At 68.5% G+C, this 230,686-nt stretch carries 206 protein-coding genes and 6 tRNA genes (1 of these 212 cut by a window edge); 138 read left to right on the forward strand and 74 right to left on the reverse strand.

Annotated features, from left to right (window positions below):
• Positions 1 to 56: 56 nt before the first annotated feature.
• The 4 genes from MAY35_RS02050 to MAY35_RS02065 all read right to left on the reverse strand — a co-directional run bounded on the left by MAY35_RS02050 (position 57) and on the right by MAY35_RS02065 (position 6,457).
• Positions 57 to 2,057, reverse strand: a complete 2,001-nt coding sequence (locus tag MAY35_RS02050; RefSeq protein ID WP_238418981.1) for a maltotransferase domain-containing protein — start codon at positions 2,055 to 2,057, stop codon at positions 57 to 59.
• 163 nt (positions 2,058 to 2,220) lie between these two features.
• Positions 2,221 to 4,302, reverse strand: a complete 2,082-nt coding sequence (locus MAY35_RS02055) for an ATP-dependent DNA helicase (RefSeq protein ID WP_238418982.1) — start codon at positions 4,300 to 4,302, stop codon at positions 2,221 to 2,223.
• A 149-nt stretch (positions 4,303 to 4,451) separates the two neighbouring features.
• Positions 4,452 to 5,063: an isochorismatase family protein gene (locus MAY35_RS02060; RefSeq protein WP_238418983.1), complete on the reverse strand. Its 612-nt coding sequence runs from the start codon at positions 5,061 to 5,063 to the stop codon at positions 4,452 to 4,454.
• 89 nt (positions 5,064 to 5,152) lie between these two features.
• Entirely contained in the window at positions 5,153 to 6,457 is a 1,305-nt protein-coding gene (locus MAY35_RS02065; protein WP_238418984.1) for a nicotinate phosphoribosyltransferase, read from the reverse strand.
• Between the two features lie 19 nt (positions 6,458 to 6,476).
• Between MAY35_RS02065 and clpS the strand changes: the two genes are divergently transcribed.
• The 3 genes from clpS (at position 6,477) to MAY35_RS02080 (ending at position 8,607) form a co-directional block, all read left to right on the forward strand.
• Entirely contained in the window at positions 6,477 to 6,800 is a 324-nt protein-coding gene (gene clpS / locus MAY35_RS02070; protein ID WP_238418985.1) for an ATP-dependent Clp protease adapter ClpS, read from the forward strand.
• A gap of 57 nt (positions 6,801 to 6,857) precedes the next feature.
• Complete coding sequence (locus tag MAY35_RS02075; RefSeq protein ID WP_238418986.1) at positions 6,858 to 7,433, forward strand: DUF2017 domain-containing protein; 576 nt, start codon at positions 6,858 to 6,860, stop codon at positions 7,431 to 7,433.
• A gap of 64 nt (positions 7,434 to 7,497) precedes the next feature.
• A complete protein-coding gene (locus tag MAY35_RS02080; protein ID WP_238418987.1) occupies positions 7,498 to 8,607 on the forward strand; it encodes a P1 family peptidase in 1,110 nt (369 codons plus the stop codon).
• A gap of 73 nt (positions 8,608 to 8,680) precedes the next feature.
• Here the strand turns inward: MAY35_RS02080 and MAY35_RS02085 are convergent, their stop codons facing one another.
• Both MAY35_RS02085 and MAY35_RS02090 read right to left on the reverse strand, forming a co-directional pair.
• Positions 8,681 to 9,085, reverse strand: coding sequence for a DUF4189 domain-containing protein (locus MAY35_RS02085; RefSeq protein ID WP_238418988.1), 405 nt, complete (start codon positions 9,083 to 9,085; stop codon positions 8,681 to 8,683).
• A gap of 41 nt (positions 9,086 to 9,126) precedes the next feature.
• Complete coding sequence (locus MAY35_RS02090) at positions 9,127 to 9,960, reverse strand: LppX_LprAFG lipoprotein (RefSeq protein WP_238418989.1); 834 nt, start codon at positions 9,958 to 9,960, stop codon at positions 9,127 to 9,129.
• Positions 9,961 to 10,234: 274 nt separating this feature from the next.
• On the opposite strand from MAY35_RS02090, the gene MAY35_RS02095 reads away from it, so the two are divergent.
• The 8 genes from MAY35_RS02095 to MAY35_RS02130 all read left to right on the forward strand — a co-directional run bounded on the left by MAY35_RS02095 (position 10,235) and on the right by MAY35_RS02130 (position 15,647).
• Entirely contained in the window at positions 10,235 to 10,642 is a 408-nt protein-coding gene (locus tag MAY35_RS02095; RefSeq protein WP_238418990.1) for a Mov34/MPN/PAD-1 family protein, read from the forward strand.
• Positions 10,643 to 10,644: 2 nt separating this feature from the next.
• Positions 10,645 to 10,935, forward strand: coding sequence for a MoaD/ThiS family protein (locus MAY35_RS02100; RefSeq protein ID WP_238418991.1), 291 nt, complete (start codon positions 10,645 to 10,647; stop codon positions 10,933 to 10,935).
• 2 nt (positions 10,936 to 10,937) lie between these two features.
• Entirely contained in the window at positions 10,938 to 11,909 is a 972-nt protein-coding gene (locus MAY35_RS02105) for a PLP-dependent cysteine synthase family protein (RefSeq protein ID WP_238418992.1), read from the forward strand.
• Between the two features lie 26 nt (positions 11,910 to 11,935).
• Complete coding sequence (locus MAY35_RS02110; RefSeq protein WP_238418993.1) at positions 11,936 to 12,568, forward strand: rhomboid family intramembrane serine protease; 633 nt, start codon at positions 11,936 to 11,938, stop codon at positions 12,566 to 12,568.
• A 17-nt stretch (positions 12,569 to 12,585) separates the two neighbouring features.
• On the forward strand, positions 12,586 to 13,398 hold the full coding sequence (gene murI / locus MAY35_RS02115; RefSeq protein ID WP_238419333.1) for a glutamate racemase: 813 nt from the start codon (positions 12,586 to 12,588) through the stop codon (positions 13,396 to 13,398).
• A 79-nt stretch (positions 13,399 to 13,477) separates the two neighbouring features.
• A complete protein-coding gene (locus MAY35_RS02120) occupies positions 13,478 to 14,242 on the forward strand; it encodes a cyclic nucleotide-degrading phosphodiesterase (protein WP_238418994.1) in 765 nt (254 codons plus the stop codon).
• Between the two features lie 35 nt (positions 14,243 to 14,277).
• Positions 14,278 to 15,033 carry a ribonuclease PH gene (gene rph, locus MAY35_RS02125; RefSeq protein ID WP_238418995.1) on the forward strand — a complete coding sequence of 252 codons (756 nt, stop codon included), beginning with the start codon at positions 14,278 to 14,280 and terminating at the stop codon, positions 15,031 to 15,033.
• The gene (locus MAY35_RS02130; protein ID WP_238418996.1) at positions 15,033 to 15,647 is read left to right on the forward strand and encodes a non-canonical purine NTP pyrophosphatase; all 615 of its coding nucleotides are present in this window, start codon (positions 15,033 to 15,035) and stop codon (positions 15,645 to 15,647) included. Before rph ends, MAY35_RS02130 begins: the two co-directional genes overlap by 1 nt.
• 32 nt (positions 15,648 to 15,679) lie before the next feature.
• Here the strand turns inward: MAY35_RS02130 and MAY35_RS02135 are convergent, their stop codons facing one another.
• The 5 genes from MAY35_RS02135 to MAY35_RS02155 all read right to left on the reverse strand — a co-directional run bounded on the left by MAY35_RS02135 (position 15,680) and on the right by MAY35_RS02155 (position 19,058).
• Complete coding sequence (locus MAY35_RS02135) at positions 15,680 to 16,318, reverse strand: GNAT family N-acetyltransferase (protein ID WP_238418997.1); 639 nt, start codon at positions 16,316 to 16,318, stop codon at positions 15,680 to 15,682.
• A complete protein-coding gene (locus MAY35_RS02140) occupies positions 16,315 to 16,920 on the reverse strand; it encodes a TetR/AcrR family transcriptional regulator (protein WP_238418998.1) in 606 nt (201 codons plus the stop codon). The genes MAY35_RS02135 and MAY35_RS02140 overlap by 4 nt, the downstream gene beginning before the upstream one ends.
• Before the next feature lie 164 nt (positions 16,921 to 17,084).
• Positions 17,085 to 18,191 carry a glycosyltransferase gene (locus tag MAY35_RS02145; protein WP_238418999.1) on the reverse strand — a complete coding sequence of 369 codons (1,107 nt, stop codon included), beginning with the start codon at positions 18,189 to 18,191 and terminating at the stop codon, positions 17,085 to 17,087.
• Between the two features lie 49 nt (positions 18,192 to 18,240).
• Entirely contained in the window at positions 18,241 to 18,591 is a 351-nt protein-coding gene (locus tag MAY35_RS02150) for a DUF3817 domain-containing protein (protein ID WP_238419000.1), read from the reverse strand.
• Positions 18,588 to 19,058 (reverse strand): transcriptional regulator, encoded by a 471-nt coding sequence (locus MAY35_RS02155; RefSeq protein ID WP_238419001.1) that lies wholly within the window; start codon positions 19,056 to 19,058, stop codon positions 18,588 to 18,590. The genes MAY35_RS02150 and MAY35_RS02155 overlap by 4 nt, the downstream gene beginning before the upstream one ends.
• A 100-nt stretch (positions 19,059 to 19,158) precedes the next feature.
• Between MAY35_RS02155 and MAY35_RS02160 the strand changes: the two genes are divergently transcribed.
• From MAY35_RS02160 to MAY35_RS02170, 3 genes are all read left to right on the forward strand, one after another.
• Positions 19,159 to 19,243: transfer RNA gene (locus MAY35_RS02160), tRNA-Leu, on the forward strand.
• Between the two features lie 51 nt (positions 19,244 to 19,294).
• Positions 19,295 to 20,644 (forward strand): hypothetical protein, encoded by a 1,350-nt coding sequence (locus MAY35_RS02165; protein ID WP_238419002.1) that lies wholly within the window; start codon positions 19,295 to 19,297, stop codon positions 20,642 to 20,644.
• Positions 20,645 to 20,647: 3 nt separating this feature from the next.
• A complete protein-coding gene (locus MAY35_RS02170; RefSeq protein ID WP_238419003.1) occupies positions 20,648 to 22,039 on the forward strand; it encodes a PQQ-binding-like beta-propeller repeat protein in 1,392 nt (463 codons plus the stop codon).
• A gap of 2 nt (positions 22,040 to 22,041) precedes the next feature.
• On the opposite strand, the gene MAY35_RS02175 is transcribed toward MAY35_RS02170, so the two are convergent.
• The 3 genes from MAY35_RS02175 to MAY35_RS02185 form a co-directional block, all read right to left on the reverse strand.
• Positions 22,042 to 22,320: a hypothetical protein gene (locus MAY35_RS02175; RefSeq protein WP_238419004.1), complete on the reverse strand. Its 279-nt coding sequence runs from the start codon at positions 22,318 to 22,320 to the stop codon at positions 22,042 to 22,044.
• 108 nt (positions 22,321 to 22,428) lie between these two features.
• A complete protein-coding gene (locus tag MAY35_RS02180; RefSeq protein ID WP_238419005.1) occupies positions 22,429 to 22,797 on the reverse strand; it encodes an Lsr2 family protein in 369 nt (122 codons plus the stop codon).
• A gap of 111 nt (positions 22,798 to 22,908) precedes the next feature.
• On the reverse strand, positions 22,909 to 24,519 hold the full coding sequence (locus MAY35_RS02185; RefSeq protein ID WP_238419006.1) for a hypothetical protein: 1,611 nt from the start codon (positions 24,517 to 24,519) through the stop codon (positions 22,909 to 22,911).
• Between the two features lie 201 nt (positions 24,520 to 24,720).
• Here MAY35_RS02185 and MAY35_RS02190 point away from each other — a divergent pair, with 201 nt between their 5' ends.
• The gene (locus tag MAY35_RS02190) at positions 24,721 to 25,452 is read left to right on the forward strand and encodes an HNH endonuclease family protein (protein WP_238419007.1); all 732 of its coding nucleotides are present in this window, start codon (positions 24,721 to 24,723) and stop codon (positions 25,450 to 25,452) included.
• Between the two features lie 46 nt (positions 25,453 to 25,498).
• The gene (locus tag MAY35_RS02195) at positions 25,499 to 27,049 is read left to right on the forward strand and encodes a class I SAM-dependent methyltransferase (protein WP_238419008.1); all 1,551 of its coding nucleotides are present in this window, start codon (positions 25,499 to 25,501) and stop codon (positions 27,047 to 27,049) included.
• Between the two features lies 1 nt (position 27,050).
• Here the strand turns inward: MAY35_RS02195 and MAY35_RS02200 are convergent, their stop codons facing one another.
• From MAY35_RS02200 to MAY35_RS02210, 3 genes are all read right to left on the reverse strand, one after another.
• Positions 27,051 to 28,208, reverse strand: coding sequence for a PLP-dependent aspartate aminotransferase family protein (locus MAY35_RS02200; protein WP_238419335.1), 1,158 nt, complete (start codon positions 28,206 to 28,208; stop codon positions 27,051 to 27,053).
• 8 nt (positions 28,209 to 28,216) lie between these two features.
• Positions 28,217 to 29,479 carry an OpgC domain-containing protein gene (gene opgC / locus MAY35_RS02205; RefSeq protein WP_238419009.1) on the reverse strand — a complete coding sequence of 421 codons (1,263 nt, stop codon included), beginning with the start codon at positions 29,477 to 29,479 and terminating at the stop codon, positions 28,217 to 28,219.
• A 73-nt stretch (positions 29,480 to 29,552) separates the two neighbouring features.
• Positions 29,553 to 31,340: a long-chain fatty acid--CoA ligase gene (locus tag MAY35_RS02210; RefSeq protein WP_238419010.1), complete on the reverse strand. Its 1,788-nt coding sequence runs from the start codon at positions 31,338 to 31,340 to the stop codon at positions 29,553 to 29,555.
• A 236-nt stretch (positions 31,341 to 31,576) separates the two neighbouring features.
• Between MAY35_RS02210 and MAY35_RS02215 the strand changes: the two genes are divergently transcribed.
• The 3 genes from MAY35_RS02215 (at position 31,577) to MAY35_RS02225 (ending at position 38,089) form a co-directional block, all read left to right on the forward strand.
• Positions 31,577 to 33,325 carry a DEAD/DEAH box helicase gene (locus MAY35_RS02215; RefSeq protein WP_238419011.1) on the forward strand — a complete coding sequence of 583 codons (1,749 nt, stop codon included), beginning with the start codon at positions 31,577 to 31,579 and terminating at the stop codon, positions 33,323 to 33,325.
• A gap of 138 nt (positions 33,326 to 33,463) precedes the next feature.
• Complete coding sequence (locus MAY35_RS02220; RefSeq protein ID WP_238419012.1) at positions 33,464 to 33,796, forward strand: rhodanese-like domain-containing protein; 333 nt, start codon at positions 33,464 to 33,466, stop codon at positions 33,794 to 33,796.
• A 93-nt stretch (positions 33,797 to 33,889) separates the two neighbouring features.
• On the forward strand, positions 33,890 to 38,089 hold the full coding sequence (locus MAY35_RS02225) for an AAA domain-containing protein (protein ID WP_238419013.1): 4,200 nt from the start codon (positions 33,890 to 33,892) through the stop codon (positions 38,087 to 38,089).
• A 33-nt stretch (positions 38,090 to 38,122) separates the two neighbouring features.
• Here MAY35_RS02225 and MAY35_RS02230 read toward each other — a convergent pair whose 3' ends face one another.
• Positions 38,123 to 38,932: an NAD-dependent deacylase gene (locus MAY35_RS02230; RefSeq protein ID WP_281063075.1), complete on the reverse strand. Its 810-nt coding sequence runs from the start codon at positions 38,930 to 38,932 to the stop codon at positions 38,123 to 38,125.
• Positions 38,929 to 39,354, reverse strand: a complete 426-nt coding sequence (locus MAY35_RS02235; protein ID WP_238419014.1) for an HIT family protein — start codon at positions 39,352 to 39,354, stop codon at positions 38,929 to 38,931. Before MAY35_RS02235 ends, MAY35_RS02230 begins: the two co-directional genes overlap by 4 nt.
• A 565-nt stretch (positions 39,355 to 39,919) precedes the next feature.
• On the opposite strand from MAY35_RS02235, the gene MAY35_RS02240 reads away from it, so the two are divergent.
• Both MAY35_RS02240 and MAY35_RS02245 read left to right on the forward strand, forming a co-directional pair.
• Entirely contained in the window at positions 39,920 to 49,180 is a 9,261-nt protein-coding gene (locus tag MAY35_RS02240) for a type I polyketide synthase (RefSeq protein ID WP_238419015.1), read from the forward strand.
• A gap of 53 nt (positions 49,181 to 49,233) precedes the next feature.
• Positions 49,234 to 49,626 (forward strand): holo-ACP synthase, encoded by a 393-nt coding sequence (locus MAY35_RS02245; RefSeq protein WP_238419338.1) that lies wholly within the window; start codon positions 49,234 to 49,236, stop codon positions 49,624 to 49,626.
• Between the two features lie 11 nt (positions 49,627 to 49,637).
• Here MAY35_RS02245 and MAY35_RS02250 read toward each other — a convergent pair whose 3' ends face one another.
• Positions 49,638 to 50,267 carry a TetR family transcriptional regulator gene (locus tag MAY35_RS02250; RefSeq protein ID WP_238419016.1) on the reverse strand — a complete coding sequence of 210 codons (630 nt, stop codon included), beginning with the start codon at positions 50,265 to 50,267 and terminating at the stop codon, positions 49,638 to 49,640.
• A gap of 8 nt (positions 50,268 to 50,275) precedes the next feature.
• The gene (bcp, locus tag MAY35_RS02255) at positions 50,276 to 50,773 is read right to left on the reverse strand and encodes a thioredoxin-dependent thiol peroxidase (protein ID WP_238419017.1); all 498 of its coding nucleotides are present in this window, start codon (positions 50,771 to 50,773) and stop codon (positions 50,276 to 50,278) included.
• Positions 50,774 to 50,934: 161 nt separating this feature from the next.
• Here bcp and MAY35_RS02260 point away from each other — a divergent pair, with 161 nt between their 5' ends.
• The 3 genes from MAY35_RS02260 (at position 50,935) to MAY35_RS02270 (ending at position 52,834) form a co-directional block, all read left to right on the forward strand.
• Entirely contained in the window at positions 50,935 to 51,156 is a 222-nt protein-coding gene (locus tag MAY35_RS02260) for a DUF3618 domain-containing protein (RefSeq protein ID WP_238419018.1), read from the forward strand.
• Between the two features lie 125 nt (positions 51,157 to 51,281).
• Positions 51,282 to 51,354: transfer RNA gene (locus tag MAY35_RS02265), tRNA-Lys, on the forward strand.
• Between the two features lie 289 nt (positions 51,355 to 51,643).
• A complete protein-coding gene (locus MAY35_RS02270; RefSeq protein WP_238419340.1) occupies positions 51,644 to 52,834 on the forward strand; it encodes an Ig-like domain-containing protein in 1,191 nt (396 codons plus the stop codon).
• 41 nt (positions 52,835 to 52,875) lie between these two features.
• On the opposite strand, the gene MAY35_RS02275 is transcribed toward MAY35_RS02270, so the two are convergent.
• From MAY35_RS02275 to MAY35_RS02310, 8 genes are all read right to left on the reverse strand, one after another.
• The gene (locus MAY35_RS02275; protein WP_238419019.1) at positions 52,876 to 54,921 is read right to left on the reverse strand and encodes a neutral/alkaline ceramidase; all 2,046 of its coding nucleotides are present in this window, start codon (positions 54,919 to 54,921) and stop codon (positions 52,876 to 52,878) included.
• 276 nt (positions 54,922 to 55,197) lie between these two features.
• Entirely contained in the window at positions 55,198 to 56,502 is a 1,305-nt protein-coding gene (locus tag MAY35_RS02280; protein ID WP_238419020.1) for an RNA polymerase sigma factor, read from the reverse strand.
• A gap of 3 nt (positions 56,503 to 56,505) precedes the next feature.
• Positions 56,506 to 56,850 carry a YciI family protein gene (locus tag MAY35_RS02285; RefSeq protein WP_238419021.1) on the reverse strand — a complete coding sequence of 115 codons (345 nt, stop codon included), beginning with the start codon at positions 56,848 to 56,850 and terminating at the stop codon, positions 56,506 to 56,508.
• A 134-nt stretch (positions 56,851 to 56,984) separates the two neighbouring features.
• Positions 56,985 to 57,057 (reverse strand) — tRNA-His (locus MAY35_RS02290).
• Between the two features lie 100 nt (positions 57,058 to 57,157).
• Positions 57,158 to 57,757 carry an oligoribonuclease gene (orn, locus tag MAY35_RS02295; RefSeq protein WP_238419022.1) on the reverse strand — a complete coding sequence of 200 codons (600 nt, stop codon included), beginning with the start codon at positions 57,755 to 57,757 and terminating at the stop codon, positions 57,158 to 57,160.
• A gap of 31 nt (positions 57,758 to 57,788) precedes the next feature.
• On the reverse strand, positions 57,789 to 58,595 hold the full coding sequence (cmrA, locus tag MAY35_RS02300) for a mycolate reductase (RefSeq protein WP_238419023.1): 807 nt from the start codon (positions 58,593 to 58,595) through the stop codon (positions 57,789 to 57,791).
• A gap of 41 nt (positions 58,596 to 58,636) precedes the next feature.
• Complete coding sequence (locus tag MAY35_RS02305; RefSeq protein WP_238419024.1) at positions 58,637 to 60,700, reverse strand: NADPH-dependent 2,4-dienoyl-CoA reductase; 2,064 nt, start codon at positions 60,698 to 60,700, stop codon at positions 58,637 to 58,639.
• Positions 60,701 to 60,792: 92 nt separating this feature from the next.
• Entirely contained in the window at positions 60,793 to 61,341 is a 549-nt protein-coding gene (locus tag MAY35_RS02310; RefSeq protein WP_238419025.1) for a PadR family transcriptional regulator, read from the reverse strand.
• A gap of 148 nt (positions 61,342 to 61,489) precedes the next feature.
• Between MAY35_RS02310 and MAY35_RS02315 the strand changes: the two genes are divergently transcribed.
• Positions 61,490 to 62,821, forward strand: a complete 1,332-nt coding sequence (locus tag MAY35_RS02315; protein ID WP_238419026.1) for a uracil-xanthine permease family protein — start codon at positions 61,490 to 61,492, stop codon at positions 62,819 to 62,821.
• Here the strand turns inward: MAY35_RS02315 and MAY35_RS02320 are convergent.
• The 3 genes from MAY35_RS02320 to MAY35_RS02330 form a co-directional block, all read right to left on the reverse strand.
• Positions 62,807 to 64,477 carry a hypothetical protein gene (locus tag MAY35_RS02320; protein WP_238419027.1) on the reverse strand — a complete coding sequence of 557 codons (1,671 nt, stop codon included), beginning with the start codon at positions 64,475 to 64,477 and terminating at the stop codon, positions 62,807 to 62,809. The genes MAY35_RS02315 and MAY35_RS02320 overlap by 15 nt on opposite strands.
• Complete coding sequence (locus MAY35_RS02325) at positions 64,477 to 64,848, reverse strand: hypothetical protein (protein WP_238419028.1); 372 nt, start codon at positions 64,846 to 64,848, stop codon at positions 64,477 to 64,479. The genes MAY35_RS02320 and MAY35_RS02325 overlap by 1 nt, the downstream gene beginning before the upstream one ends.
• Positions 64,849 to 65,024: 176 nt before the next feature.
• A tRNA-Arg gene (locus MAY35_RS02330) sits at positions 65,025 to 65,098 on the reverse strand.
• A 323-nt stretch (positions 65,099 to 65,421) separates the two neighbouring features.
• On the opposite strand from MAY35_RS02330, the gene MAY35_RS02335 reads away from it, so the two are divergent.
• Complete coding sequence (locus MAY35_RS02335; protein WP_238419029.1) at positions 65,422 to 67,446, forward strand: cytochrome c oxidase assembly protein; 2,025 nt, start codon at positions 65,422 to 65,424, stop codon at positions 67,444 to 67,446.
• 11 nt (positions 67,447 to 67,457) lie between these two features.
• Here MAY35_RS02335 and MAY35_RS02340 read toward each other — a convergent pair whose 3' ends face one another.
• Positions 67,458 to 68,042 (reverse strand): chorismate mutase, encoded by a 585-nt coding sequence (locus tag MAY35_RS02340; RefSeq protein WP_238419030.1) that lies wholly within the window; start codon positions 68,040 to 68,042, stop codon positions 67,458 to 67,460.
• Between the two features lie 158 nt (positions 68,043 to 68,200).
• Between MAY35_RS02340 and MAY35_RS02345 the strand changes: the two genes are divergently transcribed.
• The gene (locus MAY35_RS02345) at positions 68,201 to 68,629 is read left to right on the forward strand and encodes a single-stranded DNA-binding protein (protein WP_238419031.1); all 429 of its coding nucleotides are present in this window, start codon (positions 68,201 to 68,203) and stop codon (positions 68,627 to 68,629) included.
• 37 nt (positions 68,630 to 68,666) lie between these two features.
• On the opposite strand, the gene MAY35_RS02350 is transcribed toward MAY35_RS02345, so the two are convergent.
• From MAY35_RS02350 to MAY35_RS02370, 5 genes are read right to left on the reverse strand one after another with little or no spacing between them, the layout of a single operon-like run.
• Positions 68,667 to 69,080, reverse strand: a complete 414-nt coding sequence (locus MAY35_RS02350; RefSeq protein WP_238419032.1) for an ATP-binding protein — start codon at positions 69,078 to 69,080, stop codon at positions 68,667 to 68,669.
• Between the two features lie 43 nt (positions 69,081 to 69,123).
• Positions 69,124 to 69,462, reverse strand: coding sequence for an STAS domain-containing protein (locus MAY35_RS02355; RefSeq protein WP_238419341.1), 339 nt, complete (start codon positions 69,460 to 69,462; stop codon positions 69,124 to 69,126).
• On the reverse strand, positions 69,462 to 71,438 hold the full coding sequence (locus MAY35_RS02360; protein ID WP_238419033.1) for a glycosyltransferase family 2 protein: 1,977 nt from the start codon (positions 71,436 to 71,438) through the stop codon (positions 69,462 to 69,464). Before MAY35_RS02360 ends, MAY35_RS02355 begins: the two co-directional genes overlap by 1 nt.
• A complete protein-coding gene (locus MAY35_RS02365) occupies positions 71,435 to 72,670 on the reverse strand; it encodes a PP2C family protein-serine/threonine phosphatase (protein WP_238419034.1) in 1,236 nt (411 codons plus the stop codon). Before MAY35_RS02365 ends, MAY35_RS02360 begins: the two co-directional genes overlap by 4 nt.
• 11 nt (positions 72,671 to 72,681) lie before the next feature.
• A complete protein-coding gene (locus MAY35_RS02370; protein WP_238419035.1) occupies positions 72,682 to 73,674 on the reverse strand; it encodes a glycoside hydrolase family 26 protein in 993 nt (330 codons plus the stop codon).
• A 271-nt stretch (positions 73,675 to 73,945) separates the two neighbouring features.
• On the opposite strand from MAY35_RS02370, the gene ettA reads away from it, so the two are divergent.
• The 5 genes from ettA to MAY35_RS02395 all read left to right on the forward strand — a co-directional run bounded on the left by ettA (position 73,946) and on the right by MAY35_RS02395 (position 83,970).
• Positions 73,946 to 75,619 carry an energy-dependent translational throttle protein EttA gene (gene ettA / locus MAY35_RS02375; RefSeq protein WP_238419036.1) on the forward strand — a complete coding sequence of 558 codons (1,674 nt, stop codon included), beginning with the start codon at positions 73,946 to 73,948 and terminating at the stop codon, positions 75,617 to 75,619.
• A 40-nt stretch (positions 75,620 to 75,659) separates the two neighbouring features.
• The gene (locus tag MAY35_RS02380; RefSeq protein ID WP_238419037.1) at positions 75,660 to 80,393 is read left to right on the forward strand and encodes an NAD-glutamate dehydrogenase; all 4,734 of its coding nucleotides are present in this window, start codon (positions 75,660 to 75,662) and stop codon (positions 80,391 to 80,393) included.
• A gap of 66 nt (positions 80,394 to 80,459) precedes the next feature.
• A complete protein-coding gene (locus MAY35_RS02385) occupies positions 80,460 to 82,718 on the forward strand; it encodes a molybdopterin-dependent oxidoreductase (RefSeq protein ID WP_238419038.1) in 2,259 nt (752 codons plus the stop codon).
• 74 nt (positions 82,719 to 82,792) lie between these two features.
• The gene (locus MAY35_RS02390; protein ID WP_238419039.1) at positions 82,793 to 83,284 is read left to right on the forward strand and encodes a thioesterase family protein; all 492 of its coding nucleotides are present in this window, start codon (positions 82,793 to 82,795) and stop codon (positions 83,282 to 83,284) included.
• Entirely contained in the window at positions 83,284 to 83,970 is a 687-nt protein-coding gene (locus MAY35_RS02395; RefSeq protein WP_238419040.1) for a hypothetical protein, read from the forward strand. The genes MAY35_RS02390 and MAY35_RS02395 overlap by 1 nt, the downstream gene beginning before the upstream one ends.
• A gap of 26 nt (positions 83,971 to 83,996) precedes the next feature.
• Here the strand turns inward: MAY35_RS02395 and MAY35_RS02400 are convergent, their stop codons facing one another.
• Both MAY35_RS02400 and MAY35_RS02405 read right to left on the reverse strand, forming a co-directional pair.
• Positions 83,997 to 85,958: a glycoside hydrolase family 13 protein gene (locus tag MAY35_RS02400; protein WP_238419041.1), complete on the reverse strand. Its 1,962-nt coding sequence runs from the start codon at positions 85,956 to 85,958 to the stop codon at positions 83,997 to 83,999.
• Between the two features lie 76 nt (positions 85,959 to 86,034).
• Positions 86,035 to 86,481, reverse strand: a complete 447-nt coding sequence (locus tag MAY35_RS02405; RefSeq protein ID WP_238419042.1) for a globin — start codon at positions 86,479 to 86,481, stop codon at positions 86,035 to 86,037.
• Positions 86,482 to 86,676: 195 nt separating this feature from the next.
• Between MAY35_RS02405 and MAY35_RS02410 the strand changes: the two genes are divergently transcribed.
• Both MAY35_RS02410 and MAY35_RS02415 read left to right on the forward strand, forming a co-directional pair.
• Positions 86,677 to 86,931, forward strand: coding sequence for a hypothetical protein (locus tag MAY35_RS02410; RefSeq protein WP_238419043.1), 255 nt, complete (start codon positions 86,677 to 86,679; stop codon positions 86,929 to 86,931).
• The gene (locus tag MAY35_RS02415; protein WP_238419044.1) at positions 86,918 to 87,412 is read left to right on the forward strand and encodes a DUF5130 domain-containing protein; all 495 of its coding nucleotides are present in this window, start codon (positions 86,918 to 86,920) and stop codon (positions 87,410 to 87,412) included. The genes MAY35_RS02410 and MAY35_RS02415 overlap by 14 nt, the downstream gene beginning before the upstream one ends.
• 98 nt (positions 87,413 to 87,510) lie before the next feature.
• Here MAY35_RS02415 and MAY35_RS02420 read toward each other — a convergent pair whose 3' ends face one another.
• On the reverse strand, positions 87,511 to 88,938 hold the full coding sequence (locus MAY35_RS02420; protein ID WP_238419045.1) for a cation:dicarboxylate symporter family transporter: 1,428 nt from the start codon (positions 88,936 to 88,938) through the stop codon (positions 87,511 to 87,513).
• Positions 88,939 to 89,140: 202 nt separating this feature from the next.
• Between MAY35_RS02420 and MAY35_RS02425 the strand changes: the two genes are divergently transcribed.
• Both MAY35_RS02425 and MAY35_RS02430 read left to right on the forward strand, forming a co-directional pair.
• On the forward strand, positions 89,141 to 90,703 hold the full coding sequence (locus MAY35_RS02425; protein ID WP_238419046.1) for an ATP-binding protein: 1,563 nt from the start codon (positions 89,141 to 89,143) through the stop codon (positions 90,701 to 90,703).
• Positions 90,700 to 91,380 (forward strand): response regulator, encoded by a 681-nt coding sequence (locus MAY35_RS02430; RefSeq protein ID WP_238419047.1) that lies wholly within the window; start codon positions 90,700 to 90,702, stop codon positions 91,378 to 91,380. Before MAY35_RS02425 ends, MAY35_RS02430 begins: the two co-directional genes overlap by 4 nt.
• Positions 91,381 to 91,431: 51 nt before the next feature.
• On the opposite strand, the gene pepN is transcribed toward MAY35_RS02430, so the two are convergent.
• Positions 91,432 to 94,017 carry an aminopeptidase N gene (gene pepN / locus MAY35_RS02435; RefSeq protein ID WP_238419048.1) on the reverse strand — a complete coding sequence of 862 codons (2,586 nt, stop codon included), beginning with the start codon at positions 94,015 to 94,017 and terminating at the stop codon, positions 91,432 to 91,434.
• Positions 94,018 to 94,027: 10 nt separating this feature from the next.
• Entirely contained in the window at positions 94,028 to 95,287 is a 1,260-nt protein-coding gene (locus MAY35_RS02440) for a TetR/AcrR family transcriptional regulator (RefSeq protein WP_238419049.1), read from the reverse strand.
• 196 nt (positions 95,288 to 95,483) lie between these two features.
• Between MAY35_RS02440 and MAY35_RS02445 the strand changes: the two genes are divergently transcribed.
• The gene (locus MAY35_RS02445) at positions 95,484 to 96,104 is read left to right on the forward strand and encodes a DsbA family protein (protein WP_238419050.1); all 621 of its coding nucleotides are present in this window, start codon (positions 95,484 to 95,486) and stop codon (positions 96,102 to 96,104) included.
• 38 nt (positions 96,105 to 96,142) lie between these two features.
• On the opposite strand, the gene MAY35_RS02450 is transcribed toward MAY35_RS02445, so the two are convergent.
• A complete protein-coding gene (locus MAY35_RS02450; protein ID WP_238419342.1) occupies positions 96,143 to 97,168 on the reverse strand; it encodes a M48 family metallopeptidase in 1,026 nt (341 codons plus the stop codon).
• Positions 97,169 to 97,262: 94 nt separating this feature from the next.
• On the opposite strand from MAY35_RS02450, the gene MAY35_RS02455 reads away from it, so the two are divergent.
• The 4 genes from MAY35_RS02455 to MAY35_RS02470 all read left to right on the forward strand — a co-directional run bounded on the left by MAY35_RS02455 (position 97,263) and on the right by MAY35_RS02470 (position 100,109).
• Entirely contained in the window at positions 97,263 to 97,742 is a 480-nt protein-coding gene (locus tag MAY35_RS02455) for a ribose-5-phosphate isomerase (RefSeq protein ID WP_238419051.1), read from the forward strand.
• Positions 97,743 to 97,745: 3 nt separating this feature from the next.
• Positions 97,746 to 98,549 (forward strand): DNA-formamidopyrimidine glycosylase family protein, encoded by an 804-nt coding sequence (locus MAY35_RS02460; protein ID WP_238419052.1) that lies wholly within the window; start codon positions 97,746 to 97,748, stop codon positions 98,547 to 98,549.
• Positions 98,550 to 98,651: 102 nt separating this feature from the next.
• Positions 98,652 to 99,089: a homocitrate synthase gene (locus MAY35_RS02465; protein WP_238419053.1), complete on the forward strand. Its 438-nt coding sequence runs from the start codon at positions 98,652 to 98,654 to the stop codon at positions 99,087 to 99,089.
• Positions 99,090 to 99,236: 147 nt separating this feature from the next.
• A complete protein-coding gene (locus MAY35_RS02470; RefSeq protein WP_238419054.1) occupies positions 99,237 to 100,109 on the forward strand; it encodes a PE-PPE domain-containing protein in 873 nt (290 codons plus the stop codon).
• A gap of 128 nt (positions 100,110 to 100,237) precedes the next feature.
• On the opposite strand, the gene MAY35_RS02475 is transcribed toward MAY35_RS02470, so the two are convergent.
• Together MAY35_RS02475 and MAY35_RS23320 are read right to left on the reverse strand one after the other, a co-directional pair.
• Positions 100,238 to 100,939 (reverse strand): L,D-transpeptidase family protein, encoded by a 702-nt coding sequence (locus tag MAY35_RS02475; RefSeq protein ID WP_238419055.1) that lies wholly within the window; start codon positions 100,937 to 100,939, stop codon positions 100,238 to 100,240.
• Positions 100,940 to 101,257: 318 nt separating this feature from the next.
• Positions 101,258 to 101,443: a hypothetical protein gene (locus tag MAY35_RS23320; protein ID WP_308192428.1), complete on the reverse strand. Its 186-nt coding sequence runs from the start codon at positions 101,441 to 101,443 to the stop codon at positions 101,258 to 101,260.
• 248 nt (positions 101,444 to 101,691) lie between these two features.
• On the opposite strand from MAY35_RS23320, the gene MAY35_RS02480 reads away from it, so the two are divergent.
• Positions 101,692 to 101,946 (forward strand): hypothetical protein, encoded by a 255-nt coding sequence (locus tag MAY35_RS02480; RefSeq protein WP_238419056.1) that lies wholly within the window; start codon positions 101,692 to 101,694, stop codon positions 101,944 to 101,946.
• Positions 101,947 to 102,038: 92 nt separating this feature from the next.
• Here the strand turns inward: MAY35_RS02480 and MAY35_RS02485 are convergent.
• Positions 102,039 to 102,109: transfer RNA gene (locus MAY35_RS02485), tRNA-Gly, on the reverse strand.
• A gap of 194 nt (positions 102,110 to 102,303) precedes the next feature.
• Here MAY35_RS02485 and MAY35_RS02490 point away from each other — a divergent pair.
• From MAY35_RS02490 to proB, 16 genes are all read left to right on the forward strand, one after another.
• Positions 102,304 to 102,377: transfer RNA gene (locus MAY35_RS02490), tRNA-Pro, on the forward strand.
• Positions 102,378 to 102,466: 89 nt separating this feature from the next.
• Positions 102,467 to 103,834: a trigger factor gene (gene tig, locus MAY35_RS02495; RefSeq protein WP_238419057.1), complete on the forward strand. Its 1,368-nt coding sequence runs from the start codon at positions 102,467 to 102,469 to the stop codon at positions 103,832 to 103,834.
• A gap of 273 nt (positions 103,835 to 104,107) precedes the next feature.
• Positions 104,108 to 104,707 (forward strand): ATP-dependent Clp protease proteolytic subunit, encoded by a 600-nt coding sequence (locus MAY35_RS02500; RefSeq protein WP_308192429.1) that lies wholly within the window; start codon positions 104,108 to 104,110, stop codon positions 104,705 to 104,707.
• 63 nt (positions 104,708 to 104,770) lie between these two features.
• Positions 104,771 to 105,469: an ATP-dependent Clp protease proteolytic subunit gene (locus MAY35_RS02505; protein WP_281063076.1), complete on the forward strand. Its 699-nt coding sequence runs from the start codon at positions 104,771 to 104,773 to the stop codon at positions 105,467 to 105,469.
• Between the two features lie 324 nt (positions 105,470 to 105,793).
• Positions 105,794 to 107,074 (forward strand): ATP-dependent Clp protease ATP-binding subunit ClpX, encoded by a 1,281-nt coding sequence (gene clpX / locus MAY35_RS02510; protein ID WP_238419058.1) that lies wholly within the window; start codon positions 105,794 to 105,796, stop codon positions 107,072 to 107,074.
• A 135-nt stretch (positions 107,075 to 107,209) separates the two neighbouring features.
• On the forward strand, positions 107,210 to 107,833 hold the full coding sequence (locus MAY35_RS02515) for a molybdenum cofactor guanylyltransferase (RefSeq protein ID WP_238419346.1): 624 nt from the start codon (positions 107,210 to 107,212) through the stop codon (positions 107,831 to 107,833).
• A gap of 69 nt (positions 107,834 to 107,902) precedes the next feature.
• A complete protein-coding gene (locus tag MAY35_RS02520; protein WP_238419059.1) occupies positions 107,903 to 110,599 on the forward strand; it encodes a valine--tRNA ligase in 2,697 nt (898 codons plus the stop codon).
• On the forward strand, positions 110,596 to 112,116 hold the full coding sequence (locus MAY35_RS02525; protein WP_308192430.1) for a folylpolyglutamate synthase/dihydrofolate synthase family protein: 1,521 nt from the start codon (positions 110,596 to 110,598) through the stop codon (positions 112,114 to 112,116). Before MAY35_RS02520 ends, MAY35_RS02525 begins: the two co-directional genes overlap by 4 nt.
• Entirely contained in the window at positions 112,113 to 112,502 is a 390-nt protein-coding gene (locus MAY35_RS02530) for a DUF4233 domain-containing protein (protein ID WP_238419060.1), read from the forward strand. The genes MAY35_RS02525 and MAY35_RS02530 overlap by 4 nt, the downstream gene beginning before the upstream one ends.
• 193 nt (positions 112,503 to 112,695) lie before the next feature.
• Positions 112,696 to 113,160 (forward strand): hypothetical protein, encoded by a 465-nt coding sequence (locus MAY35_RS02535; RefSeq protein WP_238419061.1) that lies wholly within the window; start codon positions 112,696 to 112,698, stop codon positions 113,158 to 113,160.
• Positions 113,161 to 113,198: 38 nt separating this feature from the next.
• On the forward strand, positions 113,199 to 113,615 hold the full coding sequence (gene ndk / locus MAY35_RS02540; protein WP_238419062.1) for a nucleoside-diphosphate kinase: 417 nt from the start codon (positions 113,199 to 113,201) through the stop codon (positions 113,613 to 113,615).
• A gap of 425 nt (positions 113,616 to 114,040) precedes the next feature.
• Complete coding sequence (locus MAY35_RS02545; protein WP_238419063.1) at positions 114,041 to 117,751, forward strand: translation initiation factor IF-2 N-terminal domain-containing protein; 3,711 nt, start codon at positions 114,041 to 114,043, stop codon at positions 117,749 to 117,751.
• Between the two features lie 275 nt (positions 117,752 to 118,026).
• The gene (gene rplU / locus MAY35_RS02550) at positions 118,027 to 118,338 is read left to right on the forward strand and encodes a 50S ribosomal protein L21 (RefSeq protein ID WP_238419064.1); all 312 of its coding nucleotides are present in this window, start codon (positions 118,027 to 118,029) and stop codon (positions 118,336 to 118,338) included.
• A gap of 40 nt (positions 118,339 to 118,378) precedes the next feature.
• Complete coding sequence (gene rpmA / locus MAY35_RS02555) at positions 118,379 to 118,642, forward strand: 50S ribosomal protein L27 (RefSeq protein ID WP_238419065.1); 264 nt, start codon at positions 118,379 to 118,381, stop codon at positions 118,640 to 118,642.
• Positions 118,643 to 118,736: 94 nt separating this feature from the next.
• Positions 118,737 to 120,206, forward strand: a complete 1,470-nt coding sequence (gene obgE, locus MAY35_RS02560; RefSeq protein WP_238419066.1) for a GTPase ObgE — start codon at positions 118,737 to 118,739, stop codon at positions 120,204 to 120,206.
• A complete protein-coding gene (gene proB, locus MAY35_RS02565; protein WP_238419067.1) occupies positions 120,203 to 121,357 on the forward strand; it encodes a glutamate 5-kinase in 1,155 nt (384 codons plus the stop codon). Before obgE ends, proB begins: the two co-directional genes overlap by 4 nt.
• 12 nt (positions 121,358 to 121,369) lie before the next feature.
• Here the strand turns inward: proB and MAY35_RS02570 are convergent, their stop codons facing one another.
• From MAY35_RS02570 to ectA, 4 genes are all read right to left on the reverse strand, one after another.
• Positions 121,370 to 122,248 carry a Sir2 family NAD-dependent protein deacetylase gene (locus MAY35_RS02570; RefSeq protein ID WP_374237911.1) on the reverse strand — a complete coding sequence of 293 codons (879 nt, stop codon included), beginning with the start codon at positions 122,246 to 122,248 and terminating at the stop codon, positions 121,370 to 121,372.
• A 58-nt stretch (positions 122,249 to 122,306) separates the two neighbouring features.
• Positions 122,307 to 122,738, reverse strand: coding sequence for an ectoine synthase (locus tag MAY35_RS02575; RefSeq protein ID WP_101818662.1), 432 nt, complete (start codon positions 122,736 to 122,738; stop codon positions 122,307 to 122,309).
• Complete coding sequence (gene ectB / locus MAY35_RS02580; protein ID WP_238419068.1) at positions 122,735 to 124,006, reverse strand: diaminobutyrate--2-oxoglutarate transaminase; 1,272 nt, start codon at positions 124,004 to 124,006, stop codon at positions 122,735 to 122,737. Before ectB ends, MAY35_RS02575 begins: the two co-directional genes overlap by 4 nt.
• 170 nt (positions 124,007 to 124,176) lie before the next feature.
• Positions 124,177 to 124,704 carry a diaminobutyrate acetyltransferase gene (gene ectA, locus MAY35_RS02585; protein WP_238419069.1) on the reverse strand — a complete coding sequence of 176 codons (528 nt, stop codon included), beginning with the start codon at positions 124,702 to 124,704 and terminating at the stop codon, positions 124,177 to 124,179.
• A 164-nt stretch (positions 124,705 to 124,868) separates the two neighbouring features.
• On the opposite strand from ectA, the gene rsmD reads away from it, so the two are divergent.
• The 27 genes from rsmD to MAY35_RS02720 all read left to right on the forward strand — a co-directional run bounded on the left by rsmD (position 124,869) and on the right by MAY35_RS02720 (position 149,949).
• Positions 124,869 to 125,420 carry a 16S rRNA (guanine(966)-N(2))-methyltransferase RsmD gene (gene rsmD / locus MAY35_RS02590; RefSeq protein WP_238419070.1) on the forward strand — a complete coding sequence of 184 codons (552 nt, stop codon included), beginning with the start codon at positions 124,869 to 124,871 and terminating at the stop codon, positions 125,418 to 125,420.
• A 30-nt stretch (positions 125,421 to 125,450) separates the two neighbouring features.
• Positions 125,451 to 125,939 (forward strand): pantetheine-phosphate adenylyltransferase, encoded by a 489-nt coding sequence (gene coaD / locus MAY35_RS02595; RefSeq protein ID WP_238419071.1) that lies wholly within the window; start codon positions 125,451 to 125,453, stop codon positions 125,937 to 125,939.
• 116 nt (positions 125,940 to 126,055) lie between these two features.
• The gene (locus MAY35_RS02600; RefSeq protein ID WP_238419350.1) at positions 126,056 to 126,907 is read left to right on the forward strand and encodes a DivIVA domain-containing protein; all 852 of its coding nucleotides are present in this window, start codon (positions 126,056 to 126,058) and stop codon (positions 126,905 to 126,907) included.
• A gap of 77 nt (positions 126,908 to 126,984) precedes the next feature.
• Complete coding sequence (locus tag MAY35_RS02605) at positions 126,985 to 127,635, forward strand: DUF177 domain-containing protein (RefSeq protein WP_238419072.1); 651 nt, start codon at positions 126,985 to 126,987, stop codon at positions 127,633 to 127,635.
• The gene (gene rnc, locus MAY35_RS02610; protein WP_238419353.1) at positions 127,628 to 128,353 is read left to right on the forward strand and encodes a ribonuclease III; all 726 of its coding nucleotides are present in this window, start codon (positions 127,628 to 127,630) and stop codon (positions 128,351 to 128,353) included. The genes MAY35_RS02605 and rnc overlap by 8 nt, the downstream gene beginning before the upstream one ends.
• Positions 128,354 to 128,389: 36 nt before the next feature.
• Positions 128,390 to 129,289 carry a bifunctional DNA-formamidopyrimidine glycosylase/DNA-(apurinic or apyrimidinic site) lyase gene (gene mutM / locus MAY35_RS02615; RefSeq protein ID WP_238419073.1) on the forward strand — a complete coding sequence of 300 codons (900 nt, stop codon included), beginning with the start codon at positions 128,390 to 128,392 and terminating at the stop codon, positions 129,287 to 129,289.
• Between the two features lie 187 nt (positions 129,290 to 129,476).
• A complete protein-coding gene (locus MAY35_RS02620; protein ID WP_238419074.1) occupies positions 129,477 to 129,929 on the forward strand; it encodes an OsmC family protein in 453 nt (150 codons plus the stop codon).
• Between the two features lie 4 nt (positions 129,930 to 129,933).
• Positions 129,934 to 130,269 (forward strand): acylphosphatase, encoded by a 336-nt coding sequence (locus tag MAY35_RS02625; RefSeq protein ID WP_238419075.1) that lies wholly within the window; start codon positions 129,934 to 129,936, stop codon positions 130,267 to 130,269.
• Positions 130,270 to 130,313: 44 nt separating this feature from the next.
• Positions 130,314 to 133,922, forward strand: a complete 3,609-nt coding sequence (smc, locus tag MAY35_RS02630) for a chromosome segregation protein SMC (RefSeq protein WP_238419076.1) — start codon at positions 130,314 to 130,316, stop codon at positions 133,920 to 133,922.
• Complete coding sequence (ftsY, locus tag MAY35_RS02635) at positions 133,919 to 135,514, forward strand: signal recognition particle-docking protein FtsY (protein ID WP_238419077.1); 1,596 nt, start codon at positions 133,919 to 133,921, stop codon at positions 135,512 to 135,514. The genes smc and ftsY overlap by 4 nt, the downstream gene beginning before the upstream one ends.
• Before the next feature lie 294 nt (positions 135,515 to 135,808).
• The gene (locus MAY35_RS02640; protein WP_245403566.1) at positions 135,809 to 137,095 is read left to right on the forward strand and encodes an ammonium transporter; all 1,287 of its coding nucleotides are present in this window, start codon (positions 135,809 to 135,811) and stop codon (positions 137,093 to 137,095) included.
• A 50-nt stretch (positions 137,096 to 137,145) separates the two neighbouring features.
• On the forward strand, positions 137,146 to 137,484 hold the full coding sequence (locus MAY35_RS02645; protein ID WP_004572306.1) for a P-II family nitrogen regulator: 339 nt from the start codon (positions 137,146 to 137,148) through the stop codon (positions 137,482 to 137,484).
• An 85-nt stretch (positions 137,485 to 137,569) separates the two neighbouring features.
• On the forward strand, positions 137,570 to 140,134 hold the full coding sequence (locus MAY35_RS02650; protein WP_238419355.1) for a [protein-PII] uridylyltransferase: 2,565 nt from the start codon (positions 137,570 to 137,572) through the stop codon (positions 140,132 to 140,134).
• Positions 140,135 to 140,171: 37 nt separating this feature from the next.
• A complete protein-coding gene (ffh, locus tag MAY35_RS02655; RefSeq protein WP_238419079.1) occupies positions 140,172 to 141,746 on the forward strand; it encodes a signal recognition particle protein in 1,575 nt (524 codons plus the stop codon).
• A gap of 2 nt (positions 141,747 to 141,748) precedes the next feature.
• On the forward strand, positions 141,749 to 142,831 hold the full coding sequence (locus MAY35_RS02660; protein WP_238419080.1) for an amidohydrolase family protein: 1,083 nt from the start codon (positions 141,749 to 141,751) through the stop codon (positions 142,829 to 142,831).
• Positions 142,832 to 143,316: 485 nt separating this feature from the next.
• Positions 143,317 to 143,754: a 30S ribosomal protein S16 gene (gene rpsP / locus MAY35_RS02665; RefSeq protein WP_004572302.1), complete on the forward strand. Its 438-nt coding sequence runs from the start codon at positions 143,317 to 143,319 to the stop codon at positions 143,752 to 143,754.
• Positions 143,751 to 143,993 carry an RNA-binding protein gene (locus tag MAY35_RS02670; protein WP_238419081.1) on the forward strand — a complete coding sequence of 81 codons (243 nt, stop codon included), beginning with the start codon at positions 143,751 to 143,753 and terminating at the stop codon, positions 143,991 to 143,993. Before rpsP ends, MAY35_RS02670 begins: the two co-directional genes overlap by 4 nt.
• A gap of 26 nt (positions 143,994 to 144,019) precedes the next feature.
• Positions 144,020 to 144,553: a ribosome maturation factor RimM gene (gene rimM / locus MAY35_RS02675; protein WP_238419082.1), complete on the forward strand. Its 534-nt coding sequence runs from the start codon at positions 144,020 to 144,022 to the stop codon at positions 144,551 to 144,553.
• The gene (trmD, locus tag MAY35_RS02680) at positions 144,553 to 145,272 is read left to right on the forward strand and encodes a tRNA (guanosine(37)-N1)-methyltransferase TrmD (protein WP_238419083.1); all 720 of its coding nucleotides are present in this window, start codon (positions 144,553 to 144,555) and stop codon (positions 145,270 to 145,272) included. Before rimM ends, trmD begins: the two co-directional genes overlap by 1 nt.
• A gap of 40 nt (positions 145,273 to 145,312) precedes the next feature.
• Positions 145,313 to 145,657, forward strand: a complete 345-nt coding sequence (locus tag MAY35_RS02685; protein ID WP_238419084.1) for a YbaB/EbfC family nucleoid-associated protein — start codon at positions 145,313 to 145,315, stop codon at positions 145,655 to 145,657.
• Positions 145,654 to 145,989: a hypothetical protein gene (locus MAY35_RS02690; RefSeq protein WP_238419085.1), complete on the forward strand. Its 336-nt coding sequence runs from the start codon at positions 145,654 to 145,656 to the stop codon at positions 145,987 to 145,989. Before MAY35_RS02685 ends, MAY35_RS02690 begins: the two co-directional genes overlap by 4 nt.
• Entirely contained in the window at positions 145,989 to 146,984 is a 996-nt protein-coding gene (locus tag MAY35_RS02695; RefSeq protein ID WP_238419086.1) for a hypothetical protein, read from the forward strand. Before MAY35_RS02690 ends, MAY35_RS02695 begins: the two co-directional genes overlap by 1 nt.
• A 182-nt stretch (positions 146,985 to 147,166) precedes the next feature.
• Positions 147,167 to 147,508 (forward strand): 50S ribosomal protein L19, encoded by a 342-nt coding sequence (gene rplS, locus MAY35_RS02700; protein ID WP_238419087.1) that lies wholly within the window; start codon positions 147,167 to 147,169, stop codon positions 147,506 to 147,508.
• Positions 147,509 to 147,526: 18 nt separating this feature from the next.
• Complete coding sequence (gene lepB / locus MAY35_RS02705; protein WP_238419088.1) at positions 147,527 to 148,432, forward strand: signal peptidase I; 906 nt, start codon at positions 147,527 to 147,529, stop codon at positions 148,430 to 148,432.
• Positions 148,432 to 149,130, forward strand: a complete 699-nt coding sequence (locus MAY35_RS02710) for a ribonuclease HII (RefSeq protein WP_238419089.1) — start codon at positions 148,432 to 148,434, stop codon at positions 149,128 to 149,130. Before lepB ends, MAY35_RS02710 begins: the two co-directional genes overlap by 1 nt.
• The gene (locus MAY35_RS02715; protein WP_004572292.1) at positions 149,127 to 149,438 is read left to right on the forward strand and encodes a DUF2469 domain-containing protein; all 312 of its coding nucleotides are present in this window, start codon (positions 149,127 to 149,129) and stop codon (positions 149,436 to 149,438) included. Before MAY35_RS02710 ends, MAY35_RS02715 begins: the two co-directional genes overlap by 4 nt.
• Before the next feature lie 100 nt (positions 149,439 to 149,538).
• Positions 149,539 to 149,949, forward strand: coding sequence for a YraN family protein (locus MAY35_RS02720; protein WP_238419090.1), 411 nt, complete (start codon positions 149,539 to 149,541; stop codon positions 149,947 to 149,949).
• Positions 149,950 to 149,965: 16 nt separating this feature from the next.
• Here the strand turns inward: MAY35_RS02720 and MAY35_RS02725 are convergent, their stop codons facing one another.
• On the reverse strand, positions 149,966 to 151,288 hold the full coding sequence (locus tag MAY35_RS02725; protein WP_238419091.1) for a DUF4185 domain-containing protein: 1,323 nt from the start codon (positions 151,286 to 151,288) through the stop codon (positions 149,966 to 149,968).
• Positions 151,289 to 151,389: 101 nt separating this feature from the next.
• A complete protein-coding gene (bluB, locus tag MAY35_RS02730; RefSeq protein ID WP_238419092.1) occupies positions 151,390 to 152,028 on the reverse strand; it encodes a 5,6-dimethylbenzimidazole synthase in 639 nt (212 codons plus the stop codon).
• Between the two features lie 51 nt (positions 152,029 to 152,079).
• Here bluB and MAY35_RS02735 point away from each other — a divergent pair, with 51 nt between their 5' ends.
• Together MAY35_RS02735 and dprA are read left to right on the forward strand one after the other, a co-directional pair.
• Positions 152,080 to 153,681 (forward strand): YifB family Mg chelatase-like AAA ATPase, encoded by a 1,602-nt coding sequence (locus MAY35_RS02735; protein ID WP_281063077.1) that lies wholly within the window; start codon positions 152,080 to 152,082, stop codon positions 153,679 to 153,681.
• Entirely contained in the window at positions 153,678 to 154,811 is a 1,134-nt protein-coding gene (dprA, locus tag MAY35_RS02740) for a DNA-processing protein DprA (RefSeq protein WP_238419094.1), read from the forward strand. The genes MAY35_RS02735 and dprA overlap by 4 nt, the downstream gene beginning before the upstream one ends.
• A gap of 11 nt (positions 154,812 to 154,822) precedes the next feature.
• On the opposite strand, the gene MAY35_RS02745 is transcribed toward dprA, so the two are convergent.
• Positions 154,823 to 155,407, reverse strand: a complete 585-nt coding sequence (locus MAY35_RS02745) for a TetR/AcrR family transcriptional regulator (RefSeq protein WP_238419095.1) — start codon at positions 155,405 to 155,407, stop codon at positions 154,823 to 154,825.
• A 170-nt stretch (positions 155,408 to 155,577) separates the two neighbouring features.
• Here MAY35_RS02745 and MAY35_RS02750 point away from each other — a divergent pair, with 170 nt between their 5' ends.
• Complete coding sequence (locus tag MAY35_RS02750) at positions 155,578 to 156,444, forward strand: siderophore-interacting protein (RefSeq protein WP_238419096.1); 867 nt, start codon at positions 155,578 to 155,580, stop codon at positions 156,442 to 156,444.
• 88 nt (positions 156,445 to 156,532) lie between these two features.
• Positions 156,533 to 157,417: a tyrosine recombinase XerC gene (locus MAY35_RS02755; protein ID WP_238419097.1), complete on the forward strand. Its 885-nt coding sequence runs from the start codon at positions 156,533 to 156,535 to the stop codon at positions 157,415 to 157,417.
• Here the strand turns inward: MAY35_RS02755 and MAY35_RS02760 are convergent, their stop codons facing one another.
• Positions 157,418 to 157,897 carry a M23 family metallopeptidase gene (locus tag MAY35_RS02760; RefSeq protein WP_238419357.1) on the reverse strand — a complete coding sequence of 160 codons (480 nt, stop codon included), beginning with the start codon at positions 157,895 to 157,897 and terminating at the stop codon, positions 157,418 to 157,420. It abuts the gene before it with no gap.
• A gap of 384 nt (positions 157,898 to 158,281) precedes the next feature.
• On the opposite strand from MAY35_RS02760, the gene rpsB reads away from it, so the two are divergent.
• Positions 158,282 to 159,133: a 30S ribosomal protein S2 gene (gene rpsB / locus MAY35_RS02765; RefSeq protein ID WP_238419098.1), complete on the forward strand. Its 852-nt coding sequence runs from the start codon at positions 158,282 to 158,284 to the stop codon at positions 159,131 to 159,133.
• A gap of 74 nt (positions 159,134 to 159,207) precedes the next feature.
• Positions 159,208 to 160,032: a translation elongation factor Ts gene (gene tsf, locus MAY35_RS02770; RefSeq protein WP_238419099.1), complete on the forward strand. Its 825-nt coding sequence runs from the start codon at positions 159,208 to 159,210 to the stop codon at positions 160,030 to 160,032.
• 73 nt (positions 160,033 to 160,105) lie between these two features.
• Here the strand turns inward: tsf and MAY35_RS02775 are convergent, their stop codons facing one another.
• Together MAY35_RS02775 and MAY35_RS02780 are read right to left on the reverse strand one after the other, a co-directional pair.
• Positions 160,106 to 161,758: an MFS transporter gene (locus MAY35_RS02775; protein WP_281063081.1), complete on the reverse strand. Its 1,653-nt coding sequence runs from the start codon at positions 161,756 to 161,758 to the stop codon at positions 160,106 to 160,108.
• 32 nt (positions 161,759 to 161,790) lie between these two features.
• Positions 161,791 to 163,212, reverse strand: a complete 1,422-nt coding sequence (locus MAY35_RS02780) for a condensation domain-containing protein (protein ID WP_238419100.1) — start codon at positions 163,210 to 163,212, stop codon at positions 161,791 to 161,793.
• 396 nt (positions 163,213 to 163,608) lie between these two features.
• Here MAY35_RS02780 and MAY35_RS02785 point away from each other — a divergent pair, with 396 nt between their 5' ends.
• From MAY35_RS02785 to MAY35_RS02800, 4 genes are all read left to right on the forward strand, one after another.
• Positions 163,609 to 164,577 carry an alpha/beta hydrolase family protein gene (locus tag MAY35_RS02785; protein WP_238419359.1) on the forward strand — a complete coding sequence of 323 codons (969 nt, stop codon included), beginning with the start codon at positions 163,609 to 163,611 and terminating at the stop codon, positions 164,575 to 164,577.
• Between the two features lie 124 nt (positions 164,578 to 164,701).
• Positions 164,702 to 165,487, forward strand: a complete 786-nt coding sequence (pyrH, locus tag MAY35_RS02790; RefSeq protein WP_238419101.1) for a UMP kinase — start codon at positions 164,702 to 164,704, stop codon at positions 165,485 to 165,487.
• A gap of 91 nt (positions 165,488 to 165,578) precedes the next feature.
• The gene (gene frr / locus MAY35_RS02795; protein ID WP_238419102.1) at positions 165,579 to 166,136 is read left to right on the forward strand and encodes a ribosome recycling factor; all 558 of its coding nucleotides are present in this window, start codon (positions 165,579 to 165,581) and stop codon (positions 166,134 to 166,136) included.
• Positions 166,133 to 167,029 carry a phosphatidate cytidylyltransferase gene (locus tag MAY35_RS02800; protein ID WP_374237912.1) on the forward strand — a complete coding sequence of 299 codons (897 nt, stop codon included), beginning with the start codon at positions 166,133 to 166,135 and terminating at the stop codon, positions 167,027 to 167,029. The genes frr and MAY35_RS02800 overlap by 4 nt, the downstream gene beginning before the upstream one ends.
• A 48-nt stretch (positions 167,030 to 167,077) precedes the next feature.
• Here MAY35_RS02800 and MAY35_RS02805 read toward each other — a convergent pair whose 3' ends face one another.
• Positions 167,078 to 167,497 (reverse strand): lipopolysaccharide assembly LapA domain-containing protein, encoded by a 420-nt coding sequence (locus MAY35_RS02805; RefSeq protein ID WP_238419103.1) that lies wholly within the window; start codon positions 167,495 to 167,497, stop codon positions 167,078 to 167,080.
• Between the two features lie 30 nt (positions 167,498 to 167,527).
• Between MAY35_RS02805 and rlmN the strand changes: the two genes are divergently transcribed.
• Positions 167,528 to 168,634, forward strand: coding sequence for a 23S rRNA (adenine(2503)-C(2))-methyltransferase RlmN (gene rlmN, locus MAY35_RS02810; protein ID WP_238419104.1), 1,107 nt, complete (start codon positions 167,528 to 167,530; stop codon positions 168,632 to 168,634).
• Positions 168,635 to 168,720: 86 nt separating this feature from the next.
• On the opposite strand, the gene MAY35_RS02815 is transcribed toward rlmN, so the two are convergent.
• Positions 168,721 to 169,017 (reverse strand): DUF2631 domain-containing protein, encoded by a 297-nt coding sequence (locus MAY35_RS02815; RefSeq protein ID WP_238419105.1) that lies wholly within the window; start codon positions 169,015 to 169,017, stop codon positions 168,721 to 168,723.
• Positions 169,018 to 169,139: 122 nt separating this feature from the next.
• Between MAY35_RS02815 and dxr the strand changes: the two genes are divergently transcribed.
• The 5 genes from dxr to MAY35_RS02840 all read left to right on the forward strand — a co-directional run bounded on the left by dxr (position 169,140) and on the right by MAY35_RS02840 (position 175,652).
• Positions 169,140 to 170,324: a 1-deoxy-D-xylulose-5-phosphate reductoisomerase gene (gene dxr / locus MAY35_RS02820; RefSeq protein ID WP_238419106.1), complete on the forward strand. Its 1,185-nt coding sequence runs from the start codon at positions 169,140 to 169,142 to the stop codon at positions 170,322 to 170,324.
• A gap of 18 nt (positions 170,325 to 170,342) precedes the next feature.
• Positions 170,343 to 171,569: an RIP metalloprotease gene (locus tag MAY35_RS02825; protein WP_238419107.1), complete on the forward strand. Its 1,227-nt coding sequence runs from the start codon at positions 170,343 to 170,345 to the stop codon at positions 171,567 to 171,569.
• 100 nt (positions 171,570 to 171,669) lie between these two features.
• Positions 171,670 to 172,857, forward strand: coding sequence for a flavodoxin-dependent (E)-4-hydroxy-3-methylbut-2-enyl-diphosphate synthase (ispG, locus tag MAY35_RS02830; RefSeq protein WP_238419108.1), 1,188 nt, complete (start codon positions 171,670 to 171,672; stop codon positions 172,855 to 172,857).
• 32 nt (positions 172,858 to 172,889) lie between these two features.
• A complete protein-coding gene (locus MAY35_RS02835; protein WP_238419109.1) occupies positions 172,890 to 173,726 on the forward strand; it encodes a GNAT family N-acetyltransferase in 837 nt (278 codons plus the stop codon).
• A gap of 84 nt (positions 173,727 to 173,810) precedes the next feature.
• The gene (locus tag MAY35_RS02840; RefSeq protein WP_238419110.1) at positions 173,811 to 175,652 is read left to right on the forward strand and encodes a penicillin-binding transpeptidase domain-containing protein; all 1,842 of its coding nucleotides are present in this window, start codon (positions 173,811 to 173,813) and stop codon (positions 175,650 to 175,652) included.
• 10 nt (positions 175,653 to 175,662) lie between these two features.
• On the opposite strand, the gene MAY35_RS02845 is transcribed toward MAY35_RS02840, so the two are convergent.
• From MAY35_RS02845 to MAY35_RS02855, 3 genes are read right to left on the reverse strand one after another with little or no spacing between them, the layout of a single operon-like run.
• Positions 175,663 to 176,442 carry a heme ABC transporter ATP-binding protein gene (locus MAY35_RS02845; RefSeq protein WP_238419111.1) on the reverse strand — a complete coding sequence of 260 codons (780 nt, stop codon included), beginning with the start codon at positions 176,440 to 176,442 and terminating at the stop codon, positions 175,663 to 175,665.
• Positions 176,443 to 176,447: 5 nt separating this feature from the next.
• Complete coding sequence (locus MAY35_RS02850) at positions 176,448 to 177,566, reverse strand: iron ABC transporter permease (RefSeq protein ID WP_238419112.1); 1,119 nt, start codon at positions 177,564 to 177,566, stop codon at positions 176,448 to 176,450.
• A complete protein-coding gene (locus MAY35_RS02855; protein WP_238419113.1) occupies positions 177,563 to 178,549 on the reverse strand; it encodes a hemin ABC transporter substrate-binding protein in 987 nt (328 codons plus the stop codon). The genes MAY35_RS02850 and MAY35_RS02855 overlap by 4 nt, the downstream gene beginning before the upstream one ends.
• A 201-nt stretch (positions 178,550 to 178,750) precedes the next feature.
• Here MAY35_RS02855 and map point away from each other — a divergent pair, with 201 nt between their 5' ends.
• Positions 178,751 to 179,614, forward strand: a complete 864-nt coding sequence (gene map, locus MAY35_RS02860; RefSeq protein WP_238419114.1) for a type I methionyl aminopeptidase — start codon at positions 178,751 to 178,753, stop codon at positions 179,612 to 179,614.
• A gap of 40 nt (positions 179,615 to 179,654) precedes the next feature.
• On the opposite strand, the gene MAY35_RS02865 is transcribed toward map, so the two are convergent.
• Positions 179,655 to 181,946: a protein kinase gene (locus MAY35_RS02865; RefSeq protein ID WP_374237913.1), complete on the reverse strand. Its 2,292-nt coding sequence runs from the start codon at positions 181,944 to 181,946 to the stop codon at positions 179,655 to 179,657.
• A 177-nt stretch (positions 181,947 to 182,123) separates the two neighbouring features.
• On the opposite strand from MAY35_RS02865, the gene MAY35_RS02870 reads away from it, so the two are divergent.
• Positions 182,124 to 183,701, forward strand: a complete 1,578-nt coding sequence (locus tag MAY35_RS02870; RefSeq protein WP_238419116.1) for a cobyric acid synthase — start codon at positions 182,124 to 182,126, stop codon at positions 183,699 to 183,701.
• 37 nt (positions 183,702 to 183,738) lie between these two features.
• Entirely contained in the window at positions 183,739 to 184,575 is an 837-nt protein-coding gene (locus tag MAY35_RS02875) for an alpha/beta fold hydrolase (protein WP_238419117.1), read from the forward strand.
• Here MAY35_RS02875 and MAY35_RS02880 read toward each other — a convergent pair.
• The gene (locus tag MAY35_RS02880; protein ID WP_238419118.1) at positions 184,572 to 185,972 is read right to left on the reverse strand and encodes a mycothione reductase; all 1,401 of its coding nucleotides are present in this window, start codon (positions 185,970 to 185,972) and stop codon (positions 184,572 to 184,574) included. The genes MAY35_RS02875 and MAY35_RS02880 overlap by 4 nt on opposite strands.
• A complete protein-coding gene (locus tag MAY35_RS02885; RefSeq protein WP_245403578.1) occupies positions 185,969 to 187,045 on the reverse strand; it encodes an alpha/beta hydrolase in 1,077 nt (358 codons plus the stop codon). Before MAY35_RS02885 ends, MAY35_RS02880 begins: the two co-directional genes overlap by 4 nt.
• Positions 187,046 to 187,245: 200 nt before the next feature.
• Between MAY35_RS02885 and mqo the strand changes: the two genes are divergently transcribed.
• Genes mqo through MAY35_RS02915 form a run of 6 tightly spaced genes read left to right on the forward strand, consistent with a single transcriptional unit; the run spans position 187,246 to position 195,103 of the window.
• Positions 187,246 to 188,772, forward strand: a complete 1,527-nt coding sequence (gene mqo / locus MAY35_RS02890) for a malate dehydrogenase (quinone) (protein ID WP_238419120.1) — start codon at positions 187,246 to 187,248, stop codon at positions 188,770 to 188,772.
• Between the two features lie 46 nt (positions 188,773 to 188,818).
• Positions 188,819 to 189,313 (forward strand): GNAT family N-acetyltransferase, encoded by a 495-nt coding sequence (locus MAY35_RS02895; protein WP_238419121.1) that lies wholly within the window; start codon positions 188,819 to 188,821, stop codon positions 189,311 to 189,313.
• Positions 189,310 to 191,337 carry a VWA domain-containing protein gene (locus MAY35_RS02900; RefSeq protein WP_238419122.1) on the forward strand — a complete coding sequence of 676 codons (2,028 nt, stop codon included), beginning with the start codon at positions 189,310 to 189,312 and terminating at the stop codon, positions 191,335 to 191,337. The genes MAY35_RS02895 and MAY35_RS02900 overlap by 4 nt, the downstream gene beginning before the upstream one ends.
• A 57-nt stretch (positions 191,338 to 191,394) precedes the next feature.
• Positions 191,395 to 192,012 carry a cob(I)yrinic acid a,c-diamide adenosyltransferase gene (cobO, locus tag MAY35_RS02905; RefSeq protein ID WP_238419123.1) on the forward strand — a complete coding sequence of 206 codons (618 nt, stop codon included), beginning with the start codon at positions 191,395 to 191,397 and terminating at the stop codon, positions 192,010 to 192,012.
• On the forward strand, positions 192,006 to 193,466 hold the full coding sequence (locus MAY35_RS02910; protein WP_238419124.1) for a cobyrinate a,c-diamide synthase: 1,461 nt from the start codon (positions 192,006 to 192,008) through the stop codon (positions 193,464 to 193,466). Before cobO ends, MAY35_RS02910 begins: the two co-directional genes overlap by 7 nt.
• The gene (locus MAY35_RS02915; RefSeq protein ID WP_238419125.1) at positions 193,463 to 195,103 is read left to right on the forward strand and encodes a GAF domain-containing protein; all 1,641 of its coding nucleotides are present in this window, start codon (positions 193,463 to 193,465) and stop codon (positions 195,101 to 195,103) included. The genes MAY35_RS02910 and MAY35_RS02915 overlap by 4 nt, the downstream gene beginning before the upstream one ends.
• Here the strand turns inward: MAY35_RS02915 and MAY35_RS02920 are convergent.
• Positions 195,100 to 195,804 carry a response regulator transcription factor gene (locus tag MAY35_RS02920; RefSeq protein ID WP_238419126.1) on the reverse strand — a complete coding sequence of 235 codons (705 nt, stop codon included), beginning with the start codon at positions 195,802 to 195,804 and terminating at the stop codon, positions 195,100 to 195,102. The two genes, MAY35_RS02915 and MAY35_RS02920, sit on opposite strands and share 4 nt — an antisense overlap.
• 160 nt (positions 195,805 to 195,964) lie before the next feature.
• Between MAY35_RS02920 and MAY35_RS02925 the strand changes: the two genes are divergently transcribed.
• The 4 genes from MAY35_RS02925 to MAY35_RS02940 all read left to right on the forward strand — a co-directional run bounded on the left by MAY35_RS02925 (position 195,965) and on the right by MAY35_RS02940 (position 200,537).
• Entirely contained in the window at positions 195,965 to 196,981 is a 1,017-nt protein-coding gene (locus tag MAY35_RS02925) for an acyl-ACP desaturase (RefSeq protein WP_238419127.1), read from the forward strand.
• A 61-nt stretch (positions 196,982 to 197,042) separates the two neighbouring features.
• On the forward strand, positions 197,043 to 198,332 hold the full coding sequence (gene cobA, locus MAY35_RS02930) for a uroporphyrinogen-III C-methyltransferase (RefSeq protein ID WP_238419128.1): 1,290 nt from the start codon (positions 197,043 to 197,045) through the stop codon (positions 198,330 to 198,332).
• An 84-nt stretch (positions 198,333 to 198,416) separates the two neighbouring features.
• Complete coding sequence (locus tag MAY35_RS02935) at positions 198,417 to 199,967, forward strand: DHA2 family efflux MFS transporter permease subunit (protein ID WP_238419129.1); 1,551 nt, start codon at positions 198,417 to 198,419, stop codon at positions 199,965 to 199,967.
• Between the two features lie 30 nt (positions 199,968 to 199,997).
• Complete coding sequence (locus tag MAY35_RS02940; protein WP_238419130.1) at positions 199,998 to 200,537, forward strand: pyridoxamine 5'-phosphate oxidase family protein; 540 nt, start codon at positions 199,998 to 200,000, stop codon at positions 200,535 to 200,537.
• A gap of 1 nt (position 200,538) precedes the next feature.
• On the opposite strand, the gene yaaA is transcribed toward MAY35_RS02940, so the two are convergent.
• The gene (gene yaaA, locus MAY35_RS02945; RefSeq protein WP_245403539.1) at positions 200,539 to 201,321 is read right to left on the reverse strand and encodes a peroxide stress protein YaaA; all 783 of its coding nucleotides are present in this window, start codon (positions 201,319 to 201,321) and stop codon (positions 200,539 to 200,541) included.
• Here yaaA and MAY35_RS02950 point away from each other — a divergent pair.
• On the forward strand, positions 201,320 to 203,050 hold the full coding sequence (locus MAY35_RS02950; protein ID WP_238419361.1) for a proline--tRNA ligase: 1,731 nt from the start codon (positions 201,320 to 201,322) through the stop codon (positions 203,048 to 203,050). The genes yaaA and MAY35_RS02950 overlap by 2 nt on opposite strands.
• A 4-nt stretch (positions 203,051 to 203,054) precedes the next feature.
• On the opposite strand, the gene MAY35_RS02955 is transcribed toward MAY35_RS02950, so the two are convergent.
• Together MAY35_RS02955 and MAY35_RS02960 are read right to left on the reverse strand one after the other, a co-directional pair.
• Entirely contained in the window at positions 203,055 to 203,525 is a 471-nt protein-coding gene (locus tag MAY35_RS02955) for a ferritin-like domain-containing protein (RefSeq protein ID WP_238419132.1), read from the reverse strand.
• Positions 203,522 to 204,082: a hypothetical protein gene (locus tag MAY35_RS02960; RefSeq protein ID WP_238419363.1), complete on the reverse strand. Its 561-nt coding sequence runs from the start codon at positions 204,080 to 204,082 to the stop codon at positions 203,522 to 203,524. Before MAY35_RS02960 ends, MAY35_RS02955 begins: the two co-directional genes overlap by 4 nt.
• A 116-nt stretch (positions 204,083 to 204,198) precedes the next feature.
• Here MAY35_RS02960 and rimP point away from each other — a divergent pair, with 116 nt between their 5' ends.
• From rimP to truB, 10 genes are all read left to right on the forward strand, one after another.
• Entirely contained in the window at positions 204,199 to 204,795 is a 597-nt protein-coding gene (gene rimP, locus MAY35_RS02965) for a ribosome maturation factor RimP (protein WP_238419133.1), read from the forward strand.
• 16 nt (positions 204,796 to 204,811) lie between these two features.
• The gene (gene nusA, locus MAY35_RS02970) at positions 204,812 to 205,822 is read left to right on the forward strand and encodes a transcription termination factor NusA (RefSeq protein WP_238419134.1); all 1,011 of its coding nucleotides are present in this window, start codon (positions 204,812 to 204,814) and stop codon (positions 205,820 to 205,822) included.
• A 104-nt stretch (positions 205,823 to 205,926) separates the two neighbouring features.
• Positions 205,927 to 206,211: a YlxR family protein gene (locus MAY35_RS02975; RefSeq protein WP_238419364.1), complete on the forward strand. Its 285-nt coding sequence runs from the start codon at positions 205,927 to 205,929 to the stop codon at positions 206,209 to 206,211.
• Positions 206,212 to 206,310: 99 nt separating this feature from the next.
• Positions 206,311 to 209,184 carry a translation initiation factor IF-2 gene (gene infB, locus MAY35_RS02980; protein ID WP_238419135.1) on the forward strand — a complete coding sequence of 958 codons (2,874 nt, stop codon included), beginning with the start codon at positions 206,311 to 206,313 and terminating at the stop codon, positions 209,182 to 209,184.
• Between the two features lie 98 nt (positions 209,185 to 209,282).
• The gene (rbfA, locus tag MAY35_RS02985; RefSeq protein ID WP_238419136.1) at positions 209,283 to 209,756 is read left to right on the forward strand and encodes a 30S ribosome-binding factor RbfA; all 474 of its coding nucleotides are present in this window, start codon (positions 209,283 to 209,285) and stop codon (positions 209,754 to 209,756) included.
• Positions 209,753 to 210,709 (forward strand): bifunctional oligoribonuclease/PAP phosphatase NrnA, encoded by a 957-nt coding sequence (locus MAY35_RS02990; RefSeq protein WP_238419137.1) that lies wholly within the window; start codon positions 209,753 to 209,755, stop codon positions 210,707 to 210,709. The genes rbfA and MAY35_RS02990 overlap by 4 nt, the downstream gene beginning before the upstream one ends.
• A 50-nt stretch (positions 210,710 to 210,759) precedes the next feature.
• Positions 210,760 to 212,100, forward strand: coding sequence for an MATE family efflux transporter (locus tag MAY35_RS02995; RefSeq protein ID WP_281063083.1), 1,341 nt, complete (start codon positions 210,760 to 210,762; stop codon positions 212,098 to 212,100).
• Positions 212,101 to 212,128: 28 nt separating this feature from the next.
• A complete protein-coding gene (locus MAY35_RS03000; RefSeq protein ID WP_238419138.1) occupies positions 212,129 to 213,130 on the forward strand; it encodes a metallophosphoesterase in 1,002 nt (333 codons plus the stop codon).
• Entirely contained in the window at positions 213,127 to 213,783 is a 657-nt protein-coding gene (locus tag MAY35_RS03005) for a 4'-phosphopantetheinyl transferase (protein WP_238419139.1), read from the forward strand. Before MAY35_RS03000 ends, MAY35_RS03005 begins: the two co-directional genes overlap by 4 nt.
• Before the next feature lies 1 nt (position 213,784).
• Positions 213,785 to 214,684 (forward strand): tRNA pseudouridine(55) synthase TruB, encoded by a 900-nt coding sequence (truB, locus tag MAY35_RS03010; RefSeq protein WP_238419140.1) that lies wholly within the window; start codon positions 213,785 to 213,787, stop codon positions 214,682 to 214,684.
• 10 nt (positions 214,685 to 214,694) lie between these two features.
• On the opposite strand, the gene MAY35_RS03015 is transcribed toward truB, so the two are convergent.
• A complete protein-coding gene (locus MAY35_RS03015) occupies positions 214,695 to 215,363 on the reverse strand; it encodes a metal-dependent transcriptional regulator (protein ID WP_374237914.1) in 669 nt (222 codons plus the stop codon).
• A gap of 100 nt (positions 215,364 to 215,463) precedes the next feature.
• On the opposite strand from MAY35_RS03015, the gene MAY35_RS03020 reads away from it, so the two are divergent.
• The 3 genes from MAY35_RS03020 (at position 215,464) to MAY35_RS03030 (ending at position 219,595) form a co-directional block, all read left to right on the forward strand.
• A complete protein-coding gene (locus MAY35_RS03020; RefSeq protein ID WP_238419142.1) occupies positions 215,464 to 216,432 on the forward strand; it encodes a bifunctional riboflavin kinase/FAD synthetase in 969 nt (322 codons plus the stop codon).
• A gap of 137 nt (positions 216,433 to 216,569) precedes the next feature.
• Positions 216,570 to 216,839: a 30S ribosomal protein S15 gene (rpsO, locus tag MAY35_RS03025; RefSeq protein WP_188329069.1), complete on the forward strand. Its 270-nt coding sequence runs from the start codon at positions 216,570 to 216,572 to the stop codon at positions 216,837 to 216,839.
• Between the two features lie 458 nt (positions 216,840 to 217,297).
• Positions 217,298 to 219,595 (forward strand): polyribonucleotide nucleotidyltransferase, encoded by a 2,298-nt coding sequence (locus MAY35_RS03030; protein WP_238419143.1) that lies wholly within the window; start codon positions 217,298 to 217,300, stop codon positions 219,593 to 219,595.
• 91 nt (positions 219,596 to 219,686) lie between these two features.
• Here the strand turns inward: MAY35_RS03030 and MAY35_RS03035 are convergent, their stop codons facing one another.
• Positions 219,687 to 220,424 carry a S1 family peptidase gene (locus tag MAY35_RS03035; RefSeq protein ID WP_238419144.1) on the reverse strand — a complete coding sequence of 246 codons (738 nt, stop codon included), beginning with the start codon at positions 220,422 to 220,424 and terminating at the stop codon, positions 219,687 to 219,689.
• Positions 220,425 to 220,545: 121 nt separating this feature from the next.
• Between MAY35_RS03035 and MAY35_RS03040 the strand changes: the two genes are divergently transcribed.
• Both MAY35_RS03040 and MAY35_RS03045 read left to right on the forward strand, forming a co-directional pair.
• Complete coding sequence (locus tag MAY35_RS03040; protein ID WP_238419145.1) at positions 220,546 to 222,030, forward strand: putative nucleotidyltransferase substrate binding domain-containing protein; 1,485 nt, start codon at positions 220,546 to 220,548, stop codon at positions 222,028 to 222,030.
• Positions 222,031 to 222,036: 6 nt separating this feature from the next.
• Complete coding sequence (locus MAY35_RS03045) at positions 222,037 to 222,807, forward strand: NRDE family protein (RefSeq protein WP_238419146.1); 771 nt, start codon at positions 222,037 to 222,039, stop codon at positions 222,805 to 222,807.
• Here the strand turns inward: MAY35_RS03045 and ald are convergent, their stop codons facing one another.
• Entirely contained in the window at positions 222,808 to 223,923 is a 1,116-nt protein-coding gene (gene ald / locus MAY35_RS03050; RefSeq protein WP_238419147.1) for an alanine dehydrogenase, read from the reverse strand.
• Between the two features lie 146 nt (positions 223,924 to 224,069).
• On the opposite strand from ald, the gene MAY35_RS03055 reads away from it, so the two are divergent.
• The 5 genes from MAY35_RS03055 to MAY35_RS03075 are packed head-to-tail and all read left to right on the forward strand — an operon-like array spanning position 224,070 to position 226,967.
• Positions 224,070 to 224,552, forward strand: coding sequence for an Lrp/AsnC family transcriptional regulator (locus MAY35_RS03055; protein ID WP_238419148.1), 483 nt, complete (start codon positions 224,070 to 224,072; stop codon positions 224,550 to 224,552).
• A 55-nt stretch (positions 224,553 to 224,607) separates the two neighbouring features.
• Positions 224,608 to 225,357 (forward strand): 4-hydroxy-tetrahydrodipicolinate reductase, encoded by a 750-nt coding sequence (gene dapB / locus MAY35_RS03060; protein ID WP_238419149.1) that lies wholly within the window; start codon positions 224,608 to 224,610, stop codon positions 225,355 to 225,357.
• 4 nt (positions 225,358 to 225,361) lie between these two features.
• Complete coding sequence (locus MAY35_RS03065; protein WP_238419150.1) at positions 225,362 to 225,901, forward strand: hypothetical protein; 540 nt, start codon at positions 225,362 to 225,364, stop codon at positions 225,899 to 225,901.
• Positions 225,902 to 225,933: 32 nt separating this feature from the next.
• Positions 225,934 to 226,494: a maleylpyruvate isomerase N-terminal domain-containing protein gene (locus tag MAY35_RS03070; protein WP_238419151.1), complete on the forward strand. Its 561-nt coding sequence runs from the start codon at positions 225,934 to 225,936 to the stop codon at positions 226,492 to 226,494.
• Entirely contained in the window at positions 226,494 to 226,967 is a 474-nt protein-coding gene (locus MAY35_RS03075) for an NAD(P)H-dependent oxidoreductase (protein WP_245403540.1), read from the forward strand. Before MAY35_RS03070 ends, MAY35_RS03075 begins: the two co-directional genes overlap by 1 nt.
• An 86-nt stretch (positions 226,968 to 227,053) precedes the next feature.
• On the opposite strand, the gene MAY35_RS03080 is transcribed toward MAY35_RS03075, so the two are convergent.
• A complete protein-coding gene (locus tag MAY35_RS03080; protein WP_238419152.1) occupies positions 227,054 to 227,956 on the reverse strand; it encodes an NAD(P)H-binding protein in 903 nt (300 codons plus the stop codon).
• A 143-nt stretch (positions 227,957 to 228,099) separates the two neighbouring features.
• On the opposite strand from MAY35_RS03080, the gene MAY35_RS03085 reads away from it, so the two are divergent.
• Positions 228,100 to 229,101, forward strand: coding sequence for an AraC family transcriptional regulator (locus tag MAY35_RS03085; RefSeq protein ID WP_238419153.1), 1,002 nt, complete (start codon positions 228,100 to 228,102; stop codon positions 229,099 to 229,101).
• Here the strand turns inward: MAY35_RS03085 and MAY35_RS03090 are convergent.
• Entirely contained in the window at positions 229,087 to 229,446 is a 360-nt protein-coding gene (locus MAY35_RS03090; RefSeq protein ID WP_238419154.1) for an HNH endonuclease, read from the reverse strand. The two genes, MAY35_RS03085 and MAY35_RS03090, sit on opposite strands and share 15 nt — an antisense overlap.
• Before the next feature lie 108 nt (positions 229,447 to 229,554).
• Here MAY35_RS03090 and MAY35_RS03095 point away from each other — a divergent pair, with 108 nt between their 5' ends.
• Together MAY35_RS03095 and MAY35_RS03100 are read left to right on the forward strand one after the other, a co-directional pair.
• Positions 229,555 to 230,388, forward strand: coding sequence for a thymidylate synthase (locus MAY35_RS03095; RefSeq protein ID WP_238419155.1), 834 nt, complete (start codon positions 229,555 to 229,557; stop codon positions 230,386 to 230,388).
• A 17-nt stretch (positions 230,389 to 230,405) separates the two neighbouring features.
• Positions 230,406 to 230,686, forward strand: partial view of a dihydrofolate reductase gene (locus tag MAY35_RS03100; RefSeq protein ID WP_238419377.1) — the 5' portion only. The gene runs 223 nt beyond the window's last position; the window shows 281 of its 504 coding nt (coding positions 1-281); the start codon lies at positions 230,406 to 230,408; the stop codon falls past the right edge of the window.

Consider the following 230,686-nt stretch of genomic DNA (forward strand, 5'->3'; position numbering starts at 1 on the left):
GTTCCGCCGGGGGCGGGGTGGTGTTCGAGGGATCGGAACGGTCGGTCACGGGTACCTCACTGGATCCGGTAGGCGAGCTGCTGTGCGGCGTCGGGGTGCAACGGCGGCAGGGCGAGGATGTGGGCGACCGCACGCCAGGGTTCGAGGCGCACGTAGTTGTCCTGCCCCCACCAGTACTCCTCGCCGGAGACCTCGTCGCGGACCGGGAAGTGGTCGTACCACTCGAAGCCGAGCTTCGGCAGGTCGAGCCACACGGTGGAGTCCTCGGCGCCGAACGGATTCAGGTTGATCACGACGACGACCCGATCCCCGGACACCGGGTCGATCTTGGAGTAGACGATCAGCGACGGGTTGTCGACGTGGTGAAAGTGGATGTTGCGCAGTTGCTGCAGCGCCGGATGCCGTCGCCGGATCTCGTTGAGTGAGGTGATCCACGGTTCGAGGGACTCACCGCGACTCGCGGCGGCCTTGTAGTCGCGGGGCCGCAGTTCGTACTTCTCAGAGTTCAGGTACTCCTCGCTGCCCTCGGCCACCGCACGGTGCTCATAGAGCTCGTATCCGCTGTACACACCCCAGGTCGGGGCGAGTGTCGCGGCCAGCGCCGCACGGAGTGCGAACATCCCCGGGCCGCCGTGCTGCAGGCTCTCGTGCAGGATGTCGGGGGTGTTCACGAACAGGTTGGGCCGGGCCTCATCGGCGTGGTCGGCGAGTTCGCGGCCGAACTGTTCGAGCTCCCACTTGAGCGTCTTCCACGTGAAGTACGTGTACGACTGGCTGAAGCCGAGTCGGGCGAGACCGTAGAGCCGGGCCGGCCGGGTGAACGACTCCGACAGGAACAGCACGTTCGGGTGGCGCTTCTTGACCTCGGTGATCAGCCACTCCCAGAAGTTCGGTGGCTTGGTGTGGGGGTTGTCGACGCGGAAGATGTCGACCCCGAGGTTCACCCAGTGCAGCACGACCTCGAGGACGGCGCGGTAGATGCCGTTGCGGTCGTCGTCGAAGTTGAGCGGGTAGATGTCCTGGTACTTCTTGGGCGGGTTCTCGGCATACGCGATGGTTCCGTCCGGCTGGACGAAGAACCAGTCCGGATGCTCCAGGGCCCACGGATGATCCGGTGCGCACTGCAGGGCGAGGTCGAGGGCGACCTCGAGGCCGAGTTCGCGGGCCCGGCCGACGAAGTACTCGAAGTCGTCCTCGGTGCCCAGGCGGGGGTGGATGGCGTCGTGTCCACCGTCCTTGGAGCCGATGGCCCAGGGCGATCCGACGTCGTCCGGTCCGGCGACGAGGGTGTTGTTGGGTCCCTTGCGGTTGACCTCGCCGATGGGATGGATCGGCGGGAGGTAGACGACGTCGAATCCCATGTCCGCGACGCGCGGTAGATCTTGTGCCGCCGTGAGGAACGTCCCGTGGACGGGGTTGCCGTCGTTGTCCCAGCCGCCGGTGGATCGCGGGAACAGTTCGTACCAGGAGCCGAAGAGGGCGCGCTTGCGGTCGACCCACACCCGGTACGTGCGGCTCTTGGTGACGAGTTCACGGACCGGGTTGTCGGTCAGGACCTCGACGACCTCGTCCGAGATCGCCAGGCCGACGCGGTTCTCGACACGGCGTCGGCGGGCGCGCAACTGTTCGGCGGCGTCGAGCAACAGTTCGCGTCGGTCGTCGGACACGAGCCCCGCCGCGGTGGTCAGCACCCGGGCGCCGATCTCGAGGTCGTTGGCGAGGTCCGCGGCACCCTGCCCGGCGTCGAGCTTCTTGATCACCGCGGAACGCCACGTCGTGTACGGGTCACTCCAGGCCTCGATGCGGTACGACCAGAAGCCCACCGAGTCGGGGACGAACGCGGCGTTGAATGTGTCCGGTTCGGGGGCGGGGGTCATCCGGATGTCGAGCGCGCGTCGTTGGGGTGCCTCGACATGCAATGTGACGCCGATGGCGTCGTGGCCCTCGCGCCATGCGGTGGTGCTCACCGGGAGCATCTCTCCCACAACGGCTTTGGCGGGCTGAAGCCCGGCCGAGACGAGGGGTGCGATGTCGTCGATACCCATGCGCCCGATCACGTGGAGCCTCCTGTCGTCAGCTCCCGCGCCTGGCCTGGGTGTGCTGTCGGTCTCGCCGTCGTTGGTATCACCGGTTCCCAACCTAGTGCCCCGCGGCGGGGATTGTCTCGTTCACCGGTCGCCCGTCGTGTTCGCCGGCCGGGTGTCGCGGCGTCTGGCGAGGTCAGCCCACCGAGGGCGCCGCGGCGGTCAACCGGGTGAGCGCCGAACGGACCACCGACGGGTCGGAGGTGCGCCACATCGGTGGTAGTGACGCCATCAGATATCCGCCGTATCCCGCCGTCGCGAGCCGGGAGTCGAGCACCGCGACGACCCCGCGGTCGTCGACCGACCGCAGCAGGCGGCCCGCGCCCTGGGCCAGGAGCAGCGCGGCGTGATTGGCCGCCACCGACAGGAAACCGTTGCCACCGCGCGCGTCGATCGCTCGCTGGCGGGCGGTCAGCAGGGGGTCGTCGGGGCGTGGAAAGGGGATCCGGTCGATCAGCACGAGGCTCAGCGACGGACCCGGGACGTCGACGCCCTGCCACAGCGACAACGTGCCGAACAGACAGGTGGCGGGATCGTCGGCGAACCGACGCACGAGCGTCGAGGTGGTGTCGTCGCCCTGGCACAGCACCGGGTGGTCGATGCGTTCCCGGATGGCCTCGGCGGCTTCTCGGGCCGCGCGCATCGACGAGAAGAGACCCAGGGTGCGCCCGCCCGCAGCGCCGACGAGTTCGGCGATCTCGTCCATCGCCCGTGACGAGATCCCCGAGCGGTCCGGACGGGGGAGATGCCGCGCGACGTACAGGATGGCCGAGCGCGGATAATCGAACGGCGATCCGGCGTCGAGGCCCGTCCAGCGCGCCGAACCCGAATCCGACGGCACCGCCTTGCCGTTCGCCGTGACATCGGAGACGTTCTGTTCATCGGCGACCGGACGGTCGGTTCCGCGGCCGGACGCGGGTAGGCCCCAGGTCGCGGCGAGTGCGTCGAAGGAGCCGCCGATGGTGAGTGTCGCCGACGTCAGGATGACGGTGGCGTCGGCGAACAGCGACGCCCGCAGCAGCCCGCCGACCGACAGCGGTGCGATGTGCAGGACCGGTCGCGGCTCGGCTCCGCGCCGCGAGGTGTCGAGTGCCGCCCACACCACGTCGCGACGTTTGGCCTCGTCGGGCTCGTCGAAGGCGCCCAAGATACGGACGACGGAGTCGTGCATGTCCTCCAGGGAGGTCAACGCCGCGGAGCGGGCGGCCGCGGCACCGTCGTCGGCCGCTCCGGCCATGCGCACCGGTCCGATGGCGCTGCGGGCCTGCCACAGCCGGTCGCGCAGCATGACCAACACCGTGGTCGCATCGGCGGGGAGTCCGGTCCACTGCCGCATCGGCGCGTTCTCGAGCAGTTCGCCCAGTTGCTCGCCCGCTCCGAGCAGGGCGTCGGCGGTCTCCTCGTCGACGAGCTTGCCGCAGCGTCGGGCGACGAGCGCCACGGATGCGGCCGAGAGTTCGTCGGTGGCCACCGAAGTCATCCGGTCGACCAGTTCGTGGGCCTCGTCGATGATGACGACATCGTGTTCGGGGAGCACGTTGGCCGGACTCGTCGCGTTGATGGCGAGCAGCGCATGGTTGGTCACGACCACGTCGACCTTGCCGGAACGGCGACGGGACTGCTCGGCGAAACAGTCCTCCCCGTAGGAACAGTTCGCCGCGCCGAGGCACTCACGGGCCGAGACGCTCACCTGCCGCCAGGAGCGGTCGGACACGCCGGGCACGAGGTCGTCACGGTCGCCGGTCTCGGTGTCGCTGCTCCACTCACGCAGGCGCGTGACCTCCCGGCCGGTGCGCGACAGCTCGAACGGATCGAACAGCTCGGTATCCGGCTCATCGGCCGTCCCGGAATGGATCTTGTTGAGGCACAGGTAGTTTCCTCGGCCCTTCAAGATCGCGAAGGTGGGCTCGCGGCCGATGGGTTTCTTCAACGCCTTCGCGAGGCGGGGGAGATCGCGCTCGATGAGCTGGCGTTGCAGCGCGATCGTCGCGGTGGACACGACGACCGTCCGGCCGCTCTCGACCGCGTGGCGAATCGCCGGCACGAGGTAGGCGAGCGATTTGCCGGTGCCGGTGCCGGCCTGGACCGCGAGGTGTTCGCCGGTGTCGATGGCGTGCGCCACCGCGGAGGCCATCGCGACCTGGCCGTCGCGACGGGCTCCGCCGAGCGCGGTGACCGCGGCGTCGAGCAGATCGGTCACCGGGGGTGTCTTGGACATGTGATGTGGGTTCCGGGGTTGTTCTCGGTGGGCGTCGCGTCTGATGGATCCGCGACGGTCGTGCGTTGTGGTGTATCAGACGGATCGCGGTGCCCGCCGGTTCCCTCGGGTGCGGCGGTGCCGTGCCCGTCGTGGGTTCTCCGATCGGGTCAGCCGGTGCGGGTCGAACCGTCGTAGAGCAGATCGCCGACCAGTTCCACCCCGGCCTCGCGCAGACTCGTCAGCGCCTTTGCGGTGGTCTCCTGCCCGACCGCGGCGGTGAAGTTGAGCAGCACCCGGGTGGTGAAGCCGGCGGTGACCGCGTCGAGCGCCGTGGCGCGCACGCAGTGATCAGTGGCGATACCCACGATGTCGACCGTCGCGATCTTGCGGTCGCGCAGCCACTCGGCAAGTGTCGAGCCGTCCTCGGCGGCGCCCTCGAAGCCGGAATACGCGGCGCTGTACTCACCCTTCGAGAAGATCTCGTGCGCTGCATCGGCATCGAATTCGCGATGGAACGCGACACCGTCGGTCCCGACCCGACAGTGCGGCGGCCAGGTGTCGACGTAGTCGGGGTCGTCGGAGAAGTGGTCCCCGGGATCGATGTGGTAATCCCGCGTCGCCACGACGGTCCGGTACTCGTCGAGGATGGTCGTCACCGCCCGGGCGACCGCCGCGCCGCCGTTGACCCCGAGGGCACCGCCCTCGCAGAAGTCGTTCTGGACGTCGACGACGATCAACGCGTCGGCGGGCCTGGTGCCGTCGTTGCGTTCGGTACTCATCGGATCTCCTGGCTCATCTGTCGGGTGTGTCGGCTCAGCGGGTTCGTCGGCTCAGGGGGCCGCTGTTCTTCGGGCGGATCGGCGGGTCGTCAACCCAGCTCGTAGCGGGTGGGAACGGCGGGGTCTCCGTGCGAGAGGCCGAGACCCTCCCACGGGAGGCTCACCAGACCTGCCGCGAGGTGGGCGCGCGCGTCGGCGAGGGTCGACAGCGAGTCGACCGGATCGCCGCCCCGGACGAGCGGGATCTGCAGATCCCGCAACCCGAACCCGTCGGCGGCCGGGCGGTCGGCGTCGGCGCGATAGATGATCTCCTCGACGATCGTGCCGCTCGAGCGCGCGGCGCGGACCGCGGACTTGGCGCCGCCGCGCGACTCCTTGTGACTGGCCCGCTTGGCGACCGGTACGCCGTCGACCTCGACGAGCTTGTAGACCATACCGGCAGTCGGTGCACCGCTTCCGGTCACCAGCGACGTGCCGACGCCGTAGGTGTCCACGGGCTCGGCGCGCAGCGAGGCGATCGCGTACTCGTCGAGGTCACCGGAGACCACGATCTTGGTGTCGACGGCGCCGAGATCGTCGAGCTGGGCCCGGACCTGACGTGCCAGCACGCCCAGGTCGCCGGAGTCGATCCGGACGGCGCCGAGCTCCGGTCCGGCGACCTCGATCGCGTTGCGGACGCCCTGGGTGATGTCGTAGGTGTCGACGAGCAGTGTCGTGCCGACACCCAGGGCCTCGATCTGAGCAGCGAACGCAGCCTTCTCGTCGGGGCCGTCGGGCCCGGTGAAGCCGAGGGTGAAGGCGTGGGCCGCGGTGCCCGCGCTCGGTACCCCGAAACGACGCGCCGCCTCCAGATTCGAGGTCGCGGCGACACCGGCGATGTACGCGGAGCGCGCACTGGCGACGGCTGCCCGCTCATGTGTGCGACGCGATCCCATCTCGATGATCGGGCGCGCTCCGGCGGCGCTGACCATCCGGGCGGCCGCCGACGCGATCGCGCTGTCGTGGTTGAGGATCGAGAGGATGAGGGTCTCCAGCAGAACGCCCTCGGCGAAGGTCGCGCGGACCGTCAGGATCGGCGATCCCGGGAAATACAACTCGCCCTCGCGGTACCCGTCGATGTCTCCGGAGAACCGGTAGTTCCGCAGCCAGGCGACGGTGTCGGCGTCGAGGAACCTCTCGACGACCGCGATCTCCTCGTCGCCGAACCGGAACTGCGTCAGCTCGTCGAGAATCCGCCCGGTGCCGGCCACCACGCCGTAACGCCGCCCGTCGGGCAGGCGGCGTGCGAACACCTCGAATGTGCACCGCCGGTGTGCAACCGGGTGGCGGAGCGCTGCCGCGACCATCGTCAGTTCGTACTGATCGGTCAGCAGCGCGGTGTTGTCGATGCTCACAATCGCTTACCCTGTCCCTATGGCGCCTGACGAAACTCGTGCGCACGAGGCTACCCCCGGCGGTACGGCGGTCGCCGAACCAGAGGTCGCCGACGGCGCGGCGGGACTCGACAAGCCCTGGATGACGATCGTGTGGGACGACCCGGTCAACCTCATGCGGTATGTGACATTCGTCTTCCAGAAGATCTTCGGATACTCCGAGTCCCGGGCCAACGAACTGATGATGCAGGTCCACACCGAGGGCAAGGCCGTGGTGTCCTCCGGCGATCGCGACAAGGTCGAGGGCGACGTCCGGAAACTCCACGCCGCCGGCCTGTGGGCGACGATGCAGCGGGATTCGTGACCGCCCGATCCGGAACCGCATCGCCACCGTCCGCGACGGCCCGGGCACACTGAAGCCGTGCGCACCTGGAAACGCAAGGGCCGCGGCGATTCGATCCGCATCGCCTCCCAACTCGACGCCCACGAGGCCGAGCTCCTCGCGTCGATGGTCACGTCGATGTGTGAGTTGCTCACGGAGCGGGCCGATTCCGCGCCACGCGACGATCTCGCGACGCTGACCGGTATCCGCGTCGGGCACTCGGAGGCGCCGGACGACGTGACCCTCGGCCGGCTGCTACCCGATTTCCACCGGCCGGACCAGGACGACGAGCTCTCCGCCGAGGTGGTCAACGGAAAGTTGAACTCGGCTCTGCGCAGTGTGAACGAGCCGAAGATCATCGACGCGAAGCTCGAGTCCGCGCGGGTGCTGCTCGACACCCTGCCCGCCGGCGGTGGCGACTTCGCACTGACGCCCGACGAGGCGACCGCGTGGCTGGCCGCGCTCAACGACGTCCGCCTGGCGCTGGGGGCGATGCTCGGCATCTCCGAGGACACCCCCGACCAGTTGCCGCCGGACCATCCGCACGCGGCGCACCTCGACGTCTATCACTGGCTGACCGTGATGCAGGATCTGCTCGTCGAAGCCCTGATGTGACTCGCTTCGACGGGACGCGCCGTGCGTGCGAAGGAACTGTGTCCGTGACGACGAGAGGGATTCTGTGACGACCACCGGACGACCGGCCCGACAGGGTGACCGGATCACCGACATCGCGGGGATCACCGTGGGGCACGCTCATCGCGTCGACCCCGATGCGCGGGTCGCCGGTTCGTCTGACGGTTCCGGAACACCGGACGGACACGGCTGGGCCACGGGTACGACCGTGGTGCGGGTGGCCGCACCGGGGGCGATCGCCGCGGTCGACGTCCGCGGGGGAGGTCCGGGCACCCGGGAGACCGATCTGCTCGACCCGTCGAACACCGTGCAGACCGCGCACGCGATCGTGCTCAGCGGCGGAAGCGCCTACGGTCTCGCGACGGCCGACGGGGTGATGCGCACGCTCGAGGCCGAGGGCGTGGGTCTGCCGCTGGACGACCGGGGCCACGTCGTACCGATCGTGCCGGCCGCGGTGATCTTCGATCTGCCGGTGGGGGCCTGGGACCTGCGGCCCGATGCCGGCTTCGGGGCCGAGGCCGCGCGAGCCGCCGGAACCGACTTCGCCGTCGGATGCGTCGGCGCGGGCGCCGGTGCCCGCGCGGGTGCGCTCAAGGGCGGCGTCGGGACGGCGGCGACGACCATCGAGGCGGGTCCGGCGGCGGGCATCACGGTGGGCGCGGTGATGGTCGCGAACCCGGTGGGCGCGGTCATCGACCCCGAGACCGGTGCGCCGTGGGATCTCGGGGACAGCGCGCTCGCGGGACTCGGTCTCCGCCGGCCCGACGCCGACGACATCGCCCGGCTCGCCGACCTCGCCGCCAAACACACAGTGCTCAACACGACCATCGGCGTCGTCGCGACCGACGCGGTGCTCGACGCCGCCATGACCAAGAGGCTGGCGATGGCCGGACACGACGGGCTCGGTCGCGCGATCCGGCCGGCCCACTCGCCGTTGGACGGCGACACCATCTTCGGTGTGGCGACCGGAGCGGTCCGGCCCGTGTCGCCCGTCCCGTCGCCCGCCGGAATGCACGCCGACGTCGCGGTGGTCGCCGAGGTGTGCCGGGTCGCGGCCGATGTGGTGCAGCGGGCGATCGTCGACGCGGTCCTGGCGGCCGAGCCGGTCGCCTCGATCCCCACCTACGCCCAGGCGGCGCCATCGGCCTTCGGCTGACCGGGCCGACCGGGCCGACCGGGCCGACCGGGCCGACCGGGCCGACCGGGCCGACCGGGGCGGTCAGCCGGGGTCAGCGGTGTCCGCTGGTGCAACCCCAGTAGTAGATCGACCCGCCACCGGCGTGGTACAGCGCACCGGCCTGGGCCGTGTAGAGCCGCGACCCCGTCCCGTATCCCCAGTAGCTCGGTGACGATGCGATCGCGCCGCACCCGTTGACGAACTGCGCCACCACCCGACAGTCCGCAGCCGGGCAGACGCGGGTCGCCGCTGCTGCTGCAGCGGCAGCGGAGCCGTAGTCGAGGGCCCGGCCCACCGAACCGGTCGACGGGGACAGGGCGAGCGCGCCGTAGTAGTCGTGGTACGCGTGGGCGGGCGCTGCCGTGACCGCCGTGCCGGTGAGTGCGGCCGCGACGGCGACGACCGCCATGGCGAGGCCTGTGATGCGCCGGGACAGGCCCTGGCGGAGATCGGTCATGGGTGCTCCTCGGTGGGTGGTGGACGGAGTGCGCATCGCGACTACCCGCCCGCCGGGTCGCGGGTCGGTTGACCGGGAGTCGTTGTACCCGAGGGTGTTTCGGTCGGGGTCTGAATCACGTCGGGTTTGGTGACCGCGACGGTCTTGTTCCAGTCGGACAGGTCGACGGTGATCGTCGTGGCACTGTCGGCAGGGTCGGGACCGAACACCAGCCGCGCGAGCTGATTGGTGCCGGTCGTCAGCCAGACGGTGATCGGCACCGGAGTGTCCCGGGGGCCGACGATCTGCCGGGCGCCGGTCAGTGCGGCGAGGGCTCCCGCGGGCACGGTGCCGTTGATCTGCCGGGTCTCGACCCCGGCGATCGTCTCCGATCCGATCTCGGTGGGATTCCGGAACTCGCGCAGGACGTTCGCGAGCCCGTTCTCCGGATCGAGAAACACCGAGACGTCGTAGATGGACTTGCCGTCGCCGTAGCTCAGGTACCCGTCGCCGGCTATGTCGGCATAGAGCACTCCGTCGACGTAGACGAACGGGGCCGCGACCTCCTGCGGATCCTTGGTGCCCAGGACGACGGTCGCCTCGCCCTTCGCGGCGTCGTCCGGTGTGGTCACCAGATCTGCGGTGACCTTCTTGGCATTCAGATCGGGCACGGTACCCGCGACGTCGAGATCGAGGTGGGCGCCGTCGAGGGAGGCGGTGTTGTCCGCGGCGGCGGCGATCTGGGCGGCGGGGTCGGCGATGATCGTGGTCGAGGCGGACACGCTCCCGGTCGGCGTGGGAGATCCGGTCTCCGACGGCGAACATCCCGTCAGGGCGATCGCGGCCACGATCCCCGCGGACAGAGCGGTCGTCGCCACCCGTTGCACTCGCTGCATGAGAAGTGTCTCCTCCGTTGGGTTTTCGACGCACCCCCGGCGCCGTTGCGATTGGACACTAGCGGCGTCAAGCGATTGATCGCGGAACTGTACGGCTGCCGAATGACGTTCCGGCGGATGACGCGAGCCCCGTGGTCGGTGGCTGCAGGGACCGCACGCGACGCCGATCACACCGGGTCGCGGAATAGGGGCGCCGGCGGCGATGTTGCCGAACCGAGGAGGCCGCGAGAAGACTCGGGGCGCCACGAACGTCCGCGCAGGAGACGGGAGACCGATGCTCAGGATCGATCAGGAGTTGATCGACGCCATGGTTGCGCATGCGCGTGCCGATCATCCCGACGAGGCGTGCGGGGTGATCGCCGGCCCCGAGGGCTCCGACGACCCGCAACGATTCGTCCCGATGGTCAACGCCGAACGATCGCCGACGTTCTACCGATTCGACTCTGCCGAACAGCTGTCCGTGTGGCGCGAGATGGACCGCCGGGACGAGGAGCCCGTGGTCATCTACCACTCGCACACGGCGACCGAGGCCTATCCCAGTCGCACCGACATCTCGTATGCGGGGGAGCCGGGTGCGCACTATGTGCTGGTGTCCACGCGCGACCCCGAGACCGCCGAGATCCGCAGCTATCGCATCGTCGACGGTGCGGTCACCGAAGAAGACATCGAGATCAGGAGCTGAGCATGTCCGTCACCGTATCCATCCCGACGATCCTGCGGACCCACACCGGCGGCGCCAAGCGCGTCGAGGGGTCGGGCGCGACGCTCGCCGCCCTCATCGACGACCTGGAGGCGGGCAATCCCGGTCTGAAGGAACGCCTCGTCGCCCCGGACGCGACCGGCACCGCGAAACTGCACCGCTTCGTCAACATCTACGTCAACGACGAGGACGTGCGGTTCTCCGGCGGCCTCGACACCTCGATCGACGACGGCGACGAGGTGACCATCCTCCCCGCGGTCGCCGGCGGCTGCTGAGCGTGACCCGCTACGACTCACTGATCGACTCGGTCGGCAACACCCCGCTGATCGGTTTGCAACGGCTGTCCCCGCGTTGGGACGACACCGACGACGGTCCGCACGTCCGACTCTGGGCGAAGCTGGAGGACCGCAACCCCACGGGGTCGATCAAGGACCGGCCGGCACTGCGGATGATCGAGCAGGCCGAGCGCGACGGGTTGCTCCGCCCGGGTTCGACGATCCTCGAACCCACGAGCGGCAACACCGGGATCTCGCTCGCCATGGCCGCCAAACTCAAGGGCTACCAGCTGATCTGCGTGATGCCCGAGAACACCTCGGAGGAGCGGCGGTCGTTGCTGCGCATGTTCGGCGCACAGGTCATCTCCTCGCCCGCGGCGGGCGGGTCCAACACCGCGGTCGCGGTGGCCAAGAAGCTCGCCGGGGAGAATCCCGACTGGGTGATGCTCTACCAGTACGGGAACGCGGCAAACGTTGCCGCGCACTACGAGGGCACGGGCCCGGAGCTCTACGCCGACCTCCCCGAGATCACCCACTTCGTCGCCGGTCTGGGGACCACCGGAACATTGATGGGTGTGGGACGTTTTCTGCGCGAACGCAATCCCGAGGTCGAGATCGTTGCGGCCGAACCGCGCTACGGCGACGAGGTCTACGGGCTGCGCAACATCGACGAGGGCTTCATCCCCGAGCTCTACGACGACACGGTCCTCACCCGGCGATTCTCGGTCACCGGTGTCGACGCGGTGGCGCGAGTCCGCGAACTGATCGATCTCGAGGGCATCTTCGCGGGCATCTCCACGGGTGCGATCCTCCAGGCGGCACGAGGCATCGGCAGGCGCGCGTTGAAGGCGGGGACCCGGGCGGACATCGGGTTCGTGGTCCCCGACGCGGGATGGAAGTATCTGTCGACCGGCGCGTACGAAGGTAGTCTCGACGACGCGGAGCAGGCACTCGAAGGCCAGCTCTGGGCATGACCCCGCTACCGAGGAATCCCTAGGCCATGAGCTCGTACACCCCGCCGGTCGGGCAGCAGCCCGCGCGGCGAGCGCGCCCGCTGTGGTTGCGTTCGGCGATCATCACCGTCTGCATCGTCGCGACGCTGCTCGTGATCGAACTGATCGACGCGGCCCTGCGCTACGACCTCGACTCCGCGGGAATCGAGCCCCGTCAGGTCGACGGACTCGACGGAATCCTGTGGGCGCCCCTGCTCCACGCCGACTGGCAGCACCTGTTCGCGAATCTGATGCCCGGTGCGGTGCTGTGCTTCCTCGTGCTGATGACGCAGCGGTTCCTCGTCGTCACCGGCATCATCTGGGTGGTGTCCGGTCTGGGGGTGTGGCTGTTCGCCGCCCCGTACTCGATCACCGTCGGTGCCTCCGGGATCATCTTCGGCTGGCTCACGTTCCTCATCGTGCGGGGTCTGTTCAACCGCGACCTCTGGCAGATCCTCGGCGGCGCGGTCCTCTTCCTGGTCTACGGCTCGATCCTGTGGGGGGTGCTGCCGTCGGACCCGATGATCTCCTGGCAGGCGCATCTGTTCGGCGCGGTCGCCGGCGTGCTCGCGGCCTGGTTGCTGGGCGCTCGCGACCGGCGCAGGCGGCAGGGTGCCGAAACCACGGGGGTGTCGTCATAGCCGGGTGGGACGCGGGTCTGGCCGCCGGCGTCTCCGACGCGGGGGCACCCATCGGCATCTTCGATTCCGGGGTCGGCGGACTCACCGTCGCGCGCGCCATCATCGACCTGCTGCCCGACGAGGACATCGTCTACATCGGTGACACCGCGAACGGGCCCTACGGGCCGCTGACGATTCCCGAGATCCGCAGACACGCACTGGCGATCGGCGACGACCTGGCCGAGCGGGGCGTGAAGGCCATCGTGATCGCCTGCAACACGGCCTCGGCGGCGTGCCTGCGCGATGCCCGTGAGCGGTATGCACCCATCCCGGTCATCGAGGTCGTGCTCCCGGCCGTGCGGCGCGCGGTGGTCGCCACGAAGACGGGGCGGATCGGGGTGTTGGGCACCGAGGCCACGATCGCCTCACGCGCGTACCAGGATTCGTTCGCGGCGGCCCGCGATGCGGTGATCACCGCGGTGGCGTGCCCGAGGTTCGTCGACTTCGTCGAGCGGGGGATCACCAGTGGCCGCCAGATCCTCGGGCTGACCCAGGGCTATCTCGAACCCCTGCAACAGGCAGGCGTGGACACGGTGGTCCTCGGATGTACGCACTACCCGTTGCTCTCCGGGGTGATCCAGCTCGCGATGGGCGACGAGGTCACGCTCGTCTCCAGTGCCGAGGAGACCGCGAAGGACCTGTTCCGTGTCCTCACCGAGAACGACATGCTGCATCCCCACGCCGGGCGCGCCGCCACGCGCCTCTTCCAGGCGACGGGCGACCCGGACATGTTCGCGAAGCTGTCCAGCAGGTTCCTCGGTCCGGTGATCGGAGCGGTCCAGCACGTGTGATCGGCGCGCGGTCCATCGCCGCGCACTTGTGACCCGGTATGACGGCGGCGACCTACGAAATCGTGGCACAGTGGGGCCTATGCGTCTCACGGTCCTCGGGTGTTCGGGCAGTGTGGGCGGACCGGGGGCGGCTTGCTCCGGCTACCTGCTCTCCGTCCCCGGCGAACAACCCGTCCTGGTGGATTGCGGCCCGGGGGTCTTCGGTGAGCTGCAACGGGTCACCGATCCCAACGGGGTCGCCGTCGTGCTCAGTCATCTGCACGCCGACCACTGTCTCGACCTGCCCGCCATGCTCGTCTGGCGTCGGTACGCCCCGGAGCCGGCGACACAACGAGCGCCCCTGTACGGCCCGCCCGGGACAGCGTTGCGCATCGGGTACGGATCGTCGGAGTTCCCAGGGCAACCCGACGACATCAGCGACACGTTCGACGTCCACGAGTTGAGCAACGACGTCGAGGTCACCCTCGGCGGCATGCGGATCAGGGCGATGAGCGTGAAGCATCCGCCGTCGACGTTCGGCCTGCGCATCACGGGGCCCGACGGGCAGGTCGTCGTCTACAGCGGGGATACCGCGCCATGCGACGAACTCATCGATCTCGCGGCCGACGCCGACCTCTTCCTGTGCGAGGCGTCGTGGACACACGCCCCCTCGGAACGACCGCCGGATCTGCACATGTCGGGTATCGAAGCGGGGGAGGCCGCGACCAAGGCCAATGTCCGCGCGCTGGCGATCACGCATGTGGCGCCGTGGTCGGATTCGGCCGAGATCCTGGCCGAGGCGCGCAGCACCTTCTCAGGGCCGGTGGACCTCGTGCATCAGGGCCAGATCTTCGACCTCACCTAGGCGGGGCCCGGCACCGGATCGTTACAGTGAGACCCGTGACCACACGAGCTGACGGCAGAGCCGACGACGAACTGCGTCCCATCACGTTCACGCGGGGCTTCACCAGCCATCCCGCGGGGTCGGTCCTGGTCGAATTCGGCAAGACTCGAGTGATGTGTACCGCGAGCGTCACCGACGGCGTGCCGCCGTGGCGTCGTGGGTCCGGACTCGGTTGGCTCACGGCCGAATACGCGATGCTGCCGGCCGCCACCCATGATCGGTCCTCCCGCGAATCGGTGAAGGGCCGCGTCGGTGGACGTACCCACGAGATCAGCCGTCTGATCGGTCGCTCATTGCGAGCGTGCATCGACCTCGGCGCGCTGGGGGAGAACACCATCGCGCTCGACTGCGACGTCCTGCAGGCCGACGGCGGTACGCGGACCGCGGCCATCTCCGGAGCCTACGTCGCACTTGCCGATGCGGTCACCTACCTGCGAGCTGCGGGCAAATTGTCTGACCCGCAACCGCTTTCGTGTGCCATCGCCGCCGTCAGCGTCGGTGTGGTCGACGGCCGGGTGCGGTTGGACCTGCCTTATGAGGAGGACTCACGCGCGGAGGTCGACATGAACGTCGTCGCCACCGACGCGGGAACACTCGTCGAGGTGCAGGGGACCGGGGAGGGTGCCACCTTCGCCCGGTCGACACTCGATGCGTTGCTCGACGTCGCAGCCATCGGCACGGAGAAGTTGTTCGCGGCGCAGCGAGAGGTCCTGGCCGAGCCGTACCCGGGCGAACTCCCCGGTCGCGTCTGATGCCGTCGGTCCTGCTTGCGAGCCGCAACCGCAAGAAGCTCGCCGAACTGCAGCGCGTCGTCGATGCCGCGGGCATCACCGGCCTCGACGTTCTCGGCCTGGACGCGGTGCCCGAGTACCCCGAGGAACCCGAGACCGGGGCGACCTTCGAGGCCAACGCCCTGATCAAGGCGCACGCCGGTGCTCGGGCGACCGGATTACCCTGTCTCGCCGACGATTCCGGGATCTCGGTGGACGCACTGAACGGGATGCCGGGAGTGCTGTCGGCACGCTGGTCGGGCAGTCACGGAGACGACCCGGCGAACAACGCGCTCCTGCTCGCCCAACTCTCGGACATCCCGGACGAGCGGCGCGGCGCGGCGTTCGTGTCGGCGTGCGCGCTCGTGCTGCCCGGCGGCGACGAGACCGTGGTGCGAGGGGAGTGGCGCGGCCGCGTCCTGCGTGTCGAACGCGGGCCGCACGGTTTCGGATACGACCCCCTGTTCGCTCCCGACGACGAGGTGGCTGCGGGGCGGTCCGCCGCCGAGCTGTCGCCGCAGGAGAAGGACGCGCTCAGTCACCGCGGTAAGGCTCTGGCACAACTGGTTCCGGCGCTGCGGGCCCTGGCCGGCTGATGGCTCTCGCGGCGTGACCGCGGCCTGCGAGGTCAGCTCACGCTGCCCGTGTACACGTACACCCCGAGCTTCTCCGGGGCCCCGTCGAGCACTACTCCCATGTCGCCGGCCCCGGCGCGTGACATGCCCTGTCGTTCGTAGAACCCGAACGTGCACAGCGAGTCCGTATAGAGGAAGTAGTCGGTGCGACCACGGTCCCGCAGGTGGTCGAGATAGGCCTGGTACAGCGACTTCCCGACGCCGTGTCCCCGGGTCGTGGAGGCGACCGCGAAGAGGGTCAGCTCATCGGTGAGGGGCTTCCCCGTTGCGGCGGCGATCTCGGCGGCCACGTCGTCGAATCCGAAGAAGCCCTGCAGCGATTTCCATTGTGGCAGTCCGAGTATCGTGGCCCGGGCGGTGTGCGCCCACAGGCGCAGACGGTTGGTCGTCCGGTCGTCGAGGCGCGGCTCGCCGTCGACCCGCCCCATGATGATGCCCACCACGGAACCGTCCTTCTCCGCGACGCGGGTCCAGGTGCTCGCCAGTAGGCGTTCGCGTAGGTAGATCTCGAGCGCACTGTCGAGCACACGTGAGCCGTGGACGTATCGATGGATGTAGAACGCCTCGTCGATGATCCGTTTGACGTCGTCGGCGTCGGTGGATCGGTACGGGCGGTAGATGATGTCGGTCATGATCCCTTCTCTGCGGGTGTGTCGGATGACGAGCCGCACAGGCTCGTCGGGTCGTAGGTGAGTGCGAGGAGGTCGGCTTCGAGCGCCGCACGATCGGCGTCGTCGAGGACGGCCCCCCACAGTGGTGCGGTGTTGGAGCCGTCGGCTGCGGCGATGATCAACCGTGTGATCGCCGGGTCGAGGCCGTCGTCGTGCAGCGCGGCGCGCCACCGATCCGCGTCCTCCTGGGCGACGTGTTCGGCACCGGATTCGTACATCAACCGGGCGGCGAGTGCGATCTGGTCGCGCAGGCTCTCGGAGTCTTTCGCGTCGGCGAAACTCGCCCGGATGTAGGCCCTGGTGAGCCGACCGGGGCCCTGTTCCTCCTCGTCCGCGGCGCGCTCGACGTCGGCACGGAACCGCGCCATCAGGTCTGCCGAGAGGTCGACGAGCAGGTCGTCCTTGCTGGGGAAGTGGTAGAGCAGTCCGCCTTTGGACACCCCGGCCGCGGCCGCGATGTCGGCGACGGACACCGCTGTGCCACGTCGAGCGATCAGCCGGGCGCCGGCGTCGAGGATCAACCGCCGGGTGTCGGCCGGGCTGCGTCCGGTCGTCCGTGCCATGGTGGCCTCCTTCCGATCGATCCTGACCTCGCTTATAACTGTACCGTCCAGACGGTACAGTTTCAACCGGTCGACCGTGCACCCGATCCCGTCGACCGTGCACCCGATCCCGCCGACTGTGCGTCTGATCCCGTCGGCTGTGCGCACGGGTGGGGTGGGAAGGTTCAGGTGCCGGCGTGGACGCCCAGCATCCGCGCGACCGAATCGGGCCAGCGGTACTGGGTGGCCCGGTCCCGGGCCGCACGTTCGCGGTCGAGTCGAGGCAGGCTGAGTACCTGGCGGATCGCGGTGGCGAAACCCGACCCGGAGTCCTCGGCAGCCGCGCCGCACGTGTCGTCGACCAGGCTGGCGACGGCCGATGATCGGGAGCCGATGACCGGTGTACCGGCGGCCAGTGATTCCAGCGCCGACAGGCAGAACGTCTCGTGCGGTCCGGGGGAGAGCGAGAGGTCGGCGCTGGCAAGGAGTGCGGCGACCTGCTTCCGATCGGAGAGATGGCCCAGAAATGTCACCGGGAGTCCGCGCGCCAGGTGTTGCAGCGGGCCTCGCATCGGCCCGTCGCCCGCGATCACCAGGTGCGCGGATGTCCCGGATCGGTGAAGTCTGTTGAGCGCGGCGATGCTGCGGTCGGCGCGTTTCTCCACCGACAAGCGTCCGCAGTGGGCGATGAGTGCGCCGGTGCCGTCGGACCATTGCTCGCCCAGATTCGGATCGAGGTGCCGCGGGTCGAACATGTCGAGGTCGACGCCCAGTGGGGCGCGTACGACGTTGGGCGCCGCGACGCGATCGAACTCCGCGGCGGCGAAGTCGGTGGTGCAGACGACGGTGTCGTAGTCGCGGGCGGTGGCCGCGTTGGCTCGGTCGGCGAGCGCCCGCGCCGTCGGGCCGGGCATGATCTGACCGAGTAAGCGGTCGAGACGCTCGTGGGACACCATCGTCGAGTGGATGTCCCGGGCGCGCGCCCACCGGCCGAAGCCGCGGAGAGTGAGGCGGTCGGAGACCTCGAGGGCGTCCGGGCGAATGTGGGCCAGCACGTCGGCGACCCGACGTGCCGACGCCAGGCGGTAGCCACCCGAGGCCGGGATGCGTGGTGCCGCGACGGTGATCCGGGTGACGCCAGAGGGGAGCACCTCCTCGCCGGGGTCGGCGCCGGGGATGATCAGGACGACGTCGTGTCCTGCCTCCACGTAGCCGGCGCCCCATCGGTCCACCGCGGTGCGTAGACCGCCGGAGCGTCCGCCGTAGAAGTTCGCGAGCTGGACGATCCGCACGGGGTCCAGTGAGCCGGACCCGGGTGAACGGACGTCCAGCGTGGGGAGATCAGAGGTTGAACTGCGCCTTCACTTCCTGGGTGCGCTTGTGCTCGAACCAGAACGACAGGAAGGGAATCGTGCCGGCGATCGCGGTGACGATGGTCTTTCCCGCACTCCAACGGACCTTGATGGCCAGGTCGATGGCCATGATCAGGTAGACGAAGTACACCCAGCCGTGCACGAAGGGCACGAAGTCGAGTGCGTGATTGTCGAAGCCATAGGTGAGCACGAGCTCGACGACGAGCAGCAGCAGCCAGACACCGGTGATCCAGGCGAGGATCCGATACCGCAGCAACGCTCCGCGAATCTTCTCCACCGGTGCGGCGAGAGCGGGGGCGGTGGGTTCGGTCTCGGTCACTGCGGGCCTTTCGATGTGGGGACGGACTGCGTCTGCGAGCTGTGTGCTCGTGAGTTCTGGGGGGCTTGGGGATCCTGGGAGTCGGCGGACCGCAGCTCGGCGAGGTAGCGGTTGTACTCGACAAGGGCGGCGTCGTTCGCCGGGTCCGAGCCCGTGAGCGAGGAGGCGCTGGGAGTGGTGGGTCGCTCCGGGAGGATCCCCTCGGGGATCTCGGCCGCGGACTTGTCTGTCGCGATCTTCCGCGCTTCGTCGGGATCGCTCTCGAGGATCACGAAGCGGCGGTAGGCATAGATGACAGCGGCGGCGAACGCGGGCCACTGCAGCGCGTAGCCGAGATTCTGACCCGAACCGGAGGCGGATTCGTAGCGCGACCACTGCCACCACGCCAGCGCCAGACAGGCCACCGCGGCGATCACGGTCAACACCACGAGCGCAGGCCGGTGGGTGTGGCGGCGGGTCGAGGACATACCTACGACGGTACCTGGCCTGCGATGATCAGAAGCGGGCCGGTAGGGTGGTCGCCGTTACATTCGTGCGGCTCCCGGTGCGTCGGGTGGTCGCGCCCACGCGCGAGTGGCGGAATTGGCAGACGCGCTGGATTTAGGTTCCAGTGTCTAAGGACGTGGGGGTTCAAGTCCCCCCTCGCGCACCAAAGCTGCCCGGCATTCGGCTCGATCCAGGAACCGCAAGTGAGGCGGAGTGGATGGTGAACGACGACAGCACGTCGCGCGCGACCCGGATCTGGACCGGGGCCCTCCTGGCCGTGTCGGTCATCGCGCTGGCGCTGGTTGTCGTCGGCCTCGTGCTGCCGTCACCCGAACCCGAGCTCACGACGACACCGCCGCCTGCGTCGTCGGGGGCCGAACAGGCCGATCCCACTGCCACCGAGACGCCGACCGTGGTCGACGAGCCCGTTGACCGGAACGCGCCGATCCCCGGGTGCGACACCGTGGAGGCGCCCGACGAGTCGGGCTACACCGCGTTCACCGGAATGGGGTCGCCGCCCACGTACGACAATCCGGAGTTCCCGTGGTTCAACGGACCGAAGGCGACCGCGATGTCCACCGCGCTGGCGAGAGCGCTCCCGGCCCGGGCCGAGATCGCGTTCGCGAGCCCGATGCAATCGCTCATCTTCCAACCGATCAGCTCCTTCGGTGCCCCGGATCCGGAGCCCCGCGGGTTCACGTACGCCTCCGGCGAGGTGATCAACGGTGACAGCAGGGGTTCGGTGTCGGTCAATGTTCAGCGCTCATCGGCACCGATTCCGCCATGTGTGGCGGGGCAACTCGACGAGCGTCGCTCGCTGCCCGGCGGCGTGGTGGTCGACGTCCACGACACCTGGCAGGAAACCGACGGGGTCCGCACCCTCAAGCGGTCGGCATACGGTTATGTGGCCGACGGGTCTCGGATCGCCGTGTGGGCAAGCGACACAGTCGGAGCGAATCAGCGAGAGAACAGCGGCTCTATTCCGTTGACGATCGACGACCTGGTGCGCATCGTCGTCGACCCGGGACTCCGCGTCAGCACTCCGGTCGCCCCGGGGACGCCGGCTCCGATGGAAGACTGCGCCGACCCGTTCGAGTCGTACAAAGGCCCGTCGGTGACGCGTGCGAAGGCTCGCGCCCTCGACTCCGTTCTCGCCGCCGTCGATCTGGGCGGCGCCCGGTTGCCGCCGATGGTGCCGGTCGGCTCGAACGCCGAGGGCATGCTGTGTACCGGTGTCGCGAACCTCGGAGATGGCGTGGCGCTCGAGATCACGATCGTCGGCGGTCAGCCGAGACCGTCTCGGGAACGCCCGGTTCCCGGTCGGGGTGGTCAGAAGACGTTGCGCACACTTCCCGACGGAACCGTTGTGCAGACCGACGTCGTGTGGCAATCGAGTTCGTCGACGACCGACCCGCGCGAACAGGTGCGAAAGACGACCCATTCCGCGGTGGTGACCCGCCCGACGGGCACCCGCGTCTCGGTCAGTTCCACGGCGACCTCACCGACCGATCCGCTGTCGGTAGAGGAGCTCGAAAACATCGCGTTGACACCAGGATTGGAGCTCTGAACGATGCCGGCCAGGAGCAGGTGGACACTGGTCGCCGCCGCGGTGGCCGCGGTCGTGACGGTCTCCGCGGCGACCGTGGTGTGGGTGGACCGTGTTCCGACGACGGTCAAGAAGATCACCGGAACCACCGCGGCGACACCGGGTCTGGCGTGGTCGCTCGATCCTGCCGACCGGTTGGGCCGTCCCTTCGCGGCCTTCGCCGACCCGCGCGAGGGCACTGCGTTCGCGATCGGCGAGCCCGGCATGATTCGCGCCGGCGACACGCTCGTCACCGTCGTCGGCACCCCGAATGAGGGAACGACACTCGGCGATCCGGTGATGATCGGGATCGACGCGAGGAACGGGGAGGTGCGCTGGCAGGCTCCCGCACACGACCTCGTCAGCTGTAGTGACATTCCGCTACACGGCAAAATCTATTGTCACGCCCTGCGGAAGGGCTACGAACTCGTCACCTACGACGTCGCCTCGGGTGAGTCGGTACGACGCACGGTGTCCGAGAGCATCTTCGCGATCACGACCACGTCTGACGCCCTGCTCGTCGCCGAGGGCAGCGTCGAAGAGAACGACGTGCGAGTCCACTCGGGCACCTTCGACGACGTCTCGGCACACTGGACCCGCCAATTCGACGTCGGTGCCTCCTATGAGGAGGTGTACAACAGCGAGGCGCTCACCGTGATCGACGGGGTCGGCCTGCTGCGCACCGGTGGCGACCTCGCTCTCTTCGATGCCGGATCGGGCGCCGAATTGTGGAGCAACGGATCACAATGCGTCGGAACGTCGTCACTGCTGCCGGGTGGTTTTCTAGTCCATGCCGACACTGGCTGCGAGGTGGCCGGCCATGCGTCCGAGCAACTGCTCAGGGGGCCGGACGGGAAGGTGGTCGCGTCGACCTCGAATCCCACCGTGCAACGACCGGGGTTGGAGACCACGACCGACGCCGACCCCGTCGTGCTCGGTGACTCGGCTTACGACCGTGCCACCGGCGAGCGCCTGTGGACCAACAGTGACCTCATATCGGGCGGGACCAACGCGACGGGAACGGTGACCGCGGTCGTCGACGGCGTCGTATACCTGCTCGACACCAATAGCAAGATCCGCAGCGAGAGTGGCATCGACCTCCACACAGGCAAACGCCTGTGGCACAACGTGTGGGACGAGTATGCGAACGCCACGGTGACTCCGGATGCGTACCGTGATGGTCTATTGGCCGGCAGTGATGGCATCGCCCTCACCGCGATCGACGTGACCACCGGCGAGGTCGAGTGGACGGCGCCGTTTCTCGCGATCGATTCCGACCCGGAAGCGTTCGCCACCGGCAGGGCACTCGAACCCTACGGCGACGGGTGGATCTTCTCCTCGGACCGCCGGATGATCGGACTCACCCCCCTGAGCTGACGTCAGGCCGAAATGACTTCGACCGCATCGTCATCCGCGAACACGATGTCGTCATCGTCGGTGGCGATCGCCCACCTACGCAGCCGGGCGACATGCTCGCTGTCGATTCGGGCTTCGACAGTGGTGACATCGGGTGCGAGATCGGCGAAGTCGTCGACGATCTCGCCTTCGCGAACCGACCCGTCGTCGAGGGTCACCCGAACCCGCGTCGAGATTCGTGGGACCTCACCACCATCGCCGGAATGGTCGGCGATGTTCTCGGTGTCGTCGGTCTTGCCCATGATGGCCCCCTCGTAGCCCTGGTTACATCGAACGCCTGTTACAGTAGCAAATGTTCAGGTTGCGATACTGAATAGGTGGACAGGGCGGAGCGGGAATGACTCGTGTCGTCAGTGTGCGGAGTTGTACGCCTCGACGACGTCGTTCGGGATACGCCCGCGTGCCGAGACCTCATAACCATTCTCGGCAGCCCATTCCCGAATGGACGCATTGGCCGACGAAGTGTTTCCGCCCGAATTCCCCTGCTTCGTTCGCGCAGCGGTGGACGGCGAACGGCGCCGGCCGCCTACTCGAGTGGACGCCTTGAGGAGTTTGGCGACAGTCACCTTGCCCTGTTCGATCTTGTCGAGATTCGCGGCGGAGACGTCGAGTTCATAGTCCACCCCGAGCCACGACCACGAAACCGTCTGTGCGTCTTCGGGATCGAGCTCACGGCCATCGAGGTCGTCGACAAAGGTCACTGTCTGGATTTTCGACACGCCTCCACGGTAGTCGATCACCAGGCGGTATTCGTGCACCTCGCACTGCGACGGTGTCGAATCTCTCGCCGAAAGGCTGAATACGCCAGGCGTTACGCTCCGGCCATTTGATCAATTCATTCGCGGAATACGGTTTCCCGCCGAGCGGCCCGCCGAGCGGCCGGCCGAGGGCGCGGCCGCCGGTGCGCGCCGATGAACCTCGGCCCCGAGGCCGGTGCGGGTGGTGTCGTCGACGCGCAGGCACATCGAGCGGATCACATGGTGCGCGGTCACCAGGCCGTAGGTCATCGGTAGCCCCAGGACAGTGACGAGAAGGCGGGTCGGACGCAGCGGGCTGTCACCGAGGATCGACGGCTCGACGACGTTGCCGACCTCCCGGATGAGGTGCAGCGCGAGCTTGTACGCATAGTGGGCCGCGGTGATCGGTTTGCTGACGGCCAGCTCATCGAGGGAGACGGTTTCCCATGGGTCCGCGCCGTGGCCGAGGTTGTGTCCGATCCCCAAGAGGATGTCGAGCGGTGCGCCGCCGAAGATCGGGATCAGCGAACCGAACAACGAGGCACCCTGTTCGCCGACGGAGCGTTCTTCCGCCGGGTCGAGCGGGATCAGGTTGTGGTGCACGCGAATTCCACGCATGACGCCCAGGATCCGCGTCGTCTCGGCGCGAATCCCGGCCGCATCGGCCGGGTTGTTCTCCTGTGCCTGCGCGGACACGTAGCGGACCAGCCGGCCCAGCGTGAGGGAGCCGATCGGCGTGCAGGTCTCGACATCGGCCAGCGCGAGGTGGTCGGCGATCTCGGCCACCATCGGCGGGATGGGGATGTCGAAGCGGACGGTGTCGCTCGGACGTCCCGCCTGTGCACGCTGCTCGTCGGTGACACGTGCGACGCACTGATCCAGAACGGTCTTCGCGGTGGCACGTAAGAGCGCTTTCACCGCGAACTCCGAGGAGAACACGAAGGCGGAGAGCAGCCAGTTGTAGGTCACGAACTGTGCCAGACCGTCGGCGTCGGTGCCGGCGAACGGACTGCCGAGGTCGGGCGCCGACCCGACGAGGAGTCGTGCGGGAATCACGACGGTGGTGAACATGTACAGCCACACCGTTTCCACGGCCTGGGTGACGGTGATGTTCCCGAGCGGAATCGCTTCGGTGTGCCGGCCGTCGCGGATCTTGAGGAGGTTCGAGACGAGCAGCTGCGAGATCGGGTCGCGGTAGTCGAGGGCGGGATCGTCGTCGTCGGCACCGAGGGTGAGTGGGTGCTCGGTGACGGCGAGGGTCGAGATGTGCAACTTGCGCATGTCGCGGTGCGCCGCAACCCGGCTGGCGCGTGCCGACGCCCGCAGCGACGGCGGCAGGATGTCGTACACGGACTCGAAGATCGAGTCGTACACCACGGACAGGGTTGTGAAATCGCCGCTCGCGCAGCGCGTATCGGCACCTTCGAGAGATTTCGGCGTGGGCAGAAGCGGGCGGGTCAGGGCCTCGATGCGTTCGAGTCGCTCCGGGTAGGTCTCGGTCTCCGGGTCGACGGTCGGGGTCGGCTCATGGACCGGCGTCGCGCGCAGCGGAACTGCGGAGAACGGTGCCGCGCTGCCGACGATCACGGCGGTGCTCGTCCCGGCCGCAAGAGTGGGCAACGACAGCGTCAACGTGAACACGGCGACGATTCGCAGAACCCATGGCTGTACCCGCCGTGCTGCATTGCCCCGACCTGAACTCATGCACCCACTACCCGAATAGTCGTCTGATACCCCGGCGACAGTGTCGCGCCCGTCGCCATCACGGCACCGTGCGCGACCAGAGAAGTCCGCGAAGGGGAAGTTGGTCGAACGAATCTTATGGTGCCCGGCGGTGGTCCGCGCATCGGGTGGATTCGATGGTCCGTCGGGGTGTCGTGCGACGATGCCCGCGTGAGACGTCGAATGACCGCGATACCGATACCGACCGGGCTGCTGATGGCCGTCGTGGTGGTGGTGTCCGCATGTGGTCCGGCGTCCGACCTGGTCGAACGCCCCGCGCAGCCGAGAGACGGCCTACCGCCGGTGTCCGACTCTCCGCCCAGTGCGCAATCGCCGACCGCGGGGTCGTCGGCCGGGCGGGCTCTCGCCGACCTCGAGACCCTCGAGGTGAAGGGCCGGGCGCCGAAGACGGGCTACGAGCGGTCCCGGTTCGGCCGGGCGTGGGACGACGCCGTCGACGTCGTCTACGGCCGCAACGGCTGCCGGACCCGCGAGGACATCCTGCGACGCGATCTCGTCGACATCTCGTTCCATGCCGACGGTTGCCGTGTGCTGACCGGCACCCTGCACGACCCGTACACCGGGATGACGGTGCCGTTCACACGTGGTGAGGACACCTCGGCGCTCGTGCAGATCGATCACGTCGTCGCCTTGTCAGATGCCTGGCAGAAAGGTGCGGCGACCTGGGATACCCGACGCCGCACCGACTTCGCCAACGATCCCCGTAATCTGCAGGCCGTCACCGGCAGGGTGAACCAGAGCAAGGGCGACGGTGACGCGGCCACCTGGCTCCCCCCGAACAAGTCCTACCGATGCACCTATGTGGGACGGCAGATCGAGGTGAAGAAGACTTACGGTCTCTGGGTGACCCCCGCCGAACGCGACGCCATGCGCCGGGTGCTGGGATCGTGCTGAGCCCGTCCGACCACATGCGCCGGCCCCGTCGGTAACCTTGGCGACCGTGACCGCGGACCAGGGACGACCCCAGCCATTCGACGACGCCGACGGCCATCCGCTGGCCGACGGTTCCGTCGTCGACGGCCTCGGGAGGGATCTGCGTGCGGCCGGTTACACCACCGACGGGGTGACGGAACTCCTGGGCGAGGACGTCCACGGGGCGCTCACCCGCGGGGTCTGGTGGCCGGCCCTTGCCGCCACCGCCGACGTGTCCGGTGAGTCGGCGGCGCTCGCGACCCTCGTGCGGTTGTTCCTCCTGGGCTCGGACGAGCCGGCGGATTCGGTCGCCGCGGCATTTCCCGATACCGGCGTCGACGCGCTGATCGCGCACGGCGTGCTCGTCCGCGCCGACGACTCCCGGTTGCGCGCGAACCTCGACATCCGGCCGCATGGCGACGACACCCGCGACTATCTCGTCGTCGCCGATCAGGATGCCGCGATGCGTTCGGGGCCGGTCGCCCGGGATCATGTCCTGGGCATCGGCGGCGCGTCGATGTCGTTGGCGCGGGCGGTGATTCGTGAACCGGTCCGGCGGGCACTCGACATCGGCACCGGATGTGGCATCCAGGCCCTGCATCTCGACGGGCACTGTGAGCAGGTCGTGGCCACCGACACCAATCCGCGGGCGCTGGCCCTGGCGGGGGCGACGGCGAGACTGAACGGTATGTCGTGGGATCTGCGTTCCGGCAGCATGTTCGAGCCCGTCGCGGGTGAGCGGTTCGATCTGATCGTGTCCAACCCGCCGTTCGTCGTGGGGACCGGCAGCCAGGACTACATCTATCGCGACTCCGGCGTCGTCGGGGACTGTCTCTGCGAACAACTGGTCCGTGGGCTGCCCGACCACCTGAATCCCGGTGGCACCGCCCAGATCCTGGCCAACTGGGTCATTCGGGAGGGTGACGAATGGCAGGATCGGGTGCGCTCGTGGCTGGACGGCACCGGACTCGACGCGTGGGTTGTCCAACGTGAGGCCGCCGACCCGATCAGCTACGTCTCCCTCTGGTTGTCCGACGCGGGCGAGGACGAGTACTCGGCGGCACGCCGCGGATCGCAATGGCTCGAGTGGTTCGAGGAACAGGGGATCGTCGCGATCGGGATGGGATCGATCACCGCCCGCGCACCTGAGGTGGGGGAGGAGCGAGAGCCCGACGTCGTGATCGAGGAGATCACCGGGGCCGGTGAGGAGGTGACCGGTCACGAGGCGCAGGCGTTCCTGGCGCGCCGCCGGTACCTGCGGGTCACCTCTGACGAGGATCTTCTCGGCAAGCGACTGTCGGTCGCGCCGGTGATGCTGGAGGAGCATTCGCTGCCGGGCGACGACGGCTGGCAGCAGGTGTCGGCGGCAGTCCGGCGGCCGGGCGGACCGGCCGCGGTCCTCGGCGTCGACGAGGTGTCGCGAGCATTGCTGGCGGGCTGTCGCGGACAGGTGCCGCTCGGCGCGCTCCTCGAACTGCTCGCCGACTTCCACGGGGTCGACGCCGACGCACTCGCCCAGGCGGCCCTGCCCGTGGTCCGTGAAGCAATCGGCCGGGGAATCCTCTACGAGGCGCGCTGACTCACTCCGGAAATGTCGCGTCCAGTGCCGTCGAGATGTCGGCGATGAGGTCGTCCGCGTCCTCGAGACCGACCGAGAAGCGCAGGTGACCCCACTCGCGGAACGGCGCCGGATAGGCGGCGACCCGGGCACCGTCGGTGCCGACATGCACGATGAGCGATTCGTCGTGGCCGAGCGACACCGCCGAGGTGATGGTCGACAGCGCGGACACGAACCGGTTCTGTGTCGACGGATCGCCGCGTACCGCGAAAGCCATCATCGCGCCGAAGCCCCGACCGCCGAATTGCCGTGCGGCGAGGTCGTGTTCGGGATGTGACGCCAGCCCCGGGTAGCGGACATATGCGACGCGGGGGTCGTCGTCGAGGAAGGCTGCGACCCGCTCCGCGGTGCGTTGGTGCTGGGCGAAGCGCAGGGGCAGGGTGATCGCCCCGCGCGCGATCAGCCAGGCGTTGAACGGCGAGATGACACCGCCGACATCGACCATTGCCTGCGTCTTGATCCGCGCGATGAGCTCGGTCCGACCGAGCACGGCACCGCCCATCGCGTCGCCATGACCGTTGATGTATTTGGTGAGTGAATGGACCACGAGGTCCGCGCCGTCGGCAAGGGGGCGGTAGAGCGTGGGCGGGGTGAAGGTCGAGTCGACGAGCAGCAGGGCCCCGGCATCGTGGGCGGTGGCGGCGAGTGCCGCGATGTCGGCGACCTTGGTCGTCGGATTGGCGATGGTCTCGGCCACCAGCATCCGGGTGTTCGGTCGGACCGCAGCCCGCACCGCGTCCGGGTCACCGACGTCGACGAACGTCGCGTCGATCCCGTACTTCGACGGAAGTAGCTCCGACCACAGCTTCCAGGTCGCCTCGTAGGTGGTGTCGGAGACCACGACGTGATCGCCGACCGACAGGAAGGTGAAGAAGACCGAGTGGAGTGCGGCGACGCCGGACGCGAGCACGACCGCGTCGTCGGCTTCCTCGAGCGCGGCCAGCTTGTCCTGCAACGCGACCTGGTTGGCGCCCGTGTTGCGGGTGTAGAAGAGCTGATCGGTGCCCGACCAGCTGATCTCCTCCGGGTTGGGTGGGAGGTGATAGGAGTTCGCCATCGTGATGGGCGTCCGGACCGAGGGGCCCGACGAGTCGTTGCCCGCGTGGACGCTGCGTGTCATCTCGCCGGTCACGGGTGGGCTCCCATCGGTTCGTCGGCGCGTTCGGCGGGCGGTCCCGGCCTCGTCGGCCCCTCGGCGCCCGACGCGAGGATTTCGGGGACCTCTGGAGTGGGGACACCGGGCTCAGGGCGGGGCGCCACATCGTCGGCGGGACGTGTCGGGACCGTGACACCCGACCGGGCCGGACGGAGCAGTCCGACCATGCGCACCGGAACCCGGTGGAGCTTGTCGATGGCCGCGAAGTACCGGAACTCGGCCCACGCCCAGCAGACGGCGAAGACCAGCAACGCGACAGCGTCCATCGTGATGGAGTTCCACGGACGGTGCGCGATGTGGATCGGTACGACGACGAGGGCGACGGCCTGGATGACATACGAGTCGAGACTGCGGGTGCCGGTCATCACGAGCGGACGCAACCAGTCGTGATGCCACCACTTCAGGACCAGGCGGAAGACGCCGTAGACGGCCGGGACAGCCAGATATGCCCCGATCGCGCGGGCCGGGCGGAAATCGAGTTTGTCCGCGAAATCCGGTTCGAGATGGGCCCAGGGGCCGGCGTGAATCCCGAAGTGGAAGAACATCGCCACCACGATCGCGAGGGCGACGATGACGAGCAGCCACCGGTCGACGAACTCGGGCACACTCCAGCGTGACCAGTTCCAGCCGATGACGAGGGCCGGGATGAACATGATCTGCCAGCCCGCGACGTTCTGGATGTGCGGCGCGGCCTGATAGGCGCTCACGTAGAACCAGTCGGGGGACCAGACGAGGGAGAGCGCGTAGAGCGCCAGGGACCCGCCGAGCACCCACGCCCACCACCCGCGGCGCAGCAGAGGGAACAGCGCGAACGCCGACATCATCAGGACCATGTAGAGCAACAGGATGTTGCCGCCGCTGGGCAGGTACTGCATGGTCAGGGAGAGCCAGATGCCGTCCCGCCAACCGTCGACGGGCAGCAGCAGCGTCAGCCACCGGTGGCCTTCGAGTGCGGCGGCCACCGCCACGAGCGCGATGACCAGTTGGCACAGGTAGAGGACCGCGATGCGCTTGGCGAGTCGCTTGTAGGCGAAGGTCAGACCGTGGCGCGTGACCCACCGCTGATAGACCAGCCCGAGCACGATCCCGGACAGCATGACGAATGCCGACATGCCGTCGACGTATGGGAACGCGTGGGTGGGCGTGGCCAGGGATGACTCATGCGCGAAGTGCGCCGTGATCATGCTCCAGATCGCCACCCCGCGGGTGGCGTCGATGGCCAGGTCTCGATTCATTGACTTGCACCCTAGACAGCACCGCGGCCCGAGGTCACCTCGGGCCGCGGCGAGTCGCGTGAAGAGTTCTGTCTCAGGTGTAGAGGTCGGCGATCGCCTGCTTGTGCGCGTCGTGGATCACGTTGCGCTTGAGCTTCATCGTCGGCGTCAGCTCACCGGTGTCGATGGTGAAGTCGGTGTCGAGGATCGAGAACTTCTTGATCGCCTCGGCGTTGGACACCTTGGTGTTCGCCTCCTTGACCGCCGCGTCGATCTCCTCCTTGAGGTCGGCGTTGTCGACCAGATCGGAGATCGGGGTGTCGGCAGGCAGGCCGTGACGTTCCAGCCAACCGGGAACGGCCTCGGGATCGATCGTGATGAGCGCCGCGATGAAGGGCTTGTTGTCGCCGACCACCAAGCACTGGCTCACCATCGGGTGCGCGCGGATGGTGTCCTCGAGCTGCGCCGGCGAGACGTTCTTGCCACCGGCGGTGACGATCAGTTCCTTCTTGCGGCCGGTGATGAACAGGTAGCCGTCGTCGAGCGTGCCGATGTCACCGGTGTGGAACCACCCGTCGCGGATGGCGTCGTCGGTGGCGGCCTGGTTCTTCCAGTACCCGCCGAACACGACCGGTCCCTTGAGCAGGACCTCGCCGTCCTCGGCGATGGCGACGGTGACGCCCGGGATCGGACGGCCGACGGAACCGACCTTCTGGTTGTCCTCGTTGTTGGCCGTCACCGCGGCGGTGGTCTCCGACAATCCGTAGCCCTCGTACACGGGGATGCCGACGCCGCGGAAGAAGTGCCCGAGGCGGGCGCCGAGCGGCGCTCCACCGGAGATGGCGCCCTCGCACTGGCCGCCCAGCGCGTCGCGCAGCTTGCCGTAGACGAGCTTGTCGAACAGGGCATGCCGGAGCTTGAGGCCCAGGCCGACCTTGCCGGCCTCGGTCGCCTTGCTGAACTCGATCGCGGTGTCGGTCGCCTTGTCGAAGATCGATCCCTTGCCGCCGTCGTAAGCCTTCTGCTTGGCAGAGTTGTAGACCTTCTCGAAGACGCGGGGCACCGACAGCACGTAGTTCGGCTTGAACACGCCCAGATCGGCCACGAGGTTGGTGAGGTCGTTGGTGTGTCCGAGGATCACGCCGTTCTCCACGCAACCGACCGTGACCACGCGGGCGAAGATGTGGGCCAGCGGGAGGAACAGCAGCGTCGACTTGCCCTCGCGCATGCCGGCGCCGACGGCGTCGCGGGTGGCCGCGGTCTCGGCGAGGAAGTTCGCGTGCGTCAGGACGACGCCCTTGGGGCGCCCGGTGGTGCCGGAGGTGTAGATCAGGGTGGCCGCGTCGGACGACAGCGCATTCGCCTGGCGCTGGTCGAGGTCGGCGTCGGCGACCTTCGCGCCTCGCTTGGTGACCGTGGGGAGCGCGTGGTCGTCGATGACCAGGGTCTCCTTGAGGGTCGGCGTCTCGTCGATCACGCGGAGGTGACGGGTGTAGTGCTCGTGGTTCTCGACGAACAGCAGCTTGGCGCCGGAGTCCTCGAGGATCCACTGGACCTGATCGGGTGCGGACGTCTCGTAGATCGCGACGGTGCACGCGCCGGCGCGCCAGATCGCGTAGTCCAGGACGGTCCACTCGTAACGGGTCGAGGAGAGGATCGCGACGCGGTCCCCGGCCTGCACGCCGGAGGCGATCAGACCCTTGGCGACCGCGTCGACCTCGTCGGTGAAGTGCTTGGCGGTGACGTTGACCCACTGGTTGTGCGAGCGCTTGCGGAAGAGCGGCATCGTGGGGCGCTCCGCGCGGTAGCGCAGGATCGTGTCGACGGTCGTCGCCTTGTCGTCGATCGTCAGATCGGACGGGGTGGCGTACTGCTGCTGCATGGCACTCCTGAGACGGGAGAACAAATGGACATTCCGGACATCGGCATGCGTGTGACCGGGACCGATGGCCGGATGAGTGGCACTGACAGTACCAGTATTCGTGGGATGCATCACAGGGCTCCGGCATCGTGGTGTATGCCCTGTTCAGGGCGGGGATGAGACGCGTTCAGGGCGCGATGCCGACATTCCGGCGCGGGGCCTTTACAGTTGAGGGTGATGAATGAGACCCGCAGCGCATGAGCACTTCCGATCAAGGCGAACACGGCGCGCCGGCAGAACCCCCCGTCGGGACGTTCGACGACCTCGAGATCGACTCGCGGGTCCGCGCCGCGATCACCGACGTAGGGTACGAGACGCCGTCACCGATCCAGGCCGCCACCATCCCGCCCCTGATGGAGGGGCGCGACGTGGTCGGGCTGGCCCAGACCGGAACCGGCAAGACAGCCGCCTTCGCGATCCCCATCCTCTCCCGAATCGACACCTCGGCCCGCACCCCGCAGGCGCTGATCCTCGCGCCAACCCGCGAGCTGGCGCTGCAGGTCTCCGAGGCCTTCGGGCGTTACTCGGCGCACATGCCCGAGGTCAAGGTGCTCCCGATCTACGGCGGGCAGTCCTACGGTGTCCAGCTGGCCGGGCTCCGCCGCGGCGCCCAGGTCATCGTCGGCACCCCGGGCCGCGTCATCGACCACCTCGATCGCAAGACCCTCGACATCTCCGGACTGGAGTTCCTCGTCCTCGACGAGGCCGACGAGATGCTCACGATGGGCTTCGCCGAGGACGTCGAACGCATCCTCGCCGAGACACCCGACACCAAACAGGTCGCACTCTTCTCGGCGACCATGCCCAGCACCATCCGACGCCTCGCGCAGCGCTATCTGAAGTCGCCGCAGGAGATCGCCGTCAAGTCCAAGACGGCAACGGCGCAGAACATCACGCAGCGGTACCTGCAGGTCTCCCACCAGCGCAAGCTCGATGCGCTGACGAGGTTCCTCGAGGTCGAGACGTTCGACGGCATGATCGTGTTCGTCCGTACCAAGCAGGCGACCGAAGAGCTCGCCGAGAAGCTCCGGTCCCGCGGGTTCTCGGCGGTCGCCATCAACGGCGACCTCGCCCAGGCGCAGCGCGAGCGGACGATCAACCAGCTCAAGAACGGTCAGATCGACATCCTCGTCGCGACCGACGTCGCCGCGCGCGGGCTCGACGTCGACCGCATCTCCCATGTCGTCAACTACGACATCCCGCACGACACCGAGTCGTACGTGCACCGCATCGGCCGGACCGGGCGTGCCGGACGGTCGGGCAACGCGCTGCTGTTCGTCTCGCCGCGGGAACGTCATCTGCTGCGCGCGATCGAGCGGGCCACCCGTCAGACCCTCACCGAGATCGGGCTGCCCAGCGTCGACGACGTCAACGCCCAGCGAGTCGCCAAGTTCGCCGACTCGATCACCCAGAACCTGTCGTCGGACAATCTCGATCTGTTCCGGGGCCTCATCGAGAACTATGCGCGGGACAACGACGTCGCCATGGCCGACATCGCCGCCGCACTGGCACTCGAGACCCGCGACGGCGGATTCCTGATGACCCCGGATCCGCCCCAGTCGGAGCGGCGTCCCGAACGCGAGCGTGCCCCGCGACGTCCGGGCGCGACCTTCGCGACCTACCGGATCGCCGTCGGCCGCAAGCACAAGGTGTCCCCGGGTGCGATCGTCGGTGCGATCGCGAACGAGGGCGGCCTCTCGCGTGGCGACTTCGGCAACATCAGCATCCGCGACGACTTCAGCCTCGTGGAACTGCCCGACGATCTCGACAACGAGACGCTGTCGAATCTGCGGCACACCAAGATCGGCAAGAACCCGATCGACATCCGTAAGGACATGGGATCGCCGCGGACACGTGGCGGCGCCAAGCGCAACGCCGGCGGACAGGGTGGCAACTGGGGAAAGCGTCCGTCTCCGCGGGTCGCCGGACGCGGCCGCCGCTCCTGACCTGGGGTCAGTGAGACGGACCTTGTCAATCCGAGATCATTCCGTAACCTGGTCGACGGGGGTCATCCAACAGATGGTCACCGGACCCGCGAAGATCGCGGCCGGTTGTCGAGTGAGTACAGGATCGGTGAGTCACCAGTGTCAGTGGTGAATGCAATTTCAGCAGCAGAAGCAATGGATCACAGCCGTGACGGCCACGCCGTCGTGGTCGATGCGCGCCCACAGGTGGTCCGCCACCAGGGCAGCCTGCCCGGCGCGCTCGTGGTCGATCCCAACGAGGTTCCCAGGCGGTTCGCCCCGACGCCATCGGGCACGTTCCCGGTGATCCGGGACCGCGACACCGAGATCGCGGTCGTGTCGGTGCGTTCGGAGGCGCCGCGGATCGCCGAGCAGATCGCCGGGCTCGGATACACCAACGTGCGTTACGTCGACGGCGGCTACCCGGCACTGCGGTCGAGCACCAACAGCTGAGACCGGGACGCACGCCGCCACTGCGCGGCAGCATTCCTCTGACCAGCGTCTTGATAGCGTGGAAGTCGCCGGCGACGAGAGGAACACATCGGAATGCAGGATGACGCTCGCGATGTGGTGCGCGATCAGGTCACCCGGCTGATGACGTTCCTGCGGGACCTCGTCCGGTCCCGCTCCGGCGACATCCGCGACATCGACGATCACCCGGGTTCGGTCTGGGTCGGTCCGGGGACTCCCGTGCCGATTCGGGCCGGAGCAGAGCCCGGGCAGGTCCTTGCTGAGTCCGGGCCCCCGCAGAGCACCGACGCGGACGACACGGGCGGCGCACACGAGGAACTCGCTCGACTGGTCGACGAACTCGCGGACAACCCCGAGACCCTTGAGCTCGTCATCGCCCAGGCGTTCGTCGAGGTCCGGGACCCGACCGAGCCCGAGTCCGGGCCCCTGGTGCGCGAGCACCTGCTCACCCAGGCCGTCGTCGCCGAACGCGACGAGGACGGCGTCATCCGTCTGTCGATCGCCTCCGGATCGGCGCCGGCCATGCACGACACGCACCTGCTGGCCACGGTAGACGGGCTGGATCTGGCAGGCGCGATGAAGATCCGCGCGAAACTGTCCGGCCAGTCGTCGGTGCTTGCCGCGAAGGTCGCGGACCTGACCGCCGAGTGGCTCGAGGCGATCGAGATCGACGCCGAGCGGGTGACGCTCGCACTCGACATGCGGCCGGCGCTGGTGCTGCGGCAACGTGGGATCGAGAGTTCCCTCGCCTTCTACGACGCGATCCTCGACGATCTGCGCGACGAGAAGTCGCCGGTCCCAGTGGCATTGGCGCAACTGGTCGCACCGGTGGAAGCTGCCGACCGGCTCGACGCGCTGGACGCCCCCGGTGTACTCGCGCCGTCCGAACTCATCGCCGATGCCCTGTTCCCGCTGCCGTCGAACGTCGAGCAGCGCGACGTACTCGTCCGGCTCGGGTCCGACACCGGCGTCGTCGTCGAAGGTCCGCCGGGAACCGGCAAGACCCACACCATCGCCAACGTGACCTCGGCTCTGCTCGCCAAGGGGCAGCGCGTGCTGGTCGTCAGCGAGAAGGCGCACGCCCTCCACGTGTTGCGGGACATGCTCCCGCCCGCGCTGCGGGAACTGTCCGTGTCCATCGCCGACATCTCGCAGGATCGATCCGACGGCATCGTGGAGGCCGTCACGGCACTGGCCGAGCGCCGGGCGGCCTTCTCGCCGGGGGTCGCCGACGCCGAGATCGCCGATCTGACCGCGCGCCGCGACCACGCTCTGCGCGAACGCGACCACACGCTCCGCGAACTGTGGGACCTCCGCGCGGACGAGACCGAGGTCCGCGAGTGGCTCGCAGGGGACTACCGCGGGACACCGGCGGAGATCGTCCGTCAGGTGCAGGCAGACGCCGAGGCGTACGAGTGGATGCCCGGCCCGGTGCAGGGTGCGGTGCCGCCGCTCGACTCGGCCGAGTTCGTCCGCCTGGCGGATCTGCTCGCTGTCACGGGCGGCTCCGCTTCCCGCCTGTCGCAACGATTCCCGGACCCCTCCGAGTACTTGCCGGATCCGGTCGCGATGGATGCGATCTGCACGCGGATCGCCGCCCGCCCGCGCGAGCCGATGGCCGGCGCCGGGTCGCTGCTGGCGGTCCTCGACGGTGTCGAGAGCGATCGCCTTCTGCGGATCAAGGACATCTGCGACCAGCTGGCGGTGGCGGCGACCGAGGTGGCGTCGTACCCCGCTCCGATGATCGACATGGCCGACCGGCTGCTCGCCGGCCGGGCCACCCACCTGTGGTCGAGGGTGACGACCCTGTCACCGGTGATCGCCGAGGCTGCCCGCCGTGACCGAGACCTCGGGGCACACACCGTCATCGTCGACGGTGACGGACCCGGCGATGCGGCGTTGTTCGACGCGGCGGCCGACCACCTCCGCGATGGCGGACAGTGGCGGGGGCGTCTGCGGCGGTCGCCGCAGCAACGCGCGGTCGAGGAATCGTCGGTGCGGGCCACCGTCGACGGTCGGCCTCCCCGGGACGAGGCCGCATTGCGCCGGGTGGCCGACCACCTCACGGTCGTCGATGCGGTGCACCAGGTCCATCGCATCCTCGCCGACCTGCATGTGCCCGTCGACGCATCGGGTTCGCGTTCGGCGCAACTCGATCACCTCGTCCGGCTGGACACCCAGCTGAGCTGGATCTCGCGACTGATCTCCGGGCGCGAGCACCTGGTCCGTGAACTCGAGGCCATCAGCCCGGGCGGACCCCGCCCGCGCAGCGTCGACGACGTCGCGGCCGTCGCGCGGCAGGCCCGTTCGATCGCGGTCGCCAACGACGCCGCGCTGGCCGAGCAGGAGCTCGCCGACTGCGCCTACGCGCTGACGGCCGAACTGGAACAGGGGCCGTCGCCGGAGGGTGATGCGCTCATCGCGGCGCTTGCCGGGGCCGATGCCGAGGCCATCCGAGACGCCCGCCGGGCTTTCGCCGACGCACGCGCCGAGGCGGAAGCGCAGAATGCCCTGGAACTCCTCGGTCTCCGATTGCGCAGTCGCGCTCCCGAACTCGCGAAATCGATGTGGTCCACTCCCGATGATCCGGTCTGGGCCGAACGCGCCCGTGACATGGGGGCGGCGTGGGCGTGGCGCTTTGCCCACACCTGGGCGATGGAGCGAAGCGATCCGCTCGCCGAGGTACGACTGCAGAACGAGCTCGATGCCCTCGACGTCGATATCGCTGCTCTCACCACGCGACTCGCTTCCGCACGCGCACACCGCGAACTGATGGCGCGTACCACCGCCACCGAGATGCAGGCCGTCCAGTCCTATCGCGACCACATGATCAACCTGGGCAAGGGGTCGGGCAAGCACGCCAACCGATTCCGGCGTGCGGCCCGCGAGGCGATGGCCGAGGCGCAGAACGCCATCCCCGCATGGATCATGTCCATCAGCCAGGTGGCCGAGACGTTGCCGCCACGCCGCAACTCGTTCGACGTCGTGATCGTCGACGAGGCGTCGCAGGCCGACATCACCAGTGCGTTCCTTCTGTGGCTCGCTCCGCGGGTGATCGTCGTCGGTGACGACAAGCAGTGCGCCCCGGTCGGTTTGAGCGGTACAACACTCGACGCGGCCTTCGCTGAACTCGATGCGGCCCTGCCGGACCTGCCGCCCTATCTCCGTGACGGGCTCACCCCGCGATCCAGCCTGTTCTCGTTGCTGCGCAGTCGTTTCGGTAATGTCGTCGGCCTGCGCGAGCACTTTCGCTCGATGCCGGAGATCATCGAGTTCTCGTCACGGCAGTTCTACGGCAACTCGCCGCTGATCCCGGTGCGCCAGTACGGCGCCGATCGACTCGAGCCGCTGCGTGGGGTCGCGGTCGAGGGCGCGTCGACCGGTACGGGGGCGGGGATCATCAATGAAGCCGAGATCGCGGCGGTCGTCGACTCCCTCCGACACTGTCTGGCCGATCCGGCATACGACGCCATGGACTTCGGGGTCATCGCCCTGCAGGGCACCAAGCAGGTCGAGGCGCTCGACCGGGCCCTTCGGAAGGCCTTCGACGCCGACACCTGGCTGCGGAGGCGGATCCGGGTCGGGTCGCCACCGGACTTCCAGGGTGACGAGCGTCGTGTGATGTTCCTGTCGATGGTCGTGTCCGATCCCAACTCGATCTCGGCGTTGACGCGGGCGGAGTCGCAGCGGAGGTTCAATGTGGCGGCGACCCGCGCGATGGATCAGTTGTGGTTGTTCCATTCGGTCGGGCTCGACGACCTCCGGCCCCACGACCTCAGATACTCGCTGCTGTCGTATGTGACGGCCGCCGAGGGGCCGTCGATCGCGCCCATGCCCGCCGACGTCCCCGACGACCGCCGCGTCGCCCCCTTCGACAACCTCCTCGAACAGCGTGTGTTCAATCGCCTTGCGGCGCTTGGCTATCACGTGACACCCAAGGTCGAGGTCAACAACCGGGTCGTCGACCTCGTGGTCCTCGGCGCGGACGCCCGCATGGCCGTCGAATGCGATGCCGACGAGTTTCGGGGAACCGGACGTCAGGCGCGGTCGGACCTGGAACGCGAGCGCGAATTGCGTCGGTGCGGGTGGGAGTTCGTCCGGGTGCGCGAGTCCGAGTTCGTGTTGGACCCCGATCGCGTGATCGATCACGTCGCGTCCATGCTCGACGAGCGTGGATGCAAGCCGGGGTCGCTGGCCGCCACGTCGATCGGGCGAGCGACCGAGTCGGACGACGCTTCCAGATGGGAACCGATCGACCTCACCGCGGGGGAGTGAGGCAGCTCCGCTGATGTCCCCGGGACGTTCGCTTCAGTCGAGCGCGCGTAGCAGGGCCGGCAGCCCCTGCGCGGCGGACAAGCGCAGGCTGTGGGTCGCCACCTCGGAGAGCGCGGAGGGCGCGGGGTTGAACTCGATGACCGGAATCCCTGCGCGCACAGCACGTTCGGGTAGAGCCGCGGCCGGGTACACGATCCCGCTGGTGCCGACGACGATGATCGCCTCGGACGCGCGGAATGCCTGATCGGCCCGCTGCCAGTCGGACTCGGGCAGCGCTTCGCCGAACCACACGACGCCCGGACGCACCGACCCGCCGCAGCGTCGACAGGTCGGTGGCGGCACACGAGGGTCGAACGTGCTGTCGTCGCGGGGTCTGTCGTCGGGAAGGGCGTCGACGCCTTCGTACGGTGTACCGCAGACCGAACACCTTGGCGCGAACAGACTTCCGTGTAGGTGGCTGATGACATCGCTGCCCGCCCGCTCGTGGAGGTCGTCGACGTTCTGGGTCACCACCATCACGGTGCGGTTGGCGCCCAGGTCGGCAAGCGCGTGGTGACCGGCATTGGGCTGGGCGGTGCGCACGTGTCCGGCGCGCCACCGGTACCAGCCCCAGACCAGTGCCGGGTCCCGATCCCAGGCCTCGGGCGTCGCCAATTCGGCGGGATCGAACCGATCCCACAGCGCGGCCTGCGAACGCCCGCCCGCTTGCGCGTCTCGGAAGGTCGCGATCCCGCTCTCGGCCGACATGCCGGCGCCACTGAAGACGGTGATCCAGTCGGCGCCCCGGATGAGATCGACGACGGCGTCGGGGATGTCCGGCCGCGGTGTCTCGCCGTCTGTCATCCGGCGGATTCGAGCGAAGCGCGCACCCGTGCCGCGGTCTCGTCGGGGTCGGGATCCCGGCGCACGAGGAACCCCTTGGCGAAGCTCAACTTGTCGCCCGCGTGCCGCGGAACCACGTGCAGGTGGGTGTGGAACACCGTCTGGAAGGCCGCGCTCCCGTCGTTCAGTGCCAGGTTCACCCCGTCCGCGGCCATCGGACCGGATTTCAGCGCAGCCGCGAGCCGCTGTCCCGCACGAAACAGAGCCGATCCGATCGTCGGGTCGAGGTCGTCGAGCCCGGTGGAGTGGACTCGGGGGACGAGCAGGGTGTGGCCGCGTGTGACGGGCCGGATGTCGAGGAAGCCGACGATGTCGTCGTCCGAGTAGACGATGCGTGCGGGCGCCGTGCCCTCGACGATGGCGCAGAAGATGCAACTGCTCATGGGCCGACTCTAGGACAACCGGCGGGTCGCCTTCTCGCTCAATCCGCCGCGCCGTCGTGGCTCACATCACATAACGGTTTGGTAACGGTTCACCGAGCGAATGTTCGGGGCGTCGTGCCGTCTGACCAGCTACGCCTGGCCTGCGTGTTTCGAGACCCTTCTCATGCCCGTTGACGAGGTCCTCTAAGTTACCCGCGCGGTTACTGGCGGGTATACCGACAGGTCACCGCGAAACATGAGGGTTCCCTCACTTTCGTGTGTCATCATGGGTGTCACGTTCACGCCGGCAGCGATTCACGAAGAAGTCGACACCTGCCAATGCCCCTGCGCGGCAATCGTGTTCGTCCGTTGTACCAGCTAGCTACACCAGGCAGAGTCGCCGAGGCGGCCGATCGCGCCTGCGACATCGCGGATGTCGCGGGCGTACGCGTGAGAACTCCGGTCACACAGAGTTTTCCGCAGGGGCCGACCCCGCCTGCCACACACAGGCACACCGAAGACGCTCAACCCCATAGACACTCCGCCACCTCACACTCTCCAGACCGACCACTACACAGGAGTACCAGTGACAGTCGACCAGTTCCGTTCCGGCTCACAGGGCGCCGCCAACGCAGAGCGCCCGACCACCACGCTCATCGAGCGGCTCACCCAGGGCGAGCCCTACGCGGTCAGCTTCGGCGGTCAGGGCGGCGCGTGGCTGCCGACGCTGGCCGAGCTGGTCGTCGACGCCGACCTGGAACACCGGATCGCCAAGATCGTGGATTCCGCCGAACGGCTCGTCGCGCCCGTCGCCGATGACCTCGTCGTCGCCCGGGCGGCCGGTTTCCATCCGCTCACCTGGGTGCACGCGCACGATGCCGGCGACGAGGTCCCCTCCGAGACCGCGCTCGCCGACTTCACCCTCTCGGGGCCCGGCGTGCTGTTGACCCAACTGGCCGCCATCGAGGCACTCCGCAAGCAGGGGCTCGACACCGCCGCACTCCCGCCGAACGCCGTGGTCGGTCATTCGCAGGGATCGCTGGCCACCGATGCGGTCGGCGCCGAAGGCAAGGTCGCCGAGTCGGGGCAGGGACTGCTGCTCGCGGTCGCGCATCTGATCGGTGCGGCGGGCTCGCTCGTCGCGCGCCGTCGCGGCCTGGGTATCACCACCGACGGCACCCCGATGCTCGCGCTCAACAACGTCAGCCCGGCGCGAGTCGACGAGATCCTGGCGCAGTACCGTGCCGGACTCCCGGAGAGCGACCTGACGACCGCGCCGGTCGTGTCCATCGTCAACAGCCGTAACGCCCTGGTCCTGTCCGGCGCGCCGCGCCATCTGGCCGCCTTCACCGCACTCTGCGAGCGGATCGCCGCCACCGAGGCCGACGAACGCAAGCGCAAGCTGACCGGTGGCGCCCCGTTCGCCCCGAAGTTCGACCAGCTGCAGGTCTCGGTGGCCTTCCACCACCCGGGCATGGCCGAGGCCGTCCAGCTCGTCGCCGACTGGGCGGACCGGTGCGGCATCGACCGCGACCTGGCCACCCGTCACGCCCACGACATCCTCGTCGCCCGCGTCGACTGGGTGTCCGCGGTCGACTCGGTCGTCGCCGGGGGCGCCAAATGGGTCCTCGACTTCGGTCCCGGCGACATCGCCACCCGTCTCACCGCATCGCTCGTCCGTGGCCAGGGTGTCGGGCTGGTCCCCGCCGCCCTCCGCGTCGGGCAGCGCAACCTGTTCAGCCCCGGTGGCGTCCCCGAGGTCGCCGCGCCGTGGTCGCAGTTCGCGCCCACGCTCGCCGAACTGCCCGATGGCCGGACCGTGGTCGAGACCGCGTTCACCCGCCTCACCGGACGTTCCCCGATGCTGCTGGCCGGTATGACCCCGACCACCGTCGACCCGGCGATCGTCGCCGCCGCGGCGAACGCGGGCCACTGGGCCGAGCTCGCCGGCGGCGGCCAGGTCACCGAGGACATCTTCGCGCGCAACATCGCGACCCTGACCGATCTGCTCGAGCCGGGCCGGGAAGCGCAGTTCAACGCCCTCTTCCTCGATCCCTACCTGTGGAAGCTCCAGCTCGGCGGCAAGCGCATCGTGCAGAAGGCCCGCGCGCAGGGCGCACCCCTCGACGGCGTGATCGTCTCGGCCGGCATCCCCGAACTCGAGGACGCGGTCGCGCTCGTCGACGAGTTCGTGGAAGCCGGACTGCGGTTCGTCGCCTTCAAGCCCGGCACCGTGGAGCAGATCCGGTCGGTCGTGCGCATCGCCGCCGAGGTCCCGCACCACCCGATCATCGTCCAGATCGAGGGCGGGCGCGCGGGCGGTCACCATTCCTGGGAAGACCTCGACGACCTGCTCCTGGCCACCTACGGCGAGCTCAGGGCCCGTCCCAACGTGGTGATCTGCGTCGGCGGCGGAATCGGGACGCCCGAGCGCGCCAGCGAGTACCTCACGGGCTCCTGGTCGGCAGGCTACGGCTACCCGGGAATGCCTCTCGACGGCATCCTCATCGGCACCGCTGCGATGGCGGCGAAGGAAGCCACCACCACGCCCGAGGTCAAGCAGCTTCTCGTCGACACCGCCGGTATCGACGAGTGGATCGGTGCCGGACATGCCACCGCGGGCATGGCGTCGGGCCGCTCCCAGCTCGGAGCCGACATCCACGAGGTGGACAACACCGCCTCCCGCTGTGGCCGACTGCTCGACGAGGTGGCCGGGGACGCCGAGGCCGTGGCCGCACGACGCGGCGAGATCATCGCCGCGATGGCCGACACCGCCAAGCCGTACTTCGGCGACGTCGCCACCATGACCTACCGCGGATGGCTGGACCGCTACGCCACCCTCGCGGTCGGCGACGCGCGCGGCGAGCAGGTCCCGTGGGCCGACATCACCTGGCAGCAGCGTTTCGTGGAGATGCTCCAGCGCACCGAGGCGCGCATGCACCCGAAGGACTCGGGGCCCATCCCGACGATGTTCGGTGACGTCGTCTCCGCCGACGACCCGCACGCCGCCATCGACGCACTCGGCAGCGTGTACCCCGAGATCGACACCGACGTCCTGCACCCCGCCGACGTCGCCTTCTTCCTCGAGCTGTGCCGCACCCCCGGCAAGCCGGTCAACTTCGTGCCGGTCATCGACAAGGATGTCCGACGCTGGTGGCGCAGTGACTCGCTGTGGCAGGCCCACGACCCCCGCTACGGCGCCGACGCCGTGTGCGTCATCCCCGGGCCGGTCGCCGTGGCCGGCATCACGCGTGTCGACGAGCCGGTCGGCGAACTGCTGGATCGTTTCGAGGCCCGGGTCGCGGCCGATCTGCACACCGCGGGGGAGCAGCCGGTGGCCGTCGCCTCGCGCCACCGTGCCGGACTCGTCGACGACGCCGGCGTGCTGACCTCCGTGCTGGAATCCGACGACGTCAGCTGGGCGGGCCGCATCGTGGCGAGCCCCGTCGCCTTGCTCGGTGACCGGCAGTCCTGGACCGTGGTCGCCCCCGAGCGTGCCGAGCACGCCACCAGTGGCGCGGTGCTCGAGCAGGCCGGTCCCGCGACCGACGGTGCCACCCGCTTCGATCTAGTGGTGCCGATCTCCGGCGCCTCCGTCCGCATCCCGCTGCTCGCCGGCGACAGCCTCCGTGACGGCGGTGCCCCGCTGGTCGGGCTCGACGACGCGTCGAACGCGATGCGCGAGATCCTCACCGTCGCCGCAGGCGGCAGCCTCGCCGAGGTCGCCGACGGGGTCTCGGTCACCACCGTGACCTGGGAACCCGATTCGGTCGCCGACCACGCCTCGGTCACCGGCTTCTCGCTCCCGGCACACCTGCGTCCGACGACGCCGACCGATCCGTTCGGTTTCGCCGTGCCCGACACATTGGTCGGCGCATGCTGGCCGAGTGTCTTCAGCGTCATCGGTGCAGCCCGCACCGACGACGGCCAGCCGGTGGTGGAAGGGCTGCTCGACCTGGTCCACCTCGACCACGCGATCGCCCTGACTGGCGAGATCCCCACGACCGCAACCGAACTCACCGTCACCGCGCGGACCGGAGCGGTGCGCGACGCCGAGGTCGGCCGTGTCGTCGAGGTGTCGGTCGAGATCACGGGACCGTCCGGGCAGATCGCTACGCTCGACGAGCGGTTCGCCATCCGTGGACGCCTCGGAGCCGCCGAGCTCACCGATCCCGCCCGCGCCGGCGGCGCCCCGGTCGCCGAGCAGTCGGCCACGCGCAAACTGCTCCGCACCGCGACGATCACCGCCCCGAACCGGATGCACGGCTTCGCCGTGGTCTCGGGTGATCGCAACCCCATCCACACCGACTCCGCCGCGGCGAAACTCGCGGGTCTCGGCGATCCGATCGTGCACGGGATGTGGCTCTCGGCCGCGGCCCAGCAGGTCGTGACCGCCACCGACTCGAAGAAGCCCACCCCGTCCGCACGTCCGCTGATCGGTTGGACCGCGCGCTACCTCGGCATGGTCCGGCTGGGCGACACCATCACCGTCCGCGTCGACCGGGTCGGCCTCGACAACGGCCGCGAGGTCGTCGAGGTGAGCGCCAAGGTCGGCGACAACCTCGTCATGAGTGCCACCGGCCTGCTCGCCGCGCCGCGGACCGTCTACGCGTTCCCCGGCCAGGGCATCCAGAGCAAGGGCATGGGTCTCGACGCCCGCTCCCGTTCGAAGGCGGCCCGCAAGATCTGGGACCGCGCTGACAAGCACACCCGTGCGGCACTGGGCTTCTCGATCCTGGCCGTCGTCCGCGACAACCCGACCACCCTCGTGGCCAACGGGACCACCTACAACCACCCCGACGGCGTGCTGTACCTCACGCAGTTCACCCAGGTCGCGATGGCGACCCTCGGTGTCGCGCAGATCGCCGAGCTCAAGGAGTCCGGCGGCTTCGTCGAGGGTGCGATCACCTGCGGCCATTCGGTCGGCGAGTACAACGCCCTCGCGGCGTGTGCGGGAGTCCTGCCGCTCGAGGCGGTGTTGGAGGTCGTGTTCCAGCGCGGCGAGGCGATGCATCACCTGGTTCCGCGTGATGCGCAGGGGCGCAGCGACTATCGGATGGCCGCCATCCGGCCGAGTCAGTTCGGTCTGGCCGACGCCGACGTCACCGACTTCGTCGCGGGCGTGGGTGCCTCGGCGGGCGAGTTCCTCGAGGTCGTGAACCTCAACCTGCTCGGATCGCAGTACGCCATCGCCGGCACCGTACGGGGACTCGAAGAACTCGAGGCCGAGATCGACCGCCGCCGCGCCGAATTCGGCGGCAAGCGGGCCTTCATCCTGATCCCGGGTATCGACGTCCCGTTCCACTCGAGTGTCCTGCGCGCCGGCGTCCCGGAGTTCCGCGGCAAGCTCGCCGAACTGCTCCCCGCCGACATCGACATCGACATCCTCGTCGGTCGCTACATCCCCAACCTCGTGCCGCGGCTGTTCAACCTCGGACGCGACTTCGTGGAGGAGATCGCGGCACTCGTGCCGTCCGAGCCGCTCGACGCCGTGCTCGCCGACTGGGAGGCATGGGAGGCCACGCCGAACGAGCTGGCCCGTGTCCTGCTCATCGAGCTGCTGGCCTGGCAGTTCGCCAGCCCGGTTCGCTGGATCGAGACCCAGGAGCTGCTCTTCAGCGGTCCCGAGCGCAACGGACTCGGCGTCCAGCGCTTCGTCGAGATCGGTCTCAAGGGCGCACCGACGCTCTCGGGCCTGGCGACCAACACGCTGAAGCTCGACGACTACGCCGCGGCCACCACCGAGGTGCTCAACGTCGAACGCGACAGCGATGTCATCCTCGCGAAGGACGCCGGTCATGAGCCGGACGAGGACGAGATCGAGGCCCCCGCAGCCGCGCAGACGAGCGAGTCCGCGGCGGCAACCCCGGCACCTGCTGCCCCGGCAGCGCCCGCGGCGCCGACAGCACCCGCGGGCGGTCCGCGCCCCGACGACATCGCGTTCAGTCCGTCGGACGCGGTGAAGTCCGTGATCGCGCTGTGGACCAAGATGCGTGTCGACCAGATCGGGTCGGCGGACACCATCGAGGCCCTGTGCGACGGTGTGTCCTCGCGACGCAATCAGCTGCTCCTCGACATCGGCGGTGAGCTCGGACTCGGAGCCATCGACGGTGCCGCCGAGGCCGACATGAACGCCCTGTCCTCGACGGTGGAAGCGCTCGCACGCGGATACCGCCCACTCGGTGCGGTACTGACCGATGCGGTGAGCGACCAGATCCGCAAGGTCCTCGGACCGGTGGGCAAGCGACAGAACTACATCACCGACCGGGTCGCGAACGTGTGGCAGCTCGGGCCGGGATGGGGACTGCACACCACGGTCGCCCTCGCGCTGGGCACCCGCGAAGGTGCGTCCGTCCGCGGCGAGGCGCTGGGCAACCTGCTCGACGGTCCGCTGACCAACGCCGAGGCCCTCGACGCCCTCGTGGACCGGGCCGTGTCCGCGGTCGGGTCGGTCAAGGGCATCCCGGTGAGCAAGCCGGCCGCCGAATCCGGCGGTGGCGCAACGGTCGATGCCGCCGCGCTGGGTGAGTTCACCGAGCAGATCACCGGTCGCTCCGGCGCGTTGGCCTCCGCGGCCTACACCGTCCTGGAGAAGCTCGGACTCTCCGAGGTCGCCGACCTCGCCGAGGCCGCGGCCGACCCGAATGCCGAACTCGCCGAACTGGTCAGTGCCGAACTGGGCTCGGACTGGGCCCGCACCGTGGCGCCGGCCTTCGACGCCGCCAAGGTGGTGCTCATCGACGACCGGTGGGCCACCTGCCGAGAGGACCTCGTCCGTCTCTGGCTGCGGGACGAGCACGACGTCGAGGCCGGATTCGACGCCATCGTGCGCGGGTTCACCGGTGCGGGCAACGCTGTCGCCGAGCACGCGGCGTGGTGGCAGGGCAAGGCGCTGGCCGCCGGGAACGCCGTGCACGCACGGGCTTTCGCCGCCATCGCGCACGCTGCGGAAGATCCCGGCACCGGCATCTACAGCGGCGAGATCGCCGTGGTCACCGGCGCCAGCAAGGGGTCCATCGCCGCGGGCGTGACGGCCGGGCTGCTCGCGGGCGGCGCAACCGTCATCGCCACGACGTCGCGCCTGGATTCCGAGCGACTGGCCTTCTACAAGAAGCTCTACCGCGAGAACGCGCGAACGGGAGCGGCCCTCTGGGTCGCACCGGCGAACATGGCGTCCTACGCCGATGTCGACGACCTCGTCGCCTGGATCGCTGCTGAGCAAACCGAGAACCTCGGTGGCACAACGGCTGTCGTCAAGCCGGCGATGAAGCCGACCATGCTGTTCCCGTTCGCCGCTCCGCGGGTCGCCGGTGACCTCACCGACGCCGGCGGTCGCGCCGAACTCGAGATGAAGGTGCTCCTCTGGTCGGTGGAACGGCTCATCGCCGGTCTCGCCGACGCCCACTCCGATCACGACATCGCCGCCCGCGTGCACGTCGTGCTGCCCGGTTCGCCCAACCGCGGCATGTTCGGCGGCGACGGCGCCTACGGCGAGAGCAAGGCATCGCTCGACGCCCTCGTACAGCGCTGGTCGGCTGAAGAGTCGTGGGGTTCCAAGACGACCCTGGCGCACGCGCTCATCGGCTGGGTACGGGGCACCGGACTCATGGGCCACAACGACGGCATGGTCGACGCGGTCGAGGCCGCCGGTGTGCGCACCTGGAGCACCGACGAGATGGCTGCCAACCTGCTGACGCTGTGCACGCCGGAGCAGCGTGCGTCGGCGGCACAGGCTCCGATCCTGGCCGACTTCACCGGCGGGCTCGACAGCTCGACCGATCTGAAGGCACTCGCGGCGACGGCCGCAGCCTCGGCCGAGTCGGTCGAGGACGCAGACGCCGAGACCGCCACGACCGTCGCGGCACTGCCCGCACCGGCGCGCGCGCCTCGCGGTCTGCGTCCGTCGTGGCCGTCGATCGACGCACGTCCGGAGGACATGGTCGTGATCGTCGGCGCCGGCGAGCTCGGCCCGTACGGCTCGGCGCGGACCCGCTTCGAGATGGAGGTCGACGAGAAGCTCTCGGCGGCAGGCGTCCTCGAGCTCGCGTGGAACACCGGTCTGGTGCACTGGGATTCGGTCCCCAAGCCGGGCTGGTACGACACCGCCTCCGGGGATCCGGTGCCCGAGAGCGAGATCGCCGAGCGTTACCACGACGAGGTCGTCGCGCGGTGCGGTATCCGTCGCTACGCCGACGACGGGGCGATGATCGACAACACCTCGCCGCTGCTCACCTCGGTCTACATCGACGAGGACCTGACCTTCACGGTGAACTCGGAGACCGAGGCACGGGCATTCGCCGCTGCCAATCCCGAGAAGACCCGCGTCACACAGAACGCCGACGGTGACTGGCAGGTCACGCGCCTGGCCGGCACCGAGATCCGGGTCCCGCGCCAGTTCGCGCTGAGTCGGACCGTCGGCGGCCAGATCCCGACCGGGTTCGACCCGACCCGCTGGGGAGTCACCCCGGACATGGCGGAGTCGATCGACCGTGTCGCGCTGTGGAATCTGGTGGCGACCGTGGATGCGTTCCTGTCGTCGGGCTTCACCCCGAGTGAACTGATGCGCTGGGTGCACCCCGGTCTGGTGGCCAACACCCAGGGCACCGGCATGGGCGGCATGACGTCGATGCGCGACCTGTACGTCAACACCCTGCTCGGTGAGGCCAACGCCAACGACATCCTGCAGGAGGCCCTGCCGAACATCGTTGCCGCACACGTGGTCCAGTCCTACGTCGGCAGTTACGGCGCGATGATCCACCCGGTGGCGGCGTGTGCAACGGCAGCGGTCTCGGTCGAGGAGGGCGTGGACAAGATCCGCCTCGGCAAGGCGCTGTTCACGGTGTCCGGCGGCTTCGACGACCTCGGCATCGAGGGCATCGTCGGATTCGGTGCGATGTCGGCGACCGCCGACTCGGCGAAGATGACGGCGCGCGGCATCGACGATCGCCGGTTCTCCCGGGCCAACGACCGTCGGCGTGGCGGGTTCGTCGAATCGGCCGGTGGCGGCACGATCCTGCTCGCCCGTGGTGACATCGCAGCGGAGATGGGCCTGCCCGTCCTCGGTGTGGTGGCGTGGGCCCAGAGCTTCGGCGACGGTGTGCACACCTCGATCCCGGCTCCGGGACTCGGTGCGCTCGGCGCGGCCCGCGGGGCGCTGTCCTCGCCGCTGGCGAACTCGCTCAAGGCCCTCGGGGTGAGCGCCGACGACGTCGCGGTCGTGTCCAAGCACGACACGTCCACCAAGGCGAACGATCCCAACGAGTCCGAGCTGCACGAGCGGCTCGCGACGGCGATCGGCCGGGGCAAGGGTGCGCCGCTGTTCGTGGTGTCGCAGAAGTCCCTGACGGGTCACGCCAAGGGTGGCGCGGCCGCCTTCCAGCTCATCGGGTTGTGCCAGATGCTCCGCGACGGGGTCATCCCGCCCAACCGCAGCCTGGACTGCGTCGACGACAAGATGGCCGAGTACCCGCATCTGGTGTGGCCGCGCGAGACCCTGCAGCTGGGGGAGCGGTTCCCGCTCAAGGCGGGTCTGCTGACCAGCCTCGGCTTCGGTCACGTGTCCGGACTGATCGCGGTCGTCCATCCCGAGGCGTTCATCGCGTCGCTGGCGCCCGAACAGCGTGATGCCTACCGGCAGCGCGCCGATGAGCGGGCGCGCCAGGGCAAGCAGCGCTTCCTGCAGTCGATCTGTGGTGGCGAGGCGGCCTACCAGCGTCCCCCGAACCGCCGCTTCGACGAAGCGGTCGACGAGCACGACGCCGAGGCCGGCATGCTGCTCGATCCGCAGGTCCGGCTCGACGGCGCCGACGTGTACGGCGCGAGCGAACCGGTCGCGGGGAGCCGGTGACGGCGCATGACGCGAGCGGGCAATCCGTTGGCGGCACGGCGGATTCCGACGGCATGAGTGTCCTCGGCGTGGGGATCGACATCGTGTCGATCCCGGAGTTCGGCGAGCAGCTCCGACAGCCGGGTACGACGTTCGCCGACCGGTTCACGGTCGGCGAGCGTCGGGACTCGGCTGCCGGAACCGGCGACGACGCACGGCATCTCGCGGCCCGCTGGGCGGCGAAGGAGGCCGTCGTGAAAGCGTGGTCGGTCAGCCGGTTCTCGAGATCGCCGCTGCTGCCGCTCATCCGGCACAGCGACATCGAGGTGGTCACCGACAACTGGGGCCGTCCGGCCATCCGGTTGTCCGGCGAGATCGGTGAGCATCTGCGTGAGGCCACCGTGCACGTGTCGCTGACGCACGACGGCGACACCGCGGCGGCCGTTGCGATCCTCGAGGGCAGGTAGCCCGGCCCGGCTCAGATGGTGCTGGTGGTCTCCTCGAGGAGCAGGTAGCCCGCGAGCATCCGCTTGAGTTCGGAGACGGTCTCGTCGTGATCGTGACCGTCCTGTACGGAGAAGCTCAGCAACGAGTAGGCCGTGTGCACCAGCACCTGGGACATCATCTCGCGTCGCTCCCGCTGTGACGGCGTGAGCGGCGCGATGATGCGTGCCACCTGTTCGGCGAGCACCCGTTCGTTCAGCGATGCGGTCGCGCGGGTCGCGGGTGTGGACTGCACGGCCAACCACACGGCGCGCCGCGACGGGTCGGTCCGCCAGAGCGCGGCGAGGTGGTCGAGGAACTTCTCGAGCAGACTCGGCCACTTCAGTGACGGCACCTCTGAGGAGAACGCGGTCAGTTCCTCACGGACGTCGACGGTGTCCTGGCGGTCGAGTTCACAGACGATGACGTACTTGTTCGCGAAGTACTGGTAGAGGGTGCCGATCGGCACCTCGGCACGGGTCGCGATCTCCTCACACGTCAGCGACTCGAAGCCGACGTCGATCAGCAGTTCCCGGGCCGCCTCGAGCATCGCCTGGAACTTGCGCTTGCTGCGTTCCTGCGTGGGCCGCTTGCGCGGCACCAGTGGTTGGGCGGCCTCGGACATCGGATCTCTCAGACAGACAGGTCGCGCCGCAGCTTGGCGACGTGCCCGGTGGCCCGGACGTTGTACTGCGCCAGAGCGATGGTGCCGTCGGGGTCGACGAGGAACGTCGAGCGGATGACACCGGTGACCGTCTTGCCGTACATCTTCTTCTCGCCGAAGGCGCCCCACTCGGTGAGCACCTTCTTCTCCGGATCGCTGAGCAACGGGAACGTGAGTCCCTCGGCCGCGACGAACTTCGCCAGTTTCGCGGGCTTGTCCGGAGAGATCCCCAGCACGGCGATGCCCGCCTCGTTCAACTCGCCGAGGTTGTCGCGGAAGTCGCACGCCTGCTTGGTGCATCCGGGGGTCGAGGCGGCCGGATAGAAGTAGACGACGACCTTGCGACCCGCGTAATCCGACAGCGAGACCGGGTTGCCGTCGGCATCGGGCAGGGTGAACGCCGGGGCGCGGTCACCGGCGGCCAGGCGGGTGGCCGGTGCCGGGTCCGAGGAAGTGAGCTCTGCCATGCACGCCAGGCTAGTGCATGGCCACGTGCGGGGACGTCGGGATGTCGTAGCATCGAAGCGCTGCCCTGGCCGCGGTGGACGCCGTGGCCGGTCGCCGGTCGGACCTGTGTCGGACCGTCGACGGGCGAGAAGTCAATCGAGAAGCGCCGGAAGGATGCAACGTGGCCGGAGACACCGAACGTATCGAGCAGGAGATCGCCAAGGCCCGGGAGGATCTGGCCGGCACGCTCGACGCGTTGGCCGAACGTGCCAACCCGCAGCGCCTCGCCGACGACGCCAAGTCGAAGGCGCTCGCCACGCTGCAGACGCCTGCGGTCAAGTACACGCTCGCCGGGGTCGGGGCGCTCGTGCTGATCCTCGTCATCCGCAAGGTCGCCTCCTAGCCATCCGCGATCACCGGGTGCGAGAGGCCTTCCCAGGAAGACCCACTCGGCTGCAGAACCCGCTCCGAACAGGCGATTTCACTTCTGCCGCGCGGGTCCTGTAAGGTTCCTTCTCGCACCGCCAAGCGCCATTAGCTCAATTGGCAGAGCAGCTGACTCTTAATCAGCGGGTTCGGGGTTCGAGTCCCTGATGGCGCACAGAGTCCACAAGACGCCTCGCATCACTGCGGGGCGTCTTCTGGCATCTCGGATCGTTTCGCCCACCGACGGCGGTGGATGAACAGCAGGTGAACGTTCATCCGTTCCGGCGCGCGACGCGCCACTCGAACGGATGACCGGACATTGATTCGGCCCGATCTCTCGTACACTGGTCCGGGACATCGGGTTCGACATCTCGGTTTCGGAGAATTCGGTGCATCGGGGACCGGCCGCTCGGGGTCGGGACGGGACAGGCGGGAGTGAGATGGGGATCGGTCGTACTCGACGGATGCCGCTGATCATCAGCGGTGTGTTGTTGGCAGTGGTCGCGCTGGTGACGTCGTGCACGCAGGAGCCCTCATACTCCGACAACGTCAGCAGCTCCAGCCTTTTCGACGATCTGCTCAAGCCCGGTCTCGAGATCACCGAGTTGGCCGAGCGTCCGCTGAGCGACAACGCCGTCGGTGTGCAACCGGGCGCACCCATCAAGGTGAAGACCAGTGAGGGCACCATCAGCCGCGTGCTCATCAAGAAGTCCGACGGCACGCCGCTGAAGGGCAACTTCGCCGACAACGACACGGTGTGGGTCAGCAGCGAGGCTCTCGGCTACAACCGCACGTACACCCTGGAGACCGATGCGGTCGGCATCGGCGGCGCGGTCACCAAGAAGGTCACCTTCACGACCAGCAGCCCCAACAATCTGACGCAGGCCTACCTGACGCCGAGTCCCGGCGAGACGGTCGGCATCGGGCAGCCGGTGGCCGTCAAGTTCGACGAACCGATCGCGGATCGTCGTGCCGCACAGCAGGCCATCAAGATCACCACCGATCCGCCGGTGGAGGGGGCGTTCTACTGGATCAGCCCCAGCGAGGTGCGCTGGCGTCCCGCCGAGTACTGGAAGCCCGGCACCAAGGTGCGCGTCGCGGTGAACACCTATGGCATCGACCTCGGTGACGGCCTGTTCGGTCAGGAGAACGTGCGCACCAACTTCACGGTGGGCCGCTCTATGGTCATCACCGCCGACGACAACACCAAGCAGGTCGTCTTCGAACGCGACGGCAAGGTCATCCGGACCATGCCCACGTCGATGGGCAAGCCCGGCGACGAGACCGACAACGGCGTGTACCTGGTCTCGGACAAGCACGATCACATCATCATGGACTCGTCGACGTACGGTGTGCCGATCACCTCGTCGAACGGGTATCGCACGCCGGTCGATTACGCGACGCGAATGTCCTACAGCGGCATCTTCTTCCACTCCGCTCCGTGGTCGGTGTGGGCGCAGGGCAACACGAACACCAGTCACGGCTGCCTCAACCTGAGCCCGGAGAATGCGCTGTGGGTCATGGAGAACACCCTGCGCGGCGACCCGGTGGTCGTGAAGAACACCACGGGCGGAACCCTTTCCGGAACCGACGGCCTCGGCGACTGGAACATCCCGTGGTCGGTGTGGCGTAAGGGCAACGCCGACAACGCCTGACCGATCCGGGCCAGACGCGCTGACTGCGCGGTCCGTCGGCGTCAGCCGACCCGGAATGTCCGGGACGTGCCGATGACGGGCCGCAACTGTCCGTCGGCGGTGCGACTGTCCCCGAAGTAGCGCACACGATGCACCCCGGCGGTGCCCGCCGGTGGTCGCCAGATGACGGTGATCCGTGAGGCGTCCGGGCTGCCCGCCGGTCGCGCCCATCGGAACTCGGTGGACCAGTCGTTGTCGTCGGCCACCGTGGTCCATCCGCCTGCGGTGCGTCGTTGGATCTCCAGGTAGGTCCGTCCGTGCCGAAAGTCGTTGTTGGGGTGAGCACCGACGAACTCTACGGTCACGGTCGAACCGGGGCGACAGCTCTCCCGTGGCTGCCGCAGGACGTCGCCGTATCGCCGTCCGGCCATCGGACGGTCGGGCGGGACCGGTGGCAGCAGATCGGGTTGCAGTCGTGACTTGTCCACTGGTGCAGGGCCACGTCCGAGCCGACGCCCCGACGCCATCGCCGCCGCGAGCCCGGCGAACTCCTGCATGTAGGCCGCCAGCGTGAACCGGCCGAACATCGTCTCTCCGCCCTCGTACTGCTGGAGGTCGTATTCCTCCGGCGTCGTGACGTATTGGGTGAACGCATTGGAGTAACCCTGGACGAGGACGTTGTCGATGTCGGTGCGGAGCTCGTCTGCGACGACCCGGCGAAGGCGCAGGCCCGCCACCACGGTCACCTCGGCAGGTACCCCGACGAGGACGAGTTCGCCGATCCGCAGAATCTGCAGCGGGACCACCGACGGGATCCATCCCGACGGTGGAAGTAGTCCGAGTGGGAACGCGATCAGTTTGGGCGCCTGCATGTCTCGCATCCACGGCGCGACGGGCGGTGGGCGATCGCCGCCGAGAGCGGTGACGAGCGGGTTGGTCATGCCCTCGACCAGGAAGGGCAGCGGCTGCTCGTAGTTGTCCTCCGTACTGGTGGCCGCCGCGCCGGCGCCCATCATCGCCGGTGTCGTCGTCGCCGCTCTGCCGTCGGGGGTGAAGGTCCCGGCGATCCGGACCGACGACATGTCGACGTATCGGGTGATCGAGTCGACCCCACCCCGCGACATCGCGCGGGAGGTGTCGAATGCCCGTTGTCCTGCGACGTACTGACGTTCGCCGATGAGTTCGCAGTTGCGGCGGTTGTCCGAGGTCGGCCCGCTCGGACTGAACCGCGTCAGCGCCAGGTTGGGCGTCATGTCCCCGGAGTTCGTCTGCGGGAATGCGGCGACGAAGCCGGGCCGGCTGCGTTCCCACAGGTAGCTGGCGTATCCCTTGTTGTCGCCTGCGATGAGGACGTTGTGGTCGGTGAGAGAGGTGCCGTGCGTCGGGAACCAGGTGATGGCACCCACATCCCGGTCACCGGACGCGTCGTGGTGTCGGAGCCGCAGCACGGTGACCTGCGGGTCGATCGCATTGGGGAATGACCGCCGATCCGACGCCGGGTTGGCGTCGAAGGCGACTCTCGACCGGTTCCGGCTCGCGTCGTGCAATTCCTCCCGGCCGATGCTGATGCTGCCGGGTGCGAGGTTATGGTGTGCGCGCTCGATGGCGGCGAACATGCCGTCGAGCTCGGCCTCGTACGAGTTCTTCTTGAACCCGAACGCGGCCAGCGAGTACGCGTAATCCCATGCGGTGCCGCCGCAGGACGCGTGCGAATGCTGCGCGTTCAGGTTCACGTTCGCTTCGGTGTACAGCGACCCGAACCGGTTTCGGAGCCTGGCCATCAGGCCGATGTGGTGCGACTGGAACAGACACGCGATGTCCGCGGTCAGGAACACGACGCGCTTGCCGGTGGCCCGGTCGACGACGATGTAGGCACGCGCCCAGCAGCGCTGCAGCAGCCCGGCCGCGACCTGCTCGGGGTTGGAGTAGCCCATCATGCCCTGCCCCGCGACCGCCCCGGTCATATCGGCGATGCCGCATCCGACCAGGTAATCGGTGGAGTCCGCAGGGGTCGCCACGGCCTGCCCGGTGGTGATGGTGGGTGCGAGAGCCGCTCCGGTTGCGGCGACTGCGGCGCCGGCGATGAGTTGCCGGCGGGTCACCTCCATGCGGGGAGCCCTACGGGTACCGGACGATGGCAACACCGGTCGTCGGCCGCGTCCCGAGGATGCGGCCGTGGGGTCGACGACAGGGGATCAGTCCTCGTCGTGGTGGTGATCTTTGCCGGGGCCCGGGATTCCGACGATGAAGCCGGCTCCGATGATGATGCACGAGATCAGGGCGACTGCGGGCATGACCCAGTAGGAAGGCATGTGGTGAACGTTACTGCGGGACAGGCTCTCGCGCCGGGCTTCCGGGGCTTTCGGAGTCGAAGGTCCCGACCGTCATGGGGCCGTGGACCCGTTGACCGCGAGGCCGGCCAATGCATCGGCGAGGTAGTCGCGCTCGGCGTCGTTCCCGGGAAGATCGATGGCTCGCCGGTATGCCGCGGCAGCCGCGGCGTCGTCGCCGAGTTCGGCGAGTGTGAGTGCGCGTGCGATGTGGAACGGGCGGAATCGGTCGAGGGCCTTGTCCGAGGCCAACCGGTCGAGCATCGCGAGCCCGCGGGCGGGGCCGAATGCCCGCCCCGCCGCGACGGCGCGTCCGACGCGCACCACCGGCCCGGGGTCGTGTGCTTCGAGCAGTCGGTAGAGGACCGTGATCTGTGCCCAGTCCGTGTCATCGGCGGTCGGTGACTCCGCGTGCACCGCCGCGATCGCGGCCTGAATCGCGTAGGGCCCGGCATCACGTTGCGCCGCAGCCACTTCGGCGAGGCCGACACCTTCGGCGGCCAGTTGTGCGTCCCAGAGCGACCGGTCCTGTTCGGCGAGCGGGATCGGACGCCCCTGCCCGTCGGTTCGCGCCGGGCGCCGTGACTGGGTGAGTAACAGCAACGCGAGCAGGCCGGTGGTCTCGGCGCGGGGGAGTAGTGATCGCAGAGTCCGCGCGAGGGCGATGGCGTCGGCGGTGATGTCGTCGCGGGTGTGCGAGTCACCTGTCGACCGCGCGAACCCTTCCGAGTACAGCAGGTACACCACGCGCAGTACCCCGCCGAGCCGATCGGTGAGGTCGTCGGGACGTGGGGGTGCAAAGGGGACGCCGAGAACGCCGATTCGCTTCTTGGCGCGCACGATTCGCTGTTGAGCTGTCGGTATCGGGATGAGCAGCGCGTGGGCCACCTCGGACGTGGTGAACCCGGCGACGAACCGAAGGGTCAGCGCGATCCGGTCCTCGAGTCGCAGTACCGGGTGCGTGCACGCGAAGAACATGCCGAGCCGGTCGTCGGGCATCACGGGTGAGACGGCGTCAGCCGGGTCGGCGAAGTCGGGGTGAGAGGGTGCGCGTTCCGAATCCGATTGCAGCTGTGCCAGTTTCCCCGCGAGTACACTTTCCCGCCGCACGACGTCGAGCGCCTTGCGTTTGGCCGTCGTCGTCAGCCAGGCCTCCGGGGAAGTCGGGATTCCTGATTGCGGCCAGCTGACGAGAGCCTGCGCGAGGGCGTCCTGGAGGGCGTCCTCGGCGAGGTCGAGGTCGCCGAACTTCCTGGTCAGCGTCGCCAGCACCCGGGCGCGGACGTCGCGGTCGATGCCGGACACCGCCCGACGGGCCGCGGATTCGGCGGCCGCCGGACGGTGCGGGTTCTCGGTCATCGGTCAGTACGGGGCGAGGGCCCGGATCTCGACGTGACCACCGGGGGCCGAGCCGGGACTGCGACGTGCCCATTCGAGCGCCTCGTCGATGTTCTCCACGTCGATCACATAGACACCGCCGACGAACTCGCGGACCTCCGCGAACGGGCCCGACGACGCCACGACGCGTTCCCCGCTGTCATCGGTGTGCACGACGGCGCGCTCGTCCTCCAGGGCGAAGGAGCTGACCACGACACCGGCCTTGGTGATCTCCTCGTCGAAGGCGAAGAACTCCTCGGGGCTGGCGCCGCCGTCCTCGCCGCATCCCGGATCGTTGACGTGTCCCATCAGCAGCAATGCGTACTTCATCGTGTCTCCACTCGTTCTGGACTTTTTCTGGGCCGAACCGGGGCGGTCCGACATCATGGTGACGTACGGGGAGAGCGCAGATCGACAGCTATACGAAAAGCCCCGCCTGCGAGTCGCAGACGGGGCTTCGTCGGGGTGGATGACGGGACTCGAACCCGCGACAGCCAGGATCACAACCTGGTGCTCTACCAACTGAACTACATCCACCATCGGCGTCGGAAACCTGGCGTGTGCGCCGGGCCTCAGAGCCATCAATACTCTAGCGGGTCGGTGCCGCAGAACTCCAATCGGTTACCGACCAGCGTGTTCAGGCAGGTCCGAGATCCGTGACGATCTGGGCCAATGCGTCGGTGTCGGGCCCGGGAGCAGGGACGAAGGCTGCTGCACGGTAGTAGCGCAACTCCCGGATGGACTCCCGGATGTCGGCGAGTGCGCGGTGCGCCAGGCCCTTCTCGGGCTGGCCGAAGTAGACACGCGGGTACCAGCGGCGGCACAGCTCCTTGATCGAGCTGACGTCGACCATGCGGTAGTGCAGGTACGCGTCGAGCTCGGGCATGTCCCGTGTGATGAATCCACGGTCGGTCGCGATGGAGTTGCCCGCGAGAGGCACCGCGCCCGCGGTGGTCACATGCTTGCGGATGTAGTCGAGGACCAACTTCTCGGCTTCGGCGAGGGTGACGGTGGAGGCGCGCACCTCCTCGGTGAGTCCGGACGCCGCATGCATCTTGGTCACCACGTCCGGCATCGCCGCCAGCGCCTCGTCGTCGGCATGGATGACGACGTCGACGCCCTCACCCAGGATGTTGAGGTCGCCGTCGGTCACGAGGGCCGCGATCTCGATGAGTTTGTCCGACTCGAGTCGGAGTCCGGTCATCTCGCAATCGATCCACACCAGTTTGTCCTGCACGCGACAACCTTAGCCAACCCGGGGCGTTCGTCTACTCCGTGCTGAACTTCTTGTAGAAACCGCCGACGATGGGTGCGACGACGCCGCGCGGGGTGTAACCGCCCGCCACCGACATCGCCTTGGACAGGGTTCCGGGCACGACTCGCATCTTGTTGTGCGCCATCGCATCCAGACTCATCTGCGCGACCTTCTGCGACGAGTGCCACAGGAAGTCGGGGACCACCTTGTCCACGATGGACGCCTCGTCCGGGCTCGGGGTGTGTGTGCGGACCGGCCCCGGCGCCAGCAGGGTGACGTGCACGCCCCGGCTCGACACCTCGCCGCGCAGCGATTCGCTGAAGGAGTTCACGAACGCCTTGGACGCGGCGTAGGTGGCGTTGTTGGGGATGGGCATGTTCCCGGCCGCCGACCCGACCATCAGGATTCCGCCCGAACCCCGCTCGACCATCTGCGGCAGGACCGCCAGGGTGAGGTCGTGAACGGCGTTGACGTTCAACCGGACCTGCGCGCGTTCGTAGTCGGCGTCGAGGTCGGCGACCGCACCGAAGGTCGCTATGCCGGCGTTGTTGCAGAGGATGGAGATCTCGCGGCCGGCGAACTCCGCGGCGAGGACCTCGACCTTCGACGGGTCGGACAGGTCGACGGCACGCACCTCTACGGAGACGCTGTGCCTGCCTCGCAGTTCCCCGGCCAATTCTTCGAGGAGCTCACCGCGGCGGGCCACCAGGATGACCGAATGACCCCGGGCGGCCAGTGCTCGCGCGAGCTCGCGTCCGATCCCGGACGACGCGCCGGTGACGACTGCGCGGGCGTTGGCTGAGGGCGGCGGTACCGGCATGTCGCCATGGTAACCGCCGCCGTCTCAACCCCTGACGACGCTCAGTTGATCCCGGCCGCGACTTCGGTGCCCTGACGGATGGCGCGCTTGGCGTCGAGTTCGCCCGCGTAATCCGCGCCGCCGATCACATGCGTCGTCACGCCGGCGAGGGTCAACGGATCGATGAGATCGCGCACCGATTCCTGTCCCGCGCAGATCACCACGTTGTCGACCTCGAGGACGCGGGTCTCGGTCACGTTGCCCTCGTCGTCGCGGAAGCTCAGATGCAGACCCTGGTCGTCGACCTTGTCGTAGGTGGCCCCGGTGATCTGCTCGACGCCCTTCATCTTCATGGTGGCGCGGTGGACCCAACCGGTCGTCTTGCCGAGGGATTTGCCCTGCTTGCCGGCCTTGCGCTGGACCATGTAGACCTGGCGAACGGGTGGGAGGGGCCGGGGCTTGGTGACGAAGCCGGGCTTCTCCGGGTCCTCGGTCACTCCCCATTCCTGTTCCCACTCTTTGAGGTTCAGGGTCGGGGACTCATCGGTCGTGAGGAACTCGCTGACGTCGAAGCCGATTCCGCCTGCACCGATGACGGCGACGCGCTTGCCGATCTCGCGGTGACCGAGCACGGCGTCGGCGTACGACATGACCATCGGGTGGTCGACGCCCGGGAAGACCGGGATGCGCGGGACGACACCGGTGGCGACGATGACGTCGTCGTACTTCTCGGCGATGATCGTGTCGGCGTCGGCGCGGGTGTTGAGCCGCACCTCGATGCCGAGCACCTCGATCTGCCGGGTGAAGTACCGGATCGTCTCCTTGAACTCCTCTTTGCCCGGGATGCGAGACGCGATGGAGAACTGGCCTCCGATGGAGTCACCACCCTCGAACAGGGTGACCTTGTGCCCGCGCTGCGCCCCGGCGACCGCGGCCGAGAGGCCCGCCGGTCCGGCGCCGATCACGGCCACGCGCTTGGCCTTTCGCGTCGGCCCGAGCACCAGGGTGGTCTCACGGCCGGCCCGCGGGTTCACCAGGCAGGACACGTGCTTGCCGACGAACGCGTGGTCCAGGCACGCCTGGTTGCAGCCGATGCAGGTGTTGATCTCGTCGGCACGTCCCTCGCGCGCCTTGTTCGCCAGGTGCGGATCGGCGAGGAACGGGCGTGCCATCTGGATGGCGTCGACGCGACCGTTCGCCAGGATCTCCTCGCCGAGCTCGGCGGTGTTGATGCGGTTGGCGGCGATCAGCGGGATCGAGACCTCGTCACGGAGACGTTCGGTGAACTTCACGAACGCGCCGCGGGGGACCGAGGTGACGATGGTGGGGACCTGCGCCTCGTGCCAGCCGATGTCGGTGTTGATCGCGTCGACGCCGTACTGCTCGGCCTTGCGGGCCATGAGCGCGACCTCGTCCCAGGTCTGCCCCTTGCGGATCAGGTCGGCGATGGACTGACGCAGGATGACCGGGTAGTCGCGGGGTACCTGGCGGCGGATCTCCTTGATGACCTCGACCAGGAAACGCTGACGGTTCTCGGTGCTGCCGCCCCACTTGTCGGTGCGGTCGTTGGTGTGCGGGCACAGGAACTGGTTGATGAGATAGCCCTCGCCGCCCATGATCTCGATGGCGTCGTAACCGGCCTTGCGCGCCAGTTTGGCGGATCGTCCGAAGGACTTGATGACGTGCCGGATGATCGGCTCGGTCATCCGGAGGTGTTTGAACGGGTGGATCGGCGACGGATCGGTACCCGGCGCGACCTTGAACGGCGTGTACCCGTAGCGGCCCGCGTGGATCAGCTGCATCGCGATCTTGCCGCCCTCGTCGTGGACGGCCTTCGTCACGCGCTTGTGACGGGTCATGTCGAAGGCGTTGGTCATCTTGCCGCCGGCGAACGCGAGCAGGCCGGTCCGGCTCGTACCGAATCCGCCGGTGATGATCAGGCCCGCACCACCTTTCGCGCGTTCGGCGAAGTAGGCGGCCAGCTTGTCGGTGTCCCAGAAGCGATCCTCGAGACCCGTGTGCATGGAGCCCATGATCAGACGGTTTTCGATGGTCATGCCGCCGATCTGCAAGGGCATGAACAGATGCGGATAGTTCGGGTTGGGCTGTGCCGTGTGGGCTGACATGGCGCGACCTTTCGTCTCGGTGGATCGGTTCGTGGGGTTCGGTTCGGCGGAAATCGGTACTAGATGCTGATCACGTTGTGCGAGAGGTGGATTCAGAGTTCGGAGAGTTCGCGTTCGAGTGCGGGGATGACCTCGTCGACCCACTCGATGAACCCCTGCTCCTGGCGGATGCCGCCTCTGAGGACGAGATATTGGTGGAGTTTGCGACCGGTCAGTGTGTCGGGCTCGGGGTAGTAGTCGGCCTGGAATCCGGTGTACAGCTTGAGTTGTGCGAGATGCTCGTCGCGGTGTGCCTTCAGTTCGCCGATGATGGCGGCGAGGTCGCCGAACTCCGCGGCCCGCAATTTGACCCCGATGTCGCTGCGCAGGGGTTGCAGCGGGGTCGGGCTCATCGCCCATTCGGCCAGGGCATCGCGGCCGGTATCGGAGATCGTGTAGACCTTCTTGTCCGGGCGGCCGTCCTGGCTGATCGACTCGACGCTCACCAGCTCGTCGTCGAGGAGCTTCTTCAGGGTTCGGTAGATCTGCTGGTGGGTCGCCGACCAGAAGTAGCCGATGGTCCGGTCGAACTGCTGACCGATCTCGTAACCCGTCCCGGGCCGCTCGGCGAGCGACACCAGAATCGCATGCTCCAGCGCCATGCGAGCAAGCTAACACTGCAACAGTGCACTATGCAACAAGGTGTATATGAGCCTAGTTGCATAACGGTTGCTTCCTGCGCACGTGCCGCAGCGACGAGCGCGCACCGAAGTGAGGCGACGTGAGGCCCCGTGCCGCAGACTGTTCCGCATGAACGAACCGGGGACGAGGTCCCAGAGCCTGCTGTCATGGACGCTGACCGAGAACACCGTGGTGGCACCGGAGGAGCGGTTGACCTGGCCGCGCACGGTGACCATCGGACTCCAGCACGTGGTCGCCATGTTCGGCGCGACCTTCCTCGTGCCGGTGCTGACCGGCTTCCCACCGTCGACGACGCTGTTCTTCTCCGGCATCGGCACCCTGCTGTTCTTGCTGATCACGCGTAACCGGCTACCGAGCTATCTCGGATCGAGCTTCGCGATCATCGCGCCCGTGACCGCTGCCGTCGCCTCCGACGGCGCATCGTCGGCGCTGGGTGGTCTCGTTGCGGTGGGTGCACTCCTCGTGATCATCGGACTCATCAGTCATTTCGCCGGGGTGCGATGGATCGAGACGCTCATGCCGCCGGTCGTGACCGGCGCCATCGTCGCCCTGATCGGCCTGAACCTGGCCCCGGTCGCCAAAGACAACTTCGTCAAGGACCCGGTTCTGGCCACTGTCGTCCTGGTCCTGCTCGTCGCCTCCGCAGTACTGTTCCGCGGGCTCCTGGGACGCCTCGCGATCTTCCTCAGCGTCGTCGTCGGGTACGTCCTCGCTCTGGTCCTCGACTGGCTCGACGAGAACAACGACTTCATCGACACCTCGAAGATCGGCGACGCGGCGTGGATCGGGCTGCCCGATTTCCAGACACCGACCTTCGATCTGGGGGTGCTGCCCCTGTTCCTCCCGGTGGTGCTGGTGCTCGTCGTCGAAAACATCGGTCACGTGAAGTCCGTGGCGATCATGACGGGCCGGGACTACGACGACAGCATGGGCCGTGCGCTGGCCGCCGACGGTCTGGCAACCATGCTGGCCGGCAGCGGCGGCGGTTCTGCGACGACAACCTACGCCGAGAACATCGGCGTGATGTCGGCGACCAAGGTGTACTCGACGGCGGCGTACTGGGTCGCGGGTGGCGCGGCGATCCTCCTGGGTCTGTCACCGAAGGTCGGAGCAGTCATCGCGGCGATCCCGGACGGTGTGCTCGGCGGTGTGACCACCGCGCTCTACGGTCTGGTCGGCATCATCGGCGTGCAGATCTGGGTCAACAACAGAGTCGACTTCTCCAAACCGATCAACCAGTTCACCGCGGCCATTCCGCTCATCATCGGCATCGCCGACTACAGTTGGCGCGTCGGTGATCTCGTCTTCGCAGGTATCTCGCTGGGTTCCGTGGCGGCCTTGGTCATCTATCACTCCATGCACGCGATCGGTCGGTGGCGCGGGACACTCGACATCGGCGGCGAGCCGGATCGTCCGGAACCGCCCTCATCGCAGCCGTAGCGGTATGTCGGGGAGTGGCCCCGGAAGGTCGATGTCGCCGTCGGCGCGGTCGTTGAGGAGATAGAGCCACCACACGGGTGGGGGCGCCCCCAGTGGTGGGGGCAGCGTGGGCACATCCGGTGCACGTGGCACGTACACGTCGGGCTCCGCGCCGATGATGACCTTCACCATGTTCTGGAACGCCGTCGAGTCCGGGTCGTGCCAGTAGGCGCCATGGGTGACGAGACCCCTGTCGACTGTGCGTCCATCTACGTCGACTGTGCCGGTGTCCAGCCTGATCACGCCGGGCGCGGTGTCGGGATCGTGGCCATGGGGGTTCCCGGGGAGGGACTGCACATAGTGGATGGGGTCACCGGGGAAGGTGAGCGAGTACCGGTCGACACCACCGGGATGCGGTGTGTCGTGGATCCCGGTGCCGGCCGACGACGCGTAGATCACCCGGTCGGGCGCCAGGCCGAGTTGTTCGGCCGTTCCGACAACCGAGCCGCCGTACGAATGACCGACGAACGTCGTTGTCGCGCCGGGGGAGTGTCGATCGATCTCGGCCCCGAGTTCGGATCCGAAGAGTGCGAGGCGCGGTGCCATCGCCGCGGCAAAACCGGGACTCGCGGCGGCGACGAGGTCGGCGGGCAGGTCACCGTCGACGTAGAGGAACACCGGACCGCCCGTCTGCCGCGCCAACTCCATTGCGGCGGTTCGGTTTCGACCGACCACTGAGTCGAGGTCGGTACCGGTCCCGGGCACATAGGTCGCCGTGTTGCGGGTGCCGGGCCGCAGGGTCCCGATCATCTCGACGATCCGTCCCTTCGGGGTGTTCACGAACGTGATGAACCGGCGTTCGACCATGCCGCTGCGGAGTTCGACGCCGGTTGCCGGTTCGAGGAGTCCCCGGAGAGTCTGTGCCCGGCGGCCGCCGCCTCGTCCGGAACGGACCTCGTCACCGAGAGCGTTGCGGATGTTGATCTCGTTGGCCTGGCCGCGGACGTCGAACGGAACGCCGGGCAGATTCCCCATGACATGTGGATTCGCCTGGACCAGGAGTCGTACCTCGGCGGGTGCCATGCGCTCGACGACGTCGCGGATCTGGGCGGGGGTGAGTGTCTCGAGCATGCGGACGGCCTCATCGGAATCCAGTTGTCCGCCATGCGGCAGCGATACCTCGGGCTGACCCGCGATCATCGACTCCAGGTCGGCGGCGCACGCCTCGAGGCGTCCGCCATATCGCTCGTCGAGTGTGTCGACCGCGGCCAGTGCATGGGAGATGGCCCCCTCGATGTCAGCTGCCTGTCGCATCCGATCGGCATCGGTGTGGGTGACCGTGCCGTCGTCGTGGACGGCGAACCCCGACCATCTGGCCGCATCGACGATGCGCAACACGAGGTCACGGGCATGCGAGAGGTCGGCGCCTGCGTCGCACGCCTCGTCGGCGATCATCTGCAGGACGTTGCGCACCTCCCCGGCATGATCCTGCTCTTGCGAGAGACGTTGTCGCGCGGCCGTATACGTCACGCCCCGCCACGACTCGGCGAGCTCGAACGCACGTACCGAGCCGTTCACACCGGTGTCGATCGCGGCGGCGGAGTCCGTTGCGGCGATACCGGCATCGGCGAAGGACTGCGGATGCCATTGCCGCAGTTCGGGAAGCGTCGGCCGCATCAGCGTTCCTCGAGTGCTCGAAAGCTCGCGCCCGAGCGGGCGTCGGCGGCTGCGGATGCGGAGTCGAACGTCCGCAACATCTCGCCCATCGAGGTCAGGCGCTCACCGATCGAGTCAACCGCAAGGCGTGCGGGACCGACCGTCGCGGACAGTGCTTGCGCGACCCGACTCGACGGACCGACCACCGCGCCGATGGCCTCGACATCCGTGGCATGCACGGCGATCCCGGAGGCCTGCCAGGTGCGTGCGATCGACTGGACCTCATCACGGTCGATGCCGAACAACGAAGTCTCCGAACCGGTTCGATTCCATCGGCCGGGTGGGCCGACGGACAGCGGCGGGAATCCGGACAGCGAGCGGGGGAGCGTCATGATCCTCCAGAGAGTCGCGACCCACCGATGTGTGGGGCAGGACTATGACGCACGGCGTGCACTCGTCGGTTCCCGATCCGTTGTGCACTCACCCCGAGTCGCCGCGCACGGTTCGCGACGGGCGGTCGACCGGCCGCGCCGGGAATGCCGGCGGGCATCTGTGGCGGACACGTGGGTGCCCCCGGCAGGACTCGAACCTGCGACCTAGGGATTAGAAGGCCCTTGCTCTATCCACCTGAGCTACGGAGGCTGACCGGCGCGTGTGGCATGCCACGTGGCGTCGGGCACATGGAGTCTACGACATGCTCGGCGGCATCCCGCAGAACCGCATGGCTCCGGTCCGCCCGGGTCGGGATGAGGTCGCATGCGACCTCACTCCGGTGATGCGACCTCGATCGAGGTCGCATGGACGGAACGAGGTCGCGTGCGACCTCGATTCGGCGCGCGGTTCGGCCCGCGGCCGCGGCGAGGGACGTCGACACACGGGCGGGACGGCGCCCCGGGGAGAGACACAGACCACCCCACACCAGGACGAATTGGGATCGTGTCAGCTGCCGGTCCTACAGTTGAGGGATGACCCGCACGTCGACGCCCGCCCCCGCGGAGCAGCATCGCGACGCGATGAACGAACCGCGCGGCGTCGTCACCGCGATCCTCTGGGCATCCGGTTGGCTCGCCGCGATCGTCGCCGTCGCCGTCACCGCGATCTCGGCGGCGTCGGCGCTGAAGCTGACCGGGGTGCCCGACCCGGGCGCACTCACCACCTATGGTCTCCCCGCCCTGACCGCCATCGGTGAGTTCGCTGCCGCGCTCGCGCTCGGCTCGGCGGTGTTCGCGGCCTTCTTCGTGCCGCCCCAGGCGAGCGGCGTCCTCGACGTCGGTGGCTACCGCGCCATCCGGATCGCGGCGGCGAGTGCGCTGACGTGGTCGGTCTGTGCCCTGTTCCTGATGCCGCTGTCGGCGTCGGAGGTGAGCGGGTCGACACTGTCGCAGGCCATCCAACCCGCCAACCTGCTGACCGCCTACGGGCAGGTCGCCGAGGTGCGCACCTGGTTCTGGACGGCGATGTTCGCGCTGGTCGCGGCCATCATCGCGAGGTCGACCCTGCACTGGGGTCCCACGATCGCGGTCATCGCCTTCTCGATCTTCAGCCTGATGCCCTCGGCGCTCGCCGGGCACTCGTCGTCGGGTGGCAATCACGACATCGCCACCAACAGCCTCATCCTGCACATCATCGGTGCGGCCCTCTGGCTCGGCGGCCTCAGCGCCGTCCTGGTGTACGCGCTCGCCTCCGGACACTGGCGAACCCTCGCGGTTCGACGATTCTCCCGGGTGGCGTTCTGGTGCATCCTGGTCGTCGGTGTCAGCGGCGTGGTCAACGCGATGGTCCGCGTGCCCCTGAGTGACCTGTTCACCGACACCTACGGCCGACTCGTCGTGGCGAAGGTGGTCGCCCTCGTCGTCCTCGGCGGGCTCGGGGCGTGGCATCGCCGGGTGACGATCGCGCAGCTGGATTCCGACGCCAAGCCGTCGCTGTTCGTCAGGTTCGGTCTGGTCGAGTTGGCGGTGTTCGCGGCGACCTTCGGGCTCGCCGTCGGTCTGAGCCGTACTCCGCCGCCCCTTGTCGACACCGCAGAGATCTCGGCGACCGAGAACGCGATCGGGTACGACCTCGACGGACCGCCGACGTTCGTCCGCCTTCTCACCGAGTGGCGCTTCGATCTGATCTTCGGTCTCGCCGCCATCGTCCTCGCCGTCGTGTATCTGCGCGGCGTCATCCGACTGAAGCGCCGGGGCGACGCCTGGCCGGTCGGCCGTACCGTGGCGTGGGTTCTCGGTTGTCTGCTGCTGCTCCTGGCGACCTCGTCGGGATTCGGCCGCTATGCGCCGGCGATGTTCAGCATCCACATGATCGCGCACATGCTCATGTCGATGATGGTGCCGGTACTGCTGGTGCTCGGCGGCCCGGTGACGCTGGCGTTGCGTGCGCTGCCGCCCGCGGGCCGGGGCAATCCACCGGGCCCGCGCGAGTGGATTCAGCTGGGTGTGCATTCGGCGCCGTCGCGCATCCTGACCCACCCGCTGATCGCCGCGGTCATGTTCGTCGGCAGCTTCTACGTTCTCTACCTGGGCGGTCTGTACGAGGCCGTGGTCCAGTACCACGCGGCGCACCTGCTGATGAACCTTCACTTCCTCATCAGCGGTTACCTCTTCTACTGGCTGGTGATCGGCATCGACCCGGCTCCGCGTCAGGTGTCACCGGTGGCGAAGCTCGGCATCGTGATGGCCTCGATACCGTTCCACGCGTTCTTCGGCATCGCGCTCATGATGACCACCGCAGTCATCGCCGAGACGTATTACCGCGGGCTCAATCTCCCGTGGAATTACGACCTGTTCGACGACCAGCGCGTCGGTGGTGGAATCGCCTGGGCCGCAGGCGAGATCCCGCTGGTGGTGGTCTTGCTCGCGCTGTTCGTACAGTGGCAGCGCAGCGATACCCGGCAGGCGCGACGCTATGACCGCAACGCCGTCCGCGACCACGACGCCGACCTCGGCAGGTACAACGAGATGCTGAAGGAACTCAACAAGCGCGGTTGACCGGCCCGTCCTCAGCTGGAGCCCGCGCCGACCTGGCAGACCGACGACTCGGCCTGGAGCAGACCGGCGACGTGCAAGGCATCGAACCCGACATCGGCCAGCGTCTGGCTGGTCGAGGCGACCAGTTCCGGCGGGCACCGAAGGCTCGTCACGATGCCGCGTGCAGCGGCCAGTTGGTCGACGATCGCCACGTTGTACTCGTTGATCGCCGTCCGTACCGGACCGAGATCCTCGGTCGCCGGTGGGGCCGTCTGTCCCGGCAGCTGCCACTGCGCGAACAGGCCGCGCTGGACCGTCTTGCTCGCCTCGATCTGGTCACGGAACACACTGCGGACGTAGGCGGGGTCGAGGTCACGCTCGACGGCCAGCTGCGACACCGTGTCGAGGACGACCTGCTCGCGGGCCGGATCATCGATGGCCGCGCCGGACGCCCACTTCGTCGCGGCCACCGTGTCGGCCAGCGCGAGTCTGCCCGCCAGCGCATCGGTCAGGCCCGTCAACGGTGGTGCCGAGACCGGCGCCGCCTCCGAGACGGGCGCGGCCATCACCATCGTGGCCGCGGCAATCAGACCGGTCAGCATCACTCGCATCCGCATTCGGCGAGTCTATGGCCGCAGCCGCACGATGCGTCGGCGATCTGTGGGTAAACCCCGGCGTTCTCCACAGCCAGACGTCGATCGCGATCACAGGCACGACGGCGGGTGATGCTGATGCGGCCACACCTTCCCGTGGCCGACATCTGTAGGAGACGACCATGTTTGAGACGTACACGACCGTCATCGGCACCGTGGTGTCCGACCCGCGCCGGCGCCAGACGACGACCGGCGAGGACGTGATCTCGTTCCGGGTGGCATGTACCTCGCGCCGCATCGACAAGGCCACCGGCGAGTGGTCGGACGGCCCGACGCTCTACCTCACCGTGAGCTGCTGGCGACGCCTGCTGACCGGCGTGGGCGCGGCCATCGCCAAGGGCCGACCCGTGATCGCGCACGGTCAGATCAAGACCAACGAGTATCCGTCGGCCGACGGGTCACGCCGGTCCGACCTCGAGATGACCGCGGTGGCGGTCGGACTCGACCTCAGCCGATGTGTCGTCGACTATCGCGGCACCCCGGCGAACGGCCGTGCGGCCGACGCGCCGGCTGTCGCCGGGTCCACCGAGGGGCGGCGATCAGCCGCGTGAAGGAGCGGTCAGCGTTCGGCCGGCGAGCCGGGGACCGTCAGGCCGACCGGTTGCGGACCAGTCGCCAGTGATTTCGACCGTCGGCGCGGCGGTAGGCGAGTTCGTCGAGAACGTTGATCGCGATGGCCAGACCGCGACCCCGTTCGGCCAGCCCGTCGGGCAGTCGCACGGCGTCGAGATCGATGCGTGCGGGGTTCCCGTCGTCGGAGTACCGAGCCTCGATCCGGTCCGGGGACACCTCGAGTTCGAGGCGCAGCGTGAGGGCTCCGCCGTTGTCGGCATGCTCGACGACGTTGGCGCCGATCTCGGCCATGGCGAGCTCGAACTGCATCGCGTCCATGTCATCGATCGGACACTCGGCGAGGAGGTCGGCGAGCAGGGCGTGGATGTGCTCCATCGTCTCGGGGGAGGTGATCTCCTCGAGGGCGCGGGTCGCGGTGTTCTCTGTCATCGCCGACTCCTCGGTCGTGTCGGTGGGGTCACCGGCGGGGCCGTCAGGCCCCGTCGAACGCGGTGTCGGGGGAAGTGTGCACCCGCAGAACGCGATTGAGGTTGGTGAGCTCGAGTACGGTCACCACCTGCTGGGTAGGAGCGGCGATCCGCAGGTCTCCGCCCGCCTGGCGGGCCACCTTCAGGCCGGACACGAGGGCTCCCAGCCCTGACGAATCGATGAAGTCGGTGCCGGACAGGTCGACGACGATCCGCGCCGACCCGGCACCGACCAGTTCGTGTAACTGGTCCCGTAACCGCGGTGCAGCAACCATGTTGAGCCGCCCCTCGGGCCTGACCACCACCGCACCGCCGTCGACGCTGCGGGTCGCGAATTTCGCCATCATTGCCTCTCCTCGTCGGGACCGCGGTACCGCACCGCGGTGATGACAACGCTCAGGATCACCAGGTCGAACAGTACCCAGAACAGGTTGACGCCCACCCCGAGAACAGAGATGGCGCCCCGCCACAATTGCACGATGCCGATCACCGACGCGATCACGAGCAGCGCCATGGCGATCAGCTGAGGCCGAACGATGTGCCAGGGCAACGCATCCTGGGACTGTTTGGTCTTCGGTGTGACCGCGAAACCCAGCGGCCGGTTCATGTACACGTTGCGAAAGGCGGTGGTACAGGCCTTGATCCACACGGGAAAGAGCGCGAGGCTGTACTGCTGCCCGCGCCAGGTCGGCGTCCCGCGTGCCACCACCAGGAACAGCAGCTGATTGACGACCAGGAACGGGATGAGGCGGATGAAGAAGTCCCAGCTGTAGGCCTGCACCGGAAGTATTCCGAGGACCAGATAGACGATCGGCGCGGCGATGAAGGCAATCGCTGCGAAGCCGGCCAGGTAGCTCCACATCGTCGCCCAGTACATGAGCCGTTGGGTGACGGTGAGGCCCTTCTGGACAAGCGGGTTCTCCCGCAACATCACCTGAATGGTGCCCTGTGCCCATCGCAACCGTTGCGTCACCATGGTTTTCAGGTCTTCCGGTGCGAGTCCGTAGGCCAGGTTCTCGTGGTGGTACGCGGAGTTCCAGCCCAGCGCGTGCAACCGCATGCAGGTGGCCATGTCCTCGGTCACGGAGATGGTCGCGAGCGGCAGCATGGGTTGGGCCTCATCGGTTCTGCCGACGTCGACCGCGGCCACCATGGCCCGGATCGATTCGATCGCACCCAACGGCGACCACTCTCGATCGGCGAGCACGGCGAGCGCGTCGTAGTCGAGCGACCCCGCCCCGGGCTCCTGTTCGCTCAACTCGGTGAGAGCCTCGATCGCCTCCAGATCGGCGCGCATCGCCGACACGTCTGCCTCGACGAGCCCGCGAGCCGCGGAGTCGACTCGTTGCTGGAATCGGTAGGTGATGTCGGCGAGGGGTTCTCGCTTCTTCAGCTCTGTCCGCGCATCCCGGACCGCCTCGTCGACCGCGTCGAGCGCCGCCGACGCGACGGGATTGCCGCGTCCCACCTGTTTGCGCGTCGTCTTCAGGACCGAACGTGCGGTGCGCAGGGCGCGATCGATCCCGTCGTGTACCGCGCCGACGTACTGGGTGATGCCCAACTGCATGAGTGCCTCGCGACGAAGCACCGCATTGGAGCCGCAGAAGAACGCGGCGTTCCAGCCGTCCTTGCCCTGCTGGATCGGCCCGTAGAAGAGCGGCGCCTGACTGCCGAGCGGGTCCGACGGCGGGACGTTGACGAAGTACTGCGGGGTCTGGACGAGGGCCATCTTCTCGTCGTGGAAGTACCCGAGGGTGCGATCGAGGATCTGCGGTTCGGGGATCTGGTCGGCGTCGAGGATCAGGATGAACTCACCATCGGTGTGCATCAAGGCGTTGTTGAGGTTGCCCGCCTTGGCATGTCGGGGTTTGTCGAGCCAGTTCGACGACCGGGTCAAGTAGTCGATGCCGGCCTTCGCGGCGGCCTCGGCCAGCTCGGGACGATCACCGTCGTCGAGGATCCACGTCGTGTGCGGGTACGTGATGGCCTTCGCGGCAAGGGCGGTCGTCATCACGAGTTCCATCGGTTCGTTGTAGGTGGTGATGAACACATCGACCGTGGCGCCCTCGGGAGGTGCGGGAGGTTCGGGCCGGTGCTGCAGTCGCCACATGGTGAGACCGAACAGCAGCGAATCGATGAGACTGTAGGTCTCGGCGACGACGAGCGGCACCGCGATCCACCAGGCGTGCCAGTTCACCGACACCAGCCATCGCCAGACGATGTAGTTGATGCCCAGGGCAGCGGCGACGACGATGAGCGCCCGCAGCCAGGGGGACGGCGCGGTGCGGGTGAGGGAGGCGGTGTCGGCGCTCTCGCTCATCCGGACCCGTCTCGCCGGATCGCCACGACCGTCACATCGTCGATGGGTGTCAGTGCCGAGACCAGATCGCTCACCATCGAACACACGTCGGCCGGAGTCGCGGTCTCCTCGAACGCCGCGCGAAGCGCCGCGTCGTCGCCGTCGGGCAGGAGATCGAGAAGCCCGTCGGAGCTGATCACCAGCATGTCGCCGGGCGCGAGGTCGATCGTCGCCGACTCCCACGTCTCGTGGGGCAGGATGCCGATGGGCAGACCGCCGCTGGTGACCGGTTCCACCGCTCCGCTGTTCCGCCGCACCACCGACAGTCCGTGACCGGCATCCACATAGTCGATGCGCCCGTCATCGGTGCGCAGCCGCGCGTGGAAAGCGGTCGCGAACGTCTCGGTGCCGGCGAAGTCATCGGCGAGCTGATCGGCGACCGCCGTGACCACCTCACCCAGGTCGTCGGTACCGCTCGAGTCGCGCCGGCCCGAGTCCATCGCGCGAGACGCGGCACGCACAGCGGAGCGGACGGTTGCGGTCAGGATGGCCGCGCCGAGACCCTTGCCCATCACATCGGCGACGGTGAACACGAGGCCGTGCCGCCATCGGTAATGGTCGTAGAAGTCCCCGCCGACGGCGTAAGCGGGAAGGCACATCGCCGCGATGGAGTAACCGGGAACGACGCCGAGGGGAGGCGGCAACAGTCGGCGCTGCACGAGCGCTGCGCGTTCGAGGTCGTCGGAGTTCTCGATCTCGCGCTGTGCCCAGGCGGCGAGCTCACGGAACGCGGCCTGCTGGTCGGTGGTGAGCTCGCGCGGTTGCGTGTCGTAGAGGCAGAACGTCCCCACGGGGTGACCGCCCGGACCGTACAGCGGATACCCGGCGTAGAACCGGATGCCGTCGTCGGCAGCGATCTGGGGAATGGCGGCGAAGGCGGGGACCTTCGACACGTCGCGGATGATGAGGGCCGGGTCCTCGGGATGGTCGTAGGCGCGCGCGACGGTCACCTGGCAGACCGTCTGCTCGCGCGGGAGATCCTCGAGCTCGATGCCATCGACCGCCTTGAACCACTGGCGGTCGCGGTCGAGCAACGACACCGTCGACATCGGCACGCCGAACACGGCTTTCGCCATCCGGGTGATCTGGGCGAAGCGATCTTCGGGAGGGGAGTCGAGCAGATGCAGCTGCTCCACCGCGTGCAGTCGCGCCTCCTCGATCTCCGGGTCGATGTGGGCGTCCGTCACGGTCATGCCTGCTCCCGTCATCGCAGTCCTGCTTCCTCGAGGGCGCGGGCCATCGCTGCCCCGGCTGCCGCCGTGCTCCGCAGACCCCAGTCCGCTTCTTTGTCGTGGTCGAACCAGACGAAGCCGGTGACGTTCTCGGCGCCGTCGAGGTAGGCGACCAGGTCCGCGATCCACTCGGCCTTGGACCCGCCTTCCTCGGCGGATCCGACCTCTGTGACGAGTATCGGTGTGCGCGACGACAAGTTACGGAGCTGTCCGAACGAGGGCCCGAAGAGGTCCTCGGGCGACGTCCATCGGTGGCCCGGGACCGATCCCCAGTTGTAACCGTCGATGCCGAGGACGTCGACGTAACCGTCACCGGGATACCAGCGGGACAGGGGAGCGTCGTCGGCGAGCGGGACGTTGGGCGCCCACACCCACTTCACGTTCGCCGCGTTCTTCGACGCGAACAGATCGTGCACGTGGCGCCACGCCGCGACATAGAGCTCCGGCGACGTGCCACCCGCCGGGCTCCACGGGTACCAGTCGCCATTGGGTTCGTGGGCGAAGCGGAGGTACACCACCGAACCCCAGGCGGCGAGCTCGTCGGCCCAGCGATACAGGTAGTCGTCGTGCGTCCCCGCGACGATCGACGACATCGAGAACGCACCACGGTCGTAGTCGTCGCCGCCGAGATGACGCCACGGCTCCCAGGTGACGATCGGCTCGGCCCCTTCCGCGACGACCGCATCGAGCGCGGCGATGGGCGGGATCGCGGTGAAGTCCGCGAAGAACATGTTGACGGTGGGCCGGACCCCGGTCACCTCGGTCACGGTCGCCAATTCGGCGGGGGCCAGCGGACCGCTGGGGGTGCTGACGCCGAACCGCAGACAGGGTCCGGCCGGCTCGTGCAGCGGGGTGATGGTCGACGGGCACTCGCGCGGTGTCGGGGAACAGGCGGCGACGCCCAGCGAGGAGCCGAGCACTCCCAGGACCACCATCACGATGGTCCATCCGGGTGCCACACCCATCGACCACTCCCGTCGCCTCGCCACCGTGCACCGGCACGGCCGCCTCGCCCAGCCCCCTTCTTGTCCCCACGACATTGTCCCGGCAAACCTCCTGACCCGCGCGCCAACCCGAGAACGGGCCGTCCACACCGGTCCTGCGTCCAAGCGCACCGGACCGTCGACCGGCATCCGGCGGCGACTAGGCTGGATTCCATGTGTGTGTGCACAGGCGCGCACCCCCCGCGTCCGCGGCTGACAATCACCGGCAACGAGCAGTCCGAAGGAGTTCTACGTGGCTGAGTTCATCTACACCATGAAAAAGGTGCGCAAGGCGCACGGCGACAAGGTCATCCTCGACGACGTCACCATGTCCTTCTACCCGGGCGCCAAGATCGGTGTCGTGGGTCCCAACGGCGCGGGTAAGTCGTCGATCCTGAAGATCATGGCCGGCCTCGACCAGCCGTCGAACGGTGAGGCCTTCCTCGACCCCGATGCGACTGTCGGCATCCTGCTGCAGGAGCCGCCCCTCAACGAGGAGAAGACGGTCAAGGAGAACGTCGAGGAGGGGATGGGCGAGATCAAGGTGAAGCTCGACCGCTTCAACGAGATCGCCGAACTGCTCGCCACCGACTACTCCGACGAGTTGATGGAGGAGATGGGCAAGCTCCAGGAAGACCTGGACAACAACGACGCCTGGGACCTCGACTCACAGCTCGAGCAGGCGATGGACGCGCTGCGCTGCCCGCCCGCGGATTCCCCGGTGACCCACCTCTCCGGTGGTGAGCGCCGTCGCGTCGCACTGTGCAAGCTCCTCCTGCAGAAGCCCGACCTCCTGCTGCTCGACGAGCCGACCAACCACCTCGACGCCGAGAGCGTGCTGTGGCTCGAGCAGTTCCTGGCGACCTACCCGGGCGCCGTGCTGGCCGTGACCCACGACCGGTACTTCCTCGACCACGTCGCGCAGTGGATCTGTGAGGTCGACCGCGGCAAGCTGCACCCCTACGAGGGCAACTACTCCACCTACCTGGAGAAGAAGGCCGAGCGTCTCGAGGTCCAGGGCAAGAAGGACCAGAAGCTGCAGCGTCGCCTGAAAGAGGAGCTCGCCTGGGTGCGGTCGGGTTCCAAGGCCCGCCAGACCAAGAACAAGGCGCGACTGTCCCGATACGAGGAGATGGTCGCCGAGGCCGAGAAGACGCGCAAGCTCGACTTCGAGGAGATCCAGATCCCGACCCCGCCGCGCCTGGGCGACGTGGTGGTGGAGGTCAGCCACCTCGACAAGGGATTCGACGGCCGTGTCCTGATCAAGGACCTCTCCTTCACTCTGCCGCGTAACGGCATCGTCGGTGTGATCGGTCCCAACGGCGTCGGCAAGACCACGCTGTTCAAGACGATCGTCGGGCTCGAGGAGCCCGATTCGGGCAACGTCAAGGTCGGCGAGACGGTCAAACTGAGCTACGTCGACCAGAGCCGCGCCAACATCGACCCCAAGAAGAACGTGTGGGAGGTCGTGTCGGACGGTCTCGACTACATCGAGGTCGGCCAGAACGAGATGCCCTCGCGTGCATACGTGAGCGCGTTCGGCTTCAAGGGGCCGGACCAGCAGAAGAAGGCCGAGGTCCTCTCCGGTGGTGAGCGCAACCGCCTGAACCTGGCGCTGACCCTGAAAGAGGGCGGCAACCTGATCCTGCTCGACGAGCCGACCAACGACCTGGACGTCGAGACCCTGGGCTCTCTGGAGAACGCGCTCGAGAACTTCCCCGGCTGCGCCGTGGTGATCAGCCACGACCGCTGGTTCCTCGACCGGACCTGTACCCACATCCTCGCGTGGGAGGGCAACGTCGAAGAAGGGCAGTGGTTCTGGTTCGAGGGCAACTTCGAGGCCTACGAGGCCAACAAGGTCGACCGCCTCGGCGCCGACGCCGCCCGCCCCCACCGGGTCACCCACCGCAAACTCACTCGCGATTAATCCCGCCCCCGTCCGGCACGGGTGACTAGCATCGGCAGATGTGACGTCACTCGTGCCGGACGCGGTGAACCACTACTTCAAGTCGCGGACCGACGGGTCGGCTGCCGAGGCGGTCGCCGACCGGGTCGTTCGACACCTCGACGTCGTCCGGACCCGCACACCGGGACGCGCCCTCGTCGAGGCCACCGAAGACGACCGCGGCGGGGTCGAGATCGTCGTCGTGAACGACGACATGCCGATGCTGGTCGAAGCGGTCCTGGCCACGGTCGAGGGCCACGACCTGACCATCGACCGGATGGACCATCCGGTGGTGCCGGTCCGGCGAGACGCCGACGGCACTCTCGAGGCGATCGACGACACCGCCGACGCGGACTGGGAGTCGTGGATTCTCGTCCGCGGACTCGCCGCCCATCCCGGCTCCGGCATCGAGCCTCTCCGTACCGAACTGTTCGACGTCATCTCGCGCGTCGCCGATGTCGACGCCGACGCGCCACGGATGCGCGCGCAGCTGAGCGAATGCGCGACCGGCCTGTCGACGACGCCGCCGCCCGACGCGTCCGGAGTCTCCGACACCGAGCGGCACGAGTACGCCGAGCTGCTGGAGTGGTTCGCGGGCAACCATTTCCACCCACTCGGATACGCGAGGATGTCGGCGGACGGCACGGAGGACACCAGTGCACGTCGTGGTGTCTGGCGCACCGACTCCATCACGCGCGACTTCCCGTCGGTGACCGACCGCCCGCTGCTGCCACGGGCCAGCCGGGTCTTCGTCGCCACGGGCATCCAGCGCTCCAACTTCCCGGTTCTGCTGCAGGTTCCGGCGTTCGACGATGACGGCGGTCACGACGGCGAGCACCGGTTCCTCGGCACGCTCACCTCCGCGGGCGTCCATCAGGCGGTCCTCGACGTCCCCGTACTGCGAACCAAGGTCCACGACGTGCTCACACGGGCGGGTGTCGACGAGGACTCGTTCGCCGGCCAGTCGATGATCGAGCTGCTGCAGAACTACCCGCTCGTCGAGATGTTCGCCTCCACCGACGACGAACTGGAACGCCGTGTCACCGAGATGCTCGATGCGGTTTCGACCCGTTCACTACGTCTGTTCCTCCGCACCAACTACGACGGTCGGACCGCGGTGGCGCTGATCTATCTGCCGCGCGACCGGTACAACACCGCAACCCGGCTCGCGCTGGAGAAGGCGCTCGTCGACGAATTGGACGGCCACGCACTGGAATACACGGCGCGCGTGAGTGAGATGCCCCTTGCGCTCCTGCAAGTGCTGGTGTGCATCGACCCGTCGACCGCGGCCGAACTCGGCTCGGTCGACACCGGGTCCCCGGCGCATGCCCGTATGCAGGCGGCCCTGGCCGCAGCCATCCGCGGCTGGGACGAACGCGTCCGCGAACTCGCCGCGGAGGAAGAGTCGGCCGGGGTCGACGGCGGGGCCGACATCCTGCTGCGTCAGTTGTCGTCCCTGTCCGACGACTACAAGGAACTGCGGGATCCGCGCGACGCCCTCGACGATCTGGCCAGGGTGGTCGGGCTCTCGCCCGGCGACATCGCGGTCACCCTCGACGCCCCGGACGGCGTCGAATCCGAAGCGGCGCAGAAGAGCTGGAAGTTCACGCTCTATCTGTGCGGCGCGTCGGCGACCCTGACCGACGTGCTCCCGGTGCTGCACAGCCTCGGTCTCGACGTCCTCGAGGAGCACCCGTACGAGATCCACCGTGCGGACTCGACGGTGTGCTGGGCCTATGAGTTCAGCGTGGATCTCACCGCCGGGATGACGGTCGACCACGATCACATCGACGATCTCGAGGAGCGTTTCACCGAGGCGTTCCGTCAGATCTGGCAGGGCGGGGCCGACGTCGACGCCTACAACGAACTGATCATCCGATGCGGCCTGGACTGGCGGTCGGCGGCGATGCTGCGGGCCTACGGGCAGTATCTGCGTCAGTGCGGGTTCTCCTACAGCCCCGCCCACGTCGCGAGCGTGCTGGGTGCCCACCTCGCCATCACGCGCGGACTCGTGGACCTCTTCGTGGCCTCCTTCGACCCGGACGGAGCCGACGAGGAACGTCGAGAAGAACTGCGCGACACACTGACCGAGGAGATCGGGCTCGTCCTGAGCCTCGACGCCGATCGGATCGTCTCCGCCTTCGCATCCGTCATCAACGCGACATCGCGGACCAACTACTTCGTCCCCGGTGACGGTGACGCACACCGACCGGTGATCTCGTTCAAACTCCGACCCCGCGACATCCCGCAGACGCCGAAACCCCGTCCGCTGCATGAGATCTTCGTCTACTCCCCGCGCGTCGAGGGAGTGCATCTGCGTTTCGGTTCGGTGGCGCGCGGCGGGTTGCGCTGGTCGGATCGTCGCGAGGACTTCCGGACCGAGGTCCTCGGCCTGGCCAAGGCCCAGGCGGTGAAGAACGCGGTGATCGTACCCCTCGGTGCCAAGGGCGGTTTCGTGGTGAAGCGTCCCCCGCAGCCGACCGGTGAGAGCACGCGCGACCGGGACGCTCAACGGGAGGAGGGGATCGCCTGCTACCGGCAGTTCATCGCCGGGCTGCTCGATGTGACCGACAACATCGATCTGACCACCGGCGAGGTGATCCCCGCCCCCGGCGTCGTACGGCTCGACGCCGACGACACGTACCTGGTCGTCGCGGCCGACAAGGGGACCGCCTCGTTCTCCGACATCGCCAACGAGGTGTCGACGTCCTACGGGTACTGGCTGGGCGATGCGTTCGCGTCGGGCGGGTCGGCCGGTTATGACCACAAGGCGATGGGCATCACCGCCCGCGGGGCGTGGGAGTCGGTGAAGCGACACTTCCGTGAGATGGGCACCGACACCCAGTCGCAGGACTTCACCGTCGTCGGGATCGGCGACATGAGCGGCGACGTGTTCGGGAACGGGATGCTGCTCAGCGAACACATCCGCCTCGTCGCCGCCTTCGACCACCGGCACATCTTCGTCGACCCCGACCCACAAGCCGAGCCGTCTTTCGGCGAGCGTCGACGGCTGTTCGATCTGCCCCGGTCGTCGTGGGAGGACTACGACGCCGAGTTGATCTCGGCCGGCGGCGGAGTGTGGGCCCGCGACCGCAAGTCGATCCCGATCAGCCCGGAGATGGCCGGCGCACTGGGCATCTCCGACGGTGTGGACGAACTGTCGCCGCCCGATCTCATCCGGGCCATTCTGCTCGCTCCGGTCGACCTGCTCTGGAACGGCGGCATCGGCACCTACGTCAAGGCGTCCACCGAATCCCATGCGAGCGTGGGCGACAAGTCCAACGACGCGATCCGCGTCGATGGCAACGAGGTGCGGGCCAAGGTGATCGGGGAGGGCGGCAACCTCGGTGTCACCGAGCGCGGACGCATCGAGTTCGACCTGTCCGGCGGCCGCATCAACACCGACGCCCTGGACAACTCGGCGGGCGTGGACTGCTCCGATCACGAGGTCAACATCAAGATCCTGCTCGACGCGGCGGTGTCGTCGGGCGGACTCGACGCCGCCGATCGTGACCCGTTGCTCGAATCGATGACCGACGATGTCGCGGATCTCGTTCTGGCCGACAACATCTCGCAGAACTCCGAACTCGGATTCTGCCGGTCCTTCGAGCTGACGCGCGTCGAGGTCCATGCCCGGATGCTCGAACACCTCAGGGACAAGCGAGGAGTCGACCTCCGGCTGGAGGCGCTGCCGGAACCGCGCGAGTTGCGCAGACGCGTCGGCGGGGAGCTCAACCGCGGACTCACCTCTCCCGAATTCGCCACGCTCATGGCGCATGTGAAGCTCGAGTCCAAGTCCGATCTGCTCGCCACGGACCTGCCGGACAACGACGTCTTCGCGCCGCGGATCGCGCGGTACTTCCCGGAGGCGCTGCGTGATCGTTACGGCGACGAGATCCGCGGGCACCGCCTGCGAAGGCAGATCGTGGCGACGACCCTCGTCAACGACGTCGTCGACCACGCGGGCATGACACATCTCTTCCGGCTGAGCGAGGGCAGCAGCTGCTCCACCGAGGAGGGCGTGCGCGCCTACGTGGTGTCCAACAAGGTCTTCGGCATGAACGAGGTCTTCGAGCGCATCCGGCACGCGCCGGCCCCGGCCCAGGCGATCGACGAGATGATGCTCTACGCGCGACGGCTGCTGTTCCGCGCATCCCGCTGGCTGCTCGCATACCGGCCCCAGCCGCTGGCCATGGCCGCCGAGATCACCCGCTACAGCGGTCGCATCGCCGAGCTGAGCGAGGTCGCCGACCGCTGGTACGGCCAGAGTTCGGCGCTCGACATCTCCGAACGAGCCGCGTCGTACGCCGACCAGGGTGTGCCCGAGGACCTCGCCCACACCGTTGCGGTCAGCCTCCACCGGTTCTGCCTGCTCGACATCATCGATGCCGCCGAGATCGCCGACCGCGACACCGAGGAGGTGGGTGAGCTCTACTTCGCGGTGATGGAGCACTTCGGGCTCGAAGGCCTGCTCTCCGCGGTGTCGGATCTCGACTACGGCGATCGATGGCACGCACTCGCACGCCTGGCGCTGCGCGACGACATGCACGGAGCCCTGCGGTCGCTGACGCTCAAGATCCTCGAGGTCAGCGAGCCGGACGAGAGCTCCGCGGAGAAGATCGCGGAATGGGAGTCGTCCCAGTCCAATCGGCTCAGCCGAGTGCGCAGTGTGCTCCGGGAACTCGAGGAGTCCGGTACCGCCGACCTCGCGACGCTGTCGGTCGCGGCGCGGCAGTTGCGAAGTCTCATCCGCTGATGCGGAGGACAGCCGACGTTGGGCGAAGTCGCGTCGTCGGCTCGCACCGCCGAATAGCCTGACACCATGACCCGCACGGCACCACGAATCTGTCCGCTCTGCGAGGCGACCTGCGGTCTCTCGCTCGTCGTCGATCACGATCCCGACACCGGACGAGAACGTGTCACGGGCGCCCGCGGGGACTCCGAGGACGTCTTCAGTCACGGATACATCTGCCCCAAGGGGGCGAGCCTGGCTCAGCTGGACAACGACCCGGACCGGCTCGACCGGCCACTCGTCCGGCGCGACGGACGCCTGGTCGAGACCGACTGGGACACGGCCCTGACCGAGGCCGTCGACGGACTGACGGAAGTGATCGCAGCCCATGGCGGCCCGGCGGTGGGCTTCTACCTCGGGAATCCCTCGGCGCACACGGTCGCGGGCACGATGTACGCACCGCTGCTCATCCGTGCCCTCGGAACCCGCAACGTGTTCAGCGCCAGCACCCTCGATCAGATGCCCAAGCAAGCGGCCACGGGCTATCTCGTCGGTCACGCGGGCACCTTCGCGGTCCCGGATCTCGATCGCACGGATCATCTCGTCGTCATCGGCGCGAATCCGGTGGTGTCCAACGGGAGCGTGACGACCGCGGCCGACTTCCCGGGCAAGCTCGCCGCGCTGCGCCGGCGCGGCGGCCGCCTCACCGTGATAGACCCGGCCCGCACCCGGACGGCGAGACTCGCCGACACCCACCTCGCACCGCGACCGGGCACCGACGCCGCGCTGCTGTGCGGGGTCGTGCAGTGTCTCTTCGAGGAGGGACTCGTCGCCGACGACCTCGGGGGCATCGCCGCGCACGTCATCGGCGTCGACGAGGTGCGACGCGAGCTGGGCGACCTCACCTCCGAACGCGTCGCCCCGTACTGCGGAATCCCTGCCGAGGACATCCGGGCGCTCGCACGATCGATCGCCGGGTCGCCGACCACGGCGGTCTACGGCCGGATGGGTACCACCACAGTGGAATTCGGCACACTCGGCAGCTGGCTGATCGACGTCGTGAACATCCTGACCGGCAACTACGACCGGCCCGGTGGAGTCATGTTCCCGCTGGCGCCGACGGCACCGTCGCCGCGTCCGCCGCGCGCCGGCCGCGGATTCCGCACCGGACGGTGGCGCAGCCGGGTGTCCGGCCACGCCGAGGTGGGCGGCGAGCTACCCGCGGTCGCGATGGCCGAGGAATTCGAGACCCCGGGGGACGGACGACTCCGTGCCCTCGTGACGGTCTCGGGCAACCCCGTCCTGTCCGCGCCCAACGGCGGACGTCTGGGACGTGCACTCGACGAGGCGGATTTCGTGGTCTGCGTCGACCCGTACCTGAACGAGACCACGCGGCACGCACACGTCATCCTGCCGCCGCCGCGCCCGTCGCAGAGTCCCCACTTCGACGCGATCCTGAACAATCTGGCGGTCCGCGCCACGGCCCGCTACTCACCACCCGTGCTGCCGCTCGCGCCCGGGCGCCCCGACGAGATCGAGATCGTGGCCCGGCTGATCCTCGGCCTCTCCGGAGCCGGGGTCGGCGCCGATCCCGGCCTCGTCGACGAACAGGTGATCGGCGCGACCCTGTCGAAGGAGGTGACCGACCCGCACTCACCGGTCGCGGGCCGCGCCGTGGAGTCGCTGATCGCCATGCTGCCCGAGGCGCCCGGTCACCAGCGGCGGCTGGACATGCAGTTGCGACTCGGCGCGTACGGCGATGCGTTCGGAACCCGCGACGGCCTCACCTTCGCCGATCTGCTCGCCGCGCCGCACGGCATCGACCTGGGACCGATGCGACCCCGCCTGCCCGGCGTGGTGCGGACCGCGTCGGGCAAGGTCGAACTCGCGCCCGATCCGCTCATCGGCGACCTCGAGCGCCTACGGTCCGCACTCGACGCCGGTGGGGAGGACGTGGGCGCCGAGGGTCGTCTACTCCTCGTCGGCCGGCGCCATCTGCGGTCCAACAACAGCTGGATGCACAATCTCCCGGCGTTGACCGGCGGAACCAACCGCTGCACGCTGCTCATGCACCCCGACGACGCGGATCGACTCGGGATCTCCGATGTCGCCAAGATCCGCGGCTCGGGCGGATCGCTGACGGTGCCCGTCGAGATCACCTCCGACATCCGGCCCGGCGTCGCATCACTGCCGCACGGCTGGGGTCATGACGCCGACGGCATCCAGCTGAGCGTCGCCACCGCCGACCCCGGGGTCAACGTGAACGACCTGAACGACGGGACAGTGCTGGATCCGCTGTCCGGAACGGTCGTGCTCAACGGTCTGCCCGTGGAGATCGCGCCTGCCTGACCCCGAGTGACGGTGCGTAGGGTTGGACCGGGCCGGCCATCCGGGACCGGCCGGCCAGTCCTACCAGACAGGGGATGACTCACGTGCTGAACGAGGATGCCGGTACGACCACCGCCGACGGTTATCTGGTGAAGGTGCCCGTGCGCTGGTCGGACATGGACGTCTACGCGCACATCAACCATGCGCGGATGGTCACCCTGCTGGAAGAGGCCCGCATCCCGTGGCTGTTCTACGACGGACGACCCACCGCGCCCCTGCGTGATGGTTGCCTCGTCAGTGACCTGCATGTGAAATATCAAGCGCAACTCCGGCATTCCGAAGGGCCGATCGAGGTCACGATGTACGTCCAGCGCTTGCGTGCCGTCGACTTCACGGTGGGGTACGAGGTGCGGGCGGCGGGAGCCGACCCGGCGTCGCGGCCCGCTGTCGTGGCGAGCACCCAGCTCGTCGCCTTCGATGTCGCGGCGCAACGCATCGCGCGGCTGACGCCGGAACAGAAGGACTACCTCGCGGGATTCCGGCGGGCCGACGCGCAGTCCGTTCCGTCGCAACGCGGACGACCCTGATGGAACGCCATGTCGCGGTAGCGGCGTCCGACCTGTCCAATGCGACGGCCTTCCTCGCCCACGCGGTGCGACTCGACGACGCGGCCGTCGTACGGGTGGTCGCGCGTGCCGACGGCCTGATCGCTCTCTGGACCCACACCGGATTCGAGGTGCTGGCCACGCGGGCGGTGTCCGGTTCGGTGGCTCCCCGCGACGTGGTGTGCGACGCGTCGGCCCTGCATGCGGCCCTCGGCTCGGGCATCCCCGGCGAACCGGTGGATCCCGGGTTCTCGCTCGACAGTGCTTGGCGCGGTGCACTTCCCGCGACGGTCGGGTTCCGGCACATCGACGACGTCCCCGCGCGCAGCGTCATCGCCCTCGCCCGTGACGGCGCGCGTGTGGCCCGTGACGAGGGGAGCGCCCACGGGCCCGCGACCGGATTGCTCGACCAGGATGTCCTGGAGGTGTCCACCGACGACGGTGCGTTCACGGCGGCGGTCACGATGCGGTCGGTGTTCGCGCTCACCGGAATGGGATTCATCCGGGACGCGAACGGCCGCGCGGTGACCGAGACCTCGGACGCCGATGCCGTTGCCCCGGACGAACCGGTACGAATCCGCATGTCCGCGGCGTGGATTCGAGTCGACGCGCGGTACGGGTCGGTGTATCAGCGACGGCACCGCGATCTCGCGGTCACCGTCCTCTGACCGATCGCGGACGCCCCGTCGGCGCTTCAGACCAGCCAGGCCGCGGAATCCGGGGCCAGCATGCCGTCGACGAGAGGTGAACTGACGAGCAGCAATTCGCCCGGGGGAAGCGGTACGGGCACCTCGCCGGCGTTGAGCGCGCAGATCAGCCTGCCGCCGGATCGACGGAACGCCAGACAACCCTCGGGGGCCCCGTACCACTCGATGTGGTCGCCCGCGAATTCCGGTCGTTCCATGCGCAATTCGATCGCAGCGCGGTAGAGCGACAACATGGACCCGACGTCCTCGAGCTGAGCCTCCACGGTCAAGGTGGCCCACGACGCCGGCATCGGCAGCCAGGTGTCGGCAGACGTGCTGAAACCGAACGGCGGGTCGGTGCCCTCCCAGGGCAGCGGGACCCGGCAGCCGTCGCGTCCGCGTTCGGTCCGACCGGACCGCTCCCAGACCGGGTCCTGCAGTGCCTCGTCGGGGAGATCGTCGACGTTGGGCAGGCCGAGCTCGGCACCGTTGTAGAGGAAAACCGTTCCGGGCAGCGCCATCTCGACCACGAGCATGGCGCGCGCCCGGCGGGTGCCGCGATCGAGGTCGAGAACTCCCGTCTCCGGATCGGCAACGGCATATCGCGTCACCTCGCGGGCGACGTCGTGATTGGACAGCGTCCACGTCGGGGTTCCCGACACCGACAGGACCGCGTCGAGTGAGTTCTCGATCGCCTCCCGGATCGCTCCGGATTCGAACGGTGCCTTCGCGAGTCGGAAGTTGAAACCGAGGTGCAGTTCGTCGGGTCGCAGGTATTCGGCGAATCGTTCGTTGTCACTGACCCAGATCTCACCGACGTTCGCGGCACCGGGGTACTCGTCGAGCACCTTGCGGATCTTGCGGTGGATGTCGTGCACCGCATAGTTGTTGAAGCGCGGGTCGTCGTCGGAGTTCTGCAGCAGCTTGGTCGACGAGAGATCCATGTCCGGCAACTCGGCGGGTTTGGCCATGCCGTGGGCGACATCGATGCGGAAGCCGTCGACACCCCGGTCGAGCCAGAATCGGAGGGTCTTCTCCAGATCAGCCCAGACGTCGGGGTTCTCCCAGTTCAGGTCCGGTTGTTCCCTGGCGAAGATGTGCAGATACCACTGGCCGGGCGAACCGTCGGCCTCGGTCACGCGGGTCCAGGCCGGGCCGCCGAAGATGCTGTGCCAGTTGTTGGGCGGCTCGTCGCCGTTCTCCCCGACACCGTCGCGGAAGATGTAGCGCGCTCGCTCGGGGCTGCCGGGCGGGGCCGCGAGGGCGGCCTGGAACCACTCGTGTCGATCACTCGTGTGGTTGGGGACGAGATCCATCGTCACGCGGATGTCTCGTTCGTGTGCCTCCGCGATCAACTCGTCGAAGACGTCGAGATCGCCGAAGAGCGGGTCGATGTCGCGAGGGTCGGAGACGTCGTAGCCGTGATCGGCCATCGGGGAGGCCATGATCGGGCTCAACCACAGCGCGTCGATGCCCAGGAGTTCGAGGTAGCCGAGCTTGTCGATGACCCCGGCGAGGTCACCGACACCGTCGCCGTCGAGATCGGAGAACGAGCGCGGGTAGATCTGGTAGAACACCGCGGACTTCCACCAGGTCTCGTCGGTGGGGTCGAGTTGCGGTACGACGGGCCGGGTTGTCGCGTCACCGATCGCCATGTCGGCCGACCCGGCATCTGCAGGTTCGGTGTCCGCGGGCTCGGAATCTACGAGTTCGGGGTCTGTGATTTCGGGGTCTGCACGCTCGCCGTCGGGGAGTTCGGTCTGCGGGAGGTCGGTGTCCGGGTCGGCCGGATCGTCCGAGTCCGCGATGGTGTCCGCGTCCGTTGCGTCGTCGCCGCTCTCCGCGTCGTCGGCAGCGGTCACCGCCGCCGGATCCGTCACCTCGGCGCCGGTGTGCGCGCCGTCTGGCTGACCCCCGTCAGATGGCGCGGCGGGGACATCATCGGGTGTCTCATCGCTCACCGTGGTCATTGTGCCCTACCTGAGTTTTCGTAGAGAAATCCAGGTCAGTCGGCGAGTCGTCCGGCGTGTCGGACGAGAAAGGGTCTCAGATCGGCGAATTCATCATCGACTGCGCGGCCATCTCCATGTAGTCGGTGAGCGCCTTGCGATGTGGCGGGTCGAGGGTCTCCTCGTCGATGGAGGCGATCGCGGTGTGCATGCACCGCAGCCAGGCGTCTCGTTCGATGGGGCCGACTCGGAACGGGTTGTGCCGCATGCGGAGCCGGGGATGGCCCCGCTCGTCGGAGTAGGTTCGTGGTCCGCCCCAGTACTGTTCGAGGAACATGCGCATCCGGCGTTCGGCCGGCCCCAGGTCTTCCTCGGGATAGAGCGGCCGGAGCACCTCGTCCTCGGCCACCTCGCGATAGAACACCGCGGTGAGCCGCCGGAAGGTCTCGGCACCACCGACCTCGTCGTAGAAGGTGCGCGCCGGGGTCTCCGGTGCCGATGATGCCGCGGGTGCGTTGCCGGGTTCGCCAGTCACCTTCTCCATTGTCCTCATCGTCGGGCCGCCTCTCAACGTGGGCGTCTACGACGCCGCGCCGGAGGCGTCTACGACGCCACGCCGGAGGCGTCTACGACGCGCTGTAGGGGTCGATGTCCCGGGAGGCCTCCGGTGCGTTAGATTGATCAACGATGACCTGCGCCGACAACAGCGCGGGTCCGGCGCGACCATCGAAAGGGTGACATGGACGTCGACAGCCTGATCGTCCCCATCGGAGTGCCAGTCACGATCGTGACGGTGCTCTTCGTGCTGCTCTGTGTTGTCGCGATGGTGTTCTCCTCGGGGGTCAAGTACCCGAAGGTCGACGAGTACACCCTCGACCAGCAGTGGGAGCATGCACCGCTTCTCTTCAGTGCCACGGACATCGAGCCGATGGCATTGCCGCAACATGCGGAACCCGGCGATGTGGATGGGAGCTCGGCCAGTGGCAAGTGGTGAGGTTACACACGCGAACGTGAGCGCAGAGGTCGCGGCCCGCTCGGCCGCCGAACTCCCGCTGGGCTCGGTCATCACCAACAGCGGTCGGATCTCCGCGGCCCGTTACCCGGGTGACGCGCCGACGACACCGCCCTTCAGCAAGCGCGATCTGATCGCACTCGATGACACGCTGAAGGCCGCCAGTGAGAAGGCGCTCGTCCGCTTCTCGGTGTACATCGGTGACCTCGGCGAGGACCTCGAGGGCAGCGCCCGCGACATCCTCGCGAAGTCGCCCGAGCCGGCCTACGGCACGCTCATCGCCGTCTCGCCGAACTCCCGCGACGTCGTCATCGTCTCCGGCAGCAAGGTGTCCAGCCGGGTCAACGACCGGGTCGCCGCACTCGGCGTGACCGCAGCGGTCACCGGATTCCGTCAGGGCCACCTGGTCGACGGGCTCATCGCGTCGCTGCGCGTGATGGCCACAGCGGCCGCCGGCGGCTGAACCGCCCCAGCGCCCGACAGCGCACCACAAGACAGCACGACCACGAGGCCGCCCCACCTTTCCGGTGGGGCGGCCTCGTCGTTTCCGGGTCGTGTCGCTCAGTGGGTGAGCGCCTTCTCTCGCGTACCGCTGTCCTGCGGGTCCAGATCGTCGTCGACCATGTTGGTCTCGTCGAAGGGATCGTGTCCGGAGAGGACGTCGTCGACGCGCTGCTTGTCGACCGTGCTCGTCCACGACCCGACCAGGAGGGTCGCGACGGCGTTCCCGGAGAAGTTCGTGACCGCGCGGGCCTCCGACATGAACCGGTCGATGCCCACGATCAGTCCCACGCCGTCGAGCATCTCCGGCCGATGGGCCTGCAGTCCGCCGGCGAGCGTGGCCAGCCCGGCGCCGCTGACTCCGGCCGCGCCCTTCGACGCGATGATCATGAACGCCAGCAGACCGATCTGCTCGCCGACCGACAGCGGATCGCCCATGGCATCGGCGATGAAGATCGACGCCATCGTGAGGTAGATCGCGGTGCCGTCGAGGTTGAACGAGTAGCCGGTCGGAACCACGACGCCGACGGTCGTCTTCTCGACGCCTAGATGCTCCATCTTCGCGATCAGGCGGGGGAGCGCCGATTCCGACGACGAGGTGGCGAAGATCAGCAGGTACTCACGGGCGAGGTAGCGCACCAGGCGGAAGATCGAGACCCCGGCGACCGTCCGCAGCAGCACGCCGAGCACGCCGAAGACGAAGACCAGGCAGGTGAGGTAGAACGCGAGCATCAGCGTGAGCAGCTGCTGGACCGCCGCCCAGCCGGTCTGTCCGACCACGTTGGCGATGGCGCCGAACGCGCCGATCGGTGCCACCCAGAGCACCATCGTCAAAACCTTGAAGACGAGCTTCTGGAAGTACGAGACCGCGGTGAGGATCGGCTCCCCGGTGCGGCCCATGGCCTGGATCGCAAAGCCCACCAGCAAGGCGACGAACAGGGCCTGCAGGACGCTTCCCGCGGTCAGCGCGGAGAGCATGGACTCGGGGATGATGCCCTGGATGAAGTCGAGGGTTCCGCCCGATTCGTGCGCGTCCTCGGCCAGTTCGGCACCCTTGCCCGACATCGCGTCGACGTTGAGGCCATCGCCGGGCTGGATGATGTTGCCGACGACCAGGCCGATCGCGAGTGCAACCGTCGACATCACGAGGAAGTAGGCGAAGGCCAGGCCTCCGACCTTCCCGACGGTCGCGGCCTTGCGGACCGAGCCGATGCCCAGCACGATCGTGCAGAAGATGACCGGCGCGATCATCATCTTGATCAGGCTGACGAACATCGTGCCCAGCACGCCGAGGTCCTTGCCGACTCCGGGTGCCACGAGGCCGACGACGACACCGGCGACCACCGCGATGATGACGGCGATGTAGAGCCAGTGTGTGCGGTCCCGCTTACCGCGGGCCGGGCCCGCGGTCGTATCGTCTGTCGTGGTCGCGATCGGATCGGAACCATCTTCGGCCGGCGTGCCGCCGGACCTCCCTCGAACGTTCATCGGTGATTCTCTCCTCGTACACCTGGGACATCGGTGACTAGGATTGTGACCCGGTGGGGTGACGCGGGTCACGATTGCGTTCATTACGTTCACTGCGTGTCGGAGCTGCCGCGCGACCGTGACGGCAGCGACACCGGACAGTGCGGCCGAACCGCAGCGACATACAACAGCAGCGACACGGACAGGAACGAGGTCGGAACGGGTGCGGTGGTATCCGCGAACGCTGGCCGGCCAGGTGGCGGCACTCGCGCTGGCCGTCATCGCCGTGGTGGTCGCGGCGGGAAGTGCCCTGGCCGCTGTCGACGCCCGGATCGACGGGGATCGCGCGGCGCGTGCCGAGGTCACCGCGGTCGCGGTGAGCCTGGCGGAGTCGCCGTCGACCGTTTCGGCGCTGACCTCACCGAATCCGAGCGCGGTTCTCCAACCGGTGACCGAGCGGGTCCGCTCGGCGACCGACGTCGCCTTCATCACGATCCTGGCGCCCGATCGGACGCGCTACACCCACACCGACCCGTCTCGGATCGGCGAACGCTACCTGGGCAACATCGACGCCGCCCTGCGCGGGCAGATCAGCACCGAGACCTACACCGGCACGCTCGGTCCCTCGATCCGCACGATCGCCCCGGTGCGCACACCCGACGGACGAATCGTGGGAATGGTCGCCGCCGGCATCACCCAGCGGACGCTCACCTCGGCGTGGCGCGGTCAGCTGCCACTGATCGGCCTGACGGCGCTGGCCGCGCTGATCACCGCGATCGCCGGGGTGTGGTGGATTCGGAGACGGCTCGTGCGCCAGACCGGTGGGTTGGGCCCCGGCGAACTGCGCCTGATGTACGACCATCATGATGCGGTCCTGCGGTCGGTCCGGGAGGGTCTGATCGTGATGGAGGGCGGGCGCCCGGCACTGGTCAACGACGAGGCGCGGCGATTGCTCGAGATCTCGACCGAGACCCCGCCCGACGACCTCCCCGCATTCCTCGATGACGAGGACGAGGTCACCGATGTCCTGTACGCCGACCGTGGGCGGGTGCTGCTGGTGAGTCGTTCGCCGGTGTCGGGGCGTCGTCGGTCATCGGTGATCACCATCCGCGACCGGACCGAACTGTCCGAGGCGATGGGTGAACTCGATTCGATGACGAGGTTCGCCGAGGCGCTGCGGTCGCAGGCCCACGAGGCGGCCAACCGGCTGCACACGATCGTTGCGCTGGTCGAGATGGGTCGCCCGGCGGACGCCGTCCGGCTGGCCACGACGGAGTTCGAACTGTCGCAGCAACTCATCGACCGGATGACCCAGGCCGTCGCGGAGCCGGCTCTCGTCGCGCTGATGCTCGGCAAGACCGCGCAGGCGTCCGAACGCGGGATACAACTGACGCTGACCGAGGAGTCACAGGTCAGCGACGCCGCCACCCAGATCCTCTCCCCGGGGGAGATGATCACCGTCGTGGGAAACCTGATCGACAACGGGCTCGACGCCTGCGATGCCGGCGACCCGTGGGTGGAGGTCACCGTGGTGGGCGACGCGGCCACCCTCGACATCGTCGTGGCCGACAGCGGGACCGGGATGGACGAGGAACAGTTCGCACTGGCCACCACCCGGGGATACTCGACCAAAGCCGGCGGTGACGAGGTGGGGCGAGGTCTCGGACTCGCCCTCGTGGCCCAGGTCGTCGCTCGCCACCACGGCTCGATGCACACCGAGAACACCTACGGGTCGGTCGTCTCGGTGCGCGTGTGCGCCGACGCGACAGGGGAGGACATTCGATGATCCGCGTTCTTGTCGTCGAGGACGAGCCGGTCATCGCCGAGGCGCACCGCGACTACCTGGCACGGCTCGGTGGATTCGAGGTCGTCGGGGTGGTGTCCACCGCCCAGGAAGCGCTGCGTCTGGCGACATCCGAGCCGGTGGACCTGGTGCTGCTCGATCTCGGCCTGCCCGATGCGCGGGGCGTCGACCTGGCTTCCGCGCTGTCGGGTGTGCGTCCGGCCCCGGACGTCATCGCGATCACGGCCCAGCGAGACCTGGCGACCGTGCGGAGCGCGATGTCCCGCGGTGTGTTGCTCTACCTGCTCAAGCCGTTCACGTTCGCGGCGTTCCGGGAGAAGGTCGAGCAGTACCTGCGCTACCGCGACGCACTGACCGGCGACGCCGACGCGGTCAGTCAGCGCGACGTCGACCGCGCGTTGGCGGAACTGCGGACGAGCGATGTCCGGCGTTCAGCGAAGAAGGGGGCGGCCCCTCAGACGGAAGATGCGGTGAGCCGCGCGGTCCGCGACAGTCCGGACGGTCTCACCGCCTCCGAGGTGGCGCGTGCGCTGGGGTCGTCGCGGGTCACGGCGTGGCGGTACCTCGAACGGCTCGCCGACGACCAGGTGCTCGAGCGAGACACCCAATACGGCTCGGCGGGACGGCCGCAGGTCCGATACCGGTGGCGACGACGCTGACGCGTCGAGCCGGTCCGGCGGGCTGCATCGAGCCGCGCCGGACCGACGACGTCAGCTGTCCTGCGCGTCGAAGGAGCGCGCCCGCAGCGACCGCGCCACACCGTCGCGGCCCTCGGCGATCAACCGCTTGAGTGCGGGCGGATGGTCGCCGGCGAGGAACTCCTCGGCCAGGTCCAGCGCTTCCTGCGACATGGCCCAGCTCGGGTAGAGGCCGATGACGACGGTCTGGGCGACCTCGCTGGACCGTCGCGCCCACACCTTCGGCACCATCTCGAAGTACTTCTCCACGTACGGTTCGAGGAGCCCGGACTGCCCGGGCCGCGCGAAGCCGCCGATCATGGTGCGGGTGTAGACATTCGACAACGTGTCGTCCTCGACGGCCCGAGTCCACGTGTCGGCCTTGGCCTCGGGCAGCGGACGGGCCGACCGGGCCAGTGCCGCCGATCGGGTACCGGTGGCGGTGTTGTCGCGCTCGGCCTCGGCGTCGATGACCGGCGTCGACGCGAAGTCGGGATCGATGGCCCCGGCCGTCGCGAGCGCAGTCACGAGCTTCCACCGCAGATCGGTGTCGACCGCGAGTCCGTCGAGCCCGTGCTCCTCGGGTGCGGAACCGTCGAGAAGCGCACGCGCCACATCGATCTCGTCGTCGTTGAGGGTGCCGCCCAGCCAGGTGCTGACGAAAGCGAGCTGATGGTCGGAGCCGGCGTCGGCGTTGCGGGCCAGCTCCAGCATCCGGGCACCGAATCCGGGCCGACCCACCGACGCCGCCCACTCCGGATCGGCGTAGGAGTCGATCGCGGTGGTCGTCTGGAGCAGAACCCGCTGCACGACACCGATCTCGGTCTCCGCGGCGATACCGCGCTGCACCAGTTCGACGAAGTCGCGGGCGCGCATCTCCGCCTGACGGGTCATCTCCCATGCCGCCGACCACACGAGGGTGCGGGGCATGGGATCGGAGATGTCGCCGATCCGCGCGGTCGCGGTGGCGAGCGACTCGGGGTCGAGCCGGATCGAGGCGTAGGTCAGGTCGCCGTCGTTGAGGAGCACCAGATCGCCGCGCCCGACACCGACGAGTTCGGCGACATCGGTCCGCTCACCCTCGACGTCGAGTTCGACGCTGTGCACCTGTTCCAACGCCCCCGAACCCTTGTCGGCATAGACGCCGACGCGCATGCGGTGGACCCTGGTCTCGCCGGCACCCGGTGCTGCGCCGTCCTGGACGATGGTGAACCGAGTGAACGCCCCGCTGGCGTCGACCTCGAAATCGGGACGCATCACGTTGATGCCGGTGGTGCGCAACCACTGATCGCCCCACTCGGAGAGGTCGCGTCCCGACGATTTCTCCAGCGCCCCGAGCAGGTCGGCGAACGTTGCGTTGCCGAACTCGTGGGCGGCGAAGTAGTCGCGCAGGCCGGCGAGGAAATCCTCCAGGCCGACGTAGGCGACCAGCTGCTTGAGCACCGACGCACCCTTGGCGTAGGTGATGCCGTCGAAGTTGACCTCGACGGCCGCGATGTCGGGGATGTCGGCGGCGACCGGGTGGGTCGAGGGCAACTGGTCCTGCCGGTACGCCCACGACTTCTCGACGTTGGCGAAAGTGGTCCAGGCACTGGTGTATTCAGTCGCCTCGGACTGACACAGCACCGACGCGAAGGTGGCGAACGACTCGTTGAGCCACAGGTCGTCCCACCACCGCATCGTGACGAGGTCCCCGAACCACATGTGCGCCATCTCGTGCAGCACGGTCTCCGCGCGACGCTCGTAGAGATACTTGGTGACGCGCGAGCGGAAGACGTAGTCCTCCAGGAACGTGACGGCTCCCGCGTTCTCCATGGCGCCGGCGTTGAACTCGGGGACGAAGAGCTGGTCGTACTTGCCGAAGGGGTAGGGGATGCCGAAGTTCTTGTGGTAGAAGGCAAAACCCTGCTTGGTCTCGGCGAAGAGCCGGTCGGCGTCCATATGCTCGGCCAGCGATGCCCGGCAGAAGATGCCCAGTGGGATGTCGCCGTGTTCGTCGGAGTAGACGTCGTTCCATTCGGCGTACGGGCCCGCGATCAACGCGACGAGGTAGGTGCTCAGCAACGCGGTCTCCCGGAAACGGTGCACGCCACCGGACACCGGCGAGTCCTCGTGCGCCGCATTGGAGATGACTTTCCAATCCTCTGGCGCGGTGACGGTCAGCGTGTATGTCGCCTTCAGGTCGGGCTGATCGAAACACGCGAACATCCGCTTGGCGTCGGCGGTCTCGAACTGGGAGTACAGGTACACCGAATCATCGGACTGGTCGACGAACCGGTGCAGGCCCTCGCCGGTGTTGGAGTACGCGCAGTCGGCGACGACGGTGAGTGTGTTGTCGGCGGCCAGGCCCGACAACGGGATGCCGACTGATTCGTCGAAAGCCGAGACGTCGAGGTCGGTGCCGTTGAGGGTCGCGGAGATCAGGGTCGGCGCGACGAGGTCGATGAAGGTGTCGGCGCCCTCGGTCGCGGAGAACGTGACCGTCGTCGTCGACCGGAAGGTCTCGGCGCCGGGTGCGCCGGCACCGTCGGTGAGGTCGAGCTCGATCCGATAATTCGACACGTCGAGAATCGCTGCGCGTTCGCGGGCCTGGTCTCTGGTGAGGTTGGGGGCAGTCACGCAGGCCAGCTTATCCAGGTGATGGGCTCGGCGAGGGCCGGCCGAGTCCGGCGGGTGCGAGGGCGGCCCGGGCCAGCGCGGTCACCTCGGCGACGATCCCGGCCCGCGCCCGCAGCCGTGGCGACTCGATCACCTCACCGGTCACCCCGAACAGGGCCTGCGCCAGGGCGTTGGCGTCCGCGGGTGACAACGCGGTGTCGCCGAACCTGATCGCATCGATCCACAGTGCGCGATGGTCGAGTTGCCCGGCCCGCAACCGTGCCTGATCGGCCTCGGGTAGGTACATCAGGTCGCGGGTGAACACGGGCATGATGCGGCCGTGGACTCCGAGTGAGTACTCCACGAACACGCCGATCAGCGCATCCAGGGCGTCGGCATCGGAGACACCGTCGAGCGCATGGGTGGACACGTACATGATGCCGTCCACCCCACGCCACAACACGGCTCGTAGGACCTCGGTCTTGCCGGACACCTCCTGATACAGGGTGGCCACCGAGATGTCGGCCGCGCGGGCGATCTCGTCGATGCGCACGTCGGGGAAGCCGCGCTCGGAGAACAGCTGCGCCGCGGCATCGAGGATGCGTTCGCGGCGGGCCGTCGGACGGCGCCGTCTCCGATCGGACGGTGCGGGATGCCCGTCGGCGGGGCCGGACGGCAGATCACAGGCGATGATGGCGTCGGCAACCGCTCGCTGGACCTCGATGAGCCGCTCCGGAGGAAGCGGACCACGCATCCCCGAGGTGGTCGCGTAGACACTCAGCACCGCCGCTCCGAGGAGTTCGGCCTGGTACGGGCTCACCTCCGGTCGGGTGTCGGCGATCATCGCGGACACCCGGTCGCTCAGACGCACGAAACTGTCTCGTAAAACGCCGGATTCGTCGGGCTGGAGATGATGTTGCTCGCGACGCCACAACGTGGAGACGTCGTGACGCGCCGAGAGATGGCCGATCCCGTCGAGGAACCGTGAGAGCCGGTCCGCAGGCGAGTGGCCACGGGTGATCGCGTCGGTCACGAGCCCCTCGACGAGGTCGAACTGAGTGACCAGCGCCCGCACCAGGATGTCGTGTTTGCTCGGGAAGTGGCGGTAGACGGCGGGACCCGTCAGGCCGACGGCCGCGCCGATCTGCTCGACGCCGACGTTCCGGTACCCGGTGTCCTGGAAGAGTCTGGTCGCGGCGCGGACGATCTGCTCCGATCGGGAACCGTGGCTGCGGCCGTGTACGCCGGGCCGGAGGGACGACTCCTCCGGGAGGGACGGGGTAGACGGCATCGAGGCAGGTCCTTCTTCGTCGACGGCCCTTGCACCATCTCACATCACCACGGCCGGTGGGCGCGTGTGTCCACAGGTCATCGGGGATTCCGGACCCGCGGGGAACAGTTCCGCGCGGGGGTATGTTGACCTCGACCGACGGCGTCGCCGGTTCGGCGCCGGACTCATCGTGTCAGCGACTTCGAGAGGACGTTTCATGTCAGAGCAGTCCCAGACCACCGATCGCGTCGACTTCTGGTTCGATCCGCTGTGTCCGTGGTGCTGGATCACCTCCCGCTGGATCCTCGAGGCCGAGCAGGTCCGTCCGATCGACGTGAATTTCCACATCATGAGTCTGGCCGTCCTGAACGAGGGCAAGGACATTCCCGAGGAGTACCGCGAGGGACTCAAGCACGCCTGGCGTCCCGTGCGGGTCATCGCCGCGGCAGCCGCACAGCGAGGCGACGAGGTCCTGGCGCCGCTGTACACGGCGATGGGCACGCGGATCCACAACGACGGCATCAAGGACTTCGACGAGGTGATCTCGGGTTCGCTCGCCGAGGTCGGGCTCGACGCCTCACTGGCCGAAGCCGCGGACAGCGAGGAGTTCGACGACGCCATCCGGAAGAGTCATCACGCCGGCATGGACAAGGTCGGTGACGACGTCGGTACCCCGACCATCCACGTCAACGATGTCGCCTTCTTCGGACCGGTCCTGTCACGTATCCCTCGCGGGGAGGACGCGGGCCGGGTGTGGGACGGCGCGCTGGCCCTGTCGTCCTATCCGCACTTCTTCGAGCTCAAGCGCAGTCGCAACGAGGACCCGCAGTTCGACTGACGCGCTCGGCAGGTCCCCGGGTACATGCGGTGCGCGGATCAGAACCGCGGCGGGGGTTCGATCCCGTTCGGCAACGAACCGGGGGCGACTCCGGCCGGATGTGGTGGCGGTGGCACCGCCACCACGTTCCCGCTGCCGACACCTCGCACGATCCGGCGCGGACGCAGCAGCATCGCCCCGGGTCGGCTGCGGTCACGAAGCGCTGCGGCCCGCCAGGTGAGTACCGGGTGCGAGGACATCGCGTTGGTGAGGAAGGGAAAGAATCCGCGCTCGTGGGTGGCGCGGTCGGCGAACTGATCGAGGTCGACCGCCGAGAGCATGTACTTGCCCGCGGCCAGGACACCGATGGCGCCAGGGACCCCGGCGGGCCGGGCGTAGTAGCCGTAATTGTCGGCGCTGTACTCCTGAGCCCGGGACAGGGCGGCCCCCAGAACGGGGATGTTCATCCCGACGATCGTCGACAACTGTCGCCAGTACGACGTGTGTCCGGCGGCGATGTGACCCACCTCGTGCCCGATGATGAACTCGAGCGCCTGCGGATCTCGCGCGGCGCCGCCGACCTCGAAGAGGTCGGAGTACACCACGACGAACCGTCGGAAGCCGTGGCCGGACGCGAAGGCGTTGATCGCCCCGTTGCCGAGGACGACGTAGGCGTCGGGTACGTACTCGAGTCCGAAGCGGGCAGCGGCCTCGACGACCATGCGGTGTCCGTCGGGGAACTGCGTCGGTGTCATCTGGACGCCGTTGACCCGCGGTGAGGCGTAGGTCAGGCCGCGGATCACATACAGCAGGACCGGAAAGACCAACGTGCCCAACAATAGCTGATCGAGCGTGCCCGTCGCGACGAGGGCGATGACCGCCCCGTATCCCAGGATCGTCGCGAGGATGACGACGACGAGGGTGGGGATCTCCCAGGGGTGCAGGCGGGGCCGAGCCGCATAGTGCGCCGGCCGCAGCCATCGTCGATTCGGATCGGCGGGTCCGGCGGGAGGCGGGTCGGCCACACCGGGGACGTTCGGAATCGGCGCCGGCAGGCCCGCGGCATGAAGTGCCCGGGCAGTGATCTCGGTGTTCGCGCCCGCTGTGGGCGGAACCGGCGGTTCGGGCTCGCGGGGGATGGGCGGGGGCGTGTCCACGTTGTCAATCTATAGTGGCGCCATGCGTGTCTATCTCGGTGCCGACCATGCCGGATTCGAACTCAAGAACCAGATCGCCGACCACCTGAAGGCCACGGGCCACGAGGTGGTGGACTGCGGGGCACATGTGATGGACCCCGCCGACGACTATCCGGCGTTCTGCATCGACGCCGCCGCCCGTACCGTCGCCGACCCCGGGAGCCTGGGAATCGTGCTGGGCGGCAGCGGCAACGGCGAACAGATCGCCGCCAACAAGGTCCCCGGTGCCCGATGCGCCCTGGCGTGGAGCGTCGAGACCGCGCAGCTCGCCCGCCAGCACAACAACGCCCAGCTGATCGGCATCGGCGGCCGCATGCACTCCACCGAGGAGGCGCTGGCCATCGTCGACGCGTTCATCGCGACGCCGTGGTCGGACGAGGCCCGCCACCAGCGTCGAATCGACATCCTCGCCGAGTACGAGCGGACCGGCCAGGCACCGCCGGTACCGGGAGCACCGGCCTGACCGGTGCCCGAAGGTCACACTCTCCATCGTCTCGCCCGCCGCCAGCAACGTCTGTTCGGCGGGCAGGACGTTCGTGTGAGCAGTCCCCAGGGCCGCTTCGCCGACGGCGCCGCCGAGGTGGACGGGATGCGTTTTCACGCTGCCGAGGCATGGGGCAAACATCTGGTGCACCGTTATCGGGACGGTCGCGTCGAGAAGATGGTTCACATCCATCTCGGGCTCTACGGGTCCTTCACCGAACTGACCGCCCCTCTCGGAGAGCCGGTGGGTCAGGTGCGTCTGCGTATCGAGGGCGCGTCGGCGGGAACCGATCTGCGGGGCCCCACCGCCTGTGAGATCTACCACCCCGCGGACCTCGAGGCGCTCGTGGCCCGGCTGGGTCCCGACCCTCTCCGGCGCGACGCCGACCCCGAGCGGGCATGGGCCGCCATCTCTCGCTCGGCACGGCCCATCGGTGCGCTGCTCATGGACCAGAAGGTCATCGCCGGCATCGGCAACGTCTATCGCGCCGAAATCCTGTTCCGCGCTGGGATCGATCCGATGCGCCCCGGAAAACGTGTTCTCCGAAGCGAATTCGACGATCTGTGGGCGGACCTGGTGGCCCTGATGAAGGTCGGCGTGCGTCGCGGCCGCATCCACGTGATGCGCCCGGAGGACGATCACGGGGCTCCGTCCTACGCGCCGAACCGTCCGCGGACCTATGTCTATCGGCGTACCGGCGAACCGTGCCGGATCTGTGGGACGCCCGTCCAGGTCGCCGAGATGGAGGCCCGGAATCTGTACTGGTGCCCCGTCTGTCAGACCTGACCGGTCTTGCTCAGGTAGGTGTGGTTAGCCGAACCTCAGTAGCATCTAACCGAGTCGCGAGGTCTTCCTCGTGCGAACGGTCGGGATGAACCAGGGGGCAGTGTGACAATCAGCGAAAGCATCCGGTCTCACGCCGGACTGATCTCGCGCGGGGAGGTGTCGCCGCTCAAGGACGTGCCGTTCCACGGTGCCGCGGACGCGCCGATCACCCGGCGTGTACTCGCGGGAGAGAACATCTTCCCGGAAGCCGAGAAGCGGGTGGTCGCACACGAGATGCGAGCCGTGTCGGCCGCCGCGCGCGACTACTGCGAGCCGCACGTCCACGACTGTCCGGAGATCAACATCCTGCTGTCTCTGGACCACCTCGTCTACGAGATCACCCTCGGCGATGAGGTCTACGAGGTCGAGGCGCCGGCGAGCATCTACATCCCCGCTGGTCTCGTGCACAGCGCCAATGTGATCGAGGGCAGCGGCTTCTTCATCGCGATCATCGAGACCGCCGAGTACGTCGCCAAGCCGCCGCCCGCCCGGGCGTCGTGAGCGGGAACGTCCTGCGGAACCGAAACTCAGTGATCTTTCAGCGGTAACCCCGGGCTGATCACATGTGGTCTTGCCACTCTGGATGATGTGCAGCAACGTCAGCAGAGCCCGACCCCAGGAAGCACCGTCGCAGCGGCTGAGGGCGGCGTGTCCTGGATCACCGTGCTGGTGGTCGGCGGTACGGGTGAATCCCACACCGGCGACACCCGGACGCAGGTCACCGGTCTGCTCGCGGCGGTTGCCGATGAACTCGACGATCGTTTCGACTGCCGATGGATCGGCTATCCCGCCAGCTACGGACCGGCACCGCACCGCGACGGTATGAGCTTCACCCAGAGCGTGGCGACGGGTGCGGTCCGTCTGCGCCGCGCGCTGGCCGCCACGACGGGTCCCGTGGCGCTGGTGGGGTACTCGCAGGGCGCGGTGGTCATCCGCACCGCGCTTACAGAACTGTGGGCCGACGGATCGCCCGTTCCGAGCCGGATCCTCGGCGTGGGTCTCGTTGCCGATCCGCATCAGCCGCCCGGTGTCGTCCCCGGTTGCGACGGCTGGGGTGTGGCAGGCCCGGGTGTCGACCTGCCGCCCGGGGTACCGGTCCACTGGGTCGGAGCGACCGACGACATGATCTGCAACGCCGGGCCGGATTCGTTCGTTCGCGACATCGCCGACCTCACCGGAGGTATGACCCTCGCGGCGCTCGGCCGGTGGGGGAGTAGTGCGTGGACGGTGTTGCGCGCGAACAGTTTTCAGAATGCTCGACGCACCACGGTCGGGCCGTCCCAGTGGCGTCGTGACGTGCGTCGACTGGCATCGGCCTGGAGCGAGGTCCGCTGCTACCTCCCGTCGGTGATCAAGGTCAGCGGCGTTCGTGTGGTCAACACCCGGGGCGGCCGGCACACCTGTTATCCCACGGAGCCGTACCGACGGGCGTCCGTCACCGACCCGGTGTCGACGGGGTGTCAGGTGATCGCGCAGTGGCTCCAGGTCCAGGCCACGTTCGGCGGTCTCGCCGCGGCCTAGGGCGCGGTCGGCCCGGAAGAAACGGGCCCTCGTAGAACGGGCCAGAACAAAATGGCAGACCCCAGACGACGATGAGGGCCGGCCACCCTGCGGTGACCGGCCCTCGTCGACTGACCAACTACTTCGACCTACGTGCCCTGGTACTTCGGGCCGACGGTGTTACGCACGACGATCGGGGTGTCGCGCGGGACGTTGTCGTAGACCCACTTGCCGTATTCGGTGGTCACGTTGATGCAGCCGTGGCTCACATTGCTGCGGCCCTGCTGATTGACCGACCAGGGAGCGGCGTGGATGAAGATGCCGTCCCACGACATACGGGTCGCGTACTCGACGTAGGTGCGGTAACCCTCGGCGGAGTCGACCGGCACGCCGTACGTGGACGAGTCCATGTACATGTCGCGGTACTTCTCCTTGGTGTGGTAAACGCCGTTCGGGGTCGGGTTCTTGTCCGAGCCCATCGAGATCGGCATCTTCTTCACGACCTTGCCGTTGTGCCACCAGGTGATGGTGTGGGTGGCGTCGTCGGCGAGGGCGACGTACCCGGTCGACGTCTTGACGTTCGGCATCGCAGGGTCGGCCGGCTTCTCCTCGGTGGGTGTCGAGGACGGCGGCTGCGGGGCTTCGGGGGTGCTCGGCGCCGGGGGCGTCGGCAGGCCGGGGATGGCGGGCAGTTCGACGGGCGGCAGACCCGGGATGACCGTGACCGGGACGGCGTTGGCGACTCCGGGCAGCGCGAGGGCCATCGCCAGAACGCCGACGACGACTGCGGTGAGTCGTCGAGCCGAGCGGCGGCGGGCTGCCCGCGGGGTCGGCACTTGAGAATTCAGCACTTGGTCGTACCTTCGGTTCGATGGAAAGGCCGCGCATCGGCCTGAGCGCGAATCCATCGTTACACAACCGTTGCCGACGGTCCAAGGTGTTCGGCCCGCCGGCCGACCCACGATCGCGAAGTCTGTCTACGACGTCGCAAAAACCCGAGGTTGCGGCGACTACGAAGAACAACTGTGACGGTCATCACAGCGAGCATCACGGATCCCCGGGAAACCGATGCGGTCCATCTTCGTCGGCGTGCGCCTGGTGTCAAGAAGGTCGTTTGTCCCAGTGGTGCTTCGGCTTCGATGCCCGACCGGGTGTCGACTTCCGTCGACTCAGGCGGGTTGCGGATGTTCCGTGCGGAGGTGGCGCGCGGGTTGTGCGCAGGCCTCGTCGCGGCAGACGAGCATCACGTCGACACGGCCTATGCCTGCCTCGGATTCGGTGACATCGCGACGGAGGTACAGGGGGGCGCCGCAGGACTGGCATCTGCGTTGGGTTTTGGAATGGCTGGAAGACATGGCCTCAGCGTACGCCCCGGTGTGGCCTGGATCACATCCATCATTTCTGCCCGCATTGTCCGTTGCGCTGTGGTCCGGTCGATCGACTAAGGGTGGGTTTTGAGACATCGGGGCGGGTTCGCGGCGCGCCGTTCTCCCGGAAGAGGACCGTCGGATGGAGCAATATCCGCAGCTCGATGCCGGAGAGGAGTGCTGTCACGTCCAGACGCCTCTCGGTGTCGAGGGGCGACCCACAGTGAGGAAAGTCGATGACCCGACTCCTGGCAATACTGACATTCACCATCGCGGCTTTCATCGGGAGCGCAGGCCTGTCCAACGCCGAGCCCTGCATGATGTCGCTCGGCAACGGCCAGCTCGCGCCCTGTCCGCCGCCGATCGTCTCGACCGGACCGGGAGATCCCGCTCCGCCCGGACATCCCGCCGAAGACCCGGCGCCCGAGGTCACCCACGAATACAAGACGCCGGAGTGGCTACTCGAATCGGAGCCGCCCGCCGACGCCTGATCTCACGCACGCCGGAACGTGTGGGACCGCCTGAACATACGGGTCCGGGGAAAGCGAGAGGCCCGGAGGCGAGATGCCTCCGGGCCTGGGGGAGCGGGTGACGGGAATCGAACCCGCGTAGCTAGTTTGGAAGACTAGGGCTCTACCATTGAGCTACACCCGCGTTCGCGTACGGCCCCGAAACCGGAGCCGTGTGCGTTGACAGACTGTACCGGTAGGTGCGCGGTATTCGAAATCGGGGTCGGCCGTCCGCCGCTTCGGACACCCGTGCGTGGAGTCGACGGACGAGGCACGTACTATCTTCTGTTGGCCCTGATGCGCGGTCGCCCTACGGGCTGCCAACGCGTGTTCGGACCGCGGGATGTGGCGCAGCTTGGTAGCGCATCCGCTTTGGGAGCGGAGGGTCGCAGGTTCAAATCCTGTCATCCCGACTTGATCGTTGTGGCCGACCCGGTCACCCGGAATACGGCTGCCGAAACCGAACTTTCGCTGCCAACGCAGATATAAGGAGTATTCAGGCGTGAAGAGCACTGTCGAGCAACTCACCCCGACGCGAGTGAAGCTCAACGTCGAGGTCCCCTTCGAGGAGCTGTCGGCAGACTTCGACCGGGCCTACCGGTCGTTGGCCCAGCAGATCCGGATCCCCGGCTTCCGTCCGGGCAAGGCGCCGGCCAAGCTGATCGAGGCCCGCGTCGGACGCGACTCGATCCTCGCCCAGGTCGTCAACGACGCCATCCCGGCCAAGTACTCCGAGGCTGTCGCCGAGACCGAGACCAAGGCCATCGGCCAGCCCGAGATCGATCTCTCGGAGCTGAAGTACGGCGAGTCGGTGACCTTCACCGCCGAGGTCGACGTCCGTCCCGAGATCACCCTGCCCGACTACTCGACCCTGTCGGTCGAGGTCGACGCGATCGAGGTCGACGAGGCAGCCGTGGACGAGCAGCTCGAAGGACTGCGCGCCCGCTTCGGCACCCTCAAGGGCGTCGAACGCGGAGTCGAGAACGGCGACTTCGTCTCCATCGACCTGGCTGCGACCGTCGACGGCGAGACCGTCGAGGAAGCCACCACCGAGGGCCTGTCCCACGAGGTCGGTTCCGGCCAGCTCATCGACGGGCTCGACGAGGCACTCATCGGCTTGAAGGCCGGCGAGGACAAGGAGTTCACCACCAAGCTCGTCGCCGGTGACCACGCCGGTGAGGAGGCTCTCGTGAAGGTGACCGTTCAGTCGGTCAAGGAGCGCGAGCTGCCCGAGGTCGACGATGAGTTCGCCCAGATGGCCAGCGAATTCGACACCGTCGAGGAGCTGCGTGCGAGCCTTGCCGAGCGCGTCGAACAGTCGGCAAAGCTGGAGCAGGCCAACAAGATCCGCGACGCCGTGCTCGACAAGCTGCTCGAGACCGTCGAGATCGCGCTGCCCGAGAAGGTCGTCGACGAAGAGGTCGAGGGGCAGCAGCACCAGGTCATCCACGCCCTCGGACACGACGACGAGCAGGTTGCGAAGTTCCTCGAGGCGCAGGGCAAGACGCGCGAAGAGTGGGACGCAGAAACCCGCGAGGAAGCCGAGAAGTCGGTCAAGCAGCAGCTGCTGCTCGACGCGATCGCCGACCAGCAGGACACCGAGGTCAGCCAGGACGAGCTGACCCAGCAGATCATCTTCACCGCGCAGCGGTACGGCATGCAGCCGCAGGAGTTCATCCAGCAGCTGACCCAGGCCAATCAGGTCGGCGCCGTCTACGCCGACGTGCGTCGCGGCAAGTCGCTGGCAAGCATCGTCGGCGACGTCACCGTCACCGACTCGAACGGTGCGACCGTCGACACCTCGGAGTACTTCGGCGGCAAGGACGATGAGTCCGACGCCGACGCCGAGGGTGCCGACGCCGACAACTGATCGGCCGCACACCCCGCAGTTCCACCCGCAATCGCCGGTCCTCTCCGAGGGCCGGCGATTGCCGTCCCGTGGCACCTCTGGTCCGCCACCGTGCATCGGTCGTTCACGGTGGCGAGGGTGGTTCTGCTCTCAGCGAATCGGCGTGTCCTCGGGAGTGTCCGCGGGTCTCGATTGGTTAGTGTCGGTGAGGACGTCATCAGACAGATCGGAAGCGTGTGCCTCACCCTCGTCGGTGTCGCACAGGTCATGACAACAAGGCAAAGGTAGGAATCCGTGAGTGAGCCGACCATCCACACACCCGCGATGAGTTCGGGTGTGGCTGGGTTGAACCTGACCGATTCGGTGTTCGAGCGTCTGCTGCGCGAACGCATCATCTTCCTGGGCACCCAGGTCGACGACGACATCGCCAACCGGTTGTGCGCCCAGATCCTCCTGCTCGCGGCCGAGGACCCGCAGAAGGACATCCACCTCTACATCAACTCGCCCGGTGGCTCGGTCACCGCGGGTATGGCCATCTTCGACACGATGCAGCTCGCCGAGTGCGACGTCGCGACGTATGCGATGGGCATGGCCGCGTCGATGGGGCAGTTCCTGCTCGCCGCCGGCACCAAAGGCAAGCGGCATGCACTCCCGCACGCCCGGATCATGATGCACCAGCCGTCCGCGGGCATCGGCGGCACCGCTGCCGACATCGCGATCCAGGCCGAGCAGTTCGCGCTCACCAAGAAGGAGATGAACCGGCTCAACGCCGAGTTCAGCGGTCAGCCCCTGGAGAAGATCGAGGCCGACGCCGACCGCGACAAGTGGTTCACCGCGGAGCAGGCCCTGGAGTACGGCTTCGTCGACAAGGTGATCTCGCGTCCGGGTCAGTGACCCGCATCCGGTGATCGCGCGATCCAGCCACCCACGAGCCACCTCTACTCAATGGAGCAACACATGACCAACTCCCTTTCCCTCGACGGCATGCCGGCCGAGGTCGCCGCCGGAATCCCCGCGTCGGCGCTGGCGCTCAAGAACATCGAAGCGCGCTACATCCTGCCCCAGTTCATCGAGCACACCCCGAACGGCCAGCGGCAGTACGACCCGTACGCGAAGCTGTTCGAGGAGCGGATCGTGTTCGTCGGCACCCCCATCGACCAGGTCGTGTCGAACGACGTGATGGCGCAGCTGCTCGTGCTGGAGTCCCAGGATCCCGACCGCGACATCACGATGTACATCAACTCGCCCGGCGGCAGCGTGCCCGACATGCTCGCCATCTACGACACGATGCAGTACGTCCACTGCGACATCGTGACCGTCTGCCTCGGCGAGGCGGCGTCGGCGGCGGCGATCCTGCTCGCAGGCGGAACGCCCGGAAAGCGCGCGGCCCTGCCGAACGCGACGGTGCTCATCCACCAGCCGCGCACCGGTGGCGCCTACCAGGGGCAGGTGTCCGACCTCGAGATCCAGGCCGCCGAGATCGAGCGCATCCGCGACCGTCTCGACGAGATCCTGGCGGGTCACACCGGTCAGGACAAGAACAAGATCCGCAAGGACACCGACCGCGACAACATCCTGACCGCCGCCGCGGCCAAGGAATACGGGATCATCGACGAGGTCTTCGAGTACCGCAAGAAGTCGATGAAGCGCTCGTGACCCGTCGGCCGTCCTCGTGGCGGCCACGGTTCCGGTGACGGAACCTCAGACGATTCGTCGGCAACGATCCCTCGGCGATCGATCCCGCGGTGATCGATCCCGCGGTGATCGATCCCCGGCGACGAATCACGAGCAATCAGTACAGAAGTCCCGTTCATTTTCTGTCGCGACATTTGGCCTTATCGGTCGAAGTTCGAGCGGCACGCGGGTACCGTCGGGTTACTGGGCATCGGCGATGTCGATCAAATGACCCATGCCCGGCTGCGTGCGACGCGACGGACCAGACACGACAGCCCGGCAACGAGGAAGTAGGTAGAGCACGAGATGGCACGAATCGGAGATGGCGGCGACCTGCTCAAGTGCTCTTTCTGCGGCAAGAGCCAGAAGCAGGTGAAAAAGCTCATCGCCGGTCCCGGCGTCTACATCTGCGATGAGTGCATCGACCTGTGCAACGAGATCATCGAAGAGGAGCTCGCCGAGAACGGCGACGTGAAACTCGACGAGCTGCCCAAGCCGGCAGAGATCCGAGACTTCCTCGAGAAGTACGTCATCGGTCAGGACACGGCGAAGCGGACGCTGGCAGTGGCGGTCTACAACCACTACAAGCGCATCCAGGCGGGGGAGAAGAAGGACGCCCGCACGGGTGAGACCGTCGAGCTGATGAAGTCGAACATCCTCATGCTCGGACCCACCGGGTGCGGCAAGACGTACCTGGCCCAGACCCTGGCGAAGATGCTGAACGTCCCGTTCGCGATCGCCGACGCCACCGCGCTCACCGAGGCCGGTTATGTCGGTGAGGACGTCGAGAACATCCTGCTGAAGCTGATCCAGGCTGCCGACTACGACGTGAAGCGTGCCGAGACGGGAATCATCTACATCGACGAGGTCGACAAGATCGCGCGCAAGAGCGAGAACCCGTCGATCACCCGCGATGTGTCCGGCGAGGGTGTCCAGCAGGCTCTGCTGAAGATTCTCGAGGGCACCCAGGCGTCGGTGCCGCCCCAGGGGGGTCGCAAGCACCCGCATCAGGAGTTCATCCAGATCGACACGACGAACGTCCTGTTCATCGTGGCCGGCGCCTTCGCCGGACTCGAGAAGATCGTGTCCGAGCGGGTCGGCAGGCGCGGACTCGGCTTCGGCCAGGAGGTCGCCAGCAAAGACGAGGTCGACACGTCCGATCAGTTCGCGGACGTGATGCCGGAAGACCTGATCAAGTTCGGTCTGATCCCGGAGTTCATCGGCCGACTGCCGGTTGTCGCCTCGGTGACCAACCTGGACAAGAAGTCACTCGTCAGCATCCTGTCCGAGCCGAAGAACGCGTTGGTCAAGCAGTACACGCGCCTGTTCGACATGGACAACGTCGAGTTGGAGTTCACCCAGGACGCGCTCGAGGCCGTGGCCGATCAGGCGATCCACCGCGGCACCGGTGCCCGTGGCCTGCGCGCGATCATGGAAGAGGTCCTGCTCCCGGTCATGTACGACATCCCCAGCCGAGACGATGTGGAGAAGGTCGTCGTCACCGGAGAGACGGTGCGGGACAACGTTCTGCCGACCATCGTTCCACGCAAGGCCGCCAGCGACGAGCGGCGCGACAAGACCGCCTGAGACACAAGCAGTTTCGAATAACGAGAGATCCCCGTCCGGTACCCGGGCGGGGATTTCTCGTGTATGCCGATCCGGCCCCGTCGGGGCCGCCGATCCCGCACACTGGACGCTGTGACGGAACACACGGGATCGGACATGTCGGGGCTCGCGGGAATCGTCCTGGCGGGCGGACGCTCGAAACGCATGGGAAGCGACAAGGCCGCGCTGGATTGGCAGGGCGAACCCATGCTGGCCCGGGTCGTGCGCGTGGTGGCGCAGCGGTGCGACCCGGTGCTCGTGGTCGCCGGAGAGTCGTCGGCGGCCTTTCGCGGTATCGACGACATCCGGGACCGGGCGGCTCCGGGGATCGATTCGTCGAAGGTGCGGTGGGTGACCGATGAGCAGGAGGGGGCAGGTCCGCTCGGCGGCCTCGTCGCCGGACTCGCCGCCGCTGCTGCCGCCGGTGCCGAGTTCGCATTCGTGTGCGCGACGGACATGCCGCTCATCGCAGGAGAGCTGATCGACGAACTGTGTCGCGGTCTGACCGGGTCCACTCAGGCCGTCATCGCCCACGATTCGCAGCGCGACCACCCCATGGCCGGCGTGTACCGAACGGATGCCGGACCGGTGATCGCCGAGATCGTGGCCGGGGGAGAACGACGCATGCTGGGTGCGATCGAAGCCCTCAACACCCACCGGGTGGGCGTGTCCGACCCCGACTGGCTCGTGAACGTCAACGCGCCGGAGGACCTGCACAGGTTGCGGGTGTCGGCGGGCTGAGCGTCGCCGGCGCGTCCCAACCCGACGCCGACGGGTCCCGGGCGAGGTGGTGCCCGGCGGAAACATAGAATGGCGCCCGTGACATCACCCGACCAGACTTCCGCGCCCGAGACAGCGTCGACCCGGACTGCCGTGCCCGAGACCGGGCTGCCCAAGTCCTGGGACCCAGCTGACCACGAGGCGTCGCTCTACCAGGGCTGGGTGGACGCCGGATATTTCACCGCGGACGCGGCGAGCGACAAGCCGCCGTTCTCCATCGTGATCCCGCCGCCGAACGTCAACGGCTCCCTGCACATGGGACACGCCTACGAGCACGTGTTGATGGATGCGCTCTCACGACGCCGCCGCATGCAGGGCTACGAGGTGCTGTGGTTGCCCGGGATGGACCATGCCGCGATCGCGATGCAGACGATGGTCGAACGCAAGCTCGCCGCCGAGGGCAAGACACGCGACGACCTCGGCCGGGAGGCGTTCATCGAACGGGTCTGGGCGGAGAAGGCGGAGATCAGCGGCAACATCGGCGAACAGATGCGCCGCCTCGGTGACAGCGTCGACTGGTCGCGCGAACGCTTCACCATGGACGAAGGTCTGTCGCGGGCCGTGCACACGGTCTTCAAGAAGATGTTCGACGACGGCCTGATCTATCAGGCCGAGCGTCTCGTCAACTGGTCGCCGGTGCTCAAGACCGCGGTCAGTGACATCGAGGTGAGTTACGCCGACGTCGAGGGCGAGCTGGTCAGCTTCCGCTACGGGTCGCTCGACGACTCCGAGCCGCACATCGTCGTCGCGACGACGCGCCTGGAGACGATGCTCGGCGACACCGCGGTCGCAGTGCACCCCGACGACGAGCGTTACGCCTCCCTCGTCGGAACAGAGCTGCCACACCCGTTCCTCGACCGCATGATCCCCGTCGTCGCCGACGACTACGTCGACCCCGAATTCGGCAGCGGCGCAGTGAAGATCACGCCCGCGCACGACCCCAACGACTTCGCCCTCGGCCAACGGCACAACCTGCCGATGCCCACGATCATGGACGCCTCGGCGCGGATCGCCGACACGGGAACGCAGTTCGACGGCATGGACCGGTTCGAGGCGCGGGTCAAGGTCCGTGAGGCCCTGGCCGCTCAGGGGCGCATCGTCAAGGAGGTGCGTCCGTACCTGCACAGCGTCGGACACTCCGAGCGCACCGGCGAGCCCATCGAACCGCGGTTGTCGATGCAGTGGTGGGTGGATGTCTCCTCGCTGGCCGCCGCCGCGGGCGACGCCGTGCGGGACGGGTCGACGCTGATCCACCCGAAGTCGATGGAGCCGCGATGGTTCGCGTGGGTCGACGACATGCACGACTGGTGTATCTCCCGACAGCTCTGGTGGGGTCACCGCATCCCGATCTGGTACGGACCCGACGGCGAGGTCGTGTGTGTCGGCCCGGACGACGAAGCCCCCGAGGGTTACGTCCAGGAGACCGACGTCCTCGACACCTGGTTCTCCTCGGGTCTCTGGCCGTTCTCCACGATGGGATGGCCGGATCAGACCGCCGACCTCGAGAAGTTCTATCCCACCTCGGTTCTCGTGACCGGTTACGACATCCTGTTTTTCTGGGTGGCGCGCATGATGATGTTCGGCACCTACGTCGGCAAGGACCTGGGGCCGGGCAACGAGATCCCGTTCCACAACCTCTTCCTGCACGGCCTCGTTCGCGACGAGCACGGTCGCAAGATGTCGAAGTCCAAGGGCAACGGCATCGACCCGCTGGACTGGGTGGAGCGCTTCGGCGCCGATGCGCTGCGATTCACGCTGGCGCGAGGTGCGAACCCGGGCTCGGACATCTCTGTCGGTGAGGATCACGCGCAGTCGTCGCGGAACTTCGCGACCAAGCTGTACAACGCCACCAAGTTCGCCCTCATGAACGGTGCGAAGGTGGGCGAGCTCCCCGACGCCGCGGAACTCACCGATGCCGATCGCTGGATCCTCGGCCGGCTCGATCAGGTGCTGGCCGATGTGGACACCGGGTTCGAGTCGTACGAGTTCTCGAAAGCCTGCGAGGCGCTCTACCACTTCGCGTGGGACGAGGTGTGTGACTGGTACCTCGAACTCGCCAAGGTGCAGTTCGCCGAGGACGACGAGAAGCGTTCGGAGACAACGTCACTCGTTCTCGGTGCGGTGCTGGAGCCGCTCTTGCGCGCGCTGTCGCCGGTCATGCCGTTCGTCACCGAGGTGCTCTGGAAGACGTTGACGAGCGGGGAATCGCTCGTCGTCGCGTCCTGGCCGACGCAGTCCGGGCGCGAGTGGTCGACGGATTCGGCCGCGCGCGTCGACGACCTGCAGCGGCTGATCACCGAGGTTCGACGATTCCGCAGCGACCAGGGGCTGCGTCCGGGGCAGCGTGTCGCGGTCCAGTTCGAGGGTCTCAACGAGGCCGGTCTCGAACCGCTGCTGCCGTACGTGGCCTCGTTGGCACGCCTGGACCCGGCCGGGCCCGGTTTCACCGCGACCGCGACCATCGAGGTCCGCCTCAGCGTGGCCACCGTCGTCGTGGCGATCGACACCTCCGGGACCGTCGACGTCGAGGCCGAGCGCAAGCGTCTCACCAAGGATCTCGCGGTGGCCGAGAAAGAGTTGTCGACGACGTCGGCGAAACTCGGCAACGAGCAGTTCCTGTCGAAGGCGCCCGACAACGTCGTCGCGAAGATCCGCGACCGTCAGCGGATCGCGACCGAAGAGGTCGAGCGGCTGAACGCGAAGCTGGCGAGTCTGGCCGGCGCGTGAGCGACGAAACGGGCTTCCCCGAAGAAGATCCCGCCGTGGTGGGCGACGACCCCCTGGGCTTGTCGGCGATCCTGGGCGAGGACGAGCCGGAGGAGCCGCGCGAGGTCGCCCCGTTGCGGGTGACCGACAGTGCCGATGATCTGGCCGAGTTGGCCGAGGTCGAGGCCGAACTCGACACGAGGTGGCCGGAGACCAGGATCGAGCCGTCGCTCACCCGGATCGCCACCCTGATGGATCTGCTCGGTTCGCCGCAGCACGGATATCCGGCGATCCACATCGCGGGAACAAATGGCAAGACATCGGTGACCCGGATGATCGACGCGCTGATGTCGGCGTTGCACCGGCGGACGGGCCGGATCACGAGTCCGCACCTGCAGCGCGTGACCGAGCGGATCTCCGTGGACGGCAAGCCGATCGCCGCCCGCACCTACATCGACACGTACCGAGAACTCGAGCCCTACATCACGATGGTCGACGACTCGTCCACCGCCGCAGGCGGTCCGCGGATGAGCAAGTTCGAGGTTCTGACCGCGATGGCGTATGCAGTGTTCGCCGAGGCGCCGGTGGACGTCGCCGTGGTGGAGACGGGTATGGGCGGCCGGTGGGACGCCACCAACGTCATCGACGCGGCGGTCTCGGTCATCACGCCGATCGCGATGGACCACGCCGACTACCTCGGCGACACACTCACCGCCATCGCGGGGGAGAAGGCGGGCATCATCAAACCGGGTGAGACGGACACCCCCGGTGCGGTCGATCCCGTCACCGTCATCGCCGAGCAGACCCCGGAGGTGATGGAGGTCCTGCTGCGTGCCGCCGTCGACGCCGGAACCGTCGTCGCCCGACAGGGCTCGGAGTTCGCCGTCCTCGACTCGGTCATCGCCGTCGGCGGTCAGATGCTGCGCATCCAGGGCCTCGGCGGCGTCTACGACGAGATCTTCGTGCCGCTGCACGGAGCACATCAGGCGGCGAATGCGGCACTCGCACTGGCGGCCGTCGAGGCGTTCTTCGGCGCGGGGCCCGACCGGCAGCTCGACATCGACGCCGTCCGTGCGGGGTTCGCCTCCGTCGCCAACCCGGGCCGGCTCGAGCGGCTCCGCAGCGCGCCGACCGTCTTCGCCGACGCGGCGCACAACCCGCATGGTGCCGGCGCCCTGGCGCAGGCGCTCGCCGAGGAGTTCGATTTCCGCCGCATCGTCGGAGTCGTCGGAGTGCTGGGCGACAAGGACGCCCGCGGACTGCTCGAAGCGCTGGAACCGGTACTCGACGCGGTGGTGGTCACCGACAACGGATCGCCCCGCGCACTCGAACCCGAGACACTGGGCGAGTACGCCAGAGAGGTCTTCGGTGAGGAGCGTGTCGTGATCGCACCGTTCCTGCCGGATGCGGTCGAGCAGGCCATCGCGCTCGCCGAGGAGGCCGACGGTGAGCGGGTGTCGGGAGCCGGGGTCGTCATCACGGGCTCCGTCGTGACCGCCGGTGCGGCGCGCACCCTCTTCGGTAAGGAGCCCTCATGACCCGCTACACCCCGCCCACGAACGATCCGTGGAAAGGGCTGCGGGGCGTGATGGCCGGGACGATGATCCTCGAGGTCATCGTGGTGATCCTGGCGTTCCCCATCGTGTGGCGTCTCGGTGATGGCCTGACGTGGTTGTCGGGTGGTTACCTGACGGTGGTCCTTCTCGCGATGATCGCGGCGGCCGGGATGCAGGGCCGTCCGCAGGCCCTGACCATCGACCTGGCACTGCAGGTCGCGCTCATCGTCGGGGGTGTCTTCCACTGGTCGATCGCGGTGGTCGGGGTGATCTTCGGCTCGGTGTGGCTCTACATCCGCTACATCAAAGCCGATGTGGAGAAGCGGATGGAGCGCGGCATGCTCCCGGGCCAGGAGCCGATCGACTAGTTCTGGTCATCTGACCAGGTGCGTTCGCGTTGATCAGGTCGGCCTTTGGTGATCGCAACACCTGTGGCCGGACCGTTATCGGCGAACTGCGTCGGACTCGGAAGGTTGCTGTAACAATGGCCCAAGCCGCGGGGGCGATCGGGTCGCTTCCTCGCGCCTTGAACCATCGCCGACACCCATCGTGAGGACATACGTGCAGTTTCAACTCCGCCGGACCGCCAACTCCGACCACGGCCGCCGTGCCCCGGCGTGTTCCTCGCTTCTCCTCGCCGGCGCCGCTCTCGCACTGGCCGTGCCCGCAGCAGCGTCCGCAGAGCCGGCGCCGGACCAACCTCCGGTCGGAATCGCCAACCTGATCGGTGTGCCTGCGGCCGACGCGCCGGTTCCCGTCGGGCCGGGGGAGTTCAGCTACATCGCGACGCACGCGATCACCGAGCGCGCCGCGTCGATGAAAGCGCCGGAAGCGATTGCCAGCATGCCGGTGCCCGCCCAGTACCGGCCGGCCAATCTGGCTCTGGCACAACAGTTCGACATCGCCCTGGCGGGCGCGCTCGCCTCACCCGGCGGGTGCCTGCAGATCGTCGTCGACCCGCGGGCACGTAGTGGCAGCCTGTTCAACTACGGCTTCTTCCCGGTCGCAGGCGAGTACTGCTCCTGACCGTCTGGTTCGCCGGGCCGGTCGATAAGGTGGCAGGCGTGACTGAACGCACTCTCGTACTCATCAAGCCGGACGGCGTCGAACGCGCGCTCATCGGCGACATCATCAGCCGCATCGAGCGCAAGGGACTGACCCTCGTGGCGCTCGAGCTCAAGACCGCAGGCGACGAGGTCGCCCGAGGTCATTACGCCGAACACGAGGACAAGCCCTTCTTCGGGTCGCTGCTCGAGTTCATCACCTCGGGGCCTCTCGTCGCCGCGGTGCTCGAAGGTCCGCGTGCGATCGCCGCGTTCCGGCAGATCGCGGGCGGCACCGACCCCGTCGAGAAGGCGGTGCCCGGCACCATCCGTGGTGACTTCGCGCTCAACACCCAGTACAACCTCGTCCACGGGTCCGATTCGCCGGAATCGGCCGAGCGCGAGATCGCCCTCTGGTTCCCCGAACTCGCCGGCTGACCGGTCACTCAGCTCGACGCGCGCCGTCAAACGCTCATCCTTTGCGGTCATCAGACCGCGGTGTGGGATACTTGCACAGTTATCGCCGACACACTTTGTCGACGGCAACCGGATGACGCGCCCTGGTTCCGGCGCGTCGCGGTGTAGCACCGCTGCACCGCGACGCACGTAACCGCAGCTGACCCCACCGAGGTTCGCACTGCTGCCAGCAGCCGAACACTCAGGTTCTCCCTGTGCCCGGTGGCGTGGAAAGCGTCCGGGGATGCGGTCATCGACACAGCAAGAGCGTGGTCGGGTGATCCGCAGGTCGGATCGTCATGATCACGCGCAGACCACACAACACCGGTCCTGTTCGGACCGGGACACAGAGCAGACCCCCGCGTGGCCGCGTCAGCCCGACGCGCCCGGGGGTTCGAGGAGACTGAGTGACCGACAACGGGTCGCCGGCTGACGCGAACGCAGCGTCAGAACCGGCGGAGGAATTTCCGACCAAACTTCGTGTGCACGCACTGGCCCGCTTCCTGGGCCTGACCAGCCGTCAGGTGCTCGCGCACCTGGCGTCGCTGGGGGTGCAGACCCGCAGCCCGCAGTCGAGTGTCGACCGCGACCTGGCCAAGGCGGTGGCCGAGCGGGTGCGTGCCGAGTCCGCCGAGTCCGCCGAGACCGCCGACGCGGCCGGGAGTTCCCAGACGGTGAGCCCTGAGCCAGAAGCCCGGGAGCCAGAAGTCCGGGAGCCAGAAGTCCGGGAGCCAGAAGTCCGGGAGCCAGAAGTCCGGGAGCCAGAAGTCCAAGAGTCCGAAGTCCAAGCGCCTGAACCCCAGGCGCCGGCATCCACGGCTGCTGAGTCTGAGGCCGAGACCAAGGCGTTGGAGACCCAGGCGTCGGAGGCCCCGGCGTCCGAGGTCACAGGGGCCGGGACCTCGACGGGCGGTGCCGGCCCAGACGAGGGCATGCCGACGCTGTTCTCGGCGGCATCGTCGCAGTTCGATGCGCCGGTGGTCGCCGCCGCATCCGAAGGAGACGCAGGCGTCGGGACGCAGCCACTGTTCCTGCAGCCGCAGGCGCCCGCCGAGAAGCCGAAGTCGGCACGCCCGAGCCGCGCCAAGGCCAAGTCCGACACCGCGAACAGCGACACCGGGACTCGTTCCCAGGACGGCGCCGAGACCGCCGACGGGTCCGAGACCCGTGAGTCGCGGGCCGACGAGCCCGCCACCGCCAAGGCCGAGGACTCGCCCGCCGGGAACGAAGCGGTCACCGAGGACTCCCGTTCGGATGTGTCCGCTCCCGACGATTCGCGCTCGGACGATTCCGGCTCGGATGACTCTGATTCAGACGATTCGGGTTCGGATGATTCGGGACAGGATGATTCGGGACAGGGCCGGGCGCGTCGGCGCCGTCGCGGACGCCGGGGCCGCGGACGGGGCCGGGGTGACCAGGGCGACTCGGACGACACCGACAGCCAGGACCCCGACGGCCAGGACGCCGAGAGCCGAGATTCCGCCAGCCGGGCCTCCGACAGCCAGAAGTCAGATGACGCCGACACCGACGGTGGCGTGGACACCGACGACACCGACAAGTCGCCGTCGGACAACTCGTCGAGTGCGGAAAAGTCCGGCCCGAAGTCGTCGTCGGACGACGCCGCCGGAGACGACGAGTCGCAGACCGACGCGGCAGACGATGCCGAGTCCGAGGACGGGCGCCCGTCCGGTAAGCGCACGCGCCGCCGCAGCCGCCGGTCGAGTACCGACAAGAACGATCCTGACAAGAGCGAGCCCGACAAGAGCGATTCCGACAAGAGCGATTCAGACAAGGGTGAATCGTCCAAGGGTGAGCAGCCGTCGGAGGGCGCCGATGACGCCGACTCCCGGGACGGTTCCGACGACTCGACCGATGACGACGACTCGTCGTCGACGCGTCGCCGCCGTCGCCGTCGCCGCCGCAAGGGCGGAGGCGATTCTGACGAGGCATCTGCCGACGATCCGCCGAACACCGTGGTCCACGAGCGCGAGCCACGCAGCAAGCGTGCCCGTGACGAGGTCCAGGGGATCTCGGGATCGACGCGACTCGAGGCGAAGCGCCAGCGCCGCCGCGACGGTCGCGATGCGGGACGCCGGCGGCCGCCGATCCTGACCGAGTCCGAATTCCTGGCCCGGCGCGAGGCCGTCGACCGTGTGATGGTCGTCCGGGAGCGGAGCGCCAACACCCAGATCTCGGACGGCGACGGGCACGAGCACACCGCGGTGGAGGACTACACCCAGGTCGCGGTACTCGAAGACGGTGTCCTCGTCGAACATTTCGTCACGACGGCGACGTCGTCGTCGATGGTCGGCAACATCTACCTCGGACGGGTGCAGAACGTCCTGCCGGGTATGGAGGCGGCCTTCGTCGACATCGGCCGCGGCCGCAACGGCGTGCTCTACGCCGGCGAGGTGAACTGGGACGCCGCCGGACTCGACGGTGGTTCGCGAAAGATCGAGCAGGCCCTGAAGCCCGGTGACAACGTGCTCGTCCAGGTCAGCAAGGATCCGGTGGGGCACAAGGGTGCCCGCCTGACCACTCAGATCTCGCTGGCCGGCCGGTACCTGGTGTACGTGCCGGGCGGATCGTCGACCGGTATCAGCCGCAAACTGCCCGACGTCGAACGCAAGCGACTGAAGCAGATCCTGGCCAAGCTCGTCCCCGACGAGGCCGGGGTCATCATCCGCACGGCCTCCGAAGGTGTCAGCGCCGAGGAGCTCGGCGCCGACATCGCGCGCCTCGAGTCGCAGTGGAAGGCCATCGACGAATCGGTCACCCAGGCGAAGAAGGGTGGCGCCTCGGCGCCGAAGCCGCTGTACGAGGAGCCCGACCTGCTGGTTCGGGTCGTCCGCGACCTGTTCAACGAGGACTTCAAGAAGCTCGTCGTCGAGGGCGAGAAGGCGTGGAACCTCGTCGAGGGCTACGTCGGTTCGGTGGCCTCCGACCTCATGGAGCGCGTCGAGAAGTTCGAGAAGCCGCATGCCGACGCGCCCGATTCGTTCGTCGTCCACCGCATCGACGAGCAGCTCGCCAAGGCCCTCGACCGCAAGGTGTGGTTGCCCTCGGGCGGCACGCTCATCATCGAGCACACCGAGGCCATGACGGTCGTCGACGTCAACACCGGAAAGTTCACCGGCTCGGGCGGAAACCTGGAAGAGACGGTGACCCGCAACAACCTCGAGGCGGCCGAGGAGATCGTGCGCCAGATGCGGCTGCGCGACATCGGCGGCATGATCATCGTCGACTTCATCGACATGGTCCTCGAGTCCAACCGGGACCTCGTACTGCGCAGGCTCACCGAGGCGCTCGCCCGTGACCGCACTCGCCACCAGGTGTCGGAGGTCACGTCGCTCGGGTTGGTGCAGATGACGCGCAAACGTCTGGGTACCGGGCTGCTCGAGGCCTTCTCCACCACGTGCACCTCGTGCAACGGGCGCGGGATCATCGTGCACGCCAACCCGGTCGAGGTGAAGACCGATGACTCGGCACGATCCGATGGTGCCGGTTCCAAGCGGTCGCGACGTGGCAAGAAGAAGGCAGAGCCGCAGCCGGACGCCAAGCCGGCGGTCGCCGCAGCCCCGGCCCACAAGCCCGCGGAGCATCCGATGTTCCGGGCGATGGCCGCGCACACCCACGACGACGAGCATGAGGACGCCCACGGACATGTGGACGCACCTCGGACGGAGTCGGTCGAGAGCGAGCCGACCCCGGCAGAGTCATCGACAGAATCCGCGGCGCCCGAGGCCGTGACCAGCGCAGCCGCGCCGACCGAGGTCGTGGAGGCTGGGGTCGTGCACGCGGAGGTCGCGCCGGCCGGGCCGACACAGGACGAACCGGTATCTGCGGCCGCGACGGTGTCCGCGGACGGGTCCGGGCAGGCAGACGGACAGGCTCCGGCACCGGCGCGACGCCGGAGGCGGGTCGTCCGGCGTCCGGCCCAGACGACGACTGCTCCCGAGAACGTCGTGATGACCGCCGTCGACGTGGTCCCCGAGACCCCGCTGACGACGTTCGGGCCGATGTCCTCGGAACCGGCGGAAGCCGTGGTCGCGGTCCGTCGTCGACCCCGCAAGCGCAGCGCAGGACGACCCGCCGGGCCGCCGCCCGCCGACGCCTGAGCATTCGAGGATGCGGGACCGTGGGCGAGTTTGACCCGACCGCCGCCGGTCCCGTAACCTTGCAAAGTCGCCTCCCGCGGAGGGTCTGCGCTGTTCTGCCTGCTCCGGCACGGTAACGGTGCGAATTCCGTCGGCAGGTCTTCGGCGCGAACCGCAGCCACCCCCGTCCCCGTGACCGGGCGCCCTGCGGCCCGCGCCGGCACGCACAACACCAACGCCCGGGGCGCGCTCGTCGCGCCCGGGGTCCGATAAGACGAGTAAGAGGAAGAGCTTCGATGGCAACGTACGCGATCGTCAAGACCGGCGGAAAGCAGTACAAGGTCGCTGAGGGCGACACTGTCAAGGTCGAGAAGATCGACGAGAAGGTCGGCGCCACGGTGAGCCTGCCGGTCGCGTTGGTCGTCGACGGGTCGGACCTGACCACCGATGCCGACAAGCTGGCGAAGATCTCGGTGACCGGCGAGGTCGTCGAGCACGTCAAGGGCCCCAAGATCCGCATCCACAAGTTCAAGAACAAGACCGGCTACCACAAGCGTCAGGGCCACCGTCAGAAGCTGACGGTCCTCAAGGTCACCGGCATCAAGTAGTTCGACGCAGCTTCGAAGTAGACCTCAGGAGGACTGACACATGGCACACAAGAAGGGCGCGTCCAGCTCGCGCAACGGTCGCGATTCCAACGCCCAGCGACTCGGAGTGAAGCGCTTCGGCGGCCAGCAGGTGAGTGCAGGCGAGATCCTGGTCCGCCAGCGCGGCACCAAGTTCCACCCCGGCGTCAACGTCGGTCGCGGTGGAGACGACACCTTGTTCGCGCTCGCCGCAGGTGCGGTGGAGTTCGGCTCCAAGCGCGGCCGGAAGACGGTCAACATCGTCCCGGAACCCGCTCAGGTCTGACCCGAGCACCGGCACGACACAGCCTTTCCAGGGCGGGCAGGGTCATTGCGTACCCTGCCCGCCCTGGTTGTTTTTCACGGAAGAAGGAATTTCGATGTCTCGGTTCGTCGACCGCGTGACCATCCACGTCGCGGCGGGCAACGGCGGCCACGGCTGCGCGTCGGTGCACCGCGAGAAGTTCAAGCCTCTCGGCGGGCCGGACGGCGGCAACGGTGGTAACGGCGGTTCGGTGCGTCTCGTCGTCGACCCGCAGGTGCACACCCTCCTCGACTTCCACTTCCACCCGCATGCCAAGGGTTCCAACGGCAAACCGGGCGCCGGCGACAATCGCGACGGCGCCACCGGCGACGACCTCGTCCTCAAGGTGCCCGACGGCACCGTCGTCCTCGACGAACGCGGCACCATTCTGGCCGATCTGGTCGGGGAGGGTACTACCTTCGAGGCCGCCCAGGGTGGTCGCGGCGGGCTCGGCAACGCGTCCCTCGCATCGAAGGCGCGCAAGGCGCCCGGATTCGCCCTGTTGGGGGAGGAGGGGCAACAGCGCTCACTCGTCCTCGAGTTGAAGTCCGTGGCCGACGTCGGGCTCGTGGGCTTCCCGTCGGCGGGCAAGTCATCCCTGGTGTCGGTGTTGTCGGCGGCCAAGCCGAAGATCGCCGACTATCCGTTCACCACCCTGGTGCCGAATCTCGGTGTGGTGCAGACCGCCGGCGACGTCTTCACGATTGCCGACGTCCCCGGCCTGATCCCCGGTGCGTCCACCGGGCGCGGGCTCGGGCTGGAGTTCCTGCGTCACCTCGAGCGCTGTGCGGTCCTCGCGCACGTGGTCGATTGCGCCACACTGGAACCCGGCCGTGATCCCATCTCCGACATCGATGCTCTCGAGGCCGAGCTGGCGGCGTATCGGCCCGCGCTCGACGCCGACCACGGACTCGGCGACCTCGCGTCGCGTCCGCGTGTGGTCATCCTCAACAAACTCGACGTGCCCGACGCCGCCGAGCTCGCCGACCTCATCGAACCCGAACTCGCAGAACGCGGCTGGCCGGTGTTCCGGATCTCCGCGGTCGCCCATGAGGGTCTGCGGGAGCTGAGCTTCGCCCTCGCCCGGATGGTGCGGGAGTACCGGGAAGCGCAGCCGCCGAAGACTCCTCGCCGCGCCGTGATCCGGCCCAAGGCCGTCGACGACGCGGGTTTCACGATCGAGACCGACCCGGACAACGAGGGCGGGTTCATCGTGCGCGGTACCCGCCCCGAACGCTGGATCGCCCAGACCCAGTTCGACAACGACGAGGCAGTCGGTTATCTCGCCGACCGGCTCAATCGCCTCGGGGTCGAGGACGAGCTGGTCCGCCGCGGTGCCGAACCGGGTGCGCCGGTCACCATCGGCGCGGTCACCTTCGACTGGGAACCCTCCACCCCGATGGGTGACGACGTGCCGGTGACCGGGCGTGGCACCGACATCCGGCTCGACCGCTCCGATCGGGTGGGTGCCGCCGAACGCAAGCAGGCGCGTCGATTGCGCCGCGGGTTGCCGGACGAGGACGGCGGCGAGCGGGACCTGCCGTGAGCGCCGGTGCCGCCGCCGGAACGAGCCCACGCGGCTCGGTTCGCGACCAGATCGCTTCTGCCCGAAGCATTGTCGTCAAGATCGGCTCGTCGGCGCTGACCGACCTCGCGGACGGTCTCGACCGCGACCGGCTCGACGCGCTGGCAGATGCGCTGGAGTCCCGGATGCGTACGGGGTCCGACGTCATCGTCGTGTCGTCTGGCGCCATCGGGGCCGGTATCGCGCCGCTCGGTCTGCGCAAGCGACCCACTGATCTGGCGACCAAGCAGGCTGCCGCGAGTGTCGGGCAGTTGGCACTGGCCCACGCGTGGGGCACGTCGTTCGGACGGTACGGCCGGACCGTGGGGCAGGTCCTGCTGACGGCGGACGACATCTCCAATCGCAGCCACCATGCGAATGCGCAGCGGACGCTGGACCGGTTGCGATCGCTGGGTGCCGTCGCTGTGGTGAACGAGAACGACACCGTCGCCACCAATGAGATCCGCTTCGGCGACAACGACCGTCTGGCCGCTCTCGTCGCGCACCTCTCGGGCGCCGACGCCCTCGTCCTGCTCTCGGATGTGGACGGGCTCTACGACGGCGACCCGCGGAAGGTCGGGATCGACGGTCGGCGGGCGCGCCTCATCCCGGAGGTGCACGGACCCGAGGACCTCGACGGCGTGATCGCAGGCTCAGGCGGCGCCCTGGGCACCGGCGGCATGGCGTCGAAACTGGCCGCGGCGCGGCTGTCGGCCGACGCCGGTGTGCCGGTGCTGCTCGCCGCGGCGTCGTCGGCGGCGCAGGCACTGGCCGACGCCTCGGTGGGAACGGTCTTCGCCGCCCGCCCCGAGCGACTGTCGGCCCGCCGGTTCTGGGTCCGGCACGCCGCCGACGCCCGCGGCCGCATCATCCTCGACGACGGAGCCGTGGCCGCGGTGTCGCAGCGTCGACGCTCGCTGCTCGCCGCGGGGATCGTCGGAGTGGAGGGTCGCTTCTTCGAGGGCGACGTCGTCGAGCTCGTCGACCGACACGGCGCGGTGCGGGCCCGCGGGGTCGCCGCCTACGGGGTGGACGATGTGACGTCGATGGTGGGGCGCTCCACGAGCGCGTTGCCGCCGGAACTCCAGCGTCCCGTGGTGCATGCCGACGACCTGGTCGTCGTTGCGCGCTGACCCCCGGACGGGTCAGAACGTCGCGAGCGCGGGGAGTACGAACCCGGCCTCGTGGTCGATCTTCAACACTGCGAGTTCATCGGCGCGGGTCACGCCGCGGTTGACGATGATGAGGGGCTTGCCTGCGCGGTGAGCCCGGCGGGCGAACCGCAGCCCGGACATGACCGTCAGCGACGAACCGACCACGATGAGCGCGTCAGCGTCGTCGACCACCGAATAAGCCTCGTCGACAACATCTTTCGGAACGGTCTCACCGAAGTAGACGATGTCGGGCTTGAGGATTCCGCCGCAGTTGGCGCAGTCGATCATGGCGAAGTCGGAGGTGTCGGCGAGGGTCGTGTCGGCGTCGGGGGCCACCTCGATCGCTCCCTGACCGCGGACGCGTTCGGCGAATCCCGGGTTCGCCGCCTCCAGCAGAACCGCCAGCTGGTGCCGTGAGATGCGCCAGCCGCAGTCGAGGCACCGGACGCGTCCGTAGCAGCCGTGCAACTCGATGACTCCGCGTGTTCCGGCCTTGGTGTGCAGCATGTCGACGTTCTGGGTGAGGACCCGCGTCACCCGGCCTCGGCGTTGAAGATCGGTGAGCGCGAGATGTGCGCTGTTCGGCAGGGCCGCGTCCATGTGCCGCCAGCCCAGGTGATTGCGAGCCCAATAGTGGCGTCGGAAGTCCGCCGACGACAGGAACATCTCGAGGGTCATCGGGGTGCGGGGCGGCGAGCCCGGACTCCGGTAGTCGGGGATGCCCGAGTCGGTGGAGATGCCGGCGCCGGTCAGCACCGCGACACGGCGGCTGGCCAGGATGTCCGCGGCCAGGGCGATGCGGTCCTCGACGTCGTCGTCGAGCGGGGTGTGCTCGGCGGGGGTGGTTCCGAGCTGGAGACGAGTACGCACCCTGCCCAGGATAGGCAGGGTGCGTACTCGAGTGTTCGTTGCGCGCGGGCCGCAGACGTCAGGAAACGGGTTCCTCGGCGTGCTTGCCGGACGGTTGCGGGACCGCCACCAGCGGATACACGCCGTTCTCGTCGTGCACCTCGGTGCCGACCACCGGCGGGTTGAACACGCACAGCATGCGCATCTGCGTATCGGCGGTCACGGTGTGCCGTTCGTGCCCGTTGAGCAGATACATGGTGCCGGGAGCCAGGGGATAGGTCTCACCCGTCTCGCGATCGAGAAGGTTGCCGGTGCCCTCGACGAGCCAGACCGCCTCGACGTGGTTGGCGTAGTGGAACTCGTTCACCGAACCGGCCTTGATGGTGGTCTCGTGGAACGAGAAGCCCACCTGGTCGCCCCCGAGCACGATGCGCTTGGAGACCCAGTTGCCCTTCGGGTCGGCGACCTCGCGTTCGGTACCGGTGATCTCTTCTGTGGTGCGGACGATCATCCGATCACCTCCTTGACTGCGTCGGACAGGATGGTCAGGCCGCGGTCGAGGTCCTCGCGGGAGATGGTCAGCGGCGGGAGCAGCTTGACGACCTCGTCGGACGGACCCGACGTCTCGGCCAGGAGCCCCGCGCCGAAGGCCGACGCGCAGACCTTGCCGGCCGCGGTGTGGTCTTCGAAGGCGAGTCCGCGCACCATGCCGCGTCCGCGGGTCGTGATGCCCTCGTAGCGGTTGCACAGGTCGGTGAAGACCTCGTGGATGCGCTCACCCTTGGCGTGGATGTCACGGGTCAGGTTGTCGTCGGACCAGTAGGTCTCGATTGCCTTCGCGGCCGTGACGAACGCGGGGTTGTTGCCGCGGAACGTCCCGTTGTGCTCACCCGGGGTCCAGACGTCCAGTTCCGGCTTGAACAGCGTGAGAGCGAACGGCAGGCCGTACCCGCTGATCGACTTCGACAGCGTCACGATGTCGGGCTTGATGCCGGCTTCCTCGAACGAGAAGAACTCGCCGGTCCGGCCGCAACCCATCTGCACGTCGTCGACGATCAGCAGGATGTCGCGTCGCTGGCACAGGTCGGAGAGGGCCCGAAGCCACTCGGGGCGGGCGACGTTGACGCCACCCTCGCCCTGCACCGTCTCGACGATGACCGCGGCGGGACGGTTGAGACCGCTGCCCGAGTCGTCGAGGACGCGCTCGAACCAGTGGAAGTCCTCCATGACGCCGTCGAAGTAGTTGTCGAACGGCATCGGGGTCGCGTGGACGAGCGGGATGCCCGCGCCGGCACGCTTCATGGAGTTGCCGGTCACCGAGAGCGAACCGAGGGTCATACCGTGGAATGCGTTGGTGAAGCTGATGATCGACGTGCGACCGGTGACCTTGCGGGCCAACTTGAGTGCGGACTCCACCGCATTGGTTCCGGTCGGTCCCGGGAACTGGATCTTGTAGTCCAGGCCACGCGGCTCGAGGATGTGATCGGTGAACTTCTGGATGAAGTTGCCCTTGGCCACGGTGGCCATGTCGAGACCGTGGGTGATCCCGTCGGCCTCGATGTACTCGAGAAGCGCCTTCTTCAGGACCGGGTTGTTGTGCCCGTAGTTCAGCGAACCGGCACCGGCGAAGAAGTCGAGGTACTCGCGACCCTCTTGGTCGGTGATGTACGAACCCTTGGCCGTGGTGAACACAGTCGGCCAGTTGCGGCAGTAACTGCGAACCTCGGATTCGTGGGTGGTGAAGACGGAATCGTCGATGGTGGTGTCGAGAAGTTGCATGATCGTGCTTCCTTCTGTTGTGACAGAGAACTTTCAGGCCTATTGCGGTGAAACCTGTTGCGCGACGGCCTTGTCGACCGAAGCTGCAGTACAGCTCTGCGTGGTGGGTACCCGAAGTGGTGCCCGATACCGCCGGGATGGCGGGATATGCGAGAGGGATCTCGTCCGAGTCAGGGCTCGGGGATCTCCGGTTCCAGCATGTACAGGTCCTCGGGTTCGTGCGAATCCGGGAATGTGTTCGCGGGGAACAGATCTCGCCGCTCGAACCGCAGGCCGCGAGCCTTGGCGACCGATGCGAACAACCGCTGCGAAGCGACGTTGTCCGGGCTTATGGTCGTGTGCATCGCGACCATGCCCTGCTTGTTGGCGCGATCGAAGAGCTGGTGCAGCATGGTTCCGGCGACTCCATGGCCGCGGGCGTCGTCGTCGACGGCGACCTGCCAGACCATCAGGGTCGACGGGTCGTTCTGCCTGCGGTATCCGGTCACGAAACCGACCGGGCGGCCGTCGACCTCGGCCACGATGGAGGTCGTGGCGAAGTCGTGGCACCAGAGGACGTAGGCGTAGCTCGAATTGACATCGAGAACCTTTGAGTCCGAAGCGATTTCCCAGAGGCGGGTGCCGTCGTCGACCGTGGGCTCACGGTAGTCGACAGCGAGGGTGGTTGTTGGGGCCGTTCTTGTGTGGGAAGGGCTCATAACGCATTTGACGTTAACAACGCGTGTCGGCGAAGTCATGCATCGGTCGAAATTGCCCCCCGGATCGCCTACCTTACGCCTGATCAGGCATGCAATGTGAAGTGAGTCACAAAGACGTGATTCAGGGTTGGTCGCAAGGGGGTTTCGGGTTGCAGAATGGCCGGATGACGAGGATCATCGCCGGCCGGCTGCGAGGCCGCCGGCTGCGCGTGCCGGACGAGGGAACGCGCCCCACCTCCGACCGGGTTCGGGAGTCGCTGTTCAACCTGCTCGCCGCGAGGTTCGGCCTCGAAGGTCTGTGGGTGCTGGATCTCTACGCGGGTTCCGGGGCGCTCGGCATCGAGGCGATCTCCCGCGGCGCGGCCGGGGCGACCTTCGTCGACTCCAACCGGCGGGCCGTGGCGACGATCGCGTCCAATCTGAAGGCCTGCGGGATCTCTGCGGAGGCAATGGTCGCCACTCGGACGGTGTCGGCCTATCTGTCGTCGCCACCCGAGCGCCGGTTCGACCTCGTGTTCTCCGATCCTCCCTATGCCCTCGGGGCGGACCGCGTCGCCGACGATCTCGGGCTCCTGCTCCCGCGGCTCGCCGACGGCGCCCTGGTCGTGGTCGAGCGCGCGAGTCGGACATCAGGAGACGTGTGGCCCCCGGGCTTCGACGTCATCGCGGACAAGTCCTACGGCGACACCCGGGTGGAGGTCGGTCTCCGGGTCTGACGCCTCGCGGCCGGCCGGTAAGTTCAGCCCATGACGACGGCAGTGTGTCCCGGTTCCTTCGATCCCTTCACCCTCGGCCACCGATATGTCGTGGAGCGTGCGGCCGCGTGCTTCGACGAGCTGGTGATCACCGTGGTGGTCAACCCGAACAAGCGCGGGATGTTCAGTGTGGACGAACGCATCGCGCTCATCCGCGAGGATTGCGCCGACCTGGGCAACGTGCGTGTGGACCGCTGGGAGGGACTCCTGGTCGACTATCTGCGACAGGAGTCGATCCACACGATCGTCAAAGGCCTGCGCTCGGCGGTCGACTTCGACTACGAGGTGCCCATGGCGCAGATGAATCGCGAACTCGCCGATGTCGAGACCGTGTTCCTGCTGACCGATCCCCGCTTCGCGCATGTGTCGAGCTCGCTGGTCAAGGAAGTCGCCAAACTCGGCGGTGACGTCTCGCCCTTCCTGTCCGCGCACATCCACGAGCACCTCGCCCGGCAACTGTCCGGCGAGCGATCGGTCTGACCACGGTCCGACGCGACACACCCCATCCGCTTCACGAGTCACAAGCGCAACATTCGGCACAATAGTCACAGATTCACCAACTGTTGCAAACAGGCAAGCGCCGGATTGGGGTGGCTGTGTACCGGGTATTTGAGGCTCTCGACGAGCTCGTCGCGATTGTCGAAGAGGCGCGGAGTGTGCCGATGACCGCCGGGTGCGTCGTTCCACGCGGCGATGTACTGGAACTCCTCGACGACATCAAGGATTCGATCCCCGGCGAGCTCGACGACGCCCAGGACGTCCTCGATCAGCGCGACACCCTCATCGGGGATGCGCGCGAACACGCCGAGACGACGGTGGCGAAGGCCGACTCCGAGTCCGAGGCCGTGCTCGCGCACGCCCGCGCCGAGGCCGACCGCATCCTGTCCGAGGCGAAGTCCCAAGCCGACCGCATGGTCGACGAGGCCAGTGCCCACTCCAGTTCACTGATCGACGACGCGAGCGCCGAGGCTCATCGGCTGCAGACCAGCGCGGCACGCGAGTTCGAGGCGGTCACCGGTCGGGCACGCGCCGAGGCCCAGCGCACCATCGACGCCGCCAACAACTCCTACGACAAGTCGGTGGCCGACGGCATCGCCGAACAGCAGCGACTGGTTTCGGAGACCGAGGTCGTCGGTGCGGCCAAGTCGGAGGCCGAGCGGATCATCGACGCGGCCCACGCCGAGGCCGACCGCCTGCGCGGTGACTGCGATGTCTACGTCGACGAGAAGCTCGCCCAGTTCGAAGAGGTCCTCACCGGGACCCTGCGTTCGGTGAACCGCGGGCGGCATCAGCTGCGCACCGGGGCCGGCATGCACGACTACGTGGAGTACCCGCGCAGCGTCGACGAGCACGGTCGGGGCGACAACCGGGCCGACAACACCCGGTCGCGGGAGACCTCGACCCGCAACTCCTACGACCGCGATCAGGGCTCACCGCTCGCGGTGTGACGCACGGATCGCGCGTCCGCACCACGCTGCGCGGCGCCGGTCGATGATTCGTGAGGGCGAGCGTATGGTGGGCGTTTGTGGCTGATCATGCTGTGACTTCAGAGGCGTCGCACGGTCCCGGTTCGGCGCCGCGGCGCGATCCCTTCGTCCTCGACATCCGGTCGTTGGGGCGCCGCCCGGGCACCATGTCCGAGGTGCACCGGACGGTGCGTACGCCCGACAAGCTGGGCGTCGAGATGATCGGGATCCCTGCGGATTCCGACGTCGACCTCGACCTCCGCCTCGAAGCGGTGAGCGAGGGAGTCCTGGTGACGGGAACCGTGTGCGGTGAGACGGTCGGGCAGTGCGCCCGGTGTCTGGAACCCGTGGACGGGACGGTGACGGTGTTCCTCACCGAACTGTTCGCCTACCCCGACAGCACCACCGACCAGACGTCGGACGCGGAGGACATCCACCGCATCGTCGATGACCGTATCGATCTGGAACAGCCGATCATCGACGCCGTGGTGCTCGAGCTCCCGATGTCTCCGCTGTGTTCTCCGGACTGCCCCGGTCTCTGCCAGGTGTGCGGTGTACGGCTCGCCATCGCCGAGCCCGGACACGGGCACGAGCTGATCGACCCCCGGTGGGCGGGACTCGCGAACAAGTTCGCGGACCTCACCGACGAGACCCCGGGCGAGGCGACCGACGGTGACGCCGATGCCGACACCCAGAAGCGTCGTGACTGAGGCCGTGCGCGAGGACGGCCCCCGCGCCGCGCTGCTCGCAGCCCTCGACACCGACATCCCCGAGGACCTCCTCACCCTCGCCCTGACACACCGTTCCTATGCGTACGAGAACGGCGGGCTCCCCACCAACGAACGCCTCGAGTTCCTGGGCGACTCCGTGCTCGGTGTCGTCATCACCGAGCGCCTCTACCTGGGTTTTCCCGACCGCCCGGAGGGGGAGCTCGCGAAGATCCGAGCCAGCGTGGTGAATATGCACGCGCTGGCCGATGTCGCACGCGCCCTCGGCGACGAGGGCGGCCTCGGCAAGTACCTGTACCTGGGCCGGGGCGAGGAGATGACCGGTGGCCGGGACAAGGACTCGATCCTCGCCGACGGCCTGGAATCGCTGTTCGGGGCGGTCTTCCTGAGCCACGGTCTCGCGACTTCTCAGCGGATCATCCTGCGACTCTTCGAGGAGCGGATCGAGCGGGCCGGACAGCTGGGCGCCGGCCTGGACTGGAAGACATCGTTGCAGGAGCTCAGCTCGGAGCGGGGTTTCGGCCCGCCCCAGTACCAGATCAGCGCGACGGGTCCGGACCACAACAAGGAGTTCACCGCGGTCGCGGTCGTCGCGGGCGAGAACCTCGGCGAGGGCGTCGGGCGTACCAAGAAGGAAGCTGAGCAGCAGGCGGCGGCGCATGCATGGAAAGTGCTGACCGAGCGCGCATCTGCGTCGTGAACCCACCCCTGATGCCCGACATGCCTGAGCTACCTCATGCCTGAACTCCCCGAGGTCGAGACCGTCCGCGTCGGCCTCGAGACCCATCTCGTCGGCCGCGTGATCACGTCGGTCGACGTCGCGCATCCACGCGCGGTGCGGCGGCACGCGGGCGGCGAGCCCGACCTCGTCGGCCGCCTCACCGGCAAGGCGGTGACCGGGGTGCGTCGTCGCGGCAAGTACCTGTGGATCGACGTCTCCGACGCCACCGACCGCGCCGCGCTCGTGGTCCATCTCGGCATGAGCGGGCAGATGCTGATCGCTCGCGGCGGCGCACCGGACCACACCCACCTCCGTGTCCGGGCGCTGCTCGACGACGAGAACGAATTGCGTTTCGTCGACCAAAGGACCTTCGGCGGTTGGCATCTCGACGATTACACGGTCGATGCCTACGCTCCCGCCGGCATGCCGGCCGCCGATGTCCCGGTCTCCGTGGCGCACATAGCGACCGACCCCTTCGATCCGGCCTTCGACGTCGAACGGGTCGTGAACCGCATGCGCGCCAAGCACTCCGAGATCAAACGCGTCCTGCTCGACCAGACGGTGATCTCCGGCGTCGGCAACATCTACGCCGACGAGGCGCTGTGGCGGGCACGCCTGCACGGGGCCCGGATCGCCGAGACGATCAGCCGCAAGAAACTCCGCGAGTTGATCGAAGCGGTCACCGTGGTGATGGCGGAGGCGCTGAAGGTCGGCGGGACATCGTTCGACGCGCTGTACGTCAACGTCAACGGTCAGTCCGGCTACTTCGAGAGATCGCTGAACGCCTATGGCCGGGCGGGGGAGCTGTGCCGGCGCTGTGGAGCGATCATGCGGCGGGAATCGTTCATGAACCGGAGCTCGTTCTACTGCCCGCGATGTCAGAGACGCCCGTCCGACGTCGAGTCCCGGGGCTGAAGCGGAGCGCCGGCCTTGCCCGGTTATCGCTCACCCCTTCCGTTCGCGCTCACCGAAAAAGTGTGAGCGGGAACGGAGAGAGTGAGCAGTCGTTCAGCGCCGGGAACAATCCGCGATCGGGCGCTCTTACTATTGTTCGCGGTGCCGGCGGTGTACGTCGGCCACTTTTCGAGAGGACTCGTCGTCGATGACCACCGAAGCAGCAGCTGATCCCACCTCCGCCGAGCAGGCACACACCGAACTGTGGGTCGATCGCACCGGAACGCGGCGCTACACCGGCCGCAGCTCACGCGGCGCCGAGGTGCTGATCGGATCGCAGGACGTCGAGGGTGTCTTCACCCCGGGTGAGTTGCTCAAGATCGCGCTGGCCGCCTGCACGGGCATGTCGTCGGACCGCCCGTTGTCGCGCCGACTCGGGGACGACTACGACGCCACCATCCGCGTGAGCGGCGACGCCGACCGCGAGAACGAGGTCTATCCCCGGATCGAGGAGATCCTCCAGGTCGACCTGTCCGAGCTCGATCCCGATGCCGCCTCGAGGCTTCTCGTCGTCGTCGAGCGCGCCATCGAGGCGGTGTGCACGGTCGGACGCACCGTCAAGGCCGGTGCCGAGGTCGACCTGCGGATCGAGACGGACTGACCCCATGGCCGGTGACCGCAGCGACAACACCGACAGCGACCGCGACGACAGCGACCGCGACGGCGCAGACTCCGTCCGGTTGACCGCGCATGTCCACGGTCATGTGCAGGGCGTGGGGTTCCGGTGGTGGACGCGGTCGCGGGCACTCGAGCTCGGCCTCGTCGGATATGCGTCCAATCAGGCCGACGGTCGCGTGCTGGTGGTCGCCGAGGGACCACGGCGCGCCGCGCTGGCCCTTCTCGACGCACTGCGGTCCGGTGACACGCCCGGCCGCGTCGATCTGGTCGTCGAACGCCTCGACGCGCCGCGAGGGGACCTCAGCGGCTTCGTCGAACGGTGAGCAGAGCCCGAAACGGATCGTGATGGTGAGTACTCTGTACCGTCGTGCACCTCAAAAGCCTGACCCTGAAGGGCTTCAAGTCGTTCGCCTCGGCGACGACCCTGCGCTTCGAGCCGGGTATCACGTGCGTCGTCGGACCCAACGGCTCCGGTAAATCGAACGTCGTCGACGCCCTGACCTGGGTCATGGGCGAGCAGGGCGCCAAGGCGCTGCGTGGCGGCAAGATGCAGGACGTCATCTTCGCCGGCACATCCGGACGCCCGCCGCTGGGTCGCGCCGAGGTGACCCTCACCATCGACAACGCCGACGGTGCGCTGCCCATCGAGTACTCCGAGGTGTCGATCACCCGCCGCATGTTTCGCGACGGTGCCGGTGAGTACGAGATCAACGGCAGTACGTGCCGACTGATGGATGTGCAGGAACTGCTCTCCGACTCGGGTATCGGCCGGGAGATGCACGTCATCGTCGGACAGGGCCGACTGTCGGCGATTCTCGAGTCCCGGCCGGAGGACCGCCGTGCGTTCATCGAGGAGGCAGCGGGCGTCCTCAAGCACCGCAAGCGCAAGGAAAAGGCGGTCCGCAAGCTCGACGCCATGCAGGCGAACCTCGCGCGGCTCACCGACCTGACCGCGGAACTCCGTCGCCAGCTCAAGCCCCTCGGCCGCCAGGCGGAGGTCGCCCGCCGCGCGCAGACCGTCCAGGCCGACCTGCGCGACGCCCGGTTGCGCCTCGCCGCCGACGACCTGGTCACCCGCCGTGCCGAGATGGCCGAACACACGGCGGTCGAAGACGAGGTCCGCCGTCGCCAGGACGAGGTCGCGGCCCAGCTGGACACGGCCAACGCCGAACTCGCCGAACACGAACAGCATCTCGCCGAGATCACTCCCGCGGCCGCCGCCGCCAACCGCGCGTGGTTCCGGCTGTCGGCGCTGGCGGAGCGTGTCGATGCGACCCGCCGGGTCGCTGCGGAACGAAGCCGCTACTTGAGCGAGTCGTCGACCGAGGCATCCGGCCCCGACCCGGACGAGCTGGACGAGCAGGCTCTGGAGGCCGCCGAGCTGGAGGCCGAACTCACCGAGGGCGTGGAGATCGCCGCGGAGCAGCTCGAGACCGCTCGCGAGGTGCTGGGCGAGCGCGAATCCGTCGCCGAGGCGGCCGAGGCCGCGCACCTCGCGGCCGTACGTGCGATCGCCGACCGTCGCGAGGGGCTGGCCCGGCTCGAGGGCCAGGTCGACAATCTGCGGACGCGGTCGGAATCGGTCGACGGCGAGGCCGCGCGCCTCACCGCCGGGATCGCGGCGGCCACCGAGCGCGCCGAAGCCGCTACCGCACAACAGGATTCCGCGGCAGGTGAGCTTGCGGAGCTGGAGGCTTCCGAACGTGCGCTCGACGAACACCACGAGCGGTGCGTGGCCGCGCTGAACCTTTCCAACGAGCGGGTCGCCACCTTGCAGGCGTCGCACCGACAAGCCGAACAGTCCATCGCGTCGCTGTCGGCACGGGTGGATGCACTCTCGATGGGGCTCGAACGCGGCGACGGCGGTGCCTGGCTGCTCGAACACGCCCCGGAGGGCCTGCGCGGTCCGATGGCGGAGCTGGTGACCGTGGAGCCGGGCTTCGAGACGGCCATCGCCGGAGCGCTCGGACCCGCGGTCGACGGCATCGTGACCGTCGATGGGGTCGCCGCCGTCCGGGCACTCGAGGCACTCAAGTCCGGCGACGGCGGACGAGCGGCGCTGATCTGCGGCGGGCTCACCGCCCCGATCCGGGGCCGCGCGGTCGACCTGCCCGAGGGTGCCCGGTGGGCGGCCTCGGTGGTGAGCGCGCCCGACGACATCAGGGCGGCCGTCGACACCGTCCTCGCCGACACCGTCATCGTCGACGATCCGGCCCGCGGTCTGGAACTGGCCCGCTCGCTGGGCGTCCGTGCGGTCACCCACGCCGGCGACCGCATCGGCCCGGCCTCGATCGAGGGCGGTTCGTCGCGTCGTCCGTCCACCCTCGAGGTCCAGTCGGCCATCGACACCGCCACCGCCGAACTCGCGGCAACGCGACGGCGGGTGGAAGAACTCGAGGCGGCGCTCGACGGCGCACTCACCGAACAACATGACCGTCGCGAGGCCGCCGAGGAGGCCCTCGCCGCGCTGCACGAATCCGACGCCAGCGTCGGTGCGGCCTACGAACACATGGCTCGTCTGGGTCAGGAGGTGCGCAACTCGCGCGCCGAAGCCGACAAACTGACGCGCCAGCGCAGACTCCTCGAAGAGGGCCGGGCCGAGACCCTCGCGTCACTGCACGAGCTCACCGAACGGCTCCGCCTCGCGCGCGACGAGTCCGACGAGGGCGTCGAGATGTCCGCGGATGACTCCGAACGCGCCACCGCCGCGGCAGCCGTCGGCGTCGCACGGAGCGCGGAGATGGAGGCCCGGCTGGCGCTGCGCACCGCGGAGGAACGTCTCGCGTCGGTCCGCGGCAAGGCCGACTCGCTCCGTCGGGCGGCGCAACGCGAGCGCGAGGCCCGCGAACGCGCACGCCGTCAGGACGAGATCCGACGCCAGGCCGCCGGTGTGGCCGCGGCCGTCGAACGCGCGGGTGCGCAGGTCACCGAACGGCTCGCGGCAGCGGTGGCCTCGGCCCAGGCCGGACGCGATGAACTCGAGGAGATCCGGGTCGCCCGTACCGCCACCCTCGACGGGTTGAGGGTCCAGGTCAACGAGTTGACGGGCACGCTGAACTCGTTGCGGGACACCGTCCATCGCGACGAGGTGGCCCGCGCGCAGGTCGCATTGCGCATCGAACAACTCGAGGAGCAGGTCCTCGAGACCTTCGCGATGACCCCCGACGACCTGATCGCCGAATACGGTCCCGACGTCCCGATGCCGCCGTCGGAGCTGGAGATGGCGGAGTACGAGCAGGCGAAGGAGCGCGGCGAGCAGGTGGTCGCACCCGCTCCGATGCCATACAACCGGGCGACGCAGGAGGCCCGGGCGAAAAAGGCACAGAAGGACCTCAACACACTCGGCAAGGTCAATCCGCTCGCGCTGGAGGAGTTCGCCGCACTCGAGGAGCGCTACAACTTCTTGTCGTCGCAGCTCGAGGACGTCAAGGCCGCGCGCAAGGACCTGCTCGACGTGGTCGAGGACGTCGACGCGCGCATCCTGCAGGTGTTCACCGAGGCCTACGCCGACGTCGAGCGCGAGTTCGGGCAGGTGTTCCAGACCCTGTTCCCCGGAGGAGAGGGCCGGCTCGTGCTCACCGAACCGGGCGACATGCTCACCACCGGTATCGAGGTGGAGGCGCGGCCGCCCGGAAAGAAGGTCAAGCGGCTCTCGCTGCTGTCGGGCGGTGAGAAGTCACTGACCGCGGTCGCCATGCTCGTCGCGATCTTCCGCGCCCGCCCGTCACCGTTCTACGTCATGGACGAGGTCGAGGCAGCGCTCGACGACACCAATCTCCGACGTCTCATCAAGCTCTTCGAACAGCTGCGGGAGAAGTCGCAACTCATCGTCATCACCCATCAGAAGCCCACGATGGAGGTCGCGGATGCGCTCTACGGAGTCAGCATGCGCGGCGATGGCATCACGACAGTCATCTCGCAGCGCATGCGCGGGGTGAACATGCCCGTGGGTCAACAGGAGGACACCAGCCAGTGAACACCGGAATCATCATCGGGATCGTCGTCGCGGTACTCGTCGTGGCCGCGCTGATCGTGCTCGGCCTCGTGCTGTCGCGCCGCCGTCGCATCTCGCTGTCCGACGACAAGCCGCAGGAGATCGTCGACGGCACGACGCGGCAGGTCGACCGTTCCGGGGGATATCAGGCGGGGTCGGGCTTCAACTTCAGTCGCGGGGACACCGGCACGGCGCTCGCGGAACCGCCGGCGCGCAAGCCCGAACCCGCACGCAAACCGGACGAGCCATCCGTGCGGCCGCCGGTCGAGCGGACCGACACCGACGGTCAGCCGGGGGTCGGCGACGACGCCGCCGTGCCGCGCGACTCGGTTCGACGCGGTGTCACCGACGTGTCCCTGCCCGACGTCGACGACGCCCCTGCTGCGCCCGAGACCGCTGCGCCGGAGACCGCTGCACCGGAGGTTTCTGCGCCCGAAGCCGCTGCACCCGAAGCCGCTGCGCCGGAGGTCGCTGCACCGGAGGTTTCCGAACCCGAGGTCGCTGAACCCGAGACCGCCGCACCCGAGGTCGCCGCACCCGAGGTCACCGATACCGCCGCACCCGAGGTCACCGAGACCGAGACCGTGGCGCCGGACGGGACCGTCGTCCCCGACGACGCGGCAGAGGCGACCACGACGGTTCCGCTCGATGACATCGCGCCCACCGCCGGCCGTCTCGGGCGTCTGCGCGGACGGCTCTCCCGCTCGCAGGGCGCGATCGGCAAGGGCGTGCTGGGCCTGCTCGGCGCAGGCGACCTCGACGAGGACAGCTGGGAAGAGATCGAGGACACCCTGGTCATGGCCGACCTCGGGTCGTCGACGACGGCCACCGTGGTGGAGACACTGCGAACCGAGCTCGCCGCCAACCCGGTCCGGTCGGCAGCCGAGGCGCGGGCGCTGCTCAAACGGGTGCTCGTCGATCAGCTCGACCCCACCCTCGACCGCTCGATCCGGGCCCTCCCACACGCCGGACGGCCCGCGGTGGTTCTCGTCGTGGGGGTCAACGGGACCGGGAAGACCACCACGACCGGCAAGCTGGCGCGTGTGCTCGTCGCCGACGGGCGTCGTGTGCTGCTCGGTGCGGCGGACACGTTCCGCGCCGCGGCAGCCGACCAGTTGCAGACCTGGGGCGAGCGTGTCGGCGCCGAGATCGTCCGCGGCAAGGAGCAGGCCGATCCCGCGGCGGTCGCGTTCGATGCGGTCGACCGCGGCATCGCAACCGGGGTCGACGTCGTGATGATCGACACGGCCGGACGCCTGCACACCAAGACCGGTCTGATGGACGAGCTCGGCAAGGTCAAGCGGGTCGTCGAGAAGAAGGCGCCCGTCGACGAGGTGCTCCTCGTGCTCGACGCCACCGTCGGCCAGAACGGCCTCATGCAGGCCAGGGTCTTCGCCGAGGTCGTCAACATCACCGGTGTCGTGCTCACCAAGCTGGACGGCACCGCGAAGGGCGGGATCGTCTTCCACGTCCAGAAGGAGCTCGGCGTGCCGGTCAAGCTTGTCGGGCTGGGGGAGGGGGCCGACGACCTCGCGCCCTTCGAGCCGGAGGCCTTCGTCGACGCCCTCCTGTGATTGCCGGAGACGCTGATGTGAACCCGGGATCTGCGATCGGAAACTCCGCGCTAGCGGTCGTCCGGCGATTCTGAGACGCACCTCAGAAGCGAACTGGGACGTTACACGCGCGAAATACAAACCGGCCAGGGGGTTACGCGCCCGAAACGTCGGGGCACCACAGCTGAAACCGAGTGCCGACAATCTCTTTGGAGGCGCCGAGCCGTCGGCGCATCCTGAGGAGGTTTCGTAGTGGATTCGGCTCTGTTGCCAAACGAATCGTTTGGCCCCATCGACACGGGCAACACGGCATTCATGCTCGTGTCGGCCGCGCTCGTGTTGCTGATGACCCCAGGTCTCGCGTTCTTCTACGGGGGGTTGGCGCGAGGCAAGTCCGTCCTGAACATGATGATGATGTCCTTCGGCGCACTGGCGTCGATCAGCGTCGTCTACGTGCTGTGGGGCTTCTCGATGTCGTTCAGCGACGGGATCACCGGTAGCAGCGACATCGGCGGGATCTTCGCGAATCCGTTCGCGCTGTTCGGCTCGGACCAGCTGATGAGCACCATCGGCGAGGGCGACACCGAGCAGTACGTCACCGGCGGCCTCACCATCCCGGCGATCGTCTTCATGGGCTTCCAGCTGACCTTCGCGGTCATCACCGTCGCCCTCATCAGCGGTGCGCTCGCCGAACGCGTCAAGTTCTCCACCTGGATGGTCTTCACCGTCCTGTGGGCGACGATCGTGTACTTCCCGCTGTCGCACATGGTCTGGGGCGGCCTGGTCGGCGGCGGCGGCCTCCTCGGTGCGGGTGAGGACGGCCTGGCGGCCAAGATGTTCGGTACCACCGACGGCGAAGCCAACGTCGCACCCATCGACTTCGCCGGCGGCACCGTGGTCCACATCAACGCAGGTATCGCGGCGCTGGTCCTGGTCCTGATCATCGGCAAGCGCGTCGGCTTCGGTCGCACCGCGTACCGTCCGCACAACATCCCCTTCGTCATGCTCGGCGCCGCCCTGCTGTGGTTCGGCTGGTTCGGGTTCAACGTCGGCTCCGAGCTGGGTGCCGACCTCCTCGCCGGACAGGTGTGGGTCAACACCACCGCCGCGACGGCCGCCGCGATCATCGGCTGGCTCGTGGTCGAGGTCATCCGCGACAAGCACGCGACGAGCGTGGGCGCCGCATCGGGCATCGTCGCCGGTCTGGTCGCGATCACCCCGGCATGTGGTTCGCTGACCCCGATCGGCTCGCTCATCCTGGGTCTCGTCGCAGGTGCGCTCGCCGCGACGGCCATCGGACTGAAGAACAAGTTCGGTTACGACGACTCCCTCGACGTCGTCGGCGTCCACCTCGTCGCCGGACTCTGGGGCACCGTCGCGATCGGCCTCCTCGGCGAGGACGTCGGGCTCTTCTGGGGCGGCGACTACAAGCAGCTCGTGGTCCAGATCGTCATCGCGCTCTTCGCGCTCCTGTTCACCGCAATCCTCACCGCGATCATCGCCTTCGCGCTCAAGCCGCTGGGTTGGCGAGTCAGCGACGAGGACGAGAAGAGCGGCATCGACGAGGCAGAACACGCCGAGACGGCCTATGAGCTGGCATGACGCTCAGAGCCATTCGCTACTACGCTGACTCCTGTGGAGAGGGATAACTAATGAAGCTGATCACTGCAATCGTGAAGCCGTTCACGCTCGAGGACGTCAAGGCCGGACTGGAGCAGGCCGGAATCCTCGGCATGACCGTCAGTGAGGTCCAGGGCTACGGCCGGCAGAAGGGCCACACCGAGGTCTACCGCGGCGCGGAGTACTCGGTCGACTTCGTGCCGAAGGTGCGCGTCGAGGTCGTCGTGGACGACGCCGCCGTGGACAAGGTGGTCGACGTCATCGTCGAGGCCGCCCGGACCGGCAAGATCGGCGACGGCAAGGTGTGGGTGTCGCCGGTGGAGTCCGTCGTTCGCGTCCGCACCGGCGAGCGCGGTGGCGACGCGCTGTAGCGAACCGCACACGTGTGACGAATCCCGTTGAGCGGCCCCGTGTCCGACGATCAGTCGGGTACGGGGCCGATCCGTTCGACACCCGATCCACACTCGCCGAACCACTACCTCGGAGGCTCCCGTAAGCGCTGCAGACCTGGCCAAGACCCGACGGCAACTCACCGAGTCCGGCCGCACGGGAAAACTCGACGCACCGGCGTTGCGCCAGGTGCTCGTCGACCTGCACGAGTTCTGGCTGACCAGCAAGGGCGCCGAACTCGGGATCAAGTCGCACAGCGGCTTCGCGATCGTCGCGGTCGGCGGTCTCGGACGAGGGGAGATGCTGCCCTACTCCGATCTCGACCTGATCCTGCTACACGACGACATGCCCCTCGAACGGGTCTCCGAGGTCGCCGACGGTCTCTGGTATCCGTTGTGGGACGCCAACATACCGCTCGATCACAGCGTCCGGACGGTGCCGCAGGCGATGCAGGTCGCCGGCGACGACGTGACCGCCGCGCTGGGGCTCCTCGAAGCCAGGCACATCGCGGGTGACGAGGACCTGTCGGCTCTGCTGATCGGCGGCGTCCGGCAGCAGTGGCGCAACGACATCCGCAGCCGTTTTCCCGAGGTCGTCTCGCATGCGCAGGACCGGTGGCGGCGGGCCGGCGACATCGCGCACCGCGCCGAGCCGGATCTGAAGAACGGGCGGGGTGGCCTGCGTGACGTGCAGTTGCTCGGCGCCCTGGCGATCGCCCAACTCACCGACAACATGGCCGGGTTGCGGCCCGATTCCCCGGGCGCGGGCCCGCAGGTCGCCTACACCCGCCTGCTCGACATCCGCACCGAACTGCACCGCATCGCGGGTCGCCCGCGCGAACAGGTGCAGGCCCAGGATGCCGACGAGATCGGGGCCGCGCTGCGCATCGGCGACCGCTTCGACCTCGCCAGGGTCATCAGCGACTCCGCCCGCACGATCAGTTACTCCATCGACGTCGGTCTGCGGACAGCGGGCAACGCCCTGCCGCGGCGCGGGCTCGCGAAGCTGCGTCGCTCGCCGCTGCGCCGGCCCCTCGACGAGGGCGTCGTCGAGCACAGCGGTGAGATCGTGTTGGCGCGCAACGCTATTCCCAGCAAAGACCCGGGCCTGATCCTGCGGGTGGCGGCCGCATCGGCCCGTACCGGATTGCCGATCAGCGCGTCGACGCTGAGCCGGCTCGCCGACTACGCGCCCGAATTGCGCGAGCCGTGGCCGGCCGAGGCGTTGAGCGATCTGCTGGTCCTGCTCAGTTCCGGCCATCACATGGTCGACCCGATCGAGGCACTCGACCGCACCGGCCTGTGGGGTCGGCTCCTGCCGGAATGGGGCGCGGTCCGCGACCTGCCCCCTCGAGATGCCATCCACACCTGGACCGTCGACCGGCACCTCGTGGAGACCGCGGCCTACGCGAGCGCGATGACGACCCGGGTGTCGCGTCCCGACCTGCTGGTGTTGGGTGCGCTCATCCATGACCTCGGCAAGGGGCGCGGTGCCGATCACAGCATCGTCGGGGCCGAACTCGCCGTGCAGGTGGGCAACCGATTCGGGTTGTGGCCGCAGGATGTGTCGATCCTGTCGGACATGGTCCGGCACCACCTGTTGCTGCCGCAGGTCGCGACGCGACGCGACCTCGACGACCCGGCGACCGCCGAGCATGTCGTCGACACCCTCGGACGCAACCGGGTTCTGCTGGAACTGCTTGCCGCACTGGCGGAAGCGGACTCGTTGGCCACCGGCCCGGGCGTCTGGGGCGACTGGAAGGCGTCGCTCATCAAGGACCTCGTCCGGCGATGCATGCGCCACATCGAGGGAGTGCCGCCGAGTGAGCCCGACCCGCTGACCGCCGATCAGCTGGCGACCGCGGCCGAGGGGGACTATGCCGTTCGTCTCGTGCGTGCGGACGGGCAGCACACCTATCGCGTCACGATGGTCGCGCCCGACCAGCCCGGGCTGTTGTCGAAGATGGCCGGCGTCCTCGCGCTGGGCGGGTTGCGGTCGCACTCCGCGTGCGCACAGAGCCACGACGGCAAGGCCATCAACTCCTTCGTCGTGGTCCCCATGTTCGGCAGCCCTCCGGACGCGGGATTGCTTCGCCAGCAACTGATCGCGTCCGTCGACGGCAAGATCGACGTCCTCGCCCGCCTCGCGGCGCGGGAGCGGGACTCGCCGATCCCCACGATCGGCACCGTCGCGACGGTCCCGGGAACCTTCGTGTCGACCGGTACCAGCGCGGGCAGCACCGACCCGGAGGTCGACGGGGCAGGGCACCCGAAGAACGCGGTGCCCGCACTGTTCGCGGTGGCCCCGCCGCGGGTGACGTGGCTCGACGCGCCGGATGGCGAGGCGATGCTCGAGGTTCGGTCCGACGACCGGATCGGGCTCCTGAGCCGGGTGAGCGCGGTGCTCGAGCAGTATGGGGTCGACATCCGCTGGGCCAAGGTCTCCACGCTCGGTGCGACCGTCGTGGACGTCTTCAGTCTGCGCCCGGCGGTCGAGTCCGCCGACGCGCGTGCCGAGCTGACCGAGGCCATCGTCGCGGTGTGTCCGCCGCTGCAGCCCACACGCGACGAGGACGGCGACGGACCGCAGACGTACGGCGGGACCGGACGGTCGGGCGTGCCGATCTCCTAGATGTCACGACCGGCGACCCTCATGGAAGGATGGGATCATGTTCGATTCCCTCTCCGACCGGTTGACCGGTGCCCTGAAGGACCTGCGTGGCAAGGGGCGGTTGTCCGACGCCGACATCGACCGCACCTGCCGCGAGATCAGACTGGCCCTGCTCGAGGCGGATGTCTCGCTGCCGGTGGTGCGTGCCTTCATCGCGCGGATCAAGGAGCGCGCGAAGGGGGCCGAGGTCTCCGCGGCGCTCAACCCGGCGCAGATGGTCGTCAAGATCGTCAACGAGGAACTGGTCGGCATCCTCGGCGGCGAGACCCGCAGGGTGCGGTTTGCCAAGAATCCTCCGACGGTCATCATGCTGGCCGGCCTCCAGGGTGCCGGTAAGACGACCCTCGCCGGCAAGCTGGGCAACTGGCTGAAGGAACAGGGTCACACGCCGCTGCTGGTGGCCTGTGACCTGCAGCGGCCCGGCGCGGTGTCGCAGCTGCAGATCGTGGGCGAGCGGGCCGGGGTCCCCGTGTACGCGCCGCACCCCGGCACGTCCGTCGGCGGCGAGGGGACGCTGGGCGTCACCTCCGGAGATCCTGTCTCGGTCGCGAAGGCCGGCGTCGACGAGGCCCGCGCCAAGCACTACGACGTGGTCCTCATCGACACCGCGGGCCGTCTCGGCATCGACGCGGAGCTGATGAAGCAGGCCTCTGACATCCGGGATGCCACCACTCCCGACGAGGTCCTGTTCGTCGTGGACGCGATGATCGGTCAGGACGCGGTCACCACGGCCGAGGCCTTCGCCGACGGCGTCGGCTTCACCGGCGTCGTGCTGACCAAGCTGGACGGCGACGCCCGCGGTGGTGCGGCGTTGTCGGTGCGTGAGGTCACCGGCCAGCCGATCATGTTCGCGTCGTCGGGAGAGAAGCTGGAGGACTTCGACGTCTTCCACCCCGACCGGATGGCGAGCCGGATTCTCGGTATGGGCGACGTGCTCAGCCTGATCGAACAAGCCGAACAGCACTGGGACGCGCAGCAGGCCGAGGCCGCCGCCACCAAGATCACGCAGGGCGACCTGACGCTCGAGGACTTCCTCGAGCAGATGCTGATGATCCGCAAGATGGGCCCGATCGGCAACATCCTCGGCATGCTGCCGGGCGCGGGTCAGATGAAGGACGTGTTGTCGCAGGTCGACGACAAGCAGCTCGATCGGGTGCAGGCGATCATCCGGGGCATGACACCCGCCGAGCGGGACAACCCCAAGATCATCAACGCATCTCGCCGACTCCGTATCGCGAACGGTTCGGGCGTGACGGTCAGCGAGGTCAACCAACTCGTCGACCGCTTCTTCGAGGCCCGCAAGATGATGGCGCAGATGTCGGGCCGCATGGGTATGGGCGCGGTGAACCGCAAGTCCAACCGCAAGAAGGGCAAGGGGAAGAAGGGCGGCGGAAAGAAGAGCACCGGCCGCGGCCCCACACCGCCCAAGGCACGCGGCGGATTCCCCGGCATGCCGGGCGGGATGCCCGCCGGATTCCCGGACCTGTCGAACATGCCCGCGGGGCTCGACCAGTTGCCGCCCGGACTCGAAGGGCTCGACGTCTCGCAGTTCCAGCCGAAGAAGAAGAAGTAGTCGTGGGCGGAGACGGGGCCCGCCACTATCGCGGTTCCGACCCGCTCACCGGGGAGCCCGTCGAATTCTGGGTGCGAGACGGGGTCGTGAGCGCCACGCCGGTCGCCGAGGCCGAGACCGCGGTCGACGGTGGGTGGATTCTTCCCGGCCTCGTCGACGCCCACAATCATGTGGGTATAGCGCCCGGGCTCGGTGTCGACATCGAGCAGGCGCGGGGGTTCGCCTACGCCGACGCTCGTGCGGGCACCCTCCTGATCCGCGAGGTGGGGTCGCCTCTCGACACCCATCCGCTCGACGACGATCCCGCCTGCCCTCGCTTCATCCGGTCGGGCAAGCACATCGCCCGTCCCAAAAGATATCTGCGCGACTACGGGATCGACCTCGACGACCCGGACGAGCTCGCCGCGGAGGTCGCGCGGCAGGCGGAGGCCGGCGACGGATGGGTGAAGATCGTCGGCGACTGGATCGACCGCGAGGTCGGCGACCTGGCACCGCTGTGGACCCGCGGCCAGATCGAGGCAGCGGTCGAGGTGGCCCACCGACACGGGGCCCGGATCACCGCTCATGTGTTCGGCACCGACGCCCTCGTCGATCTCATCGCGGCCGGGGTCGACTGTATCGAACACGGCACGGGCTTGACCGACGACCTCATCGGACAGATGGCGCAGCGCTCGATTGCGCTGGTGCCCACGATGATCCAGGTGGAGAACTTCCCGGGTATCGCCGATGGCGCGGACCGCTTCCCGACCTATGCCGCGCACATGCGGGCTCTGCATGCCGGGGCCCCGAAAGTGTTCGAGGCCGCGCGGGAGGCCGGTGTCCGAGTGTTCGCCGGGACCGACGCGGGTGGGTTCGTCGAGCACGGGCGCATCGTCGACGAGATCGAGGCGCTCGCTGCGGTCGGTCTCGGGGCCGCGGGCGCGATTGATGCGGCCTCCACCGGTGCCCGGCGCTGGCTGGGCGCGGACGTCCTCGACGACGGTCACCGCGCTGACTTCGTGGTGTACGCGGAGAATCCGTGTGAGGATCTCGGCGTGCTGCGGCACCCGGTAGCAGTGGTCTCCACGGGCCGCCACATCGTGTGAGGAACGCCACAAGTCGGCCTATGGTGTGCGCTTCTTACCGCCGCGTAACGTAGCAGCGGCGTTGCAACGGTTCGAGTACGACGAACCGGTCCAGTCCGGAGCTGTCAGCCCAGATCCGGCACTCGCAGACGCCGTCGGAGCCGGGGGTCGAGGGAGGCTCCGGGTGGCGCTGCACATCCTGGGTACCGATGGACCGATTCACCTTGGTGACGAACACATCGAGTGACGGAAGCGACGTGCGGCATGTGGTCGTCCTCGCGGGGTGGGTGACCACATGCCGGAACACCCTCCGGGGCTCTCATGGCCTGACGGTCGTCGCCGACGCCGGGATTTCTGTGCGGGCCGCACCATCTGGCACAATGGCTCGCTGGTTCGTCGGATCCGGTCACGGCCGCCCGACGGTCACACCGAAACATTCGCAAAACCGGGCCCGTCATTCCGGACGGGCTGCTGAATTGCGCAGTGACCACACGAAAGAAGTAGACATGGCTGTCAAGATCAAGCTCACGCGGCTCGGCAAGATCCGCAACCCCCAGTACCGCATCGTCGTCGCCGACGCTCGCACCCGCCGCAACGGCCGGGTGATCGAGACCATCGGCAAGTACCACCCGAAGGAAGAGCCCTCGCTGATCGAGGTCGACTCCGAGCGCGCTCAGTACTGGCTGGGTGTCGGCGCGCAGCCGACCGAGCCCGTCGCCGCGATCCTCAAGGTCACCGGTGACTGGCAGAAGTTCAAGGGCCTGCCGGGCGCCGAGGGAACCCTGAAGACCGCCGAGGCCAAGCCCTCGAAGCTCGACCTGTTCAATGCCGCGCTCGCCGCCGCGGACAACGAGCCGGTCGCCGCCGCGACCACCCCGAAGAAGAAGGCCGCCAAGAAGGACGACGAGGCTGCCGAGGCTCCCGCCGCCGAGGGTGACGCGTGAGCTCAGTCGTCGCCGACGCTGTCGAGCACCTGGTTCGCGGGATCGTCTCGAACCCCGATGACGTCCAGGTCGACCTCGTGACCGGCCGTCGCGGCCGGCTCGTCGAGGTCCACGTGAACCCGGATGACCTCGGGAAGGTCATCGGTCGTAACGGTCGTACCGCGACCGCACTGCGCACCCTCGTCTCCGGCATCGGCGGGCGCGGGATGCGCGTCGACATCGTCGACACCGACCGCTGACCGAACACCCGAACATCGAGCGCACCGTGGATCTCGTCGTCGGCCGTGTGGTGAAGTCCCACGGCATCCGTGGCGAGGTCGTGGTGGACGTCCGTACGGACGAACCCGATGTGCGTTTCGCTCGCGACTCGGTGCTGCGTGGCCGTCTGCCGCGCGGTGGCGGGGAACGCGAGTTCACCGTGACAGCCGCCCGGGAACATTCCGGGCGGCTGCTCGTGTCTCTGGCCGGTGTGTCCGATCGCGGCACGGCCGATGCCCTGCGCGGCACCCTGTTCCTGATCGACAGCTCACAGGTCGAGCCGTCCGACGATCCCGACGAGTTCTACGACCACGAACTCGAGGGCGTCGCCGTGCAACTCGGTGACGGCACGGCGATCGGGGTCGTCGAATCGGTCCTCCACCTTCCCGGTGGCGAGTTGCTGTCGGTGCGGACGACCGACGGCCGGGAGGTGCTCATCCCGTTCGTCCGTGAGATCGTGCCGAGCGTCAGTCGCGAACTCATCGTCATCGACCCGCCGGACGGCCTGCTGAACCCTGACTCCCTCGACGGTGCGCCCTGATGCGCCTCGATGTCGTGTCGATCTTCCCGGAGTATCTGCAACCATTGCGAGTCGCCTTGTTGGGCAAGGCGATCGACGCCGGACGCATCAGCGTCGATGTCCACGACCTCCGGGACTGGACACATGATGTGCACCGCAGCGTCGACGACTCGCCCTACGGCGGCGGGCCGGGGATGGTCATGAAACCCGACGTCTGGGGTCCCTGCCTGGACGCCGTGTGTCCCGACGATGCGCTACTGGTGGTGCCGACCCCGGCCGGGGTGCCGTTCACCCAGGACACCGCCCGTCGCTGGAGCGCCGAGAAGCATCTCGTGTTCGCGTGCGGCCGCTACGAGGGTATCGACCAGCGCGTCTTCGACGATGCGGCCCGGCGGGTCCGGGTCGAGGAGGTGTCGCTGGGCGACTTCGTCCTGATCGGGGGAGAGGTCGCGGTCATGGCGATGATCGAGGCGACCGTACGACTCCTCGACGGGGTGCTCGGCAACCCGCGGTCGCATCAGGAGGACTCGTTCTCCGACGGATTGCTCGAGGGGCCGAGCTACACCCGTCCCGTCACCTGGCGGGGCCTCGACGTCCCGGCGGTCCTTCTCAGCGGCGACCATGCGAAGGTGGCCCGCTGGCGTCACGAGCAGTCGTTGCAACGCACCCGCGCACGTCGGCCCGACCTGCTGGACGAGGCTGTGCACAGCACGGACACCGGGGACCCGGGGATCGGCTAATATCCCGGACAACTCGACGCGCACTGGGGGCCTGGGGGCGATGCACGGATATTCGGCGATGCTCGACGAGCTCGAACGGCAACGCGCCGAGCTCGATCGAGTCCGGGAATCGTTGTCGCAGTTGACCTCTCGCGCAACCAGTGTCGATCGCCTCGTCGCGGTGACCGTGAACGCACGCGGACTCGCGACCGACATCTCGATCGAGCCGGCCGCCCTGCGACGCTACCGCGCCGACCAGCTCGCCGCACTGTTGACCACGCTCATCGCCGAGGCGGATGCCGCGCTGCGTACGAAGAGCTCCGAATTACTCGCTCGGACAGCAGATCTCCCGCTCGATCATGCCGACGCCCGGCTCGGTGCGGGGTCCGACGGGGCAGACCGGTGACACCGGTCGAGCCGACGACCGGCCGTGTCACCGTCGACGCCGGCCTCACCGCGGATCTGTCCGCGCGGCTCGACGCCGCCGCCAGCCGACTGCAGACCCTGACGACCGAACTCGCCGAGGTGCTCGCCGATCTCGACCGGGCCGTCGGAGTCGGGGAGTCCGCGCACGCGTTCCGAAGGGGATTCGGCCCGGCCGGTGTGGAACTCCTCGACGCGCTGGGCGCACTCGCCGCCCGCGTCACCGATCGGCGCCGCGGGGTCACCGCTGGGGCCGACGCCCTGGCAGACGCCGACGCCACCGGCGCCGCGACCATCGACAGGGCCGACGGCTGATGCGTGACCACCCCATTCCCGCGGACGCCAGGCGCGTCGTCGAGGATCTGGCGCCCGGTGTCTGGCCCACCGCCGATGCCGCGGAACTGCGCGACGCGGCGAACCGGCTTCGTGCGCTCGCCGGGGCGGTGGAGGACGTCGCCGGGTCGGTGACGTCGGCGGCAGGTGAGTACGCGAACCGAGCAGCGCAGTCGGCGGGGGAGTTCCGCGACGCGGTCGTCGTCGGCCTCGAGGCGATCACCGGCGCCGGGCCCGACTCGTCACCCGCTGTCGTCACACGCCTGCTGGCCATGGCGGGATCGGTCGACGCCTACGCCGACACAGTCGTCGAGACACGGCAGCAGATGGCTCTCATCGCCCTTGTCGCCGACCGGGATCTACGCCGTGCCGACGTGCTCGCCGAGGTGGGTGACGACTCCTGGCGGGTGGGTGCGGCGAGTGCCGGGCGGATGGCGCTCACCGCCGCGGGCGACGACCACACCGAGCGGTCCGGCGAGGCGGGCCAGGACGCGGGAGCCCCGGCCGCGACGAGCGGGATGATGCCCATGATGCCGACGGGCGCCATGGGAGCAGCCGGGGCCGTGGCTGCCGGGGTGGGTGCACTGGCCGGCGCCGGGGTCGCGCGCGAGCGCACCGACGTGGCCGACCTGGTGTGGCTCCGGCAACGGGCCGAACGAGTGCAGACGACCGTTCCCGGCGCGGTCGCGGGATGGTTCCGCACCGCCGTCGGCGTGGGTGCCGGTGAACGAGGTGTCCGCGTGATCGTCGTCGGTACCAACGATCCGCAGCCCTACCAGCGTCCCGGTCTCGAGCTCGCGGACGACGAGGCGCTCACCGCCGACGGCCGCGCACCGGAGCTGGCCATCGCCGATCACATGGTGAGCTCGGGGATCATCCCGCTCGCGATCGCGGCCGCGACGCCCATGGCGCCGGCCACGGTGTCGGCTCTGCGGGCCGCCGACATCGTCGTCGTCGAACCGGGAAGCCGACCTTGACCGGCGATTTCGTCGCGCCGGGGTGTCTCTGGCACAATAGTCGGGTTGCCTGTCGACGATGCTCCATGCCTGGAGCACTCATCTGACCACGGCGACACCAACGACTCGGAGCACGAACCGGTCGAGCCCGCGGGCCGCCAGGTTCCTCTGCTCATTGATTTCGCCAGACAAGGACCCGACACATGAACACGCTCGACTTCCTCGACAAGCAGTCCCTCCGCGACGATGTCCCGGACTTCGGTCCCGGCGACACCCTCGACGTCCACGTCAAGGTCATCGAGGGCAGCAAGGAGCGCGTCCAGGTGTTCAAGGGCGTCGTGATCCGTCGCCAGGGTGGCGGCATCCGCGAGACCTTCACCGTCCGCAAGGTGTCCTTCGGCGTCGGCGTGGAGCGCACCTTCCCGGTGCACAGCCCGAACATCGCCAAGATCGACGTCCTCACCCGCGGTGACGTGCGTCGCGCCAAGCTGTACTACCTGCGCGACCTGCGCGGCAAGGCCGCCAAGATCAAGGAAAAGCGCTGACGCGTCTACCCTGACGACGTGGCCGACACACAACGACCCCGCGACGACCGCGACGTCTATCCCGGCGGTGACGCCCCACACGGTGACACCCCGGACGGTGACGCTCCAGACGGCGGCAGACGCCCTTGGCGGTTGAAGTCCGACGGGGACGACGATCGCGGGAACGCGCGCGACTCGAAGAAGCGGAAGTCCGGTTCGGGATCGCTGCTGCGAGAAGTCGCGATCATCGTCGGATGCGTACTGCTGCTGACCTGGGTCCTGCAGACCTTCATCGGGCGGCAGTACGTCATCCCGTCGGAGTCGATGGAGTCGACGCTGATCGGCTGCACCGGCTGCACCAACGACCGGATCGTGATCGACAAGCTGACCTATCGGTTCGGCGATCCGCAACCGGGTGATGTCGTGGTCTTCAAAGGCCCGTCGGAGTCGTGGAACGGCTCGTGGGTCTCCCCGCGGTCGACCAACCCGGTCATGCACAAGGTGCAGGATGCGCTGTCCTGGTTCGGTTTCGCTCCCCCGGATGAGAACAACCTGGTCAAGAGGGTCATCGCGACCGGCGGTCAGACCGTCGAATGCCGCAACGACGAAGGTGTCGGCGTCAAGGTCGACGGTCGTCCGCTGCGCGAGCCGTACATCGACATGAAGCTCCAGGAGGAGACGGTCGCCGCGTTCGGCCCCGGGGTCGCCGGGCCCGGCAACCAGGTCCCGTCGTGCCTCGGTCCGGACTTCGGTCCGATCAAGGTGCCCGAGGGGAACGTCTGGGTGATGGGCGACAACCGGTTGAACTCGCAGGACTCCCGCTACCACGTCGACGATCAGTACCAGGGCACCGTCCCGGTCGGCGACATCCGGGGCAAGGTCCGCACCATCATCTATCCCTTCTCGCGGATCGGTGGTGTCGGTTCGTTCAATCCGCAGCAGTGATGAGCCGGGTGACGAATCGCTGGCCACCGCGCTCACCCGTCCGCCGGGCGGCGGGTCTGCGGACGTTCGAGTTCGCTTTGCACCGCCAGGGTCTCGGGCCGGTAGCCGGCGTCGATGAGGCGGGACGCGGGGCCTGTGCCGGTCCGCTGGTGGTCGCCGCCTGCGTGCTGAAACCCACGCAGTTGGTGTCCCTCGCGGACCTCGACGACTCGAAGAAGCTGACCGAGCGAACCCGTGAGGGTCTGTATCGATCGGTGACCCGCTACGCACAGAGCTGGAGCGCGGTGATCATCGACGCCGACGAGATCGATCGCATCGGCATCCACGTCGCGAACATCGAGGGGATGCGTCGAGCGGTCGCCGCCCTCGACGTGAAGCCGGGGTATGTGCTGTCCGACGGGTTCGCGGTCCCGGGGCTGACCGCACCGTCGCTGCCGGTGATCGGCGGCGACGGAGCCGCCGCCTGTATCGCCGCTGCCAGCATCATCGCCAAGGTCACCCGGGATCGCATCATGGTGGCGATGGACGACGAGCTGCCGGGCTACGATTTCGCGATCCACAAGGGCTACAGCACCGCGCTGCACATGTCGCGGATCGATGCGGCGGGGCCCTCACCGCAACACCGCATGTCGTACCGTAATGTCGCGGCACGAGTGGTCACCAGCGCAAACGACAACAGGGATAGGCTGACAGGATGAGTGCTGAGGATCTCGAGAAGTACGAAACCGAGATGGAACTCTCTCTGTACCGCGAGTACAAGGACATCGTCGGGCAGTTCACCTACGTGGTGGAGACAGAGCGGCGCTTCTACCTGGCCAACGCGGTCGAGATGATCCCGCGGAACACCGACGGCGAGGTGTACTTCGAGCTCCGGATGAGCGATGCCTGGGTCTGGGACATGTACCGCCCCGCACGTTTCGTCAAGCAGGTCCGGGTCATCACCTTCAAGGACGTCAACATCGAGGAACTCGAGAAGTCGGAACTGCGGCTGCCCGACGAGCCGTGAGGTCTGCCGGGCTGTTGACAATCTTCCGGTAGTCCACAGATCACCAGCCTGCACGCTGTAGAACACCGACCGTCGTCGACTCTGCGCGACGCTGATCGGCATGACCGGCGATCCCGCACCCGAACCCCGACGTTCCCCCGACCGCCGCGGTCACATCGGCAGGATCGGCGAAGACGCGGCCGCGGAGTACGCGGTCTCTCTCGGTTGGTCTGTCCTGGAACGCAATTGGCGCAACCGCTACGGTGAGCTCGATCTGATCGCCGCGGACGGGGCGGTCCTGGTGATCGTCGAGGTCAAGACGCGTGCGAGCCGGACATTCGACGACCCGGTCATGGCGGTCACGCCGGACAAGCTGGCCCGCATGCGCCGACTGGCACGGATGTGGCTTGCCGCGCAGGACCGGCGGTGGTCGCAGATCCGATTCGACGTCCTCAGTGTGCAACTCGACCGGTACGACCCCGACGATCGCTCTCGTGCCCGGATACGCCACCACCCCGGCGTCTACGTGTGATGGCCCGGCGCCTGCGTCACAACTTGCTCAGATCGGTGCGGATGAGCATGACGTTGTAGTCGCTCCACCGCGATGCGTTGAAGTAGAGTTCCTTCGAATCTCCCTGCAGTGCAGGGGAGTTGGGCAGCATCATCGGGCCGTACAGAACGAGGGCGCCCCTCGGCACGACGGTTCGCGGATTGCTCCACGGCCCCTCCGGGCGATCCGCTGTCCGCAGTGTGATGTCGTTGTCGCCGACGAGCATCACGTACTTCTCGAGGTACGGGCTCCACGCCACGGACAGCTCGGTCACCGGTTGTCGGACTACGACCGCGGACCCGTCATCGGGAATGGCGGCGATGTCGTGCACCCAGCCGGGCCCCTTTCCCGCCCAGTACTCGTAGGCGTCGAGATCGAGGATGTCCTCGGCCTTGAAGCGCGCGAGGAAGGCGGCCCCGAAACGTCCGTTGGGAGTTCCGTATTGGTAGACGTAACCCTCATCGGCGGTGCCCGGTCGTCCGCGGACCCACGCGTTCTGCTGGAACTTGCCGTTGTTGTACTCGACCGGACGGAACTCGCCGGGCAGGCGCAACGAGACAGGTGCGTTGATCAGGATGGTGTCCTGATCCGTGGTCCACGTCTGCCCGTTGTCGTCGGAGTGGGCGATCGCCGAGAAGTTCGTGACCCAGTTGCCCGGCGAACCCCAGGACCGGACGGACATGTAGTTGATGTACTGCCGGTATCCATTGCCGTGGGGTAGCGATATCGCCGCGGTGGGGATGGTGGTGACCTCGACGTTCGAGATCCCGACCGAGGGGATGAGTTCCTGCGCGTAGTTCGGTTGGCCGGGTGCGATCACCGAACCGGAGGTCACGTCGCCTGCCCGGCCGTCGGGAACCGACAGGCCGTTGGCGAGGTTGTCGTCGTCGGTGCGGAGGAGCACATTGTGACGCCACTGCTGCCCGGCGGCGTTGCAGTTGCCGAAGGTGTCGCCGAACGCCATCAGCGTCTGACCGCGGCCGTTGTCCCAGGCCACTCCCAGGTCCGTCCCGCTGATCCCGAAACGGCTGAAGGTGCGGTTGCTGCTCAGCGGGCCGGTGACCCATCCGGCGGTGCGAGAGATCTGTCCGACGTAGGGCACGAGCGGCGCCTGCGGTCCGAGATTGGGGACGTTCGAGCTGCCGGCCGATCCCGATGGGCCACTCGAACCGAAGCCCAGAAAGCTCGAGCCGGTGCTCGCGTTGCCGCAGGGCGCGGCGTGGGCCACGCCCGCCCCGGTGGTCAGGGCGATGGCAGTCCCGCTGAAGGCGATGACCCCGGCGAGTGCCAGCCGGACACTCGTGGTGAGACGGCTCGACACCGGTACCTCCGTGACAGATAGCTGTTACGCATGTGAATGACGTGACTATTGTTACTGGAGTTGCGGCTGGATCGGGCCTCGAGACGGGTCACGATCTGGTGTCAGCGCACGAACAGCCGTTCTTCGGCAGACGTGCGGAACTGCCAGCCGGCCCGTTCGAGTTCTGGGGTGTCGGTCTCACGCGCCGGATAGCCGATGCACAGGTAGGCGACCAGCTTCCAGGTGGACGGGACGTCAAGCGCCGCCGTCACCTCGGCGGGTTCGAGGATCGACACCCACCCGACGCCGACACCGCGGGCTCGGGCTGCGAGCCACAGTGTGGACACGGCGGTGACGACCGAGTACTCGAGGGTTTCGGGTGCGGTCTGCCTGCCGAGGCCGTGACCTTGACCCGGGTCGGGTTCGCAGAAGGCGGCCAACTGGACCGGGGCGTCGTCGAGGCCGGCGAGCTTGAGCGATGAGTACAGTCGTGCGCGCTCACCCGCATAACCTCTGAGGGCATCGGTATTGCAGCGAGTGAAGCTGTCGCGCACCGCTTGTCGGCCCGCCCCGGATCGAACCTCGACCCAGCGCCAGGGCTGACTGTTGCCCACGGACGGTGCGAGTTCAGCCGCCTCGAGAATCTCCGGAAGCACGTGGGGTTCGAGTGGTTCGCGGCGGAAACGGCGGACGTCCCGTCGCCAGCGCAGCAGTCGGTCGAGGTCGCCGACGAACGCATCGTCGAATGTTCCGTCGCTCATCGGGTGTCGAGCCTAGTCGGGACCGGGTGGGGTGTTCGAGAGCGGCCACGGATGGGTGTACGTGCACAACCCGGCAGTTCTCCACAGATCGGCCGCCCTACTGCGGCGACGTCGTTCTGGGGCTCGTCGAGCGCCGACACTGTGCCCATGTTGGGACAGACGCAGGCCGTGGGTCTGAACGCGTTCGCCGCGGAGGTGGTGGTCGTGCAGGCCAGTATCAGTTCGGGGTTGCCGGGGTTCGCGGTGACAGGGAATCCGGACGCGTCGGTGCGCGAGGCGCGCGATCGGGTGCGGGCCGCGATCAAGAACTCCGGGTTCACCTTTCCCGACCTGCGGGTGACCGTGGCGTTGTCGCCGGCGGCGATGCCGAAGATCGGGTCGGGATTTGATCTGGCGATGGCTGTGTCGGTTCTCGCCGCGACCGAACAGGTGTCGTCGGAGAAGCTCGGGTCGACGATTTTCCTGGGGGAGCTCGGCCTCGACGGGACGCTGCGTCCGATCCGCGGGGTGTTGCCGGCGATCGTCGCGGCGCGACAGAACGGCTACCGGCGTGCGGTCGTGCCGATCGAAGTGGTCGCCGAGGCCGCGCTGGTCGAGGGCGTCGACGTCGGTGGGGCGACCGACCTCAAGGAGGTGACCCGGTGGCTCGCGGGTGACCATGTCCTCGACACCGTCCACGATGTGCCGACGGTGTCGCCGCCGCCGATCCCGGACATGTCGGATGTCCTCGGTCAGCGAGAGGCGCGGCATGCTCTCGAGATCGCCGCGGCCGGGGCGCATCACGTGCTCATGACGGGGTCGCCGGGTATCGGCAAGACGATGCTCGCGCGGCGCCTGCCGGGCATCCTGCCGTCATTGGACATCGAGGATTCGCTGGAGGTGACGGCGATCCACTCGCTGGTCGGCGAGCTCTCGCCCGGCCGCCCGTTGATCACCGAGCCGCCCTTCATCGCGCCGCACCACAGTTCGTCGACGACGGCGCTGCTGGGTGGGGGCACCGGCTTCGCCCGGCCCGGTGCGGTGTCGAAGGCGCACCGCGGAGTCCTGTTCCTCGACGAGTGCGCCGAGATGAGTGTCAAGGTCCTCGAGTCCCTGCGGGAACCCCTCGAAGACGGCGAGGTGCGGGTGCCGCGCCGCGACGGCGTCGCCGTGTACCCGGCGCGATTTCAGCTCATCCTCGCCGCGAACCCGTGCCCCTGTGCGCCCGCGCACGACGTCGACTGCGTGTGCTCGGCGGTGGTACGGCGCCGCTACCTCGGCAAACTGTCGGGGCCGCTGCTGGATCGGGTGGACATCCGGGTGCGGATGGATCCGCCCGGCAACACCGCGCTGATGAGCGGTGCGGGAGAGACGAGCGCGGAGGTTCGACAACGGGTGACCGCGGCACGGGCCGCTGCCGTGGAACGGTGGTCGGAGTTCGGGTGGCGCACCAATGCGGAGGTCCCGGGATCGGCGCTGCGACAGAGGTTTCGGCTGCCCCCGCAGGTTCTCCGCCCCATCGAGTTGTTCCTGCGTGATGGGCGGGTGACCGCGCGCGGAGCCGACCGCGCACTGCGACTGGCCTGGACCCTCAACGACCTGCGGGGCACCGTACAACCCACCGAAGACGATGTCGCACAGGCCCTTCTGTACCGGGATCGAGGAGCGGCGTGACCGGCGTCGGACACGATGCGGAACTGACGTCGTGGGCCTACCTCGCGCGGGTGGCCGAGCCGCCCTGTGCCGCGGTCATCGCGCTGGTGGATGCCATCGGTCCGATCGACGCCGCGTCGGCCATCCGTCGCCGGGTGGTCCCCGCCGGACACGAGCCGGTTCTCGACGCCACCGCCGGTCGGTGTGACACCAATTGCGCCGCAGACGATCTCGATATCGCAGATCGGATCGGGGCGCGACTGGTGACGCGGTCCGACCCCGAGTGGCCGGCCTGGTCACTGCTGGCCCTCGGGCAGGCCGACACCGCGGCGCGCGGTGGTGAACCGCTCGCCCTGTGGGTGCGAGGTCCGGCCCGCCTCGACGATCTCGCCGCCGCGTCGGTGGCGCTGATCGGGTCCCGCGCCGCGTCGTCCTACGGCGAACACGTCACGCAGACACTCGCATCGGGACTGTCGGGTCAGGGGTTCGCAGTGCTGTCCGGCGGGGCGTTCGGCATCGATGGCGCCGCCCACCGCGCGGTGGTGGCGGCGGGCGGGGTGACCGCGGCGGTGATGGCGTGCGGGATCGACCGGGACTATCCGGCGTCGCACTCCGCTCTGCTGACCGCGATCGCGCGCACGGGCGCGGTGATCAGCGAGTACCCGCCGGGGACAACGGCGGCCAAGCATCGGTTCCTGACCCGCAACCGGTTGGTGGCCGCGATGAGTGGAGGAACCGTCGTGGTCGAGGCCGGCAGGCGGTCCGGGGCGGCGAACACCGCGGCATGGGCTCGCAAGCTGGGTCGGCCACTGGGCGCCGTTCCCGGGCCGGTCACGTCCGCGACCTCGGTGGGGTGTCACCGGATGATCGCCGACCAGCAGGCGGTGCTGGTGTCCGACGTCGCGTCGGTGGTCAACCTGGTCCACCCCGGCGGTGGTGGTGACGTCGGGCGCGGACGCGCCAAGCCGACCGACGCTCTCACGCCCGAACAGCTCCGGGTCCATGACGCGATCCCCGCCCGAGGTGGGGTCGGTATCGAGGAGATCGCCTTCGCGGCGGGACTCGACGTCGGTGTCGTGAGGTCGGCGCTGGCACGGCTCGACGTCGACGGACATGTACGCAACGTCGGCGGACAGTGGCGCCTGGGCTGAACCCGAGGTGCTCAGGTCCCCGCACGCGTCAGCACGTCGATGATGACGCGCAGGTCGTCGACGGTCGCCTCGTTGAGTCGGCCATGCGCGTGGACGAAGCCGATGCCCGCGTACAGCAGCGTCGTGGCGCGCGCATGTGCCTCGGCCTCCGGGAACCCGAGTTCGCGCATGGCGGCGATGGCGATGGCGAAGATGCGGCAGTCGAGCTGATCGACGGAGTCCGCTATCGCCGGCTCCGTCTCGGCCCATCGCCGCAGCGCGGACTCCATCGCCCACCGACGCGGGTCGGAGACGAGCCGGGCCATACCCTCGATGCGCTCGATCGGTGGCAGGGACTCGAGCGCCTCGATCCGCGCGGCCGCCGCGGACTGCGCCATCCGGCAATGCTCGGCCAGCGCGCTCTTGAGTGCCCCGATGTCGGTGAAGTGCCAGTAGAAGCTGCCCTTGGTGACACCCAGACGGGTACTGAGCCGAGAGATCTTGAGGGCTTCGATGCCGTCCTCGACGAGGATGTGTGCTGCCGCGTCCAGCCAGTCGTCCACGCTCAACCGCGACCCGCGGCGCGGGGCGGCTTGTTCCACTGGCTGATCCGGCATGGAATCACCTCTGGTCGGGTCTCGCGACGTCTGATCTCGGTCAGGGCAAACTCAGAGATCAGATCGCTCGATCGTGAGAAAACCTTACAACCGTGTATGGGTAGTTCGCTCGGCTAAAGCTAAGGGTGCCCTATCAACGGCGTACTCTGGGCGCGAATGAGGAGGTTCGAATGGCCAAACGCGTCAACACGATGACGGTGCTCCGCAACGAGCGACTCGGCCCGCATTTCGTGCGGTTGTACCTGGGTGGGGAGGGCTTCGACGACTTCGAGCCCGCGGTGGGCAAGTCCGGAGAGCCCGACACGGACATGTATGTGAAGTTCATCTTCGCCCCGGAGGGCGTCACCTACCCCGAGCCGTTCGATCTCCAGGAGATCCGCACCGCGGAACCGCCGGAGCGTCAACCCGTCCTGCGGACGTACACCGTCCGCCGCGTCGACACCGCGGCCAGAGAGATCGTTGTGGACTTCGTCGTGCACGGCACCGAGGGCATCGCGGGCCCCTGGGCGGCATCCGTCGAGCCCGGGGAGACCGTTCGATTCATCGGGCCCGGCAGCGGCTACCGCCCGCGCCCGGACGCCCCGTGGCATCTCCTGGCATCCGACGAGGCCGGACTGCCGGCGCTGGCCGCTGCACTCGAGGCGCTACCCGCCGACGCGGTGGCGAAGGTCTTCATCGAGGTCGCCGGACCCGACGACGAACTCGAACTGAAGGCGCCCGCCGGCGCCGACATCGTGTGGGTGCACCGGGGCGGTCCCGCCGGCGAGGTCGACGAATCCGTTGCCGGCGACAACGCACCGCTGATCGCGGCCGTGCGGAACGCGGACTGGCTCGACGGAGAACCCCACGTGTTCATCCACGGCGAGGCGCAGGCCGTCATGCACAACCTGCGCGCATACGTCCGCAAGGAACGCGGGGTGAGTGCGGCGAATGCGTCGATCTCCGGGTACTGGCGCCGCGGCCGCACGGAGGAGGGCTTCCGCAAGTGGAAGGCCGACCTGCGCACCGCGGAGGAGGGCGTCGGCGCGAACGGTTAGACCCGGGCGGGTGCGCATGATGCGACGATTCGGCCACGACACCGCGTGTGCGGTTGCGGTCGGGTGGCGGACACGGTGAGGTCGGAGGATGCTCGACGACTTCGCCGATCACCTTCGCCTGGAGAAGGGCCGCAGTGAGCACACGATCCGTGCCTACGTCGGCGGTGCGCGGGCGCTCGTGACGTTCGCCGGAGCGCGCGGCGTCGCCCCGGCCGACATCGACCTGGCCCTGCTGCGCGCCTGGCTCGCGGAACTGACGCGGCGCGGTGCCGCGCGGACCACGATCGCCCGCCAGGTGTCGGCCGCGAAGACCTTCTGCGCCTGGGCCGTTCGCGAGGGCATCATGTCGACCGATCCGTCGCAGCGGCTGAAGGCGCCGAAGGCTCACCGGACGCTACCGGCGGTCCTGGCGCCCGCGCAGGCCGACGCCGCCCTCGCCGCGGCTGTCGCCGAGCGCGAACCCGACGACCCGATTGCCCTGCGCGACAGCGTGATACTCGAACTCCTCTATGCCAGCGGGATCCGGGTCGGCGAGTTGTGCGGCCTGGACGTCGACGATGTCGACACCGGGCGGCGGGTGGTCCGGGTGATCGGCAAGGGGGACAAGGAGAGGTCGGTGCCCTACGGGGAGCCGGCCGCGCGCGCGATCGATGCGTGGCTGAGCCGTGGGCGTCCGCTGCTGGCGACCGACCGCTCAGACGCCGCCCTCCTCCTCGGCGCGCAGGGCGGTCGGCTCGACCAGCGGATGGCCCGGACAGTCGTCTCCCGTGCGGTGTCGGCGAGTGGGGGACCGGCGATGGGACCGCACGGGTTGCGGCACAGCGCCGCCACCCACCTGCTCGAGGGCGGCGCCGACCTGCGCGTCGTCCAGGAGCTGCTGGGCCACTCGTCGCTCGCCACCACGCAGATCTACACCCACGTCAGCGTCGAACGTCTGCGCGCGGTCCATCGGCAGGCCCATCCGCGGGCCTGATCATGGTCCCGGCCCGATCGGTTTGAGACGCACCCGGACCGCGCCGAGAAGCCCCAGCGGATCGATGTACTCCGCGGCGCGACCGCTGCCCCGGCGAGCGCCCCAGTGCAGACACACGACCACCGGGCACCCGGGGTGCGCCGCCACGACCGTGCCGATCACCGTTCCGCGGGACACGTGGTCGCCCGCGGCCACCACGGCTTCGACGGGCTCATAGGTGGTGATCACGCCGTCGGGGTGGGTCACGGACACGACCGGACGCCCGGCCACCGTCCCGGCAAAACGCACACGCCCCGCGCCGGCGGAGCGGACCTGCGCCCCCGACGCGGCAGCCAGATCGACTCCGCGATGCCCGCTCTGCCATCGTTTTTCCGGCGGATCGAACCCGGTCACGACCAGCGGCCGGGGTGTCAGCGGAGCCGCGTAGTCACCCGGGTCGGCAGTGGCCCGGGCCGTCTCCGGCCGGCACACGGCGACCATCAGGAGGGTTAGCACGAAGACCACGGCGGGAACGATGCCCGGAACCGGGCGGCGTGGCGGGTCGGGGCGTGGGGACGGCATTCTCCTTCGACGCACCGGCCGACCGATCGGATCCATCGTCTGACGAGGGGCTGCGTTTTGGTTTTCGATCGCGCGCGAGCGTAAACTTCCCTACGCACCTCATCGGTTGTTGATGAGGTGACTTCGCGCGTCTGCACTCAGGCCTGAGCCGCGTCGGGACACAGCTCCCTGACCAGCACAGTTCCGACACACCCGCCGAGTGAGCAGTCCCGGACACGGTTCGTGTTCCGGGTGGCACCCGGTGCGCAGACGCCAGGGTCGGCGCCGACCGGTGCCGACGACAACTGCGACAAAAGGACGATCATGGCTGTCGTGACCATGAAGCAGCTGCTGGACAGCGGCGCACACTTCGGGCACCAGACCCGCCGTTGGAACCCGAAGATGAAGCGATTCATCTTCACCGACCGCAACGGCATCTACATCATCGATTTGCAGCAGACGCTGACCTACATCGACAAGGCATACGAGTTCGTCAAGGAGACGGTCGCCCACGGTGGCACCATCCTCTTCGTCGGCACCAAGAAGCAGGCGCAGGAATCGATCGCCGGCGAGGCGACCCGCGTCGGCATGCCGTACGTCAACCAGCGCTGGCTCGGTGGCATGCTCACCAACTTCTCGACCGTTCACAAGCGCCTGCAGCGCCTGAAGGAACTCGAGACCATGGAGCAGACCGGCGGCTTCGAGGGACGCACCAAGAAGGAAATCCTCATGCTCACGCGTGAGAAGAACAAGCTCGAGCGCACCCTCGGTGGTATCCGCGACATGGCCAAGGTTCCCTCGGCCGTGTGGGTTGTCGACACCAACAAGGAGCACATCGCCGTCGGTGAGGCCCGCAAGCTGAACATCCCGGTGATCGCGATCCTCGACACCAACTGCGACCCCGACCTCGTCGACTACCCGATCCCGGGCAACGACGACGCCATCCGCAGCGCGGCTCTGCTCACCCGCGTCGTGGCCTCGGCCGTCGCCGAAGGTGTCCAGGCCCGTGCAGGCGCGGCCAGTGGTGACGCCAAGCCCGAGGCCGGCAGCGGCGAGCCGCTGGCAGAGTGGGAGCAGGAACTGCTGACCCAGGCCGCAGCACCGGCCGGCGGCGACGCAGCCGCCGAGACCCCGGCGGCCGAAACCCCGGCGGCCGAAACCCCGGCGGCTCAGTAGTCCTGACGGCCCAGTAGTTCCGACTGCTGTGCAGATCGGTCCACACCACACTTCCCGAAGGAGGCTCGCCGACGATGGCGAACTACACCGCAGCTGATGTGAAGCGTCTTCGTGAGCTCACCGGCTCAGGAATGCTCGACTGCAAGAACGCGCTGGCCAACAACGACGGCGATTTCGACAAGGCCGTCGAGGAACTGCGCATCAAGGGCGCCAAGGACGTGGGCAAGCGCGCCGAGCGCTCCACCGCCGAGGGCCTGGTCGCAGCCAAGGACGGTGCCCTGGTCGAGATCAACTCGGAGACGGACTTCGTCGCCAAGAACGCCGAGTTCCAGCAGCTCGCCGACGAGATCGTGACCGCGGCCGCCGCGGCCAAGACCAATGACGTCGACGAGCTCAAGAAGGCTCCGCTCGGCGGTGGCACCGTCGACGAGGCGGTTGCCGCGCTCTCGGCCAAGATCGGCGAGAAGCTCGAGCTCCGTCGCGTGGCCTACTACGACGGTCCCGTGGCCGTGTACCTGCACAAGCGTGCGTCCGACCTGCCGCCGGCTGTCGGCGTGCTCGTCTCGTACGCCGGTGAGGGCGACGCCGCCGAGGAAGCCGCTCGCGGCGCGGCCATGCAGGTCGCGGCGCTCAAGGCTCGCTACGCCACGCGCGACGAGGTCCCCGCGGACGTCGTCGAGAACGAGCGTCGCATCGCCGAGCAGACCGCCAAGGAAGAGGGCAAGCCGGAGCAGGCTCTGCCCAAGATCGTGGAGGGTCGGGTCAACGGCTTCTACAAGGATGTCGTGCTGCTCGACCAGGCGTCGGTCCAGGACTCCAAGAAGACCGTGAAGGCTCTGCTCGACGACGCCGGTGTGACCGTCAAGGGCTTCACCCGCTTCGAGGTCGGCCAGGCCTGACCTGACGGTCCCCCGGGACCCGGACACAACTCCGAATCGCCCCGTCTCCCCTCGGAGACGGGGCGATTCGGCGTCAGCGGTCAGTCCGTCGATCCCGAAGGGCCAGGGTGAGTACGCCGATCGCGACCGCGACGCCGGACAGGACGGCGAGTGTGACGCGCAGCGCGCCCAGGAACGTCCTCGCGGAGACCGACTGCCGCGCATCATCGGTCCACGGACGGGTCTGCGCGGCGACCGTCGCCACCGCGGTGGAGCCCGCGGACCCGGTGCAGCCGGGCACCGGCCGCTCCGGGTGGGAGGACCGCAGCTGGGTGCTCGCACATGCCGCGAAACGGTCGGCCACCGGTTCGTGCAGGTACGGGGCGACCGGCGAGTGTGACAATGCGGCAGCGAGTTCGCTCCGGACCTCGGGAACCGTGGTGGTGCTCTGTCCGGAGACCTGGGCGAAGAAGAAGATCGTCACGACGGCGAGGCCGATCGAGGCGCCGATCTGCTGGACCGTGGGGATCGATCCCGTCGCGGTTCCGACCGTGGCCTCCGTGGTGTCGGAGAGGATCACCGTCTGCAGGGGTGCGATGAACAACCCGGTGCCGACTCCCGCCAGGGCCAGTGGCCCGAGGATCGTTGCCGTGGACAGGGATTCGGACGAAGGGTCGATGACCGCGGCGAGCCAGGCCAGACCCGCCCCGACCGTCAGCGAACCCGCGAACAGCCCACGCGGCGACCCGATCCGCACGACGAGCGGTGCCGAGGCCAGCGACCCGATCGCCGCACCGACGGCGAACGGCAGGGCCACCATCCCGGTCCGGGTCGCGGTGCAGCCCAATCCGAACTGTGCCGAGATCGACACGGTGAAGAAGAAGCCGGCGAAGACGCTGAAGAACAGCAGGGACAGGATCAATCCCACGGTGAACCGTCGCGACCGGAACAACTGCGGACGGAGTAGGGGAGTGCCACCGCGGGCGTCGACGCGGATCTCGTGGATCGCGAACGACGCCAGGAACACCACCGCCGCCGCGATCATCACCCACAGGATCGGCGGCCAGCCCGTTTCCCGGCCGAGGGCGAGCGGACACAACAGGAGGAACAACCCGGCCGAGGAGAGCAGAACCCCGATGACGTCCATGCGGGCCGGGGTGTCGTCACGTGCCACGGGCAGGCGACTCCGCGCGAGCAGGCACGCGAGTACACCCAACGGCACGTTGATGAAGAAGATGGTGCGCCATCCCCAACCGAGGACGTCCGCGTCGACGAGTACGCCGCCGACGACGGGGCCGAGGATGGCAGCGATACCGGCCACTGCGCCGTAGATCCCGAACACCAGTCCGTGACGGTGCTTTCCGAACAACGTGGCGATGAGGGCGAGGGTCTGTGCGGACATCAGCGCGGCACTCACGCCCTGCGCACCCCGGAAGACGATGAGGTCCCATGGCCCGACGGCCACGCCGCACAGCACCGAGGTCACGGTGAACGCGATCATGCCGGTCACGAACAGTCGTCGACGACCCAGTCGGGCACCCAGGTTCGCCGCAGGCAGGAGCGCGCACGCGAAGGCCAGCGTGTACACGGTCAGGACCAGCAACTGCTGTGAGGTCGACGCACCGAGATCGGTGGTGAGGTCGGGCAAGGCGATGTTGACGACGGTCGTGTCCAACATCTGCATGAACACACCGAGGAGGCAGCCGGCGAGCGCCGCCCACGCCCCGGGGCGGTCGGCGGCCTGCATCGGCAGGTCCCGGCGCAGCGCCGGGTCGGTGCTCACGGCGTGAGTGCGGGCACCGACGGCGCGTAGTCGCCCTGGACCGCCACCGTGGTCATCACCTCGACGAAACGGGCGACGTAGCGCCCGACCGACTCGCGTGCGATCTCGGTGTTGGGGTAGAGCAACGTGATCGAGGTGGTGTCGGAGAATCGGTTGACCCACATGTAGACCTCTTCACTACTGCCCCGGTTGCCGAACAGACACCCGTTGCCGGCTTCGAAGATCTCGACCCCCGGCAGCTTGCGGACGTCGATGTAGGAGACCATCGGGACCGACCAGCCGGATCGAACCGCGACCCCGTCGGACGGCTCCACCAACTCGAGTACCCGGTGAAAAGAGATGTCGGTGAGCGCTTTTCCAGCGTCATAGCTGCGTGCGGCCTCCGGTGCCAGCGAACGGAACGTCGTCGACTCACCGATCGTCAGGGGTACCGGTATCAGGCTGGTGAACCAGCCCACCGATTTCATCTCCGCGGCGCCGGATCGCGTGCTCTTCGGTGTCATGCCGAAATACTCGGTCTGGCCGGTGAATTCGGCGAAGACGAGACCGGCGGCCGCCATGATGCCCCCGATCATGTTGGCGCCCACATCGCGGCAGACCTTCTCGAACGCCGCCGCGGAGGTCTCGTCGAACAGCGTGGCGTTGACGATCGCGCTACGCGTGTAGGTCTGTTCGCCGGTCCCCAAGGGGAGGGGGAAGTTCGGCAGGCGGCCACCGTTGGCCCGCACGAGATCGATCCAGCGCTCGACGCCAGGCGACTGCCGGGTCAGTCCACGGGACACGCCTCGTTCCCGCTCGCAATAGTCGAGATAGCTACCGGTCTGGGGCAGTTCGGCGCCGGCCCCGAAGGCCGCGTTCATGTAGAGCGTCAGCAGATCCACGCACGTGATCGCCTGTGAGATCCCGTCGGTGTTGAGATGGTCGGCTGCGGCGTACAGAGTGAAACCGCCGTCCCATTCGATGGCGCCGAAGGTGAAGCAGTCCCAGGAGAACGGTCCGGGAGTCTCCTCCTGCACATGGGATCGCAGTTGAATCGCGTCGCGGTCTCCGTGACGGACCGGCACGATCTCGACGACCTCCGGGGGCACGAGATGACGGTGCACGGTTCCGTCGTCCTCCATCGAGAACCACGACCGGAAGCTGTCGTGGCGGCGCACGAACTCGTTGACCGCGGTCGTCATCGCGTCGACGTCGAGAGGCGCCGAGACGTCGAAGGCCATGAGGCACAGGCGGGCGAACCGAAAACCCGCGGACTCGTTGCGCCAGGCCACGCGCAGGTACTCCTCCTGCTGGTGCGACGGCGGCACCGGGTGGACCGGGGCTCGTTCGGCTTCGGTCACCGAGGCGAGAGAGGCGACCCAGCTGGTCAGATGACCTGGGCGCGGGTCCCATTCCTCGATGAGGCCGAACTTCATCATCTATCTACCTCGATTCGCCTGCGACATGGCGGATTTGGTCGCCGCGCCGTCCTCGATGGGGGGATCGGCCGAATCCGGATGCGCCGATCGGCACGGACCCTACCGCACAGTAGGTCCGGCAGTCGACGAAACGGTTGTTGTCAGAATTCGGTGACACGCGGTGCGCTCCAACAGGTCTGTGCCCGATCGTCTCCTCGGACCGATGGGACGTTTGACCCATGTGGACACCGCGGCATCGCATCCGGCAGACTGCCGGGGTTCCGGTGTGACGGCGGTCGCATCCTGTCGAAAGCGGAGGGTATGGACGAGCAGTCTCGCAACGGGACCCCGGCGGTGCACGGACGTGTCGAGCCGGCCCCGAGGGCCACGGCCGCACTGGCGGGCGTGCTCTCGCTGATGGCCGTGCTCTCGCTGGTGGCCGGCGGACTGGCACTCGCGGGCCCGGCTGCGGCCGCGCCTGCGCCCGTACGGATCGTGGGGGAGACGGTCCGTCCCGGTGGAGAGCTCGAACTCACCGTGCGATCGGCGGCCATGCGGCGGGCGGTCGAGGTGAAGGTGTGGCCGAGTCGCAGCGGACGACCTGCACCGGTCCTCTACCTTCTCAACGGCGCGGCCGGCGGGGTGGGAGGCAGCAGCTGGTTCGACCAGACCGACGTGCGTACCTTCTTCGCCGACGAGAACGTCACCGTCGTGGTGCCGATGGGTGGTGCGGCGAGCTACTTCACGGACTGGCAGCGGCCCGACCCGGTGCTGGGTGTGCAGAAGTGGGCCACGTTCCTGACCGGCGAACTGCCCGACGTGATCGACGCGCGTTTCGCGGGCACCGGGCGCAACGCCGTCGCGGGGATCTCGATGGCCGGCACGTCGGTGTTCCAACTCGCGCTGCACGCACCGTCGCTCTATCAGGCGCTGGGATCGTTCAGCGGGTGCGCGCAGACGAGCGATCCGCTCGGACAGGCCGTGGTCCGCATGGTGGTCGAGGGCCGAGGCAGGGCGAACACGCTGAACATGTGGGGGCCGCCGACCGATCCCGCGTGGCGTGCCAACGATCCCTACGTCCATGCCGAGCGCCTCCGCGGCAAGTCGATCTATGTCTCCAACGGCTCCGGACTGCCGGGCCGTTACGACACGATCGAGGGCCCCGGCATCGACGGCAACGGGTCCAAACTGGTCGAACAGCTCGCCGTCGGCGCCGTGATCGAGACCGCCACCGCCCGGTGCACGCAGAACCTGCAGCGCCGCATGCGGGAGATCGGCGTACCGGCGACCTTCCACCTGTACGAGGGTGGCACGCATTCGTGGCCGTATTGGCAGGACGAACTGCACCGCGCGTGGCCGCAGTTCCGGACCGTCCTCGGACTCTGAGGCGCGGGCGCCCCGGGACGGGCGTCGCGTTCGCCATGACCGGATGCCGTGACGTGACGTGTGTCGCGAGTTGGATCGGGTGAAGACGTACGATAGTTCACCGAACCGACGAGTGAGGAAGCCGATGAGTGAAGCGCCCGACGCCACGCAGTCCGATTCCACCCCTTCCGGCCATGAGCCGACGACCGCGGACGGGGTGCGCCGGGACGGATTCCACCGGGTCCTGCTGAAGCTGGGCGGTGAGATGTTCGGCGGTGGCGAGGTGGGTCTCGACCCCGACGTCGTCGGGACCGTCGCCGACCAGATCGCCGACGTCGTCAACTCCGGGGTTCAGGTGGCCGTGGTGATCGGTGGCGGCAACTTCTTCCGCGGCGCGGAGTTGCAGCAGCGTGGTCTGGACCGGGCCCGCTCGGACTACATGGGCATGCTCGGTACGGTCATGAATTGCCTTGCGTTGCAAGATTTCCTGGAGAAGCGCGGGATCTCCACCCGTGTGCAGACCGCCATCACGATGGGGCAGGTCGCCGAGCCGTACCTTCCGCTCCGAGCCCAGCGCCACCTCGAGAAGGGGCGCGTGGTGATCTTCGGTGCCGGAATGGGTATGCCGTACTTCTCGACCGACACGACGGCCGCGCAGCGGGCGCTGGAGATCAAGGCGGAGGTGGTGCTGATGGCGAAGGCCGTCGACGGCGTGTACGACGCCGACCCGCGCATCGACCCCGAGGCCACACTCTTCACCGAGATCACCCACCGCGAGGTGCTCGACAAGGAGCTCAAGGTCGCCGACGCGACCGCCTTCAGTCTGTGTATGGACAACAAGATGCCGATCTTGGTGTTCAATTTGCTCCAGCAGGGCAACATCGCCCGTGCGGTCGCGGGGGACCGGATCGGCACCCTGGTCAGCACCTGACCATCACCCGAGCCGGACCCGGTCCCGACGAGAACCGAGCCCGACGAGAACCGAGCCCGACGAGAAACCGACGAACGGAACAAGGACGAAGATGATCGACGACGCGCTGCTCGATGCCGAGGAGAAGATGGAGAAGGCGGTGAACGTCGCCAAGGAGGACATGGGCTCGATCCGCACCGGACGCGCGAACCCGTCGATGTTCAACAAGGTGAACATCGAGTACTACGGTGCGCTGACGCCGGTGACCCAGGTGGCGAGCATCAACACACCCGAGCCGCGTCTCGTCGTGATCAAGCCGTACGAGGCGTCGACCCTGCGTGACATCGAGACCGCGATCCGCAACTCGGACCTCGGGGTCAACCCCACCAACGACGGCACCATCATCCGGGTGGCCATCCCGCAGCTGACCGAGGAGCGCCGCCGCAGCCTGGTCAAGCAGGCCAAGGGCAAGGGTGAGGACGCCAAGGTCTCGATCCGCAACGTGCGGCGCAAGGCCGCCGACGAGTTGAAGCGGATCCAGAAGGACGGCGAGGCCGGCGAGGACGAGGTGTCGCGCGCCGAAAAGGAACTGGACAAGACCACGGCGGCGTATGTGCAGCAGGTCGACGAGATCGTGAAGCACAAAGAAGACGAATTGCTCGAGGTGTGAGCGAGGTTCCGCGACAAGGCGGTGACGGGCCGGCGTCTCAGACGCCGGGCCCCGAGAAGTCGCCCCCCGAGAAGAAGTCCCGCGCGGGTCGCGATCTGCCCGCGGCGATAGCGGTCGGTGGCACGTTGGGCGTGAGCATCATCGCCATCCTGCTCTTCGCCCCGAAGCTCTGGTACGTCCTCGTGTCGGTCGCCTTCGCGATCGCCACCTGGGAGGTCGCCAAGCGGCTGCGCACCGGGGGGTACGACATCGCGCTGTGGCCCCTGCTCATCGGGGGCCAGGCGATCATCTGGGTGAGCTGGCCGTGGGGTCCGACCGGTGTGCTCGTCGCGTTCGCGGCGACGGTCCTCGTCTCGATGGTGTGGAAGCTGTTGGGGCAGGGCATCAATCACGCGCCGGTGAACTATCTGCGCGATCTCGCCGTCACCGTGCTGGTGCTCGCATGGTTGCCGTTGCTGGCGTCGTTCGGTGCTCACCTGGTGGTGCAGGACGACGGGGCCGCGCGAGTGGCGACCCTGATGGTCGTCGTCGTGTGTTCCGACGTCGGCGGTTATGTCGCCGGGGTCCTCTTCGGCAAACATCCGATGGCGCCGGCGATCAGTCCGAAGAAGTCCTGGGAAGGCATGGTCGGATCGTTGCTGCTGGGCAGCGTCGGATCGGTCTGCTGCATCGTCTTCCTGATCGGCAGTCACTGGTGGATCGGCATGATCCTCGGTCCCGCACTGGTCGTCTGCGCGACTCTCGGCGACCTCGTGGAGTCGCAGGTCAAGCGCGACCTGGGGATCAAGGACATGGGGACGCTGCTGCCCGGGCACGGCGGCATCATGGATCGGCTCGACAGCCTCCTGCCGTCGGCCTTCGTCGTGTGGGCAGTCCTGACCGCGCTCCTGTGACCGATGGTCGGAGCCGACGTACTGGCCTACGACTCGTGACTTCCAGATCTACTTGGCGGCCTTCTTCAATGCGCGTCGCAGCTGCATCATGCGGAGCCCGCCGACGAGTGCGACGATCAGCGCGCCCGCGATCGCGGCGATCAGCAGGCTCACCCCGAGCGGCAGGTTGACCTCCCAGAAGAGGAGCTCGATCGTCTGGCTGGTCAGGTTCTGCACGATGAAGACCAGCAACAGGATCAGAATGATCGCGCCGATGACGACGCCGAACCATGTCGCTCGCGTACGCGTGTGCTCGACGTCCCGCACCGTGCGCCTGAGCCGATCGCGATGGTCGTCGGGGCCGGGGGCGTCCGCGGGTTGGCCCTGCTCGGGATAGGTGTGGTCGGTGGCCGGTACCGGTGAACCCGCGGTCTGTTCGCCCCACGCGGGTACCGGGCCCGTGCTCCGCCTGTCCTCGGGTGTCGTCATCGCTTCATCATGACATGCGACAATGGCCTGATGACCTCATTGCCACTTGTGTTCGACGCGCCCAAACGCGGGCGTCCGCCGACACACTTCGCCGATCTCGACGCCGCAGGTCGCGTCGCGACGCTGGCGGAGCTGGGGCTGCCGAGGTTCCGTGCCGATCAGCTGGCCCGGCAGTACTACGCCCGGCTCAACGGGGACGTCGACGAGATGACGGACCTGCCCGCCGGTGCCCGCGACGCGGTGCGCGAACGCCTGTTTCCGCAACTGCTCACCCCCGTGCGGCACATCTCGTGCGACGACGACTCGACCCGGAAGACGCTCTGGCGCCTGCACGACGGCACTCTTCTCGAGAGTGTCCTGATGCGCTACACCGAGCGCAACACGCTCTGCATTTCCAGCCAGGCAGGATGCGGGATGGCGTGCCCGTTCTGTGCCACCGGCCAGGGTGGCCTCGACCGCAATCTGTCCACCGCCGAGATCGTCGATCAGGTCCGTGCCGCGGCGCGCGCCCTGCGTGACGGCGAGCTGGGGGAGCCCGGTCGGCTGTCGAACGTCGTGTTCATGGGGATGGGCGAACCGCTCGCCAACTACAAGCGGGTCGTGAGCGCGGTCCGGCAGATCACCTCGCCGGCACCCGAGGGGTTGGGGATCTCGGCGCGGTCGGTGACGGTCTCGACCGTGGGCCTCGCCCCGTCGATCCGCCGCCTCGCGGACGAGGGCCTGTCGGTGACGCTCGCCGTGTCACTGCACACGCCCGACGACGAACTGCGCGACACTCTCGTCCCGGTGAACAACCGCTGGTCGGTCGACGAGGTTCTCGAGGCCGCCCGCTACTACGCCGACACCACCGGCCGCCGAGTGTCGATCGAGTACGCGCTCATCCGGGATGTGAACGATCAGCCGTGGCGCGCGGACCTGCTGGGGCAGAAGCTGCACCGGGCGCTCGGCTCACTGGTACACGTCAACCTCATCCCGCTGAACCCGACGCCGGGGTCGGAATGGGACGCCAGTCCCAAACCGGTCGAGCGCGAGTTCGTGCGTCGTGTACGCGAGCAGGGCGTTTCGTGCACTGTCCGCGACACCCGCGGGCAGGAGATCGCCGCCGCGTGCGGACAGCTGGCGGCCGAAGAACGCTGAACGGTCCGGCGAGACCCGGGCAGACGAGAAAACGCCGAGCGGATCACCGCTCGGCGTTCGTCGTTCCAGAGGACGGAAATGGCCGGTCAGGACCACTTTCCGCGGTTCATCCACCAGCCGCGCACGCAGAGGACCAGCACCGCGACGGCGAAGCCGATCAGGTAGAGGTCCTCGATGTGGCCGGTGTGGTTGCCGATGATCATCAGCACGAGGAACACCGCGAAGAACACCGCAGCGCCGTAGAAGGTCTTGGTCGCGGCGCCGTGCCAGCCGAACCGCGCCGACGGTGCATCGGCGGGCTCACGGCGCCAGCCGGTGTCGACGATCTCGGCGTGGCCCCCAGCGCCGTGCCCCACAGTGTGCTCAACATCGGTGCTTGCCACAGCCACTCCTCACAGCGCGGACGTCAGATCTCTGACGATCGGTAGTAGTTCCGGATCAGCATAGCGGTATGCCGGTGGCGGCGGTCGGTCCGGTGTGCGGCGGCATGGTCCAGAATGGACGGGTGCCCACTCGCGTGCTGATCCTCGGCTCCACCGGTTCCATCGGCGTCCAAGCGCTCGAGGTGATCGCCGAGCACCCCGATCGATTCGAGGTCGTCGGCCTCGGTGCCGGCGGGGCGAATCTCGATCTCCTCGCCCGGCAGGCCGCCGCGTTCGGTGTCCCGGCGTCCCGGCTCGGGGTCGCCGACGCGGGGAGAGCACGCGAACTCGCCGACCGTCTCGGTGGGGGAGCCGACGCGGTCCTCGGCGGCCCGGAGGCGATGAGCGATCTGATCGATGCGGTCGCCGCGGACACCGGGGTCGACGTCGTGCTCAACGCGGTCGTCGGATCGATCGGCCTCGCCCCGAGTCTGGCCGCGCTCCGATCGGGTGCCCGCCTGGCCCTGGCGAACAAGGAGTCCCTCGTGGCGGGTGGCTCGCTCGTGCTCGAGGCCGCCGCGCCCGGTCAGATCGTCCCGGTGGATTCCGAGCACTCGGCGATCGCGCAGTGCCTGCGCGCCGGGACCACCGCGGAGGTCGAGCGACTCGTGCTCACCGCCTCCGGCGGACCGTTCCGCGGCTGGACGCGTGAGCAGCTGCAGGACGTCACCCCGGAGCAGGCCGGGCATCACCCGACCTGGTCGATGGGGCCGATGATCACCCTCAACTCGGCGACCCTGGTCAACAAGGCGCTGGAGGTCATCGAGGCCCACCTGCTGTTCGACGTCGACTACGACCACATCGACGTCACGGTGCACCCGCAGTCGATCGTGCACTCGATGGTGACCTTCGTCGACGGCGCGACGATCGCCAAGGCGTCGCCTCCCTCGATGAAGCTGCCCATCGCCCTGGCGCTCGGGTGGCCCGACCGGGTGCCCGGGTCGTCCTCGGCCTGCGACTTCTCGACGGCGTCGGCCTGGACCTTCGAGCCCGTGGACGACGCGGTGTTCCCGGCCATCGAACTCGCCCGTTCCGCCGGCCGGGCCGGCGGCAGCCTCACCGCGGTCTACAACGCCGCCAACGAGGCCGCGGCCGCCGGTTTCTTCGCAGGTGCGATCCGTTTCCCGCGCATCGTCGAGATCGTCGGTGACGTGCTCGGCGAGGCGGATCAGTGGCATCAGAAGCCAGGTACTGTGGAAGAGGTCTTCGCCGCCGATCGGTGGGCCCGGGATCGTGCCGCCCAGCTCGTGGCAGTCGCATCCCCGTGATCCGGATGGAGTAGGTACGTGAGTTTCGCGATCGGTGTCACGCTGTTTGCGTTGGCGCTGTTGCTGTCGGTCGCCTGGCATGAGTGCGGTCACATGTGGGCCGCGCAGGCAACGGGCATGAAGGTCCGGCGGTACTTCGTCGGCTTCGGTCCCACCATCTGGTCCACCCGGCGCGGGGAGACCGAGTACGGCATCAAGGCCCTGCCGCTCGGCGGCTTCTGTGACATCGCCGGGATGACGCCCCACGAAGAACTCGCCTGGGACGAGCGCGAGCGGGCCATGTACAAGCAGAAGGCCTGGAAGCGGCTCGTCGTCCTGTTCGCCGGCCCGGCCCAGAACTTCCTCCTCGGCTTCGTCCTGATCATCATCGTCGGACTGACCTTCGGGCTGCCCAACCTCAACCCGGGGCCCACCCCGGCCACGGTGGGCAAGACCCAGTGCGTCTCGTCGACCATCACGATCGCCGGCAGCGACCAGACGAACTCGCCCTGCTCCGGGTCCGGTCCCGCGGGTGCCGCCGGGCTCCTTCCCGGCGATGACATCGTCGCGATCAATGGCCAGCCGGTCGACCAGGCGTCGGACCTGACCCCGGTGATCCGTGAGTCCACCGGTCCGGTCGCGCTGACCGTCGAACGTGACGGACAACGACTCGACCTGTCGATGACACCGGAACCGGTCACCGTCACCGCCACGAAGGCCGACGGGACCACCGAGACCCAGACCTACAACATGGTGGGCATCGCCTACGACCTCCCGCCGGGAATCATCCACTACAGCGGTTTCGCGATCATCCCGGGCGCGATCGGCTTCACCGGCGATCTCGCAGTCGAGACGTGGAACGCCCTGCTGTCCCTGCCGTCGAAGGTCGGTGCCCTGTGGACCGCTGTGACCGGCGGCGAGCGCGCCCTCGACACCCCGGTGAGCGTCTACGGCGCCTCCGTGCTCGGCGGGCAGGCCGTCGAACGCGGCCTGTGGGATCTGTTCTGGATGCTGCTGATCAGCATCAACTTCTTCCTCGGCCTGTTCAACCTGATCCCGCTCCTACCGCTCGACGGCGGCCACATGGCGATCGTCGGGTACGAGAAGGCCCGTGACACCGTCCGGCGCTGGTTCGGCCGTGCGCCCGGTGGTGCCGTCGACTACTACAAGTTGCTCCCGATCACCTACGCCGCCGTGGTGGTGATGGCCGGCTTCATGGTGCTCACACTCACCGCCGACATCGTCAACCCGATCAACCCCTGGTGAACACATCCGGGGTCAGCCCTCACAACGAACACCGTCTGAGTTCACCGACTCACACGGACACGACTCACACCAACACTCCCGATCCTCAGAGGTGAACGAGATGAACGCCCCGACTTCCGCGAACGCCGTGCCGATCGGACTCGGCATGCCCGCCGGACCGCCGCCGGTGCTCGCTCCGCGCCGCAAAACCCGCCAGCTGTTCGTCGGCTCGGTCGGGGTCGGCAGCGACCACCCGATCTCGGTGCAGTCGATGACGACCACCAAGACCCACGACATCAACGCGACCCTGCAGCAGATCGCCGAACTCACCGCGTCGGGCTGCGACATCGTGCGCGTCGCCTGCCCGCGGCCGGAGGACGCCGAAGCGCTCCCGATCATCGCCAAGAAGTCGAAGATCCCGGTGATCGCCGACATCCACTTCCAGCCGAAGTACATCTTCTCGGCGATCGACGCCGGCTGCGCCGCCGTGCGCGTCAACCCCGGCAACATCAAGGAGTTCGACGGACGCGTCAAGGAGGTCGCCAAGGCGGCGGGCGATGCGGGTATCCCGATCCGTATCGGCGTGAACGCCGGCTCCCTCGACAAGCGCATCCTGCAGAAGTACGGCAAGGCGACACCCGAGGCGCTGGTCGAGTCGGCCCTGTGGGAGGCGAGCCTGTTCGAGGAGCACGGCTTCGGCGACATCAAGATCTCGGTGAAGCACAACGACCCGGTGATCATGGTCGAGGCGTACCGCCAGCTCGCCGCCGCCAGCGACTACCCACTGCATCTCGGTGTGACCGAGGCCGGGCCCGCGTTCCAGGGCACCATCAAGTCCGCCGTGGCCTTCGGTGCGCTGCTGAGCGAGGGCATCGGCGACACCATCCGGGTCTCGCTCTCGGCGCCGCCCGCCGAGGAGATCAAGGTCGGCGACCAGATCCTGCAGTCGCTCAACCTGCGCCCGCGCAAGCTCGAGATCGTGTCGTGCCCGTCGTGCGGCCGCGCTCAGGTCGACGTCTACAAACTGGCCGACGAGGTGACCGCGGGTCTCGAGGGTATGGAGGTCCCGCTGCGGGTGGCCGTGATGGGTTGTGTCGTCAACGGTCCGGGCGAGGCCCGCGAAGCCGATCTCGGTGTGGCCTCGGGCAACGGCAAGGGCCAGATCTTCGTCAAGGGCGAGGTCATCAAGACGGTTCCCGAGGCGCAGATCGTCGAGACGTTGATCGAAGAAGCGCTGCGGATCGCCGAGGAAACAGGACAAACTGGAGACGGAACACAAGTGGGCTCGCCCGTGGTGACCGTCTCGTAGGAGTCGGTCGGGCTCGACAGGGAGGAGCGGCGTTGCTGAAGCTTCTGGGCGACAAGCCGCTTGGCGCACGCGACGCGCCCGTCGTCGAACGTGTGCTCACCTCCGACCCGGTCGCCATGTGCATGGTGGCCGCACGTTTCGAGACGCACGGGATCAACCCACGTCTGCTCGGTGGGGAGCTGTGGACCGCTCGTGACCCGGCGTCGTCCCTGTGCTTCTCCGGAGCCAACCTGATCCCGCTCAGCGGCTCGTCCGACGACCTCGACTACTTCTCCGATCGCGCCGTCGCCGCGCCCCGGGCCTGCTCGTCCATCGTCGGCCGGGCCGAGCTCGTCCTGCAGATGTGGGAGCAGATCGAGCCCGTCTGGGGCCCGGCCCGTGAGGTCCGGCCGGTGCAACCTCTCCTCGCGCTCTCCTCATGTCCGGCGGTGCCCGCCGACCCGCAGGTACGACTCGTGACCCTCGACGACCTCGACGCCTACATGCCGGCGGCGGTCGACATGTTCATCGGTGAGGTCGGGGTCGACCCGACGGCCGGTGACGGCGGGCGGTCATACCGTCGCCGCCTCGCCTCGCTGGTCTCCGCGCAGCGGGTGTTCGCCCGCTTCGACGGCCCCGACGTCGTGTTCAAGGCCGAGATCGGTTCGCTGTCACGGCGCGTCGGACAGATCCAGGGGGTCTGGGTCTCACCCGACCGCCGCGGCGAGGGTCTGGGACTCGGCGGTACCGCGGCCGTCGCCGAGGCGGTTGCCGCTCACGGCCGCATCCCGAGTCTGTACGTGAACAGTTTCAACGTCACCGCTCGCGCGGTGTACGAGCGCATCGGTTTCGCCGAGGTCGGGACCTTCGCGACCGTCCTGGTCGACTGATCGTTCTCCGCGGATCCGTTCAGCCGGGTGGTTACCGCGTGGCGTCCCGGGAATGCGCGACGGGCGGCCATAGACTCGACCACGATGTGGCGCATGCGAACTCGATGGACCCCGGCGGTGATCGTCGCGTTGTGTGCTGCCGTGACGGTTGCGACCGTCGGCTGCTCGACGTCGGAGGACGACGGCCCGCGTCGTGCTGCGGAACGCTTCCTGTCGGCCTACGCCGACCACGAGGTCGCCGCCGCGGCGGGCCTGACCGACAACCCGGACATCGCCGAGTCCGCGATGCAGTCGGCCTGGTCAGGACTGGCGGCCGAGGCGCTCGACTCGCACGCCGGACGCGTCCGCGTCACCGGTGACACCGCCGAGGTCGAGGTCGGCTACACCTGGGCCCTCCCGCGCGGCCGCACCTGGAACTACGACGCGACACTGCGGATGGGCCGCTCGGACAGCGGATGGGCGGTCCGCTGGTCGTCGACGAACATCCACCCCAAACTCGGTGCCGATCAACGGCTCTCGCTGCAGATCATCGAGGCGCCGCGCGCCACGGTGAATGAAGCCGACGGCTCCGAGGTGATGGTCAACGGCAGTGTCGTCGGCGTCAACTTCGATCCGACGGCCGCGACCGAGCAGGGCGCGTCGGTCGCGGAATCGGTGACCGCCGCAGTGGCGGTGCTGCGCCGGTTCACCCCCTCCCTCGATGCACAGGCCATCGCCGAACAGGTCACCGCGAGCGGGCAGCAGTACCCCCTCGCACGGCTCTCGCATGCGCAGTTCGACCGTCTCCGGGATCAGCTGGCGATCCCGGGTGTGGTGACCAACGAGCAGGCCGAGCTGGTGGCCAAGGACCCACGGTTCGCACCCGCCCTGCTGTCGGAGGTCAAGAAGGTCGTCGACACCGAGGTCGCCGGGCGCGCGGGCTGGCGGGTGGTCACGGTGAACCCCAACGGCCTCGACGCGGACGTACTCGCCGATCACGACGCGGACCCCTCACCGGCGGTGTCGCTGAGTCTGTCGCGAACGGTCCAGAACGCGGCGCAGCGCGCGGTCGACGCCACCAATCGCTTCCAGATCGCGATGGTCGCCGTGCAGCCGTCCACCGGCCGCATCCTCGCGGTCGCGCAGAACAACGCCGCCGACGCGCAGGGTCCGATCGCCACGACGGGTCTCTATCCGCCGGGTTCGACCTTCAAGATGGTGACCGCGGCAGCCGCCATCAACCGCGAGATGGCGACCCCGGACACGACCGTCGGGTGTCCCGGTGCGATCCAGATCGGCCCGCGACTGATCCCGAACTACGACGGCTTCTCGCTGGGTTCCGTGTCGATGCTGCGGGCCTTCGCACAGTCCTGCAACACCACGTTCGCCAAGCTCGCCAGCGAGATGGGTCCGTCCGACCTCGCGCACGCCGCGGCCGCGATGGGTATCGGTCAGCAGTATGAGATCGCCGGGCTCGACGCGGTGTCCGGGTCGGTGCCGATCGAGAACGAACTGGTAGCCCGCAGCGAGGACGGTTTCGGACAGGGCAAGGTCCTGGTGTCGCCGCTGGGCCTCGCGCTCGTCGCGGCGACCGTCGCGAACGGGTCGAAAGCCCCGGTGCCGCAACTGATCCTCGACAAGCCGACCAAGGTCGAGGGGCCACAGCCCACGATGAGCCCCGATGTCTACCGTCAGCTGCGCCCGATGATGCGCGCGGTCATCACCAGCGGCACGGCATCGGTGATCGACGGGCAGGGCGCCGTCTTCGGCAAGACCGGTGAGGCGGAGTTCGACGGCGGGTCGCACGCCTGGTTCGCCGGCTATCGGGGTGACATCGCCTTCGCCACCCTGGTGGTCCGCGGTGGCGACTCCAACAACGCGGTGGCCGTGACGCGCGACTTCTTCAGCGGTCTCGGACCCGGTTACGCCATCCGATCGGTGTCGTAGCGAACGGGTCCTAACGGACGGGCAGGATCACCTGACGTCCGGCGTGGTCGATGACCTCCACCGGGTGGTCGTAGGTGCGCGTCAGCAACTCGACCGTCATGACCTCGCGGGTGGGTCCGATCGCCAGCAGTTCGCCGTCCTTCATCACCGCCACGCGGTCGGCGTAGGCGGCTGCGAGGGTCAGGTCGTGCACCACGAGCAGTATCGCGTTGCCCGCGTCACGGTGGACGCGCAGGATGTCGAGCACCTGCTCCTGATGGTGGATGTCGAGTGCCGCGGTCGGCTCGTCGAGCATCATCACCGGGGTGTCCTGGGCGAGCGCGCGGGCCAGTGACACCCGTGCCTGCTGTCCACCGGAGAGCTGCGCGAACGGACGGTCGGCGATCTCGTCGAGCTCGCACAGGGCCATCGCATCGGCGATGACCGCGGGTGAGTCGGCGGCGCGTGGGGTGCGCAGCCACGGGAACCGTCCCATCGCCACCACCTGCGCGACGGTGAACGGTGTGTCCACCCGATTCAGCTGGGTCACCAGCGACCGGTGCCGGGCCAGTTCGCGTGTCGACGTCGACGCGACGTCGTGACCGTCGACATGCACCCGTCCGCGATGGGGTGTTCGGGTGCCCGCCAGCGCGGAGAGCAGCGTCGACTTGCCGCACCCGTTGGGCCCGACCAGTGCGACCAACTCGCCGGGATGTACCTCGAGCGACACGTCGCGCACCACATCGCGCCCGCCCAGGCGGACATGCACCCCGTCGGCGCGGATCCCCGGTGTCGCGGCGGTGCCGGTCACCTCGTTCACCACCCCGCACCCGCATGACGGCTGCGGCGCAACAGGATGAAGAACACCGGCCCGCCGATCAGCGAGGTGAACATGCCGAGCGGCAGGTCGGCGTCGCCGAGCATGGTGCGGGCCGCCAGGTCGGCGCCGGTGATGACGAGCGCACCGCCGATCACGCTGGTCGGCAGCAGGATCGCGTGACGCGGACCGACGATGAGGCGCATGACGTGCGGCACCACCAGCCCCACGAAGGCGATGATCCCGGCGAAGGCGACGGCCGCCGCGGTGAGGACGGCGGTGAGGACGATCGCCTGCCTGCGCACGGCCTCGACGTTGACCCCCAACGATGCGGCCTGGATGTCGCCGAGCGCGAGCAGATCGAGTTTGTGCACGAGGAACAGGCACGCGGCGACGCCCGCCACGACGAGTGGTGCCACCACCCAGATCTCGCTCCACGTGCGCCCGGCCAGTGACCCGAGTTGCCAGAAGATGATCTGCTCACGAGCCGCGGTGGTCGCGACGAAGGTGAGGAACGCGATGATCCCGGCGGCGAAGGCGTTCACGGCGATGCCGGTGAGGACCAACATGATGGCCGACGACGATCCGTCCCGCAGCGACAACAGGTAGACGGCAGCGGCGGTGACGAGGCCGAAGGCGAACGCTGCGCCCGCCAGCGCCCAGTTGCCCGCCGCGCCACCGGCTCCCGCGGTTCCGCCGGCGAGCACGATCATCAGGCAGGCGCCGACCGCCGCGCCCGAGGACACCCCGATGATGCCGGGTTCGGCGAGCGGGTTGGCGAGGACGCCCTGGAGGAGACATCCCGCGGCGCCGAGCGCGGCACCGACGAACAGGCCCAGCACGATGCGCGGGAACCGGACGTTCCACAGCGCTCCTTCGCCGTTCGGATGCGCGGGCAGCGGCCCGAGGTCGAGATGGAAATGGTGGGCGATGCTGCCCAGCACCTCCAGCGGGGGCACGGACACCTTGCCCGACCCGGCGGACACGACGACCAGGACGAGGGTCGCGACGAGCATGGTGACCACGACCGCGGTGTCGCGGACGCGATGGGCGGTGGCGGAGGGGGCCGGGTTCGAGGTCGCCGTCGCCGGTCCGGTGCTGGTTGCCGAGGAGCTCACGTGTAGATCGACCTCGCGAGCGCCGACAGGACCTGACCGACGTCCGGTCCGAAGGCGAGGATCTGACTCTCGTCCATCTGGACGACCCGGCGATTGCGTCCCGCCTCGGTGTCGGCGACACCCGGGAGCGTCAGCACACCGTCGGGCCCGCCGACGGTGGCCGCCCCCTGCGTCATGACGATGATCACGTCGGGGTCGGCGGTGATCATCGCCTCGGCGCTGATCGCGGTGAAGGCCCCGGTGAGGTCCGCGGCCGCCCCGGCGTCCCGGCCGCCGAGGGTCTCGATGAGATCGTCGGCGCCGGAACCAGGACCGGCGAGCAGCAGGAGGTTGCGCCCGCGGATGTACAGGAAGGCCATCGTCGGGTCACCCGACGGATTCGGGACGAGTTCGCGCGCCGCCGAGATCTGGGCGTCGGTCCGGGCCACGAGTTTCTCGCCCTCGTCGCGGACGCCGAGCGCCGCGGCCACCGAACGGATCAGAGCGTCGTTCGTCTCGAGGTTGCGGATCGCCGGGAACACGACGACCTCGACGCCGGAGTCGCGGATCTGGTCGACGGCGGTCGTGGGCACGGTCGATTCGCTGACGAGCAGGACGGTCGGGGCGAGGGCGAGTACGGACTCGGCGTTGAGGCTGTGCCCGCGATTGGTGACCACCGGAAGCGACACCGCCGAGGGGAATGCCGTGGAGGTGTCCCGGCCGACCACCCGCGATCCGAGTCCGAGCGCGAAGACCGTGTTGCCGAGTGTCCCGTTGATGTCGACCGCGATGATGCGGTCGGCGTCGGTGACGGTCACGTCGCCGTAGCGCAGCGAAGGAACCGTCGACGGCAACCGTGGGTCGGGATCATCGGCGACGGGGGTGATGTCGGAATCGGGCAGCGTCGCGGTCTGGGGACCGCTGCGCAGGTGAGCGCCGGGGGAGTGCCGTTCCTGCTCGATGGGTGTCACGAAACACCCGGACACACTCAGGACACTGAGCATCACCAACAGAAGCGCCCACGACCGTCGCCGACGGGCTCTGAACCCTCCGCTGCCCACAGGGCACCTCCCTCGGTTCGGCGTCGTCCGCGCGGCGGCCGGGACCGGCCTGCGACACCGACGCGCCCACCGGCGAGCTTAGTGGGGCCTTACCCCGGGCCCGCCCATGGGCCTCACGCCGATCGGCAGCGATAGTCTGGACGCATGCCAGTTCGCAGTGCCCTCACCCCTGGGATCGTGTCGCCCATCCGATCCGTGCCCGATTCGATCGAGCGTCCCGAATACGTGTGGAAGCCCACGGTCAACGAGGGTCATGAGCCGTGGGTGCAGACACCCGAGACCATCGAGAAGATGCGGATCGCGAGCAAGATCGCGGCCAACGCGCTCGCCGAGGCGGGCAAGGCGGTCGCACCCGGGGTGACCACCGACGAGCTCGACGCGATCGCCCACGAGTACATGATCGACCACGGCGCCTATCCGTCGACGCTGGGCTACAAGGACTTTCCGAAGTCGTGCTGTACATCGCTCAACGAGGTCATCTGCCACGGCATCCCGGATTCGACCGTGATCTCCGACGGCGACATCGTGAACATCGACGTCACCGCCTACATCCACGGCGTCCACGGCGACACCAACGCGACCTTCCTCGCCGGGGACGTCGATCAGGAGGCGCGCGACCTCGTCGAGCGCACCCGTACGGCGACCGAACGCGCCATCAAGGCCGTCAAACCCGGTCGTGAGCTGAACGTCGTCGGCCGCGTGATCGAGTCGTACGCGAATCGCTTCGGCTACACCGTCGTTCGCGATTTCACCGGACACGGCATCGGGGAGACCTTCCACAACGGACTCATCGTGCTGCACTACGACGAGCCGAACGTCGACACCGTCCTCGAACCCGGGATGGTGTTCACCATCGAGCCGATGATCAATCTGGGCGCCCTGCCGTGGGAGATGTGGGACGACGGGTGGACCGTCGTGACGGCCGACCGGCGCTGGACCGCGCAGTTCGAGCACACGCTGGTGGTCACCGAGGACGGTGCGGAGATCCTCACGGTTCCCGACAACTGATCGGGCTCGATTCACCGATCGCGACGCGGCGGCCCGCGGCTCAGGCGGGGAACCGGACCGGCTGCGGTTCGCTGCTCGCGGTCGTGGTGCCGTTGCCGAGCTGACCGTTGCCGTTGAGACCCCAGCAGTACATGTCGTCGGCACCGGCCACCGCGCACACATTCGCCGAACCGGTGGTGATCTGCGTGACCCGGGACAGTCCGTTCACCCGGTCCGGGCCCTTGTCGGGCAGACCGCTGCGCGAGCCCCAGCAGTAGGCCGAACCGCCGGCCGCGGCGCATCCGCCGTACGCCGCGGTCGACACCTCGGTGGCGCCACGGACATCGATCCTGGTCGGGGTGCGCCGAGACTGTTCGGTGCCGTCACCCAGCTGGCCGGAGTTGTTCTGTCCCCAGCAGAACACTCCGCCCCCGCCGGCGACCGCGCAGGTGGAGTAGAGGCTGGTGCTGATCGACGTCGGTGCGGTCAGGCCGAGGACGCGCGTAGGGGTCGAGCGGTCGATCGTCGTGCCGTCGCCGATCTGGCCGTCGCGGTTGCCGCCCCAGCAGTACGCCGACCCCGAGGCGATCGCGCACGAGGTGGTGTGCGACGTCGAGATCGCCGTCACCCCGGACAGCCCGGTGACGCGGGTCGGGACGTCGACGGTCCCCGTGCTGCCGTTGCCGACCTGTCCGTTGGAGTTGTTGCGCCAGCAGTAGGCATCGCCGTCGCTGATGGCGCAGATCGTCAACCCGACCGACACGGCGGACACCTGCGACAACCCGGCGACCTTGGTGGGGAGCGGGACATTCTGCCCGGGCCCGCCGATTCCGTAACCCCAGCAGTAGAGGTCCCCGCGGCTGATGGCACAGGTGGTGCCGAGACCGCCCATGCTCACCGCCGAGACGTCGGAGATCCCGTCGATCGGGGTCGGCCGCGGACGATCGGTGGTGGTGCCGTCGCCGAGGGTGCCGCGCTCGTTGCCGCCCCAGCAGAACAGTTCGCCGTCCCGGACCGCGCAGGTGCTGTCACCGCTGGACGCGATGGAGTCGAAGTCGCCCGCGGCGCTCGCTCCACTGCTCGGGCTGCCCGAACTCGACGTCGACGAACCGGCGACCGGAGACGTCGAAGGATCGGACCCGGAACCGGTGAGCGCGACCGCGGTGCCCACCACGGCCGCCACGAGGACGATCACACCGACGACTGCCGCCGCAATCCAGGCCGTCCGAGCGCCCGAACCGCGGCCGGAACCGCCACCGGGGCGCGATCCGGCCGGACTCATCGGATACATGTTCTGCGGCGGCATCGGCGGCCCACCCGCCGCGTAGGCCGGAGAGGGAGCGAATTGGCCCTGGGCCGCCGGACGATGCACGGTCGCCGGGAACGGGGGCGGGTACGGGGGTTGGTGCGCCGGTTGCGGAGCGGCCGGCCGGAGGGGTGGCGTCTGGTGCGCCGGAGTGGGCGCGGGGGCCGTCGCGACCCAGCCCTCGGGGGGCTTCGGGTCACCGGCAGGGCGTCGGCCGTGCGGACCGAAGGGGCCGGTCTCGACCGCCCGCGCCAGCGTCGCGGCGAAGTCCGAGCACGACGCGAACCGGTCGGCAGGCGCTTTGGCGAGGGCGCGCGCGAACACCGGGTCGAGGTGGGCGAGCTCCGGCCGGTGGTCGGACACCCGCGGCGGCGGTGTGTTCACGTGGCCGGCGATGAGCGCCATCGGGGTCTGACCGGGAAACGGCTGCTGCCCGGTCAGGACCTGAAAAGCCGTGCAGGCCAAGGCATACTGATCCGATGCCGGAATGGCGGCCTCGCCGGTGAGGATCTCCGGCGCGGCGTAGGCGAGCGTGCCGACGAACAGATTGGTCGCGGTCATCTTCGCGCCGTCCATGAGCCGGGCGATCCCGAAGTCGAGAACGGTGACCCGGGTGATCCGGCCATCGGCATCGCGCGCGATGACGATGTTGGCGGGTTTGATGTCGCGGTGGATGACGCGTTGCGCGTGGGCGTAATCGAGCGCGTCGGCGACACGGCTGACGATCGTCACCACGTCGTCGACCGGGAGCGGAGCCGCCCCGTTGAGGTCCTGGCCCTCGAGATAGGTCATCGAGAACCAGGGACTGCCGTTCTCGACGCCGTGGGTGTAGACGGTCACGATGCCCGGGTGGTCGAGGGCCGCGGCGGTGCGGGCCTCGTTGCGGAACCGCTCGTCGAAGCTGGGGTCGGCGGGATTGGGCGAGATGATCTTGAGGGCCTCGCGCCTGCCCAGGGTGGGGTGTTCGACCAACCACACCTGGCCCATGCCGCCGCGTCCGAGCAAGGAGAGGACGCGGTACCCGGCGAACATCGATCCGGGTTCCACGACCTGCACGCTGACGACCCCCTCGGTGACGAACTCGAGCGGCAGTCCCGACTGCCGATGGGGTCACTGTAGCCAGACATGCGCTAGCTCGAGGCGAACGGTGCGTCGTGTGAACGACGCCACTGTCGCGAGCCCACTCCGGCGGGGCCGGCAGGCGGTCGCCACTACTCTGTCGACGTGGACGACTTCGGCGGTGCGTTGCTCGTGGGCGGTACCAGCAGTGATGCCGGCAAGAGCCTGATCGTCGCCGGACTGTGCCGGGCGTTGGCCCGAACCGGGGTGCGGGTGGCGCCGTTCAAGGCGCAGAACATGTCCAACAACTCCGTGGTCACCCTCGACGGTGGTGAGATCGGGCGGGCACAGGCGTTGCAGGCCTTCGCGTGTGGGCTCGAGCCGTCCACCCGGTTCAATCCCGTCCTGCTCAAACCGGGGAGCGACCGTCGATCGCACGTCGTCCTGCGTGGCCGTCCCGCCGGCGACGTCGGTGCCGCCGACTACATGCGGTGGCGTTCTCGGTTGCGGCGGGTCGTCGCCGACGAGCTGGCCGGGCTGCGGCGCGACTTCGACGTCGTGATCTGTGAGGGCGCCGGCTCGGTGGCCGAGATCAACCTCCGCGCCAACGACATCGCCAACCTCGGCCTGGCGCAAGCGGCTCGACTGCCGGTGTTGCTGGTCACCGACATCGATCGCGGCGGGTCGCTGGCGCACCTCTTCGGGACCACGGCCGTCCTCGACGAGAAGGACCAGCGACTGATCGCCGGGTACATCGTCAACAAGTTCCGTGGTGACCCGTCGATCCTGGAACCGGGACTGCAACAGCTCGAGGAGATGACCGGTCGGCCGACGCTGGGTGTCGTGCCGTTCGCCGACGACCTGTGGCTCGACGCCGAGGACTCCCTCGCCGCCCCGGTGGGCCGCCGGGTCGGGCCGCCCCCGGGCGTCGTCGGCCCGGCGGAGGTGGCGGGGGACAGACTGCGGGTGGCGGCGATCAGGCTGCCGCGCATCTCCAACTCCACCGACGTCGAATCGCTGGCATGCGAGCCCGGCGTCGACGTCACCTGGGTCGACGACCCGGCCACCGTGGCGGCGGCCGACCTGGTGGTCCTGCCCGGCACCCGTGCGACCGTCTCGGATCTGGACTGGTTGCGCGGACGCGGACTGGACGGGGCGTTGCGGTCCCGCGCAGCCCGCGGCCTGCCGATCATCGCCATCTGCGGGGGATTCCAGATGCTGGCCCACACCCTCGACGACTCCGTGGAATCAGGCCGCGGCCGGGTACCCGGCCTGGGGTTGCTGGACCTCGACATCGAGTTCCGTCCGGAGAAGACACTGCGTCAGGTCACCGGCGTCGCGGGTCGCGGACCGGGCGCTCCGACGACCGGCGGGTGTGCGATCAACGGCTATGAGATCCATCACGGCCAGGTGACGCGATCGGCGGAGCAGGCCTGGATCATCGACGACCGGTCGGGCCCCGAAGGCGCGGTGCGCGGCGCGGTCCGCGGCACCCACTGGCATGGTCTGCTGGCGTGCAACGAGTTCCGGCGTCGGCTGCTCACCGACGTCGCCACCGAGGCCGGGGTGCGCGGATTCCGCGTGGCGCCGGACACCGACGTCGATGCGGTCCGCCGGCGACAGGTAGACCAGATGGCCGACCTCGTCTCCGAACACCTCGACCTCGACGCGGTGAGGAAGCTGACCGACGGCGGGCCGCCCGCGACCGCACCCATCATCCGCCATCGGCTCGACACTCGGTAGCCGTCTGCCCGCGGAAGGAAGGCGTTATCGTGGGCCAATGAGTGAAGCCATCCCGGGCGTGTTGTCACAGGTAGCCGTCGGTGATCTGACCTTCGACGTCCGGATCGGGGGTCCCGAGTCCGGCCCGTGGGTCCTGCTGCTGCACGGCTTTCCGGTCGACGGCCGTTGCTACGACGAGGTCGTGCCGCGTCTGCATGAGTCGGGTCTGCGCACGCTGGTCATCGACCAGCGCGGCTACAGTCCCGGGGCGCGGCCCGGCGACGTTGCCGACTACCACCTCGGTCATCTGGTCTCCGATGTCATCGGTGTCCTCGACGCGCTCGGAGTCGGTTATGCGATTCTGGTCGGCCACGACTGGGGTGGCATCCTCGCCTGGCATCTCGCGGCCAAGTATCCGGACCGGTTCACCGGTCTGGTGGTGGCCAGTACCGGGCATCCGTCGGCGATGCGCGATGCGCTCGTCGGCACCGATCAGCGTGAACGGTCGTCGTACATTCTCGATTTCGTCGCCGACGGGGCCGAGGAGAAGCTGCTCGCCGACGACGGGGCGGTGCTGCGCGCCGCAGGCGTCAGCGAGGACGAGCTCGCCCCGCTGCGCGAGCCGGGTGCGCTGACCGCGGCCCTCAACTGGTACCGGGCGAACTTCGTCGGCGACATCAAGGGCACCATGGCCTGCCCGCCGGTGGAGATCCCCACGACGCTGCTGTGGAGTGACGCCGACGCAGCGCTCGGGCGCGAACAGGCGCAGGGGAGCGGCCGTTACGTGTACTCCGACTTCCGCTTCTGCGAACTCGCCGGCGTCGACCACTGGATCCCGCAGAACGCAGCACGCGCCCTGGCGAGCGAGATCGCGCTGCGTTCCAGCGTGTTCTAGTCCAGTTCCAACCCGAGGAGCGCGTTCTCGAGGACCTCGGGCATGGCCGGGTGGATCCAGTACTGCCCGCGTGCCAGCTCGTGCGCGGTCTGGCCGAAGTGCATGGCCTGGATCACCGGCTGGATGACGGTCGGAGCCTGCGGGCCGATCAGGTGCGCGCCGAGGATCGTCCCGGTGCCGCGTTCGGCGATCAGCTTGCAGAATCCGGTGGTGTCCTCCATCGCCCAGCCGTAGGCGACGTCGCCGTAGGCCTGGACCTTGACCGCGATGTCGAGACCGGCGTCGCGAGCCTGCTCCTCGGTGAGTCCGACCGAGGCGATCTGCGGGTGGGTGAACACCGCGGCCGGCACGTACCGATGGTCGAAGGACTCGAGATCGGTTGCATCCCAACCCTTGAGCAGGTTGGCCTGAACCACTCGCTGTTCGTGGTTGGCGACGTGCTTGAGCTGATGGGGAGAGCTCACGTCGCCCAGCGTCCAGACCCCGTGCGCGGCGGTGCGGCCGTGCGCGTCGCACACCACACGGCCCTCCTCGTCGAGCTCGATGCCGACGGAGTCGAGGTTGAGACGGTCCCCGTTCGGACGGCGGCCGGTGGCGACCAGCAGGGCGTCGGCGTCGAGGGACGTGCCGTCGGACAGCTCGACCCGTACTCCGCCGCCGGGGAGATCCTGTGCACCGGTGACCGTGGTCTCCAGGTGGACGTCCCACTTTTCCTGGGCCACCTGGCTGAAGCGGTTGGAGATGTCGGCGTCCTGCTTGCGCAATAGTGCCGGACCGCGCGCGATGATCGAGACGTGCGAGCCGAGTGCGCCGAAGACGTGCGCGAATTCGGCTGCGATGTAACCGCTTCCGAGGATGACGAGGCGTTCGGGGAGCTCCGGGAGCCGCATCACGTCGTTGTTGGTGTAGTACCGGACCCCGGACTCGGTGACGGCCGACGGGATGACGGCGCGGGAGCCCGCGGCGATCACCACCTCCGAGGCGAGGACGGTGTCGCCGTCCCGCGTGACGAGTCGGAGGCGACCCTCCTCGTCACGGCCGTCGAATTCGACATGCGAGTCGTAGACGGTGATGTTGTCGCACCGGTCCACCCGGTATTCCTTGCCGCCGGCCGACAGCGGATCGATGCGTCCGAAGACGCGCTCGACGATGCCCGGCCAATCCACCGAGTCGACCTTCGCGTGCACTCCGAGACGCGCTCCGTGCGTGGCGATCTCGGCAACTTCCGCGGCGTAGACGAACATCTTGGTCGGGATGCAGCCGACATTGAGGCAGGTGCCGCCGTAGATGCTCTCCTCGAAGATCGCGAGCGTCTTGTCCGCGAAGCGGTCGTCCGGGATGGCGTTGCCGCTGCCCGAGCCGATGATGGCCAGGTCGACGACCTGCGTGGCGGTCATAGGTGATTCTCGCTTCCGGTTGTGGACTGGGTGTTCGTCGATGGCGTGCGTGGCGATCGGGCGACGGTGGGCGCAAGGACCCGGGTCAGCCAGTCGTCGACCTCACGGTAAGCCTGCTCGCGGGCGTGCGGCACCGAGAGGAAGACATCGTGTCGTGCGTCGGGAACGGGTACCGCGGTGACGCGATTGCCGAGACATCCGCTCCACCGCGCGATCTGGGTGACGTCGAGAACCGCATCCGCGTGGTCGGTCGACGACGAGTAGGTGCGCGCGAAATGTGTCTTGTCCGAACGCAAGACGAGCGCAGGGACGCCGACGTCGATGCCGCGGTGCAGATGTCGCTGACCGCTGCGCACGGCGTCGAGGAAACCGAAGGTCACCGGGAACCCGCCCAGGGGCTTGACCTCGAGGTCGTAGTTCCACTCGCCGTGCGCACTGTCGTGCAGACTCTCGCCGTAGGCCTGCGAGAGTTCCTTGGGGATGACCCGCATCGGCGCGACCGCCGCGACCGCCTTGATGAGCATGGTGACCGGCAGCGTGCGCAGCACCGCGTCGCCCTGCAGGTCGAACCACGGCGAGTTGAGGAGTAGACCGTCGACCGCACGGTGCAGCGCCGGTCGGTGTTGCCGCAGACGGTCGAGCCACAGGGACGTGACGAGTCCGCCGGTCGAGTGCCCGGCGATCACGACCCGGCAGTCCGCGCCCACCTCGTCGAGGATGATCTCGAGCGCCCGCCCGAGTTCCTCGTCGTATGCGGCGAGATCGGTGGTGAAGTGCGGGGTGTGGTGCGGTTGCAGCGATCGACCGCATTTGCGCAGGTCGATGGCATAGAACGCGTAGCCGCGGTCGATGAAGAAGTCGGCGAGGGGCTCGTGGAAGAAGTAGTCGGTGAAACCGTGGACGTAGAGCACCGCGCCACGGGCGGGAACGGTGTCGGCCCGGCGTATGAGGGTCGCGGAGATGGGTGACTGGCCGTCCGGGTCGGGGCCGAGGGGGAGGGTGCGTTGCCGGTAGCCGTCGAGGAATCGATCGGGCCGCCAGTCGGCGGCTTCGGGTGCGCTCACGACTGCCAGCTTAATGATCGGGCGCGACGGGGTGGGGTGTCGCGCAGCCCACAGTTGCGCAGGTCGATTCTGTCGACGGACGTGCCATGCTGGACAATGGCGGTTGAGAAGGATCGGGCGAGAAGTGCCCGGTCGAGAAGTGGCCATCCGGGACGGCGTGCCGCGACGAACACACGTCACAGTGTCCCACCAGGTGAAGTGGAGTCCAGGTGTCGAAAACGGTGATCAAGACCGATGTCGCGTTGGTGGGTGCGGGAATCATGAGCGCCACCCTCGGAGCCCTGCTGCGACAGCTTCAGCCCGACTGGTCGATCAGCCTGTTCGAGCAGCTCGACGCAGCCGCGGCCGAGAGCAGTGACCCGTGGAACAACGCGGGTACCGGGCACTCGGCGCTGTGCGAGCTGAACTACACGCCGAAGACGGCCGACGGCGGCGTCAACATCGACAAGGCGCTCAACATCAACGAGCAGTTCCAGGTGTCGCGCCAGTTCTGGGCGCACGCCGTCGACAACGGCATCCTCGGCGACCCGTCGGAGTTCATCAATCCCATCCCGCACGTGGCCTTCACCCACGGCGTCGACGGACACGACTACCTGCGCAAGCGGTACGACAGCCTGGCCACCCAGACCCTGTTCGAGGGCATGGAGTTCATCGACGACCCGGCCGAGTTCACCGCGCGCCTGCCGCTCATGTCCGCCGGGCGCGACTTCGGCGAGAAGGTCGCCCTCAACTGGTTCGACGAGGGCACCGACGTCGACTTCGGCGCACTCACCCAGCAGCTCATCAACTACGTCGCCCAGGGCGCCGACATCTACTTCGGTCACTCGGTGACCAATCTCTCCAAGCAGTCCGACGGCAGTTGGATCGTGAAGGTGCGGAACGGACGGACCGGCGACAAGCTGACCGTGCACGCGAAGTTCGTCTTCGTCGGCGCGGGCGGCGGCGCGCTGCACCTGCTGCAGAAGTCGGGCATCAAGGAGGCCAAGGGCTTCGGCGGCTTCCCGGTCTCGGGCGAGTTCTTCCGGTGCACCAACCCCGACCTCGTCGCCGAACACCAAGCCAAGGTCTACGGCCAGGCCGCGGTGGGTGCGCCCCCGATGTCGGTGCCTCACCTCGACACCCGCGTGATCAACCACAAGCCGGGTCTGTTGTTCGGCCCGTACGCAGGCTGGTCGCCGAAGTTCCTCAAGAGCGGCAAGATCACCGACCTGCCCTTCTCGATCAAGCCCGGCAACCTGTTGCCGATGGTGTCGATCGCGCCGAAGGAGTTCGGGCTGCTGAAGTACCTCATCAGCGAGCTCGCCGCCGGCCCCGCGGACCGGGTCAAGACGCTGTCGGAGTTCGTGCCGCGCGCCCTCGGTGCCGATTGGGAGCTGATCACCGCCGGCCAGCGCGTCCAGGTCATCCGCAAGACCGGCGTCGGCGGGCAGCTCGAGTTCGGTACGGCCGTCGTCGCCTCCGCCGACGGCACGATGGCAGGCCTGCTCGGCGCGTCCCCGGGCGCGTCGACCGCGGTGCCGGCCATGCTGTCGGTGCTCGAACAGTGCTTCCCCACCGAATACGCCGGATGGTCGTCGAAGCTGGGCGCGATCATCCCGTCCTTCGGTCAGAAGCTGAACGGCAACCGCGACCTGTACCGACAGGTCTGGGACTGGACCAACAAGTCGCTGCAGCTGACCGGCCGCGACGCCAGCGGTGTCGAGGCCGGCGCGCTGGCCCCGGCAACCGCGGGCTGATCCGCGCGGGATGAAGTTGCGCGGCCTTGTGTGCTAACCACGACACATGATCTCCGAACCGCGGGTGCACCGCAGCCAGGCCGCCGACATCGACGCCGCGACGCTGTATCGGATTCTGCGGTTGCGGGTGGAGGTCTTCGTGGTGGAGCAGGCCTGCCCGTACCCCGAACTCGACGGCCGGGATCTCGAGCCGACGACCCGTCAGTTCTGGATCACCGACGGCGGCGACCCGCCCGACGTCGCCGACGAGGCGGGAGTGGTCCTGGCGACCCTGCGCCTGCTCGAGGAGCCGCAGCCCGCGGACGGCGAACAGGTCTTCCGGATCGGGCGGGTGTGCACCGAACGCAATCACCGCGGTCGCGGTCTGGTCGCGCGGCTGATGACCGAGGCGCTGGCCGAGGTCGGTGACCGCGCATGCCGGATCGAGGCGCAGACCTACCTCACCGAGATGTACGGCAAGTTCGGTTTCGTCCGTGACGGCGACGACTACCTCGAAGACGGGATTCCCCACGTGTCGATGCTCCGCCCGGGATCACGATGACCGCCGCCCAGGATGCGCCGCGCTATCCGTTCAGCGCCGTCGTCGGTGCGCACCAGCTCAAACTCGCTCTCATCCTGTCGGCGATCTCCCCGGGTATCGGCGGCGTCCTGATCCGGGGTGAGAAGGGTACGGCCAAGTCGACCATCGTGCGGGGACTGGGACCCCTGCTCGCGGGTACGCCGGGACAGAGCGCCGGACGAGTCGTCGAACTGCCGATCGGCGCCACCGAGGATCGGGTGATCGGGTCACTGGATCTGACGTCGGTACTCCGGGACGGCCGTGCCGAGTTCACCCCTGGCCTGCTCGCACAGGCCCATCGGGGCGTGCTCTACATCGACGAGGTCAACCTGCTCGCCGACCATCTCGTCGACGTCCTGCTCGATGCCGCTGCCAGCGGACGCGTCACCGTCGAGCGCGACGGCGTATCCCACACGCAGGCTGCGGATTTCGTACTCGTCGGGACCATGAACCCCGAAGAGGGGGAGCTTCGGCCCCAGTTGCTGGACCGCTTCGGGCTGGCCGTCGACGTGGCCGCCGCCCGCGACATCGACGAACGCGTCGAGGTGGTTCGCCGCCGGATGTCGTTCGACGCCGACCCCGCGTCATTCGTCGACGCCCACCTGGACGCCGAACGCGAGCTGACGCGGCGGATCGCGACCGCGCGGATGGCGGTCGACGAGGTCTCGCTGCCCGATCGGGAGATGCGTCGGATCGCCGGTATCTGCGCCCATCTCGATGTCGACGGGCTCCGCGGCGACATCGTGGTCGCGCGGACAGCCGTCGCGCACGCCGCGTGGCGAGGCGCTGACACCGTCGAGGAGGTGGACGTGCGTGCTGCTGTCGAACTGGCGCTGCCGCACCGTCGCCGTCGCAACCCGTTCGACGAGTCGGGACTGTCCTCCGACCAGCTCGACGACGCCATGTCGGCCGGGGACGACGCCGCCGGACCCGGGGCACCCGACGACGATCCCGGACCTCCCGACGACGATCCCGGACCTCCAGAGGGTGACCCGCCGGGTGGTGGGCGCGAGCCGCAGGCCCTCGACCCGTCCGAAGCCGGTGCCAGCGAGCCCGGTGCCACCGAGTCCGGTGCCACCGAGTCCGATGCCACCGGGCGCGATCAACCCGCCGAACCCGAGCCGCAGGCGGCACCCTCGTCGCAGAGCGCGCCCGGTCCGGCGTTCGGTTCGGTACCCGTGACCGGCGGTCGGCGAATGCAGGCACTCCGCCTCGACGGTGTCGGGGACGGGGACCCGGGTCGTCGCTCGAAGGCACGGAGCCGGCGCGGGCACACCACCCACGCCGTCGACTTCGACGCCGCGCGTCCGGTCCACCTGTTCGGCACGATCCTCGCCGCGGCCGGACGATCTGCCGGCCGGTCCCCGGCGGAGATGTCGCCGGTGCGGATCGCCGCCGCCGATCTCCGCTCGGCGCAGCGCATCGGGCAGGAATCCAATCTCGTCGTCTTCGTCGTGGACCTGAGCGGTTCGATGACGGCCCGGCGCCGGCTGGCCGCGGTGTCCGAGTTGTGCGTGGAGATGCTGCGCGACTCCTACACCCGCCGCGACCGGGTTGCCGTCGTCGTGGCACGGGGCTCGGAGGCGACACTGGCGGTCCCACCCACCAAGTCCGTCGACATCGCGGTCCGCAGGCTGTCGGAGATCCGCACCGGCGGTCGGACGCCGCTGGGCGAGGGACTGCAGCTCGCTGCCGACGTCGTCGGGCGGTGCCGGCGTGCCGAGCCCGACCGGCGGCCGCTGCTCGTCGTCCTGACGGACGGACGTGCCACCTCCGGCCGAGACGCCTCCGGCCGCGATGCGATGGCGCGGGCGCGTGCCGCGGCGGGGGAGATCCGCCGCCGGGGTATCGAGTCCGTGGTCGTCGACTGCGAGCAGGGCATGGTGCGGCTCGGTCTCGCCCGCGACCTCGCCGCGCACCTCGGCGGCGATCTGATCCCGATGGACGAACTGTCCATGACCGCCCTCACCGCGTCGGGCCCACACCCGGCGCGGGGCGCGGCCTAGTTCCCACCCGCGAGCTCACCCGACCGGCGAGCAGCAGATGAGAGAAGGAGAACTCAAGTGCCCCAAGGGGTCCCGGCCACCGTTCCCGATGACGGGCTGACGACGCGGCAGCGCCGCAACCAACCCGTGCTCGCGGTGCACACCGGCGACGGCAAGGGCAAGTCGACCGCCGCCTTCGGCATGGCGATGCGCGCGTGGAACGCAGGCCTGCGTGTCGCCGTCTTCCAGTTCGTCAAGAGCGCGAAGTGGAAGGTCGGCGAGGAGTCGGTGATGCAGACGCTGGGGCAGCTGCACACCGACACCGGCGTCGGGGGGCCCGTGGAGTGGCACAAGATGGGCCAGGGCTGGTCGTGGCTGCGCGCCAACTCCGACCACACCGACGACCACGCCGCCGCCGCCCAGGCCGGCTGGGCGGAGATCGCGCGTCGGCTCGACGCCGACGCCCACGACTTCTACGTCCTCGACGAGTTCACGTACCCGCTGGGCTGGGGGTGGGTGGACACCGCCGAGGTCGTCGACACCCTCGCCCGTCGGCCGGGCCGGCAGCACGTCGTCATCACCGGGCGGCGTGCCCCGCAGAAGCTCGTCGATGCGGCCGATCTGGTGACCGAGATGCGCAAGATCGCGCACCCGATGGATGCCGGCCGCAAAGGTCAGAAGGGGATCGAATGGTGAGTCCGACCCCGGCGATCGTGATCGCCGCGCCCTCATCGGGCAGCGGCAAGACGACGGTGACCACCGGCCTCATCGGCGCCCTGCGCGCAGCCGGGCATCGCGTCGCGCCGTTCAAGGTCGGACCCGACTACATCGACCCGGGCTACCACGCCGTCGCGGCTGGGCGCCCCGGCCGCAACCTCGACCCCAATCTGGTGGGCGACGACCTGATCGCGCCGCTGTTCGCCCACGGGGCGGCCGGCGCCGACATCGCCGTCGTCGAGGGTGTCATGGGCCTGTTCGACGGGCGCATCGTGGACGCGGGCCCGAACGGGGCCGGATACGGCGAGACCGGTGCCCTGGGCATCGGGTCGACCGCGCACGTGGCCTCGATCATCGGCGCCCCGGTCGTGCTCGTCGTCGATGCCGCCGGTCACAGCCAGTCGATGGCCGCGGTGCTGCACGGGTTCCTGTCCTACGACCCGTCGGTGTCGATCGCCGGGGTCATCCTCAACCGGGTCGGGTCTCCTCGGCACGAGTTGGTCCTGCGACAAGCGTGTGCGCGGGTGGGACTCCCGGTCCTCGGTGTGTTGCGCAGACATCCGTCGTTGACGGTCCCGTCGCGACATCTGGGCCTGATCCCGGCCGCGGAGAAGAGCGCCGACGCCATCGCCGCGGTGGACGCGATGACCGCACACCTGGCCGGTGCCCTGGATCTGCCGGCGATCGTGGCGGCCGCACGTGCGCGCTCGGCGCCGGACACGGCGCCGTGGTCGGCGGCGGATGTCGTTGCCGCGCAGGGCCTTGCGCGACCGTCGTCGAATCCGGTGATCGCGGTGGCAGGTGGCGCGGCGTTCACGTTCGGTTACACCGAGCATGCCGAGCTGCTCGAAGCCGCCGGTGCACGCGTCGTCGTCTTCGACCCGCTGATGGACCGGCTGCCCGAGGACGCGGCCGGCGTCGTCATCGGCGGCGGATTCCCCGAGGAGCACGCCGAGGCGCTCGCCGCGAACGACGTCCTGCGCGCGGACCTCCGTGCGCACGCCGCGGCCGGCCGGCCGATCCACGCCGAGTGCGCGGGCCTGCTGTACCTGTGCGCCGAACTCGACGGACATCCGATGAGCGGGGTCCTCGACATCGCCGGTCACTTCGGTCCGACCCTGACCCTGGGCTACCGCGACGCGGTCGCGGTGGACGACTCGGTGCTGTTCCGCGCCGGCGAGCGGGTCACCGGCCACGAATTCCATCGCAGCGGAGTGAGCGACGGTGCACTGGCACCCGCATGGGCGTGGCGAGACGCGTCCGGCCGGGCAACGACCCATGGCGTCACGACGTCCTCGGTACATGCCTCCTACCTGCACCTGCATCCGGCCGCCATTCCGGCCGCATTGACCCGATTCGTCTCCCGTGCCGCCGATGTCGCCGCGGTCACGGCCCCACCGGTCGCCGTCGGCGAGCCGCGTGTGTCCCGATGATCACCCACCGTCTCCGCGAGACCCTCGACGCGCTCGCCGACCACGGCGCCGACGACCCTGCGCTGTTGCGTGAGCTCCTGGAGGCGGTGCTGGTCGTCGGGCAGGGGGTGGAACTCGACCGGGCGCTGCAACGCATCGTCGAGGTGGCGGCCGGGCTGGTCGACGCACAGTACGGAGCGCTCGGCGTACGTGGTCCCGACGGCGGGCTCAGCGAGTTCGTGCACATCGGCATCACCGAGTCGCAGCGCGCCACGATGGGCCATCTGCCGGTGGGGCGGGGAGTGCTGGGTCTGCTCATCGACGACCCCCGCCTACATCGCATCCACGACCTCGGTGCCCACCCGACCTCGGTCGGCTTCCCGCCCAATCATCCGCCCATGCACACCTTCCTCGGCGCGCCGATCATGGTGCGCGGCGAGGTGTTCGGCAGCATCTACCTCACCGAGAAGAGGTCGGCGGAGGACTTCTCCGAGATCGACGAGGGAGTCGTCGCGGTGCTCGCCGTGGCCGCGGGTATCGCGGTGGACAACGCGGGACTGTTCGAACGGGCGCGTACCCGGCACCGCTGGATGCAGGTGCTGGCCCGCCGCGGGTCGGAACCACTCGCCGGAATCGCGTTGTCCGACACCATGTCCCGCATGTGTGCCGACGTCGCCGATCTGGTCGGCGCGGTCGATGTGTACCTGCTGACCGAGCTCGACGGCGAGGTGACCGTGCGCGGTCACACCGGGGAGCGGGTGGAGATCGACAGCTTCATGCCACCGGAGGCGACGGCTCTGAAGGTGCAACGTTCCGGGCAGATCGCGCAGTCGCTGATCCGGCACGGCGCACGGTGGACCTCCGTGCAGCCGCTGCAGCGCGCGTCCGGCGCGTTCGGCTGGATGCTCATCACCCACCGCAACCGCCCGTACTGGGACGACGAGGAGATCGCGGGACTGGCCGGCGTCGCCGAAGTCGCGTCGCTGGCGGTCGTCTACGCCGAACAACAGCAGATCGCGCGTGACCTCGAGGTGCTCGAAGATCGCCACCGCATCGCCCGGGACCTGCACGACCACGTCATCCAGCGTCTCTTCGCAGTGGGTATGTCGGTGCAGACGCTGCTGGCCGGGTACACCGATCCGGCCGCGGCCACCACGCGGCTCGAGCAGATCATGACCGACCTCGACCGCACCATTGCGCAGATCCGCACCTCGATCTTCGACCTGCAGACCGCGTCCGCCCAGGACGACCCGACCCTGCGGCGACGCGTCCTCGATGTCGTCTCGGAACTGTCCGGGCACGCGCCGATCTCGCCGAGCGTGGAGTTCGAGGGTCCGGTGGACACGGTCGTGCCCGATGCGCTCGGTCCCCACATCGACGCCGTCCTGCGGGAGGGGTTGAGCAACGCCCTGCGGCACGCTCGTGCGGAGAACATCGCGGTCTCGGTCAGCGCGGACGACGTGCTCACCGTCGAGATCAGTGACGACGGCATCGGAATCGGGGCCGACGTCACCTACCGCGGTCTGGAGAACCTGACCCGTCGCGCGGAGGACTGCGACGGCACGTTCAGCATCGTGACCCGTCCCCGGCGACCCGACGCGGTGGACACTCCGAACGGCGGGACCACGCTGACCTGGTCGGTTCCGCTGCTCGCCTAGTCGCGGCCGTCGTTCAGCTTGGTCGCCATCACCGCGACCTGCGTGCGGCGCTGCATGTCCAGCTTGCCGAGAATGCGGGACACGTAGTTCTTGATCGTCTTCTCCGCCAGGAACATCCGTTCGGCGATCTGCCGGTTGGTCAGTCCCTCGCCGATCAGCGCGAACACCTCGCGTTCCTGGTGGGTCAGCTCGGCGAGCGGGTCCTTCTCGGTCTGCTTGCCGTCGCGCAGCTTCGCCAGGAGGGCGGCGGTCGAGCGGTCGTCGAGCAGGGAACCGCCGCGACCGACCGTACGGACCGCGGCGACCAGGTTGTGGCCCAGGATCTGTTTGAGCACGAAGCCCGACGCGCCGGCCAGGACCGCCGCGAGCAGCGCATCGTCGTCGGCATAGCTGGTGAGCATCAGGCACTGGATCGAGGGCTCGGCGGCCCGTACGTCCCGGCACAGCTCGACGCCGCTGCCGTCGGGCAGGCGTACGTCGAGAACGGCGACATCCGGCCGGGTCGCCAGGATGCCGACGAGCGCCTCGCCGACCGACGCGGCCTCACCGACCACCTCGATGTCACCGGCGGTCCCGAGCAGGTCGCGCAGGCCCCGGCGGACGAGCTCGTGATCGTCGACGAGGTAGGCGCGGACCGCACGCGGTCGGGGGTCGTCGGCAGACGACCCCGACGCCTGCGAATCCGTGGTGACTGGAGCCATGGCTGTAGAACGTACCGGATGTCGGGCCGCCGTAACTCGCGACGTCGGACCCCATGGAGGCGGGACTTTGGCCTCACGAGCAACACCCGTCGCATCGCCGAGAGTGGACGGTACGACCGACAGTGGTCGCCCGACCACCCGCCTGCGACCAGGAGATCACGTGACCACCCTCATCGGACCGCCCGAGATGAACGACACCGGGATGACCGGATCGGACCTGCTGCGCGAACTGCTGCCGGTCTGTGAGACCGAGGTCGAACGGCACATGAAGATGACCCGCGACTGGCATCCGCACGACTACGTGCCCTGGGACGACGGACGCAACTTCGCCGCGCTGGGCGGCGAGGACTGGGACCCCGCGCAGTCCCGGCTGTCCGACGTCGCGAAGGCCGCGATGATCACCAATCTGCTCACCGAGGACAACCTGCCGTCGTATCACCGGGTGATCGCCGACAACTTCGGCCTCGACGACGCCTGGGGCTGGTGGGTGGGGCGCTGGACCGCCGAGGAGAACCGCCACTCGATCGTGATGCGCGACTACCTCGTGGTGACCCGGGGCGTCGATCCGGTGGAACTCGAGGAAGTCCGTATGGCGCACATGACGTCCGGGTTCAATCCGCTGTCCGAGGACGACGGGCAGCGCGACCACAGCTTCGACATGCTGTTCGCGGTCGCCTACGTCAGTTTCCAGGAACTGGCGACGCGCGTCTCGCACCGCAACACCGGCAAGGCCTGCGGTGACCCGATCGCCGACCGCATGCTGCAGCGGGTCGCCGCCGACGAGAACCTGCACATGCTCTTCTATCGCAACATCGTGGCCGGCGCGCTCGACCTGGTGCCCGACCAGGCCATGGCCGCCATCTACGCGATCGTGTCGAACTTCCAGATGCCGGGCGCGACGATGCCGAACTTCCGGCGCAACGCCGTGCTCATCGCCAAGGGCGGTATCTACGATCTGCCGCAACACATGTCGGATGTCGTCATGCCGGTGCTGCGCAAGTGGCGCATCTTCGAACGCGACGACTTCGGCCCCCTGGGCGAGCACTATCGCGAGCGGCTGGCGGAGTTCCTCGAACAGATGGACATCAAGGTGCGCAAGTTCGAGGAGTCGCGTGAACGCGCGCTCGAGCGACAGCGGGTCCGGGGGATGGCCGGGACCGGCGGGTCGTCGCTCTAGGGCGTTCGTCACACCCGCACGGGGACGGGTGGTGGCGCACTGCCCGGTAGTGTCAGCTCCCATGTCCGAGCCTGACTCCGCCCTGTCGAACGTCCCGGGGTCGAACGTCCCGGGGCCCCCGACTGCCCCCGGGCCTGACGCCTTCCCCTCGGGAGAGGGGCACTACCTGGTCGGCCTCGACCTCCGCGGACGCAAGGTCGTCGTGGTGGGCGGCGGATCCGTTGCGCAACGGCGTCTGCCGAACCTGGTGGCGGCGGGAGCCGACGTGCACGTCGTCGCGCTCGATCCCACGCCCGCCGTCGAGTCCTTCGCGGGCATCACCGTCACCCAGCGCCGGTACGTCGACGGCGACCTCGAGGGCGCCTGGTATGCGATGGCCTGCACCGACGACCCGGACGTCAACGAGGCGGTGGTCGCCGAGGCCGAGCGCAGGCACACGTTCTGCGTGCGCGCCGACGACGCCCGCCACGGGACCGCGGTCACACCGGCGTCGGGCCGGCACCGCGACGTCCAGTTCGGTGTCCTCGCCGGCGGCGACCACAAGCTGTCGGCCGCACTCCGCGCCGCGATGAGCCGCGCGCTGGCCGACGGATCGCTCAGCATCGACGACGCCGCGCCGCATGCCGCCGGAGTCGCGCTCGTCGGCGGCGGGCCCGGCGATCCCGACCTCATCACCGTCCGCGGGCAGCGGCTGCTCGCCGAGGCCGACGTCGTGGTCGCCGATCGGCTGGCCCCGCCCGAACTGCTGGCCGAGCTCGGACCGCAGGTGGAGATCATCGACGCCGCGAAGGTGCCCTACGGCCGGGCGATGAAGCAGGAGGCGATCAACGACGTCCTCGTCGCCAAGGCGAAAGAGGGCAAGTTCGTGGTCCGCCTCAAGGGCGGTGACCCGTACGTCTACGGACGGGGCTTCGAGGAACTGCAGGCCTGTGTGGCCGCCGGCGTCCCGGTGACGGTGGTGCCGGGCATCAGCAGTTCGATCGCCGCGCCGGCGTCGGCGGGCATCCCGGTCACCCACCGAGGCGTCACCCACGAGATCGTGATCGCGTCGGGGCACGTACCGCCCGGCCACCCCGACTCGCTGATCGACTGGTCGGCGATGGGCAGGCTCCGTGGCACCCTCGTGCTGATGATGGCCGTCGAACGCGTCGACGTCTTCGCCGACGCGCTGCTCGAGGGCGGCCGTCGACCCGACACCCCGGTGGCGATGATCGAGAACGGGTCGCTGCCGACCCAGCGACTCCTGCGCACCGATCTCGCCCACGCCGGCGAGGTCGCCGAGGCGCAGGGGCTGCGACCGCCGGCGATCGTCGTCATCGGCGACGTGGCCGCGTTCACCGAGGGCGCCTGACCGGTTCGGGTTCTGATCGTTCGGGGCCGACCGAACCAATGGGGATTGGCATGTCGGAGCCGTCGGCCGGTACGGTCGTTCTCTATGTCGACTCCCGGAGCTGCGAACACCGGAACCGTGCACACCGGGGCGCCGGGCAGCGCGCAGTTCCGTCCGGTGTTCGGTCTGCCGATCCTGGTGCTGTCCGGGATGCAACTGCTGGTGGTGCTCGACGGTACCGTCGCCGCACTGGCACTCCCGAGCATCCGGGACGCGCTCTCGTTGTCGGAGTCGGGTGCCAATTGGGTCATCAGTGCCTACGTCCTCGCCTTCGGCGGACTCATGCTCCTCGGTGGACGACTCGGCGACACCTTCGGTCGCAAACGCATGTTCATCGTCGGGGTGGTCGCCTTCACGCTGACCTCGCTGCTCTGCGGACTCGCATGGAACGAGGCGAGCCTCCTCGTCGGGCGCGCACTGCAGGGCGCGTCGGCCGCGATCGCCGCGCCGACGGCCATGGCCCTGGTCGCCACCACCTTCGCACCCGGCAAGCCGCGCAGCCAGGCGTTCGCGGTCTACGCGGCGATGACCGGGGTCGGGTCGGTGGCCGGACTCATCCTCGGCGGAGTGCTGACCGAGGTGTCGTGGCGCCTGGTGTTCCTGATCAACGTGCCCATCGGCCTGTTGGTGGTCGTGGGTGCGATCGTCGCGCTGCGTGAATCCCAGGGCGAGCGCCTACCCCTCGACGTCCCGGGCGCGGTCTTGGGCACTCTTGGCGCGACCCTGCTCGTGCTCGCGGTCAACGAGGGGCCCAACGGCTGGGGTTCACCCGTCGTCGTCGGTTCCTTCATCCTCGGAGCGGTGGCCCTCGTCGCCTTCGTGTTGGTGGAGCGTCGCGCACGCAATCCGATCCTGCCGTTCTCGCTGTTCGACAACAGCTCTCGGGTAGCAGCGCTGCTGGCGATCCTGTTCGCCAGCATGATCATGATGTGCATGGCGGTGTTCATCTCGCTGTATCTGCAGGGCATCCTGCAGTATTCGCCCATCCAGAGCGGGCTCGCCGTCGTGCCGTTCGCGTTCGGTCTCGGCGTCGCCGCGGCCATCGCGTCGAAGCTCGCGCTCATGATCCAACCGCGGTGGCTGGTACTCGTGGGCGGTGCGGTGATCCTCGCGGGTTGCCTCTACGCCTCCTCGATCGCGACCGACTCGCCGAGCTATTTCCCCAGCATCTTCATCCCCGTCGTCGTGATCGGCTTCGGCGTCGGACTGGCGGTCATCCCGCTCACCCTGTCGGTGGTCGCCGGGGTCGGCCCCAACGAGATCGGACCGCTGACCGCGCTGGCGCAGGTCGCCCAGAACCTGGGCGGGGCGGTGGGCCTGGTGGTCGTGGGCGCGATGGTGACCTCGCGCGCCCTGTCCAAGGGCGGCACGACGGAACCGGTCGAGAGCATGAACGCCACCCAGCTCGCTGCCCAGGCGGAGGGCTACGGTCTCGCCTTCGCCGCCTGCGCGGGCATCGCGGTGATCGCGGCCGTCGTCGTCCTGTTCATGCGGTTCACCCCCGAACAGGTGGCCGAGGGACAGGCGGCGCAGGAGGCCGCCGACTCCGGCGTCGACGCCCACGCGAGCGCACCGGAACCCGACGACCGGCGATGAGTTCCGGTTCCGCGGGCGGTCTGCCCCGGTATGGACACCAAGAATCTCGCTGAGCTGTACGACGTCGACACCCTCGCCTGGGAACTCGTCGCCGCGTGTCTCGACGCCGGGGTCTCCCAGGCGCCGGGCACCGGCGGTCCCGACCGGCACACGTGGTGGATCGCCACGATCAATGCCGACGGCAGTCCGCACGTCACCGGCATCGGTGCGCTGTGGCATGAGGGTGCGGTGTGGCTGGAGACCGGGCCGTCGACCCGCAAGGCCCGCAATCTCGCACGAGACCCGCGCTGCACCCTGTCGATCGCGCTCGACGACGTCGATCTCGTCGTGGAGGGCGACGCGCGACGCATCGACGACCCGAAGGTGGTCGCCGAACTCGCCGCGCTGTGGGCCGACGACGGCTGGCCGTGTCGCGTCGACGAGACCGGAACCGCACTCACCGCGGAATTCAGTGCGCCGTCGGCGGGGCCGCCGCCCTGGTACGTGTACCGGGTGGACCCGCGGCGTGCGACCGCCCTGCAGACCGTCGAGCCCGGCGGCGCGACGCTGTTCGACTTCGGCGCGGAGTGAATCAGTCGGTCAGCACGACGATGCGGTGGTCGTCGACGATCTCGACGCGCTGACCCGCGTCGGTGAGAACCGCCGCCAGGCCGTTGACGTCGCGCAGAGTGCGCCGGGTGCGGACGAGCGCACGCGCCATCAGACCCTTGTAGTGCTTGTTGAAGTGGCTGACGACGGTGCGGGACCCATCGGGCTGTTCGGTCATGACCGTCGCGGTCACCGCGGCCCGAACCGGGCCGAGCTGGTGGTAGACGCCCGACCGCAGATCGACGACGAAATCGTCGAGCGCGTCGAGGGCGGGGGACAGTGCCGGTTTCCAGATGGACGCCAGAGTGGGCATCCCGGGGAGCTTCGATCCGCCGGACAACCGGTAGGCGGGTATCCGATCGGGAGCGCGGACGACGCCGAACAACGCCGATCCGATCGCCAGCCGATCGGCCGCCTTGGCCTTGCCCGCCTTTGTCAGCGACGCATGATCCAGCGCGTCGTAGAGGACGCCGGTGTAGCGCTCGATGGCCGGGCGGGTGGGGGAGAGCCACAGATCGGCATTCCGCTCGATCTCGCCGAGCTGCGTGGCGCCGAGTCCGAGCGCGGTCCGGCTCGCGTCGAGGTCGGCGGCGAGATCGACGATCGCCTCACCGAGTCGTTTGCGGATCGGGTTGAGTTCGGTCAACGACAGGGTGTCGAGGTCGAGAGGGGCACCGTTCCCGCCGTCGGATTTCGTTTCTGAGGGAGGCAGGATGACGAGCACCGCAACACCATAACTAAGCTGGTTCGTCGTGATCACACGCATGTCGACCCTGTTCCTGCGGACCCTGCGCGACGACCCCGCCGACGCCGAGGTCCCCAGCCACAAGTTGCTGGTGAGAGCGGGATATGTCCGCCGCGTCGCCCCCGGGGTCTACTCGTGGCTGCCACTGGGCCTGCGCGTGCTCAAGGCGATCGAGTCCGTCGTCCGCGAGGAGATGAACGCGATCGGCGGTCAGGAGATCCTCCTGCCCGCGCTGCTGCCTCGCGAGCCCTATGACACCACCAACCGGTGGACGGAGTACGGCGACGCCCTGTTCCGGCTGAAGGACCGCAAGGGAGCCGACATGCTCCTCGGCCCGACCCACGAGGAACTGTTCGCCACGCTGGTGAAGGGCGAGTACTCGTCCTACAAGGACATGCCGGTCATCCTCTACCAGATCCAGACCAAGTACCGCGACGAGGAGCGGCCGCGCGCCGGCATCCTCCGCGGCCGTGAGTTCGTGATGAAGGACGCCTACTCCTTCGACCTCGACGACGACGGCCTCAAGGCCGCCTACAACGCCCACCGCGAGGCGTACCAGAAGATCTTCGCGCGTCTGGAGATCGACTACGTGATCGTCGCCGCCACCTCGGGCGCGATGGGCGGCAGCGCTTCGGAGGAGTTCCTGGCCGAGTCCGCCGTCGGCGAGGACACCTTCGTCCGGTGTGTGGAGTCCGGTTATGCCGCCAACGTGGAAGCGGTCGTGACCCGCGCTCCCGACCCGGTGCCCTTCGACGGACTGCCCGACGCACAGGTGCACGACACCCCCGACACCCCGACGATCGACACGCTCGTCGAGTGGGCGAACGCGACATTCGACCGCGAGTACACCGGGGCCGACACCCTGAAGAACGTGATGGTGAAACTGCGTGCGCCCGGCGGTGACTGGGAGATCACCGGCATCGGCGTCCCCGGGGACCGCGAGGTGGACTTCAAGCGCCTCGAAGCGTCCGTCGAACCGGCCGAGGTCGAGTTGCTCACCGACGCCGACTTCGCCGCCAACCCGTTCCTCGTGAAGGGGTACATCGGCCCGAAGGGGCTGGCCGACAACGGCATCCGCTACCTCGTCGACCCGCGCGTGGTGGACGGGACGTCGTGGATCACCGGAGCCGATCAGCCGGGCCGGCACTACGTCGGTCTCGTGGCCGGCCGGGACTTCACCGCAGACGGCACCGTCGAGGCGGCCGAGATCCGCGACGGAGACCCGTCCCCGGACGGCGCCGGTCCGCTGGTGAGCGCCAAGGGGATCGAGATCGGTCACATCTTCCAGCTCGGGCAGAAGTACACCGACGCCTTCGAGGTCGACGTGCTGGGCGAGAACGGCAAACCCGTCCGGCTGACCCAGGGTTCCTACGGCGTCGGCGTGTCGCGTCTGGTCGCGGTGATCGCCGAACAATCGCACGACGACAAGGGTCTGCGGTGGCCGAAGTCGGTGGCGCCGTTCGCAGTTCACCTGGTGATCGCGAACAAGGACGAGGCCGCCGTCGCCGGCGCGGAGCAGTTGGCCGCCGACCTGGACGCCGCAGGCCTCGAGGTGCTGCTGGACGATCGCAAGGCCTCACCCGGGGTGAAGTTCAAGGACGCCGAACTCCTCGGGATGCCGACGGTGGTGGTCGTCGGACGCGGTTATGCGAACGGCACGATCGAGGTCCGCGACCGCTTCACCGGCGAGGCCACCGAGGTGGCCGTCGACGGGGCGGTCGAGGCGGTCGTCGCCGCGGCTCGCGGCTGACCGATCACCCGTTGCCGGCCGACCCCGGGAACGCGATCGTGACCGGTGTCTGCTGCAGCACGGCGCGCCAGCGGGCGGCACGGACCGCGCTCTCGGTGAGGCCGTCGACCCCGATTCGCCGGCCCGACTCGTCGTCGGCCTGCTCCAGCAGGGCCCGGTAGGCAACCGTGCAGTCCTCTTCGGCACTCAGCGCGGCGCGCGCCGCCGTGGTGGGGTCGGTGACATCGACGGGGAGGGTGTAACCGGCCGCGGGCAGCGGCGGGGTGTCTCCGGCTGCGGTGATCGCGCGGTCGATCTCGTCGCGCCGCGCGCGATGCGCGGCGGCGTAGTCGGCGACCGTGCGACGCCGGGATGCCGAGACGAACGCGGTGATCACACCGTAGGTGAAGATGGCCGCGTTCTCCGTCTGGGCGGCCACGACGAGCGGATCGTCGGACCCCGCGGCGGGGGCGGCGCTCGTCAGCGGTGTCGTCATGCCAGCTGAACCTCTCGCATCGATGTGATCGCGGCCGCGATGGACCCGGTGAGGCCGGAGGCGTAACCGCCTGCGGACAGTGCCAGGTCGTGGGCCTGGGTGCTCGCGGAGCCGAGGTCCGCACGTAGACCCGCCAGCGACGGGGAGCCCGGCGGCATGCCTGGCGCCGCCGACTCCGATCCCGACGCCGACGGCGAGGCGGACGCGGACGGTCGGTCGAGTGTGCTCGCGACGTCCTGGTCGAGACGGATGATCTCCTCCCGCAGGGCGCGGGCGTGCTGCGCACGCTGATCGGCGACCACCCGCAGCGCTGCGCCGTAGCCGGGCTCGACGGGTATCAGGGCACGGGCGGCGCCCTCGTCGGCCAGCGCGGACCGCACCAGCGGCACGAGCGACTCGGCGAGGAGGGTCTCGGCAGAGGGCGACGTGTCGCACCCGGTCAGGCCGAGGCCGGCCATTCCGGCGCCGGCCACCGCCACGCTCGCGACGAGTCCGCCGCGTAACGCGGTCCGGCGGTCGACCGGCTGCCGAACGGTGCTTCGCTCGATCGGGGGCATGCTCACCCGGGACATGATGCCAGCAGTGCTGCGCGCGATGGATCCACTACGATGTTCACCGAGCAACGTCGTGCGACACCCGGCACGGCCCGACAACTGAAGACGAGGGGAGTGGCATGTCGATCAGCCCGACGCACGTGAGCGAACTCGTCGAAAAGCTTGTCGCCGAACGGGGATTCGATCTCGAAGACGTCACGGTGCGCACTCGGGACGGGCAGGAGGAACTGTCCGTCGTCGTCGACCGCGACGGCGGGAGCGACCTCGACGTCCTCGCCGAACTCAGCAACCAGATCTCCGACGTCCTCGACGCGACGCCCGAATTCGCCGATCTCGCCTACGTGCTCGAGGTGACCTCGCGGGGCGTGGAGAGTCCGCTGACGCATCCCCGGCACTGGCGTCGCAATCGCGGCCGCCGAGTCGTCGTCGAGGTGGCGGGAGACCCCGGATCGGAGGCGCGCACGGTGAGCGGTCGCATCGGCCGACTGCTCGACGATCCGCCGAACTCGGTGCAGGTGGTCGCGAATCACAAGGGGCGCATCGCCGTGGAGAGCGTCGACCTCGGGGCCGTGACGAAAGCCGTGGTGCAGGTGGACTTCTCCCAGCCGAGTGTCCGCGAACTCGAGCTGTGCGGCCTCGAACCCGAGGAGATCGAACGTCGCCGCGCGCCCGCCGCCGCCCGCGAAGTGCACACCACAAATGAACACGACAAGTGAATAGGAGACCGACGACATGAACATCGACATCGCCGCCCTGCGCATGATCGAGGCCGACAAGGGCATCCCGATCGAGACGGTCATCACCGCCATCGAGACGGCGCTGCTCACCGCTTACCGCCACACCGACGGGTTCGCACCGCACGCGCGCGTGGATGTGAACCGCAAGTCCGGTGCCGTGCGCGTGATGGCTCAGGAGGTGGATCAGGACGGCAACGTCGTCCACGAGTGGGACGACACCCCGGAGGGATTCGGGCGGATCGCCGCGACCACCGCACGGCAGGTCATCCTGCAACGACTCCGCGACGCGGAGAACGAGAAGAACTTCGGTGACCTCGTCGCCCACGAGGGCGAGATCGTCGGTGGCGTCGTGCAGCAGGACTCGCGCGCCAACGCCCGCGGGATGGTCGTCGTCCAGATCGGCAGCGACGCCAACAGCACCGAGGGAATCATTCCGTCGGCCGAGCAGGTGCCCGGCGAGGTCTACACCCACGGCGACCGCATCAAGTGCTACGTCGTCGGCGTCAGCCGCGGATCGCGCGGACCGCAGATCACCCTGTCGCGGACGCACCCCAACCTGGTGCGCAAACTCTTCTCCCTCGAGGTGCCCGAGATCGAGGACGGTTCGGTGGAGATCGTGGCCGTTGCTCGCGAGGCCGGTCATCGGTCGAAGATCGCCGTCCACACCGGTGTCGCCGGACTGAACGCGAAGGGTGCGTGCATCGGCCCGATGGGGCAGCGCGTGCGCAACGTGATGAGCGAACTGGCCGGCGAGAAGATCGACATCATCGACTACGACACCGACCCCGCCGTCTTCGTCGGGAATGCGCTGTCCCCCGCGAAGGTTGTCTCGGTGACCGTCGTCGACGCGGAGGCGAAGGCCGCCCGGGTCGTCGTGCCGGACTACCAGTTGTCGCTGGCGATCGGCAAGGAGGGCCAGAACGCCCGCCTCGCCGCGCGCCTGACCGGCTGGCGGATCGACATCCGCTCGGATGCCGCGCCCGCTGCCGGGGACGGACACGAGTGACCCGCGGGAGCGGCCGATTGTTCCTGGCGTGCGCGATCGCGCTAGACTGATCGATGGTTCAGCGATCCGCCCCGAGTACGCCAACGGGCGCCACCCCCATCAGGATGTGCGTCGGTTGTCGGCAGCGGGCAGAGACCGGCGATCTGGTCCGTGTCGTCGCGCAGATGCGTGAGGACACCCCGATGATCGTGGTCGATCCCGCGAAGACCATGCCGGGGCGAGGCGCGTGGCTGCACGCGCGGTCGGAGTGCATCTCCACCGCGACGCGACGCCGAGCCTTCGCCGCGGCACTCCGGACCCCCGGTCTGACCGTGGACCCGGAGGATCTCGCCGAACAGCTCGGCGTGATCGACCACCAGAGGATGGCTCCCCGGAGCCGGAACAGGTAGCAGAAGACATGAGCACACCGTGAAGTCACGATGAGCATGTACCGGACTTAAATCGAGGCCGTAGCGGGTGAGCCGCTTGGCCTCCAAGTGAGGAGAGCAGTGGCAGGCAAAGCCCGCGTGCACGAACTGGCCAAGGAACTCGGCGTCACCAGCAAACAGGTGCTCGAGCGTCTGAAGGAACAGGGCGAGTTCGTCAAATCGGCGTCGTCGACGGTTGAGGCCCCCGTGGCCCGTCGACTGCGTGAATCATTCCCCGGCAAGGACGGGGCAGCCAAGGACTCTAAGTCGTCCGCGGCGCCCGGCCCGCGCCAGTCGGCCAAACCCGGACCCAAGCCGTCCGGCGGCCAGAGCGCACCGAAGCCCGGTGCGCCCACCCCGGCGGCACCCGCCGCCGGTCCGACACCCGCACCCCGCAGCAGCGGTCCCAAGCCGGGCGCACCGCGGCCGGCCCCGGCTCCGGTGGAAACCCCGGCACCGGCGCCCGCCGCCGAGCGACCCGCACCCCGACCGACGCCCGCGGCACCGGCGCCGCAGGCCCCGGCCGCTTCGGCGACACCGGCCGCCCCGGCAGCTCCGTCGGCTCCGGCGTCCACTCCGGGTCCGAGCGCTCGTCCCGGACCCAAGCCGGGCCCGCGTGCCCCGCGGGTCGGCAACAACCCGTACTCGTCGGCCCCGGCGCCCGCGCCACGTCCGGCAGCCCGTCCCGGTCCCGGCCAGGCAGGTCCTCGCCCCGGCGGCGGTCGTCCCGGCCCCGCGGGCCAGAGTGGCCCCCGCCCCGGTGGCGGTCGTCCCGCACCCGGTCAGGGCGGTCCCCGTCCGAACCCGGGCAACATGCCCCCGCGTCCCAGCCCCGGCGCCATGCCGTCTCGCGCAGCGCGTCCCGACGCCCGTCCGGGCGGTCGTGGCGGCGCAGGCGGAGGTCGTGGCGGACCCGGCGGTGGCGGCGGCGGTTACCGCGGTGGCGGCGCTCCCGGCGGCGCACCGGGAGGTCCTCCCGGTGGTGGCTTCCGCGGACGTCCCGGCGGCGGTGGCGGCGGCGGTCGTGGCCGCGGCGGTGCCGCAGGTGCCTTCGGTCGTCCCGGCGGTGCCCCGCGACGCGGACGCAAGTCGAAGCGTGCGAAACGCGCCGAGTACGAGAACATGCAGGCACCGGCCGTCGGTGGCGTCCGGCTGCCGCGCGGCAACGGTGAGGTCATCCGCCTCGCCCGCGGTGCATCGCTCTCGGACTTCGCCGACAAGATCGACGCCAACCCGGCATCGCTGGTCCAGGCGCTGTTCAATCTCGGCGAGATGGTCACGGCGACCGAGTCGGTCAACGACGAGACGCTGGAGCTGCTCGGCTCGGAGATGAACTACCGCGTCCAGGTGGTCAGCCCCGAGGACGAGGACCGCGAGCTCCTCGACAGCTTCGACCTCACCTACGGCGAGGACGAGGGCGGCGAGGAAGACCTCGAACAGCGTCCGCCGGTGGTCACCGTCATGGGCCACGTCGATCACGGTAAGACCCGACTGCTCGACACGATCCGTAAGGCCAACGTCCGTGAGGGCGAGGCCGGCGGTATCACCCAGCACATCGGTGCCTACCAGGTGAACACCCACCTCAACGGTGAGGATCGCCTGATCACGTTCATCGACACCCCGGGTCACGAGGCGTTCACCGCCATGCGTGCCCGCGGTGCCAAGGCCACCGACATCGCGATCCTCGTGGTCGCGGCCGACGACGGTGTCATGCCGCAGACGGTGGAGGCGGTCAACCACGCCCAGGCGGCCGACGTGCCGATCGTGGTCGCGGTGAACAAGATCGACAAGGAAGGCGCCGACCCGCAGAAGATCCGCGGGCAGCTGACCGAGTACGGCCTGATCCCCGAGGAGTACGGCGGCGACGCCATGTTCGTCGACATCTCGGCCAAGCAGGGCGAGAACATCGACGCGCTGCTCGAAGCCGTGCTGCTCACCGCGGACGCGTCGCTCGACCTGCGGGCGAACCCGGACATGGACGCGCAGGGTGTCGCCATCGAGGCGCACCTCGACCGCGGTCGTGGCCCGGTGGCGACCGTGCTCGTCCAGCGCGGCACGCTGAAGGTCGGCGACTCGATCGTCGCCGGCGACGCCTACGGTCGTGTGCGTCGCATGGTCGACGAGCACGGCGACGACGTGCCCGAGGCACTGCCGTCGCGTCCGGTCCAGGTCATCGGTTTCACCTCGGTCCCCGGCGCAGGCGACAACCTGCTCGTGGTCGAGGAGGACCGCATCGCCCGGCAGATCGCCGACCGGCGCAACGCACGCAAGCGCAACGCGCTCGCCGCTCGCAGCCGTAAGCGGATCAGCCTGGAAGACCTGGATTCGGCTCTCAAGGAGACCAGCCAGCTCAACCTCATCCTCAAGGGTGACAACTCGGGTACGGTCGAGGCCCTCGAAGAGGCCCTGCTGAACATCGAGATGGGCGACGAGGTCTCGCTGCGGATCATCGACCGCGGTGTCGGTGGCGTGACCGAGACCAACGTCAACCTGGCGGCGGCCTCGGATGCGATCATCATCGGCTTCAACGTGCGCGCGGAGGGCAAGGCCACCGAGCTGGCCAACCGCGAGGGCGTCGACATCCGGTACTACTCGGTGATCTACCAGGCCATCGACGAGATCGAGAGCGCGCTCAAGGGCATGCTCAAGCCGATCTACGAAGAGGTGGAACTCGGCCGCGCCGAGATCCGCGCCATCTTCAAGTCGTCGAAGGTCGGCAACATCGCCGGTTGTCTCGTGCAGTCGGGCATCATGCGGCGTAATGCCAAGGCACGCTTGCTGCGTGACAACGTCGTGGTCGCCGAGAACCTCACCGTGTCCTCGCTCAAGCGCGAGAAGGACGATGCGACCGAGGTGCGCGAAGGCTACGAATGTGGTCTCACGTTGACCTACTCGGACATCAAGGTGGACGACGTGATCGAGACCTACGAGCTGCGGGAGAAGCCGCGCGACTGACGCGGTGAACTGCTGACTCGTACGTCATCTCGACAGCTGTGGTGCGCGCCGGTCCGGACAGGGCCGGCGCGCACGCAGCGCTACGAAAGGACTCTGCGATGGTTGATCCCGCACGAGCACAGCGCCTGGCCAAGCGGATCTCGTCGATCGTCGCGTCGGCGATCGCCTCCGAGATCAAGGATCCGCGACTGGCGTATGTGACGGTCACCGACGCCCGGGTGACCAACGATCTCCACGACGCGACCATCTACTACACGGTGATGGGCGAGTCGCTCGACGACGAGCCCGACTTCGAGGCCGCCGCCGCGGGCCTGGCGAAGGCGACCGGTGTGCTGCGATCCAAGGTCGGAGCGGGCACCGGTGTGCGCTTCACCCCGACCCTGCGGTTCGTGCTCGACACCGTCCCCGACGCGGCACGGCAGATGGAGGAACTCGTCGCCCGAGCCCGGGCCAACGACGAGATGGTCGCTCGTCGCGCCGCCGAGGCGAAGCCCGCCGGCGACACCGACCCGTACCGCACGGCCGACGACGCCGACGCGACCCCCGACGAATCCGCCGGTACCCAGGAGTGAGCAGTTCGTCGAGCGCGGCGATCGCCGAGACGCTGGCCTCCGCGACCGCGGTGACCATCTGCTGTCATGTCCGCCCGGATGCGGACACGATCGGCAGCGGTCTGGCGCTGGGGCTGGCGCTCGACCGCCGAGGCGTCGAGGTCGAGGTCTCCTATCCCGGGAGCGAGCCGCTTCCGGCCTCGCTCGCCGGGCTGCCCGGCGGCAAGCTGCTGTGCCCGCCCGACGAGGTCGTGGGGCATCCGCTCGTGGTCGCGGTCGACGCCGCCAACCTCGAACGCCTCGAGTCCCTCGGTGCGGTCTTCGCGGCGGCGCAGACCTCCGTGACCATCGACCACCATGCGTCGAATCCCGGTTTCGGTGACCTCGATCTGGTCGATCCCGCTGCCGACTGCACCGCTGTCCTGGTTCTGGACGTGCTCGACGCGCTCGGCGTCGACCTCGATGCTGACATCGCGACCTGCATCTACGCCGGGCTCACCACCGACACCGGGTCGTTCCGGTGGGCGCGGCCCGGGTCGTTCCGGGTCGCGGCGCGGTTGCTGGAGACCGGGGTGGACGCCCGCAGGTGGAGCCGGATCCTCTTCGATTCGCATCCGTTCGCCTGGTTCTCGATGATGTCGGGCGTCCTGGCCTCGGCCCGGCTGGTGCCGACGGCCTGCAACGGCGAAGGGCTCGTCTACGCCGTCGTCGACCAGCAGGCGCTCGCGGGCATGAGCTGGGAAGAATCCGAGAGTGTTGTCGACACCATCCGCACCGCGCGGGAAGCCGAGGTCGCCGCGGTCTTCAAGGAGGGTGAGCCCGGCGTGTGGACCATCTCGCTGCGCTCCAAGGACGTGGTGGACCTCGTGCCGATCGCGCGGGCGCATGGCGGCGGCGGCCATCGGCAGGCCTCCGGATACAGCGACACCGGCACTGCCGACGAGGTCGTCGCGAGGCTGCTGGAGTCGCTCTGAACCAGGACACCGCCGGCCTTCAGAACGTCGGAGTCGCGCGCATCGCGACGCTGACCGTGTCAGCGCTCGCGGTCCTCATCGCACCGCCGCTGTACCTGCTGCTCGACCTCGCCGTCGTCGGCCGCCTCGGCGGTGCGGAACTCGCCGCCCTGGGCGTCGGGACGTTGGTCCTGTCGATCGTCAGCACCCAGCTGACCTTCCTGTCCTACGGCACCACCGCACGCTCGGCGCGGCGCTTCGGCTCCGGCGACCGTCCCGGTGCCGTCCTGGAAGGGGTGCAGGCCAGTTGGATCGCCGTGGCCGTGGGCATCCTGATCGTCGCGGTCACCTACCCCTGCGCTCCCGTCGTCATGCGCGTGCTCGTCGGGACCGCCGCGCCGGAATCCGCAGCGGTCGCCGACGACGCGGCAGGCTGGTTGCGGATCGCGATCTTCGGGGTGCCGCTGATCTTGCTGTCGATGGCGGGCAACGGGTGGATGCGCGGTGTGCAGGACACCCGCCGCCCCGTCGTGTACGTGGTCGTCGGGCTGTCGGTCGCCGCGGTCCTCGTCGTCGGCCTGGTCCACGGTGTCGGCCCCTTCCCGCGGTTGGGGCTGGACGGCAGCGCGGTGGCCAACGTGATCGGACAGGGTCTCACCGGGTTGCTCTTCGCCGTGCGGGTGAGCCGTGAGGCGCGCCGGGTCTCGGTGGCCGACGCATCGGACGGTGGACCCGGGGTAGGTGCCTTCACACCTGACTGGTCGATCATCCGGGCGCAGTTGGTCATGGCCCGAGATCTCGTCGTCCGCAGTCTGTCGTTCCAGATCTGTTTCGTCTCGGCGGCCGCGGTCGCCGCACGTTTCGGGGTCGCGCAGGTCGCCGCCCACCAGCTGGTGCTGCAACTGTGGGAGTTCATGGCCCTGTTCCTCGACTCCCTCGCCATCGCTGCCCAGGCCCTCGTTGGTGCGGCGCTGGGCGCCGGACGGCTCGGGGTCGCGGATTCGGTCGCCCGGCGGGTGACCGTCGTGTCGCTGATCGCCGCGACCGCGATGGCGGCGATCTTCGCCGCCGGCGCGACGCTGATCCCGCGGATCTTCACCTCCGATGCGTCCGTGCTCGACGCGGTCGGCGTGCCGTGGTGGTTCTTCGTCGGCATGCTGCCGATCGCCGGGGTCGTCTTCGCCCTCGACGGTGTGCTCCTCGGCAGCGGTGATGCGGCGTTCCTGCGGACCGCGACCCTGACCGGGGCGCTGGTCGGGTTCCTGCCGCTGATCTGGCTGTCGCTGGTCTTCGACTGGGGACTGGCCGGGGTGTGGTCGGGTCTGGTGGTGTTCATGCTCGTCCGGCTGGCCACCGTGGTGTGGCGGATCCGATCCGGACGCTGGCGGCAGGCGGGTGCGGTCCGCGCCTGAGCGCGCGACTCTGGCACGATGGATCCTCGTGGCTACTTTGTGGGCGATCAGCGATCTGCACATCGCCCATCGGGGCAACGAGCACATCGTCGACAGCATCCGACCGACCTCGGCGGGGGACTGGCTCATCGTGGCCGGTGACGTCGCCGAGCGCACCGACGACATCATCGACACGCTCCGGCGGTTGCGCACGCGCTTTTCCACCGTCGTGTGGGTCCCGGGCAATCACGAGCTGTACACGACGGCCAAGGACCCGCTACAGCTGTTCGGCGTCGCGCGCTACGACTATCTGGTGCAGGCCTGCCGCGACATCGGCGTGGTCACGCCCGAGGACATCTACCCGCTGTTCGACCCGGAGGACGGTACGGACCCGGTTCGCGTGGTGCCGATGTTCCTGCTGTACGACTACACGTTCCGGCCGGAGGGCACCGCGAACAAGCTGACCGCGCTCGCTCTCGCGCGGGAACGCAATGTCGTCGCGACCGACGAATTCCTGCTGTCGCCCGAACCGTTCCCGACCCGGGACGCCTGGGGCCGCGCGCGCATCGAGATCACGCGCCGCCGGCTGGAGGCGATCGACCCGGCGGAGAAGACGGTCCTCATCAACCACTGGCCGCTGCGGCGCGAACCGTGCGACGCGCTGATCTACCCGGAGTTCGCACTGTGGTGCGGCAGCGAGCTGACCGCCGACTGGCACAAGGACTTCAACGCCGCGTGCTGCGTGTACGGCCATCTGCACATCCCGCGCACCACGTGGTACGACGGCATCCGGTTCGAGGAGGTGTCGGTGGGCTATCCGCGCGAATGGAAGCGGCGCGGCCTGCCGAACCCGTTGATGCGCAACATCGTTCCCGGAGACGGTCTCGTCGCGGCCGACCTGCCCGAACACGGGGTGCGCTTCGATCTGCCCCCGGACTATGCCGAACGGGCCGCCGAGTTCCGGCAGCGCGTCGAGCAGCGGCAGGCGGAACGGCGCACACGACAGGCGCAGAGACAGGCCGAACGGCAAGCGCGAGAGGACGACCGATGATCGAGCAACTCCTGCCCGCGGGCGTCGCCTCGGCGGAGGCGTTCACCGACCCGCCCGGTCTGGTCCTGATGCCCGCCGAGCAGAGCCTGATCTCGCGTGCGGTGGAGAAGCGCCGCCGCGAGTTCACCACCGTCCGGCACTGCGCCCGCCAGGCGCTGGGAGAGCTCGGTCACGATCCGGTCCCGATCCTCAAGGGCGACAAGGGCGCACCGGTCTGGCCAGCCGGGATCGTGGGCAGCCTCACACACTGCGACGGCTATCGCGCGGCGACGGTGGCGTATGCCATGGCGGTGCGCTCGCTCGGCATCGACGCCGAGCCGCACGACAGCCTGCCCGACGGCGTGCTCGAGCACACGAGTCTGCCGGCCGAACGCGAGGTGCTCGCGACCCGGTCGGGGGACCTCCACTGGGACCGGTTGTTGTTCTGCGCCAAGGAGGCGACGTACAAGGCATGGTTCCCGGTCGCCAAACGCTGGCTCGGATTCGAGGACGCCCACATCACCTTCGAACAATCGACGCCGAACTCCGGGACCTTCACCTCGCGCATCCTCATCGATCCCGCCGCCGCCGACGGGGGAGCGCCGCTGCTGGAGTTCGGCGGGCGATGGCTCGTCGACCGGGGCATCATCACCACCACGATCGCGCTGACCTGACATGGCCGATGCGACCATCGAGAACGCCGGCCTGCTCATCGTCGACAAAGAGGCCGGGATCACCAGTCACGACGTGGTGTCGCGCTGCCGGAAGATCTTCAACACCCGCCGGGTGGGCCATGCGGGCACCCTCGACCCGATGGCCACGGGAGTGCTCGTCGTCGGGATCGAGCGCGCCACAAAGCTTCTCGGACTGTTGTCGTTGACCACGAAGTCCTACACGGCCACCATCCGCCTCGGCGCGTCCACGACCACCGACGACCGCGAGGGCGAGATTCTCGACTCCACCGACGCGTCGGGTGTGTCCGACGAGGAGATCGCCACGGCCATGGCCGATCTCACGGGCGACATCCAGCAGGTCCCGGCGAAGGTGAGCGCGATCAAGGTCGACGGGCGGCGCGCCCACGCCCTGGTGCGGACCGGGGCCGAGTTCGACCTGGCCGCCCGGCCGGTGACCGTCTCCCGCTTCGAGCTGCTCGCCACCCGGCGCGATGGGGGATTCGTCGATCTCGATGTTGCCGTTGACTGTTCGTCGGGCACCTACATCCGATCGCTCGCCCGTGACCTCGGCGCCGCGCTGGGAGTCGGCGGCCATCTCACCGAGCTGCGGCGGACCGCCGTCGGCCCGTTCACGCTCGACCACGCGCGCACGCTCGACGACGTCCGTGAGCGACCCCACGTGAGCCTCGACATCGACGAGGCGGTCAAGATCTCGTTCCCGCGCCGGGACATCGACGACGACGAGGCCGAGTCCATCAGCCAGGGGCGGTGGCTCGAGCCGATCGGGCGCAAAGAGATCTACGTGGTCGTCGACCCGCGCGAGCAGGCGATCGCCCTGATCCAGGAGAAGGGCCGCCGCGCGAGTTCGGTGATGGTGGTCCGGCCGGCCACCCTCCGCTGACCGGACCTGTTCAGCCGCGCGGCACGACGAAGATGGCGCGTGCGGCGATGTCGCCGAGATCGATCGGGGCGGCGTCGTCGAGTGACACCGAGATCGTCCCCGCGAAGGGACGTTTCTCGGCCACGGTCACGACGCAGTCGAGGGCGACGCCAACCTGGTCGAAGTAGCGCAGCATCTCGGGATCGGTGTCGGAGATCCGGGCGATGGCACCCGACGCACCCACATCGAGGTCGGCGAGCAGCGCCGCATCCGGCGCGGGGATGGTGCCGTCCAATGCGGGAATGGGATCGCCGTGCGGATCCCGGTCGGGGAAGCCGAGTTTCGCGTCCAGCCGGGCCATCAGACGGTCGGACACCGCGTGTTCGAGGATCTCGGCCTCGTCGTGCACCTCGTCCCACCGGTAACCGAGCTCGCGCACCAGGAACGTCTCGATCAAGCGGTGACGGCGCACCATCAGGATCGCCGCGGACCGGCCCTCGTCGGTGAGGGTGACCGCACCGTACGGCTCGTGCGAGACGAAACCCTGGTCGGCGAGCTTGCGAATCGCCTCCGACGCGGTCGACGCGGACACACCGAGCGACTGGGCCAGCAGCTTGGTGGTGACCTTGACGTCTTCCCACTCCTGGCTGGTCCAGATGACCTTCAGATAGTCCTGGGTGACCTGTGACAGTTCTGTCACCGGACGATCCGATCCCCGAGGCATGACCAAGAGCTTAGCCCGACCGCAAATCCGAGTGGCGGTGGTGGTTTGGAACACCCGCTGCCCGTACTCTGGTCGCGTGTTGCGTTGGCGAGGTCTTGACGACATCCCTGCGGACTGGGGACGGTGCGTGGTCACCATAGGTGTCTTCGACGGTGTGCACCGCGGACATGCCGAGCTCATCAATGCCGCCACGTCGGCGGCCGCGGAGCACGGTGTCCCCTCGGTGCTGATGACCTTCGACCCGCACCCGTCCGAGGTCGTCCGGCCGGGATCGCATCCGCCGCAACTGACGACCCTGACGCGTCGAGCGGAACTGGCCGAGGAACTGGGCATCGACGTCTTCTGCGTCATGCCGTTCACGCCGGAACTCGCCGCCCGGTCGCCCAAGGACTTCGCCCACGACATCCTGGTGGAGACGCTGCATGCGGCCGTCGTCGTGGTCGGCGACAACTTCACGTTCGGGCGCAAGGCCGCCGGTGACGTCTCGAAGCTCGCCGAGCTCGGCGGCAAGTTCGGGTTCACCGTGGAATCGGTGTCGCTCTTCGGCGAACATGCCGTTACCTTCTCCTCGACCTACATCCGATCCTGTGTCGCCGCCGGCGACGTCGACCGGGCGACCGAGGCCCTCGGCCGGCCGCACCGCGTCGAGGGTGTGGTCGTCCGGGGCGACGGCCGCGGCCGCGACCTCGGGTACCCGACGGCCAACGTCGCGCCACCGATGTACGCCGCCATCCCCGCCGACGGCGTCTACGCCGCCTGGTTCACCATCCTCGGTGCGGGCCCGGTCGTCGGCGAGGTCGAACCGGGGGAGCGCTACCAGGCCGCGGTGTCGGTGGGCACCAACCCGACCTTCTCCGGCCGTACCCGCACCGTCGAGGCATTCGTCCTCGACAAGAGCGCCGACCTCTACGGTCAGCACGTCGCCGTCGACTTCGTGCATCGCATCCGCGGGATGGAACAGTTCGACGGGGTCGACGACCTGATCAGCGCCATGGGCGACGACGTCACCAAGACCAGGGAGATCCTGGCCGCGGCGGAGAACTGAGGGTTAGCGGCCCGCTCCCTTCGCCGGATTTGGGTCCGGCCCGTCGCGCCGGGTAACCTGGCCAGTCGGTGTTGCTGCAGTCCGCGGTGGCGCACCCGAGTCTTGTGAACGCGGTACTGAGAATCAGGAGTACAACCATGGCTTTGACTGTCGAGCAGAAGAAGGAAATCCTCGCCGAGTACGGTCTGCACGAGACCGACACCGGTTCGCCCGAAGCCCAGGTCGCCATGCTGACCAAGCGCATCGTCGACCTCACCGAGCACCTCAAGCAGCACAAGCACGACCACCACAGCCGCCGCGGGCTGCTGCTGCTGGTCGGACGCCGTCGTCGTCTGCTGAAGTACGTCGCCAAGGTCGACATCAACCGCTACCGTTCGCTCATCGAGCGTCTCGGCCTGCGCCGCTGATCGCACCGACTTCCACCGGCCGTCCCCGAATCGGGGGCGGCCGGTTTGTCGTATTGAGGTATTGACAGCGCTCGATGCTAGGCTGGCCACGGATCGTTGCCGTGAACTCGTGGCAGTGCGGAACGACGAGCCAGATCGGTCCTCGGTAGTGGCCGCCGGAACCCTCGCCCGGGCAATCCCAGGGCATGCAGGTTTCCGGCCGCTTCGATCGAAGGCCGTCTGAGCACTCAGCAGGCGCAGAGACGCTGCGCCATTCACCGTGCTGCCGCACATTCTCGGCGCGTTCTGGATCGGCCCGATCCGCGCGTGCCCACTCTCGCCGTGTCCGCTCGACGTGACATGCGAGTACGTGCCGTGCACCTCCGCGCGGACCGATTCCCAACCGCACAAGCGGCCATTCCTCATGGCCGCGTCAGACGGCCGCCCCAGGCAGCCGCTACGAAGGGATTCCACCCCACATGACAGATGTGAACACCCCGGACGTCAACGACACCGAAGACTTCGCCGACGACTACGACGACGCCATCACCGAGGCGACGGCCGTCATCGACAACGGGAGCTTCGGCACCCGCACGATCCGCTTCGAGACCGGACGCCTCGCGCAGCAGGCCGCCGGCTCGGTCACCGCCTACCTCGACGACGAGAACATGCTGCTCTCGACCACCGCGGCGTCGAAGCACCCGAAGGAGCACTTCGACTTCTTCCCGCTCACCGTGGACGTCGAGGAGCGGATGTACGCCGCCGGCCGCATCCCCGGCTCGTTCTTCCGTCGTGAGGGCCGTCCGTCGACCGACGCGATCCTCACCTGCCGCCTCATCGACCGCCCGCTGCGCCCGTCGTTCGTCGACGGCCTGCGCAACGAGATCCAGGTCGTCGTGACCGTCCTCTCGCTCAACCCGAACGACCTCTACGACGTCGTCGCGATCAACGCCGCCTCGGCGTCGACCCAGCTCGCGGGGCTGCCGTTCTCCGGTCCCGTCGGCGGCGTGCGTGTCGCGCTGATCCCGACCGAGGAGAATCGTGCCGGGCAGTGGGTCGCGTTCCCGACCGTCGAGCAGCTCGAGGGCGCCGTGTTCGACATGGTCGTCGCAGGCCGCATCGTCGCCGGCTCCGGTGATACCGCCGACGTCGCGATCATGATGGTCGAGGCCGAGGCCACCGACAACGTCATCGACCTCATCGCAGGTGGCGCACAGGCGCCGACCGAGGCGATCGTGGCCGAGGGCCTCGAAGCCGCCAAGCCGTTCATCGCCCGCCTCTGCGAGGCACAGAAGTCGCTGGCCGCCGCCGCGGCCAAGGAGACCGCCGAGTTCCCGCTGTACCCGCCGTACCAGTCCGATGTGTACGACGCCGTCGCCGCGGCCGCGACCGATCGCCTCTCGGAGATCCTGACCATCGCAGGCAAGCAGGAGCGCGACGACAAGACCGACGAGCTCAAGGCCGACATCCTCGCCCAGCTGGGCGAGCAGTTCGCGGGCCGCGAGAAGGAGATCGGCGGCGCATACCGTTCGCTGACCAAGAAGCTCGTGCGCCAGCGCATCCTGACCGACCACTTCCGCATCGACGGTCGCGGCATCACCGACATCCGCGCGCTGTCGGCCGAGGTCGCCATCATCCCGCGCGCACACGGCAGTGCGCTGTTCGAGCGCGGCGAGACCCAGATCATGGGTGTCACCACACTCGACATGGTCAAGATGGCGCAGCAGATCGACTCGCTCGGGCCCGAGAAGTCCAAGCGGTATATGCACCACTACAACTTCCCGCCGTACTCGACCGGTGAGACCGGCCGCGTCGGTTCGCCCAAGCGTCGCGAGATCGGTCACGGCGCGCTCGCCGAGCGTGCCCTGATGCCGGTGCTGCCCACCGTCGAGGACTTCCCGTACGCGATCCGTCAGGTCTCCGAGGCACTGAGCTCCAACGGCTCGACCTCGATGGGTTCGGTCTGCGCGTCGACCATGTCGCTGCTGAATGCCGGTGTGCCGCTGCGCGCCTCGGTGGCCGGCATCGCCATGGGCCTCGTCTCCGACACCGTCGACGGCGAAACCCGTTATGTGGCACTGACCGACATCCTCGGCGCCGAGGATGCCTTCGGCGACATGGACTTCAAGGTCGCGGGCACCAAGGACTTCGTGACCGCGCTGCAGCTCGACACCAAGCTCGACGGCATCCCGTCGCAGGTGCTCGCGGGTGCGCTCAGCCAGGCCAAGGACGCCCGGCTGACCATCCTCGACGTCATGGCCGAGGCCATCGACGAGCCGGACGAGATGAGCCCGTTCGCGCCGCGGATCACCACCATCAAGATCCCGATGGACAAGATCGGCGAGCTGATCGGCCCCAAGGGCAAGACGATCAACGGCATCACCGAGGAGACCGGCGCCAACGTCTCCATCGAGGACGACGGCACCGTGTTCGTCGGCGCCGCCGACGGTCCGTCCGCGCAGGCGGCGATCGACCGCATCAACGCGATCGCCAACCCGCAGTTGCCGAAGGTCGGGGAGCGCTTCCTAGGCACCGTCGTCAAGACCACCGCGTTCGGTGCGTTCGTGTCGCTGCTGCCGGGTCGCGACGGCCTGGTGCACATCTCGAAGCTCGGTAAGGGCAAGCGCGTCAACAAGGTCGAGGACGTCGTGAACGTGGGCTCCAAGCTCCGCGTGGAGATCGCCGACATCGACGAGCGCGGCAAGATCAGCCTCGTCCCCGTCGACGACGACGCGGCACCCGCCGACGCGCCGGCCGCCGAGACCGCCGACGCATGATCTGAACTCAGCAGTCCCACCGGGGCCCGCCGTCCAGTCGGACGGCGGGCCCCGGTGTCGTCTGTGCTGGTGTCGTCAGGTGCCGGTGGGGTCATCGCGGATCGGCTTCGACGACCCAGATCTCGAAGCCGTCGGTCCACTCCGATCCGGAGTCGGCGATCTGCTCGTACAGTCCCTCGATGGTCTGCGCCGTGGAGATCGCCTGATCCGGGTTCTGGGTGCCGAAGTTGCCGCTCGAGGAGATGCCGACCAGGACGTACTGACCGCTGCGGGTCTCGAGGTACCACGGCGACCCGGAGTCGCCCCCCAGGACCACGAGTTCGGCGTTGACGAGCCGGTGCTCGGGTGCCGCGTCCTGGTGCAGCAGCGCGGTGACCGTGCCCACCGTGGTGCCGGTACGTTCGCCGGTCTTGGTCACCGGGTCGCCGACCTCCGGGTCGGACGCGGCCGCGAAGACCGGGTCCACCTCCCAGTCGTCGTCGACAGCGATGACGGTGTACCCGCGTGGGTCGGCGAGCGTGATCGACCCGTCCGCGGTGCCGCCGTCGTCCTTCCAGTCGACGACCTCGCCGATCGGCTCGCCGTCGGTGGTGGTGACCTCGTCACCGACTCCCTCGGCGCAATGTCCGGCCGTGACGGCCAGGCGGTCACCATCGGCGTTGGTACCGAAGAAACCGATCGAGCACAGTCCGTCCCCGATGACGATGCCCTGTCCGGCGGTCAGCGAATGGGCGTACGCCGGTGTGATCGCGGCGGCGGGGCTGGCGCCCACCGCCAGGGCGAGGGCGGCCAGCAGGGTGGTCGCGGCGGCGATTGTCGGCTTGTTCATCGGGTGTCCTCTGCGCTCGAAGGTGTCTGCTTCTACGAGTGCTGCCGGATGCCTGCGGTGTCCACGGTGAGCGCGGGTTCATTCGTCCGGTCGATGCACGGCCCGCCTAGACTCTGCAGAGATGGACGGTGCGGAGTCGCGGCAGCAGTTGACGGTCGCGCGTCGTCGCGATGCGGCCGCATCACCGGCGACGAGCACGGTCGCCGACCTGATCCGTACCGAACCGGTGATCGGGCGGGCCGACATGACCGTGCGTCAGGCGGCCGGCCTGATGACCGCGCGAGGTCAGGACTACGTCGTGTTCCCCCTCGCGGACCGACGACACGGCGTTCTCACCGATGCCGACATCCGGGCGCGGGTCGTCGCCGCGGGACGCCCGCTCGACACCTCGATCGCCGAGATCGTCAGCGGGCCTGCGTTCGTCGTCGACTCGGATACGACGGCGATGGATGTACTGACCGAGATGGTCGACCGTGACCTGACAATCGTCCCCGTCTGCGACGCGCACGGAGGGGTTCTCGGTGTCGTCGGCCCGGGCGACTTCGTCGCCGACCCTGCAGGTGCGAGCCTGCCCCTGCGCGAGCAGGTCTCGAGGTCGTCGAACATTGCCGAGCTGCAGGCGCACGCGCGTCGGCTCCCGCAGGTCGTGGCCGATCTCGTGCGGCGCGACCGGCCGGCGTACGAGGTGACCCGCGCCGGATCGCTCATCGTCGACTCGATCGTGCAGCGTGGCCTGCAGCTCGTGTTCGACGCCCACCCCGATCTCGATCCCGCGGCGTTCACCTGGGTGTCGTTGGGCAGCAACGCCCGACGCGAGCCGGTGCTCAGTTCGGACGTCGACTCGGCCGTGTCGTTCGACGACGCGGTCGAGGCCGGCGAAACTGACCGGTACCGCGCCGCGTTCGGTGAGCTCGACGACGTGCTGCGCGGCGCGGGCCTGACCGTCGACACCAACGGTGCGGTGGCGTCCAAGCAGTTGTTCGCGCGAACGCATGCGCAGTGGCAGTCGGCTGCGTGGGAATGGATCGCGCGTCCGCTGGAGAACAAGGGGATGATCTTCACCTCGCTGATGCTCGACGGTCGGCCGCTGCGGGGGCGCCGGCCCGACGCCGCACCGGCGGTCGCGATGACGGCGATGCTGCGAGCGGACCCGCGCACGATGGGTCTGCTGCTCGACGAATCGCTGGCGACCAGGGCCAGGATGCGGTCGATGCGCGACGTGCTGACCGGTCGGGGAAACGTCGTCGACCTCAAACGTCAGGCGCTGACGCCACTTGTCAACATCGCCCGCTGGGCGGCGCTGAGTGTCGGATCGACCGAGCTGGGGACCCGCGAACGACTCCGGTCGGCGTCGGGCAGTGAGATGTTGCCCGTCGAACACGCGGCCACCCTCGTCGAGGTGTTCGACGTCCTGCAGCGCGTCCGCCTGAGATATCAGGTGGCACAGTTCGATCGGGGTGATGTGCCGTCGGACCTGCTCGAGATGTCATTGCTGTCGCCCCTCGACCGCAGCCTCGTCGCGCAGGCCATCCGCGAGGTCGCGGGTGTCCAGCGACGGATGGCGACCCTGAGCCACCTCGTCCCGAGAACCGAACAGGTGACCTGAGATCCCATGTGCTTGATCTTCTTTGCGTGGAACACCCATCCGACGGAGCGGTTGATCGTCGCGGCGAACCGGGACGAACAGCATCGGCGGCGCACGTTCGCGCTCGCCCGGTGGGATGACCTCCCCATCATCGGCGGGCGAGACGCTGTCGCGTGCGGAACCTGGATGGGGGTGGCGGCCGAGTCGCCCGAGCGGGTGGCGATGGTGACGAACGTCCGCGTCGGCCCGGCCCGTCGCACCGGGATTCGCTCGCGTGGGCAGCTACCCGTCGACTACCTCACGGGTGACGAGACCCCGAAGGTGTTCGCGCACCGCGTCGCCGACGATTCCGCCGCCTACGACCCGGTGAACCTCCTCGTCGCCGACGCCGACGAATTGTGGTGGGTGACCAACTGGCCGGCGCCACGCGTCGAGCGGGTGACCGACGGAGTCCATGGGGTCTCCAACGGCGCGCTGGACAACGACTGGCCGAAGGTCGTCGACGGGTCGGTGGCAATGGCAGATCTGGTCGCCGCCGACGACGGGTCGGATCGATCCGACGAGGCATATTTCGCGATGCTCGCCGATCAGGACCGGCCCGATCCCGCACGTCTGCCCGACACCGGCGTGGGGCCGGAGGCCGAGGCGGTGCTGTCGCCGAAATTCATCAACATCCCCGGCTACGGCACCCGCGCCTCGACTCTCCTGCACGTCGGCCACGACGGCCACGGCCGAATCACCGAGCGGCGGTACGGGTGGCGGGCCAAGCGGCGGGGGACCACCACGCTGAGCTGGTGATCAGTTGTGGGCGAACGGATTCGGTACCGTCGACCGGCCGAGTGCGGCGCCGACCTCCGCGGTGACGAGATCGCCCCGGTGGGTGCTGAGCCCGGTCGCGAGCGCGGCATCGGTCGCGCACGCCTGCTCCCAGCCGAGGTCGGCGATGCGCAACACGTAGGGCAGGGTCGCGCCCGTCAGTGCCTGGGTGGATGTCCGGGCAACCGTCCCCGGCATGTTGGCGACACAGTAGAAGGTGGTGTCGTGGACGCGGAAGGTCGGGTCGTCGTGAGTGGTGGGCCGGGAGTCCTCGAAACACCCGCCCTGGTCGATGGCGATGTCCACCAGGACCGCGCCCGGCTTCATCTGTGCCACAAGGCTGTTCGAGACGAGTGTCGGAGCCTTGGCGCCCGGGACCAGTACGGCGCCGATCACCAGATCGGCGTGCGTGATCGCTTCCTCGAGGGCGAGCGCAGTGCTGTAGCGCGTGTGGACGCGGCCCCCGAACCGGGAGTCGACTGCGCGGAGTTTCGTGACGTCGAGGTCGAACACGGTGACCTGCGCCCCCATCCCCGTCGCGATGGTGGCGGCGTTGACGCCGCTGACGCCGCCGCCGATGACGACGACCTCGGCGGGTTCGGTGCCGGGAACCCCGCCCATGAGTACGCCGCGGCCGCCCTCCGAGCGCATCAGGTGGTACGAGCCCACCTGTGGTGCGAGTCGGCCGGCGACCTCACTCATGGGCGCCAGTAGCGGAAGTGCGCCGTCGGCGGTGCGCACCATCTCGTAGGCGATGGACGTCGTGCCCGACGCGAGCAACGCTTCGGTGCACGCCCGACCGGCAGCCAGATGGAGATAGGTGAACAACGTCTGACCTTCGCGCAGGAACTCGAACTCCGAGGTGATGGGTTCCTTCACCTTGAGCAGCAGGTCGGCCTGAGCCCAGACCTCGGCTGCGGTGCCGAGGATCTGAGCGCCCGCGGCCTTGAAGTCGTTGTCGTGGATCGACGAACCCTCACCGGCCCCGGCCTGGATGAGGACGTCGTGCCCACGCCGATGGAGTTCGGCGACACCGGCGGGGGTGAGCGCCACCCGGTACTCGTGATTCTTGATCTCCGTGGGGACGCCGATGCGCATGGTGACTCCGTACTGGTTTTGGTCTCCTGAACGTTCCTCGATGAACTGATTCCAGGGTGAAGGAACTTCGGGTGTGACACAATGCGAGTGAAGAATATTTTGTGCTTCGCGAGTTTGCCGATGATCATGTGAGAGAAGGGGATGCCATGTCCGCGACCCCGAAGGATGTTCGGGCGGGCGGGCTGGACGAGACGGACCGGGAGCTGCTGCGTCTGCTCCAGTCGGATGCGCGGATGCCCAACAGCGAACTGGCGCAGCGCGTCGGCATCGCCGCGTCGACGTGTCACGGTCGCCTGCGCCGGCTCGTCGAGCTCGACGTCATCCGCGGGTTCTTCGCCGACGTCGACCCCGCTGCGCTGGGTCGTCCGCTGCGGGCGATGGTGGCGGTCAGCCTGCAGTCCGACGCGCGCGGTCAGATCCGGCAGTTCGTCGGAGAGATCGCCACCCACGACGAAGTGATCGACGTCTTCTTCCTGGCGGGCACCGACGACTACCTCTTGCACGTGGCTGCCGCCGACACCGAGGCGCTGCGGCAGTTCGTCGAACGCCTGAACGCGCGGCGCGAGGTCTCCGGAACGACGACGTCCCTGGTCTTCGAACACCGTCGCGGGGGCGCCCCGATCTTCTGAGTCCGCTGCGCCACTAGACTGGGCTCCGGCATGCGTCGAGACGAAGAGGGTGGACATGAGCGGTATCAAGGTGGGCGTCCTGGGCAGCCAGGGCAAGGTCGGGCAGGCGATCGTCGCGGCGGTCGAGAATGCCGACGATCTCACCTACACCGTCGGTGTCGACAAAGGTGACTCGCCGGAATTCTTCTCCGACACCGAGACCCAGGTGGTCGTCGACTTCACCCATCCCGACGTGGTCATGGACAACCTGAAATTCCTCATCGCCAACGGAATTCACGCGGTGGTCGGCACGACCGGGTTCACCGAGGAGCGCCTCGACACCGTGCGTGGCTGGCTTGCCGACAACCCGGGCGTCGGCGTGCTCATCGCTCCGAACTTCGCGATCGGGGCGGTCCTGTCGATGCGCTTCGCTGCTCAGGCGGCCAAGTACTACGACTCCGTCGAGGTCGTCGAACTCCATCACCCGTACAAGGCCGACGCGCCGTCGGGCACCGCCTACCGCACCGCGGAGCTGATCGGCCGCGCTCGTGCCGAGGCCGGCGTCGGACCCAGCCCGGATGCGACGAGCACCGAACTCGACGGCGCCAGGGGAGCAGTCGTCGACGGTGTGCACGTCCACTCGGTGCGGCTCGCCGGGCTGGTGGCGCATCAGGAAGTGCTCCTGGGTACGGCCGGTGAAACACTGACGATCCGTCACGACTCGCTCGACCGCGCGTCGTTCGCACCCGGAGTGCTCCTCGGTGTACGTAGCATCGCCGCCCGACCCGGACTGACCATCGGCCTCGAAGAACTGATGGATCTGTGAACCGATGACCACCGACGGCCCGCCGAACGAACCAGCCCACGACGACGACACCGAGGGCGGCGCACCACGCCTGGGACCGCAGACGAAGGACTCGAGGCCGATCGTCTGGATGATCGGGTTCCTTGTCGTGGCTCTGATCGTCTACTTCGTGCTGCTCGGATGGCGCGGCATCCAGCTGATCGGTTCGGGATCCGTGGCGGGCATCGGACTCGGTGTCGGGGTCATCGCGCTACCGCTCATCGGCGCCTGGCTGATCTACGCAACCCTGCGCGCCGGCCTCGAGCATCAGAAGCTCGCGGCGATCATGGCCGAAGAAGGTCGCGAACTCGACATCTCCCACCTCCCGCACCGGGCTTCGGGGCGCATGGAGCGCGACGCGGCCGACGAACTCTTCGCCCGCGTCAAGGCGGAGTGGGAGGCCGACCCCACCGACTGGCGCAACACCTATCGCATCGCACGTGCCTACGACTACGCCGGTGACCGCGGCCGCGCCCGCGCGATGATGAAGCGGGCGGTCGCGCAGTTCCACGGCCGGGAGCAGTAGCCCGGTCTCATCCGACGAGTGTGGGAGGCCCGATGAACGACCCGAGACCCTGGCTCGACGAGGCTGCCCGGTTGTGGGCCGATCATCTGGCGGACGTCGGACCCGAGAGCCTCGGGAAGGTCAGCGCTTGCGCGGGATGGACCAACCGCGACCTCATCAACCACCTCATCGGCGGCGGTTACCGCTACGCCATGCTCCTCGAGGGCGCCAGCGCTGCCGACACCCTGACGACCCGCGACGTCGACTACGTGGGTGCCGGCGATCCGATCGATGCCTTCTGGCTCAGCGACAACGCCTTTCGCGCTGCCGTCGACGCAGCCGACCTGGACGTCGAGGTCGATCATCGCGCGGGACGTCGCCCGGGTCGCCAGCTCCTCGTGATGCGAATCATGGAGCTGGCGTTGCACTCACACGATCTCAGCGTGGGCTTGGATGCGACCTGGGTTCCGTCCGACGGACTGGTCGGCTTCGTGCTCACCGACGCTGCCCCCGTCATCGACGAACTGCGCGCGGCCGGGCTGTTCGAGGCGCCGATCGACCCGGTGTCCGACGGCGCTGCCGACCGTCTGCTGGCGTTCGCAGGGAGGTCGTGATGCCAGAGCAAGACCGTGTGAAGCAGTTGTTGATCGTCCACCACACCCCGTCACCTGCCTGCCAGGAGATGTTCGAGGCCGTCCTGGCCGGCGCAACCGATCCGGAGATCGAGGGCGTCGAGGTGGTTCGCCGAGCTGCGCTCGCCGTCACCGCCTCCGACTTCCTGGGCGCCGACGGATACATCCTCGGCACGCCTGCCAACCTCGGATACATCAGCGGCGCACTGAAACACGCCTTCGACGTCAGCTACTACCAGATCCTCGACTCCACCCAGGGGCGCCCGTTCGGTCTGTACCTCCACGGCAACCAGGGCACCGAAGGCGCGGCCAAAGCCGTGGACGCCATCACCACCGGGCTCGGCTGGACCAAGGCCGCCCAGTACGTCGTCGTGTCCGGGGCGCCGGGCAAAGACGACCGCGAAGCATGCTGGGAGCTGGGCGCGACGGTCGCCGCGGGGTTGATGGAGGGTTGAGTCCGGGTGTTCCGCGGAACGCCCCAGGCGCGGGTCGTCGGCAACGCCACAGCCGCGCGGGTTCACAACATATGCACTACTCGTAGCTAGCGCTTATCGGGTGAAAGTAGCGCTTCTGCCAAGGTGGCGGCGTAGTCGTCGATCGTCGTCGGCCCGGTTATCACCGGAACGCCCGTGTGGCGGGCGGCGACCCGACCGTCATTGATCGCCCGGGTCATGCCGACGTGGTGACGTGCCACATCTGGACTGAACCCGGCCTCGGCGACCAGGGTCGCGATCATGTCGTCGTCGGAGAGGCGCACGTACTCCATCTCGGGGAGACCGAGGGCGCGTCCCAGTACGCGGGTCACGGTCGCCTGATCGAGGTCGACCGGACCCAGGATCTCGCGGATTGGATGTCCACCGCCCCAACTCTCACCGGTCAGTGCTTCGCGGGCCGCGGCCGCGATGTCGCGCGTGGCGACCATCGGGACTGCCACGTCCGGGTCGAGGGAGTCCGCAACCAGGCCCGCATGCTGGATCAGGGGGAGGTAGGCGCGTGCGTTGTCGTAGAACCACCCGGCGCGCAACGTCAGCATGTCGACGTCCGGCAGCGACGCCAGACCCTGCTCCATGACGTGTAGACCGGCGAGAAAGCCGGTACCGGAGGGGATCTCCGCGCCGACACTGCTGAGAACGACCACCCGAGACACGCCCGAATCGCGGAGAGCGCCCACGATCGCGTCGGTCATCGAACGCTGCGACGCCATGTGATCGACGGCTGTCGCGTCGGCCGGTTGCATCACGAACACCGCAGACGAACCGCGCATCGCGTCGGTGAGTGCGGGGACGTCGGTGGCGTCGGCCACCGCCGGCTCGGCGCCGAGACGTGCCAGCGTGTCGAGACGCGACGCCGATCGTCCGACGGCGCGCACACGGTGCCCATCACCGAGCAGAGAAGCGGCGAGTTGACCGCCGACCGTTCCTGTCGCGCCGAGAACTGTGAACAAGGGGAACCTCCTGGGTGGGTGTAAGTGCTGTACGTCCAGCCTCGACCCTCTGTGCCGGACGATCCATCTTTCATCGTCCGGGAAACATGGCAGATCGTCCGAACCGTTGGACGTACGGTGTTGTCCCGGCGGATGATCGTCGTGTGCGTGCCGCCGATCCGTTCCACACCCCGGACCCGCTGGGGGAGGCCCTGCACTTCTTCCGCCTCGACGGCGCCTTCTACTGCCGATCCGAACTCACCGAACCATGGGCCCTGACCATGCCGGTCTGGGAGGGCTGTCTCTGCGTCCACCTCGTGGTGTCCGGGGTCCTGCGCCTCACCGAACCCGGTGGTGGCAATCCCCGGGACGTTGAATCCGGCGGTGACGCACTGACGTTGGGCCCCGGCGACCTCGCACTCGTGCCGCACGGTCGGTCGCACGTCATCACCGGCGCCCGGACCGCTACCTCTGCGCCGGTGGTGACCGACCTGCCCCACGACTACCTCAGCGACCGGTACGCGATCCTGCGGCATGGGGGCGACGGGCCGGAGAGCACCGTGGTTGTGTGCGCGGTCGTTCGCTTCGACCATCCGTCGGCACGGCTCCTCACCGCGCTGTTGCCGCCGGTTCTGCACATCCGCGCCGGCACGGAACGGCGCAACGAACGGTCGTCTCTGCTGGCCGAACTCATCCGGCTCGTCGTCGACGAGGCCGGTGAGCTGCGCCCCGGTGGTGAGGCCGTCATCACGCGGCTCTCCGACGTCGTCGTCATCCACGCGATCCGATCATGGCTCGACGACGCGCCGGCGGCGCAGACCGGGTGGCTCGCAGCTCTTGCCGATCCGCAGCTGGGCAGCGCGGTGGCCGCGGTGCATCGCGAGCCCGCTGCTCCGTGGACCGTCGAACGGATGGCCGGCGTGTGTGCGATGTCGCGATCGACGTTCGCGGCCCGCTTCACCGCGGTCGTGGGCGAACCGGCGATGCAGTACGTGACCCGCTGGCGGATGTACGTCGCCGCCGACCGGCTCCGCGACCTGAACGCATCGGTGGCTTCGGTGGCGGGAGAGCTCGGCTACTCGTCGGAAGCGGCGTTCAGTCGGGCGTTCCGACGCATCAACGGGTTTCCACCCGGTCAGATCCGGCGTGAGCTACGCGCCGTCTGACGGATCCGCCAGGGCTCGGCTCACCTCGAACTGCCGGACCAGGAACGCCTTCTCGTCGAGCTTCTTGCGTCGCATCCAGGACGTCACCTCGGTGTTGCACTTGCTGGCGTTGCACGACCCGCAGCAGGGGACAACGTTGCTGACGGTGTAGCGACCGCCGCGCGAGATCGCGAGCATGCAGTCACGCTGGAGGGTCACTCCGATTGCGCCGCAGTAGGCACATCCGCCCCACGCCTCCTGCAGAGCGAGCCACTGGGCATCGGTGAGGTCGTTGTCTCGGGACGCGACGCGCTTGCGACGTCGCTTCGCGTACCGATTGGCGCGGGTCGTGCTGCGGGTGGCCACGGAAGGAGACTACCGCCCGAGCCACATGAGCCACAGCAGTCACAGCCCACGATCGCGTCGTGTCGTGCGCCCGGCGGCACGACCGCGGCGTTGCCTAGACTGACACCCGTGAGCACGGCCATCCGCGACACCTCATCGACCGGGACCATCCCGACGCCCTACGAGGATCTGTTGCAACTGATCCTCGACACCGGGACCCCCAAGTCCGATCGCACCGGGACCGGCACCCGAAGCCTCTTCGGCCATCAGCTCCGCTACGACCTCGCCGAGGGTTTTCCGCTGATCACCACCAAGAAGGTGCATCTCAAGTCCATCGTGTACGAGCTGCTGTGGTTCCTCCGCGGCGATTCCAACGTCCGCTGGCTCCAGGAGCGCGGTGTCACCATCTGGGACGAGTGGGCCGACGGGGACGGTGAACTCGGACCCGTCTACGGAGTCCAATGGCGCAGCTGGCCGACCCCGTCGGGCGAGCACATCGATCAGATCGCGGCCGCTCTCGAGATGCTCAAGACCAATCCGGACTCGCGTCGCAACATCGTCTCGGCGTGGAACGTGGGGGAGATCCCGCAGATGGCGCTTCCGCCGTGCCACGCGTTCTTCCAGTTCTACGTCGCCGACGGCAAGCTGTCGTGCCAGCTGTACCAACGCAGCGCCGACATGTTCCTCGGCGTGCCGTTCAACATCGCCTCGTATGCGCTGCTGACGCACATGATGGCGCAGCAGGCCGGCCTCGAGGTGGGCGAGTTCGTCTGGACCGGTGGCGATTGCCACATCTACGACAACCACGTCGAGCAGGTGACACGGCAGTTGTCGCGCGACCCCTACCCGTATCCGAGACTCGAACTGCGCCAACGGGATTCGATCTTCGACTACGACTTCGACGACATCGCGATCGTCGGGTACGAATCCCACCCCGGTATCAAAGCGCCGGTGGCCGTGTGACATCCGATCTCACCGCGATGCCCGAGGCGGTCCGGATGGTCTGGGCCCAAGGCCGAAACGGAGCGATCGGGCGGGACAACACGATCCCATGGCGCGTCCCTGAGGACGTGGCGAGGTTCAAGGAGCTGACCCTCGGACACCCGGTTGTCATGGGTCGCAAGACGTGGGATTCCCTCCCGGCACGGTTTCGCCCCCTACCCGGGCGCCGGAACATCGTGGTCACCCGGAGTGGCGGCTGGAGCGCGGACGGAGCGATCGTCGCGCGATCGGTCGAGGAGGCGCTCTCGCTCGCCGGTGA

The sequence above is a fragment of the Gordonia sp. 'Campus' genome, assembly GCF_022206305.1.
Taxonomy (GTDB): domain Bacteria; phylum Actinomycetota; class Actinomycetes; order Mycobacteriales; family Mycobacteriaceae; genus Gordonia.

What these genes read in the sequence shown, in the direction of transcription:
- MAY35_RS03055 (WP_238419148.1), top strand. Translation starts at nt 224,070, where the DNA reads ATGTCCGCGACCCCGAAGGATGTTCGGGCGGGCGGGCTGGACGAGACG.
- rpsP (WP_004572302.1), top strand. Translation starts at nt 143,317, where the DNA reads ATGGCTGTCAAGATCAAGCTCACGCGGCTCGGCAAGATCCGCAACCCC.
- MAY35_RS02370 (WP_238419035.1), bottom strand. Translation starts at nt 73,674, where the DNA reads ATGGGTGTGGCACCCGGATGGACCATCGTGATGGTGGTCCTGGGAGTG.
- MAY35_RS03040 (WP_238419145.1), top strand. Translation starts at nt 220,546, where the DNA reads ATGGACGGTGCGGAGTCGCGGCAGCAGTTGACGGTCGCGCGTCGTCGC.
- MAY35_RS02685 (WP_238419084.1), top strand. Translation starts at nt 145,313, where the DNA reads ATGCACGGATATTCGGCGATGCTCGACGAGCTCGAACGGCAACGCGCC.
- MAY35_RS02305 (WP_238419024.1), bottom strand. Translation starts at nt 60,700, where the DNA reads ATGTCAGCCCACACGGCACAGCCCAACCCGAACTATCCGCATCTGTTC.
- rimP (WP_238419133.1), top strand. Translation starts at nt 204,199, where the DNA reads ATGTCGATCAGCCCGACGCACGTGAGCGAACTCGTCGAAAAGCTTGTC.
- MAY35_RS02900 (WP_238419122.1), top strand. Translation starts at nt 189,310, where the DNA reads ATGACCGCCGCCCAGGATGCGCCGCGCTATCCGTTCAGCGCCGTCGTC.
- tsf (WP_238419099.1), top strand. Translation starts at nt 159,208, where the DNA reads ATGGCGAACTACACCGCAGCTGATGTGAAGCGTCTTCGTGAGCTCACC.
- ffh (WP_238419079.1), top strand. Translation starts at nt 140,172, where the DNA reads ATGTTCGATTCCCTCTCCGACCGGTTGACCGGTGCCCTGAAGGACCTG.
- MAY35_RS02190 (WP_238419007.1), top strand. Translation starts at nt 24,721, where the DNA reads ATGACCGCGATACCGATACCGACCGGGCTGCTGATGGCCGTCGTGGTG.
- MAY35_RS02130 (WP_238418996.1), top strand. Translation starts at nt 15,033, where the DNA reads ATGCCGTCGGTCCTGCTTGCGAGCCGCAACCGCAAGAAGCTCGCCGAA.
- cobA (WP_238419128.1), top strand. Translation starts at nt 197,043, where the DNA reads ATGTCCGAGCCTGACTCCGCCCTGTCGAACGTCCCGGGGTCGAACGTC.
- MAY35_RS02975 (WP_238419364.1), top strand. Translation starts at nt 205,927, where the DNA reads ATGTGCGTCGGTTGTCGGCAGCGGGCAGAGACCGGCGATCTGGTCCGT.
- MAY35_RS02280 (WP_238419020.1), bottom strand. Translation starts at nt 56,502, where the DNA reads ATGACCGAGAACCCGCACCGTCCGGCGGCCGCCGAATCCGCGGCCCGT.
- truB (WP_238419140.1), top strand. Translation starts at nt 213,785, where the DNA reads ATGGCCGATGCGACCATCGAGAACGCCGGCCTGCTCATCGTCGACAAA.
- MAY35_RS02950 (WP_238419361.1), top strand. Translation starts at nt 201,320, where the DNA reads ATGTCGACCCTGTTCCTGCGGACCCTGCGCGACGACCCCGCCGACGCC.
- MAY35_RS02410 (WP_238419043.1), top strand. Translation starts at nt 86,677, where the DNA reads ATGGACGTCGACAGCCTGATCGTCCCCATCGGAGTGCCAGTCACGATC.
- MAY35_RS02755 (WP_238419097.1), top strand. Translation starts at nt 156,533, where the DNA reads ATGCTCGACGACTTCGCCGATCACCTTCGCCTGGAGAAGGGCCGCAGT.
- MAY35_RS02120 (WP_238418994.1), top strand. Translation starts at nt 13,478, where the DNA reads ATGCGTCTCACGGTCCTCGGGTGTTCGGGCAGTGTGGGCGGACCGGGG.
- MAY35_RS02185 (WP_238419006.1), bottom strand. Translation starts at nt 24,519, where the DNA reads ATGAGTTCAGGTCGGGGCAATGCAGCACGGCGGGTACAGCCATGGGTT.
- MAY35_RS02140 (WP_238418998.1), bottom strand. Translation starts at nt 16,920, where the DNA reads ATGGCACGGACGACCGGACGCAGCCCGGCCGACACCCGGCGGTTGATC.
- MAY35_RS02805 (WP_238419103.1), bottom strand. Translation starts at nt 167,497, where the DNA reads ATGACGACACCCGAGGACAGGCGGAGCACGGGCCCGGTACCCGCGTGG.
- MAY35_RS02250 (WP_238419016.1), bottom strand. Translation starts at nt 50,267, where the DNA reads ATGTCCGAGGCCGCCCAACCACTGGTGCCGCGCAAGCGGCCCACGCAG.
- dapB (WP_238419149.1), top strand. Translation starts at nt 224,608, where the DNA reads ATGAGCGGTATCAAGGTGGGCGTCCTGGGCAGCCAGGGCAAGGTCGGG.
- MAY35_RS02155 (WP_238419001.1), bottom strand. Translation starts at nt 19,058, where the DNA reads ATGTCCTCGACCCGCCGCCACACCCACCGGCCTGCGCTCGTGGTGTTG.
- MAY35_RS02420 (WP_238419045.1), bottom strand. Translation starts at nt 88,938, where the DNA reads ATGAACGTTCGAGGGAGGTCCGGCGGCACGCCGGCCGAAGATGGTTCC.
- MAY35_RS02235 (WP_238419014.1), bottom strand. Translation starts at nt 39,354, where the DNA reads ATGAGCAGTTGCATCTTCTGCGCCATCGTCGAGGGCACGGCGCCCGCA.
- MAY35_RS02745 (WP_238419095.1), bottom strand. Translation starts at nt 155,407, where the DNA reads ATGCCGGATCAGCCAGTGGAACAAGCCGCCCCGCGCCGCGGGTCGCGG.
- rpmA (WP_238419065.1), top strand. Translation starts at nt 118,379, where the DNA reads ATGGCACACAAGAAGGGCGCGTCCAGCTCGCGCAACGGTCGCGATTCC.
- MAY35_RS03035 (WP_238419144.1), bottom strand. Translation starts at nt 220,424, where the DNA reads ATGAACAAGCCGACAATCGCCGCCGCGACCACCCTGCTGGCCGCCCTC.
- rlmN (WP_238419104.1), top strand. Translation starts at nt 167,528, where the DNA reads ATGACCTCATTGCCACTTGTGTTCGACGCGCCCAAACGCGGGCGTCCG.
- mutM (WP_238419073.1), top strand. Translation starts at nt 128,390, where the DNA reads ATGCCTGAACTCCCCGAGGTCGAGACCGTCCGCGTCGGCCTCGAGACC.
- bluB (WP_238419092.1), bottom strand. Translation starts at nt 152,028, where the DNA reads ATGAGCGACGGAACATTCGACGATGCGTTCGTCGGCGACCTCGACCGA.
- MAY35_RS02135 (WP_238418997.1), bottom strand. Translation starts at nt 16,318, where the DNA reads ATGACCGACATCATCTACCGCCCGTACCGATCCACCGACGCCGACGAC.
- MAY35_RS02060 (WP_238418983.1), bottom strand. Translation starts at nt 5,063, where the DNA reads ATGAGTACCGAACGCAACGACGGCACCAGGCCCGCCGACGCGTTGATC.
- MAY35_RS02200 (WP_238419335.1), bottom strand. Translation starts at nt 28,208, where the DNA reads ATGACACGCAGCGTCCACGCGGGCAACGACTCGTCGGGCCCCTCGGTC.
- MAY35_RS03030 (WP_238419143.1), top strand. Translation starts at nt 217,298, where the DNA reads ATGACAGATGTGAACACCCCGGACGTCAACGACACCGAAGACTTCGCC.
- MAY35_RS02365 (WP_238419034.1), bottom strand. Translation starts at nt 72,670, where the DNA reads ATGACCGTGACGGACGCCCACATCGACCCGGAGATCGAGGAGGCGCGA.
- MAY35_RS02910 (WP_238419124.1), top strand. Translation starts at nt 192,006, where the DNA reads ATGGTGAGTCCGACCCCGGCGATCGTGATCGCCGCGCCCTCATCGGGC.
- MAY35_RS02405 (WP_238419042.1), bottom strand. Translation starts at nt 86,481, where the DNA reads ATGGAGAAGGTGACTGGCGAACCCGGCAACGCACCCGCGGCATCATCG.
- MAY35_RS02620 (WP_238419074.1), top strand. Translation starts at nt 129,477, where the DNA reads ATGACCACCGAAGCAGCAGCTGATCCCACCTCCGCCGAGCAGGCACAC.
- MAY35_RS02440 (WP_238419049.1), bottom strand. Translation starts at nt 95,287, where the DNA reads ATGCCGTCTACCCCGTCCCTCCCGGAGGAGTCGTCCCTCCGGCCCGGC.
- obgE (WP_238419066.1), top strand. Translation starts at nt 118,737, where the DNA reads ATGTCTCGGTTCGTCGACCGCGTGACCATCCACGTCGCGGCGGGCAAC.
- MAY35_RS02230 (WP_281063075.1), bottom strand. Translation starts at nt 38,932, where the DNA reads ATGACAGACGGCGAGACACCGCGGCCGGACATCCCCGACGCCGTCGTC.
- ectB (WP_238419068.1), bottom strand. Translation starts at nt 124,006, where the DNA reads ATGCAACTTCTCGACACCACCATCGACGATTCCGTCTTCACCACCCAC.
- MAY35_RS02530 (WP_238419060.1), top strand. Translation starts at nt 112,113, where the DNA reads ATGACCCGCTACACCCCGCCCACGAACGATCCGTGGAAAGGGCTGCGG.
- MAY35_RS02430 (WP_238419047.1), top strand. Translation starts at nt 90,700, where the DNA reads ATGATCCGCGTTCTTGTCGTCGAGGACGAGCCGGTCATCGCCGAGGCG.
- rplU (WP_238419064.1), top strand. Translation starts at nt 118,027, where the DNA reads ATGGCAACGTACGCGATCGTCAAGACCGGCGGAAAGCAGTACAAGGTC.
- MAY35_RS02345 (WP_238419031.1), top strand. Translation starts at nt 68,201, where the DNA reads ATGTTTGAGACGTACACGACCGTCATCGGCACCGTGGTGTCCGACCCG.
- MAY35_RS02445 (WP_238419050.1), top strand. Translation starts at nt 95,484, where the DNA reads ATGTCAGAGCAGTCCCAGACCACCGATCGCGTCGACTTCTGGTTCGAT.
- frr (WP_238419102.1), top strand. Translation starts at nt 165,579, where the DNA reads ATGATCGACGACGCGCTGCTCGATGCCGAGGAGAAGATGGAGAAGGCG.
- MAY35_RS02940 (WP_238419130.1), top strand. Translation starts at nt 199,998, where the DNA reads ATGGACACCAAGAATCTCGCTGAGCTGTACGACGTCGACACCCTCGCC.
- rpsO (WP_188329069.1), top strand. Translation starts at nt 216,570, where the DNA reads ATGGCTTTGACTGTCGAGCAGAAGAAGGAAATCCTCGCCGAGTACGGT.
- MAY35_RS02895 (WP_238419121.1), top strand. Translation starts at nt 188,819, where the DNA reads ATGATCTCCGAACCGCGGGTGCACCGCAGCCAGGCCGCCGACATCGAC.
- MAY35_RS02960 (WP_238419363.1), bottom strand. Translation starts at nt 204,082, where the DNA reads ATGCCCCCGATCGAGCGAAGCACCGTTCGGCAGCCGGTCGACCGCCGG.
- MAY35_RS02095 (WP_238418990.1), top strand. Translation starts at nt 10,235, where the DNA reads ATGCTCAGGATCGATCAGGAGTTGATCGACGCCATGGTTGCGCATGCG.
- MAY35_RS02515 (WP_238419346.1), top strand. Translation starts at nt 107,210, where the DNA reads ATGTCGGGGCTCGCGGGAATCGTCCTGGCGGGCGGACGCTCGAAACGC.
- MAY35_RS02625 (WP_238419075.1), top strand. Translation starts at nt 129,934, where the DNA reads ATGGCCGGTGACCGCAGCGACAACACCGACAGCGACCGCGACGACAGC.
- MAY35_RS03075 (WP_245403540.1), top strand. Translation starts at nt 226,494, where the DNA reads ATGCCAGAGCAAGACCGTGTGAAGCAGTTGTTGATCGTCCACCACACC.
- MAY35_RS02100 (WP_238418991.1), top strand. Translation starts at nt 10,645, where the DNA reads ATGTCCGTCACCGTATCCATCCCGACGATCCTGCGGACCCACACCGGC.
- MAY35_RS02360 (WP_238419033.1), bottom strand. Translation starts at nt 71,438, where the DNA reads ATGAGCGAGAGCGCCGACACCGCCTCCCTCACCCGCACCGCGCCGTCC.
- MAY35_RS02055 (WP_238418982.1), bottom strand. Translation starts at nt 4,302, where the DNA reads ATGTCCAAGACACCCCCGGTGACCGATCTGCTCGACGCCGCGGTCACC.
- MAY35_RS02775 (WP_281063081.1), bottom strand. Translation starts at nt 161,758, where the DNA reads ATGCAGGCCGCCGACCGCCCCGGGGCGTGGGCGGCGCTCGCCGGCTGC.
- MAY35_RS02955 (WP_238419132.1), bottom strand. Translation starts at nt 203,525, where the DNA reads ATGACGACACCGCTGACGAGCGCCGCCCCCGCCGCGGGGTCCGACGAT.
- MAY35_RS02165 (WP_238419002.1), top strand. Translation starts at nt 19,295, where the DNA reads ATGGTGAACGACGACAGCACGTCGCGCGCGACCCGGATCTGGACCGGG.
- MAY35_RS03070 (WP_238419151.1), top strand. Translation starts at nt 225,934, where the DNA reads ATGAACGACCCGAGACCCTGGCTCGACGAGGCTGCCCGGTTGTGGGCC.
- MAY35_RS03005 (WP_238419139.1), top strand. Translation starts at nt 213,127, where the DNA reads ATGATCGAGCAACTCCTGCCCGCGGGCGTCGCCTCGGCGGAGGCGTTC.
- MAY35_RS23320 (WP_308192428.1), bottom strand. Translation starts at nt 101,443, where the DNA reads ATGTCTTCCAGCCATTCCAAAACCCAACGCAGATGCCAGTCCTGCGGC.
- coaD (WP_238419071.1), top strand. Translation starts at nt 125,451, where the DNA reads ATGACGACGGCAGTGTGTCCCGGTTCCTTCGATCCCTTCACCCTCGGC.
- MAY35_RS02715 (WP_004572292.1), top strand. Translation starts at nt 149,127, where the DNA reads ATGAGTGCTGAGGATCTCGAGAAGTACGAAACCGAGATGGAACTCTCT.
- MAY35_RS02395 (WP_238419040.1), top strand. Translation starts at nt 83,284, where the DNA reads ATGGAACGCCATGTCGCGGTAGCGGCGTCCGACCTGTCCAATGCGACG.
- rbfA (WP_238419136.1), top strand. Translation starts at nt 209,283, where the DNA reads ATGGTTGATCCCGCACGAGCACAGCGCCTGGCCAAGCGGATCTCGTCG.
- pyrH (WP_238419101.1), top strand. Translation starts at nt 164,702, where the DNA reads ATGAGTGAAGCGCCCGACGCCACGCAGTCCGATTCCACCCCTTCCGGC.
- MAY35_RS02915 (WP_238419125.1), top strand. Translation starts at nt 193,463, where the DNA reads ATGATCACCCACCGTCTCCGCGAGACCCTCGACGCGCTCGCCGACCAC.
- MAY35_RS02210 (WP_238419010.1), bottom strand. Translation starts at nt 31,340, where the DNA reads ATGCAGCAGCAGTACGCCACCCCGTCCGATCTGACGATCGACGACAAG.
- MAY35_RS02720 (WP_238419090.1), top strand. Translation starts at nt 149,539, where the DNA reads ATGACCGGCGATCCCGCACCCGAACCCCGACGTTCCCCCGACCGCCGC.
- MAY35_RS02170 (WP_238419003.1), top strand. Translation starts at nt 20,648, where the DNA reads ATGCCGGCCAGGAGCAGGTGGACACTGGTCGCCGCCGCGGTGGCCGCG.
- MAY35_RS02840 (WP_238419110.1), top strand. Translation starts at nt 173,811, where the DNA reads ATGTGGCGCATGCGAACTCGATGGACCCCGGCGGTGATCGTCGCGTTG.
- MAY35_RS02385 (WP_238419038.1), top strand. Translation starts at nt 80,460, where the DNA reads ATGACCCGCACGGCACCACGAATCTGTCCGCTCTGCGAGGCGACCTGC.
- MAY35_RS02110 (WP_238418993.1), top strand. Translation starts at nt 11,936, where the DNA reads ATGAGCTCGTACACCCCGCCGGTCGGGCAGCAGCCCGCGCGGCGAGCG.
- MAY35_RS02350 (WP_238419032.1), bottom strand. Translation starts at nt 69,080, where the DNA reads ATGACAGAGAACACCGCGACCCGCGCCCTCGAGGAGATCACCTCCCCC.
- MAY35_RS03065 (WP_238419150.1), top strand. Translation starts at nt 225,362, where the DNA reads ATGACCACCGACGGCCCGCCGAACGAACCAGCCCACGACGACGACACC.
- rplS (WP_238419087.1), top strand. Translation starts at nt 147,167, where the DNA reads ATGAACACGCTCGACTTCCTCGACAAGCAGTCCCTCCGCGACGATGTC.
- clpS (WP_238418985.1), top strand. Translation starts at nt 6,477, where the DNA reads ATGGCGCCTGACGAAACTCGTGCGCACGAGGCTACCCCCGGCGGTACG.
- MAY35_RS02640 (WP_245403566.1), top strand. Translation starts at nt 135,809, where the DNA reads ATGCTCGTGTCGGCCGCGCTCGTGTTGCTGATGACCCCAGGTCTCGCG.
- map (WP_238419114.1), top strand. Translation starts at nt 178,751, where the DNA reads ATGCCAGTTCGCAGTGCCCTCACCCCTGGGATCGTGTCGCCCATCCGA.
- MAY35_RS02935 (WP_238419129.1), top strand. Translation starts at nt 198,417, where the DNA reads ATGTCGACTCCCGGAGCTGCGAACACCGGAACCGTGCACACCGGGGCG.
- MAY35_RS02315 (WP_238419026.1), top strand. Translation starts at nt 61,490, where the DNA reads ATGAACGAACCGGGGACGAGGTCCCAGAGCCTGCTGTCATGGACGCTG.
- MAY35_RS02710 (WP_238419089.1), top strand. Translation starts at nt 148,432, where the DNA reads ATGAGCCGGGTGACGAATCGCTGGCCACCGCGCTCACCCGTCCGCCGG.
- MAY35_RS02215 (WP_238419011.1), top strand. Translation starts at nt 31,577, where the DNA reads ATGAGCACTTCCGATCAAGGCGAACACGGCGCGCCGGCAGAACCCCCC.
- MAY35_RS02785 (WP_238419359.1), top strand. Translation starts at nt 163,609, where the DNA reads ATGGCCGTGCTCTCGCTGGTGGCCGGCGGACTGGCACTCGCGGGCCCG.
- MAY35_RS02355 (WP_238419341.1), bottom strand. Translation starts at nt 69,462, where the DNA reads ATGGCGAAATTCGCGACCCGCAGCGTCGACGGCGGTGCGGTGGTGGTC.
- MAY35_RS02750 (WP_238419096.1), top strand. Translation starts at nt 155,578, where the DNA reads ATGGCCAAACGCGTCAACACGATGACGGTGCTCCGCAACGAGCGACTC.
- MAY35_RS02310 (WP_238419025.1), bottom strand. Translation starts at nt 61,341, where the DNA reads ATGGCGCTGGAGCATGCGATTCTGGTGTCGCTCGCCGAGCGGCCCGGG.
- rpsB (WP_238419098.1), top strand. Translation starts at nt 158,282, where the DNA reads ATGGCTGTCGTGACCATGAAGCAGCTGCTGGACAGCGGCGCACACTTC.
- MAY35_RS02920 (WP_238419126.1), bottom strand. Translation starts at nt 195,804, where the DNA reads ATGGCTCCAGTCACCACGGATTCGCAGGCGTCGGGGTCGTCTGCCGAC.
- MAY35_RS02245 (WP_238419338.1), top strand. Translation starts at nt 49,234, where the DNA reads ATGAGTGTCCTCGGCGTGGGGATCGACATCGTGTCGATCCCGGAGTTC.
- MAY35_RS02760 (WP_238419357.1), bottom strand. Translation starts at nt 157,897, where the DNA reads ATGGTCGCCGTGTGCCGGCCGGAGACGGCCCGGGCCACTGCCGACCCG.
- MAY35_RS02880 (WP_238419118.1), bottom strand. Translation starts at nt 185,972, where the DNA reads ATGACCGCCACGCAGGTCGTCGACCTGGCCATCATCGGCTCGGGCAGC.
- MAY35_RS02275 (WP_238419019.1), bottom strand. Translation starts at nt 54,921, where the DNA reads ATGGAGGTGACCCGCCGGCAACTCATCGCCGGCGCCGCAGTCGCCGCA.
- clpX (WP_238419058.1), top strand. Translation starts at nt 105,794, where the DNA reads ATGGCACGAATCGGAGATGGCGGCGACCTGCTCAAGTGCTCTTTCTGC.
- MAY35_RS02400 (WP_238419041.1), bottom strand. Translation starts at nt 85,958, where the DNA reads ATGACCACGGTGAGCGATGAGACACCCGATGATGTCCCCGCCGCGCCA.
- MAY35_RS02645 (WP_004572306.1), top strand. Translation starts at nt 137,146, where the DNA reads ATGAAGCTGATCACTGCAATCGTGAAGCCGTTCACGCTCGAGGACGTC.
- yaaA (WP_245403539.1), bottom strand. Translation starts at nt 201,321, where the DNA reads ATGCGTGTGATCACGACGAACCAGCTTAGTTATGGTGTTGCGGTGCTC.
- MAY35_RS02085 (WP_238418988.1), bottom strand. Translation starts at nt 9,085, where the DNA reads ATGACCGATCTCCGCCAGGGCCTGTCCCGGCGCATCACAGGCCTCGCC.
- MAY35_RS02780 (WP_238419100.1), bottom strand. Translation starts at nt 163,212, where the DNA reads ATGATGAAGTTCGGCCTCATCGAGGAATGGGACCCGCGCCCAGGTCAT.
- ald (WP_238419147.1), bottom strand. Translation starts at nt 223,923, where the DNA reads ATGCGCATCGGCGTCCCCACGGAGATCAAGAATCACGAGTACCGGGTG.
- MAY35_RS02175 (WP_238419004.1), bottom strand. Translation starts at nt 22,320, where the DNA reads ATGGGCAAGACCGACGACACCGAGAACATCGCCGACCATTCCGGCGAT.
- MAY35_RS02320 (WP_238419027.1), bottom strand. Translation starts at nt 64,477, where the DNA reads ATGCGGCCGACGCTTCCCGAACTGCGGCAATGGCATCCGCAGTCCTTC.
- MAY35_RS02340 (WP_238419030.1), bottom strand. Translation starts at nt 68,042, where the DNA reads ATGCGGATGCGAGTGATGCTGACCGGTCTGATTGCCGCGGCCACGATG.
- ectA (WP_238419069.1), bottom strand. Translation starts at nt 124,704, where the DNA reads ATGAGCCCTTCCCACACAAGAACGGCCCCAACAACCACCCTCGCTGTC.
- MAY35_RS02875 (WP_238419117.1), top strand. Translation starts at nt 183,739, where the DNA reads ATGAGTGAAGCCATCCCGGGCGTGTTGTCACAGGTAGCCGTCGGTGAT.
- MAY35_RS02285 (WP_238419021.1), bottom strand. Translation starts at nt 56,850, where the DNA reads ATGAAGTACGCATTGCTGCTGATGGGACACGTCAACGATCCGGGATGC.
- MAY35_RS02575 (WP_101818662.1), bottom strand. Translation starts at nt 122,738, where the DNA reads ATGATCGTCCGCACCACAGAAGAGATCACCGGTACCGAACGCGAGGTC.
- opgC (WP_238419009.1), bottom strand. Translation starts at nt 29,479, where the DNA reads ATGAATCGAGACCTGGCCATCGACGCCACCCGCGGGGTGGCGATCTGG.
- MAY35_RS02455 (WP_238419051.1), top strand. Translation starts at nt 97,263, where the DNA reads ATGCGTGTCTATCTCGGTGCCGACCATGCCGGATTCGAACTCAAGAAC.
- nusA (WP_238419134.1), top strand. Translation starts at nt 204,812, where the DNA reads ATGAACATCGACATCGCCGCCCTGCGCATGATCGAGGCCGACAAGGGC.
- MAY35_RS02520 (WP_238419059.1), top strand. Translation starts at nt 107,903, where the DNA reads ATGGCGCCCGTGACATCACCCGACCAGACTTCCGCGCCCGAGACAGCG.
- MAY35_RS02225 (WP_238419013.1), top strand. Translation starts at nt 33,890, where the DNA reads ATGCAGGATGACGCTCGCGATGTGGTGCGCGATCAGGTCACCCGGCTG.
- MAY35_RS02505 (WP_281063076.1), top strand. Translation starts at nt 104,771, where the DNA reads ATGACCAACTCCCTTTCCCTCGACGGCATGCCGGCCGAGGTCGCCGCC.
- MAY35_RS02855 (WP_238419113.1), bottom strand. Translation starts at nt 178,549, where the DNA reads ATGCTCAGTGTCCTGAGTGTGTCCGGGTGTTTCGTGACACCCATCGAG.
- MAY35_RS02390 (WP_238419039.1), top strand. Translation starts at nt 82,793, where the DNA reads ATGACTCACGTGCTGAACGAGGATGCCGGTACGACCACCGCCGACGGT.
- ispG (WP_238419108.1), top strand. Translation starts at nt 171,670, where the DNA reads ATGAACGCCCCGACTTCCGCGAACGCCGTGCCGATCGGACTCGGCATG.
- MAY35_RS02735 (WP_281063077.1), top strand. Translation starts at nt 152,080, where the DNA reads ATGGGTGTACGTGCACAACCCGGCAGTTCTCCACAGATCGGCCGCCCT.
- rsmD (WP_238419070.1), top strand. Translation starts at nt 124,869, where the DNA reads ATGACGAGGATCATCGCCGGCCGGCTGCGAGGCCGCCGGCTGCGCGTG.
- cmrA (WP_238419023.1), bottom strand. Translation starts at nt 58,595, where the DNA reads ATGCCGGTACCGCCGCCCTCAGCCAACGCCCGCGCAGTCGTCACCGGC.
- MAY35_RS02270 (WP_238419340.1), top strand. Translation starts at nt 51,644, where the DNA reads ATGCCGCTGATCATCAGCGGTGTGTTGTTGGCAGTGGTCGCGCTGGTG.
- MAY35_RS02335 (WP_238419029.1), top strand. Translation starts at nt 65,422, where the DNA reads ATGACCCGCACGTCGACGCCCGCCCCCGCGGAGCAGCATCGCGACGCG.
- MAY35_RS02695 (WP_238419086.1), top strand. Translation starts at nt 145,989, where the DNA reads ATGCGTGACCACCCCATTCCCGCGGACGCCAGGCGCGTCGTCGAGGAT.
- trmD (WP_238419083.1), top strand. Translation starts at nt 144,553, where the DNA reads ATGCGCCTCGATGTCGTGTCGATCTTCCCGGAGTATCTGCAACCATTG.
- bcp (WP_238419017.1), bottom strand. Translation starts at nt 50,773, where the DNA reads ATGGCAGAGCTCACTTCCTCGGACCCGGCACCGGCCACCCGCCTGGCC.
- MAY35_RS02090 (WP_238418989.1), bottom strand. Translation starts at nt 9,960, where the DNA reads ATGCAGCGAGTGCAACGGGTGGCGACGACCGCTCTGTCCGCGGGGATC.
- MAY35_RS02480 (WP_238419056.1), top strand. Translation starts at nt 101,692, where the DNA reads ATGACCCGACTCCTGGCAATACTGACATTCACCATCGCGGCTTTCATC.
- MAY35_RS02325 (WP_238419028.1), bottom strand. Translation starts at nt 64,848, where the DNA reads ATGACGCTCCCCCGCTCGCTGTCCGGATTCCCGCCGCTGTCCGTCGGC.
- MAY35_RS03045 (WP_238419146.1), top strand. Translation starts at nt 222,037, where the DNA reads ATGTGCTTGATCTTCTTTGCGTGGAACACCCATCCGACGGAGCGGTTG.